The sequence below is a fragment of the Bacillus cereus group sp. MYBK245-2 genome, assembly GCF_051916145.1.
GTDB lineage: Bacteria > Bacillota > Bacilli > Bacillales > Bacillaceae_G > Bacillus_A > Bacillus_A pacificus.
The window spans coordinates 57,672-288,357 of sequence record NZ_JBQAGB010000004.1 but is presented as its reverse complement, the minus strand read 5'-3'; the positions used below and the strand labels follow the sequence as shown (position 1 = coordinate 288,357).

Genomic DNA, 230,686 nt, shown 5'->3' with positions numbered 1-230,686 from the left:
GCAGCACCGATTACAACCCCGACAGCTAAATCAACGACATTCCCTTTGAAAGCGAACTTTTTAAACTCGTTCCACATGTGTTAATCCCATCCTTTCCACGATTCATTATGAAATTTATAATTCCTATCAACATATTCTATAGAAATTTGCGTGAGAAATAAAGAGGGAATGGGAATGAAATTAAATTCTGAAAAATGTATCCGTTTTAATTTTTGTTTACATCATTCAGAAGAGATTGCAACATTTGCTGCGTTTTTAATCCTTCTAATCCATCTACAATAGGCTTTGTATCTCCTTGCACACATTCAATGAAATGATGAACAGCATCTTCAAAACCACGTTGTTTTAACGTCGTATCCCATGATGGGGAACCAATTTGAGAAACTGCATTTTCTTGCTCAACTTCAAATGCGTTCATGTTTTTTACGCGAATGATTTTTCCTGTTGTGACAAGTTCAATTTGTTCTAAATTTGTACCGGCATGGCGATGCATTGCGGTAGAAAGTAACAGTCCACTTGGCGTTGTATATGTATGATGTCCGTAAAGAAGTTCATTCTTTTCATTGATTTGCATCATATTATGAACGACGTTAAGCTCATCGTTAGCTAACCAGCGAGCGGTATCTACAATATGTAAGTAATCATCTAACATCGTAAAGTCGTACGTATATGGTCCGACTTTATTTGTGCGGTGTTTTTCAATTCGAACCCATGAAATATTATGAGCTTGCTCTTTTGCTGCAACATACATAGGAACGAATCGGCGATTAAATCCGACCATTAACTTTCGGTTATACTTTTCGCTCAACTCAACTAGTTTCTCAGCTTGTTCTACTGTAGCAGCTAGCGGCTTATCAACGTAAACATCGATTCCTTTTTTCAGAAGTTCAGAAACGATTTCATAATGCGATGCAGTTGAACTATGAACGAAGATTGCATCGCATTCCGAAGCTAACGTTTCAATAGAATGGAAGTCTTGAATGCGGTATTGCTGGCAAACTTGTTTTCTTTTCTCCGCGTTAGGTGTAAACGCCCCTACAAAATTCCAATCTGTTTCTTTTGTAAGTGTTGGAAGATAAGCTTTTTGTGCAATACTTCCAAGTCCAATCATCCCAATTTTAGGTTTGTTCATATGTAATCCCACCCTATTCATATTGATATAACGGGTTAAATGTAGCATAGGGTGGGGGAGGAAGGCAAAAATTAGCTTTTACTTATGTCCTTCCAGCGAGTCATTCTCTATTTCTTTAAAGTTATGAGCATGTTGCAATGAAGGAAACATTATCATTGCCGTGCATGTCTATAACTGTAAGTAAAAGTATATATAAGGTAATTTATGTTAAAATGTAAAAGGGGATAAAACATCTGTGCCAACACACAAGATAGTTTGAGAGGGCGTGCTACATTTTGGGGGATATATTAAAAGATAATAAATCAAACAAGGCTCTAAAGATTGGAACCAATATCATACTTATCTTATTAATTATCGGTGCAATACAAATGTTTTATGATGAAGATTTTACGAATGATCATTTCGGTGGGTTATTTATGATGGTCTTTTTTGCAATTAAAATAGTTTCTAGTTTTCTAATAAGTTTAAAAGAAGGAGATAAAAAGGCAGTATTTATTGATTTAGGTTTAGTGGTTTTGTGTGTTCTTCTTTTAATTGTTACTAGTTGAAATACTTCTTTTGAAAAAAGCTCATAGTCTTACAGAGACTGTGAGCTTTCCTTAATAATAACGGTACTGATGTAGCTATTTATAAAATGTTCGAGTAGTAGAAGTAAACTGAGCAGCTTCTTCCAAAAAGGGATAATGGTTACTCTCTTCAAATGTCACAAAAATAGAATTACGTATACCCTCATGCATCTCGATAGAATACTGAATTGGGCACTGCACATCGTGTCTTCCGCATATAATAAGTGTCTTTGTTTTCATAGAAGGTAAATGTTCTCGTAAATTAAATGCTGGATATTCGTGAGAAAAAGCATTCATTCGGCTAGCAGACATTATTTTTTTGATCGGTTTATCAAAATAAGAGTTGTAGTTTTCTGGTTTATACAATGATAATTTTGTTCTCTTAGTAGCTAGTTCTTTTCGTTCTTCATTTGTAAGGTGAGGGCTTTTTAAGTTTTCGATGAGTTGTTGCATATAATGAAACTGCGGATGTTCTGGATGATAAATACAAAATGGTGTTTCCGTGTAGTTACTTGCTGCGGCTCCGACCACGACTAATGATTGTAAGGAATGTGGATAGGTAATCGCGTATAAAAGTCCGAGCATACCACCTGTTGAATGGCCGGCGAAATGCCATATTGGAAGTTGTAAAGATTCTCGTATCGCTTCTAAATCGTGAATGGTTTCAGTCATACTTAATTCTTTTTCTGAATTGGCTTTTACAGAGTTACCAGCGTCTCGTAAATTAATGAGGAATACACGATGCGTAGAAGTGAAAACATCCGCAAAGTAATCACCCGTTTCATTAAATTGTGAATAGTGATGTGTAATGCAAAGTGGTTCGCCATTTCCCTTTGTAAAAAGTTCAAATGTGCCACGTTTCGTGTGGATCATTTGTTGTGTCCACATAATATCACGACCTTTCCTTATAAAGTCCGTTAGTACATAAAAATATATCAGCGATTATTAGAATATATAGGCGCAACTTGAAATATATCAGCGATTATCAAAATATATCGGCGCAACTTGAAATATATCAGCGATTATTAAAATATATCGACTTACCGACAAAAAACGACAATAATAGCAACCTATAAATAAAAGGAGGCTATTCAAAAACGAGCCTCCTTTTCGTTTAGTACAAAGATTTTGTCATATTATTCCGAATAATTTCAAGGGATTTCGCTACAGTTAATGCGTTCTTTTCTTCAATTTCTGGTTTGCGGGGGATAGGTTTATACATGTTGTCTGGATCTTCCCATGTGAGGGGAAGTTCTGTTTCTGCTTGTCCTTTCCAAGCTTCAATCCATTCTGGAGGGAGATAACCTGAGATGTTTTGGATGTTGTTCATTTCGAGCCAAATGAGTGCCCAAGCTCTTGGGACGACGCGCCAGTGGTCATAGCCACCGCCGCCGACAGCAATCCAACGACCTTCGCAATATTCGTTAGCGATTTCGCGAGCGAGCTTCGGTATTTCACGGTAAATATTCATCGTTGCGCAAAGGTGTGTAAGTGGATCGTAGTAATGTGCGTCAGCGCCATTTTGCGTTAAAATAATATCCGGTTTAAAGTATGCGGCCACTTCTTTTACGACAGTTCGATAGGAATCTAAGAAAGATTCGTCTTCTGTAAAAGCATCGAGTGGAACGTTAAAAGAATAACTATAACCATTACCTTGTCCACGTTCATTTACAGCTCCAGTTCCAGGGAATAAATATCGACCGGTTTCATGTAGTGAAATGGTGCATACGTTAGGATCGTCATAAAAAGACCACTGTACACCATCACCGTGATGAGCATCTGTATCAATATATAAAACGCGTAAACCGTATTTCTTTTGAATATATTTCATTGCGATAGAGCTATCGTTATAAATGCAAAAGCCAGATGCTTTGCCGCGGAAGCCATGATGTAAGCCGCCTCCTAAGTTAAGCGCGTGTTTTACTTTCCCGGAAAGAACAGCATCGACAGCTGTTAACGTACCACCAACGAGTAATGCGCTTGCTTCGTGCATATTTGGAAACATCGGTGTATCTTCTGTTCCGAGTCCATATGTCATCGCAATTGATTTTTCTAACTTACCTTCTCCAGCACGTTTTACCGCATTTATGTACTCCTCTGTATGAATGTAGGCAATTTCTTCATCTGTAGCCATCCTTGGTGAAATGATTTGGGAAGGAGAGATGAAACCACCCTTTTGTAATAAATCATACGTAAGTGTGACGCGCAGTTGGTTAAAAGGATGATCAGGGCTAAATGAATAGCCCCGAAAGTCATCCGAATAAATAAACGCGCTACTCATGCTTGCATCCCCATAATGTTCGGCCATAATACGCGGTAGCCCTCTGCTTCAAGTGCATCAATCACTTTTAGCGGATTCATCGTTTGAATGCGGAAAACGAGTACTTTATCATTCTCATCTTTTGCTGGGTAGACGAGAACGCTCACGATATTGATTTGTAAATCGCTAAAAATAGCAACGACTTTTCCAAGAATACCAGGTTCATTTTTTACTTGAATTTCAATTTGTGAACTCGGTTGATGTGCCCCTGTTAATTTCACTAACGTATGCAGTACAGTCGATTCAGAAATGATTCCGACTAACTTTCCAGCCTTTGTAACAGGAAGACAGCCAATTTTATTTTCAAAAAATAAAGTAGCAATTTCCTCAACGAAATCGAGAGGATGGCAAGTCATAACAGGATGTTTCATGATCAGTTCAAGCGGTTGCTTCAGCATATCGAGTGAAACTTGTTCATCTAAAATAGACGGACTTGCATCTCTTACATCCCGATCAGAAATAATGCCTACGACATGATTATTTTGATCGACAATTGGAATGTGCCGAATGCCTTTCGTACGTATCGTTCGGATTGCTGTTTCGATTGTATCGTTTGGATGTAATGTCACTACATCTTGATTCATAATTTCTTCTACAATCATTCCAGTTGCCCCCTTTATTAGTACATAAAACGATTGTGAAAACGTAGACGATCAAATGCTTGAATAGAATCCGTATCAACGCGTTTACCGATGCGGACCATTAAACAGTTAGCAGGATGTGAACAAATTTCAGGATCATCTGTAGCCATCCATTGTAACCCGCCAGCATTCATCATCTTTTCCATTACTTTTCGGTACTCCCAAACATTTAAGCCTGTTTGTTTTAAATCCCAGTGCCAATAATATTCAGTCGTCAATATAATGTAATCTTCCATATAATCGTCCATCATGGAAACTTCTAATAAGTTTTTTCCGACAGCGCAACCACGGAAGGCTGGGACAACTTCAATTGCCCCGAGTTCAATTAAGTTTTCCATTTTTCCTTCTGACCATCGTTCAAGTGGATCAGGATACAAGTATGTAACATATCCAACAATCGTTTGGTCATGTCTAGCAATAATGAGACGAGCTTCTGGCAATTTAGAAATTTCGACAATTGCTTTATATTGCTGCTCGGCAGGACGAAACGCAATTAAGTCTGGATGAAACTCATACATTTCTAAGTTATGTGTAGAGACAGGCCCTTCAATAATTAAAGTGCCTTTCGCTGTTTTTAAGTTTCTAGCATTATATATTTTTTTATGAATCAATGTATTGCTCACCACCTTGAGGGTTTGTGAATCTATTCATATCGTACTTTATAATATATGCGATGTGAATCGAAATTTGTCATTAAAAATTTGTCTAAAAATCAACAAATATACTGAAAATTTTAAATAATGTTATTATAATAGATAATAGAATACATAGGAGGGGGATGTAAAGTATGAAAGTAGAAACGCTTCCTGTCATTAAAGGAGAAAATAATTTGCCGAATTATGATGAGGCATACGCAAATTTTAACTGGGAAGAGGTTAATAAAAACTTTACTTGGAATGAAACAGGCCGAGTAAATATGGCGTATGAGGCAATTGATAAGCATGCGAAATCCGATCGAAAGAATAAAGTAGCCCTTTATTATCAAGATGGATCGCGAAAAGAGAAGTATACATTTAAGGAAATGAAGGATTTTTCTAATAAAGCAGGAAACGTCCTAAAAAATTATGGTGATGTAGAAAAAGGCGATCGCGTTTTTATTTTTATGCCGCGTTCCCCAGAGTTATATTTCGCACTTCTTGGTGCAGTGAAATTAGGGGCAATTGTTGGTCCGTTATTTGAAGCATTTATGGAAGGCGCAGTTCGCGATCGTTTAGAAGATAGCGAAGCAAAAGTGTTAATTACAACACCTGAATTGTTAGAGCGTGTACCATTAAATGATTTACCAGCTTTAAAAACAGTTTTCCTTGTTGGGGATCATGTAGAAGAAGGCGGTAAGACAGTAGCGTTCAATCCTTTATTCGAACAAGCTTCAAAAGAATTACATATCGAATGGTTAGGCCGTGAAGACGGTTTGATTCTACATTACACGTCTGGTTCTACTGGTAAGCCAAAAGGTGTGCTTCATGCGCAAAACGCAATGGTTCAGCACTATCAAACGGCGAAATGGGTATTAGATTTAAAAGAAGACGATGTATATTGGTGTACAGCTGACCCAGGCTGGGTAACTGGTACAGCTTACGGTATTTTCGCACCGTGGTTAGTCGGAGCATCAAATGTTATTTTAGGCGGACGTTTTAGTCCAGAAGCTTGGTATGAAGCGCTGCAAGATTACGGCGTAACAGTTTGGTATAGCGCACCAACAGCGTTCCGTATGTTAATGGGTGCTGGACAAGATGCAATTAAAAAATATGATTTATCACAAGTGCGCCACGTATTAAGCGTTGGTGAACCGTTAAATCCAGAAGTAATTCGATGGGGTATGAACGCATTTGGACTTCGTATTCATGATACGTGGTGGATGACAGAGACAGGTGGACAAGTTATTTGTAACTACCCTTGTATGGAAATCCGTCCAGGTTCAATGGGTAAACCAATTCCAGGTGTAAAAGCAGCGATTGTTGATAATGAAGGAAATGAAGTGCCTCCATACACAATGGGTAACTTAGCAATTGGTAAAGGTTGGCCAGCGATGATGCGTGGAATTTGGAATAACAAACAAAAGTATGAGTCTTACTTCATGCCAGGCGATTGGTACGTATCAGGTGACTCTGCATACATGGATGAAGATGGATACTTCTGGTTCCAAGGGCGTATTGACGATGTAATTATGACGTCAGGTGAGCGCGTTGGACCATTTGAAGTAGAAAGCAAATTAATCGAGCATGCTGCCGTTGCAGAAGCTGGTGTAATCGGTATTCCTGATCCGGTGCGCGGCGAAATTATTAAAGCATTTATCGCGCTTCGTGCAGGTTACGAACCATCTGAAGAATTAAAAGAAGAAATTCGTCAATTTGTAAAGAAAGGTCTAGCAGCTCATGCAGCGCCAAGACAAATTGAATTTAGAGATAAATTACCGAAAACGAGAAGCGGTAAAATTATGCGCCGCGTATTAAAAGCGTGGGAGTTAAACTTACCAACAGGTGACTTATCAACGATGGAAGATTAAGAGAGAAAGGTCTGAACGAAATAATGTTCAGACCTTTCTTTTTGTAAATAGTAAAGGAGTTAACGTAGATGAAGATACCAAATTTAGAAGGAGACATAGTGTGCTTACGTTCTATAGAACCGGAAAAGGATTACAAACAGTGGTATGAGGTAATGAAAGATCCTGATATGCATCGTTGGACAGCGAATACGATCCCGAAAGATAGTAATGAAATGAAAGAGCTGTTACACACTTATAAAAATTTGGAAGAGATTATAGCTTGGTCAATTATAATGAAACAATCAAAGGAAATGATAGGGACATATTGGATTTCTGTGCCAACGGTGAATGAAAATAAAAAGTTAATTGTGAGTGCAGAGGCTCAGCGGATTGCACGTAAGTTTTGGCGTACAGGTGTCAATCGAGAAGCAAGGAATTTAATATATAATTACTTATTTTCAACTTTAGATGTGGATGAGATCCGTGCACAGGCATGGGATAAAAATATCAATTCATGCAGATCTATGGAGCAAATAGGATTTAAATTAGAGAATCAAGTGAAACGCTTATTCCCTAAATACAATGAGCTATTTTTGGAAAACCATTATGTACTATTTAAAGAGGACTGGTTTGGATAAAAGATTATGGCTGAAAAAATAAAATAATATTTGAACGAAGTGCCTTCCTCGTCTGTATACATTTATGAAAGAATAGATGAGGGAGGCTTTTTTTATGTCTAATAAATTACTTCTTACTTTTGCTTTAATTGGAATTATAGCTGTATTTTCTTGTGGTTTACTATTACCGATGCCAATCGGATTTAAAGTGTCGATGATCACAGCTGGAGTTATGATGATTGTTATGTTTTCCATCATTATTCCGTTTGATAGAAAGCATATAGTACGGAAAAAAGGATATAAAATTGATTTTACAAAAACAAAAGTATATTTTCGCTGGAATGTATTTGATACGATTTCGGCTTGCCTGGCAGTGTATGCATGCATATGTGTGCAAGCGTTAAATATTTTAGTTTCAACCGGCCAGACAATTCAAAATCCGTACGTTCAATTTTTTACGAATCAATCACAAGTATGGATTATTGTCGCAAGTTGCTATTTAATTTCCCGCATTTCGTTAACGTTAAAAGGTATCAAGGAGATCAAAAATCATGGCGCAGATTGGGATTGAGGAGGAGCTCATGCTTGCGTATCAAAGTGGAGATAAGCAGGCTGGGGAAAAACTATATATTTTAATCAAACCAGCGCTATACACATTTTTATATCGATTTAACCGAGATGAACAATTGAGTATCGACCTTGTCCAAGATACGTTTTTGACGCTAGAGCGTAAGAAACATATGTATGAACCTGAAAAGGGAAAAATAAAAACGTATTTATTTCAAATTGGTTATCGTCTTATGATTAATAAATTAAATAGGAGAAAAAAGTGGCGTACACTTTTGCCGTTTTTAGTGCCGATTCAGGAAAAAGAATTTTCTCACGAAGATCGGCTCACAGTAAGGGAAGCAATTTTGAAAGTTCCGGAAGACCAGCGAGCTGTCCTTATTCTCTCTTATTATCATGATATGCAGCAAAAAGAAATTGCAGAGATATTAAACATTCCGATTGGAACAGTGAAATCGAGACTCCATAACGGGATAAAGAAATTGAAACAATTGCTGGAGGTGGATGAAATTGAGCGAAAATCCCTTTAAGAGTGAATATAAATTAAAACAGCATTTAGATAGTGACCATGTAGAAGTACCGGACTTTCCAAAAACGGTAAGTCGATTCGATCGATTAATCGGGTTTCTTGGTTCCCCGGCGAAAGATCCTGTGGAAGCGACAATTGGGAATGATTTATCAGTTGTGTTTCATGTATCGTTATTAGTTGGGGTTCCAATTCTTTCTCTTATTACGATACTCTTTATGGCGTTGTAAAGGGTCGGTAAGAAGAGAAATCCGACCCTTATTTGACACGCCTATATAAATGATGGTATAAAGAAAAGTATATGAATAATTGAGCGTGGAAAGGGAGAAGTAGTGATCATTTCCCTGTTTTAGAGAGCTGATGGCCGGTGAAAATCAGCACATAGATGATCGCGAATTACGCCCCTAGAGCATCTTTTTTCGATTGAATTGTATTCAAAAGGGAAGAGACGGTGCTAAGCCGTTATGTAAATAAGGTGGTAGGCTTTTTTTGGTCTGCAACTAGGGTGGTAACGCGATAATCAAAATCGTCCCTTATTTGAAGGGGCGATTTTTTTATGTTTTTAACCTTCACGCCAGTAATGAACTTAAAGGAGAGTATGTAGGATATGGGTATTTTACAAGATCTTGAATTTCGCGGTCTAATTAATCAGCAAACAGACGCTGAGGGCCTTGAGCAATTATTAGAAAAAGAAAGCGTTAAATTATACTGTGGTTTCGACCCGACAGCGGATAGCTTACACATCGGTCATATGTTACCAGTATTAATGTTACGTCGTTTCCAATTAGCTGGTCACCAACCAATCGCACTTGTTGGCGGTGGTACTGGTATGATCGGTGACCCAAGTGGTAAAAAAGCAGAGCGTACATTAAATACGAAAGATACAGTTGCTTACTACACAGAAAGCATTAAAAACCAACTTTCAAACTTCTTAGAGTTCGAAAACGTGGACAACCCAGCAACAATGGCTAACAACTATGATTGGCTTGGTAACTTAGATGTTATTTCATTCTTACGCGATATCGGTAAAAACTTCGGTTTAAACTATATGTTAGCAAAAGATACAGTAGCATCTCGTTTAGAGACTGGTATTTCATTTACTGAGTTTAGTTACATGATTTTACAATCATACGACTTCTTAAACTTATACCAACACCATAATTGCCGCCTACAAATCGGTGGTAGTGACCAATGGGGTAACATTACAGCTGGTCTTGAATTAATCCGTAAATCAGAAGAAGATGCGAAAGCATTCGGTTTAACAATTCCACTTGTTACTAAGTCTGATGGTACGAAGTTTGGTAAAACAGAAGGCGGTGCAATTTGGTTAGACCCAGAGAAAACAACTCCTTACGAGTTCTACCAATTCTGGATTAACACAGATGACCGAGACGTTGTTAAATACTTAAAATACTTTACATTCTTATCTCATGAAGAAATTCTTGAGCTTGAAAAGCAAGTAGCCGAAGCACCAGAAAAACGTGCAGCACAAAAAGCATTAGGTGCAGAAATGACAAAACTTGTTCACGGCGAAGAAGCATTAGAGCAAGCGATTAAAATTTCAGCTGCATTATTCAGCGGTTCTGTAGCAGAACTAACTGCAAGCGAAATCGAGCAAGGATTCAAAGACGTACCATCTGTAGAACGTACTGCAGAAGATACAGTATTAATCGACTTACTTGTAGAAAGCAAAATCTCTCCATCAAAACGTCAAGCACGTGAAGATGTAACGAACGGTGCAATCTACGTAAACGGTGAGCGTACACAAGCATTAGACTACGTTGTAACAGAAAAAGACCGCATCGAAGGTAAATTCACAATCATTCGCCGCGGTAAAAAGAAATATTTCTTAATTCGTTACTAATCAGAAACGAATATAAACAAATAGTACCCCGAATTATAGGCTGAAAAGTTTATGATTCGGGGTTTTTATGTATGAATTTAGATTGCCTTATGAGTTCTTGTAAATAGAATATGAAGAATTAATACGAGCATATAAAGTAAGCTAATGAGCATAACAATAAATGCTGTTGGATAAAATTTTGCTGCGTATATAAAGAAATCGATTTGATAAATATCTTCGTAATTAGAAACGGTGCCTTTGAAGTAATTCGTAAACTTAGCGCTATATTTCCATTCATCAGGATCATCTATTAAATTACTTCCTTGATACCAATTAATAAGCGCGGAAGTAATAAACAACATACATGCACTGCCTAACTGAACCATTTGGTTTATCGTCACAATGAATCAACCTCCTATTTTATGGTTATTATAGCGTGCATTCATATACTTGTAACCATTTTGTTGTAATCTCCTTTTCGAGTTCATACGGAAATCACATGTAAGCGGTATGATAAATGTATAACAACTAGAAAGGAGTGGTAAAACGAAATGTCACTAGAAGCGCTCATTATTTTTTCTTTGCTAAATGCGGGTCAGCTTGCAGAGAATTCGAAGGTGGATGTACATAAAGAGCAGAAAGATGCTTATGTATATGTTCAGAAAGAGGAAAATAAATAATTTTATTTTATATATAAACGAAAAAAGCCAATCCACAGGATTGGCTTTTTGTCATTAACGAGAGTAGAACTCTACGATTAATGCTTCGTTGATTTCAGCTGGTAACTCAGCACGCTCAGCGTGACGAGTGTAAGTAGCTTCTAATTTGTCAGCATCGAAAGTTAAGTATTCTGGTACGAAGTTGTTAACTTCGATCGCTTCTTTAACAACAACAAGGTTGTTAGATTTTTCGCGAACGCTGATAGTTTGACCAGGTTTTACACGGTAAGATGGGATATCTACGCGAGCGCCATCAACCATGATGTGACCGTGGTTTACTAATTGGCGAGCTGCACGACGAGTGCGAGCTAAGCCCATACGGTAAACTAAGTTGTCAAGACGAGCTTCAAGAAGGATCATGAAGTTTTCGCCGTGCTTACCAGGCATTTTACCTGCTTGGTCAAATGTGCGACGGAATTGACGCTCAGTCATGCCGTACATGTGACGAAGTTTTTGTTTCTCTTGTAATTGTAAACCGTATTCTGAAAGTTTCTTACGTTGGTTAGGACCGTGAGGACCTGGTGCGTAAGGGCGTTTTTCTAATTCTTTTCCTGTGCCGCTTAGAGAGATTCCAAGACGACGAGACAGTTTCCAAGCTGGACCTGTATAACGAGCCATAGTTGACTCCTCCTTTAAAATGTTTTTATTTACGTAAAATAAAAACAGACGTAATCGATATTTACGGGCATTTTGTTTTCATGTACCTTCGCTCCAGCAGCAGGGAGTTACGAGATACACCTCCGCAGAGGAACAAAATACAAACGATAAACTCACATTACAAGGCTGCCTTTTTATTTTACACAAACGCTATTATATCTTTTACCCAGAGTTTCGTCAAGCGAGTACGTTTTTGTTTTATGCATATAAATTTTGGAAATGAACAAGAAGGAATTTAAAACGATATAAAAGAAGAGATAGAAACACAAATAAAACGCTTACATAAAATGTGGTAAAAACGTTCATCAAATTTTTGTTGGTGAATATGCGGCAATAAAAACATAAAAGGGGATGTTTTTATGAAAAAGAAGCATATGGAGACAGCGTTAATTCATCACGGTTATACATCAGAGGAACATAAAGGAAGTTTGACACCGCCTTTATTTCAAACGTCTACATTTACATTTGAGACTGCGCAGCAAGGAGAGGCGAGTTTTGCGGGAGTGGATCCATCTTATATTTACTCAAGACTTGGAAATCCAACTGTGAAATTATTTGAAGAACGTATGGCGGTGTTAGAAGGAGGAGAAGAAGCGCTTGCTTTCGGATCCGGTATGGCAGCTATTTCCGCAACTTTAATTGGTTTTCTAAAAGCTGGAGATCATATTATTTGTTCAAATGGATTATACGGATGCACGTACGGCTTTTTGGAAGTGTTGGAAGAAAAATTTATGATTACGCATTCGTTTTGTGATATGGAGACAGAGGCTGAGATTGAAAATAAAATTCGCCCAAATACAAAGCTTATTTTCGTTGAAACACCGATTAATCCGACAATGAAATTAATTGATTTAAAACAAGTGATTCAGGTTGCGAAGAGAAATGGTTTACTTGTCATTGTTGACAATACGTTTTGTTCACCTTATTTACAAAGACCGCTTGAACTTGGCTGTGACGCCGTTGTTCATAGTGCGACAAAATATATTGGGGGTCACGGTGACGTTGTAGCGGGTGTAACAATTTGTAAAACGAAAGCGTTAGCTGAAAAGATTCGCCCGATGCGAAAAGATATCGGCGGTATTATGGCGCCGTTTGATGCGTGGTTATTGTTACGCGGATTAAAGACACTAGCGGTAAGAATGGACCGCCATTGTGATAATGCGGAAAAAATTGTATCGTTCCTAAAAAATCATGATGCGGTAGAAGGTGTTTGGTATCCAGAAGGGGAGTTAGCATCTCGCCAAATGAAACGTGGGGGCGGCGTTATATCTTTTTCAATTAAAGGCGGGAAAGAAGAGACGCAGGCGTTTATTAATGAGCTTCACTTTATTACAATTGCGGTAAGTTTAGGAGATACAGAAACGTTAATTCAGCATCCGGCAACGATGACGCACGCTGCGATTCCAGCTGAGTTAAGACAAGAAATGGGCATTTATGATAATTTAATACGTTTATCTGTCGGTTTAGAATCGTGGGAGGATATCGCTTCTGATTTAGAGCAAGCGTTAAAGAAAATATCTACTGTTAGTAATCAATAAAAAAAGAGCTAGCTATCGGTTTTGTACGTCATGTACTTAATCGATAACTAGCTCTTTTTTGTTACATATGTTTTAGGAGTGTTTCCACAAACTTTTCTAAATAGCGCTGATCTATTTCGTCGAAACGATTTTTTTCAGGACTATCAATATCAAGTACACCAATGACATTCCCATCCTTAATAATCGGTACGACAATTTCTGAATTTGAAGCACTGTCGCAAGCGATATGCCCTGGGAATTGGTGGACGTCTGCTACAAGCTGCGTTGTTTTTGTTTCAGCTGCAACGCCGCAAACGCCTCGTCCAAATGGAATGCGCACGCAAGCAGGCATTCCTTGGAATGGTCCAAGAACAAGCTGATTTCCTTCTGTTACGTAAAAGCCAACCCAATTAACGCGATCTAAAAATTGGTTTAATAATGCGGACGCATTTGATAAGTTTGCGACTACGTTTGATTCGCCAGTTAATAATGCATCCAGTTGTTTTATTACTGTCTCATATTGCTGCACGCGAGATCCTGCATAACTTTCTTTAGTAAACATGGAAACAGCTCCTTTTTTATCGAGATGTGTAAAATATTAGCAAAATACGATGTATTTCACATGACTTTGTCGATAGAAAATTAAAGGAATTTGTCTTAAAAGTCAAGAAATTTACACTATAGCTGTTCAGTGAGAGGAAGTGAGCGCATGAAACAGACGAAACAAAAAGTAATCGATGCGGCAATATCGTTGTTTAACACGAAAGGGTATGATGGAACGTCGGTGCGAGACATTGCAAAGCGAGCGGATGTGAATGTAGCGAATATTTCATATTATTTTGCTGGAAAGCAGGGCCTATTAGAGCAGCTTATTACTAATTTTTTAGAAGGGTATATTCATGTGATTGAAACATCCTTTGAACAGAGGGAGTATTTGTCGGCTAAAGATGTAATGGTGCAAATGGTGCGCGGGATTTTACGATATCAATTTGATAATAGGGAGCTGACACGTTTCTTTTACCGAGAGCTGTCGCTTGATACGACATTAATTCGCGAAGTGATGACCGTTTATTTTTCTAAAGAAAGATATTATATAGAGCAAGTAATTAGACAAGGACAAATGAAACAAGAGTTTAAGAAGGTATCTTTTACAATGTTTATGACGCAATTAAAAGGCATGATGAATATGCCGTTTTTATATCCGCAATATATATCAGAAGTGCTGCATTCTTTTCCATCTGAGACCTTTTTCTTAGAAATGTACACGAAAGAAATTGAACAATGGATGGAACAAACATTATGTATAACGAATATGTATCAGGAATGGCCAAGAGCTGTTCATATGTGAGAAATCCCCACCTAACGAACGGAGGTGGGGATTTCTGTGCTTTCTTTTCTTTGCCATAAATTGTTGCATAATAGCGCGATAATTGTTAATGAAGCTCCGGCAATTTCAATTTTTTCGACTGTATAACCTTGAAAGATGGAACCGATAAGTGCAAGCACAGGAACTAAATTCATAAATAATATGCCGTTAATAGATGAAATATAGCGATTTCCTGCGTTCCAGCAAAATACTGCGATAACGCCTGCAATAATAGACATATATAAGAGTTCAAAACGAACGTTCATAATTGTCGATAGTGAAGGTACAGTAACGACGTTTGTATAAGTTAAAAAAGTGACGATAGTGATGAGTGAAATTGAGCCAAATAAACAAGTTAACGTCGTATACCTAAGTGGCGACCAAGATTGAAAACTAGCACCACCGTTTGTATAAATGACCCAGCAAGTAACGCCGCACAGCATAAGTATATTTGTTGAGAGGTGACTGGCAGCTCCAAATAATAAGTGAATATTTCCTTTTGAAATGACAAGCATAACACCGATAAGTGCAACGAATATACAAAGGAAAGTGTAGTTTTGTGGGCGCTTGTTTTTAGTTATCCACTGCAATAATAAAGCGATGAGTGGCATAAGAGACTGAATCATCGCGGCATGGATGGCTCCAGACGGTCCGGCAAGTTGTTGTCCGTAGAAAACGAGAAAACCATATCCTGCGAAACCGACTGTTCCGTAAAAAAGTAACGAAAGTGTTTTCTTTTCTAAGCGGAGTGACTTTGTCCCTTCGGTAAGTAATAACAGAATAAGAAAAATAATAGCTGCTGATCCATAGCGAATCGTTGTGAAGAAGAACGGATCGATAAACTGTAAGGCGTTTGCCATGACAGGAAACATAAATCCCCAAGCCGTTACGGCAAGTAAGCATAGGAGGGATCCGAGTAGCATTTGTTTTTTGTTCAAGAGTATCTTTCCCCTTTACATTTCGTTATAGTAAGTTGATGAAATAAGTATAAAGAGTAATTGTTTATAGAAGGAAATATCGATTTTTTATGACAGTTATAACTTTTTGTTAGAGGTGTGTACGATGGATTTAGAGGCAGTACGATCGTTTATTGAAGTGAAAAATACGCGAAGTTTATCAAAGGCGAGTAAAATTTTACATATTTCTCAGCCGGCGCTTAGTAAACAAATTCAAAGGTTAGAGGCCGATTTAGAAGTTACTTTACTGAAGCGTTCCGCGCAAGGAGTGGAGTTAACGGAGGCTGGAGAGTTATTTATAAAAAGAATGTTACCGATTTTGGGACACATACATGAAGTGAAAGCCGAAATGAAGAAGTTTCAAGAGAAGAGGAACATTTCTATAGGGATATTACCAAGTTTAGCAGCACATTACATAGCAAAATGTAAAGATATATTAGGTGACGGGTTCGAAATAGAATGGAAAATTGAGCATACGAAAGTACTGATAGGACTTTTTAAAGAACGGAAGATTGAAGCGATGTTCATCGATTCAGTAGTAGAAGGTGCTACGTGTATAAAAGAAATACGAGAAGAAAAAATTGTGTGTGTCGTTTCAAGTGATCATCTTTATAAAGAGAAAACAGTAATTCGAATGGAAGATTTGCAAAATGAAAAGTTAATCGTATACCCAGAAATCTGTGATGTTAGAAAAATGATTACGAATCTGTTTCAAGGGATAGGTGCGAAACCGATTATTGCATTTGAAACTTCTTATGCAGAACCGATGCTTGCGATGGTCAGTGCTGGACTTGGTATTACGTTACTTCCAGAAATATTAGTAGAGCAAGCGGTAAGACAAGGAAATGTGCATGCGATTTCTATTGAACCGCCACTTGTACGTAAAATATATTTCGCATCTCATATGGAAGAAGGGTATTTAGTTCATTCATTTGATGATGAGAGGTAATCCAAACAGAATATTGAGAAAGATTACAATTGCATTGAAAGAAACATGAAATTTTAAAAAAAACTAGGTCAAAAACAAACCATTACATGGTATGATTAGTACATTGTTAGTTGTTAAATATAGGGGAATTCCCTTTTTATACATAATGCCTTCCATTTCATAAACGGAACGGACAAAAAAAGAGATATAACTAGGAGGCTTTTTTGCATGGATTCTATCCTGACGATCGTTATCATTGTAGTAAGCTCTATTCTAGTGCTGCTCATGATAGAGCTTGTGATAAGAAATCGTTCATATAAAGATATTGAAGCACTTGAGCAGTGGAAACAAGAGATAAAAGATAAACCTGTGGCAGATGAACTAAAACGGGTGAAAGATTTAAATATGACGGGTCAAACAGAAGAACTGTTTGGTAAATGGCGTGAAGAATGGGATGAAATTGTATCAACAACCATTCCAAAAGCTGAAAAAGATTTAGCGCAAGCGCGAAAATTCGCCTCGCAATTCTCCTTCCGAAAAGCAAAGCATGCGATGAATGAATCCATAAGTGGTTTAGATGACGCTGATAATCGTATTACAGACATTTTAAATGAATTACAGCAATTGTTAGAAAGCCATGAAAAAAATAGCTCGGAAATCGAAGGGTTACGTGATACATATCGTAGTATGAAGAAGAGTGTTCTTGCTCATAGACATATGTATGGAGCAGCAGAGCAGAAAATTGAAGAGATGCTAGACGCTGAATCTGAGAAATTTAAAACCTTTGAAGAAGCAACAAATAATGGTGACTATTTAAAAGCGAGAGAAATTGTTATTAGTTTGGAAGAAGGTTTAGCAGATTTAGAAATCATTATTCACCAAATTCCAGATTTATTGGTAGAGTGTCAAGCGACGTTACCAGTTCAGCTGGAAGATTTATTACACGGACATAATGACATGGTAAGACAAGGTTATGTATTAGAGTATTTGGAAATCCCTAAAGAAGTTCGCGATATGAAGAAACAACTACAAATATGTTTAATGGATATACAGGAGCTTCACATAACGGAAGCGGCTGAAAAAGTAGAAAACTTAAAAACGAGTTTAGATAGCTTCTATGATCAACTAGAACAAGAAGTACATGCGAGACATTATGTGGAGCAAAAAACACTTTCTGTTTATGAAGACTTAGAAGAAATTCGCACTGAAACGATTGAAACAAAAGCAGAAACACAGCTTGTGAAACAAAGCTATCAGTTGCAAGATAAGGACATTGAGTCTCAAAAAGTAATTGAAAAGCAAATGCACATTTTAATGAAACGTTTTGAAATGCTGCAATTACGCGTTGCGGAACAAGATATTGCCTTCTCTATTATTCGTGAGGAACTAGAAGAGATTTATGAGCAATGTGAAACATTAAAAGTACTTCATGCAGAATATAAAGAAATGCTGCAAACGATGCGCAAAGAAGAATTTGAAGCACGTGAGAAGTTACAAGAAATGCGAAATACTATTTTCGAAACGAAACGCTTTATGCAAAAGTCGAATTTGCCAGGTCTTCCAGAGAGCATTATGGAAGATTTAAAAAGAGGACAAATGGCAATGCAAGCTGTATATGAGCAATTAGAAGTGAAGCCGTTAAATATGAATGCTGTAAATAGCAGTTTAGAAGAAGCTTACACAACTGTTAATGGTGTTGCTGAAATGACAGAAGAGTTAATTGGACAAGCGTATTTAGTTGAAAAATTAATTCAATACGGTAATCGTTACCGCAGTCATGATGAAAACCTTGCAGAGAGCTTAAATTATGCGGAGAAATTATTCCGTGAATATCAATACGATGCAGCTTTAGAACAAGCGGCTTCTGTACTAGAGCAACTTGAGCCTGGCGTTGTTCAAAAAATAGCTGAATATGTAGACAATGAACAAACCCTTTCATAAGGGTTTGTTTTTTTGTGTAATTTTGCAGGCGATGTTGCTATAATGAAGAGCGGAATACAGTAAGGTTATTCGTTTTAAAATATAACGGAACCTTTGAGTAGTCTTAGCGTAATGACACGTATTTGTGATATGATTATATGATGTGACAGCGCTGAAAGGGGAAGAACGATGATCTATTTTGATAATAGTGCGACGACAAAGCCATATCCAGAAGCTCTTCAATCGTACGTAACGGTTGCGGGGAAATATTTTGGGAATCCTTCTTCTATTCATTCGCTTGGAGGAGAGGCAGAGCGTCTATTAACACAATCAAGAACAATTGCAGCGCAGCTTCTTCACGTTAAACCTTCTGAAATTATTTTCACATCAGGTGGAACGGAAGGAAATAACCTTGCGATTAAAGGAATAGCGATGAGGAATCGTTCGCGCGGTAAACATATCATTACAACAAATATTGAACACGCGTCTGTGTTTGAAGCATATAAACAATTAGAAGATCTCGGTTTTGATGTAACATATTTACCGGTTAATGAGCATGGTGTTGTATCGGTAGAGGATGTAAAACGAGCGCTTCGTGAAGATACGATTCTTGTGTCAATTATTCACGTGAACAACGAGACTGGAGCAATTCAGCCCGTTGCTGAAATTGGAACTTTATTATCGAATTATCCGAAAATAAGATTCCATGTGGACCATGTACAAGGGATAGGAAAAGTACCGCTTAATTTATACGCTTCTCATATTGATCTTTGCTCAATATCTGGACATAAATTCCACAGTGTAAAAGGAACGGGTCTTCTTTATGTACGTGATGGCGTAAGGTTAGATCCAATTTTATCAGGTGGTCAACAAGAGCTGAAGTATCGCTCTGGTACAGAAAATTTACCTGGCATTGTAGCGATGGTGAAAGCACTTCGCATGACAATGGAACAAGTGAAAGAAAAGGTAGCTCATTTGCAAAGTTTACAAGCAGAGCTTGTTCGTTTCTTTAAAGAAATGGAAGATGTAACGATTAATACGTCGCTTGCATATGCAGCACCGCACATTTTAAATGTATCATTTGTAGGTTTAAAACCAGAAGTGGTCGTTCATGCTTTAGAAGAGCACGGTGTATATGTATCAACGAAATCTGCTTGTTCTTCAAAAGCAAATGAAGTGAGCAGAGTGTTAGTGTCAATGGGAGTACCGCATGCCGCTGCTGCAAGTGCTATTCGCATTAGTTTGGCGCCAGAAAACACGATGGAAGAAGTAAAGCAATTTGAAGGTATTGTGAAAGAGACGATGCCAAAATTATATGAAGTGATGAGGTAAAGGAATATGATGACATATGAATATATTTTAGTTCGTTATGGAGAGATGACGACTAAAGGTAAGAACCGTTCTAAATTTGTAAGCACATTAAAAGATAACGTGAAGTTTAAACTGAAAAAATTCCCAAATATTAAAATCGATGCAACACATGACCGTATGTATATCCAATTAAATGGCGAAGATCATGAAGCGGTATCTGAAAGATTAAAAGATGTATTTGGTATTCATAAGTTTAACTTAGCGATGAAAGTACCATCAGAATTAGAAGATATTAAAAAAGGTGCATTAGCAGCTTTCTTACAAGTAAAAGGCGATGTGAAAACATTTAAAATTACTGTACACCGTTCTTATAAGCATTTCCCAATGAGAACAATGGAATTATTACCTGAGATTGGTGGACACATTCTAGAAAATACAGAAGATATTACTGTAGATGTTCATAATCCAGATGTAAATGTACGTGTAGAAATTCGCAGTGGTTATAGCTATATTATGTGCGATGAGCGTATGGGAGCTGGCGGTTTACCAGTTGGCGTTGGCGGAAAAGTAATGGTACTTCTTTCTGGTGGTATCGATAGCCCAGTAGCAGCGTACTTAACGATGAAACGCGGCGTATCTGTGGAAGCAGTTCACTTCCATAGCCCACCTTTCACAAGTGAGCGCGCGAAACAAAAAGTAATCGATTTAGCACAAGAGTTAACGAAATACTGTAAACGTGTAACACTTCACCTTGTTCCATTTACAGAAGTGCAAAAAACAATTAATAAAGAAATCCCATCTAGCTATTCAATGACAGTTATGCGCCGTATGATGATGCGTATTACAGAGCGTATCGCAGAGGAGCGTAACGCGCTAGCAATCACGACTGGTGAAAGTCTTGGACAAGTAGCAAGTCAAACATTAGATAGTATGCATACGATTAACGAAGTAACGAACTATCCAGTTATTCGTCCGCTTATTACGATGGACAAATTAGAAATTATTAAAATCGCTGAAGAAATCGGCACATATGATATTTCGATTCGTCCGTACGAAGATTGCTGTACAGTATTTACACCAGCAAGCCCAGCGACGAAGCCGAAGCGTGAAAAAGCGAATCGTTTTGAAGCGAAATACGATTTCACACCATTAATCGATGAAGCTGTAGCAAACAAAGAAACAGTGGTATTGCAAACGGTAGAAGTAGTGGCGGAAGAAGAAAAATTCGAAGAACTTTTCTAAAACCATAAATTACCATATATAAACCGTGTATGAAGTCATGTTATTTATCACACTCTATACTCACAAGGAGGTGATATAACATGTCACGTAGCACAAATAAATTAGCGGTTCCTGGTGCTGAATCAGCATTAGACCAAATGAAATACGAAATCGCTCAAGAGTTTGGTGTTCAACTTGGAGCTGATGCAACAGCTCGCGCTAACGGTTCTGTTGGTGGTGAAATCACTAAACGTCTAGTTTCACTAGCTGAGCAACAATTAGGCGGTTTCCAAAAATAATCTCATATAAGATGGCTTAGAAAGAGCGGGTTCTCCCGCTCTTTCTTTTTTATGTTGTGTCGCCATTTGTCGGTAAGTCGATGTATTTGAAAAACTCTCGATATAATTTCATTTACCAATTCGACAGAACTGAAAAATTTGTCAAAAGAAGAGGGTTCAAAATTTACAGAAAATTCTTTATTATATAAGGGAGGCATAAAGAAAAAGGAGGATGTTTATGAAGAGAGAAGAATTGTTGGCACCGCCGTCTTATAATTTAGTTTCTGAAATAGAGAAATATACAGGTGATAAAGAGAAGCTTGCTTTAATTTGGCAAGATGATAAAGGGAATCGACGAGAAGTTACATACGCTGAGTTAATGAAAGGTGCAAATAAAATTGGAAACGCTTTTATAAAGAGTGGTCTGCAAAAAGGGGACAAGCTCCTCATTATGATGCCTCGTTTAATTGAAGCATACATGACGTATATCGCTGCGATTAAAGCAGGATTTGTCGTAATTCCGAGTTCAGAAATGTTACGTAAAAAGGATATCGAATACCGTATTGGACACGGGGAAGTAAAAGCAATCGTAAGTTATGAGCCGTACATTGGACAGTTTGATGATATAGAAGCGATGGACTCTCTTCAAAAATTCGTTCTGAGCGAGCAGTCAGTAGATGGATGGATTAATTTAAAAACAGCGTTAGAAAAAGAGAGTGATATGTTAGAAATGGCGAAGACAGATAAAGAAGATATGGTCTTTTTATCTTACACGTCAGGAACGACAGGAAATCCAAAAGGTGTTGTTCATACGCATGCGTGGGCATACGCTCATTTACGTACGAGCGCTCCAAATTGGCTCGGAATTGAAGAGAATGATGTTGTGTGGGCGACGGCTAGTCCAGGCTGGCAAAAGTGGATTTGGAGCCCGTTTTTAGCAACTCTAGGATCAGGGGCAACAGGATTTGTATACCACGGTAAGTTTGAACCGAAAACGTATTTAAATTTATTAGACGATAATAAGGTGAATGTGCTTTGTTGTACGCCGACTGAGTATAGATTAATGGCAAAGGTAGAAAATTTAAGCCAGTACAATTTAGGGGCGTTACATAGCGCTGTATCCGCAGGTGAGCCGTTAAATAGAGAAGTCATTGAAACGTTCCGAAAGCACTTTCATATTACAGTGAGAGATGGCTATGGGCAAACGGAAAATACATTGCTTGTTGGTGTAATGAAAGGGATGGATATTAGACCAGGATCAATGGGAAAACCAACGCCAGGCAACCACGTTGATATCGTAAATGAGGAAGGTGTTCCGGTTAAAGTAGGCGAAGTTGGTGATATTGCAGTTCACATTGAAACGCCAGCCCTCTTTAAACAATATTACAAAGACGATGAGCGTACAGCGATGCAATTCCGCGGTGATTATTATATTACTGGTGATAAAGCGAAGAAAGATGAAGAAGGCTATTTCTGGTTTGAAGGGCGCGGTGATGATATTATTATTAGCTCTGGTTATACAATCGGGCCGTTTGAAGTAGAAGATGCGCTCGTAAAGCATCCTTACGTAAGAGAATGTGCAGTTGTCGCAAGTCCTGATGAAATTCGCGGAAGTGTCGTGAAGGCATTTATCGTATTAAGAGAGAATATAGAAAAGAACGAAGAAACATTAATTCCAATACTCCAACAACACGTCAAAGAACTTACTGCACCATATAAATACCCTCGTAAAATTGAATTTGTAGATGAACTACCAAAAACGATTTCTGGAAAAATCCGCCGTATTGAGCTTAGAAAACAAGAGATGGAGATTCCGTCAAAATAATGTTGAAAATAGTGAAATAAATAGTTGAATGAAGTATTAAGCATATGATATTATAAAAACGAACGTAAGTTCGATTTTATAAATTAAAAAATGAGGTGTCCGTATGATTTTAGGTATTAATCCGTACTTAGTTTTAGATGGTAGTGGGCAAGAAGCTGTACAGTTTTATAAAGAGGCGTTAGATGCAAAAGTAGAAGTCATGCAAACGTTTGGTGATATGCCTGAAAATCCAGAATACCCGGTTCCAGCTGAAGCAAAAGAGCGCGTTTTACACGCTACTTTAAAAGTTGGTAATACGGACCTTATGATTTCTGATACATTCCCAGGTAAAGGGCATGCAATTGGATCTCAAGTAACAATTGCAATTCAAATTAGTAACGCGGAAAAAGCGAAAGAAGTATTCAATAAGTTACAAGAGGGTGGCGAAGTTATTATGCCACTTCAAGAAACGTTCTGGAGCCCAGCATACGGACAAGTAAAAGATAAATTTAATATTGAATGGCAAATTACAACGTCTACTACTGAACAAAAGTAATGTTTAGAAAAGCACCATGTTTTGAAATGGTGCTTTTTTTATACAATAAAAAATAAAGGAGATGAAATATATGGGGGAAATTTGGTATGGTGGCACCATTTACACAATGAGAGAAGAAAATGAAAAAGTGGACGCTATTTACGTTGAAAACGGTATGATCGTTGATGTTGGAAGTAAAGAAGAGTTAGAAAACCGATATGTTGCGGTTACATTGTACGATTTAGAAGACAAAACGATGATTCCAGGCCTCGTTGATAGCCATATGCATCTTATTGGTCACGGGGAGAGATTACTTCGTCTAGATTTATCAAATTGTACATCGTATAGCGAAGTGCTGACTCTCGTTCGGAAGCGCGTAGAAGAAGCACCAAAAGGTTCTTGGATTATTGGAGAAGGTTGGAATGAGAATAACTTTACAGATACGAAAGATGTTCACGCGCGTGATTTAGATGAAATTTCGAAAGAACATCCCATTTTATTAAAGAGAGTTTGCCGTCACGTTACATGGGTGAATTCATACATACTGCAAGAAGCAAATATAACAGAAAAGGCAGAAGATCCAAAAGGCGGGAAAATTGGCCGTGATTCATCAAATATGTTAACAGGGCTTTTATATGAACAAGGACAAGAGTTAATTAAACATGTGCAGCCTGAAATTGATGAAGCTTATTTACAAAGCGCTTTGCAAACAGCGATTAAAGATTGCTGGCAATATGGTCTCGTTGGTGGGCATACGGAAGATTTGAATTATTACGGTGGTTTTAGAAAAACGCACAATGCGTTTTCTCATGTCATAAAGGAAATGCCATTTAAAGCACATTTACTCGTTCACCATGAAGTAGCACAGGAACGAAAGGAATATGAAAATGAGCATTATATTGAATTTGGGGCAATGAAAATTTTTTCTGACGGTTCTTTTGGCGGAAGAACAGCATTATTAAGTGAACCGTATGAAGATGCGAAGGAAACGAATGGGGTTGCGATTTTCTCACGTGAAGAACTTGCGGAATTAGTGAAGAAAGCACGAGATTTACATATGCCAGTTGCGATTCATACTATCGGTGACTTATCGCTTGAATATGTCATTGATGCGCTTGAATTGTATCCGCCAGCAGAAGGATTACGTGACCGCATTATTCATTGTCAGCTAGCTCGTGAAGAGTTGATTGAAAGAATGAAAAACTTACAAGCCATTATTGATATACAACCAGTCTTTGTTTCATCGGATTTTCCATCAGTCATTGAAAAACTAGGCGAGCATCGTCTTCGTTATGCGTACGCTTGGAAGACGTTACTGGAAGCGGGATTACACTGTAACGGGGGCTCGGATGCTCCAATTGAGCAAGTGAATCCGTTTCTAGGCATATATAGCGCTGTTACACGCAGAAGTTTTATTGACGGTGTGTGCTATATGCCAGAGGAAAGGTTAACGGCATATGAGGCTGTCTCTTTATTTACAACAGGAAGTGCCTATGCAATTGGAAAAGAAGAGAAGCGAGGGCAAATTACAAAAGGATATGAAGCGGACTTTACGATATTAGACCGCAATATTTTTGAAATAGAGGCAGAAGAAATAAAAGAAGTACAAGCAGAGATGACCGTAATAGATGGCAAAGTCGTCTATAGAAAAGATGCGTAAAAATATATGAGCGATTATCGGAATATATCGACGGTAACTCGAAATATATCGACTTACCGACAAAAACTGACAAGAATAACGGCCGGATAGCGAGAGGTTGTTGTTCGCGCCAATCGAGGTAAATAAATAACCGTAGAATTATGGGTCACCATAATTCTACGGTTATTTTAATACTATAAAAATGTTCTCTGTACTTTTTCCCAGAAAGAGTTGTTTTTTAATTTAACTGTTTTAATTTGTTTATCGCTTAAGCGTACAACAGCTTTTTCCACTTGTTTAATGCTAAGCGCTTCATTATCCATACCGATAACAGGATAATCGTTACCGTCTGGTCTTAGTTTTAAAGTTAATGTACGTTCGTGATTTAAAATGAACGGTGAACCGAGCGTGCGGTATGTGTTGTTATTTAAAGATGCTAATTCACTTACTTGGAAGCAAGGGATAAGCGGATCAACAACTGCACCACGTAACGATTTATTATAAGCTGTACTTCCTGTTGGGGTAGAAACAACTAAACCGTCACCTCTAAATGTTTCGAAATATAAATTATCAACGTGAACGTCTACAACGAACGTTTTAATAATGCTAGAACGTAATGAGAACTCATTTAAACAATGGAAGGATGTGCTGCCATCCACATCTACCTCAATTGTTGGATATTTTCGCACTTCAATTTCATTTTTTGTAATTTCTTGAAGGGCTATATCAACGTGATCAATATGGAAATCGCAGTAGAATGAAATTTCATCTTTCGTAGAAATCCCTGCGTATAAACAATCTTCCCTAAAACCAGTTTTACGAACGGCTTGTAAGAAAGTTGCATCATCTCCAACACTGACGATAGCGTTTGCATTTTTTGGATGATCTAATATGGTAAATCCATTCTCTTCTAAAATACGATAGATTGGTTTCATTTTTTCAACGAGCTTTGCTTTGTCATCACCATAAAAGAAAAATAAATTGCGACGATCTGCCATTATGTATCCCTCCACTGCAGTTAAATTTTCTATGCTTCGTGCTACATATCATTAGAGTCCGTTCCCTGATGATATGTTCAAATAATATATTTCGATATAAATTGTCAAAATACCTTTTTATTTTTAGAAAAATTTTTATATTCAATCTTATGAAACTCTGTTTAATGATGAATAAAGTTGTCGATAATGGGTACGGAGTGAAAGGATGATACGTATGAAGTGGTTCGTAATTGGAATAATAATTCTTCTCCTTTTTATTTTGCTTATACTATTGTCGAAAATAAAGCTTAAAGTGACATTTTTATATTCAGAAATGGAAAAGCAATGTTTGTTTCAAGTGAAAATATGGATGATTCGCTATACATTTGATGTGTTGGAAAGAATTGAGAAGCAACAGAAGAAAACAGGGCAAAAAATCGAAAAAGCTGAAGAGGATGGCGGGCTCGATAATAAAATTATGGCACAACTTGATAGCATCGGGGAACTGATAAAAAAGCTTCAAGAAGTTCATACTATCGTTAAAGATTTTCTCAAACGAGTGAAAATCAATGGTTGGAGATGGCACACGCAAATTGGTGCAGGTGATGCAGCTAGTACTGGAATTGTTACCGGATATGCATGGGGGACAAAAGGAATGGCTGCTGGAGTTGTAGGACAATATATGCATATTGTCGACGTACCAGAATTTGAAATTACTCCTGTTTTTCAAGGGAAAGGGTTTGCGTCAAGATGTGAATTAACAGCATCCTTTCGTATATTCCGTGCTATAAAAACAGGTATTAAATTAATCGCGTTTATGAGAAAACAAAGATCTGGTACGACTGAAAACTCTGTTCAAGCATAAGGGGGGATATAGAATGGACCATCCAATTCAAGGTTTAATGACAACTGCAATGCAGCATTTAAAACAAATGACTGATGTAAATACAATTGTAGGCGATCCAATTAAAGCGGCAGATGGAAGTGTAATTCTTACCGTTTCAAAAGTTAGCTTCGGATTTGCTGCAGGTGGAAGTGAATTTGGTAAAATAGAACATTCAGGCCGTCATCCATTTGGCGGGGGAAGTGGTGGAGGAGTTTCTATTAATCCTGTTGCTTTTCTCGTTATAAATGGAGAAGGCGTAAAAGTGTTACATTTAGATAAGCAAACACACGTCATCGATAAAATAATTGAATTAGCGCCACAAGCTGTTGATAAAGTGAAAGAAATGATGGATAAACGAAAAGAAGACGATCCGGAATTTCAAATTTAACGAATAAAGAAGCTAATCAATGGATTAGCTTCTTTAATTTTTTTGTAAATAAAGCGATTTTATTTGCATTATCGATAGGGACAAACTATCATTTACATTGTACATATTTTGTTTAAATAAGGGAGGATTTTCAAGTGGCAAACGTAACTTTTAAAGGTAACCCAATGACTTTAGTTGGAACAGAAGTTAAAGTTGGCGATCAAGCGCCAAACTTCCAAGTGCTAGCAAATGACTTATCTCCAGTAAGTTTAGAAACATACAAAGGTGAAGTGAAATTAATTAGTGTTGTACCTTCAATCGACACAGGTGTGTGTGATGCACAAACACGTCGTTTTAACCAAGATGCAGCAGGTATTGAAAACGCGAAAGTATTAACAATTAGCGTTGACTTACCATTTGCTCAAAAACGCTGGTGTGCAGCAAACGGTTTAGAAAATGTTGTTACACTTTCTGACCACCGCGACCTTTCATTCGGTGAAGCTTACGGCTTAGTAATGAAAGAGCTTCGTTTACTTGCTCGTGCGGTATTCGTAGTAGATAGCAACGACAAAGTAGTTTACGTAGAATACGTAAGCGAAGGTACAAGCCATCCAAACTATGAAGCAGCATTAGAAGCAGCAAAAGCTGCAAAATAATGTGAAGGAAGATGACCTCTTTGAAAGAGGTCGTCTTCTCTCATATATTGCTATATGGAATCGATATACGAGAGAAGACGTTACATCATACATCACTAAAAAGGGAGCTCTAAAAAAGAGGTCGCTTTTTCTTTTGGGAAAAAATCAGATTATGGTATGATATAAGTTATGTGTAAAAGAGAGAAGGAGGAATGTACGTGAGTCAGACAGTAGAAACTTTATTTTCTATTTTTGATTCTTCTGCGGTAGTTTTACGTAAAGAATTAGATGTAACATATTTAGAGGCGCTTGTAGAAACAGGGGATAACTTGTTTGAAGGAGCGATTTTACAAGAGGAATTATCAGAATCAGCAATTGAAAGGCTGAATCGTGAATATAGTACGTTTAATGAAGAAACATATAAAGGTGAAGAAATTCGTAAAGCATTTCAGTTAGCCATCTTAAAAGGAATGAAAGAAGGCGTACAAGCGAATCACGAAATGACGCCTGATGCAGTTGGTATGTTCATGAGCTACTTATTCCATAAATTTATGAAGGGTCAAAATGAAATTACTGTGTTAGACCCTGCAATTGGAACGGGTAACTTGATGACGACAGTTTTCAATAGTGCTCAAGAAAACATTACGATGAGTGGATTTGGTGTAGAAGTGGACGAAGTGCTAATTAAACTTGCTTTAGTAAATGCGAATTTACAAAAGCATGCAATCGAATTCTTCCATCAAGATGGACTAGCACCGCTTTATATCGATCCAGTTGATGCAGTCGTTTCAGACTTACCGGTTGGTTACTATCCAAATGAAATCGGTGCAAGTGAATATAAGTTAAAAGCAGATGAAGGAATGTCATATGCCCACCACCTATTTATTGAACAAAGCGTGAAGCATACGAAAGAAGGCGGATACTTATTCTTCCTAGTACCGAACTTCATTTTTGAAAGTAATCAAGCACCGAAATTGCATGCATTTATTAAAGAAACATGCTTTATTCAGGGGTTATTACAGCTACCTGTTTCCATGTTTAAAAACGAGAAAAATGCAAAAAGTATATTTGTTCTCCAAAAGAAAGGCCCTAGTGTAACGATGCCAAAACAGGCGTTATTAGTGGAGTTACCTAAATTCTCCAACATGAAGGCGATGGAGGACATTATGGACCAATTAAATACTTGGTTTGCAACGCATAAATAAGGCCAGGTATATGTAACAGGGTTAGTAATTCATGTAGTACAGTTTTATATGATATGTCATATTTTTAAATATATACAAGATTTAACTGAATTTTTTTGAAATCTGTAATATATTTTTTTTCTTGGTGTTACAATTTTTTCACTTGAAATATATGTCGTACGATGTTTAAATTAAAATCGTGAGTATAAAATTTGCTAATGATGAAACGTTTTCATATTTAGTAAATTTGATCAGATAAAATCGAGCGGTTTGTGGAAACATCCACACAACTACCAAGAGAAAAAGGGGCGAAAGACTAGATGTCAAAAATCATCGCGATTAACGCAGGAAGCTCTTCCTTAAAATTCCAATTATTTGAAATGCCAAGTGAAACAGTATTAACAAAAGGTTTAGTAGAACGTATCGGTTTAGAAGATAGTATCTTCACTATTACTGTAGATGGCGAAAAACAAAAAGAAATTACAAACATTCCAGATCACGCAGTAGCAGTTAATATGCTTCTTAAAAAATTAACTGAAAACGGAATCGTTAAATCTCTAGACGAGATTGGCGGTATCGGTCACCGTGTTGTTCACGGCGGCGAAAAATTTGCTGACTCTGTTCTAATTACTGATGAAGTATTAGCTGATATCGAAGAATTAAGCGATTTAGCACCACTTCACAACCCAGCAAACGTTGTTGGTATTAAAGCATTCCAAGAAGTATTACCAAACGTACCAGCAGTAGCAGTATTCGATACAGCGTTCCACCAAACAATGCCGGAATCTGCATTCCTATACAGCTTACCATATGAGTACTATGAAAAATTCGGTATCCGTAAATACGGTTTCCACGGAACTTCTCATAAATATGTAACTGAGCGTGCAGCTGAGCTATTAGGTCGTCCACTTGAAAGCTTAAGCTTACTTTCTTGTCACTTAGGTAACGGTGCAAGTATCGCAGCAGTAGAAGGCGGTAAATCTATCGATACTTCTATGGGCTTCACTCCACTTGCTGGTGTAACAATGGGTACACGTTCTGGTAACATTGACCCTGCGTTAATTCCATACATCATGGAAAAAACAGGCCAAACAGTAGAAGAAGTAGTTAACGTATTGAACAAGAAGAGTGGTATGTTAGGTCTTACTGGTTACTCTAGTGACCTACGTGACATCATTGCAAAAGAAGAAGAAGGCGATCACCGCGCGAAAGTAGCACTTGATGTATTCGTAAGCCGTATCCACAAATACATCGGTTCTTACACTGCTCGTATGAAAGGTGTAGACGCAATCATCTTCACAGCTGGTGTAGGTGAAAACAGTGCGATTATTCGTGAACGCGTATTAGAAGGCCTTGAATACATGGGCGTATACTTCGATGCAAAACGCAATAACGTATTCGGTGAGGAAGCATTCATCAACTTCCCACATTCTCCAGTAAAAATTATTGTAATTCCAACTGACGAAGAAGTTATGATCGCTCGTGACGTACTACGTCTTGGAAACATCGGTTAATATATGAAAAGAAAAAAGACGAGATCCTATAGGATTTCGTCTTTTTTCTTTTGAATATAGTTTAAAATTCCATCTGGATATAGTGCTTTTTTCTCCTGAATGAATGCTGTAATGGGAATCCATTTCGCATACGATATTGTTTGCTCATCTTGTATCTTCACTTTTTCCATTCCATATAGTGATGTGTCTAATAAGCGTAAAGAATATAGTTGAATGATTTCATGAGCAATTTCTCCATCAAGATGAAAGATATTTTCTAAGCAACCTAAATAATCGGTGATTTCCACTTCTGTATGAAGCTCTTCTTGAAATTCACGAATAACGGTATGTGCTGATTTTTCACCAAGTTCAATTGAACCGCCAAGAGGCCGGTAATATGTTTCATCGCCTGTATGATATTCTTGTACAAGAAGGCGACTGTCATGTATAGCAAGACCGAAAGCTTTTGCACGTGGATACATATACAATCACTCCTTATTTATCCCGCTTTAACGGGCAGTAAGACCCCCACCTCAAAATTCAGCGGAAGCAAAGAAGTTAGGTGGGGGATCAACTGTCCATAAAAGTCCGATTGGTGAGGGCTGATAATCAGTGGGGGATGAACAAAACCCCCACTGATTAAAGTTTCACTTTATTTTGTATAAGGATGATTATAATGTATTGCGTAATAAAAGTGTCGTGTATTTAAGGATGTGGTCGAATTACGATGCCATTAAATAAGTCATTCCAAAATGCTTCATTGTACTGAAATACATCCATAATAGGACATTTTATAACGCAAATATTTTGCAATCCCCAATCTTCTTCCGTAACAGTTGGTACATCTTCAGGAATGAGTAATAGGACAGAGAATGTATGTGTAACGATTTGAGATAAAATCTGTTCTAAGGAACGTGCTTCTTCGTATGTTCCTCCAGTTCGAATAAACAATATGGATTGTGCCGTTTCAATTGTATTTAGAAAACGAGTAATACGATGCTCATAATTTAGTTTGATTTCTGTATAAGAAGGCCAAGAAGTTGGTGTGTTTACATCTGTTTTAAAGTCGTGGCAGGAGTCGATTTCATATAGATTGTCCCGGAGTCTTAATTTCGCACCATCATCCCAAAATGAGATGAAGGATAAGTTTTCTAACTGTAAAAAACGGTCAAATCGATTTTGTAATAATATATTCACTTTTTCTAATGATGGGCTTAGCATAAAATCAATAACGCCAAAAAATGGCGATAATTTGAATTGATATAATGCCCAAGCAGGCCAGCAGTTTTGTCCTAAACTGAATACTGCATGATATTCTTTTTTTATATCGGATAGATTCATGTGATTTATCTCATCCTTTTTGTTAATATTTTATGCTACTCAAAAATGGTATGTGAATAAAGATAGACAAGCATATTTGCAAAGAATAAGCAGAAATATGTTACAATAGAAAAAAATCGAACGAGGTGGTTGTTACGATGCGATCGAAGCGAGAACAAGCCATTTTAGACAATATAAAAGAATGGGAATCGCAATTAGTTGAGCAAGAAGCGACTGATTTTCAAAAACTGTTTGATAAATGGGTACATACTACAATTGCGAAACTACCTGAGAAAAAACGAAAAGATTTCTTTACGAAAGCAGATGGATGGCTCTTTCATTTGCATGCATTGATTCAAAGTTCACAATCACAGTTAGATGCGCGTAATCGTATTTTAGGAACATCGAGATTATTTGATGAATCGATTGAGCAACTAGAGGATTTAAAAGCATTATCTATTGACCAATTAACATACATAGCAGAGCAGCAAACAGCACGCCATCGCCTATATTCATTCGTACAAGGCGGAGCAACGGGTGCTGGAGGTTTATTATTATTAACAGCTGATTTTCCGGTTATGATTGCGTTAAATGTGAAGGCTGTCCAACTTATTGCAACGTCATTTGGGCATGATGTGAATAAGCCGTATGAAATGATGCTTGCGTTAAAAGTATTTCATGCGTCATTACTACCAGGAAGGCTTCAGCAATACGCATGGTACAATTTACTGCAAGAGTTAGAACAAGAAGATTCCTTCTTCTACGAAGGAGACGAAGCGGTGTTACAACCAGCTTCGACTGAAATTATTTTAAAACAAATTTTGAAAACATTTTCGATTTATGCTCTTCGTCGTAAATTATTCCAAGGTATTCCGGTAATTGGAATGGCAATCGGGTCTACAGTGAATTATCGTTTAACAAGAAACGTTACTGAATTTGCAAATAGATTTTATCAAGTGCGCCACATAGTCGAGAAGGAAAAAAGAGCATAAAAAAAGCGAGAGGCCGAAGCCTTTCGCTTTTTTAATTTGTTGCATGCTTTTTGGACATTGGAATAGATACTGGCTGCTTTTCTTCTGCTTTTTCTGTTTTTGGATAATAAATTAAATCCAATGTTTTTGCCTGTACGGCAATCGAAAGAATAGTAAAAGCAATTTCTGTCCAATTTAAATAATATAATGAAAGCGCAAGAACAATCGCGTCAAAGACGAAGAAAATTTGCCCAATTGTAAAACGTGTTTTTTTACTTAATACAATTGTTAAAATATCGTCTCCACCGGTTGCACCGCCAAATCGCAATATAAAACCGAGTCCAATACCAGCTAACGCACCGCCAACTACTGCAGCTATAAATAAATTGTTTGATAAATCGACCGTAAATGGAGAATAATTTTCCATAAGAGAATAAAATACTCCGAATGAAATTGAACCTAAGAATGAATAGCCAACCATTTTTCTACCTAACAATGACGCGCATAGTAGAATAATTGGGATATCCATCATTACAGTTGAAATAGATGGTGAAATATCATAAAAATTTTGGATGAATAGTGCGATACCTACAAAACCACCTTCTGTTAAGTGGTTTTGGAAGTGAATGTGATATAGCGCTGCTGCTAAAATAAATGAACCGATTAAAACCATAAAAACTTCTTTAATAATTTGTCGACTTTGGATGTTCCTCATCGTTATTCCTTCTTTCCGTAGTTAGTAGTCCTTTTTTGTGTTGTAAACTAACTACGAGCTCACATGTAGCTTCAGTTAGTTTACGAAAAAACTAACTACGCTATATGTCGCTGAAGAAATAACGAATAATCCTCTCGTCCATCAATTCTCCCTACTTTCGTTTTAGTTTAAGTCTTAAAACGACTAAACAAAACGTGGAGTAGGATTCTTCATTTAGCAATCCTGCTCTTCTTTGTTTTGTTTAGCTAGTAACAATTAAGCCCTAAACAAAACGCTATGTGTAAGAAGAGTCTTTTTTTTGCCAAATTATCCTTCGGGCAATCATAATTTCCCCACTCTCGTATTTTTTTCGCTAGACTAAAGTATCTGAGCTGGAAAATACGCTACGTGTATGATTCATCAATACGATGCCACATGCTCCTTCGAGCGATCATGATATCAAAATCCCTTCCTTCAAGATTTATATTATTATATCATACTTTCAAAAAATGTATGCGGATGGAAACCGACAATAAACGGAGGAAATCTACAAAAATTGTTATGTTTAAATATTTTTGTAGAAAAGCCTAAGTTATTTTGGAGAATTGGACAGTTTTTTTAGTTTGTCCAATAAGTAAGAAAAGAAGAGTTTCTATTCAGTTGTATTTTTATCATCATTTTTATCTTTAAAAAACGCATCCCAGCTAATCACACTTAAAAAAGTTAAAGCGATAATAACGAAAGCGCGCATAAGTGTAAGGCCTCCTTTTGTACATAGTATATGAATCATTTACTTTATAATGTGTCATATTTTTACAAATTTTAACTATTATGAGAGTATATTAATATAGATAGATAAAGAGGAGAGTGAGAATATGCTAAAAGACATGTTTAAAAGAAAAGAGTTAACATGTGTTTCATGTCAGAAAAAGATTCAATATGAAGAAGAGCTTGTTGCTTTTGTAAAGTTGCCGAAAGAAAGAAGTATATTAGTTGGTCCATTTGATGCGTGTTTGGCAAAAACAGCACAAGAAATATATTGTAAATCGTGTTACGACAAAAAAGCATGACCCAAAGTAATTGAGGGGTATGCTTTTTTTATTGGTGTGCTTTCCCCTCAGATACATTTTGAGTGAGTCGATACCAAAGCCAAAGGTCATTAATGATGGAAGCGAGATCGGCAATTTCTGAATTCAGTTTGCAAGAAATTTCGAAGTCTTCTTCGTTATTTAAATGATGCTGTTTTGCATTAATATAATGTTCGAGTTCTTTTATACGATCAGGAATCTTTCCGCGAACTTGTTCCCATTTTAATAAAATCGCATGTTGCATTTTTTCGGGGATATCTTCCCAGTCTTCTTGTAAATGCGGAACTTCAATTCCGAGATGTTCATCGTATAAGAAATACTTTTCCATAAGTTCACCCCCGTTTTCCTGCTTATATTGTACAAAAAAACAGAAAGAAGTTCGACGAAATTGTTTGAAAAAATTTGAAAATGACTCTTGATACATTTTGTAAAAGGTGTTAAAGTGTGAATTATTATAAAAGAAAATGAATATTTATTCTTTAGGGGGATGCAAAATGGAGAAGAAAAAAGTTGTATTAGCATATTCTGGAGGTCTTGATACTTCCGTTGCAATTAAATGGTTACAAGAGAAGAATTATGATGTTATCGCGCTTTGTTTAGACTTAGGGGAAGGTAAAGACTTAGCATTTGTGAAAGAAAAGGCACTTTCAGTAGGTGCAATTAAATCATATATGATTGATGTTCAAGAAGAATTTGCAAACGAATATGCATTGATGGCGATGCAAGCGCACACGTTATACGAAGGGAAATATCCTCTCGTTTCGGCGCTATCACGCCCACTTATCGCGAAGAAATTAGTGGAAATTGCAGAACAAGAAGGTGCGACTGCAGTGGCACACGGATGTACAGGGAAAGGGAATGATCAAGTTCGTTTTGAAGTTTCTATTCAAGCGTTAAATCCTTACTTAGAAGTGATTGCGCCTGTACGTGAATGGAAATGGTCACGTGAAGAAGAAATTGCCTATGCAAAAGAAAACGATGTACCAATTCCGATTAATTTAGACAGCCCTTTTTCAATCGATCAAAATTTATGGGGACGCAGTAATGAATGTGGCATTTTAGAAGATCCATGGGCAGCGCCGCCAGAAGATGCATATGAGATGACATTAGCATTAGAAGATACACCGAATAAACCAGAGTTTGTAGAAATCGGTTTTGAAGCAGGCGTACCGACAACTTTAAATGGTACTGCATACCCACTTTCAGAACTCATTAAAACGTTAAATGCACTTGCTGGAAAACATGGCGTTGGACGTATCGATCACGTAGAAAATCGCCTTGTTGGTATTAAATCGCGTGAAGTATACGAATGCCCAGCAGCGATGACATTAATTACGGCGCACAAGGAACTGGAAGATTTAACACTCGTAAAAGAAGTAGCGCATTTTAAACCGATGATTGAGCAGAAAATAACAGAACTTATTTATAACGGTTTATGGTTCTCGCCTTTAAAACAAGCGCTGAATGCTTTCTTACAAGAAACGCAAAAGAATGTAACAGGCATAGTGCGTGTGAAATTATTTAAAGGCCATGCGATTGTAGAAGGACGTAAATCTGAGTACTCTTTATACGATGAAAAATTAGCAACGTATACTGCTCAGGATGAATTTAATCATGATGCAGCAGTTGGATTCATTTCATTATTCGGTTTACCGACGAAAGTATACAGCCAAGTGAATCAAAAGAAGGTGGAAGCGTGAGCAAACTTTGGGGCGGACGTTTTACAGAAGAAGCGGAAGCATGGGTTGAAGAGTTCGGAGCATCCATCTCCTTCGATCAACAATTAGTAAATCAAGATATAAACGGAAGTATTGCACACGTAACGATGCTAGCAAAGCAAGGCATCGTTACGAAAGAAGAAGCAGAGAAAATAAAGATAGGTCTTCAATATTTATTAGAAGAAGCGAAACAAAATAAATTGCATTTTTCCGTTGAAGCGGAAGACATTCATTTAAATATCGAAAAGATGTTAATTGAAAAAATCGGTGAAGTAGGCGGGAAACTTCATACTGGCCGAAGTCGTAACGATCAAGTAGCGACAGATATGCATTTATATTTAAAAGAAAAAGTAGAACATATTATAAAAGCTACAAAACAATTGCAAACTGTTCTTGTTCATCAAGCAGAAAATAATATTGAAACAATTATGCCTGGTTATACGCACTTGCAGCGTGCCCAGCCAATTTCATTTGCGCATCATATTCTCGCTTATTTTTGGATGTTAGAGCGTGATGTGAATCGTTATGAAGATTCATTAAAGCGTATTAACATTTCCCCATTAGGAGCAGGAGCGTTAGCAGGAACGACATTCCCAATTGACCGAGAATATAGTGCGGAGCTTCTTGGATTTAATGGAATGTATGAAAATAGTTTAGATGCAGTAAGCGATCGTGATTTCATACTGGAGTTCCTAAGTAACTCCTCTATGCTTATGATGCACTTATCACGCTTTTGCGAAGAACTTATTTTATGGAGTAGCCAAGAGTTTCAATTTATTGAAATGAGCGATCAATACGCAACGGGAAGCAGCATTATGCCGCAAAAGAAAAATCCAGATATGGCGGAACTAATCCGTGGTAAAACAGGCAGAGTATACGGTAATTTATTTAGTTTACTTACAGTAATGAAAGGATTACCGCTCGCTTACAATAAAGACTTGCAAGAAGATAAAGAAGGAATGTTTGATACAGTAAAAACAGTAGAAGGATGCCTTCATATTATGGCAGGCATGTTAGAGACGATGACTGTAAACAAAGAAAAAATGGGGCAAGCTGTAACGCAAGATTTCTCTAACGCAACAGAAATTGCCGACTACTTAGCAAACAAAGGACTACCGTTCCGTCAAGCTCATGAAATTGTTGGAAAGCTAGTGCTGCACTGCACACAAAAAGGAATTTATTTAGTAGATGTACCACTTGCAACATATAAAGAAATGAGCTCGTTATTTGAAGAAGATTTGTATGAAGTGCTGTCACCATATGCGGCTGTAAAGCGTCGTAATAGTGCTGGCGGGACTGGATTTGAGCAAATTGAAAAAGCTTTGGAGAAGGCGAAAGGATTAGTTGGAGAGTTTGTGGGAATTAAATGATGTATGAGATAGAAGGTAAGGTGCTTTTTATAGAAAGCACCTTACCTTTTTGTATTTAGATTTTTATAGGAGTATTTATCATTTCATACTCATAAAATGATGTTTCTCATGTATCGCTAATAGTTGAATAGATTGAATCAAATTAGGATAGTGAGCAATTGGATCTAAAAATACGATATGCCCTGCAATATTTTCTTCTATATTTTGAACGAGTTTTTTTATTTCATTTGTTTCACGTGTAAGTAATTCTTCTAATTGAGTTACATTCATAGATTGATAGACTTTTTTTGAAGGGATTAAAATCCAAGGTGCTTTCATTCCTTTGCCATGCTTTTCTTTATATTCGGCATAAATGTCATGTATTTCAGTGGCAAATGGGGCGTTTTTTCTTAGCTTTGCATAAGGGATAAGGGTGAAAGAGAATTTAATTGCTACTTTAAGCATCTTTGCAATTAAATATAAGTGATAAAAGTGTTCACCAATAGACCATTTTTTGTCCTCTTTCCTATACCATAGTTGTTCTTTTGATAGTGAATGGAGATGAGGAAGGAATTCGTTCCTTTGTACATGTAATGTATGAAAATGTTTTGAGATATTTTCAGATTTCATATTTTGACAGCCTCCACATTTTTCCTAATTATAGCATTTTTCGTGTGGATGTAAGTAAGCCTAGAGCAATTTGCTCTAGGCTTACAATGTATCGATTAATCATACTTATGTCGATCTTCCGTAATTCGGATATACTCAATATCCATCAAATCTCTAAGCAGTGCACCGTTACTTAGTTCAACTCCATGTTTCTCTTTAAAATGTGCGCGAATTGTATCTAACATTTCGATTTCTTTCCCATTCACATCTAAAATAATACGTTCAGAATCATCCATGTAGCATCCTCCTTTTTTAAACATATATATTTTGTCCGTCTATTTCTAAAAAATGTATGTTAACGTAATGTTAGGAAATAAGAAAGGGATGGAAAATGAGACGTATTTATTTTATAGGGTTAATTTTGTACACATTAATTGTATTACATGTTGCATTCCCAAATGTTTTTTCATTTGAGGATGTAGAAACAGTACATATCGGGATATTTATCTTTATTCTATTTGTAGTAGACTGCTGTATTTCAATATGGCTTTCGAAAAGAAAACATGTACATGATAAAAAAGAGATAGAACGAAAAAAGAGAAAACGTTCATTTTGGATGATGACGTACTGTTTATCCTTAGCGCTTACTGCTGTCTTTTTTAGTGAGCATGTTCCATTAGAAAGATTAAATATTGGCTTTGGAGCGTTCGTATTTGCATACTATTTTTTCATGCACTTTCTTCCTTATATGAAAGAAAAGCGAGGAGAAGAGGAAGATCCGCTTGTAGAAGAAGCCAGAGAACAAGAGCATAAGAGAATAGAAGAAGATATAAAGAAACTAGGGGAACAAAAATGGTATTTGAAATCTAAAATCATATATGTTCTTTGCTTTATTACGCCGCCAATTGGCTATTTGTATGTATTCTGCCTTCGTAAAAAAATGACAGAAGATGCAAGGCAATCTTATTTAACAGTAGCTACGATTATGATGGCATTGTGGTCTTTGAAGTTTCTTCCGCCTTATGTGTTGGCAGTAGCTATTATTGTGCTAGTTTGTCTTGTATTTATAGTGAAGTATGTGAAATAAGTTGTAGTTATATAGACTACAGCTATATAATTATAATTGTAATAATATTATATAATGATTTATTTGAAAAAGGGGATGCGGTATGGGTTTAATAAAATCAGTAACTGGAGCAGTGTCTAAAGCTGCAGCTGAAGTAGTGGGCGGTGCGATAGAAGTAGTAGGCGAAGTTACGAACAGTAATTTCATAAAGGATGTTGGAAAAGGGGTTAATAAAGCTACGGTTAAAACTGGAGAAATCGTTGGGAATCTTGCTGATGGGACGTATGATGCTATAGGCGGTCTCATTACAGATGATAAACAGCAAGCGAAGCGAGGATACAAAGAAATACTGGGAACGGTTCAAGATACAGCAACGACAATTGGGAAAGGTATTGTACATGTTTCAGAAAAGGGAGTTGAAACGGTGCAAGCGATACGGGAGGGAGATACTGATAAAGCGATAGAAGCAGGAAAAGAATTAGCGAAGGTTGCAGCTGTAGGCGTCTTCTCAGTTGGAGTTATTGATATAATTGATGGTGTGGATGGAATCGCCGACGGAGTAGAAGGCGATAGTGTAGCACAAGCATCAGCTCCAGAAGCAATGGATGTAGAATATGCAGCGGAGGAAAACCCGAATACTCATCATGTAACACCCCATGAAAGAGTTTTACCTGATGGAAGAACAATATGGGTAGATGGTGATGGGGATACGAGTGTAAATACACAAGGTGGCTGGGAGCAACATAATCCAGATTACAGAATTCCTAAAGTATAAATGAAAATAGGGTAGATAAGAGAAAGTCTCTTATCTACCCTATTCATTTTTATAAATTAAAGCTCACCTTGCTCCTCATCACCACGAACAACAAGGACATCGCATTTCGCATAGCGAATAATATGTTCAGAGACGCTACCAATTAGGAAACGCTCAACAGCATTTAAACCAGTTGCACCACACATAATTAAATCTACTTTATGATTTGGAGCAATTTCTTTTGAAATTTTTGATTTAGGATTACCAAATTCTAATACAGTTTCAATTTTTTCAAGGCCAGCTTCAAGCGCAGTTTTTTTGTAGTCTTCTAATAAGTCTTCTGCAAATAGATTTGCACGTTCAGCAATTGCACGGCTATAAGCTTCTACTGCTGAGTATGCTTTTACATCAACGATATGAGCAATAGTTAATGTTGCATTGTTGCGTTTTGCGACTTGAATTGCTTTTTTAAAGGCTTTTTCTGCTTCTTTAGAACCATCCACCGCGATTAAAATATTTGTATATGTATTATTCATAGTAAATTCCTCCCAATCATTTTTATTACCGTTTACAACTTTATTATAAAACAAATTTTGGTAAGGTGCTTGTCGGAAACGTTACAGAATTTCGAAAACTCTGTTTTGATTCATTTTAGTTGTAATTGGTGCGAGAACTTGTTACATATGAACTATAGCAATTTAAAAGGGGGCCGTTTTGTGAGACACGCGCTCATTACAGCCGGTACGAAAGGTTTAGGAAAGCAAGTAACAGAAAAATTATTGGCTAAAGGCTATTCAGTAACAGTAACATATCATAGCGATATCACGGCTATGGAAAAGATGAAAGAAACATATAAAAATATGGAAGAGCGTCTACAATTCGTGCAAGCGGATGTCACGAAAAAGGAAGATTTACATAAAATAGTAGAAGAAGCGATAAGCCGTTTTGGCAAAATTGATTTCTTAATTAATAATGCTGGTCCATATGTATTTGAACGAAAAAAGTTAGTCGATTATGAAGAAGATGAATGGAATGAAATGATTCAGGGTAATTTAACAGCGGTATTTCATTTGTTGAAACTTGTCGTTCCAGTTATGAGAAAACAGAACTTTGGCCGTATTATTAATTACGGATTCCAAGGGGCAGATAGCGCACCGGGATGGATTTATCGTTCAGCTTTTGCCGCAGCGAAAGTAGGACTTGTTTCATTAACGAAAACAGTTGCTTACGAAGAAGCAGAATATGGAATTACTGCAAATATGGTATGTCCTGGTGATATTATTGGTGATATGAAAGAAGCGACAATTCAAGAAGCACGTCAGTTGAAAGAACGTAACACACCAATTGGTAGATCTGGAACAGGCGAAGATATCGCAAGAACGATTTCGTTTTTATGTGAGGAAGATTCCGATATGATTACCGGTACAATTATTGAAGTAACGGGTGCAGTAGATGTTATTCATAGACATCGATAGAGAAAAATAAAGTGAAGTTTCGAATGATTGGACAGTTTATCCTGTATGCAAAGAGGTGCGGATAATACTGTCCTTTAATATAAAATTAAATCTATCGGAAAACTTGTATTATTTTTTGTCAAATATTGAGATATTATGTTAAAATATAAGAGCGTAGAAAGCGCTTTAAAAAATGATTCAGGGGTCATTTCATAACTCAAGGGGGAACTAATAATGCGTATCGGTATTCCAACAGAAATTAAAAACAATGAAAACCGCGTGGCAATGACGCCAGCGGGAGCAGTACATTTAGTACAAAATGGTCATGAAGTTTTTGTTCAAAAAGGAGCAGGTTTAGGATCTGGCTTTACGGATGAAGAATACGTACAAGCTGGTGCGAAACTTGTAGAAACTGCTGAAGAAGCATGGAATCAAGATATGGTTATGAAGGTAAAAGAGCCAGTAGCAAGTGAATACGGCTATTTCCGTGAAGGTTTAATTTTATTCACATACTTACACTTAGCTCCAGAACCAGAATTAACGAAAGCATTAATTGATAACAAAGTTGTATCAATTGCATACGAAACAGTACAATTAGACAATCGTTCATTACCATTACTTGCACCTATGAGTGAAGTAGCAGGTCGTATGTCTGCACAAATCGGTGCACAATTCCTTGAGAAAAACAAAGGCGGTAAAGGTATTTTACTTGCAGGCGTTCCAGGGGTAAAACGCGGCAAAGTAACAATTATCGGCGGTGGTCAAGCTGGTACAAACGCAGCGAAGATTGCAGTAGGTTTAGGTGCAGATGTAACAATCATCGACTTAAGTGCAGAACGTCTTCGTCAATTAGATGACATTTTCGGTAACCAAGTAAAAACGTTAATGTCTAATCCATACAACATCGCAGAAGCTGTAAAAGAATCTGACCTTGTTATTGGTGCAGTATTAATCCCAGGTGCAAAAGCGCCAAAACTTGTAACAGAAGAAATGATTCAATCAATGGAGCCAGGTTCTGTCGTTGTAGATATCGCGATTGACCAAGGTGGTATTTTTGAAACAACTGACCGTATTACAACTCATGACAACCCGACTTACGAAAAACATGGCGTTGTTCATTATGCAGTTGCTAATATGCCAGGTGCGGTTCCACGTACATCAACTCTTGCATTAACAAACGTAACAGTACCATATGCAGTACAAATTGCGAACAAAGGCTATAAAGATGCTTGCTTAGGCAACACTGCATTATTAAAAGGTATTAACACATTAGATGGATATGTAACATTCGAGGCAGTTGCAGAAGCTCACGGCTTACAATACGCTGATGCAAAAGAGCTACTTGAAAAAGCTCCTGCTTTATCATAATAGAAATACATGTAAGCCCCTCCTTTCGTAAGGAGGGGCTTTTTATTGAGGCTAATTGTCTAGTTTCTTTACAATTTTCAATCCGAACATCATTGTAAAGAAAAGAATGCCGAACAAGTAATATAAGGCATACTCAACTCGTATCATCGAGTTTTTGTCAGTGATATATAAAATAAATAGTATCGCAGATCCGACTAAATGAGAGAGACCGAAAATTTGTGCCATAAGTTTTAAACTCATCTTTTCGATTCTTTCATCCATCTCAGGTAATGGATATTTCTCTGCATCGGTCTTTTTTGTCTTAAAGAATATTCGTTTCACTACGAATAGTATCAAAGAGAAGAGTATGTATACGCCAGCGAATAAAAGGACAGAACTAATCTTTTCTTCGTCATTACTATTGAAATAAAGAAGAGCTGAACCTAACAGCAAAATGGTAAGATGCGAAATGAACTTTTGATTAAAAGTATTTTTCATTCTTTTTCCTCCCCAGTTTTATCTAATTGAAATAAATCTTCTACTTTACAGTTGAAAAACTCACATAATTTCAATGCTAATTCTAAACTTGGGTTGTATTTGTTTTTTTCGATAGCGATGAGGGATTGTCTAGTGATTTGAACAGAGGAAGCTAATTGTTCTTGGGTGATGTCTCTAACGACGCGGAATTGTTTTACCTTATTTTTAATCAAATATACAAAGTCTCCTTTTTGTAAATTTGTTACATTTATTATATCCATTTTTAGGTAATAAGTAAATGAAACTTTACAAAAAGTAAATAAAACTTTACGTGAAATATAGCTTGTTATAATGTTATTTTTTGTGATAATTTGGAATTAAATGAAAAATGAAAGTCAAAAGAGGGGATTGGGTGGGAAGCAAAAAGAGGAGGAAAAAGCAAGCAAAGAGACAAAAGTATATAAAGAAAAAACAGGAACAGAACATACCTCTTTCTAAAAAAATAGTCATTATGATAGAGAAAACATTTCGGTATATTTGTATGTTCTTGTACGTAATTTTTTGTGTGTTTTTATGCGGAATGGTTAAAAGTTTGGGGATCACCCCTAATTTTATTGAAGGTATTTTTGGCGTTACACTTGTTATGGTAGAAGGAATCTTATTCTTTATATTATTTAATAAAGTATGGCCTAGTCATGAAAGTAAGAAAGATAAGCAAAGAAAAATGAGCAAAAAATCTTCATACGCCTCAAGTTCATCAAGTGGATTCGGTGACTACAGTAGCAGTGATTGTAGTAGCTCAAGTGATGGCGGAGGAGATTGCGGAGGCGGTGGAGATTAAATTAGTTTTTTCAGAAGAACGATTAATGAAAGGGTGGGACGAAATATGGAGACTGTGAATTTATTAGAATTAACAAAAGACATTCAAGATCAACATAAAAACTTCGTTGTTTCAAATGTGAATAGTCATTGCTTACGAATCGCTGTATTTACTGGTGAATATGATTGGCACTATCATTCGAATTCGGATGAATTATTTATTGTGTTAGAGGGAGAATTACTTATTGATTTTGAAGATGGAGAAACAGCGGTATTAAAGCCGAATGATTCTATTTTAATTCCGGCATGTACGATTCATAGAACGAGAGCATTAAAGAGAACGGTAAATCTTTGTTTTGAAAATATAGAGGCGGATACGATTAAAGTGGAGCAATTATGAAAAAATTATCTGTAGCCGAGTATAGAAAAATCCTTCCGATTTTAGAAAGTCATACAAAAACGACGACGTTTGCTTATGCGGTATGTGATCAAATGATAGATGGTGAGGTTTTTGTAAACGAGAAGTTAACAGCAGGACTAATTCGTACAGCGAATGGCATTTATTATGTATTTGGTCATACGGATGATCAAAATTATAACGAAGATTTATTTTCGTATATAAAAACGTCTATTGAAAAAACAGAGAAGAGATTTACATTGTTTACTTCGAGTGACGAGTGGGAAATGATGATAGAAGAGCGTTTTAGTCATGTACTTCGAAACATTCCGCGAATGAAATTTCAAAGTGTAACCTTTGAAGGGAGAAAACGAGATTGTAACAAAAATACATATGAAGTGAAGCGTATTGATAGAAGAGATATAGAACGAAGCAGTGAATTTACAGAGGAGTATTACAAAGAATATTGGGGATCAAAAGAAACATTTTTAAACGGTGGTTTTGGATTTTGTATAGAACAAGAGGGAATGATTGTAGCGGAATGTGTTTCAATATTTAGTGGGAATGGATTCGCTGAAATTGATATTGTGACGCATAAAGCATATCAAGGGAAAGGATTAGCCCAAGCTGTTGCAACACGGTTCATTGAACATTGCATGCAAAATGATATTACACCGTGCTGGGATTGTTATGTAGACAATATTTCTTCGCGAAAATTAGCTAACAAATTAAGTTTTCATAATCCAATAGAATATAGATTATTTGTACGGAAGAAAACGGGGGAATAAAAATGAATGTGGAATTAACGAGATTTAAAGTAAAGCCTGGTAAAAGTCATCGTGTAGATGAATGGATGCAGCTTCTTAATGACAATATGAAAGAAGTACTTTTGACATTAAACGACGAAAAGATGTACGTTGAGACAATTTTCCGGGAAATAAGAGATGGAGAAGAGTACTTATATTGGTATTCTGTGCAAGGAGAAGGCGGGGCTCTTGTCGAAAATTCTCATCATGAAATTGATAAAAAGCATTTGGAATTTTGGTATGAATGTATTGATGAAGAAGCATCCGCTGTTGATATGAAAACAGAAGTCGTTATGATTCAAGAAGTTGTGAAGGATGCGATGAAATAATAGATTGGTATTTTGTAACCGTAACATGGTCATCTTTTTGGTTGGAATATATATTATTGGAGATGCTGTAGGATGACAATTAATAATAAATATATCACTCTCGATGAAATAGAAATAGTAAGAGAACCTTTAAATAAATTGCATGAATATCATAACAATAAATCAAAATATTTTTCTGGTGATTATCCAAGAATGACATTTGAGGAACGTATTGAAAATTATAAACAAAATTCAAAGTACGGAGAATATAGAATTGAATTATTAGTTGAGTCGGAAACAGATGATATATTAGGATTTTGTATAGCGTATAGTAAAAGAGCAAGTGGGAAGATTGAAGTTTTATTCGTTGATGAAAAATACCGAAGAAACGGATTTGGTTTGAAATTAATGAATAGTGCAGTGGAATGGTTTAAAGCGAAGAAGATAGATGAAATTGAATTAACAGTAGTGTACGGAAATGAAGCTGTATCGTTTTATGAAAAGCTGGGGTTTTATCCTCGTTCAATTATTATGGCGACTAAGTCATAACTATAGTGTGAGGAGAGATGAGTGGGAGTTTTTGTTTCAAAAAATGATTCATATGTTACTAAAGTATATGCGTAGAGCACATCAAAATAGATGTGCTTTTTATTATAATAAACATTTAGAAAGCTGTATTTAGATATCTTTAAGTGAAAATAAAAGGGGATATCACGAATCTTTTAGGACAAACTATAAAGAAATAAAAAACACCAAACCAAAAGACCTACCAATATACGGTGTAGTCGTAACAGGTAAAACAGAGGATTTACAAAGTTTACAAGGAGCGCCATATATTAAAGCGGCTGTTAGAGGTGTAACGGTTGAGAAATATTAATTACAGTCTATTAATGTGAATAATCAGAAAATTTATGTTATACTATGTGAAAAGGAGGTTTATATGAGGCAAATACATGGAGCAATTTATATTTACATAACAATGTTTTTCGTGGCGATATCTTATGGATTAGGGCACGTGTATTCGCATCCTATACTAACTTTTTTAAGCGGAGCATGTATGGCGTTTGCGCTTCTTGTCCACCTTTTCTCAGTTTGGATCGTGAAATTTCAATTAAATATTAGTGAAATAGAAGAAGGCACTTTTTAAGTGGCCTTCTTTTTCATTAGTATTTTCTTTTTAGGGAGTTGTTCGATTTGGTATGTTACTTTTTCAAGCGAGAGCAAAAGTTGGACGGGGCAATATAAAGGATATATTAAGGATGACAGTGAAGATGGAATGTTTACGTTTCAGTATAAGGGCGGGGATGGGAATACAGAATTCAAAAATTTGGAGATTTCTATTAGTGAAACGTTTCGTACAATGACACAAACGTCAGAAGTTCATAAAGGAGCAAGGATTGAAATGAAGTCTTCTTGTGTAAGTTGCGCGCCTCTATCTAAAGATGAACCGATAGAGATTGTGATTAAATGGGATGATAAGTATGAGGAGAAGATGGTTTTAAAGCGGAAATAGAAAAAGGCAGCACTCAAGCTGCCTTTTTGTTATTTTACAAATTGTAATTCTTTCGGGAATTTCGTTAAAATTTCTGATCCGTCTTTTGTGATGTAAATATCATCTTCAATACGAACGCCACCTACGTTTGGTACGTAAATACCTGGCTCGATTGTGAAGACCATACCTTCTTTTAATGGAGATTCGTTACCAGCTTTTACATCTGGGTATTCGTGCACGCTAATTCCAAGTCCGTGACCAAGGCGGTGCGGGAAGAAGTCGCCGTAACCTGCATCTGCGATAACAGAACGAGCAGCGTTGTCGATTGCGCCAAGTGTAACACCTGGTTTACATGCTTCAACTGCTTGTAGTTGTCCAGCAAGTACAGTGTTATAAATGCGAGTTTGTTCTTCAGAAATGTCACCGAATGCTACTGTACGTGTAATGTCAGAGCAATAACCATCAATGATTACGCCTAAATCAAATAGTACGAAATCGCCGCGTTTCATTTTGTTTGCACCTGGAATACCGTGTGGAAGGGCAGAGTTTGCACCTGCTAATACCATCGTATCAAATGACATTTTATGTATGCCTTCTGTTTTTAATTCGTGTTCAATAATTGCTAATACTTCTAGTTCGCTACGATCTTCTTTAATTGCATTTACACCAACTTCAACAGCATAGTCTGCCATTTTAGCTGCTTCGCGTAAAATAGAAAGTTCTTTTTCGTCTTTAATTAAACGAAGTTCACGAACTTTTTCCTCAGCTGACGTGAAAGCTGCATTTGGGAATAGTTTTGTTAATTCTTCGTAGCGCTCTACGTTTAAATGTTCTTTTTCAATTGCAACTGCATTTGCATTGATACCGCGGTCTTTAATTGCTTTTGCAATCATATCCCATGGTCTGTCAGTATCAGTAAAACCGATAATTTCATGTGCCCAGCCAGCGTTACGTGCTTGGCCTTCTTCCATTTTAGGGCAAATTAAAATAGGTTCTTTCTCTTGGAATACAAACATACCAAGAAGTCTTTCGTGTGGTTCACAGTGGAAGTTTGTCATGTAGAAGACGTTCGGTGTAGAAGTTAAGAACGCAGCTTCAACGTTTTTTTCTTTTAGCCATTGCATTAAATTTTCTAATCTAGCATTCATCGATTGGCACCCCCGAGATATTTAATTACAAATATAACTTTAACTCGGAAGAAAGCGTTATGACAAGTAAATCGATGTTAGAAAAGACAGGGAATTGAAAAATCATGTAGAATAAAAAGTGAGAATGTAATAAGGGGAGGAATGTAATAATGAAAGTATCTTATCATGGGCATTCAGTTGTAAAGATTGAAACGAATGGAAAAGTAATTTTAATTGATCCGTTTTTAACAGGAAATCCGAAAACAGATTTAAAGGCTGAAGATGTAAAAGTAGATGCGATTCTTTTATCGCATGGACATGGTGATCATGTTGGAGATACAGTAGAGCTTGCGAAGAAAAATAATGCAGTTGTAGTGGCACCATTTGAACTAGCGACATTTTTAAGTTGGCAAGGTGTAAAAACACATCCGATGCATATTGGTGGTTCACATGAATTTGACTTCGGAAAAGTGAAGTTTACACAAGCATTCCACGGCTCTAGTTATATTGATGAAGAAAATAAGACGATTACATATACAGGTATGCCAGCGGGTATTTTATTTACAGCAGAAGAGAAGACTTTGTACCATGCAGGGGATACTGCCCTATTCTCTGATATGAAATTAATAGGGGAATTAAATAACATTGATGTAGCATTTTTACCAATTGGTGATAATTTCACAATGGGACCAGAAGATGCTGTTTTAGCAGCAAAATGGGTTCAGGCGAAAACTGTTGTACCGATGCATTACAATACGTTCCCGGTTATTGAACAAGATCCATATCAATTTGTAGAAAAGCTACAAAATTGTACAGGGAAAGTATTAGAAGCTGGAGAAAGTATTACACTATAGAAAAGAAACCCTTCATTTGAAAAGACAAGTGAAGGGTTTTTTACGTGTGTAGAACAGCTTGTAAAGGTTGTACTTGTTTTGATGATTCTTTTCTTTTTGGAAGTGGCTGTTCAGGTGTTTCATTCAATTCCATTGCAACTTTTTTCCCGTCTACGAAAGCTAAAAATACAGCACTTACAACTTCTAATAATTTTTTCATCATGTATCCGCTCCTTTGTTTTATTTCTTGTCTTCATTGTATATGGAAGCGGCTGGACAAACTATCGAACGAGATGACAATACCATTACATTGTTGTAATGGAAGCGGTGGTGTAATGTAAGGCGTATTTTGTTATAAAAAAAATAGTACAGATATATAAAGAGAGAGTGTAACAGTTTTGAAAATATAGTATACTGAAAATACAACACATGAAGAATTTAGGGAAAAGAAAGTATGGTGAAACCATTTGGCTACCAAGCATAACCAAATTTTAGAACATATTAATAGCCTGCCAGTAGGGCATAAAATTTCTGTAAGGCAAATTGCAAAAGATTTGAGTGTAAGTGAAGGTACAGCTTATCGTGCAATTAAAGATGCAGAAAATAAAGGGTATGTTAGTACGATTGAACGTGTCGGAACAATTCGAATTGAACAAAAGAAGAAAGAAAATATTGAAAAGCTGACATATGCAGAAGTCGTTAACATTGTCGATGGTCAAGTACTTGGAGGCAGAGAAGGACTACATAAAACGTTAAATAAATTCGTAATCGGAGCAATGAAATTAGAAGCGATGATGCGCTATACAGAAGCTGGAAACTTACTTATTGTCGGTAATCGTACGAACGCACATCAATTAGCGTTAGAAACTGGAGCTGCGGTGTTAATTACGGGCGGATTTGATACGGAAGATCATGTGAAGAAATTAGCAGATGAATTAAAACTGCCGATTATTTCAAGTAGTTACGATACATTTACAGTTGCAACGTTAATTAATCGTGCGATTTATGATCAGCTTATTAAGAAAGAAATTGTACTCGTTGAAGATATTTTAACGCCAATTGAAGAAACGTTATATTTAAAGCCAGATGATACAGTGCAGCAATGGCATGCGTATAACGAAGAGACGATGCATGGAAGATATCCAATTGTTGATGAAAATAAAAAGGTATTAGGTATTGTAACTTCTAAGGATATGATTGGTGTTGCAAAAGAAACACCAATTGATAAAGTAATGACAAAGCATCCAATTACGGTAAATGGAAAAATGTCTGTCGCAGCTGCGGCACGTATGATGGTATGGGAAGGTATTGAGTTACTTCCTGTTGTTGATGAAGGAAATAAGTTGCAAGGAATTATTAGCCGTCAAGATGTACTTCAGGCGTTGCAAATGATTCAGCGTCAACCGCAAGTCGGCGAAACAATCGATGATATTGTAACGAATCAATTTATGACGCCGAAAGAAGCGAAAAATGAAAACTTATACCAATTTTCAGTGACACCGCAAATGACGAATTCAATCGGAACGCTATCTTACGGTGTATTCGCAACGATTGTGACGGAAGCAACGAATCGCGTTATTCGTGCGCAAAAGAAGAGTGATTTAATTGTTGAGAACTTAACAATTTATTTCGTAAAACCAGTTCAAATTGACAATGTTGTATCCGTTCATCCGAAAGTATTAGAAATTGGACGTAAATTTGGTAAGGTTGATGTAGAAGTACATCATGAAGGTAATGTTGTTGGAAAAGCGTTACTTATGGTGCAGTTAATTGATAAATAAAAAGATGGAGCAAGCCGCTTTGGTTTGTTCCATTTTTTTTAGAACGCTACAATAGGGAGTTTGTAAATTTAGTTTGCAATCGAATCTATCGCGTTCTGTTTCATATTCATAAGTATGGGCACGCAATCGTTTGAAGATGCTTGAACAATAATTGTGGAGGTGTCGAATGGGAGCAATAATTCTCTTTTTAGGGGTAGTATTTGCAATAACTTTTCATGTGTTAACACATAGAAGAATGGATATAAAGAAAAAGAAATTGTATGTAGTAAGTTTGATTTTCGCTATTGTTTGTTCCTTTATCTCTACAGCTGGAGAAAATAAGGGCGATTTTCTATACTTTGGTGTACCAGCTGAAACATTTGTTTATTATGGCGGATGGGAAATTTCGTTTCATCCATTAGGCTTTTTCTTTAACTTTATTTTGTTTTATTTTGTTTTGAATTTATTATTTAAGCTACGTAAGGGCTCGGGTAGAGAAGTAAAAAAGTAGCAGGATATGTATCGGTGCGGATAGAAAATTGGTGATTACTCGATAAGAAAGTTTAAGCTATTAATTATTACTATGCTTCACTATACGAACTAGGGGGATAGGAATGGATTTTCACACTAAAAAATGGTTATGTAAGCAATATAATTTAAATAGTTTTACGAAAGTTTCATTATTGCATGGGGGAGAAAATCAAACATATATATTTGAATCGGACAAAAATAAATTTGTAGTGAGGCAGTATAGAGAAAGTCGTTATACAGCCGAGCAAATAGAAGCTGAAATACATTGGTTAATAGCGATACAAAAACCAATGTTAGTACCAGAAGTAGTTGTAAATAAAGATGGTGATTGGATCACATTTGTTATGAAAGATGAGAGAAGTATTCAGTATTTTGTTGTCTTTAGGTTTATAAACGGAAGTGAAATTATAGAACCAAAGGATAAAGATTATGAAAAGCTTGGATCATTCATGCGAATGTTTCATGAAAAAACAAATGGAGTGCTTAAAATTGTGCCGCAAACTTGGAGAGGTTATGAAAGACCTATATATAGCGAAAAAAAGATGATTCATGAGCCTTTACAATGTTTATTAAATACTTCTTTTTTATCTTATGAGGATAAAAATAAATGCTTGAGAATTGCAGAAAGAATACAAGAACTCACAAACTCAATTCAATTGAGAGAAAAACAATTTGTTCACGGAGATATGCATTTTGGAAATATTCTTGTAGACAAAGAGGATTGGTATTTACTCGATTTTGATGAATGTGGATTTGGGTATAAAGAGTTTGATATTGGTGTTCCGAGATTGCATTTAATTGCTTCGGGACAGTTAGAAGATGCATGGGTGAATTTTATGATGGGATATGGGGAACATATTTCAGAACTAGCCATTCGACTTGGAACTGCTTCAAGAATCTTTTATATGGCTGGAAAAATACCATTAAGGCTTGATATTGAACCTATTAGAAAAGATCCTGGCGCTTTTATTCGGCGATATGTTCAGTATGCTGAAAAAGAGTTATGTGGAGAAACAGTTATATAAAGAAAAGACAGAATAGTAATTCATTTAGGTTGTATATTATGTTATGATTATATTGTAAGAAAATGGATTTTAGGAAGGTGGTATGCATTATGTCATCAACAGTACTCTTTTTTGGTAGTATCGCACTATTTTACTTTCTTATAATGATACCGATTCAATATTTATACTTACAAGGTTTACATGAAAAAAAGAAAAAAACAGGATTATCTCAGCGAGAGCTATATGAAAAAATGTCTTTTGGGGAAGAACAATTACACCTTCATGTGCAAGGCAACCCATTTAATATCCCTTCTGCGTTTGTCGCATATATGATTTTAAAAGTTAGAGGACGTAAAAAAGCATCACAATGTTGATGCTTTTTTACGTTGTTTCATAGACTTCGGCTTCTTCAACTGCTAATGGTAAGAAATGTTTATATTGGCGAAATCCATTAAATACACTTGCACTACCAAATAGAACAAATAAAACACCAACGATAATACGAGCGGTTGAAAGTTCTAAAAAGAATTGGTTTATCCCGAAGAATAAGACGAATGAACCGAGTGCCATTGCGGATTTTCCTGAGAGCCAACCTTTCTCCATTGGGCGGTTTGTACGAAAGTATTTTGTTTTGTAGAAGAGATACAACATAAATGAGACGATAATACAGAAGACTAATACTGGCATCATGCACACTCCCATCGTTTTATGAAAAATAATAGTGGAGAAAAAATATCTAAACTTTCTAACTTTTATTATAAAGCAATTGTTCGCATGTATGAAATACTTTCCGTTATAATGGAGGATAAAGTGAGACTTTCATTAGTGTGGGGATGTTTCCGCGCTAATGATTAGCCTACATTCATTGTTTTTTTACTGCACGTTGAAGTGAAGAAGTTGAATAAAAAGGAGATTATACATATGCATGAGCAAATTTTAGGAGCAATGAAAGAGTTTGATACAATTATTATTCATCGCCATGTGCGTCCGGATCCAGATGCGTTAGGTTCACAAGGCGGCCTTAGTACAATTCTACAAGAATCGTTTCCAGAGAAAAATATTTATACAGTTGGGTACAATGAACCGTCATTAGCATATTTACGAGTAATGGATGATATTGAAGATAGTGTATACGAAAATGCGCTTGTTATCGTTTGTGATACAGCAAATCAAGAACGTGTTGACGATCAACGCTATACAAAAGGGAAGATGTTAATCAAAATTGATCATCATCCAAATGAAGATCCATACGGAGACATTACGTGGGTAGATACGACAGCAAGTTCTACAAGCGAAATGATTTATGAGTTTTATAATTATGGAAAAGATAAAGGATTACAAATAACAAAAGAAGCAGCTCGTCTTATTTTAGCAGGTATTGTTGGGGATACAGGTCGTTTCTTATTCCCGAATACAACAGCGAAAACACTTCGTTACGTAAGTGAGCTTGTTGATATGGATGTGAAATTCACAGATTTATACAATGAAATGTATAAAACAAAAGAAAAAATCGCTCGTTTAAACGGTTATATTTTACAAAACTTTACGATGGTAGAAGAAGGAGCAGCTTACATTAAATTAACGAAAGAAGTATTAGAAAAGTTTGATGTACTTCCTTCTGAGGCATCTGGCGTTGTTGGAGCACTTGGTAATATTGATGGATTAAAGGCATGGGTTCTATTTTTAGAGGAAGACGATGTGATTCGTGTTCGCCTTCGTTCAAAAGGACCAGTTATAAATAAATTAGCAATGCAATATAACGGTGGAGGACATCCGATGGCTTCTGGTGCAAAAGCATCTTCTTGGGAAGAAGCGGATCGTCTATTTGCTGATTTACGTGAGATTTGTAAATAAGAAATTATATGTTAGAACGAAAAGAAGGAGTGGCGCTAAAGCCCTCCTTCTTTATTTTTCTTTCTCTATCGTAATGCTAATTTCAAGCACGGTATCAAAAGATATTGTATCGACTTTAAAACGGTATAGCCGATCGTAATGTTTGTACGTCTTGTTTTCGATTACTTTTTTGAGTAGGTCTTTATTTTTTGCGATACTTTGTATGTTTTTCGTTAAAAGATGCTGGAGGTCATTATGGATAGATGTAGTCATATTTTCGAGTGTAAGATTGTCTAAATCGTATTTTTCTCGATTTATAAGTTTTATTTTAATCTCTTGAATGGTTAAGAGCCGTTTATTTTCAGTATTCAATTTTTCTTGATCTTCGAGAAGGACGTGGAGCTTTGCTTCTTGTTTTTCTATAATTTCTCTTTGTTCTGCTATTTTACTAGCTTGTTCTTCTTGAAAAACACCGTATATGTACAAAAAAATAAACCAGCTCAACACACCTCCAACAGCAGCGCCAGCTAAAACTAAGTACCATCTTTTCGCTGTATTGGCACTTGGTACTCTCATACATGCTCCTGCGTTAGCCATTTAATAATAATAAGACCAGTTTGCATACCACCTGTTGCGAAAAAAATAAGGAGAATTTGTTTTACGATATCTTTCATATCCCCGCCAAAGAAACTTCTTTCAAAACTATAAAACGTATCAAATGTTCCGCCAATCGCTGCAACGAGTGCCCAAATTCTTAAATTTTGGGCGAATTGATTAATGTAAGTGAGAGTTGGTTTTCCGATAAGAAATGCACCAAATCCACCAATTAATGAACCACCAAGTATAACCCCAAAGGCAATAAAATAACTAATAATAAGCAGAGAGAAAAAAGTGTGTTCTCTTACATCCATCGTCATTCCCCTTTCTTCTTCATATATATGGACAAAGTATAAGAAGTATGTTTTGATTTCCTCTTTCCTCTTCACCTATAATAAAAGTAGTCAAATAGGTAAAGAGAGGGTACAACAGTGAAGTTTGTGCATTTACAATGTCAAACCGTTTTTAGTTTATTAAAAAGTGCTTGTAAAATTGATGAACTTGTAGTTAGGGCGAAAGAGCTCGGTTATTCATCACTTGCTATTACGGATGAAAATGTTATGTATGGCGTTATTCCGTTTTATAAAGCATGTAAGAAACATGGTATACATCCTATTATCGGCTTAACAGCTTCTATTTTTAGTGAAGAAGAAGAAAAGTCTTATCCGCTTGTCTTACTTGCTGAAAATGAAATAGGTTATCAAAATTTATTAAAGATCTCTAGTAGCATTATGACGAAGTCAAAAGAAGGTATTCCTAAGAAATGGCTTGCACATTATGCGAAAGGATTAATTGCTATTTCACCAGGTAAAGATGGGGAAATCGAACAATTATTATTAGAAGACAAAGAGAGTCAAGCCGAAGAAGTAGCTCGTATGTATCAAAATATGTTCGGCAATTTTTATATGAGTTTACAGCATCATGCGATTCAAGATGAACTGCTTCTGCAAGAGAAATTACCTGTATTTATAAGTAGGATAAATATTCCAGTCGTCGCAACAAACGATGTACGCTACATCAATCAAAGTGACGCACTTGTTCATGAATGCTTATTATCTGTTGAAAGTGGAACGAAAATGACGGATCCAGATAGGCCGAGGCTGAAAACAGATCAATATTATTTAAAATCATCAGATGAAATGGAAGCACTATTTTCTCACGTAGAAGAAGCGATTTATAACACAGTAGAAATTGCAGAACGTTGCAGAGTAGAAATACCGTTTCATGTAAATCAATTACCGAAATTTCCTGTTCCATCTAACGAAACGAATGATATGTATTTACGCCGCGTTTGTGAAGAAGGATTGCAGAAACGTTATGGTACGCCGAAAGAAGTACATATAAAGCGTTTGAATCATGAATTAAACGTGATTTCTAGCATGGGGTTCAGTGATTATTTCCTCATTGTCTGGGATTTTATGAAGTACGCGCATGAAAATCATATTTTAACAGGACCAGGTCGTGGATCAGCGGCTGGCTCACTCGTTTCTTACGTATTAGAAATTACAGATATTGATCCAATTGAATACGATCTATTATTTGAAAGGTTTTTAAACCCCGAACGTGTGACACTTCCAGATATTGATATTGATTTTCCGGATATAAGACGTGATGAGATGATTCGATATGTGAAGGATAAATATGGTCAGCTTCGTGTTGCTCAAATTGTAACGTTCGGGACGCTGGCAGCGAAAGCGGCAATTAGAGATATTGCGCGTGTAATGGGGCTTCCGCCACGAGATATCGACATATTTTCAAAACTTATCCCATCAAAGCTTGGCATAACGTTAAAAGATGCATATGAGGAATCGCAATCACTCCGGGAGTTTATACAAGGAAACCTTTTGCATGAGCGTGTGTTTGAAATTGCAAAACGTGTAGAAGGCTTACCACGTCATACGTCTATTCATGCAGCTGGCGTTATTATGAGCCAAGAGCCATTAACCGGAAGTGTTGCAATTCAAGAAGGGCATAACGATGTATATGTTACGCAATACCCCGCTGATGCATTAGAAGAACTTGGGTTGCTCAAGATGGACTTTTTAGGATTACGGAATTTAACGTTACTTGAAAATATTATAAAGTTTATCGTGCAAAAAACAGGAAAAGAAATCGATATAAGAAATTTACCACTTCAAGATGAAAAGACATTCCAATTGTTAGGTAGAGGGGATACAACAGGTGTATTCCAGCTTGAATCAGGTGGTATGCGAAATGTACTTCGCGGGTTAAAGCCGAATGAATTTGAAGATATTGTTGCTGTTAACTCGTTATATAGACCAGGACCGATGGAGCAAATTCCAACCTTTATTGAATCAAAGCACGGAAAAAGAAAAATTGAATATTTACATCCGGACTTAAAACCGATTTTAGAAAGAACATACGGTGTAATTGTATATCAAGAACAAATTATGCAAATTGCGTCGAAGTTGGCGGGCTTCTCGCTCGGAGAAGCAGATTTATTACGTCGTGCAGTGAGTAAAAAAAATCGTGATATTTTAGATCAGGAACGTAAGCATTTTGTGCAAGGTTGTTTACAAAATGGTTATGACGAGACATCGGCAGAGAAAATTTATGATTTAATTGTAAGATTTGCAAATTACGGTTTTAACCGAAGTCACGCTGTAGCCTACAGTATGATTGGATATCAACTTGCCTACTTAAAAGCGAATTATACGCTGGAATTTATGACGGCACTATTATCGAGTGCAATTGGAAATGAAGATAAGATTGTGCAGTATATACGCGAAACGAAGCGAAAAGGTTTTCATGTTTTGCCGCCGTCTCTTCAGAGAAGTGGTTACAATTTCCAAATAGAAGGAAATGCGATACGTTACAGCTTACTTTCCATTCGAAACATCGGAATGGCTACAGTGACAGCATTAATCGAAGAACGAGAGAAAAAAATGTTTGAAGATTTATTTGAATTTTGTCTGCGCATGCCATCAAAGTTTGTAACGGAGCGAAATTTAGAGGCGTTCGTCTGGTCTGGATGTTTTGATGATTTTGGTGTTTCGAGAACGAATTTATGGAAAAGTCTTAAAGGAGCGTTAGAGTATGCCAATCTTGCACGTGATTTAGGAGATGCTGTTCCGAAATCAAAATACGTACAAGGAGAAGAGCTCTCTTTTATTGAACAGTTAAATAAAGAGAAGGAAGTACTAGGTTTTTATTTATCAAGCTATCCGACAGCGCAGTATGTGAAGTTAGCGAAAGAATTAGAAATTCCAACTCTCGCTCAGGCGATGCGACATAAGAAAAAAGTACAAAGAGCTATCGTGTACATAACAAGCGTGAGAGTGATTCGTACGAAAAAGTTGCAAAAGATGGCATTTATTACATTTTGTGATCAAAATGATGAAATGGAAGCAGTTCTTTTCCCCGAGACGTATATACATTTCTCAGATAAGTTACAAGAAGGAGCAATTGTTTTAGTTGACGGCATGATTGAGCTTAGAAATCATAAGCTGCAATGGATTGTAAATGGACTATATCCGTTAGAAGAAATGGATGTGTATGAAGAAAAGAAAGATGCGTCTGTTTACGTGAAATTGCCGTCTCGATATGAGAAAAAGCTTTTAAATCAGGTTACTAAAATATTGTTTGACTATTCGGGTTTTGCGAAAGTACTAATTTATTATGAAAAGGAACATAAAATGGTACAATTATCACGAAGTTTATCGATTCATCCAAGTGAAGAATGTTTAGGAGCACTTCGTGAAATTGTCGGGGAAGAAAATGTGGTTGTGAAAATATAATGGACAATTTCCCTACACTTCGATTATTATAGTAGTAGTGTTCGTGGTCAGACCACTTGGAGAAATTGATATCAGCAAGAATAATTTGAGGAGAGTGGATAGTTTGTCAACACTTCGTGAAGAAGCACTTCACATGCATAAAGTGCATCAAGGAAAATTAGAAACTGTATCAAAAGTAAAAGTAGAAAATGCAAAAGATTTAAGTCTTGCATATTCTCCAGGGGTTGCAGAACCTTGTAAAGAAATTTATGACGATAAAAGTAAGGTATATGAATATACGATGAAGGGAAATATGGTAGCAGTTGTGACTGATGGAACGGCTGTACTTGGTCTTGGTAACATCGGACCTGAAGCATCTCTTCCAGTAATGGAAGGTAAAGCTGTATTATTCAAGAGCTTTGCTGGTGTAGATGCATTCCCAATTGCCTTAAATACAAACGATGTAGATAAAATTGTTGAAACTGTAAAATTAATGGAGCCAACTTTTGGCGGCGTTAACTTAGAGGATATCGCAGCACCAAACTGCTTCATTATTGAAGAACGTTTGAAAAAAGAAACAAATATTCCTATCTTCCATGATGATCAACACGGAACAGCTATCGTAACAGTAGCAGGTCTTGTGAACGCGCTAAAATTAGTTGGAAAGAAAATGTCTGACATTAAAGTTGTCGCAAATGGCGCAGGTGCAGCAGGTATTGCAATTATTAAACTTTTATATCGCTATGGCGTACGCGACATTATTATGTGTGACCGTAAAGGCGCGATCTATGAAGGTCGTCCTACAGGTATGAATCCGGTGAAGGATGAAGTGGCAAAATATACAAATAAGAATCGTATCGAAGGTTCTTTAGCTGATGTTGTACAAGGTGCGGACGTATTCATTGGTGTATCTGCAGAAGGTGCATTAACAGAAGAGATGGTTCGTACAATGAATGACGATGCAATTATTTTTGCAATGGCGAATCCAGTTCCAGAAATTATGCCAGAATTGGCAAAAGCAGCGGGCGCAGCTGTTGTTGGAACAGGTCGTTCTGACTTCGCAAACCAAGTAAATAATGTACTAGCGTTCCCTGGTATTTTCCGCGGTGCACTTGACGTACATGCGACACAAATTAACGAAGAAATGAAGATGGCAGCTGTACAAGCTATTGCTGAGCTTGTAGCAGAAGATGAGTTAAATGCAGACTATATCATTCCAGCACCGTTTGACGCGCGTGTAGCGCCTCAAGTAGCAGCTTACGTTGCGAAAGCTGCAATGGAGACAGGAGTAGCTCGCCGTCAAGTAGATCCAAATGAAGTTGCTGAGAAAACAAAACAATTAGCGCTGATTGGTAAAGAATAAGCGAGGAATTTCCATTGACATCATCAAATACAAAAGTATATCTCGAAATTGTAAAAAAAATCCGTTCCATTATGGAAGAGGATGGATTGATAGCAGGGGATCGTTTGCCGTCTGAGCGTGAGTTAAGTTCACGTTTAAACGTAGGACGTTCCTCTGTAAGAGAAGCGTTGCGTGCTTTAGAACTTGTAGGATTAATTGAAACGAGACGTGGTGAAGGGACGTTTATTCGAAACTTTTACGATAACGGTCTTGTACAATTGATTGCTCCGTTCTTGCTGCAAGATGAGAAAACAATTCGTGATTTATTACAAACAAAACGATTGCTTGAGAAAGATATGATTCGAATTGTATGTAATTTACCGAAAGAAACGTTTTCTAAAGTGCTAAGTAAATTACATCAAGTGCTTGAAGGAAATGAAAACTCAGTTCCAATGCTTCACCAAACGTTCTTTAAAACACTTATTGAACAAGTCGATAATTATTTACTATATCGCATTTGGATGATCGTAAATGATTACGTATCAACTCTTTCTTGTAAAGTTTCAGGAGATTCTATCGATATGTATAGAAAGCTTTACGCTATTTTGGAAGAAAAACAAGAAAATGATGCACTAAAAATTTACGATGAATTAGTAGAGAATATACAGTTTCACTCGTAATGTATAAAATTTGTCGAAATGACCATGACACGTTATGACAAACATTCTATCGCGTAGCGGTTAAAGTTAAACGTAAAGAGTGAGGTTATTAGACAGATTGAGAAGATAAGGCTAACATCAAACTTTGGTGTTAGCCCAATTTTCTTCTTACGCTAACCTTAGCTCTCAACGAAGGGGGTCAAATTGTGCTAAGAGATTTATTCGTGAAAAAGAAAAAGTACGCTGCAATACCTTCAGAACAAGTACGAAAAGATGTACCAGACGGCGTTATGACAAAATGTCCGAAATGTAAAAAAATCATGTATACGAAAGAGCTTCTAAAAAATTTAAAAGTATGTGTGAATTGTGGATATCATCATCCTATGAATGCATGGGAACGTCTTGATAGTATATTGGACGAAGGGTCATTCCGTGAGTATGACAAAGAAATGGTTTCATTAAATCCACTCGAGTTTCCAGGATATGAAGAGAAACTAGAGAGCGATCGTAAAAAGACTGAATTGAACGAAGCGGTTGTAACTGGTGAAGGAACAATTGATGACATGCTTGTTGTTGTTGCAGTAATGGATTCTCGTTTTCGAATGGGGAGCATGGGCTCTGTTGTAGGAGAAAAAATTGCCCGTGCGGTTGAAAAGGCGTACGACTTACAAGTTCCATTTATTATCTTTACTGCTTCGGGTGGTGCCCGTATGCAAGAAGGGATATTAAGTTTAATGCAAATGGCAAAAACAAGCGTAGCTTTGAAAAAGCATAGTAATGCAGGAGGATTATTTATTTCTGTTATGACTCACCCAACGACGGGCGGGGTTTCAGCGAGTTTCGCTTCACTTGGTGATTATAATCTTGCAGAACCAGGGGCGCTGATCGGATTTGCTGGTAGACGTGTAATTGAACAAACGGTGCGTGAGAAACTACCGGAAGATTTCCAAACGGCAGAATTCTTACTAGAACATGGTCAATTAGATGCGGTGGTACATCGTGATGATATGAGAGAATCGCTTCGTAAGATTTTAGAAGTTCATCAAGGAGGGGAAATGGCTGTATGGCAGAGCTAGAATTTGAGAAACCAGTTGTTGAGCTAAGAAATAAGATTCGTGAACTGAAAGACTATACGAAAAACAGCCAGATGGACTTCAGTGAGGAGATTCGTATTTTGGAAGACAAGCTAGAAAATTTAGAGGAAGATATATACGGCAATATGAAAGTGTGGGACCGTGTTCAAATTGCTCGTCATGCAGAACGACCGACAACGCTCGATTATATTGAGCACTTATTTACTGATTTTTTTGAATGTCATGGAGATCGTCTATTTGGCGATGATGCAGCGATTGTCGGCGGCATTGCGAAGTATAAAGGGATGCCTGTAACTGTAATCGGGCATCAACGCGGAAAAGATACGAAAGAAAATATTCGCCGTAATTTTGGGATGCCTCACCCAGAAGGATATCGAAAAGCATTGCGTTTAATGAAGCAGGCGGAAAAGTTCAACCGTCCAATTATTTGTTTTATTGATACAAAAGGAGCTTATCCTGGTAAAGCTGCTGAAGAACGTGGTCAAAGTGAAGCTATCGCCCGCAATTTATTCGAAATGGCAGGCTTAACGGTGCCTGTTATTTGTATCGTTATCGGCGAAGGTGGTAGTGGTGGTGCACTAGGTCTTGGAGTAGGAGATTACATTCATATGCTAGAAAATTCCACTTATTCTGTTATTACGCCAGAGGGTGCAGCGGCAATTCTTTGGAAAGATGCAGGAAAAGCAAAGGAAGCTGCAGAGGCGATGAGAATTACAGCAGCGGATTTGAAAGAATTAGGTGTAATTGACGAAATTATTCCAGAGACAAAGGGTGGAGCACACCGTAATATTTTGAAACAGTCAGAAAATATAGATTTAATGCTAGGGAAAACTTTTGAACAATTAAACGGAATTTCGAAAGATGAATTAATCGAAAAACGTTATGAAAAATATATGAAAATTGGGCAAGTTTCGTTTTCAAACGCTTCCATTTGGATAAAATAAGAAAAGCGTGCGTTCCACTTCGCGAATGCACGTTTTTATTATGAAAAGACACATCTTCTCCATTGTATTTTTATATTTTTTCGTGTTATTTTATTATAAGGCAAATAATCTTTATGAGGTGAGTACAAATGAAACGTATTGGTGTATTAACAAGTGGTGGAGATTCACCTGGTATGAATGCTGCCATTCGTGCAGTTGTTCGTAAAGCGATTTTCCATGATATTGAAGTATATGGTATTTACCATGGATACGCTGGATTAATTTCTGGTCACATTGAAAAATTAGAACTAGGTTCTGTTGGCGATATTATCCACCGCGGTGGTACGAAATTATATACAGCAAGATGTCCTGAGTTTAAAGACCCAGAAGTACGACTAAAAGGTATCGAGCAATTAAAGAAACACGGTATCGAAGGACTTGTTGTTATTGGTGGAGATGGTTCTTACCAAGGCGCTAAAAAATTAACTGAACAAGGATTCCCATGTGTTGGTGTACCAGGTACAATTGACAATGATATCCCTGGAACAGACTTCACAATTGGTTTCGATACAGCTTTAAACACTGTTATTGATGCAATTGATAAAATTCGTGACACAGCTACATCTCATGAACGTACATATGTTATCGAAGTAATGGGACGTCACGCTGGTGATATCGCATTATGGGCTGGTTTAGCTGATGGTGCGGAAACAATCTTAATTCCAGAAGAAGAGTATGACATGGAAGATGTTATCGCTCGTCTGAAGCGCGGTAGTGAACGTGGTAAAAAACACAGTATTATCGTTGTAGCTGAAGGTGTTGGAAGTGCAATTGACATCGGTAAGCACATTGAAGAAGCAACAAACTTTGATACTCGCGTAACTGTATTAGGTCACGTACAACGTGGTGGATCACCAAGTGCACAAGACCGTGTATTAGCAAGCCGTCTTGGTGCAAGAGCAGTTGAATTATTAATTGCTGGTAAAGGTGGACGTTGTGTAGGTATTCAAGATAACAAACTTGTTGATCATGATATTATCGAAGCGTTAGCTCAAAAGCATACAATCGATAAAGATATGTATCAATTATCTAAAGAATTATCCATCTAATCGGCGTAATGTCGGATATTTGGGAACGGTTTCATAATTTTCGGAGGTGCAATATGCGTAAAACTAAAATTGTATGTACTATAGGTCCTGCTAGTGAAAGTATTGAAAAATTAGAGCAATTAATCGAAGCAGGTATGAACGTTGCTCGTTTAAACTTCTCTCATGGTAGCCATGAAGAACACGGCGCTCGTATTAAAAACATTCGTGAAGCTTCAAAGAAAACTGGTAAAACAGTTGGTATCTTACTTGATACAAAAGGTCCAGAAATCCGTACTCACGACTTCGTAGACGGACAAGCTGAGCTTGTAACAGGTGCAGAAGTTGTTATTTCTACTGAGCAAGTATTAGGTACTGCAGAGAAGTTCTCTGTATCTTATGCTGGTCTTTATGACGATGTAAACCCAGGTTCTCGCATTCTAATCGATGATGGTCTTATCGAGCTAGAAGTAATCGAAAAAGCTGACGGAAACATCCGTACAAAAGTTCTTAACAGCGGAACTGTAAAAAATAAAAAAGGTGTTAACGTACCAAACGTAAGCATTAAGCTTCCTGGTATCACTGAAAAAGACGTAAAAGATATCATCTTCGGTATCGAGCAAAAAGTTGATTTCATCGCAGCTTCATTCGTACGTAAAGCAGCTGACGTATTAGAAATCCGTGAATTACTAGAAGAGCATAACGCTCAATACATCCAAATCGTACCAAAAATCGAAAACCAAGAGGGTATCGACAATATCGATTCAATCTTAGAAGTTTCTGACGGTTTAATGGTAGCTCGTGGTGACATGGGTGTAGAAATTCCACCAGAAGAAGTACCATTAGTACAAAAACGTCTAATCAAAAAATGTAACGTGTTAGGTAAACCAGTTATTACTGCAACACAAATGTTAGATTCTATGCAACGTAACCCACGTCCAACTCGTGCGGAAGCAAGTGACGTAGCTAACGCAATCTTCGATGGTACAGACGCAATCATGCTTTCAGGTGAAACAGCTGCTGGACAATACCCAGTAGAAGCAGTAACAATGATGGCTAACATTGCAGTACGTGTTGAAAAATCATTACAATATGAAGATATGTTCAAAAAACGTATTAAAGAGTTCACTCCAACAATTACAGATGCAATTAGCCAATCTGTTGCGCATACAGCACTTGCTCTTGATGTAGCTGCAATCGTAGCTCCAACAGAAAGTGGATATACTGCGAAAATGATCTCTAAATACCGTCCAAAATCTCCAATCGTAGCTGTAACATCTGACGAGCAAGTAGGACGTCGTCTTGCGCTTGTTTGGGGGGTACAAGCATTTATGGCTGAGAAGCGCGCAGCTTCTACTGACGAAATGTTAGATACAGCGATTCAAACAGGTATGGATGCAGGTCTAATCGGACTTGGAGACACTGTAGTAATCACTGCTGGTGTTCCAGTTGCTGAAACTGGTACAACAAACTTAATGAAAATCCACGTTGTTGGTGAAGAAGTTGCTAAAGGACAAGGAATCGGTCGTAAAGCTGCAAAAGGTAAAGTAGTTGTAGCGAAAACAGCTGCTGAAGCTGTAGCGAACGTAAACGAAGGTGATATCCTTGTTACAACAAGCACTGATAAAGATATGATCCCTGCAATCGAAAAAGCTGCTGCTCTAGTTGTAGAAGAAGGCGGTCTAACAAGCCATGCGGCTGTTGTAGGTGTATCAATCGGTATTCCTGTTATCGTTGGTGTAAACGGCGTAACAGCAACTTTAAAAAATGGCCAAGAAGTAACAGTTGATGCAGCACGCGGAATTGTTTATAATGGACATGCGGAAGTGCTATAAGTAATACGGAGAGAAGGATCGGAGTCCTTCTCTTTTTTTTACACAAAAATGAGGTGAAATTAGCTTAAAACGTCTGAAATTGCTTTTAAAAGCTATTTATTATGAAGTTTGATGGGAAAGTGCGTTTGGCTTTTATATGGTGTATATGGACGTTGTGAGGGTGTTTAAAGTGATGGGATATGAAAGGAGTGTAGAACTATGAAGTGGTTACTATTCTTGTTTATTTTAATACCGGCTATTGAGATTACGGTCTTAATTGGGTCGAGTCATGTAATAGGTTTGTGGTCTACGTTCGCTATGATCGTATTTACAGGCGTTGTAGGTGTATATTTGGCGAAAAGACAAGGGTTTAAAGTGCTTGGAGAGATTCAATCTAAGTTGAATAGAGGAGAAATGCCAGGAGCAGCGGTCTTAGATGGTATTTTTATCTTTATAGGAGGTATTCTTTTAGTACTTCCTGGATATGTAACGGATATAATAGGTTTCATCTTTGTTGTCCCTGTGACGAGGGCTGTATTGAAGCCGTTTGTTATGAAGTGGATGGAATGGAAGTTTAGAAAAAACTCAACTATTATTGTGCAGAAATAGTGCTTAGATTATAGCGATCTAAGCACTATTTTTTTGTCTGTAAAAGGATGAGAGGGTGGTTAAAGTTTAGTTAATGAAAGATGTGTTTTAACATGCGGCGAATGTGACGGTTAATAATCGATGGGGATAGGATCCTTGTAGATTAAAGTTTTACTTTGTTGTATTTGTTGTGTATTTTTTCGATTGGATATGTGATTTGGGGAGTTGTTAACTCTGAATTAGTGTGTTTAAAGTGGGAATCTGAACTTAAGATTGTTTTTGTATGTAAAAAAGAATGAATTGGAATGAAAAAAGTTAAATAAGAATAGGCAAACGGTCAGTTTAAGTCTCATTTTATGCCATTTTGTATATTTATTCATTTACATAAAAAGTAATAAATGTAAGTAATAATTATAATAATAACAGAATAAATATGTAAAAACACCACGAAATATGCGTTTTTTATGCAAAAAAACAAGAGAATTATCTTTTTTGAGTGCAATTCTCTTGTTTTATGTAATGAGTATGAAAAATAAGTACAAGGAATAATCAGTGGGAATTTCCCACTGATTACATGTAAGTTTTTTGTTGTGTATGAATTAGAAACTATTATTTTGAAGGTGAGCCTTTAATATATTTCCACAAATCATGGAATACACGAGCTTTGTGTAATGTATTAAGTAGTACTAAGGTGACTGGACCGATAATTAATCCTAAGAAGCCAAAGAGCTTAAAGCCGACAAATAGAGCAATCAGTGTTGCTAATGGATCAAGGCCGATATTAGATGAAAGTACCTTTGGCTCCATAATTTGTCTTTGGACAATCACGACGATGTATAAAATGAGAAGACCGATGGCGAAAGCAGTGTCGCCAGTGAAAAATACGTATATAACCCAAGGAACGAAGACAGCTCCTGTTCCTAAATACGGGAGTAAATCTACAACCCCTGTAATAATCGCGATAGTAATGGCGTATGGTACGCGTAATATTAAAAGTCCGATTAATACAATAACAGTTGTCATAGATACGAGTGTAAGTTGTGCTTTAACAAAACCGAATAAAGCTTTTCTTAAATCCACAAAAATAGTTTTTCCATAGCCATGAACACGGTTGGGCAAAAACTTTCTTACCTTCTGAGCAAGACGATGCCAATCGTAACTAATGAAGAAAGTGGCTAATAAAACGAAAACAAGTACAGTTAAAGTAGTTGGTAGTGCACTAATAAAATTTGTTAACCCGCTTATAATAGCGGTTAAAAGTTCTTTCATTTGCGTCGTTGCTTCAGTTCCTAAGTTTTGAATGTTTTGTGTAATCGTATAGCGCTGTGGTTCCCCAAGATGATTAAATTTAGAAATTAAATCATCATAGAGAGGCATAATATGATTAAGTGCAAACTGCTGAGCGAATGCAACGATATCCGGAAATTTTACTGTAACAAGTTGTAGTAAGTATGTTGTAGCAGATATTGCTTCTGTTACAAGGTATGTAACGAGTCCGACGATAGCTCCAAATACGAGAATTAAGCTAACGAGTACTGCGAGTGCGCGAGGAAATTGTAGTTTTTGATTAAGGAAATTGACGACAGGATTAATCAAATAAGCAAATGCGAAAGCGATAATAAAAGGATAGATAAGTCCTGACATATATAGTAATGCATAGAACCCGGCTACCGTAGCTACAATGACAAATATGAGTCGCAATATCATATATAGTAAGTTTCGATTCAAAGATGTATACCTCCCATTCCAATTTGGATTATCCTAATTCGTTCAACTTATAACGAGTGTGCCCCACTGATTAAAGTTTCACTTTATGTTATAGTGGAATGATGGATTTTTCCTGCTTTTTCAGTACGTGAGTGACTGTGAAAGCTTGGTGTTGATGCTTCTACTATATGGTAAAAACTTCATTTTCTCTTCTTTTTATTTTACCTGTTTCTAATTAGAAAAGAAAGGAGAGACGCCCGTTTTTTAAAATGTATACATGCTTACATTTGTATGGTGAAAGTCTCAGTTTTTCATTTTAAAATGCATAAAAAATGAAGTGATTCATGTTGGATAGGCATCGATATAGCATGTATAACGATAGGTTTAAAGGTATTTTTGTTTGGAAATGAGTTCATTATTTTCAGAAAGGAAGTGCAAACATGATTAGTCAGTCAACGTTATTTTTATTCATACTACTTATTATAGGACTTATTGCAAAAAACCAATCGCTTACTGTAGCTATTGGTGTGTTATTTCTATTGAAATTTACGTTTCTAGGAGATAAAGTCTTCCCTTATCTACAAACGAAAGGGATTAACCTCGGTGTTACGGTTATTACAATAGCAGTACTCGTACCGATTGCAACGGGGGAAATAGGTTTTAAACAACTTGGGGAAGCAGCGAAATCGTATTATGCATGGATTGCTTTAGCTTCAGGGGTAGCAGTTGCTCTGTTAGCGAAAGGTGGCGTACAATTATTAACGACAGATCCTCATATTACAACTGCACTCGTTTTCGGGACAATTATAGCAGTTGCTTTATTTAATGGGGTCGCTGTAGGTCCGTTAATTGGGGCTGGAATTGCCTATGCAGTTATGAGTATTATACAGATGTTTAAATAAAGAATTTTATAGTAATATAAAATTTTTGAATTCTTTCTGTTCACAAAAGTCAGATAATTGTTTATAATAGGATTAGAAACTTTGAAAAGTTACATAACAGCAGAGACTTTACACCAGATAAAATAAAAACAACATAAAACAATTTTATAATGATATTGCTTTATGTTGTTTTTATCATAAAACTCTTCGGAATTCATTTTCCTCACTAACTTGTTGTTTTGAGCGTGAGGATTCGGGGAGACATTCACGCTCATGCTTTCCATGTAAACAATGGACAATAAGAGGGGAACATCGCAACAAATTTGCATGATCGTGCATTTTGCTTGCCTAAAGAGTGAACGGGCGTTCATAATTCAAAAGGGGAGCAAATAGATATAAGGAGCAAGGTTGGGAGAATTTTCAGGAAAAGGAGAGAATGTCATGACTGTTATTCGAGGTTTAGAAGGGGTAGTAGCAACAACATCATCTGTGAGCTCTATTATTGATGATACATTAACTTATGTTGGGTATAATATTGATGATTTAGCTGAGAATGCTACATTTGAAGAAGTAGTGTACTTATTATGGCATCGCAAGCTTCCTAACGAGCAAGAACTAGCGGAATTTAAGGAGATTGTATCGGAATACTATAAAGTTCCAGGTGAGATTTTAGCATATTTGAAACAAGTAGATTTAAAAATCGCACATCCGATGTCTGTTTTACGAACTGCAATTTCCATGCTATCATTATACGATGAGAGCGCTGAAATTATGGATGAAAAGTCCAATTATTTGAAAGCGGTTAAATTACAGGCTCAAGTAGGAACTTTAGTTGCTGCTTACGCAAGAATCCGTAAAGGCTTAGATGTTGTTGAGCCTAGAAATGATTTATCATTAGCTGCAAACTTCTTGTACATGTTAAATGATCGCGAGCCAAACGAAGTTGAAATTGAAGCTTTTGATAAGGCGCTTGTACTTCACGCAGATCATGAGTTAAACGCTTCTACATTTACTGCACGCGTTTGTGTAGCTACACTTTCAGATGTATATTCTGGTATTACAGCAGCAATCGGTGCGTTAAAAGGTCCTCTTCACGGCGGGGCAAATGAAAATGTAATGAAGATGTTAACTGAAATTGGCGAAGAAGAAAATGTAGAATCATATATTCATAATGCTCTTCAAAATAAAGTGAAAATTATGGGCTTTGGCCACCGTGTATATGAGCATGGTGATCCACGTGCAAAACATTTACGCGAAATGTCTAAGAGATTATGCGTGCTTTTAGGAGAAGAGAAATGGTATAATATGTCTATCAAAATTGAAGACATTGTAACAAAAGAAAAAGGTCTTCCACCAAATGTTGATTTCTATTCAGCTTCTGTATACCATTGTTTAGGAATTGACCATGACTTATTTACACCTATTTTTGCAATTAGCCGTATGTCAGGCTGGTTAGCTCATATTCTAGAACAATATGAAAATAACCGTTTAATCCGTCCGCGTGCTGATTATAATGGACCAACACATCAAGTTTATGTTCCGATTGCACAACGATAAGCGAATAACACTATTTTGATAGTGAAAATACGCTTTCAAAAGTCTGATTTTTTCGGAAAGATGTAATGATTAGAATATTTTAATTTGACTAACGGTTTGAACTGAGGGGTTATTCCCTCAGTTTCATACATATGAAATTTCAAACATGGGGGTTATCACATTGACGACAGGTGAAAAAATTACTGTAACTAATGGTGTTATGAATGTACCAAACAATCCGATTATTCCATTTATTGAAGGAGATGGAATTGGTCCTGATATTTGGGCAGCTGCATCTCGTGTACTAGAAGCAGCAGTTGAAAAAGCTTATGATGGTGAGAAGAAAATCGTTTGGAAAGAAGTGCTTGCAGGGGAAAAAGCATTCAACCAAACAGGCGAGTGGTTACCAGAAGAAACTTTAAATTTAATTCGTGAATATTTAATCGCAATTAAAGGTCCACTTACAACTCCAGTTGGCGGTGGTATTCGTTCTCTAAACGTAGCACTTCGTCAAGAATTAGATTTATATGTATGTCTACGTCCAGTTCGTTATTTTGAAGGTGTTCCTTCACCTGTAAAACGTCCGGAAGATACTGATATGGTTATTTTCCGTGAAAATACAGAAGACATTTATGCTGGAATTGAATATGCGCAAGGATCTCCAGAAGCAGAAAAAGTTCTTACTTTCTTAAAAGAAGTAATGGGTGTGAATAAAATTCGCTTCCCAGAAACATCTGGTATTGGTATTAAGCCAATCTCAGAAGAAGGGACAAAACGTCTTGTTCGTGCTGCAATTCAATATGCAATTAACGAAAAACGCTCTTCTGTTACATTAGTTCATAAAGGAAACATTATGAAATTTACAGAAGGTGCTTTCAAAAACTGGGGTTACGAAGTAGCGGAACAAGAATTCGGCGACAAAGTATTTACTTGGGCTGAATATGATCGTATCGTTGAGAAAGATGGAAAAGATGCAGCGAATAAAGCGATGGCAGACGCTGAAGTGGCTGGAAAAATCATCGTAAAAGATTCTATTGCAGACATCTTCTTACAACAAATTTTAACTCGTCCACGTGAGTTCGATGTTGTTGCAACAATGAATTTAAACGGAGACTACATCTCTGATGCACTTGCTGCACAAGTAGGTGGAATTGGTATTGCACCTGGTGCAAACATTAACTATGTGACTGGACATGCTATCTTTGAAGCTACGCACGGTACAGCTCCAAAATATGCAGGTTTAGATAAAGTAAACCCATCTTCAGTTCTTCTTTCTGGTGTATTATTATTAGAGCACTTAGGGTGGAACGAAGCTGCGAAATTAGTAACTGCTTCAGTTGAGAAAACAATTGCTTCAAAAGTAGTGACTTATGATTTCGCACGCTTAATGGAAGGTGCAACAGAAGTGAAATGTTCTGAGTTCGCTAATGAACTTATTAAAAACATGGATGTAGCGATAATCAAAAACGCATAATTAAAGCGGGGGGTAAATTATGACAATCAAACGCAAGAAAGTTTCAGTCATCGGTGCAGGATTTACAGGAGCAACAACAGCATTCTTATTAGCACAAAAAGAACTTGCAGATGTTGTATTAGTGGACATTCCACAACTGGAAAATCCAACAAAAGGGAAAGCGTTAGATATGTTAGAAGCGAGCCCAGTACAAGGTTTTGATGCTAACATTATTGGAACATCTGATTACGCAGATACTGCTGATTCTGACGTTGTTGTGATTACAGCAGGTATTGCGCGTAAGCCTGGTATGAGCCGTGATGACTTAGTAGCAACAAACTCTAAAATTATGAAAAGTATTACGCGCGACATTGCAAAACATTCACCAAATGCAATTATTGTTGTATTAACAAATCCAGTTGATGCAATGACATATTCTGTATTTAAAGAAGCGGGATTCCCGAAAGAGCGTGTTATCGGTCAATCGGGCGTATTAGATACAGCTCGTTTCCGTACATTCATCGCTCAAGAATTAAATCTTTCTGTGAAAGACATTACAGGATTTGTTCTTGGTGGACACGGTGACGATATGGTACCTCTTGTACGTTATTCTTATGCAGGTGGCATTCCGTTAGAAACGTTAATTCCGAAAGAGCGTTTAGAAGCAATCGTAGAACGTACCCGTAAAGGTGGCGGTGAGATTGTAGGCTTATTAGGAAACGGTAGTGCATATTACGCACCAGCTGCTTCTTTAGTTGAAATGACAGAAGCAATCTTAAAAGATCAACGCCGTGTATTACCGGCTATTGCGTACCTTGAAGGTGAATATGGTTATAGCGATCTTTACTTAGGGGTACCAGTAATTCTTGGTGGTAACGGAATTGAAAAAATTATTGAATTAGAACTTCTTGCAGATGAAAAAGAGGCGTTAGATCGCTCTGTAGAATCTGTACGTAACGTTATGAAAGTTCTTGTTTAATAATGAAATAGAAGTAGAAAAAGATTCGGGGCCCCGAATCTTTTTCTACTATTTATACAAATGTTTTTTTGAAATAACATGAAAACGCTATCATTTGTAATATCCTATAATGAAACTGTAGATTTATACTATACATTGCCCTCATCATAGTAAATGTCGGATCAAGTACCGCTTTTCGTAGGATAATAAGGTGAAAAAATCGGAGGGGGTTGTAACATGTTAAAGAAAAAAGTTCAAATTGGTCGTAAAATGGATGAAATTACAGTAGGAGAGAAATTATCTATCACTGAAAAAATTGAGGATAAAGATTTGTTATTGTACTTAGGGTTAACGAATGATGCCAATCCATTATATATTCAGCATGATTACGCATCCCAAACTCCGTATGAAAAGCCGATTGTACCAAGCATTATGCTAACTGGAATAATTACAACGGCAGTTACGAAATATTTACCAGGTCCAGGTAGTCATATTACGAGAAAGGACCTTACGTTCGTGAAGCATGTTCACCATTATGAAACGTTACAAATCCACTTTGAAGTTGTGGCTGTTTCTGAGGAGGAACATACAATTGATATGCTTGTATCTGCTCATGATGAAAAAGGGGATACTGTTGTGAAAGGCTCATTAACAGTAACGCCACCTTACAAATCAGTCTCTATTATGGAAAAAGCATTAGATAATTTTTAAAACATGAAAATATGAATAGCGCTAGCATACCTTTAATAAGGGGTGCTAGCGCTATTTTTAGTTAAAGAATCCTTGTGCGAACCCTTCAGCAAAATCTGAACACCCTATTTTAATCGTATCCCAGCTTGGGGCGTTGAAAGTAAGGATGCATGTTACTAGTAAAGATAGGATAGGTAGAACTAGTCGCATAATAGACCTCCATACTGTTTATATCTATATATTTAAATTTATAATATACAGATTGTTAATGTAAGTCAATGAAAGGAGTGATTTTTAAGGTGAGATGGAAAAGAGAAGACGTTATCTTTGAAACGATAAGAGAAGCTGAAGTGTGGGCGGACGGGGTTGCGAATGAAATGCATGGAAGAGTATTTGATGGGTATGAAACGCTAGATTATAAAATAGCGTATGCTCTTTCTTTTTTCTTAGCGCAAAGTCGAGAATATCATATTCATACGAGTATTGAATTTAATAAAGATATAGAAGTGTATAAAGTATGGATCACTACAAGTTAATTGCGCAATCCGAATCCATGAATAGACAATTATATTGAGAGGGACCTTGTTTTCTAGTATGATGAGAATAACGGGGAAAATACTAGGATGAAGAAGGTTTCAAGTCTATAACTTGGAGGAAAAGAATGAACAATCGTATTTTAGTAGTTGATGATGAGGAGTTTATCTTAACTTTAATCGAATTTAATTTACAACAAGCTGGTTTTGAAGTGATAACAGCGATGGATGGAGAAATGGCGCTTCAAAAAGCGACAACAGAACGTCCAGATTTAATTATATTAGATTTAATGCTTCCAAAAATGGATGGTATGGAAGTATGTAAAGAATTACGATTGCAGCGCGTTATGACGCCGATTTTAATGTTAACAGCAAAAGATGATGAATTTGATAAGGTGCTAGGTCTTGAACTTGGGGCTGATGATTATATGACGAAGCCATTTAGTCCAAGGGAAGTTGTCGCGCGTGTGAAGGCAATTTTACGCCGTACGAAATTACAACAAGAAGAGCAAGTTACAGAATCATCAGATGAAGAGAGCATTACAATTGCTGAACTTAAAATTTTACCAGAGTTTTATGAGGCTTATTTCCAAGGAAGAAAGCTTGAATTAACACCAAAAGAATTTGAACTACTTGTTTATCTTGCGAAAAATAAAAGTCGCGTATTAACGCGTGATCAATTATTAAGTGCTGTATGGAATTATGATTTCGCTGGTGATACACGAATTGTTGACGTTCATATTAGCCATTTGCGCGATAAAATTGAACAAAATACGAAAAAACCGACGTACATTAAAACGATACGTGGTTTAGGATATAAATTAGAGGAGCCAAAAGGGGATGAATAAATTTCGTTCCAGGCTTCTTTTTACATTTGTTTCTCTTATTGTTTTTATTTTAGTCGGACTCGGTTTATTGCTGGAAACCGTGTTTGAAAACTATTATATAGATCATGCGAAAGAGAGAATGGTAAAAGAGACAGAGTATGTTGCGGTATTAGCAGAAGAACAAGGTTTTGATGATGTTTTAAAAAATCCATATATATTTAAAAAGCTAGAAGAAAAAATTCAGGCTTCTATTGCCTTTGTAGATGAAAAAAAGAAAGTTCAATATAGCGGGGGAGAACCGTCTGCTTTTAGCCAAGGGATAATAAAAGAACTTTCCTCTGAAACAACGAAACAAAGAAATAAAGTCATTACGAAAGAAACAGATCAAAATAATGAATTTTACCATGCGGTGTTCGTGCAAGATGTAGCAGGGAAACAAGGATACATTTTGGTAAAGAGCACAATTGAGCCTTTGAAAGACGTTCATCAAAAAACGTGGGGATTATTAATTATCGGATTTGTTATTGCGTGTCTTGTAGTCGTATTTTTAGGTATGAAAATTACAGGGCAATATATTAGGCCGATTGAATCCGTTACGAAAGTTGCCATCGAATTAGCGAAGGGGAATTATAAAGCACGCGCTTATGAAAGTCATTCGGATGAAACGGGAATGTTAAGTAAAGCGATTAATATTTTAGCTCGTAATTTACAAGAGATGACACTTGAGCAAGAAATGCAACAAGATCGTCTGCATACGTTAATTGAAAATATGGGAAGTGGAATGATTTTAATTGATAGCCGCGGTTATATCAACCTTGTAAACCGTTCGTATAAGGAAACTTTTCACGTCACAGATGAAGAATATTTAGATCGTTTATATTATGAGTCGTTTCATCATCCGGAAATTATAGAGCTTGTGGAAGAAATCTTTATGACAGAAGTGAAAGTGCGCAAACAAATGTTATTGCCACTTGGCATTGAGCGAAAGCATTTCGAGGTATATGGAGCACCGATTATCGGGACGAATCATGAATGGAAAGGGATTGTCCTTGTATTCCATGACATTACTGAGCTGAAAAAGTTAGAACAAATGAGAAAAGACTTTTTAGCGAATGTTTCCCATGAACTAAAAACGCCGATTACTTCTATTAAAGGTTTTTCAGAAACACTTTTAGACGGTGCTATGGATAATAAAAAATTCTGCGAGCATTTCTTGCATATTATTTTAAAAGAAAGTGAACGTATGCAAGGATTAATTGAAGATTTATTAGATTTATCAAAGATTGAGCAACAAGGATTTAAATTGAGTATGGGGACCGTTGATATGAAGGGGCTTCTTGAAGACATTCATATGGTGCTTGATAATAAAGCGGGAGAAAAAGAAATCTCTTTACAAGTAAATACACTAAAACGTGTCTCTGTCATTGGAGATCCAAGTCGTTTGCAGCAGATCTTTATTAATTTAATGAATAACGCAATCGTATATACACCGGCTGGAGGCGTTGTTTCTGTAGAATTAGCAGAAGATAAATATAATGCTTATATAAAAGTATCAGATACTGGAATTGGTATTAGTAAAGATGAAATTCCACGTATTTTTGAACGCTTTTACCGAGTGGATAAAGCGAGAAGTAGAAACACTGGTGGTACAGGCCTTGGGTTATCGATTGTAAAGCATTTAGTTGAGGCGCATCACGGTACGATTACAGTGGATAGTGAAGTTGGGGAAGGGACAACATTTACAGTTGTTTTACCAAAATCAGCAACTGAAAAATAGGATGAAGGATGTTTACAATATATTAACAATGGCTTAATTAAATATTAATAAAGCTCTGTTAATATAATACATGAAAACCCCTTCATCCAAGGAGTAATTTTGGACGAGAATAGTTAAGCTGTTCTCGTCACTTCCCTTTATGCCAATATAAGTCTGTTTTATATATGAAAGAAAATAACCGTTATTTTTCTTCTCTCTATTAGTCATGTTAATATAGAGAGAGGAAAGAAACGGTTTTTTTCTGTGAAAAAAATCATTTCAAATTTGTATGGGGAGGTTTCTGATTTGGAAAAAAAGGTCGTATTAGTAGATGGTAATAATATCGCGTATCGTGCTTTCTTTGCACTACCGCTTTTAAATAACGACAAGGGTATACATACGAACGCAATTTACGGTTTTACAATGATGTTAATGAGAATATTAGAGGAAGAAAAACCGACGCACATGTTAGTAGCATTTGATGCGGGTAAAACGACATTCCGTCATAAAACATATAGTGAGTATAAAGGAGGACGTCAAAAGACTCCACCTGAGTTATCAGAGCAATTCCCGTTTATTCGTGAGATGCTCGATGCATTCAACGTACCGCGTTATGAATTAGAAAATTATGAAGCGGATGACATTATGGGAACGCTAGCGAAAGAAGCGAGTGAACAAGGAGCTAGTGTAAAAGTTATTTCAGGAGATAAAGATTTACTTCAACTTGTTTCTGATAACACGCTTGTATGCATTCCTAGAAAAGGGATTACGGAAGTAGATGAATATACGAAAGAAGCTTTATTTGAGAAATACAGCTTATCACCAAAGCAAATTATCGATATGAAAGGCTTAATGGGAGACCAATCAGATAATATTCCAGGTGTACCAGGAGTTGGTGAAAAAACGGCGATTAAATTGTTAACACAGTTTGGAACAGTTGAAGAAGTGTATGAAAATATAGATCAAGTAAGCGGGAAGAAATTAAAAGAAAAGCTGGAAGCAAATAAAGAGCAAGCTCTTATGAGTAAAGATCTTGCAACGATTATTACAGATGCGCCGATTACTGTGCATGTGGATGATATGGAGTATAAAGGGTATGAAGCAAGTGATGTCATTCCAATGTTCGAGAATTTAGGATTCACATCTCTTTTAAATAAATTAGGTGTTACGCCAGAAGAAACGGCTCCAGCTGAATTAGATGATATTACATTTGATATTGTGGAAGAAGTTACAGAAGAAATGCTTCAACAAGATAGTGCGCTTATCGTTGAAGTACAAGAAGATAATTATCATAAAGCAGATATTCAAGGTTTCGGTATTCAAAATGAAAATGGATGTTACTTTATTCAGACAGACATTGCTCTTAAGTCAGATGCTTTTAAAGAGTGGCTTGCGGATGGAGAAATGAGAAAGTATACATTTGATGCGAAGCGTGCGATTGTTGCACTGAAATGGAACGGTATAGATGTGCAAGGGATTGACTTTGATCTATTAATTGCTGCTTATTTACTTGATCCGGCTGATACAGATAAAGATTTCCGCACTGTAGCGAAAATGAAAGAAACGCATGCTGTGAAATCCGATGAAGAAGTTTACGGAAAAGGTGCGAAGCGTGCTGTTCCAGAGCTAGAGATAGTAGCGGAGCATGTAGCTCGTAAAGTGCATGTATTATATGATGTGAAGCAAACGTTCGTTGAAGAGTTAGAAAAGAATGAGCAATATGAACTGTTTACAGAGTTAGAATTACCACTTGCACGTGTATTAGCTGATATGGAAGTAAAAGGTGTAAAAGTTGATACAGAACGTCTTCGTAATATGGGAGAAGAACTTGCCGGTAGATTAAAGGAGATGGAACAGGAAATTTATAAGCTGGCGGGAACAGAATTTAATATTAATTCACCGAAGCAGCTTGGTGTTATTCTGTTTGAGAATTTAAACTTACCGGTTATTAAGAAGACGAAAACAGGTTATTCTACGTCAGCTGATGTACTAGACAAGCTGATGGATCACCATGAAATTATTCCAAACATTTTACATTACCGTCAATTAGGGAAACTAAATTCAACTTATATTGAAGGGTTATTAAAAGTTGTACATGAAGATTCATCTAAAATCCATACTCGTTTCAATCAAGTATTAACGCAAACGGGCCGATTAAGTTCAACGGATCCAAACTTACAAAATATCCCGATTCGACTAGAAGAAGGAAGAAAGATTCGTCAGGCATTCGTTCCATCAGAAGAAGGATGGATTATGTACGCGGCAGATTATTCGCAAATTGAACTTCGTGTATTAGCTCATATTGCAAATGATAAAGGGCTAGTTGAAGCGTTCCAACATGACATGGATATTCATACGAAAACAGCTATGGATGTATTTGGCGTTGAAAAAGATGAAGTAACTTCAAATATGAGACGACAAGCGAAAGCTGTTAACTTCGGAATTGTGTATGGTATTAGTGATTATGGTCTTTCACAAAACTTAGGAATTACAAGAAAAGCAGCAGCGGAATTTATTGAAAAGTATTTAGAAAGTTTCCCTGGTGTACAAGAATACATGGATGACATCGTAAAAGATGCGAAACAAAAAGGATATGTGGCTACATTATTAAATCGCCGCCGTTACATTCCGGAAATTACGAGTCGTAATTTCAACTTGCGTAGCTTTGCTGAGCGTACAGCTATGAATACACCAATTCAAGGTACTGCAGCAGATATTATTAAAAAAGCGATGATTATTATGGCAGATCGTTTAGAAGAAGAAGGATTACAAGCACGTCTTCTATTGCAAGTACACGATGAATTAATATTTGAAGCACCAAAAGAAGAAATTGAAAAATTAGAGAAGCTTGTACCAGAAGTAATGGAGCATGCAATTGAACTCGCAGTTCCGCTGAAAGTTGATTATTCTTACGGTCCAACTTGGTACGATGCAAAATAAGGAAGTGATGAAATGCCTGAATTACCAGAGGTTGAAAACGTCAGACGGACACTTGAAAATCTTGTAACAGGAAAAACAATTGAAGATGTCATTGTTACCTATCCCAAAATAGTAAAACGTCCAGATGATGCAAAAATCTTTAAAGAAATGCTAAAAGGCGAGACGATTGAAAATATAAAGCGAAGAGGAAAATTTTTGCTTTTATATGTAACGAATTATGTCATTGTTTCACATTTGCGTATGGAAGGTAAATTTTTACTGCATCAAGAGGATGAGCCAATTGATAAGCATACGCACGTCCGTTTCTTATTTACAGATGGAACTGAATTACATTATAAAGATGTGAGAAAGTTCGGTACGATGCATCTCTTTAAGAAAGGTGAGGAAATGAATCAAATGCCTCTTGCTGACTTAGGTCCAGAGCCATTTGATGCTGAATTGACACCACAGTATTTACAAGAGAGATTGCAAAAGACAAATCGTAAAATAAAAGTTGTATTATTAGACCAGCGTCTTTTAGTAGGACTTGGAAATATATATGTAGATGAAGTTTTATTCCGTTCTCAAATTCATCCAGAACGAGAAGCGTCGTCTTTAACAGCAGAAGAAATTGAGCGAATTTATGAGGCGACTGTTACAACGTTAGGCGAAGCAGTGAAGCGTGGCGGAAGTACAATTCGAACGTATATCAACTCACAAGGGCAAATTGGCTCATTCCAAGAACTTCTAAATGTATATGGAAAAAAAGGAGAACCGTGTGTGACTTGCGGTACGATATTAGAAAAAACAGTTGTTGGCGGAAGAGGAACGCATTACTGCCCGATTTGTCAGCCAAGAATATAGAAAAGAGATAACATCGGATAGGCATTTGTCATATACATACAGCAGAGCTATGTATAAGGGAGGAGCTTACCGATGTACCTTTATTTATCTCTTATTTTATTAGCTTTTACATTAAGCTTAGATAGCTGTAGTGTAGGGCTAACATATGGTTTAAGAAGCGTAAGAATTCCACTAAGATCAATTGTAATTATCGGAATGTGTTCAGCGGCTGTTATGCTTGTTTCAATGGGAATTGGACATATGATCGCGAAAGTATTTTCACCTGTTATCGCAACGCGTATCGGTGGGCTTGTTCTTATTGGAATAGGAATTTGGGTATTATACCAATTTTTTCGAAGTGAGAAAAAAGAAGAACCGAAGCAAGAGGAGAAGGTCTGGAAGTTAGAGATTGCCTCGCTTGGGTTAGTCATTCAAATTTTACGGAAACCGACTGTAGCAGATTTCGATAAATCAGGCACCATTTCTGCAGGAGAAGCATTACTTCTTGGTATCGCTCTTTCTGTAGATTCATTCGGTGCTGGAATTGGTGCATCTTTATTAGGGTATACACCGGCTATGATGGCGATATTAGTTGCAGTGATGAGTTCTTTGTTTTTATTTATTGGAATGAAACTTGGAACGGTTTTATCAAATATGAAATGGTTGCAAAAATTTACATTCCTGCCTGGAGTATTACTCATTATTATTGGAATTTGGAAAATGTAAGTACGGGCGTGGAACATTAGTTTCGCGCCTTTTATTATGAGGAGGGGTATGATGACAGTAGTAATTGGATTAACGGGAGGTATTGCAAGCGGAAAAAGTACAGTATCTCAAATGTTTCGCGAGCTCAGTATACCAGTTATTGATGCAGATATTATTGCACGAGAAGTTGTAGAACGAGGAAAGCCAGCATATAACAAAATTGTAGAAGTGTTTGGAACGGAAGTATTACAAGAAGATGGGGAACTGGATCGGCCGAAATTAGGAAGTGTCGTTTTTTATAATGAAGAGAAACGATTGCAGTTAAACAAAATTGTTCATCCTGCAGTGCGTGAGGAAATGAATAGGCAAAAGGAAATGTACATAAAAGAAGGTATGCAAGCGGTTGTGTTAGATATTCCTCTCTTATTTGAAAGTAAATTAACAAGTCTCGTTGACCGCGTTTTAGTTGTAGCAGTTAAGCCACGTACGCAATTAGAACGTTTAATGAAGCGAAACGATTTTTCAGAAGAAGAAGCAACAGCTCGTATTCAATCTCAAATGCCGTTAGAAGAAAAAGTGAAACGTGCAGATGAAGTGATAAATAATGATGGCACAATTATGGGAACGAAAACACAATTACAGGTGATTTTAAAGAATTGGAACATTATTGACTAAAAAATTGTGAAATTAATGAAAATGCTTAGTGACATATCCCCTTTTTGTGTTATACTATTATTGGGATTGGAGATAAATAGTATAACGCATTCAAGGGGGATAACATATTATGACTCGTGTGGCAATTAATGGATTTGGACGTATTGGGAGAATGGTATTTCGTCAGGCAATAAAAGAAAGCGCATTCGAAATTGTAGCAATCAATGCAAGCTATCCATCTGAAACGTTAGCACATTTAATTAAATATGATACAGTTCACGGCAAGTTTGACGGAACAGTAGAAGCATTTGAAGATCACTTATTAGTTGATGGGAAAATGATTCGCCTTTTAAACAACCGCGATCCAAAGGAATTGCCTTGGACAGATTTAGGTGTTGAAGTTGTAATTGAAGCAACTGGTAAATTTAATTCAAAAGAAAAAGCAATTCTTCACGTTGAAGCTGGAGCGAAAAAAGTTATTTTAACAGCGCCTGGTAAAAATGAAGATGTAACAATTGTAGTAGGTGTGAACGAAGACCAATTAGATATTACAAAACATACTGTTATTTCAAATGCATCTTGTACAACAAACTGTTTAGCACCTGTTGTGAAGGTGTTAGATGAGCAGTTTGGAATTGAAAACGGTTTAATGACGACAGTTCACGCTTATACAAATGACCAAAAAAATATTGATAACCCACATAAAGATTTAAGAAGAGCACGTGCTTGCGGACAATCAATTATTCCGACAACGACAGGTGCTGCGAAAGCGCTAGCAAAAGTTCTTCCACATTTAAATGGAAAACTTCATGGTATGGCACTTCGTGTACCGACACCAAACGTGTCTCTTGTTGACTTAGTAGTAGATGTAAAACGCGATGTGACAGTAGAAGCTATTAACGATGCATTCAAAACTGTTGCAAACGGTGCGTTAAAAGGCATTGTAGAATTCAGCGAAGAGCCTTTAGTATCTATTGACTTTAATACAAATACACACTCAGCTATTATTGATGGTTTATCTACAATGGTAATGGGTGATCGTAAAGTGAAAGTACTTGCTTGGTATGATAACGAGTGGGGCTACTCTCGTCGTGTTGTAGATCTTGTAACGTTAGTTGTGGATGAATTAGCGAAACAAGAAAATGTGCAACATATTTAATTGAATAAGGGGAGGGCAAGTGAATATTTGCCCTCTTTTTTTTATTTTTTTCTGAAAAGGAAAAAAATTATATAAGTATATTTTTAGAAGTGGACATACCACGAAACGTTGAGGTTACTGTATTCGTGAATCATTTATTTTTTTTAGGGAAAAGTAAAGAGGAAAATATGACAGAAAATCGAAAAAACTGTTGTTGCAAAATGAAAATAAACAAAGTATACTAACACTCGTAAACTTAAGAGCTGAGGTACGTAGTCACTACTTAAAGGGTTAGGACCTCTCTGGACTAACTTTCCCCCGTGGTAGTGGAGCAAGCCAAATTGCAAATTAGTTTTCAATTCGAACAGTTAGAATAAATTTACAAGGGGGAACTGTAGAATGGATACTATGGATACGATGGGTCGTCACGTGATCGCTGAACTTTGGGATTGCGATTTCGACAAGCTTAATGACATGCCGTATATTGAACAATTATTTGTGGATGCAGCACTAAGAGCTGGTGCTGAAGTGCGTGAGGTGGCTTTCCATAAATTTGCACCACAAGGTGTAAGTGGAGTAGTAATTATCTCGGAATCACATTTAACAATTCATAGCTTTCCGGAGCACGGTTACGCGAGTATTGATGTTTATACTTGTGGGGATCGTATTGATCCAAATGTTGCTGCAGAATATATTGCAGAAGGTTTAAACGCGAAAACGCGTGAGAGCATCGAGCTTCCTCGAGGCACTGGTAGCTTCGAAATTAAGCAGAGAGAAACAAAAGCTCTTTAAAAAAGAACATAATTGATTTAAAATGTAAAGAGGTGTATAATGCACCTCTTTTTTAGTTTGAAAAAAAGGAAAAATATGACGTGCTCGTTAGTTGAATGAATTGAGCTCTTGCGAATAAGTTAACGCCCTATTCTAGCATCTTATTTTTGGAACCGAGATGATAACATAATGCGTTTAAACTTAAAGTGGTAAGAGAGTTAGAATGAGTTATATAATACTGTATATATATTGTCAGATGAAGTAAGTAGAGAAAAATAAAGAGTATAGTGTAAAGGAGTGAATATATTGCGTTGTCCATCCTGTTCTCATAATGGTACAAGAGTGTTAGATTCGCGTCCGGTAGACGAGGGGCGCTCTATTCGAAGAAGGAGAGAGTGTGAAAGCTGTTTAAGCCGCTTTACGACATTTGAAAGAGTGGAAGAGTCACCTCTTATCGTTGTAAAAAAAGAAGGAACACGAGAAGAGTTTAATAAAGAAAAGATTTTACGCGGCTTAATTAAAGCGTGCGAAAAAAGACCAGTATCTTTAAGACAATTAGAAGAAGTAACTCAAAGTGTGGAACGTGAACTTCGTAATTTAGGTATATCAGAAGTGAAAAGTGATATGATTGGTGAAATTGTTATGGAAGAACTACGTGATATCGATGATGTTGCTTACGTGCGTTTTGCTTCTGTATATCGCCAATTTAAAGATTTAAATGTATTTATTGAAGAATTAAAAGATATACTGCAAAAAGAAAGAGAGTAGAATCTGTATTGTATTCTCTTTACATACCGTAAATAATGAGATAAGAGAGCTAGAAGCGAAAGCTAATAGCTCTTTTTCGCTAATAAATTATATAGTGAAGATTGGATGAGAGAAAGGAAAAGCAAGAATGGAAAAACAGTCATGGATGGAGCTATTGCCGATTGATCGTTATAAAGTAAGTGCGAAAGGGTTACTGCATAATTACGACCGAAAAGTGTTAACGATGTTATATCAGCCGTTAATAGGTAGTAGAGCTTTTAGCTTGTACATGACGCTATGGGGAGAGTTAGATCAAGATCGTGTGTTTGGAAAAGAGAATACGCACCATTCCCTTATGGTGACCATGCAAATGCAACTTCCCGAAGTGTATGAGGAACGAGTAAAGTTAGAAGCAATTGGGCTTTTAAAAGTATATATTAAGAAAGAAAAAGATATTCGAATGTTTATATATGAGCTGCAACCACCTTTATCCCCGAAGCAGTTTTTTGATGATATTGTTTTAAGTATCTTTTTATACAATCGATTGAGTCGGACAAAATATAATCAAGTAAAACAATATTTCTTAGAAGAAGAATTTGATTTTGTATCGTATGAAAATGTTACGCGTTCTTTTAATGATGTATTTGGTTCGTTTAATCCAGGACAGCTTGAGCATGCGCAAGAAGATCTTCGTATTCCAAAAGCGACAGTTATGCCAAGTAATGAAAAGGGAGATGCTCCAAAAGTTTGGAATGATTTCTTTGATTTCTCCTTATTTGTAGACGGCTTGTCCGCTCTTGTTCCTAAAAAGGCGATTACAGATCAAGTGCGAGAATGTGTCATTACACTTGCTTACGTGTATGATGTAGATGTGTTATCGATGCAAAATATCGTTCTTGGTGCGGTGACAGAGATGCAGACAATTGATATCGAAAGGCTTAGAAAAGGAGCGCGTGATTGGTATCAGTTCGAAAACGGTCAAGCGTTACCTGTATTAAGTGAAAGAGTACAGCCTCACGCTGCACGTATGATGAAAGAAAAAGAGCCTACATCGCAAGAAGAGATGTTAATCAAACAGTTAGAGGAAATCTCACCAAAGCAACTATTGAAAGAAATCTCTGGCGGTGCAGAGGCGACGAAGGCTGACTTGCAAATTGTTGAAGATGTAATGATGAATCAAAAGTTAACACCAGGTGTTGTGAATGTACTTATTTATTACGTTATGCTACGCTCAGATATGAAACTTGCGAAAACGTATGTGGAGAAGATTGCTGGACATTGGGCACGTAAAAAGGTCGGTACAGTTGCTGAAGCAATGGCATTAGCGAAAGAAGAAAATCGTCAATATCAAGAATGGGCTGAGACGAAGAAGAAAGGTCGTACATCCAAGAAAACAGTACGAAAAGAAATGGTACCAGATTGGCTGAAAGAAGAGCCGAAAGAACAAGAGAAAGAAACTGTGAAAAAAGATGTAAGTGCTGAAAAAGGTGCAAGTACGTTAGAGGACGAACGAAAACGATTAGAAGAAGTGTTAAAAAAATATAAGCGTGATTAATAGAAGAGAATGAACGCTCTTTGAGGTGAGAAAATGGAGCATATTCAAAATTCATTTGCAAAGTTAATGGAAAATGAAAATTTTAAAAATAGATATGAAGTATTAAAGGCGGAAGTAATGGCACATCCGCGTGTGAAAGAATTTATAGACGAACATAAAGGGGAAGTAACAACGTCTATGATTGAACGCAGTCTTGTGAAATTATACGAATATATTGGACAAAGTGTAGGTTGCGCGGATTGTCCGGATCTAGGTTCGTGTAAAAACATGCTGCAAGGATATGAGCCAAAGCTCGTTATCCAAGGGAAGATGATTGATATTCAATATGATCGTTGTGTTAGAAAAGTAGCATATGACGAGAGGAAGAAATATGAAAAGCTCGTTCAAAGTGTATATATGCCAACTGATATTTTACAAGCAACGATGGAAAACTTAGACCCTTCAGATTTAGATGCGCGTATTGATGCGATTGGTGCAGCTAATGAGTTTTTAAGTACATATGAACCTGGTAAAAAAGTACAAGGTTTATATTTGTACGGTAAATTTGGTGTAGGGAAAACGTATTTGTTAGGAGCAATTGCGAATGAGCTTGCTCGAAAGAAAATAAGTTCGATGCTCGTATACTTCCCTGAATTTCTACGTGAAATTAAAAGTTCGATTCAAGATAATTCAATTGGGGAAAAGATTGATGCGGTGAAACGCGTACAAGTTTTAATGTTAGATGATATTGGAGCAGAAGCGATGTCAAGCTTTGTGCGTGATGATGTACTCGGTGCAATTTTGCAATTCCGTATGTTAGAAAACTTACCGACGTTCTTTACGTCTAACTTTGATTTTAAACAGCTAGAACATCATTTAACATATACGCAGCGCGGTGAAGCGGAAGAAATGAAAGCAGCTCGTATTATGGAGCGAATTAAATATTTAGCGAAACCAATTCCAATTGGCGGGAAAAACCGTCGTCATAAGTAAAGAGTAAGCTGAGAAGCTTGCTCTTTTTTTCGTAGTTAAACGCTTTTTAAAGTAGTCGAATGATAAAATGAAAAGTTCTTATTGAAAATTCCTAGTAGCTTGTATCATTTTTTTCTCCCTCCCTTAATATATATAAAATTAGCAAGCCATATCGAGTGGATTTTCTAACGATAGGAAATGTAATTCTACTAAGAGTGAACTTTCACGCGGGACGGACTCTTATAGGATTTGTAACGTATAGATACAATCCTTTAGAGCAGGGATAAAAGGGGGGACAAAAGTGATTGAAATTTGCTTCGAAGAAAAAAATGATGCTATGCATGTATATAGACAACTACTGAAAAGAGCGGAACTGTTATATAAGGAAACGAGTGTGTATTTACAGGAACAAAAAGTGGTGATTCACATACCAGTATGTGAATCAAATTATATTGAAAAGATTTTATTGCCGGTAATGGTATATTTCATTGTGAATGTGAAACAAAATGAGTGGATATATACAATCTTAAAAGAGAAGTTTTTTTATGAAGAAGAGGAAGAGTGTCATCAAATATTGCATATGGCACAAGAGATTTTAAAAGGGAGAAGAAAAGGAATTGCTCGTGAATTAACACGTCACACATTTGAATCATATATTAAATCCTCTTTAAATAACTGGCTTTGTGATCCACTTTCATTCTCGTTTTCATCATATGTTCGCTTTCGTCTTCGTACATATAGGGAAATGGTAGCTAAGCTTGCTGAAGTGGCAATTGATGAGTATAAGTTAGAACAAGAATATCAAATGTTTATTGAAACGCTCCGGCAACAAGTTCGTAGCCGGAAATCACGTTTGTCATGTGTGCATCTTATTTTTGATGAAAGTTTTATTTTCTATGATGATAAAGGTAGACGTTTAAAACAAGAGAAATTGGTTCAATATATAGATGAAGACTTATTAAAACAAAAGGATGTATATATTGATACGAAAGTAATTGCACCACTTCTTTCTATTTCGCCGAAAAAAATTTATTTATATACGAAAGAACAAGACCATAATATGATTATTACTTTGCGAAATGTATTTCAAGAACGGGTACAATTACATGGATTACATGAGTTTGAGCGCAATGTGAAAAATTTAAAAAATAAAGGTAACGCCCTTGATTTTCTAAGTTTTTGAGCATATAATTACCTACATAAATGAAATATATTGAAATGTCATGATGAGGACATGAGTAGTTTTCTACGATTTTCAGAGAGGGAAGCCTTAGGGTGTGAGCTTCCTAGTACGGGATTATTACTTACCACCTCTAAACTTTAGCAGTGAACGGTTTTTCTAGTAATTGCTAACGGACAACACCGTTATGTTGAACTTGAGCAATTAACAATTATGTTAATTGGAACAAGGGTGGAACCACGAATTCAACACTCGTCCCTTTTTACGGGATGAGTGTTTTTTATTTTGAGAAAAAGAGGAGTGACCAGTGATGGCAGATGTAGTTAAAATTACTTTCCCTGATGGAGCTGTGAAGGAGTTTCCAAAAGGCGTAACAACTGAAGAAATCGCAGCTTCTATTAGCCCAGGCTTAAAGAAAAAAGCTGTGGCTGGAAAATTAAATGATGAGATGATCGATCTTGTTACACCAATCGAAGAAGATGGTGCAGTTTCTATCATTACATTAGATTCTGAAGATGGCTTATATATTTTACGCCACTCAACAGCTCACCTTTTAGCACAAGCGTTAAAACGTTTATATAAAGATGTTAAGGTTGAGCTTGGCATTGGTCCAGTAATTGAAAATGGCTTCTACTACGATATTGATATGGAAGAAGCAATTACAGTTGAAGACTTCAAGAAAATCGAAAAAGAAATGCAAAAAATTGTGAACGAGAACTTAGAAATCGTTCGTCATGAAGTACCACGTGCAGAAGCAATTCGTCGTTTTGAAGAAATCGGCGATGAGTTAAAATTAGATTTAATTAACGATCTTCCAGAAGATGCAGTTATTTCAATCTATGAGCAAGGCGAATTCTTCGACCTTTGCCGTGGTGTTCACCTTCCATCTACAGGGAAAATTAAAGTATTTAAATTATTAAGCGTTGCAGGTGCTTACTGGCGCGGTGATAGCAATAATAAAATGCTACAACGTATTTACGGTACTGCATTCGTTAAGAAAGCAGAATTAGATGAGCACTTACGTATGCTTGAAGAAGCGAAAGAGCGCGATCACCGTAAATTAGGTAAAGAATTAAAACTATTTACTAATAGCCAAAAAGTAGGACAAGGTTTACCACTTTGGTTACCAAAGGGTGCAACAATCCGCCGCATTATCGAGCGTTACATCGTTGATAAAGAAGCAAGCTTAGGCTATGATCACGTATACACTCCAGTACTAGGAAGCAGAGAGCTTTATGAAACTTCTGGTCACTGGAACCACTACCGTGATGGTATGTTCCCATCAATGGAAATGGATAATGAAGAGTTAGTTCTTCGTCCAATGAACTGTCCTCACCACATGATGGTTTATAAAAACGATATTCACAGCTACCGTGAATTACCAATCCGTATTGCGGAACTTGGAACAATGCACCGCTATGAAATGTCAGGTGCGTTATCTGGATTACAACGTGTACGCGGAATGACTTTAAACGATGCGCACATTTTCGTACGCCCAGATCAAATTAAAGAAGAATTAAAACGTGTTGTAAACTTAACTCTAGAAGTGTACAAAGATTTCGGTTTAGAGAACTACTCATTCCGTCTATCTTATCGCGACCCAGCAGATACTAAAAAGTACTATGCTGATGATGAGATGTGGGAAAAAGCACAAGGTATGTTAAAAGAAGCTATGGATGAAATGGGTCTTGATTACTATGAGGCTGAAGGTGAAGCGGCATTCTACGGTCCAAAACTTGACGTTCAAGTTCGTACTGCTCTTGGAAAAGACGAAACACTTTCAACTGTACAATTAGACTTCTTACTTCCAGAACGCTTTGAACTATCTTACGTTGGTGAAGACGGTAAACAACATCGTCCAGTTGTAATTCACCGTGGTGTTGTATCTACTATGGAACGTTTCGTAGCCTTCTTAATTGAAGAATACAAAGGTGCATTCCCAACTTGGTTAGCTCCAGTTCAAGTACAAGTAATTCCAGTTTCTCCGCAAGTACATTTAGACTATGCGAAGAAAGTACAAGACGAATTACGCCGTGCTGGTATCCGTGTTGAATTAGATACTCGTGAAGAGAAAATTGGTTACAAAATCCGTGAAGCACAAATGCAAAAAATTCCGTACATGCTTGTAGTAGGTGACAATGAAGTAACTGAAAACGGCGTAAACGTACGTAAATACGGTGAACAAAAATCAGAAACAATCGCATTAGATGCTTTTGTTGATATGATTAAAGTAGAAGGAAAACGATAAGAAAAAGCCGCGGTATACCGCGGCTTTTCTATGTAATATGAGTAAGAAAAATTAGAAAAAAAAACCATGTAACACTTATCATAAAAAAGTATTGCAAGTATGTTAGTTGTTTGTTACAATATTTCTTGTTGTTAGTAAAACACATCGCGTCTTCTTGACAGACGTCATGTCCTATGATAAACTCATCAAGGATAATAGAATATTGTTTTGTGGAACAAGTAGAAGCACCCGCTTCTCACCTGATGGACGCATTCGCAGTTTACAGGTAAATGTATTTCTTACTTAAGATTTTACAAGTGTGGGTGTCGTATGCCCGCACTTTTTTTGTCGGGTTCTATGACTACAAACTATGTTCTGAGAAAACCTTGGAGGTGGCTTACTATTAGCAAGGATATGATGATTAACGAGCAAATTCGTGCACGTGAAGTACGTTTAGTTGGCGCAAATGGCGATCAACTTGGAATCAAGTCTCGTAATGACGCTTTAGACTTAGCTGCAAATCTTAATCTTGATTTAGTATTAGTTGCTCCAAATGCGAAACCGCCAGTATGCCGCATTATGGACTACGGTAAATTCCGCTTTGAGCAACAGAAGAAAGAAAAAGAACAGCGCAAAAATCAAAAAGTAATTAGCATGAAAGAAGTTCGTTTAAGTCCAACAATTGATGAACACGACTTTAACACAAAACTTCGTAATGCTATCAAGTTTTTAGAGAAAGGCGACAAGGTTAAAGCGTCAATTCGCTTTAAAGGACGTGCCATTACTCATAAAGAAATCGGTCAACGTGTTTTAGATCGCTTCTCAGAAGCTTGTGCTGAAGTTAGTACAATCGAATCTAAGCCTAAAATGGAAGGACGCAGTATGTTCTTAGTTTTAGCACCGAAAAACGATAAGTAATAGATAGAGGAGGAAATACCTATGCCTAAACAAAAAACTCATCGCGGCGCTGCAAAGCGTTTCAAAAAGACTGGATCAGGTAAACTGAAACGTTCTCACGCTTACACAAGCCATTTATTCGCTAACAAATCTACAAAAGCTAAACGTAAACTACGTAAAGCTGGTGTAGTAAGCGCTGGTGACTTCAAACGCATTCGTCAAATGCTTGACAACTTAAAATAAGTTCGGCTGATATATAGAACAATTAGGAGGTAATATTATGCCAAGAGTAAAAGGTGGTACAGTTACTCGTCAACGTCGTAAAAAAGTAATTAAATTAGCAAAAGGTTACTACGGTTCAAAAAATACATTATTCAAGGTTGCTAACCAACAGGTTATGAAATCTCTAATGTATGCATTCCGTGACCGCCGTCAAAAGAAACGTGACTTCCGTAAATTATGGATTACACGTATCAACGCAGCAGCTCGTATGAATGGTCTTTCTTACAGCCGCTTAATGCACGGTCTTAAAAATGCTGGCATCGAAGTTAACCGCAAGATGCTTGCTGACTTAGCTGTTCATGACGAAAAAGCTTTCGCTGAATTAGCAACAGTTGCAAAAAACAACATTAACTAATTAATTAGTTGAAACCTTAGAAGATTTTTCTTCTAAGGTTTTTTGTTTGTATACAAAGAGAGAGATGTCGTTATTGATATGACAAAACCTATATAAAAGCTATAGCAATATAGAAGAATATACATATGAAGTCAGGAGAATCCTTCTGGCTTTTTTTTATTATGCCCCTTTGGAAAGAAGAGTATCTTTCCTAGGTGAAACGACACTGCTATAATGGAAAGATGATATGGAACTTTCATCAGATAAAATAACATTTTCATTAGTGGACAATACACAAATAATGATTACCTATCACCAATCGGAGTGAACAATCTAATCGTGATGATTGAAACGTATTTGTAAATTAAGGACAAGCTATTTTGTAAAGAGGTAAATGGCTTACTTATTAATAAGAAATGAAAAATAATAATGAACTTTGAAATGAAACAACATTGTTGCGTAACATGCGATGTTGGAGGAGGACAATAGAGTGGACTTACTACAACTATTTAAATTACAAAAAGAATTAGATGACCGTATTGCGAAAGAACATGACTTACAACCGAAAAAATTGTTAAAAGAGAAAATGTTAGCTCTTCTTGTAGAAATTGGAGAACTTGCAAATGAAACACGTTGTTTTAAATATTGGAGCAACAAACCAGCATCAGAACGTGAAGTCATACTAGAAGAATACGTAGATGGTTTACATTTTATTTTATCAATCGGAATTGATTTAGGGATTGATAAAAACTTCCTATTCTATAAGTGTGCACAGACGAATAAAACACAAGTAGAAATTTTCTTAGACACATATGCGAAGGTAATTCGTTTTACAGATCAACCATCTATTACGAACTATATTGAATTATTTACAAGCTACCTTCGACTAGGACAAGCGCTTGAGTTTGAACAAGAAGAGATTGAAAAGGCATATTTAGATAAAAACGAAGTAAATCATCAGCGTCAAACACAAGGATACTAAGTTAATTTTTGAATATTTCAATTTCCTTTTGTATAATGAAGTGACTGAAGAAAAAGGAGGGTGTTGGCAATGACAAAATTAGACGAGACATTGACAATGCTAAAAGAATTAACAGATGCACGTGGTATTGCGGGTAACGAGCGTGAACCACGTGAAGTAATGAAGAAATATATTGAGCCGTTTGCGGATGAACTTTCTACTGATAATTTAGGAAGTTTAGTTGCGAAAAAAGTAGGGGAAGAAAACGGCCCGAAAATTATGGTTGCAGGTCATTTAGATGAAGTTGGCTTTATGATTACGCAAATTGATGACAAAGGTTTCCTTCGTTTCCAAACAGTTGGTGGCTGGTGGTCACAAGTTATGCTTGCACAGCGCGTAACAATTGTAACGCGTAAAGGAGATGTAACAGGTGTTATCGGTTCAAAACCACCTCATATCTTACCTCCAGAAGCGCGTAAAAAGCCAGTTGAAATTAAAGACATGTTCATCGATATTGGTGCTTCTAGCCAAGAAGAAGCAATGGAGTGGGGCGTACGACCAGGAGATCAAGTTGTACCTTACTTTGAATTCCAAGTGATGAAGAATGAAAAAATGTTACTTGCAAAAGCATGGGATAATCGAATTGGTTGTGCAATTGCAATTGATGTATTAAAACAATTAAAAGATGAAAAGCATCCAAACGTTGTATATGGCGTCGGGACTGTACAAGAAGAAGTCGGTCTTCGTGGTGCAAAAACATCTGCAAACTATATTAAACCAGATATCGCGTTCGCAGTAGATGTTGGTATCGCTGGTGACACACCTGGTGTAACATCAAAAGAAGCGCAAAGTAAAATGGGTGATGGACCACAGATTATTTTATATGATGCTTCTGTTATTGGTCATACAGGTTTACGTGACTTTGTAGTTGATGTTGCTGATGAATTACAAATTCCATACCAATATGATTCAGTAGCGGGCGGTGGAACGGATGCAGGTGCCATTCATATTGCTGTAAATGGTATTCCGTCTATGGCCATTACGATTGCAACGCGTTACATTCATTCTCATGCGGCAATGTTACACCGTGATGACTATGAAAATGCAGTGAAGTTAATTGTAGAAGTTATTAAACGTCTTGATAAAGAGGCAGTACATAACATTACATTTAATTAATAGAAAAAGCGAAGGAGCCTCTCCTTCGCTTTTTTATGTTTTAAAAAGGCCGTTCTAATCCAGCTGCAGTATGAGCCCCTAAAATGATTAAACGAGTTAATTGCATGGCCATAAAATGCGGGGTATATATCATTCCTTTTTTTAGCCATGACATAATCATGCCGAGGTGGGCACCAGTAACATAACTAATAAGAATATCACGTGGAACCATTAGTTTTTCATCGTTAGGTTGTGAAATAGAGAGGCTTAATGTTAAATGTGTTTGAATTGCTTTCATCATTTTATACGTATAATTTCCGGCAGCTTTATCACCAAGCATGACGTTATAGAAGTTCGCATTTTCTGCAATATGTTCGAACAAGGCCAAAAAACTTGGATGTGGTGAATCAAATGTAAGTTGAAAATCTTCTTTATTTCTATTTTTTTGTTTAATGACTTTTGTTAACTTCTCTAACATTTCTTCAATGCTTTTGTCTAATAAGTCATATTTATCGTGATAATGGCTATAAAACGTAGCACGATTTACAGGAGCACGTTCTGCAATATGTTGAACAGTTACATTTTCAAACCCTTTTTCGCCTACTAAAGCGACAAAAGCATCCTGTATGAGTTGTCTCGTCCGTTTTACACGTGGATCATTTGTATTTTTAATAGACATTTTTATTTCCCCTTGTTTAATTTTCTTTACTTAAACAACATATCAGCGTTATATTGTTGTTTAAACGACATTTCATACGTAAATTGTCGGTTGTAGATTTAAAATAATTATTTATAATTATAAACGATAGTCCTTCAGAAATCAGCACCGCTCGCAGGTAGATAAATTTCGATTTACACCGCAGATGGTGTGATTTTTTTGTTTAAAAGTTAATATAATTAACAATTAAGCAATCTAAACAATAAGGACATAAATAGTTTAGAAAAAAATTATATGCGATATAAGGAGAGGAATGCAATGAATCAGTTTCGAAGAATGGTAATTATCAACATTATCACATTAATTGTACTAGTTGGCGGCGGTATTGGCGCTTATTACTATTACAACCAAACGGAAAATTACTTAAAAACAGACAATGCAAAGATTGACGGAAAGGTAATTCCGATTGCGTCACCAGTAGCAGGTAAACTAACTGACTGGAAAGCAGAAGTAGGTAAGAACTACAATGAAAACGATAAATTAGGTGCTGTTACTGTAGCAGCAGCAAATGGAGAACAAACAGTAGATGTAACAATTCCGCAAAACGCAACAGTTGTACAATCAAACGCAACAACAAATGCTTTCGTTGGAGCAGGTAGCCCGATTGCTTATGCATTTGATATGAACAATTTATGGGTAACAGCAAATATTGAAGAAACAGTAATTGATGATGTTCAAAAAGGTCAAACAGTAGATGTATATGTAGATGCATACCCAGATACAACGTTAACAGGAAAAGTAGAACAAGTTGGCTTAACAACAGCGAACACATTCTCAATGTTACCATCAAGTAACGCAACAGCGAACTATACGAAAGTAAAGCAAGTTGTACCAGTTAAAATTTCTTTAGATCATAGTAAATCAGTAAATATTGTTCCTGGAATGAATGTGTCAGTTCGTATTCATAAGTAAGGGGGAGATGAGATGTCCTCAATTGCAATTGTAGGATATGCACTATTTTGTATAATCGTCTTCTTCCTTGTAAATCGTCTTTTACGAAAGAAAAAAACGAACGTGGGAGAAGAACAAGTCCCAGCCGTAAGTAAAATAGAAGTAAGTAAGGTAGAAACAGAAGAGAAAGAAAATGAACAAAAGCAAGAAGTAGAAATTTCTAATGTAGTTGAGTTAGAAACAAGCAAGCAAGAAGAAGTAAAACAAGAAAAAGAAATGCCGAAAAAACAAACGTCTATGCCTATAGAGAATGTAAATGTAAAAGCAGTTGTAACAGTATTAATTCTCGGTATGTTCGTTTCTATTTTAAACCAAACAATTATTAACGTTGCATTGCCACCGTTAATGAATGAATTTAACGTATCAACTTCAACAGCACAATGGTTAATTACAGGATTCATGCTTGTAAATGGTATTTTAGTACCGATTAGTGCCTTTTTAGTTTCACGATTTACGTATCGTAAATTATTCGTAGCAGCAATGTTATTCTTTACTGTAGGATCTATCATTTGTGCTACATCAGGAAACTTTACAATGATGATGACAGGTCGTATTATTCAAGCGGTCGGTGCAGGTATTTTAATGCCGGTTGGTATGAATATCTTCATGACATTATTCCCACCTCATAAGCGCGGAGCAGCGATGGGATTACTAGGTGTAGCGATGATTTTAGCTCCAGCTATCGGACCAACTGTAACAGGTTGGGTAATTGAAAACTACAGCTGGAACTTAATGTTCTATGCGATGTTTATTATCGGTTTAATTATTACCTTCCTATCTTTAAAATTCTTTACACTAGCTCAGCCAGTATCTAAAACGAAATTAGATGTATTTGGTGTTATTAGTTCAAGTATTGGACTAGGAAGCTTGTTGTACGGATTTAGTGAAGCTGGAAATAATAGTTGGACTAGTGCCGAAGTTGTTATTTCACTTGTTATCGGTGTAATTGGTTTAGCGTTATTTATTTGGAGAGAGTTGACAACAGACAATAAAATGCTTGATTTACAAGTATTTAAATATCCAGTATTTACTTTCACTTTATTAATTAACGCAATCGTTACGATGGCATTATTCGGAGGTATGTTACTACTTCCAGTATATCTGCAAAACATTCGTGGCTTCACACCAATTGAATCAGGTTTATTATTACTTCCAGGTTCATTAATTATGGGAATCATGGGACCTATTGCAGGTAAACTATTTGATAAATATGGAATTCGTCCGTTAGCGATTGTTGGATTAGCTATTACAACGTTTGCGACATATGAATTTACAAAGTTATCAATGGATACGCCATATAGCGTTATTATGACGGACTATATTATACGTTCAATTGGTATGTCATTCATTATGATGCCAATTATGACAGCTGGTATGAACGCACTGCCGATGAAATTAATTTCTCACGGTACAGCAACGCAAAATACATCAAGGCAGGTAGCTGGTTCAATCGGAACAGCGATTTTAATCACACTTATGACGCAACAAACAACTGCTCACGTAGCAGATTACGGTAACATGTTAACAACGTCAAACCCAATTTTAGTTGATAAAGTACATGGCATGGGGCAAAGCTTAGCGGCCTTAGCTGGATCAGCGCAAGCAGGAGATGCGATGAGCACGCAACTATTATATGGACAAATTTCAAAGCTATCTGCAATTAACGGTATTAACGATGCATTCTTAATTGCAACAATATTAGCAGGTGTTGCATGGGTGTTATCGTTCTTCTTACAATCAGGAAATAAACCAAATAGAAAAGCAGGGAATTAATTTCCCTGCTTTTTTACTTTTAACCATTAAATTTCACACTAATATAGTCCAAACAATACTCTTCTCTAATATCAGTAGAAACTGTACGTATCTTAACAGTGATGCCAAATTTAGATAAATAATCCATCATTTTATTTATCTTTTCTTCATTTACGATAAGTGGTGGTGGGAATAAAAATGTACCTTCATCCTCAAAATTTTCCGCATTTTCATCTGCAACCTTTAGATTAGATATAAAATCATCAAATTTTAATGGGGCACTTGAACCTCTCCGATAAAAAATTTTTTCTCTTTTTTTATGCAAAGAATCAAAATCCAACACAGCAAATTTATTTGCTTCATCATTAAAAAAGGAAAAAATATCTGAATAAGAAGAATCCCATTCTTTATCAACTAATGTTTTATAAATCAAATCCATTGCCTCATGTGTCATATGAGATGTTTGAATATCATTATCTTCTACATTCACTTCTACTTCCTCAAAGAATGGACGCATTTCATCAACTTGACTCTCATTTGTAATAAAAGGAATATAGGAGACTAATGTATGTCCCTTATTTACTTTAGATTTAAACCATTGATAAATAAAAGTATTAAATATATGGAATTTACCATATGAACTTACCCCTTTTATTTTATTTTCCAAGTGTAACTCCTCCCGCAGAAGAACCATTAGGTGAAACACCCATTGATGTTGTAACTTGTACGGCTGTTTTTACAGCTATATATTTCTTTTTACCTGTGTAATGCCATGTCTTACTTGTTGATACACTTTTTTTATTTGGTGTTACTGAATATGCAACTTTCTTTGCGCCATTTGGTGTTATTTGAATATTAGCTTTTAAAATTGGCTTAAGAGATGATGTGATATGCGTAGTGGTAGTTGCTGATGTATTTGTCTTCTTTTTTGTAGCCCCTGTAACTGATTTACGATATTTAATACCAACAATAATTAAAAAGATACTAACGACGAATTCACATATCATCAAAGTAAGAGCTAAAATCATCCAAGTTAATATTCCGAACACTTCTGTATTACCTCCGATTTTTGGTTTTCAAAAAATGTTATATATAGAATGAATCACCTACAGACATGAGCACCCAGAAAATAACCCCTAATATTCCAGCGGTAAAAATAATGAATCCCATATTACGTATACTTTTAATTTTGGCTTGTAATCCACTTATCCCTGCTAATAATCCAGTTAAAGAAAACAGTATCCAATATAAAGTAGTTGAAATAGGGATGATTGTATTGCTCTCCACTCCCATGCCCCAAAAAACAAAAGGTAGTGTGACAAAGGAAAAGCTAAGTAGCCCCATTAAACCGACAAATAATTTACGGTGTTTCACGCTAGTAACAATTAAAAAAATACCACCGAAAAATCCGCATAAAACAAGAAGTGGCATATAAACAATCCAAAGTAAGCTCAACATATATAATCTCCTTCTTTGTAATCAGTTATATTTTACTACATGAGGTTTATTTTGGATATTATTAACAAATATGTATAAATTGATAGAAATGAGTAGTACCGATACGAATTAATAGATGTAGAGCATGAGAGAGGAGGAGACGTATGAAAATTACAGAAGAAAATGTTGTGAATCAGCTAAGGAAAAGGGAGGAAAAAGCATTATATTTTATTATCGAGCAGTACAGCGGACTAATAAAAAGTATTATTCAGAAGTATTTAGCTTCGTTTGAAGATGTGCAAGAGGAATGTATGGATGGATGATGTGTTATTGGCAATTTGGAATCATATTGAAAAGTATGATGAAGAGAAAAATATTCTAAAAAAATTGGATTGTAGCTATTACAAAATATAAATATATCGATTATGCGAGAAAATATACGAAGACAGTAAATGAAAAAGGAATAGATCAAATAGATGAAATAGCGGTACATACCGATACTACTAAAAGAGAAATTAGTAATGATATGGAACATATATTAAATCATTTAAAGAAGAAAGATAAAGAAATCTTTATGAAGCATTATGTGGAAGAAGAGTTTGAAGTTGTGATAAAAGAGTAAGGAGAGGTATTGTGATGATACCTCTCTTTATCCTAAAAAGGCTAACATATTATTCATAATATGAAGTAATATAGCTGGAATAATGGATTTTGTTTTTTTACATAAAATGGCCATAAATAGACCCATGATGAACATACTAAACATCACACCAGTTGAGTATATATGACCTATTCCGAAGAGGAAGCTAGACCCAAGCGCTGCAATCCAAAATGGGAAACGCTGTAGTAGGAAATGAAGAATAATACCGCGGACTATAAGTTCTTCAAAAATAGGTACAAGTATAGCGCCACCTATTAGTAATAATAGTTTGTATTGTTTTAACATTTCTAGGTCTAAAGCGGATGACTGCTCTTTTACCGCATCAGGAAGAATATTATTAATTATAAATATATCATTAACGATATGTAGTCCGTAAAAAAGAATGATATAGATGTATGTGCTTACTTTTTTTAATGCTGTAAAGTTTAGTGTTGGGACAATTAAATTTCTTAATGGCTTATATGCATAAATTAAAATTAATAAAATGCACAATACAAATAAATTCTTCCCAAAAGTAGTAAGTGATTTTGTTAAAGCAATTTGTTTTGGATTGGTTAAACCTTCTGTATAAATAACGGTAGGAAGACCTATAAAGAGGTCGGCTAGAAATCCTGTTCCCCAAATTGCAAAAACGAGTGAAAATAGAAATTGTGAGAGTGACATAGGATGTTTTTGTGGGTAAGTTAGTTGCGTGGCTTGTGTAATAGTGAATCACCTATCCTTTTATACTTTATAATTATATATAAAAATTATAGGATATTTATACAAAAAAGTCATCATTGTAATAAAAATGATATTTTGAGGCTAATATTTACAGACCGTAGTAATTTTACATTGATGTTCTGTGTAAACGGAAGAAGAGTTTGAAGTTATGATAAAAGAGGTATCGCGATGATACCTCTTTTTAACTCAAGAACGCCAACATATTATTCATAATATGAAATAACATAGCTGGAATAATGGATTTTGTTTTTTTACATAAAATAGCCATTAATAATCCCATGAAGAAAGTAATTACCATAACCCCAAGTGAGTATGTATGAGCGATACCGAAGAAGAAACTTGTTACGATGGCTGCGATCCAAAATGGAAAGCGTTCTGAGAAGAAGCGAAGTATAAAACCACGGAAAATAAGTTCTTCAAAAATGGGTGTGAGTATGGCGAAGCTGAGAAGCAATAATATTTGATATTGCTTAAAGACGTCTAAGCTTAGTGCGGAAGATTGCTGCTTCGTTGCATTTTGGAACACATAATTTAACAGTATGTAATTGAGTACGATGTTTATAACGAAGAAAAGAAGTAAATATACGTATGTGCGCCATTCTTTCAGTGCTTTAAAGTTAAAAGATTTTAGTAGTAATTTTTTTGCGGGTTCGAATTTAAAAATGAAGAATAACAGTACGGCTAGTTGTAATACGGTACTTGCGGTATTGGCAATAGATTCGTACAGGGCAATTTGTTTTTTATTTGTGAGACCAGCTGTATAAATTGTTAATGGCATTGCGAGGAACACAGTAATAAGTCCGGTTCCGAAAAAAGCGAATAAAACGGAGCTAATAAATTGTAACCATGACATAGAGTATTTCTGTTCATTAGAAAGTTGTGTAGCGGGTTGCATTTGTAAAATCACCTCTTTATATTTGTATATTTAATTGTAAAGCATATTGTTTTCGGGTGTAACATTTAAATATTACATATAAAGGTGTATTTTCCATAAAATAATAAAAGAGGTATCACCCTATAGTGATGCCTCTTTCTTATTGATAACTATGTTCTGCTTTGTTATTCGATTTTGATTGCTCTATTTGCAATTCACGCTCTACTAAACGGTCTAACTGTTGAATAGCTTTTAATGCTTTTTCATAAGAAATTGTTCGATAATGATGCGCTCCGCCCGGTTCTTCATCTGCTTCGTCTGCCCATTTAATAATGTTTTGAAGAGATGTTCTTTCAATTTCTTGTTCTACTAAGAAAGAATCAGTATGAAGAAGAATGGCGATAGAAATCTCTTTTGCTAGTTTAGGGTGCTCTCCTAATCTAATAAGCAATTTATGAGCTCTTTCTGCTCCTTTAATTGCGTGTATATCATTCTTTTTATATAAATCATAGTCCCATTCGCCGCCTGTGTACCACGTATGATGTCCGATATCATGAAGGAAACCAGCCTTTGTAGCAGCATCGACTGAGGCGTGATGCTTTTTAGCTAAGTGAAACGCATGGTAAGCGACAGCAATCGCGTGGACCATCCCAGAACGATTTACGTATTTTTGTGTAATATGGTGTTTAAAAATTTGTTCAAGCGTAATACGGTGCATAAAACATTCACTCCTTTTATCCCGCTTTAACGGGCAGTAAGATTCCTACTTCAAAATTCAGCGAATACGGGGAAGTTAGGTGAGGAATCAACTGCCCGTAAAAGCCCGATTGGTTCAACTAATAATTAGTGGGGATGAACACCCCTCCCCACTAATTAAAGTTTCACTTTATCTTATGGTGTCTATAAAGAAAATCGGTCGGTTTAAATGTATTTTGAACATTGTACTCCATCATAGTTCGTTAGTAAAGTAGAAATGTTTAGGAGAAGAAAAAATTTTTCCGCAAAAAAAATCACCTTGGCCTATGCAAAGGTGATTTTCAAATTGCTTATTTTTTTAATCCTTGCTCTAGTGTTTCTAACATTTCGTGCTTTTCATTTTCATCGGCGTTTTTCCAAATGACTTCAAATAAAACACCAAGACCTGGTAGCATTTTTTCTTCACCGCTTTGAATTGCATCGACAATTGTTTCTTGTAATTGATCTTGTGTATTACCAGATACATTTGCTAATACAGCACCGCGTAAATTAAAACTCATTGTTTTCACCTCTTCTTCAGAATTGAAACTGACGTTAGTTTTTGTTCTTTTTTATGTAAATATGTATGAAAAATAGGCTATAATGATAAGACAAGAAGAGAGGGAAATACATATTATGAAAAACATTGATTCAGTACAAAATCCGCGTGTGAAGCAGTGGAAAAAGCTGCAAACGAAAAAAGAACGCGATAAAAAAGGTTTATTTTTTGTAGAAGGATTCCACTTAGTGGAGGAAGCTTTAAAAGTAGGAGTTGTAACAGAACTTATCGTTTCAGATCAGACAGACCTTCCGAAAGATTGGACAGTTAATGATGTAGAGATGTATATCGTACCGGAAGCAATCGTAAAAGTACTTCGTGAAACAGAAACGACGCAAGGTGTATTTGCTGTCTGTGAAAAGCATGAGAAAGAAGTAGCTCTTGCTGATGGAAAGTTTCTTTTACTAGATGGCCTGCAAGACCCAGGTAACTTAGGGACGATTATTCGTACAGCTGATGCAGCTGGCATTCATGCCGTTGTGCTTGGAGAAGGTTGTGTTGATGTTTATAATAGTAAAGTACTCCGTTCTACACAAGGCTCTATTTTCCACTTACCAATTGTAAAAGGGAACTTAGAAGAATGGGTAGACAAGTTAAAAGAAAATAACGTTCCTGTATATGGAACAGCTCTTGAAAATGGAGTTCCGTACGGGGAAGTAACACCAGCTGGTAGTTTTGCATTAATTGTAGGAAATGAAGGAAACGGCGTACGTCAAGAAATTCTTGCGAAAACGGATCAAAACTTGTATATTCCGATTTACGGCGGGGCAGAATCATTAAATGTTGCAGTTGCAGCAGGGATTTTAACGTATTATTTGCAAAGCCCGGTTGCGAACAAATAAAAAACTTCTTATAATAAGTTGAAGTACATTATATTAAAAGTTAAATAACGAAAAACGTTGATAGAGAAGAGTAGCTTACAAAATCGCCATATAGGGAGAGAATGCCGTAGACTGAAAGCATTCTTATGGTAGACGGAAGTGAATTCACCTCTGGAGTTGACGCCAGGACCATGTATATGTAAAGGCGTTCCGGTCAGAATTGATCGTTATAACTAATGAGTGGGCAGACATGTTCTGTCAATTTAGGGTGGTACCGCGAATTTACCTCGTCCCTTTTTGGGAGCGAGGTTTTTTTATTTTTAAAATTAGGAGGGTTCCAAATGGAAGCACGTTTAAAAGAGCTAAAGCAAAAAGCGTTAGAGCTTATTGAAGAAGCGAAAGAGCTAAAAGGCTTAAACGATGTACGCGTAGCGTATTTAGGAAAAAAAGGTCCCATTACAGAAGTATTACGCGGCATGGGAAAATTATCAGCAGAAGAGCGTCCACGTATGGGAGCATTAGTAAATGAAGTACGTGAAGCGATTCAAACGCGTCTAGATGACAAAATCAGCAACTTAGAAAAAGCAGTAATTGAAGCGAAATTAGCTACTGAAACAATTGATGTTACCTTACCAGGTCGTCCTGTTGAAACAGGTTGTCACCATCCGTTAACAGCTGTTGTTGAACAAATTGAAGATGTATTCATCGGTATGGGTTATGAAGTAGCGGAAGGAACAGAAGTAGAAAAAGACTACTACAACTTCGAAGCATTAAACTTACCGAAAGATCACCCAGCACGTGATATGCAAGATACATTCTACATTACAGAAGAAACGTTACTACGTACACATACATCTTCTGTGCAAGCACGTACGATGGAAAATAATAAAGAAAAAGGCCCAATTAAAATTATTTGTCCTGGTAAAGTGTATCGCCGCGATGACGATGATGCGACGCATTCACACCAGTTCATGCAAATTGAAGGTCTTGTAATTGATAAAAATATTCGTATGAGTGACTTAAAAGGTACACTGCAAGTATTCGTGAAAAAGATGTTCGGTGAAGATCGTGAAATCCGTCTTCGTCCAAGTTTCTTCCCATTCACAGAGCCATCTGTAGAGATGGATATTTCTTGTATGATGTGTCACGGCAAAGGTTGCGGCACTTGTAAAGGAACTGGTTGGATTGAAATTTTAGGCGCAGGTATGGTTCACCCGAACGTACTTGAAATGGCTGGTTATGATTCAAAAGAATATCAAGGTTTCGCATTCGGTATGGGCGCAGAGCGTATCGCAATGTTGAAATACGGCGTAGATGACATTCGTCATTTCTATACAAATGATGTACGTTTCTTACAACAATTCAAACGAGCGTAAGGGAAGGAGAGGATAAGTATGTTCGTATCATATCGTTGGTTACAAGAGTATGTAGATATTAAAGATGTAACGGCACAAGAACTAGCAGACAAAATCACGAAAAGTGGTATTGAAGTAGAAGGCGTTGAAGTATTAAATAAAGGTGTAAAAGGTGTTGTAGTTGGTCACGTATTAGAATGTGAAAAACACCCAGAAGCTGATAAGTTAAGCAAATGCTTAATCGATATCGGTGAAGAAGAACCAGTTCAAATTATTTGTGGTGCTGCTAACATTGCAAAAGGTTTAAAAGTGCCAGTTGCAAAAGTTGGCGCTGTACTACCTGGTAATTTCAAAATTAAAAAAGCAAAACTACGTGGTGAAGCTTCTCACGGTATGGTTTGTGCTCTTCAAGAGCTTGGCATTGATGGAAAGTTAGTTTCAAAAGAATATGCAGATGGTATCTTCATCTTCCCAAGTGACGCTGAAGTTGGTGCAGATGCACTTGAAATTTTAAACTTACATGATGAAGTACTTGAGCTTGGTTTAACACCAAACCGTGCAGATTGCTTAAACATGTTAGGTGTTGCATATGAAGTAGCTGCTATTTATGGCCGTGAAGTAAAACTTCCAGCTATCGACTTACAAGAAACAGCAGAAAAAACTGCTGATTACATTTCTGTAAGTGTAGAAGCGAAAGAAGAAAACCCATTATACATTGCAAAAATGGTAAAGAACGTAAAAATTGGTCCGTCACCAATGTGGATGCAAACGCGCCTTATGGCAGCTGGCATTCGTCCAATTAGCAACGTAGTTGATATTACAAACTACATTTTAATGGAATACGGTCAACCGTTACATGCATTCGATTACGATAAATTAGGTTCAAAAGAAATCGTTGTTCGTCTTGCAAAAGAAGGTGAAAAAATTGAAACGTTAGATGATCAAGAACGTACATTACAAAGCCACCATCTTGTCATTACAAACGGTACAAAAGCTTTAGCTGTTGCTGGTGTAATGGGTGGAGCGGATTCTGAAGTTACAAATGAGACAGTAAACGTTCTAATTGAGTCTGCATACTTTGCGGGTCAAACAGTGCGCCGTACATCAAAAGACTTAGGTCTTCGCAGTGAGTCAAGTGCGCGTTTCGAAAAAGGAATCGACCCAACACGTACATTTGAAGCAATTCAACACGCAGCTGCTTTAATGGCGAAATACGCTGGCGGTGAGGCGCTTGAAGGTGTAGTAGAAGCTGACAACTTACAAGTACAAGAGCGTACAGTATCTGTTACTGCTGACAAAGTAAACCGTGTATTAGGTACAAATATTTCTGCAAGTGAAATGGGTACAATGTTCACAAACTTAAAGTTCCCATTCACAGAAGTAGAAGGAACATTCCACGTGAATGTACCAGCACGTCGTCCTGACATTACAATTTCAGAAGACTTAGTAGAAGAAGTGGGCCGTCTATACGGTTATGACCACATTCCAGTTACATTACCTTCTGGAACAATGACTCGTGGTAAATTAACATCAGCACAAACGAAACGTCGTAAAGTACGTCGCTTCTTAGAAGGTGCTGGTTTATATGAAGCAATCACGTATTCATTAACAAGCACTGACAAAGCGAAACAATATATGGTTGAGCCAAACGAAAAGGCGCCTGTCGCTCTTGCACTTCCAATGAGTGAAGAACGTAGCCAACTTCGTTTAAGCTTAGTACCACAATTGTTAGAAGCAGTTTCATACAACGTTGCACGTAAAAACGACAGTGTTGCTTTATACGAAGTAGGTTCTATCTTCTTACCGACAGAAGAAGGAGAACTTCCGAAAGAAGAACAACATCTTGCAGGTGTTATGACAGGTCTTGCTCTTCACCATGCATGGCAAGGTGAGAAAAAAGTAGTAGACTTCTTTGTTATGAAAGGTGTACTAGAAGGACTATTCGACGTACTTGGCGTTTCAAACCAAATCACATATGCACCAGCAAAACGTGAAGGTATGCACCCAGGTCGTACAGCTGACATCGTATTAGATGGCGAAGTAATTGGTTTCATCGGTCAATTGCACCCAGAAGCAGAAAAACAATTAGATGTGAAAAATACATTCGTATTTGAACTATCTCTTGTAAAAGTATTCGGTGCAGACGCAGAAGAAACTTACTACTCAGCGATTCCACGTTTCCCATCCATGACACGTGACATGGCTGTTGTCGTAACGAAAGAAACAAAAGCTGGCGAAATGAAGCAAGTTATTGCTGAAGCTGGCGGGGAACTTCTGAAAGACGTAACACTATTTGACTTATACGAAGGTGAAAAAATGGAAGAAGGCAAGAAGTCACTTGCATTCTCTATGAACTACTTCGATCCAGAGCGTACGTTAACAGACGAAGAAGTAACAGAAGCACATAACCGTGTATTAACAGCGGTAGAAGAGAAATTTGGTGCGGAGTTACGTAAGTAATAAGAAATTGCCGGATTTATTCCGGTGATTTTTTTATTGGATTGGTTGTCGGAAAATGTCGATAAGTCGATATATTACAAAAATCGCCGATATATTTTCCGACATCTTGCATCTTTCTCTCGAATGTAGTACATTAATTTTAGTTTAACAAAATGAAAGACGATGATAAGGAAAAGTAGTATATACTATAATCCAAAGCGAGTCAGGGACGGTGAAAGCCTGATGAGGCGGTATATGTGAAGAACACCTTGGAGTTGCTAACCGAAATTGAATCTTGTATTCAAGAGTAGACTTAGACGGGAATCCGGCCTGTTACAAACCGGGAAGTATGTATTACATACGAGTTAAAGTTGGTCTTTATGACAAATTGGGTGGTACCGCGAAGTTTAACCTTTCGTCCCTTTATGGATGAAAGGTTTTTTTGTATTTAAATATATCAGCAAAGGAGAATTTCACTATGGAAAACACATTAGTAAAAAGTCTGTATAGAGATACAGATAAATACGCAGGTCAAACAGTACAAGTATCAGGGTGGATTCGTAACTTACGTGATTCAAAAGCGTTTGGTTTCATCGAATTAAACGACGGTAGCTTTTTCAAAAGCGTTCAAATCGTTTTCGATACAGAATTAGATAACTTCAAAGAAATTGCAAAACTTCCACTTAGCTCTTCAGTTAAAGTAGAAGGTAAAGTAATTGTAACGCCTGGAGCGAAGCAACCATTTGAAATTAAAGCAGAAAAAATTGATATTGAGGGCTTATCAGATTCTGATTACCCACTTCAAAAGAAACGTCATACGTTTGAATACTTACGTACAATCGCTCACTTACGTCCAAGAACAAATGCATTCTCTGCAACGTTCCGCGTACGTTCTATCGCAGCATTTGCGATTCACCAATTCTTCCAAGAGCGTGGATTCGTACATGTTCACACACCTATCATCACTGGTAGTGATACAGAAGGTGCGGGCGAAATGTTCCGCGTAACAACGCAAGATTTAAACAACGTACCAAAAGGCGAAGACGGACAAGTTGATGAATCAAAAGACTTCTTCGGCAAAGAAACAAACTTAACAGTAAGTGGACAGCTGAACGCTGAAGCTTATGCATTAGCATTCCGTGATGTATACACATTCGGACCTACATTCCGTGCAGAAAACTCAAACACAACTCGCCACGCAGCTGAGTTCTGGATGGTTGAGCCTGAGATTGCATTCGCTGAACTAGGTGACGTAATGAACCTTACAGAAGATATGCTGAAATATGCAATGAAATACGTATTAGAGCATGCACCAGAAGAAATGGAATTCTTCAACAGTTTCGTTGATAAAACAGTTCTAGAGCGCATGAACAACGTAATCAACTCTGACTTCGGTCGCATCACTTATACAGAAGCAATTAAAGTACTTCAAGAATCAGGTGCTGACTTCAAATACCCAGTAGAATGGGGTATTGACTTACAAACAGAGCATGAAAGATACTTATCAGAAGAAATCTTCAAACGCCCTGTATTCGTAACGGACTATCCGAAAGACATTAAAGCATTCTACATGCGCTTAAATGACGACGGTAAAACAGTGGCTGCTACTGACCTTCTAGTTCCTGGCATCGGTGAATTAATCGGCGGAAGTCAACGTGAAGAAAGAATGGACGTTTTAGTAGACAGAATTAAAGAATTAGGTATGAACGAAGAGGACTACTGGTGGTACTTAGAACTTAGAAAATACGGCGGTACAAAACACGCTGGATTCGGTCTAGGTTTCGAGCGCTTCCTAATGTACATCACTGGCATGGCTAACATCCGTGACGTAATTCCATTCCCAAGAACTCCAGGTTCTTCTGAATTCTAAAATATGAAAAAAGCGAGAGGATTTCCTCTCGCTTTTTATTTTGTATAGTTTATTCCCTCGTAGCAAAAAGTAACGCGAAGGGGTGAATATAAAATGAGTAAAAAAGTGAAAAAAGATCATTCAAGATCGGGCCTAGGTTCTCCAGAAGTAGAAGGACAAGGAACGACGACACATGAAACAGGTTCTCATAAAGTACCTTCATCTAATAAGAAGCAGAAACGAAGCTAACATAAAAAAGGAGAGTCGCCAAGACTCTCCTTTTTTATGTATTACATCTTTTTATCATGAATCTCTTTTGTAATATTATCTACATCTTTGTCTAATCGATCTAAATAGAAAAACCACAGTAAACTTATGAACACGTAATAGATGGCCATCACGCCGAGATTATCAGATATATTTTCAAATGTAGATTTAGTAGTGAAAAAAGCTCCCCAAATGGTAGAAATAGTGAGGTAAGAAAGAGGACCTACGATGTGTACGAAAGCATACAGTACCTTTTTAACTTTTACAGCGTTCATATGAAAAACCTCTTTTTTCTAATCATACATTCAAGTTCCTCACAAAAGTGTTGCAGTTTTGCTGGATTATGTATTAACGAGCGGGCATCGTGTTTCCCGATAAATCTTCGAATCCGAAAGTTTAATAAGAAAGACCGGCCGTAACGCTCTATTAAATCGTTGAACTCTCGTTGCTCACTGAGTAGCTGAATGTTTTCTCTAATTTCAAACTGTCTTTCGTGTGGATTACCTAGTAAAATATTTAGAATCATTTGTAGAAGTAGCAATGGGAATCTCCTCCTATGTTAGAATAATCTGTATATTGTAATTATAACAAAACTATAAGGACAATAGTAGGGTGAAACAAAAAACAGGAGTTTGTAGGCTCCTGTTTTTGTCGATACTATTTTAATAAGCGAAACGCCTTCTCTGTATTAGCAAAATGCAGTTTCACAAACTCAGGTAATCGCTCTTTACCAAGTTTTTGAATTAATTTAGCAGCGGCGATATCAACTTGTTTACCAGCACCCTTTGGAAGCGGCATACCAGCTTTTTTACTTAGTTCGTCAAACTGTTTTACGAATGAGTAACGAGCTAAAATGGAAGCAGCGGCTACTGCTAAATGGACGCTTTCGCCTTTCGTCGCAAAATAAACATTTTCACGCTGTACCTGTTTTTGTTTTGCTAAATATTTGTAGTATGTATCAGGTTGTGTAAATTGGTCGATTAAGACGCCTTCAGGTTTTGTAGGTGCAATTTTAGCTAATAAGTTTGTAATAGCTTTATTGTGTAGTAAAGCTTTTAACTTACCTTGGTTGTTTCCTTTATCAAATAGCTCGTTATATTTTTCGTTATGAAGGACGAGAGAGCTGTAAGGGACAACGTGAAGAAGTTGTTTCGCAATGGCAGTAATTTGTTCGTCATTTAAGTTTTTAGAGTCTTTTACACCAAGCTCTTTTAGTAGTGGGATTTGCTTCGCATCCACATATACAGCAACTACTGTCATCGGTCCGAAGAAATCACCAGTACCCACTTCATCTGACCCTACGATTGACATTGTACCGATAGAAGCAGGCGGTGCATAACGGTGTGAATCGACAGATTTTTTTACAGCTGTTTTTGGAGTTTGGGAGACAGTTTGCCAACGGGCAGCTTCTGCTTCAGCACGTCCACCTTGGAACATTACTTTTCCGGATTTATACGCTGTAATGGTGCACGATGGCACTTTTGCCATGAAGATTCCGCCTTGCGGAGTTTTCGGGCTAAGCGAATGTTTATATTGTTGTTTCATGTCTTCAATTACTGTAGAACTTGTTTGAATTACGATAGAATTTGACATAATGGTCGCCCCTTTTTTTATATTGTTATTTTTATCATATCGGATTGTTCTTTCTGTTTCCATATTATGAAGGTTCATGGTATGATAAACTTTAGGATTCTGTACGTGATTGGAGGCCGGTGAGTTGTCACAACAAAAGGGAAAGAAAAGTCGAATTAATGTAGAAATCTATGGTCAGCAATATTCAGTTGTTGGCGATGAAAGTACAAGTCATATCCGCATGGTAGCAGCGATTGTGGATGATAAAATGCGCGAACTCAATGCCAAGAATCCTTCGCTTGACACGAGTAGACTAGCGGTATTGACGGCGGTAAACGTCATACACGATTACATAAAATTAAAAGAAGAACATGAGAAATTGAAAGAAAGTATGACAAAAAAAGGAATGGAATAACATGATTGATATTATTATCATTTTACTGCTTGTTATGGGATTTTTCCTCGGCTTACGCAGAGGGTTCATCTTGCAACTTGTAAAGTTAACAAGCTTTATTATCGCATACCTTGTTGCATACTGGTACTGTAAAGATTTAGCGCCAGCACTTGCGAAATTTATTCCGTATCCATTTGATAAAAACGTATCTGTTCCAGAATGGATTGATGCAAATAATATTGAGACAGTATTTTATCAAGCGCTTGCGTTTATCATATTGTTTATTATCACAAAAATTGCACTTTCATTACTTGGTAATTTGTTAAATATGTTTGCAGAAATACCGGTTTTAAAGCAAGTAAATGCGTTTGCGGGGGCAATCCTCGGATTTTTAGAAGTATATATTATTTTGTTTGTCTTAATTATCATTGGGAACATTCTTCCGATTGAACAATTACAAACACCATTACAACAATCATCAATTAGCAAAATAATTGTAGACGATACACCGATTCTCTCTGAAAAGGTGAAGGAACTATGGCAGACAGGTAGCAGAGTATAACTTCTCTTTTTTCGGAAAGAGAAGTTTTTTTCTATGAAAGAAAGGCGGGACAATGATGAAAGTAAATAAAAAACAAGTGATTAAATTATTAGAGACAATCGGGCTTTTTATGGAACTAAAGGGCGCGAATCCATTTAAAATATCGGCGTTTCGTAAAGCGGCAGCAGCATTAGAAAGTGATGATCGTAGTCTTTCTGAGATTGAAGATTTCACGAAGATTCCTGGCATTGGAAAAGGAACAGCAGCAGTTATTCAAGAATATATAGAGTCGGGAACATCTGAAGTATTACAAGAGCTTGAAAAAGAAGTGCCAAGTAGCTTATTACCGTTATTAAAATTACCAGGCCTTGGTGGTAAAAAGGTAGCTAAGTTATATAAAGAACTTGGTGTTGTTGATATGGAATCGCTAAAAGCGGTTTGTGAGGAAAATAAAGTACAAGCTTTAGCTGGTTTCGGTAAGAAGACAGAAGAGAAAATATTAGAAGCAATCGATCAAGTAGGATCTCGTCCAGAGCGTTTACCAATCGCGATGGTATTGCCTATTGCCGGGGAAATAGAGGAGAAATTGTCGAATATTGCTGAGGTAATTCGTTTCTCGCGCGCTGGTAGTTTGCGCCGCGTTCGTGAAACAGTGAAAGATTTAGACTTTATTATTGCAACGACAGAACCAGCTGCAGTACGTGAGCATTTACTACAATTCGATAATATGATTGAAGTAATTGCGAGCGGGGATACGAAAGTTTCTGTTCGTCTTCAATATGAATATGATATTTCGATTGATTTCCGCTTAGTAAAACCAGAAGAGTTTATTACAACTCTTCACCATTTCACAGGATCAAAAGACCATAACGTAAAAATGCGTCAAATCGCAAAAGATAAAGGCGAGAAAATTAGTGAATATGGCGTGGAGAACTTGGAAACAGGTGAAGTGAAAACATTCGAGACGGAAGAAGAATTCTTTGCTCATTTCGGTCTTCCATTTATCCCGCCAGAAGTGCGTGAAGATGGAAAAGAAATTGAATTAATTAAAGAGTATCCAAACTTAATTCAGTTCTCTGACATACAAGGTGATTTACATATGCATACAACATGGAGTGACGGTGCTTTTTCTATTGAAGAGATGGTACAAGCATGCCGTGCTCGTGGATATAAATTTATGGCAATTACGGATCACTCACAATACTTGAAAGTAGCGAACGGTTTAACGAAAGAGCGCCTTCGTGAACAAGCGAAAGAAATTGAACGTATGAACGAAAAGTATCCAGACATTACAATTTTACGCGGAATTGAAATGGACATTTTACCGGATGCTTCGCTTGATTTTGATGATGAAGTATTAGCAGAATTAGATTATGTCATTGGAGCAATTCACTCGAGCTTCTCACAAGACCGTGAAACGATTATGAAACGTCTTCGTGCGGCGCTAGAGAATAAGCATGTCACAATGATTGCTCATCCGACAGGACGTCTTCTTGGACGCCGTGAAGGTTATGATGTAGATACAGACTTATTAATCGAACTCGCAAAAGAAACAAATACAGTTTTAGAATTAAATGCAAATCCAAACCGTCTAGATTTAAGCGCGAAATTATTAAAACAAGCACAAGATGCTGGTGTAAAAGTAGCGATTAATACGGATGCTCATACACTTGAAATGTTAGAAGATATGGAAACAGGTGTAGCGGCAGCGCGTAAAGGTTGGATTCAAAAAGATAACGTGATTAACACGTGGGATATTGAACGTTTATTAGACTATATTAAACGTAATAAGTAACACAAGGGGGACCTGCAACATGTTAGAAAGAACGTTGCGTGTATTAGAATACAATAAAGTAAAAGAACAATTACTTGAACATACAGCATCTTCACTTGGTCGTGACAAAGTGAAGCATTTAGTGCCGAGCACTGATTTTGAAGAAATTGTAGAAATGCAAGATACAACGGATGAAGCAGCGAAAGTCATTCGTTTAAAAGGTAGTGCACCATTAGGTGGTATTACGGATATTCGCTCCAATGTGAAGCGTGCAAAGATTGGAAGTATGTTAAGTCCAAATGAACTACTTGATATTGCGAATACGATGTATGGTAGTCGCAATATGAAACGTTTCATTGAAGATATGGTTGATAATGGTGTCGAGCTTCCCATTTTAGAAACGCATGTTGCTCAAATTGTATCTTTATATGATTTAGAAAAGAAAATTACAAATTGTATCGGTGATGGCGGGGAAGTAGTCGATAGCGCAAGTGATAAACTACGCGGTATTCGTACTCAAATTCGTACTGCGGAAAGCCGTATTCGTGAAAAGTTAGAAAATATGACGCGTTCTTCAAACGCGCAAAAGATGCTGTCTGACTCGATTGTAACGATTCGTAACGAACGTTACGTAATCCCAGTAAAACAAGAATACCGCGGCGTATATGGCGGTATTGTTCACGATCAATCGGCTTCTGGACAAACGTTATTTATTGAACCGCAAGTCATTGTAGAATTAAATAACGCGCTTCAAGAAGCACGTGTGAAAGAAAAACAAGAAATCGAACGCATCTTATTAATGTTAACAGAAGAAGTGGCAGTAGAAGCGGATATCGTTTTATCAAACGTAGAAGTAGTTGCAAATCTTGACTTCATCTTTGCGAAAGCTTTTTATGCGAAGCGTATTAAAGCAACGAAGCCAATCGTAAATAACGAGCGTTATATGGATTTAAGACAGGCACGTCATCCGCTTATTGATCCAGAAGTTATCGTGCCAAATAACATTATGTTAGGGAAAGATTTCACGACAATTGTTATTACGGGACCGAATACAGGTGGTAAAACAGTTACGCTGAAAACAGTTGGTATTTGTGTATTAATGGCGCAATCAGGTCTTCACATTCCAGTAATGGATGAGTCAGAGATTTGTGTATTCAAAAATATCTTTGCTGATATCGGTGATGAGCAATCGATTGAACAAAGTTTAAGTACGTTCTCCTCACATATGGTGAACATTGTTGATATTTTAGAAAAAGCTGATTTTGAAAGCTTAGTTTTATTCGATGAGTTAGGTGCTGGAACAGACCCGCAAGAAGGGGCTGCACTAGCCATTTCCATTTTAGATGAGGTATGTAATCGTGGTGCTCGCGTTGTTGCTACGACGCATTATCCAGAATTAAAAGCATACGGATATAACCGTGAGCAAGTTATTAATGCGAGCGTTGAGTTTGATGTAAACACGTTAAGCCCAACGTATAAATTATTAATCGGTGTACCAGGACGTAGTAATGCCTTTGAAATTTCGAAACGTCTTGGATTATCTGATCGCGTCATTGAACAAGCGCGTAACCACATTAGTACAGATACAAACAAAATTGAAAATATGATTGCGAAGCTAGAAGAAAGTCAAAAGAATGCAGAGCGTGACTGGAACGAAGCAGAAGCGCTTCGCAAGCAATCGGAAAAACTGCATCGCGAATTACAACGTCAAATTATTGAATTTAACGAAGAACGTGATGAACGATTATTAAAAGCGCAAAAAGAAGGGGAAGAAAAAGTCGAAGCTGCAAAGAAAGAAGCAGAAGGCATTATTCAAGAACTTCGTCAATTGCGCAAAGCACAGCTTGCAAACGTGAAAGATCACGAGCTAATTGAAGCGAAGAGCCGTCTAGAAGGCGCAGCGCCAGAGCTTGTAAAGAAACAAAAGGTAAACGTGAAAAACACTGCGCCGAAACAACAGTTGCGCGCAGGTGATGAAGTAAAAGTATTAACGTTCGGTCAAAAAGGTCAATTACTTGAAAAAGTAAGCGATACAGAGTGGAGCGTACAAATCGGTATTCTGAAGATGAAAGTAAAAGAATCCGATATGGAATACATTAACACACCGAAGCAAACAGAGAAAAAAGCAGTTGCAACAGTAAAAGGTAGAGACTATCACGTTTCTTTAGAACTTGACCTTCGTGGAGAACGATTTGAAAATGCAATGGCGCGCGTCGAGAAATATTTAGACGATGCCCAGCTTGCAAGCTATCCTCGCGTATCAATCATTCACGGTAAAGGAACAGGAGCACTTCGCCAAGGTGTACAAGATTACTTGAAGAAGCATCGCGGTGTGAAAACATTCCGTTACGGTGATATGGGCGAGGGAGGCCTAGGCGTAACAGTTGTCGAATTAAAATAGAAAACAACGAAACAAAGGGGAAACCATTATATGTTTATGGACAAACTTGCAAAAGTATTGTTAGCTTGTTGCGGAATATTTTTGGTGATTGGGGTTATTTATTTAGTTGTTTTTGCGAAGTAAACGAGCGTCAATCGTGGCATAATGATATTGCCATAGATTGACGCTTTTAATATATATGAAAAGGAATAAGCTATGAAAATCAACCAATACATAAGCGAAGCAAAATCTTGCTCAAGACGCGAAACAGATTGCCTCATTAAAGCTGGACGCGTGGCGATTAACGGTGAAATATGTACGCACGGTGCACTCGTGGGCGATGGTGATGTTGTAACGATTGATGGGCAGGTTATTGCAAAAGAAGAGAAAGAAAAGGTGTATATCGCATTCCATAAACCAGTTGGCATCACTTGTACAGCAGCTGATCATATTGAGGACAATATTATTGATTATATTAATTACCCTGAGCGTATCTTTCCTGTTGGACGATTAGATAAAGCGTCAGAAGGCCTTATTTTATTAACGAATGACGGTGCGATTGCAAATCAAATTTTACACGGTGATCATGAGCATGAGAAAGAATATGTTGTCACAGTCGATAAACCTTTTACAGATTGGTTTATTGATGAGATGTCCAGCGGTGTAAAGATTAAAGATGGGATGACGAAGCCGTGTAAAGTGACGAGGGTTGATCAGTCTACATTTCGAATCGTTTTAACGCAAGGAATGAACAGACAGATTCGTAGAATGAGTCGAGCTTTCGGGTTTACTGTAACAAAGTTAAAGAGAGAACGCATTATGAATATAGAGCTAGACGATCTTGAAGTAGGAAAATGGCGAAACATTACAGATGGGGAATTAGAAATATTAATAGGGCAGCTATAGGGAGGAAAAATTTTCTCCCTATATTTTTTGTCAGAAAAAATAAAACTATTGATTTTTTAAAAAATAGCCCATATAATAAAAAACAACAAGTTTCGACAAGATATTTTATAAAAGTAATGATGAGGACATGAGTTGTTTTTTACGATTCTCAGAGAGGGAAGCCTTAGGCTGTGAGCTTCCTAATACGAAAAGACAGACTTACCACCTCTAAACTTCAAGAGTGAACTGCATGATGCATTGTAATTCTTGGCGGATAAAACCGTTATCAATTTACACGAGCTATAAAATGAGCTTATTTCGTTATAAATTCATTTTATTAGAATAAGGGTGGAACCACGATTTCAACACTCGTCCCTTTGTTAGGGACGGGTGTTTTTTGCGTTCTTTTACGGGGAAGTATGCTTGAAAGAGGATATGTGACGGATTTTGATTCAGAATATTTTGTTAATTTATAATTATTATGTAGGAGGTTAGTAGAAATGAAATCATCTTTAAAGTTTTCTGAGATGTTTGCAATAAGTTTAATGTTATTTGCACTATTTTTCGGTGCGGGTAATATGATTTTTCCACCAGCATTAGGACAAGGCGCTGGAACAGATGTATGGATCGCACTATTTGGTTTTGTCGTAACAGGCGTTGGATTGCCTTTATTAGGAGTTATCGTTATAGCTTTAAAGGGAGATATTAATGAGCTAGCAGGGCGTGTACACCCTATATTCGCACTAGTTTTTATTACTGCAATTTATTTATGTTTAGGCGTATTCGTAAGTGTGCCGCGTACAGGAACTGTTGCTTATGAAATGAGTGTTGCACCGTTTTTATCAAGTGAAATAGCTGGTCAATCGTATCCACTTGTTATCTTTACATTTATTTTCTTTGCTGTCACTTTCTATTTAGCTTTAAACCCATCAAAATTAGTGGGCCGCATCGGTAAAGTATTAACTCCGATTTTATTAGCTGTTATTGCAATTATTGTAGTGAAAGCACTTATTACACCAATGGGTGAATTTGGTGCACCAACAGAAGCATATAGTGCTCCGCTATTTAAAGGTTTTATTGACGGATATTTAACTTTAGATGGACTTGCAGCACTTGTATTCGGAAATGTTGTAATTCATGCGTTAAAAGAAAAAGGTATTACAAATAAAAATAGCATTGCAAAAGTAACAATTTTTGCAGGATTTATTGCGGCACTTGGTTTACTACTCGTTTACTTGGCGCTTGCTTATCTCGGAGCTTCTAGTGTTTCTCTTGGAATGGGAGCAAACGGAGGGATTATTTTAACAAACGTTGTAAATCATTTATTCGGTAGTTACGGAACTCTATTATTAGGAATCGCAATTACAGCAGCATGTTTAACAACTTCTGTAGGTATTGTTGCAGCTTGCGGAGAATATTTCTCTTCTTTATTACCAAAACTTTCTTATCAAAAGGTTGTTTTCATTTTCTGCGTATTAGCATTTATGGTAGCGAATCTTGGATTAACTCAGTTAAATGCATTAGCATTACCGATTTTAATTGCAATTTACCCAATTGGTATCGTGCTTATTGTATTATCACTTGTTGAAAACTATATTCGTCTTCCTTTAGTCATGTATGTAGGTGGTATTGTAGGAGCATTCATGATTAGTTTCTTTGATGGGTTACACAATGCAAATCTTGAGATTGCAGCATTAACACCAATTTTAAATAAAATTCCATTATATAGTGTAGGGATTGGTTGGTTCGTTCCTGCTCTAGTAGGTATTGTAATTGGATATATTATTTCTTTGTTTCAAAAGCAAGAAGTTGCTGTAGAAAAATAGAGAAAAGAGGCTTTCTATGAAAGAAAGCTTCTTTTTTTGTAGGGAAAGCCATATATAGAGAAATTTAGATATTTAAAATTTTATACGTAATATAGTTGACAAAAAAATTATGAGTAGGCTAAGATTGACTTAGTTGTGGAAATATTGGAAGGAAAGTGAGGAGTGAAAGGTATAAAGTTTTCTATAACAATATTATTTTTGTAGATAGAGGTGATCAAGTAGGAAAATGGATAGTTTTATTTTTTTTGAGATTCATTGAGAATGATAATCAACGAAATAAATAGGGACTTATGTTAAAATAAGAATCGCTCTTTATAAAGAATAGAGAGGGATATTATTTTTAACATGAATTGAGAATGATAATCAATAATATCTGTATTACATAAACAAATTACAATTAAATAAGGATAGAAGATTATTATTTTTTTCTAATATAATGAGAATAATTATCATTTTCAAAAAGTATGGATGAAAGATAAACAAGGAGGAAGTAAGCCAAATGAGAAAGATTTCTGTATTACCCGCTTTTATTATAACGTTCGTATGTATGCTAGCTTTTCTTGTCATGCCATATGGGAAAGTTGCAGCACAACTAGCTGACGGTACTTACGATATTAACTATGTCATTCAAAAAGCGGAAAATGATTCAGCTTCAATGGCAAATGATTATTTTGAAAAACCAGCTAAGCTAGTTGTGAAAAATGGTGAGATGAGAGTGCAAATCCCGATGAATCATAGTGCTTGGATTACAGAATTTAAAGCACCTGAGAACGGGAATTTTGTTGATGCAAAAGTTGTTAGTAAAGATGAATCGGCAGATAAAAGAACAGTAGAGTTTAAAATAGATGATTTATCTAAACCAGCAGCTGCAAAAATTCATGTTGTTGTACCAAACGTAAATTATGACCATAACTACACAATTCGCTTTGCATTTGATGCAAATGTAAAAGCGGTAGGTGGAGAAAACGGCGCGGCTGCTACAACAAAAAACAATGATCAAACGAAAACAGGTACACAAGTCAAAGAAGCGAACAAAGAAACAAATAAAGATACAAAAAATGAAAATGGTAAAGCTGAAAAAACAGATAATCCTAAAACAGGAGATGAAGCACGTATCGGATTATTTGCGGTGTTAATTCTTATTTCAGGTGTTTTCTTAATTCGTAACGTGAAGTTTAGTAAATAAATAAAAAGGAGCGTTATTTCATTGAACAGGTATCTTAAGATCGTTGTTGCTATGTTTTTAATGATATTTACATTCGTATCGACACTACAACCACTTGCAGTTCAAGCAGCTACTCAATTAGCTGACGGTGAATACTCAATCGGTTTTAAAGTTCTTAAAGACGCATCGGATGAAGTATCCATGATGAATGAATACTCTGTAAGTCCAGGAACTTTAAAAGTGAAGGATGGGAAAAAGAAAGTGTCCTTTACATTAAAAAATAGTTCATGGATTACGAAATTTGAAACAGACAAAGCAGGTCAACTTGTTGAGACAAATGTAATTAGTGAAGATAAAGAAAAAGATACAAGAGTAGTAGAATTCGATGTGGAAGATGTAGAGAAGATATTAAAAGCGAAAGTAAAAGTAGATATTGATTTTCTGAACTATCATCATGAATATGATGTTCGTATTGCATTTGATCAAAATAGCATTACACCAATTCATGTAGAAAAACCAGATGAAAAAGAGGACCCAGCTAATAAGCCAGATCCAAAGGAAACTACGGATCCAGGTCAGAAGCCCGACCAAAAGCCTGACCCAGATCAACAACCAAATTCTAACACAATTGCAGATGGAGAGTACAGTATTCCATTTAAAGTGTTAAAAGATAAGACAGATGAAGAATCTAGAATGAATACTTACATGGTAAATCCAGGAGTATTAAAAGTAGAAAACGGTAAGAAAAAAGCATTTGTAACACTAAAAAGTAGCTCATTAATTAAAAATTTCCAAACGGAAAAAAATGGTGCATTTATTGATGCAAAAGTAGTGAGTGAAGTTAAAGAAAAAGATACAAGAGTCGTAGAATTTGAAGTAGACGATGTATCTAAAAAACTAAATGCAAAAGTTTTTATTGAAATGGCATCAAGAAATTATAAACAAACGCATGAGGTACAGCTTTCATTTGATCAAGAAAAACTTGAGCCAATTAAGAACGAAGAAAAGCAACCGGATGAAGATAAAAAGCCAGAAGTAGAAAAACCAGATGGAAACAAGAATCCAGATGCTGACACAATAAAAGATGGTGAATACAGCATCGATTTCAAAGCTTTAAAAGATCAAACAGAAGAAATTTCAATGATGAATACGTATACAAAGAGTCCAGGCGTGTTAAAGGTAAAAAACGGTAAAAAATATGTATCATTCACATTAACGAATAGTGCATGGATTACAAAGTTTGAATTTGAGAAAAATGGTTCGTTTATTGATGCAAGTGTATTAAGTGAAGATAAAAAGGCTGATACACGCGTAGTGGAAGTAGAAGTAAACGATTTATCTAAGAAGTTAAATGCAAAAGTGAAAGTAGATATCGATTCAATGAATTACCATCATTTCTACAATATCCAATTTGCATTTGATAAAGATAGCATTCAGCCAGTAGAAAACCAAGGTGGAAACAATAACCAAGGTGGAAACAACAACGAAGGCGGAAACGAAAACCAAGGTGGAAACAACAACGAAGGTGGAAACGAAAACCAAGGTGGAAACAACAACGAAGGTGGAAACGAAAACCAAGGTGGAAACAACAACGAAGGCGGAAACGAAAACCAAGGTGGAAACAACAACGAAGGCGGAAACAATAACCAAGGTGGGAACAACAACGAAGGCGGAAACGAAAACCAAGGTGGAAACAATAACCAAGGCAATAACACAACCATTGATCCAAAAGCTCTTAAAGATGGTGAATATAGCATTGGTTTTAAAGTTTTAAAAGATCAAACAGAAGAAATTTCAATCATGAACACATATACAAAGAGTCCAGGTGTATTAAAAGTAAAAGATGGTAAGAAGTATGTATCGTTTACATTAACGAATAGTGCGTGGATTACAAAGTTTGAGTATGAAAAAAATGGTTCTTTCGTTGACGCGAAAGCGTTAAGTGAGAACAAAGAAAAAAACACAAAGGTAGTAGAAATAGAAGTAGATGATTTATCAAAAAAATTAAATGCAAAAGTAAAAGTAGATATTGATGCGATGAATTATCACCATTTCTACGATGTTCAATTTGTGTTTGATCAAAATAGTATTAAAGTTTCAGGTAACGAAGATGGAAACAACAACCAAGGTGGAAATGACAACCAGGGCGGAAACGATAGCCAAGGTGGAAATGACAACCAGGGCGGAAACAATAGCCAAGGTGGAAATGAAAACCAAGGTGGAAACAATAACCAAGAAGGAGATAATAAGCCGAAAGTAATCGTTGATCCGAAAAATTTAGTAGATGGTCAATACGATATTCCATTTAAAGTGTTAAAAGACAAAACAAATGAACTTTCAAAGATGCATGACTATACTGTGCATCCAGCAAAATTAATCGTTAAAGATGGTAAAAAGTACATTGAGATGACGCTGAAAAATAGTGCGTGGATTACGAAATTCCAAACAGAAAACAATGGTCTATTTGCTGATGCGAAAATAGTGAGCGAAGATAAAAATGCAAATACGAGAGTAGTGCAATTTGAAGTAAGTGATTTATTTGCAAAATTAAATGCAAAAGTAAAAGTAGATATTAACGAAATGAACTACCATCATTTCTACGATGTACAAATCCAATTTGATACAAATAATATTGGTGCGTTAGGAACGATTAAAGAGGATCCAAAAAAAGATCCGAAGAATGATCCGAAAAATCCAGTAACTACACCGAAAGTAGATAATGTAAAAACAGTAGGAACTCCTGATTTTAACCGAAATGCAGATGGTAAAAAGAAAAGCGAAGCTACAAATAATGATGCGAAAAAAGAGAAAAACTCAAAAACTGCAGATACAGCACAGCTTGGTTTATACATGGTGCTACTGCTTGGGTCACTCGCTTTACTAGTTCGTAAATATAGAGCTGGTAGATTGTAATTTTGGGAGTCTTGATGCGTTTTCGGGCGCATCAAGACTTGTTTCATATTGTTTGGAAAGGAGTGGTGATTAAGAGTGAAGAAAATTGCAAGTGTACTAATGGCTATCATTTTATTAGTGAGTATAGCTGGTTGCTCCCCACAAAAAAAAGAAACAGCGAAGCCGGCAAAGAGTGAAAATAAAGAGAGGGTTGTTGCAACGACCGTCGCTGTTACTGAAATTATGGATGCGTTAGAAGTAGATTTAGTTGGTGTGCCAACGAGTACGAAAGATTTACCAAAAAGATATAAAGGTTTAGCTGAAGTCGGGAATCCGATGAGCCCTGATATGGAAAAAGTAAAGTCGTTAAAGCCGTCAGAAGTATTATCCGTGACAACACTTGAATATGAATTAAAGCCGGTGTTTGACGGTGTAGGTATGAAAGCAAATTTTGTGGACTTAACTAGTTTAAAAAATATGCAAAATTCCATTAGTAATTTAGGTAAGCAATATGGACGCGAAAAGCAGGCTGAAGCAGTTGTAACGAAGTTAGATAAAAAGGTTGCTAGCATTCAAAAAGAAGTAAAAGGAAAGAAAGAACCGACAGTGCTTATTTTATTAGGTGTACCAGGGAGCTATTTAGTAGCAACTGAGCATTCCTATATTGGTGATTTAGTGAAACAATTAGGTGGTAAAAACATTGTACAAGGTGAGAAAGTAGAGTATTTAGCCTCTAATACAGAGTATTTAAAGAAAGCTGATCCAGATATTATTTTACGAGCAGCACATGGTATGCCTGATGAAGTTGTAAAAATGTTTGATAAAGAATTTAAAACAAATGATATTTGGAAACACTTCGCTGCAGTTAAGAATAACCGTGTTTACGATTTAGAAGAGCGTTTATTTGGAACGACGGGAAATTTAGAGGCAATGGAAGCGTTAGATGAATTGAAGAAAATGATGTATCCGTGATGCATTTTCATATAAAGGAAGAGTGGAATGAATAAAAAAACTTGGAGTTTCTTCATTGTTACTGTATTACTTATTGTTATGACATCATTGTCAGCAATGAAAGGGAGTTTAGAAATAGGGATAGTAGACCTTGTACAAGGAATATTTACAGGGGCTAATGAAGATGTGGAAGTGATTAAAGATTTACGTTTCCCGCGTATTATTATTGCGCTGTTCACTGGGGCGGCTCTTGCAGTTTCAGGTGTGCTTTTTCAAGCTGTTATGAAAAATCCACTCGCTGATGCTGGAGTGATCGGTATATCTTCAGGAGCAAGTTTTATGACACTTGTTATTATTACGTTATTCCCGCAATTCTTTTTCTGGACACCAGTATTTGCCTTTTTAGGTGGTGCATTTGCATGTTATCTCGTTTATGCCTTTTCATGGAAGTCAGGGTTAAGTCCACTTCGCATTATTTTAGTTGGTATAGCTATTAATGCGATGTTCACTGGATTAAATGAATCGTTCATTACGATTTGTGGATATTTCATAAAGAGTATTAAGCAAACGACGACTTCTAATATAACGATGAAGACGTGGGGTGATGTAGAAATAATGGTTACGTATGGAACAATTGGTCTTATTCTTGCTCTGTTTGTAGGAGCTTGGTGTAACTTATTATCACTACAAGATAAGACTGCGAAAAACTTAGGCTTGCACGTGACGAGAGTTCGTCTTATTATCTCTGCTATTGCAGTACTTTTAGCGGCAGTATCAACAGCGATTGCAGGTGTTATTGCTTTTGTAGGATTACTTGTTCCGCACATTTCGAGACAACTAGTTGGTTCAGACCATAAAGTGTTGATTCCATTTTCTGCACTTGCAGGAGCGTTATTAATTTTGACGGCGGATACGATTGGAAGGTTAATTGTGCCACCTAACGAAATTCCAGCGGCGACGATTATGGCAGTTATTGGTGGCCCATTCTTAATATTCTTGCTTAGAAAGAGTGATAAAGTTCATGGAAATTAAAAATGTAACCTTTTCATACGATAATGTAACAAATCGTTTAAAGTCTGTTAGTAGTGAAATAGAAATTGGGAAAATTACAACAATCATTGGTCCGAATGGTTGCGGGAAATCAACATTACTTGGTGTTATGTCTAGAAATCATGCTCCTAATAGTGGGGAAGTAATACTTGATGGAAAGGCGATTAGTGAGTATAAACCGAAAGAGTTTGCTAGAAAATTAGCTGTTGTCCATCAACAAAATGAGGCGCCAGCAGATATTACAGTGGAAAAACTAATAAGCTTTGGACGTATGCCATATAAAAATATTTTTTCTTCGCAAACTAATGAAGATAGAGAAGCAATTGAGCGTGCACTAACATGTACGAATTTGCAAAGTAAGCGTGAAAAGCCAATTCATGCTTTATCGGGCGGAGAGAGACAGCGAGTTTGGATTGCGATGACATTAGCTCAAAGTACACCAATGCTTTTCTTAGATGAACCGACAACATATTTAGATATTTATTATCAGCTAGAAATATTAGAGTTAGTGAAAGAATTAAATGAAGTGTATGGATTAACGATTGTGATGGTACTACATGATATTAATCAAGCCATTCGTTATAGTGATCATATTATCGTTATGAAAGATGGGGAAATTGTTACGAAAGGTAATCCTAATGAGGTAATAACAGAAGAAATGGTTAAAGCAATATATGGTGTAGATGTCGTTGTGAAACAAGACGAAGATACAGGGTTATACATGGTACCAATGGGAATTTAAAGGCTGGGCATAATCCGTTTTGAGGTGATAATTTGAATAGTAAGAAAGAACGGAAAAAGAATTCTTTTTTTCAACGAATACTTACAATTGTATTTTTAGGAATCTTTTTCTATTCAATGTATGAATTGGGTGGGATTTTCATGGATTATTATGAAAATCGTAAAGTAATGGCTGAAGCGCAACATATTTATAAGAGAAGTCCAATGGAAGAAAAATCAGAAGATGGGGAAGTACGTAAACAGTTTCAAGCTCTCCAAAAAATTAATCCAGAAATAGTGGGATGGATTACGATGGATGATACACAAATCAATTATCCAATCGTTCAAGCGAAGGATAATGATTACTATTTATTTCGTAATTATAAAGGCGAGGATATGAGAGCGGGAAGTATTTTTATGGATTATCGTAATGATGTGAAATCTCAAAACCGAAATACTATTTTATATGGTCATCGTATGAAGGACGGTTCTATGTTTGGAAGTTTAAAAAAGATGTTGGATGAAGATTTCTTCATGTCCCATCGTAAATTGTATTACGATACATTATTTGAAGGATACGACGTTGAAGTTTTTTCAGTATATACGACAACGACGGACTTTTATTACATTGAAACGGATTTTGAAAGCGATGCAGCGTATACAGCGTTCTTAAAGCAAATTCAAGATAAATCCCTTTACAAAACGGATACGAAATTGACGGCTAATGATGAAATTATAACACTTTCTACATGTGACTATGCACTTGATCCAGAAGCAGGAAGATTAGTCGTACATGCGAAACTAGTAAAAAGACAGTAAATAAAAAAGTATAGAATATGAGAAGTGGTAACGCTTCTCATATTCTATACTTTTAAAAAACAGTTTTTACTGTGCTGCAGCCATTGGCATACGTACAACTTTCACATCATAGTAAGAGATTTTATTATCGAGAATATAATCTGGCATTCCGCCTTGATGTGAGTGAGCTGCTTTAAATGCTGGGCTCTTTGTCCAACCTTGGAAATCTTCTTTTGCATTCCAGCGCGTGCTAATTGTTACCTCGTCATAATCAACTGTATTTTGCGTTAGAAGAACTTCTAATCCTAAAAATCCTGGCATTGTTTCGACTTGACCTACTTTATTAAAACGATCAATTAATTTATGTCCATTTCCCTTTGTGATTTTAGCTGTATTTGTAACAATAATCATGTTTATTCCTCCTATAAGTTGTAGACTTTATTTTCGAGAACTCATATACATTAAATGATAATGAAAATCATTATCATTGTCAATGGTAAATATGAAATATATAAGTATTTTTTCTATTATGTTGGACAGTAAGATTTCCATTTCAAAATGTAGTAAATAGGTGGCGGTTAAGCGAGAGAATGAGTGAGTTGTACTAGCAAAGCAATAATATGGTATAGTGAAACGAGGCTGTTTTTTCAGTCTCGTTTTTCAAATGCTTCCTATAGAGAAAGCATGCAAATGGAAAGGAAGTTTTTATATGCGATCAGAAGTAACTGTAAAAATAAAACCGAAATTTATAAAAGAAATTAAAAGTGGATATCCGCTTATTTTAAAAGATGCGATTCAAAATTTAAATGATGTTCAGGAAGAAGGAACAATCATTAAAGTGGTAGATGAGAAGAACCACTTTGTCGGAAAAGGTTATTATGGAAAACAAAATAAAGGATACGGCTGGATTTTAACGAGAAAAGAGAGTGAACAAATTAATCAATCTTTCTTTGAAAGTAAAATAAAATCTGCCTTACATAAACGAAAGCAATTTTACAAATCAAGTGATACGACAGCATTCCGCGCCCTAAACGGTGAGGGTGATGGGCTTGGAGGCTTAATCATCGATTATTATGACGGCTATTATGTAGTAAGTTGGTATAGCGAAGGGATTTATACTTTCAGAGATGAGATTATAGCAGCTCTTCAAAAAGTAGCAAATTTTAAAGGTATTTATGAGAAGAAGCGCTTTGATACGAAAGGAAAATACATTGAAGGCGATGATTTTGTAGCAGGAGAGCGCGGTGAGTTCCCGCTTATCGTAAAAGAGAATGGTGTGAACTTTGCTGTTTATTTAAATGACGGAGCGATGGTTGGGGTATTTTTAGATCAGCGTAACGTGCGAAAACAAATTCGTGATAAGTATGCGAAGGGAAGAACAGTGTTAAATATGTTCTCTTATACAGGTGCCTTTTCTGTATTTGCAGCGCTTGGTGGAGCGAGCAAAACGACGAGTGTCGACCTTGCAAATCGTAGTTTAAGTAAAACGATTGAGCAGTTCAGTGTAAATGAAGTTGATTATGAAGCGCAAGATATCATTGTAGAAGATGTATTTCTTTACTTCAAATATGCAGCGAAGAAAAAAATGAAATTTGATATGGTCGTACTTGACCCTCCAAGCTTTGCGCGTTCAAAAAAATATACATTTAGTGCAGCGAAAGATTATAAAAACTTATTAAAAGAAACAATTGCCATTACAGAAAATAACGGGATTATCGTTGCTTCAACAAATTGTAGCGCATTCGATATGAAAAAGTTTAAAGGCTTTATCGATACAGCATTTAAAGAAATGAATGGCAAATATAAAATATTAGAAGAACATTCTTTACCAGAAGATTTCCGTACAATCGATCAATTTAAAGAAGGAGACTATTTAAAAGTAGTTTTCATTGAGAAAATTAAAGGGTAATAAAGAAAAAGGAGCTCGAGTTTAGTTGAGCTCCTTTTCTTATTGAACGATATTTTGTACTCTGCCGACTTGCCCGTCCTGCAAGCGCACTTTAATGCCATGCGGATGAGAAGGGGAGTTCGTTAAAATATCTTTTACAATGCCACGTGTTAATTTGCCAGTTCGTTGATTTTGTTTTAATACAATATCAACTTCAAGGCCGGGTACGATATTAGAACGTTTTTGTCCGTTCATTTATACACCTGTACGTCTACGTTGGTTGTTTGTTTTCTTTGTTTGTTGGTTTTGTAGTTTTTTTGTTTCTTGGCTTTGGTTTTTTGTATTTTGACCATTACCGTTACCTTGCTTTTTCTTTGCAAGTTGTTCACGCATTAAATCAGCTAAGCTTACTTTTTTGTTTTCTGACATGATAAGTCTCCTTTATATAAAGTTAATTATGAACTATCGTAGTAAATTTCATCATATCATTGTTATGGAAGGAAGGGAAGTTGGTTTGAAAATTCATATAATTGTTTCCAGTCTGTAGTAGTTACGATACAATTAAAATGTTAATGTTTGTAAAAAAGGGGATAGATATATGTCACATCATATTTTATTAGTGGAAGATGATATTTCAATTCAAGAGATGGTGCAGAAGTATTTAATAAAAGAGGGCTTTCAAGTTACAATCGCGTCTGATGGAGAGGAAGGCGTGAACACATATTTACAAGGTTCATTTGATTTGATTATCCTCGACATTATGATGCCAAAGTTAGATGGCTTAGAGGTTGTACGAATCATTCGAGAAAAAAGTGCAGTACCGATTTTAATGATGTCGGCAAAAGATACAGATGTTGATAAAGCTGTTGGATTAGGACTAGGAGCAGATGATTACATTTGTAAGCCGTTTTCTATGATTGAATTGGCGGCGCGTGTAAAAGCGGGTATTCGGAGGTCTACGAAATATTCAGCTACAGAAACAACAGAAAAGATGATTCAAATTGGCGATTTAACAATCGATCCAATTAATTTTACTGTGGAAAAAAACGGGAAGCCTCTCAAACTTACTTTAAAAGAATTTGAGATTTTAAAACTGTTTGTAAAGAATCAAAATCGTGTATTTACGAAAGCACAAATATATACGCTAATTTGGAACGAAGAGTATTACGGTGACGATAACGTTATTAATGTTCATATGAGAAGATTGCGTGAGAAAATCGAAAGTGATCCATCTAATCCAGAATACATTAAAACGTTATGGGGTATCGGTTACAAGCTGGACGTGATGTAATATGGTCAATTTGTTAATAGGTATTATTTTTATATTGTTATGTGTCATTTATCTACAATATAAAATGAGGAAAAATAATAGCAAAAATTTGCGATACACATATGAAAAATTAGAAAGTATTGTTAATGAAAAAACAGGCGAGAAGTTACTCGTTATGACAGATGATCTAGAATTGCAAAAGTTGTTAGTGGCAATTAATCAATTGTTAGATGCGAAACAGAAAACGAATGCTGATCATGCGAAAGTAGAAATTTCGATGAGAAAAATGCTTTCAAATATTTCACATGACTTGAAAACACCACTAACAGTTATTCTTGGATATACAGAAATGTTAAATAAGGATAAAACGATAAACGAAGAAGAACAACAAATATTACTTGAAAAGGTGCATGTGAAAACATTAGAAGTAATGGAACTGATTCATAAGTTTTTTGATTTAGCAAAACTAGAATCTGGTGACAAGGCAATCGAGATGACAAAAGTAAATATGAATGAAGTTTGCCGTGAGAAAATTTTATCTTTTTATGATTTAGTGACGACGAAAGGTTTTCATGTTCATATTAATATACCAGAAAAAAATATATATGCACTTGGAAATGTAGAAGTATTAGGTAGAGTATTGAATAATTTAATATCAAATGCAATTACATATGGAGATGATGGAAAGACGCTCGGTATGACGTTAAGAGATGATGAAACGAATGTGTATATAGATGTATGGGATACAGGAAAAGGAATTGATGAATCTCATATTGATAAAGTGTTTGAGCGTATGTACACACTTGAAGATTCCAGAAATAGATTGTACCAAGGAAGCGGTCTAGGTTTAACGATTACGAAAAGGCTTGTAGAAGCGATGGACGGAGAAATACATCTTTTTAGTAAGCCGTATGAAAAAACAATTTTTACAATTGTATTAACAAAGATGCAGTTTTAGCTTGTAGAGAAATAGATTCTACAAGCTTTTTTTCAGCGTAAGGAATTTGTAAGGAACGGGTAAGAAAAAAGAGATTTCCGTTGTCTATTATAGAAGTATAAAGTAGTGCGAAAGGAGAAAACGACATGACATATATATTAAAAACGAATCAGTTAACGAAAGTGTTTAAGGGGAAAGAAGTTATTTCTAGCGTTAACATGCATGTGAAAAAAGGAGAGATATACGGTTTCTTAGGACCGAATGGTGCTGGTAAAACAACGATTATGAAAATGATCACAAATTTAATAAAACCGACGAGCGGTGATATTGAAATTTTCGGTGAGAAGTTAACGGATACATCTTATGAAGTATTAAAGCGCATGGGGACAATTATCGAATTTCCAATCTTTTATGATAAATTAACGGCGAAAGAAAACTTAGAATTACATTGTGAATATATGGGCTATTACGATAAAAACGCAATTGACCATGCTTTACATTTAGTAAAATTGCAAGGGATCGATAATAAAAAAGTAAAAAATTTTTCATTAGGGATGAAGCAACGACTTGGTATTGCAAGGGCGATCATGACAAAGCCAGAATTACTCATTTTAGATGAGCCAATTAACGGTTTAGATCCAATTGGTATTAAAGAGTTACGAGACTTATTTAAAATGCTCTGCAAAGAATATGGCATTACGTTATTAGTTTCTAGTCATATTTTAGGTGAGATGGAACTAATGGCGGATACAATTGGTGTAATTCAAAATGGAAAACTAATAAAAGAAGTTTCAATGCAGAGTATTAACGGAAAACAAACAGAGTACATTGAAATTACTGTTCTTGATGTGAAGAGTGCAGCTTATATTTTAGAAGATAAACTCGGTATAAAAAATTACAAAATAATGAGTGGAAATATGATTCGCGTGTATGAATTGAAGGCGACGCAGCAGGCTATTTCAAAAGCACTTATTATGAACGATGTGGAAATAGAAAGTATGAATAAGAAACATAGTTCCTTAGAAGAGTATTTCTTAAATGTAATGGATGGAGAGGGCATTCATGCTTAATGGATTGTTAGTGAATCTAGTGAGTGGATTAATCGTAATGTTTATAAGTGCAATTTTATATTATAGAAAACCTGAGCGGAAATGGTTGTTAATTATAATAGTGATAGGAATGATGAGCGTAGTTACTGCTGGAATTAGAATGTTAGTAGCATAGAGATAGTTATGTCAGTAATGGAGGCTTGGTTTATATGTTTAAATTGATGAAACTTGAATGGAAGAAACATAAATTATCTAGTTATTTTAAAGGGGTAGCAATTTGTATTATAGCAATTTTTGCTGCGGTAAGTCTTATGGGGATGGGAGTGAAAGGTGAAGTAGACGCAGCCCTCACTGATTTCACAAAATATATGACTTTAGCAAACATTTTTATAAGAATGACATTTCTTATTTTTAGTGCAGTCATTTTATCGCGTTTAGTAATTGATGAATATAAGAACAAAACAATGCAACTATTGTTTATGTACCCATTACAAAGGAAATTGCTAATGAGGACGAAATTAACAATTGTTTTTAGTTTTTGTTTTATCAGCATGATTATTGCTACGTTCACTATTAGTTTGCTCATATTTTTTATGAACCCAATGATGGGGTTAATTGAAACACCTATTACGATGGGTGAAATAATAGCTACTGTTCCAGCTACCTTTATAAGTGCATTTATGATATCTGGTATAAGCTTAATTCCTTTATTTTTTGGGATGAGAAAGAAATCTACACCGACAACAATTACTTCTGCAGTAATAATTGGGATGCTAATGAACAGTAACGTAGGTCCTGGAAGCGGTCAAGTAAGTATGTATGATTTTATATTTATCCCAATTGTACTCTGTTTATTAGGAATTTTTATTAGTTATTTATCGTATCGTAAAATCGACAAGATCGATGTAGCATAAAACAATAACGAACTGGGGTATGAATAGTGAAAAAAATAATAGTAATTGCAATATTATTCATTACAATTGCTAGTGCGTTTTTTTGTTTTAAAGTATTTCAGGGGAAAGATTTTAAGAAAGAAAAGTCTTTTGAGATAAATAATATAAAAGAAATAGAAGTGGACAATGAAAACTGGGATATTGAATTTAAAAGTACAGAAGCTAACAAAATAGTCATTTCGGCTCAAGGTAAACGTTTAGATAAAGAGGTAGATCCTGTCGAAATAGAACAGGCAGGGAATAAAGTTATAGTTAAGCAAAAACAAAAGGCGACCAGATTTTTTAATGATTTCACGTTTAGGAAGAAAAATAGTATATGTATAGCTATTCCGAAGAAAGAAATAGATAAAATTGTATTAAATAATAAATCGGGTGATGTGAAAATAAGCGATATAGTAGTAAAAAGTATCGTGACAAAAAGCAAGTCTGGAGATGAAATGGTTGTAGGACTATCAGCTGAGAAAGGTGAATTCATATCGCAAAGTGGAGAGTTAGCTGTAAAAGATAGTTCAGTACAAGAATTAAATATAAAGTCTACGACTGGTGATAACTATATAACAAATGTAAGTAACTCAAATATGAACATCACTTCAACATCGGGAGAAGTATTACTGAAGGATATGAAAGAAGGAAAATCGTTATTTGTAGAAACAAAATCAGGAGATATTGGCGTACGGTATAAAGGTGTTCCGACTTCTTTAAAACTTACGGCTAAAAGTAATTCGTCTGACGTAATGGTGAATGTAAAAGGACTTAAGAAAGATAAAAATACAGAACATGTAAAAGCAGGAACCATTGGTGATGCGAAAAACGAAATGAAGATTTTAAGTAAAACAGGAGCGATTTATATCGATTAAATTTCAAATGAAAGGAGGACTATTATGCTACGTCTTATGAAGCTAGAAATGAAGAAGTTTAAGCTTGGATGGTATGTAAGGGGAGCGATTATTGCAAATATCGCTATACTGACATTACTGATCTTTACGAGCATCGTTTCTCAAATAGAAGGTGATCCAGAAATAAGAGATCCACAGATGGTTTTGTTAATGGCTAGTACATTAGTAAGAGCAACGTTTATTATTTTTGGTAGTGTGTTAATCGCAAGGTTAATAATTGGTGAATATAAAAACAAAACAATACTACTTATGTTTTCTTATCCAATTAACCGAAAGAAAATGATGGTTAGTAAGTTGATTATTACAGCAACATTAACATTTATAACAGTTATTTTATCTAATATTTTAGTAGTAGGAGTTTTCTTTGGGATAGATAGCTATTTTTCAATTCTTCCTCATTCATTCACAGTAGATCAATTGATGCAAGAAGGGATAAACCTTGTTCCTTTAGCCGTTGCAACTGCGGGAATAAGTTTAATCCCACTATATTTCGGAATGCGTAAACGTTCAGTGCCAACTACAATTGTTTCATCAATTATCGTTGTATCAATTGCAATTAATAACACCCCAATGTTTTCAACGGCAACTTTTCTTCCCCTTCAACTAGCATTGGCAGCAATTGGAGTTGCCATTGCATATTACGGAATTAAAAATATAGAGAAGGAAGATATAACTGTATGATAAGAATACGTAAAATAGTTTCACATGAAACAAGTTACAGAAAAATACAAGATGTGTAAACACCTTGTCTTTTTCTGTAGTTACATTTTAGGAGCTTCCATTCCAGCTGTAGCCCATTCTTCTTTTGCAGGACCATATACGCCAGGAACTGTTAAGCCAGCCTGGCGCATTAAAACTGTCATTTGTCCGCGGTGGTGATTTTGATGATTAATGAGTGTCATTAAAAATATAGAATTTGGCATAGGGCGGCCAAAGAAGTCATTAATAGTAGTTAAGTCTTTATCCGTCCATTCGCTTTGAAGTGCTTCAACAAAAGCTGTATTCACTTTACGATATCCACCTGCAATTGTTTTTGCTGAAGTTGGTACGGGATAATCTTTCGTTTCTCCTTCAAACTTTAGCCCTGTGCCAGATAGTATAACAGGAATTGCCGTCACGATATGCCAAGCGACTCTTCCTAACGTCCAGTGCCCAGGTGCGATTTCTTGTGACAAAGATTCATCTGTTAGTACATCGAGCATTTTTTGAGTAGACTCAGTCTCGTATGTCCATGATTGCAAGAAGCCTTCAATTGTTTGGTACATAGTTATCCCTCCTAGTTATGTTCATAGGTTACATTCGTGAAAAAAAGATAGTTTCCTTTTGGCCTATAAGAACAAATAAAAAAGAAGACTCCTAACAAGAAGCCTCTTTTTTATTAACTTTCTTCCCACTCTCCCTCATCAACTATAAGAAATAAGGTGCTCCAAGTACGAGAACATCAAGTGGTTTTATTAAGAAAAAGAATTTCGTTTGAGTAAGAAGGCAAAAGTACAAGCAAAAGGGGTAAAAATCGCATGTAATAATTATTAGAATGTACGGAGTAAAGTTATTCTGGGGTATTTGATAGGTGTTTTTTTATTTGTTGCTTATACTTAAAAGATTGAATTTGAAGGAGGGGATCAACATGTCTTCATGGCGCAATAATATAAATGGGTATTGTGAGTGTAATAATCAAAATGGTGTACATGTTGATTCGTGTTGTTTTAGTTGCGATGGGACAGTGCCTAAGCTAGGTCCAACTGGTCCGACGGGAGCAACGGGTCCAACGGGAGCGACAGGTCCAACGGGAGCAACAGGTCCAACGGGAGCGACAGGTCCAACTGGGGCGACGGGTCCAACGGGAGCAACAGGTCCAACCGGAGTGACAGGAATAACGGGAGCAACAGGTCCAACGGGAGTGACAGGAATAACGGGAGCGACGGGAGTAACCGGAGCAACAGGTTCAACGGGAGCAACAGGTCCGACCGGAGCGACAGGAATAACGGGAGCAACGGGTCCAACTGGGGCGACGGGTCCAACGGGAGCAACAGGTCCAACGGGAGTGACAGGAATAACGGGAGCAACAGGTCCAACCGGAGTGACAGGTCCAACCGGAGTGACAGGTTCAACGGGAGCGACAGGAATAACGGGAGCAACGGGTCCAACGGGAGCAACGGGAGTGACGGGAGTAACGGGAGCAACCGGAGCAACAGGTCCAACCGGAGTGACAGGAATAACGGGAGCAACGGGAGCAACGGGAGCGACAGGAGTAACGGGAGCAACGGGAGCAACAGGTCCGACCGGAGCGACAGGAATAACGGGAGTAACGGGTCCAACGGGAGCGACAGGAATAACGGGAGCAACAGGTCCGACCGGAGCGACGGGAGTAACAGGTACAAGTATCACGGCGACGTATGCATTTGCAAATAATACGTCGGGAACAGCGATATCGGTACTTCTCGGTGGAACGAATGTCCCGCTTCCGAATAATCAAAATATCGGTCCTGGTATTACGGTTTCCGGGGGAAATACAGTATTTACGGTTGCAAATGCTGGGAATTATTATATTTCATATTCGATTAATATAACAGCTTCATTATTGGTCAGTTCACGAATTACAATTAATGGAGCACCCCTTGCTGGGACGATAAATTCTCCTGCTGTAGCAACCACATCATTTAGCGCAACAATTATTACAACTCTCGCAGCAGGAGATGCTATTAGCTTGCAATTATTTGGTTTGTTAGCTGTTGCAACATTATCAACAACTACACCAGGAGCTGTGTTAACGATAATAAGATTAAGCTAAAAAAATAACTCTCTTATTTTTTATAGATTAGGAGAGTTTGTACATATAATAAGAAGTTAATGGAATGAAGCATAGTTATACAAAAGTCAGAATATTATGATTGTAACGTTATGGTGACTATAATATAATGAAAACAACCTCATGAATGAACATTCATTTATTTTTATGTATTTGAAGGGGGAATGAAGGTGGAAAAACCATGGTTGAAAAATTATCCAGAGGAAATTCCAAGTACAATTTCTTATGATATTCAGTCGCTTCATAAATATGTAGAACAGATGGCTTCTCGCTACCCAGAAAAGAAAGCGCTTCACTTTTTAGGGAAGGATATTACATTTTCAGACTTTCATGATAAGGTGAAGAGATTTGCAAATTATCTTCAAAAGCTCGGTGTGGAAAAGGGTGATCGAGTTGCAATTATGTTGCCGAATTGTCCGCAAGCTGTAATTGGTTATTACGGTACATTACTTGCAGGAGGTATCGTAGTACAAACAAATCCACTATATACAGAAAGAGAATTAGAATATCAGCTTCATGATTCGGGAGCAAAAGTCATTCTTTGCCTCGATTTAGTATTTCCAAGAGTAACGAATGTTCAATCTGCTACAAAAGTTGAGCATATTATCGTAACGCGTATTGCGGACTTTTTACCCTTCCCTAAAAATCTATTGTATCCATTTGTGCAGAAAAAACAGTCGAATTTAGTTGTGAAAGTATCAGAGAGTGAAACGATTCACCTTTGGAACTCAGTAGAAAAAGAAGTGAATACAGGTGTTGAGGTGCCTTGTGATCCTGAAAATGATCTAGCTCTTTTACAGTACACAGGAGGAACAACTGGATTTCCGAAAGGCGTTATGTTAACACATAAAAACCTCGTTTCTAACACTTTGATGGGAGTTCAATGGTTATATAATTGCAAAGAAGGAGAAGAAGTCGTTCTTGGGGTTCTTCCGTTTTTCCACGTGTATGGCATGACGGCTGTCATGAATTTAAGTATTATGCAAGGATACAAAATGGTTCTTATTCCAAAATTTGATATGAAAATGGTTTTTGAAGCGATTAAGAAGCATAAAGTGACATTGTTTCCAGGAGCACCAACTATTTATATTGCTCTTTTAAATAGCCCGCTTTTAAAAGAATACGATATTTCGTCTATTCGTGCTTGTATTAGTGGATCAGCACCACTACCAGTAGAAGTACAGGAAAAGTTCGAAACAGTTACAGGGGGTAAATTAGTAGAGGGATATGGCTTAACGGAATCATCTCCAGTTACACATAGTAATTTTTTATGGGAAAAGCGAGTGCCAGGTAGCATTGGAGTTCCGTGGCCAGATACAGAAGCAATGATTATGTCGCTTGAAACTGGTGAGGCATTACCACCGGGAGAAATCGGTGAAATTGTAGTAAAAGGCCCTCAAATTATGAAAGGATATTGGAATAAGCCAGAAGAAACAGCAGCTGTACTGCAAGATGGATGGCTCCATACAGGGGACGTTGGCTACATGGATGAAGATGGCTTTTTCTATGTGAAAGATCGTAAGAAAGATATGATTGTTGCGAGTGGATTTAATGTGTATCCTCGTGAAGTAGAAGAAGTATTATATGAGCATGAAAAAGTGCAAGAAGTAGTGACGATTGGAGTTCCTGATCCGTATAGGGGAGAGACAGTTAAAGCGTTTGTTGTGTTAAAAGAAGGTACGGAGTGTTCTGAGGAAGAATTAAATCAGTTTGCTCGTAAATATTTAGCGGCCTATAAAGTGCCGAAAGTATATGAGTTTAGAGATGAACTGCCGAAAACGACAGTCGGAAAAATTTTACGCCGTGTCCTAATTGAGGAAGAGAAAAGAAAGAATGAGGATGAGCAAACGGGCTAAGGCCCTTTCTTTTTGAAAAAATGGGATTGACACTTTTCTAAATAGTCAGTATTATAAGAATATGAATGACTATTCATTCAGTCATCTTCTTGAAGGGGACAGTAAAGTGAAGAAAAATAGACCGAAATACAATCAAATTATTGATGCGGCAGTCATTGTGATTGCGGAGAATGGGTACCATCAAGCGCAAGTTTCTAAAATAGCAAAGCAAGCTGGGGTAGCTGATGGTACGATTTATTTATATTTTAAAAATAAAGAAGATATATTAATATCCTTATTCCAAGAGAAGATGGGAGAATTTGTCGAAACAATTCGTCAAAAAACAGCAGGAATTGAAAGCGCTGTATCGAAGTTATTCATGTTGGTAGAAACGCACTTCTTGCTGTTGTCGCAAAATGATCCTCTTGCTATCGTTACGCAATTAGAGCTAAGACAGTCCAATCAAGACTTACGCCTAAAAATAAATGAAGTATTAAAAGGCTACTTACAAGTTATTGATGAGATTTTAGAGACAGGTATAAAGCAAGGTGAATTCCAAGCGGATTTAAATGTTCGCGTGGCAAGACAAATGATCTTTGGAACAGTAGATGAAGTTGTGACCAATTGGGTAATGAGCGATCATAAGTATGATCTGGTCGCACTTTCAAAAACGGTACATGGGCTACTTATTGCAGCTTGTGGTTATCGTCAATAATGGGAGGGATCATGTTGAAATTCCTATCTGTAAGAGTTGAAGATCATATCGCGGTGGCTACGTTAAATCATGCGCCAGCTAACGCGATGTCTTCACAAGTTATGCATGACGTTACTGAATTAATTGATCAAGTGGAGAAGGATGATAACATTCGTGTTGTTGTTATTCACGGTGAAGGGCGTTTCTTCTCGGCGGGAGCAGATATTAAAGAATTTACATCTGTTACTGAAGCGAAGCAAGCGACTGAATTAGCGCAGCTTGGACAAGTTACGTTTGAGCGCGTTGAAAAATGTTCAAAACCAGTTATCGCGGCAATTCATGGAGCGGCACTTGGCGGCGGCCTTGAGTTTGCTATGTCTTGCCACATGCGCTTTGCAACTGAAAGTGCAAAACTTGGTTTACCTGAATTAACACTTGGATTAATTCCTGGATTTGCAGGTACACAGCGATTACCACGTTATGTTGGGAAAGCGAAAGCTTGTGAAATGATGTTAACAAGTACACCGATTACTGGTGCAGAAGCATTAAAATGGGGACTAGTTAACGGAGTTTTTGCTGAAGAAACATTTTTAGATGATACGCTTAAAGTTGCAAAACAGATTGCTGGAAAAAGCCCAGCGACGACTCGTGCTGTACTAGAGTTATTGCAAACAACGAAATCGTCTCATTATTATGAAGGTGTACAACGCGAAGCTCAAATCTTTGGTGAAGTATTTACGAGTGAAGATGGAAGAGAAGGTGTAGCAGCGTTTTTAGAAAAACGTAAGCCTTCATTTAGCGGCAGGTAGTTTAATTATTTTTTTAATATAAATTAACAGAAAATTAGAATTGATAGAATCTTTCTGAAAAACAAGGGGGTAAATGGAATGAACATCTACGTACTCATGAAACGAACATTTGATACAGAAGAAAAAATCGTAATTAAAAACGGTGCAATTTACGATGGCGAAGCGGAATTCATCATCAACCCTTACGATGAATATGCAATTGAAGAAGCAATTCAAGTAAGAGACGCACAAGGTGGAGAAGTTACTGTCGTAACAGTTGGTGGCGAAGATAGCGAGAAAGAACTTCGTACGGCGTTAGCGATGGGCTGCGATAAAGCGGTATTAATTAATATTGAAGATGATGTAGAAAATGGTGACCAGTTCACGACTGCAAAAGTGCTTGCTGAATATTTAAAAGATAAAGATGCAGATTTAATTTTAGGCGGAAACGTTGCAATTGATGGTGCATCTGGACAAGTTGGCCCGCGTGTAGCTGAAGCGTTAAATATTCCGTATGTAACGACAATTACAAAACTTGCAATTGACGGTAAAAACGTGAAGATTGAGCGTGATGTTGAAGGCGATACAGAAGTGATTGAAACTTCATTGCCAGTTTTAGTAACAGCACAACAAGGTTTAAATGAACCACGTTATCCATCGCTTCCAGGTATTATGAAAGCGAAGAAAAAGCCACTAGAAGAATTAGAATTAGATGATTTAGATTTAGAAGAAGATGATGTGGAAGCAAAGACAAAAACAATTGAAATCTATTTGCCTCCTAAGAAAGATGCAGGAAAAGTGTTACAAGGCGAGCTGCAAGATCAAGTAAAAGAACTTGTATCGTTGCTCCATACAGAAGCGAAAGTAATCTAATAAAATACGAAATTATATATGCAGGAGGGAAAATCTATGGCTCGTAAAGTATTAGTAATGGGTGAAGTTCGTGATGGATCGCTACGTAACGTTTCATTTGAAGCGGTAGCAGCAGCAAAAACAATTGCAGAAGGCGGTGAAGTAGTAGGTCTTCTAGTTGGAGACAGCGTTGCCTCTTTTGCAAATGAGTTGATTCATTACGGTGCAGATCGCGTTGTGACAGTTGAAAATGATAAATTAAAATCATATACATCTGATGGGTATGCACAAGCATTTTTAGCTGTATATGCTGAAGAAAATCCAGAAGGTATTGTATTTGGACATACAGCACTTGGTAAAGATTTATCACCAAAATTAGCAGCGAAGCTTGAAGCTGGTCTAGTTTCTGACGTAACTGCTTTAGAAGTTGAAGGTGGAAATGTTATCTTTACTCGTCCAATTTACTCTGGTAAAGCGTTTGAGAAGAAGATTGTAACAGACGGCATCTTATTTGCGACAGTGCGTCCAAATAACATCGCAACGCTTGAAAAAGATGAGTCTCGCAGTGGTGACGTGTCTTCTATTACAGTAGATGTGAAAGACTTACGTACAATCATTCAAGATGTCGTCCGTAAGACGGCAGAGGGCGTTGATCTTTCTGAAGCAAAAGTTATTATCGCTGGCGGACGCGGTGTGAAGAGTGAAGAAGGATTCAAGCCATTAAAAGAGTTAGCTGACGTATTAGGCGGCGCTGTTGGAGCATCTCGTGGTGCTTGTGACGCTGAGTATTGCGATTACTCATTACAAATTGGTCAAACTGGTAAAGTTGTTACACCAGACCTGTACATTGCATGTGGTATTTCTGGTGCGATTCAGCATTTAGCTGGTATGTCTAACTCAAAAATAATCGTTGCGATCAATAAAGATCCAGAAGCAAGTATTTTCAAAGTAGCTGACTACGGTATTGTTGGCGATCTATTTGAAGTTGTACCTCTTTTAACAGAAGAGTTTAAAAAGTTAAAAGTACATTCATGATTTGAGTACCCTTGAGTTCCAAGTGAAGTACCCCTATATATAGAAAAAGGTGAGAGATCCCCTGTCTCTCATCTTTTTAGTATGTAATCCGTATTTTTATATAGTATAAAGGAACACTTTTTTGTTACAATACATAACGATACATATTATTCGCCACGTATATAAGTTAATGATATACTCTTGGTAGAATATACTTGAAGGAGGAAATAAAATGGCAATTGTAAACGCAAATGACCAAAGCTTCGCAGCTGAAACTAGCGAAGGTGTTGTATTATTAGATTTCTGGGCACCTTGGTGTGGACCTTGTAAAATGATCGCTCCTGTATTAGAGGAATTTGATGCAGAACTAGGCGAAAAAGTAAAAGTAGTAAAAGTAGACGTGGATGAAAATCAAGAAACTGCTCGTCAATTCGAAGTAATGAGCATTCCAGCTCTTTTCGTATTAAAAGACGGTAAAGTAGTTGATCAAGCGTTAGGTTACAAACCGAAAGAAGCGTTAGTGGAATTAGTTTCTAAACACTTCTAAAATAAAAGGGCTACCATTTGGTAGCTTTTTTTATTTTCCTTTTTTACACCTTTCCGTTACAATAAAAGAACGTATGTTGGGTGTTTTGGCATAGTATGTTTTCATGTGAAAATAAAAATGCTAAGCATGTAGAAATGGAGGGTAACGAGTGCACGAACATTTAAAAGAGAAATTGGCTATTTTACCAGATCAACCTGGTTGTTATTTAATGAAAGATAAGCAAGGAACGGTTATATATGTCGGAAAGGCAAAAGTGCTTAAAAATCGTGTGCGCTCGTACTTTACTGGTTCGCATGACGGGAAAACACTTCGGCTAGTAGGAGAAATTGTAGATTTTGAATATATTGTAACCTCCTCAAATCTAGAGGCTCTCATTTTAGAGTTGAACTTAATAAAAAAGCATGATCCAAAATATAACATTCAATTAAAAGATGATAAAACATATCCTTTTATTAAAATTACAGCTGAGAAACAACCACGATTACTTATTACGAGAAATGTAAAAAAGGATAAGGGAAAGTATTTTGGCCCTTATCCGAATGCACAATCAGCTCATGAAACGAAAAAACTGCTAGATCGTATGTATCCGCTTCGTAAGTGCTCAAATATGCCCGATAAAGTTTGTTTATATTATCATATGGGTCAATGTTTAGCGCCTTGTGTGAAAGAAGTGACGGAAGAACAAAACAAAGAAATTGTAGATGAAATTATTAAGTTTTTAAATGGTGGGCATAAAGAAGTTCGTTCAGAATTAGAAACAAAAATGTATGAAGCTTCAGAGAAACTAGAGTTTGAACGTGCAAAAGAGTTACGTGATCAAATCGCTCATATCGATGCGATTATGGAAAAACAAAAGATGATTATGAGTGATTTAGTGGATCGTGATGTGTTTGGGTATGCAGTTGATAAAGGGTGGATGTGTGTTCAAGTTTTCTTCGTTCGAAAAGGAAAGCTAATCGAACGTGATGTTTCTATGTTTCCAATCTACGACGAACCAGAAGAGGGATTCTTAACGTTTATCGGTCAATTTTATGAAAACAGCAGTCATTTTAAGCCGAAGGAAATCGTCGTTCCAGGAAGTATCGATTCAGAATTAGTAGAACGCTTTTTAGAAGTGGAAGCGACACAGCCGAAACGCGGTAAGAAAAAAGATCTTGTAGAACTGGCAAATAAAAATGCGAAGATTGCTCTTGAAGAGAAATTCTATTTAATTGAGCGCGATGAAGAGCGAACGATTAAAGCTGTAGAGAATTTAGGGAAGCAGCTCGGAATTGAAACGCCTCATCGTATTGAAGCGTTTGATAACTCAAATATTCAAGGCACAAATCCTGTTTCTGCAATGATTGCTTTTATTGATGGGAAACCAGCTAAGAAAGAATACAGGAAATATAAAATTAAAACAGTTCAAGGACCAGATGATTATGAGTCTATGAGAGAAGTTGTGAGACGCCGTTATACAAGGGCATTGAAAGAGAACTTACCTTTACCAGATTTAATCATTATTGATGGCGGAAAAGGCCATCTGGCGGCTGCAAGTGATGTTTTAGAAAATGAGCTCGGTTTATATATTCCGATGGCAGGTCTTGTAAAAGATGACAAACATAAAACATCTCATTTAATTATTGGAGATCCACCTGAACCTGTGATGCTTGAGAGAAATAGCCAAGAATTTTATTTATTGCAGCGTGTTCAAGATGAAGTGCATCGATTTGCGATTACATTTCATCGTCAATTACACGGGAAATCTGTCATTCAATCAGCACTGGATGATATCCCCGGAATCGGTGATAAACGGAAAAAGGTATTGTTAAAACATTTTGGTTCATTAAAGAAGATGAAAGAAGCTTCTATAGAGGAATTTGTCGAAGCAGGTATGCCGAAAAATGTCGCAGAGACGATTTATAGTTATTTAGCGGATAAGAAGACGTTGTAGTTTACAACGTCTTCTATTTTTTGGTATAATTTCTGAAGATTTAAAATAAATTCAAATGAATGAAAATGCAAAAAGTCAACTAAACTGATATGTCTAGTTGACTGTGGGTAATGCTACACTTCAATGAGATCTTTTATATCCCATTTTACAAGAAATGTAATAGAGTCTGAACGTTTTTTCTTTTCTTCGTAGGACTCTGCAACGACGTTTCGTTGCTTTTGAATTTGTTCAGCGATGAACCCAGCTTCTAATTGATAAGAAGAATGTCTTTTTTGTTTTTGACGTTCAGCGATGAGTGTGCCTTTAAGTTGGAACTGCATTTCACGACGCTTATGTTCAATAATGCTTAAAGTGCCCCAGCCAGCTTTTTCAAAGAACTGAATGACTTCTTCAATTGTGTCTAGTGGATATTTTCTTGCAAGGTTTCTACCGGACCAGTATAAAATACCATCTAGATCGTTACCGATTAAATCAGGTAGTAATTCTTCACGTAGCAATTCGTAAGCGAAGGCGTTCAATGAAACATCTTCTAAAGATGTTGTATCGATTGTATTTTTACTCACAATATTCCCCTCTTTCTATAGGGATTATTATATAACATTTCTCATTTATAAAAACAGATTTTTCTTTAGGAAAATCTGAATATATAAGAAGAAAAAAAGAATTGGCAAATTATATGCAAATTATGTATACGTTTTCTTGACGCTTCGACAAAAATAGGAGTAAAATGAACTTGGTATCAAATTATGCTGAAATATTTCGAATAATTTTTTCAGTTTTTCTTATGCCAATAGTGAAAAAACATTATTGCCATAAACTAATCTGAAAACAGCAGTCAATCATTCAAGGGGGGTAATGGGGACATGAAAGGCCGCGAGTATACGTTTCGTAAGTGGCACTCATTAATGGGGGTCATCCCGGTTGGTGTCTTTTTGACGCAACATTTAATTGTAAACAACTTTGCAACACGAGGAGCAGAGGCTTTTAACAAAGCTGCAGGCTTTATGGAGCTCCTTCCATTCCGGTATGCGCTAGAAATTTTCATTATCTTTTTACCAATACTGTACCATGCTATATATGGCTTATATATTGCATTTACAGCTAAGAACAATGCGGTTTCTTACGGTTATTTCCGTAACTGGATGTTCGTCTTCCAAAGAATTTCAGGTATCGTTACACTGATTTTCATTTCTTGGCACGTCTGGGAAACTCGTATTCAAGCAGCGTTAGGTAAAGAGGTAAACTATGACATGATGGCAGATATTTTAAACAATCCAGCTATGTTTGCATTCTACTTAGTTGGTGTTGTTTCAACAATTTTCCACTTTGCAAATGGACTATGGACATTCTGCATCAGCTGGGGAATTACAGTATCTCCACGTTCACAAAGAATCTCTACTTATGTAACATTAGCTATTTTCTTAGGTCTATCTTATGTAGGTGTGAGTGCATTATTAGCGTTCATCGATCCACAGCTAGCAAACCAGTAAGGAGTGGGAGAGCATGAAAGGGAAACTTATAGTAGTCGGCGGTGGCTTGGCTGGCTTAATGGCAACGATTAAAGCGGCGGAAGCAGGAGTAAATGTTGAACTGTTCTCTTTAGTACCAGTAAAACGTTCGCATTCTGTATGTGCCCAAGGTGGAATTAACGGTGCCGTAAATACGAAAGGTGAAGGGGATTCTCCATGGATCCACTTTGACGATACAATTTATGGTGGGGACTTCTTAGCGAACCAACCACCAGTTAAAGCAATGTGTGAAGCAGCACCTGGTATCATTCATTTAATGGACCGTATGGGTGTTATGTTCAACCGTACGGAAGAAGGACTTCTTGATTTCCGTCGTTTTGGTGGAACGCAACATCACCGTACAGCATTTGCTGGTGCAACAACTGGACAGCAATTACTATACGCATTAGATGAGCAAGTACGTCGTCACGAAGTAGCAGGACTTGTAACGAAATATGAAGGTTGGGATTTCTTACGAGCTGTTATTGATGATGAAGGTGTGTGCCGAGGAATCGTTGCACAAGACTTACAAACTATGGAGATTAGAAGTTTCCGAGCTGATGCCGTGATTATGGCAACAGGGGGCCCTGGTATCATTTTCGGAAAATCAACTAACTCTATTATTAATACAGGTACAGCAGCTTCTGCTGTATATCAACAAGGCGCATATTATGCAAACGGTGAGTTCATTCAAATTCACCCAACGGCAATTCCTGGAGACGATAAATTACGTCTGATGAGTGAATCTGCACGTGGTGAAGGTGGACGTGTTTGGACATATAAAGATGGTAAACCATGGTACTTCTTAGAAGAAAAATATCCGGCTTACGGAAACCTTGTACCTCGTGATATCGCAACGCGTGAAATCTTTGATGTTTGCGTAGAGCAAAAACTAGGTATTAACGGTGAAAACATGGTGTACTTAGATCTTTCTCATAAAGATCCGAAAGAACTAGATATTAAACTTGGTGGAATTATTGAAATCTATGAGAAATTTACAGGTGACGATCCTCGTAAACTACCAATGAAAATCTTCCCAGCTGTTCACTACTCAATGGGCGGGCTATGGGTTGATTATAAGCAGATGACAAGCATTCCAGGTTTATTTGCAGCAGGTGAGTGTGATTATTCTATGCACGGTGGTAACCGTCTTGGCGCGAACTCACTATTATCAGCAATTTACGGTGGTATGGTAGCAGGACCAAATGCAATTGAATATATGAAAGGTCTTTCTAAATCATCAGATGCTGTTTCATCTACTGTGTATGAACAAAATGAATTAATCGAAACAGAGAAATTTAACAATATTTTAACACTCGATGGTAACGAAAATGCGTATGTTCTTCATAAAGAGCTTGGAGAATGGATGACAGATAACGTTACAGTAGTTCGTGAAAATAAAAAATTATTAGAAACAGATGCAAAAATTGAAGAGTTAATGGCTCGCTACAAACGTATTAACATTAACGATACAGCGAGATGGAGCAACCAAGGTGCTTCATTTACACGCCAACTTGCAAATATGTTTGAATTAGCACGTGTTATTACAATTGGCGCATATAACCGTAATGAGAGTCGTGGGGCGCATTACAAACCTGAATTCCCAAATCGTGATGATGCAAACTTCTTAAAAACTACGATGGCGAAATTTGAAGGAGAAGGAAATGCACCGGCATTCCATTACGAAGACGTGGATATTTCATTAATTAAACCACGTAAACGTGATTATTCTTCAAAACACGATGTAGCTGCTAAGAGTGAAGAGAAGGGGGATAAACAACATGTCTGAGAAAACAATCCGCCTCATCATTACGAGACAAGATGGACCAGATGCGCAAGCGTTTGACCAAGAGTTTGAAATTCCGTATCGTCCGAATATGAATATTATTTCGGCGCTTATGGAAATTCGTCGTAATCCTGTCGATGCAAAAGGAAACAAAACAACTCCGATTGCATGGGATATGAACTGTTTAGAGGAAGTATGTGGTGCATGTTCGATGGTGATTAACGGAAAACCACGTCAATCATGTACAGCGCTTATCGATCAATTAGAACAACCAATTCGCTTAAAACCGATGAAGACATTCCCGGTTGTTCGTGACTTACAAGTTGACCGTAGTCGCATGTTTAATGCTCTAAAACGTGTTAAAGCTTGGATTCCAATTGATGGTACGTATGACTTAGGACCAGGACCAAGAATGCCAGAGAAGAAACGTCAATGGGCTTATGAGCTTTCAAAATGTATGACATGTGGTGTTTGCTTAGAATCATGTCCAAACGTAAATAGTAAATCGGACTTTATTGGACCAGCACCGTTATCACAAGCTCGTTTATTTAACTCACATCCAACGGGTGAAATGCATAAAGCAGATCGCTTACGTGCAATTATGGGTGATGGAGGACTTGCAAACTGTGGTAACTCTCAAAACTGTGTGCAATCATGTCCAAAGGGTATTCCATTAACAACTTCAATTGCGGCGTTAAACCGTGATACAACAATTCAATCGTTCAAAGATTTCTTTGGTAGCGACAATAACTATTAATAAATATTGCCTCTTCATATCGAAGAGGCAATATTTATAACTATATTTTTCTGTTTATTCTGTTTATTTTAAAGCGAAAAGGAGAGGGAACAATGAAGAGGATTTCTTATATTGAAGACTTTGAGCAATGGGAAAGTGGTTTTTCGTTTTACAATCCTGTAAAGGTTCGTTTTGGTGAAGTAGATATGTTTGGACATGTAAATAATGTCGTTGCCTTCACCTATTTTGAAGAAGCGCGTATCGCATTGTTTAAAGAACTTGGATTTATGCAAGAATGGACGCATGAATCTTCAGAAACGATGATTGTTGTTGCGGATTTACAATGTAATTTTATTAAACAAATATATTTTGATGAACAGTTGAAGGTGTATGTAAAAGCGGGATCAGTTGGAAATTCTTCATTAGATTTGCATTATATGGTGAAGAATGCAGAAGGAGAGGTTTGTTTAGTTGGTCGTGGAATGATGGTCCAAGCATCGAAAAAAACGGGAAGAGGCGAACCGTGGCCTGAAGAGTGGAAGAAAAAATTAATACAATGATAGAGTGAAAGAAAAATAAGAGAGCAAATTGCTCTCTTATTTTTTGTCTTCCAGCGCCTCTTCTAATGTTAAATGATGTTTATATATGTATGTAGCGTATGGATTTCCAACGTAGCGCAAATGCCACGGTTCATATGAGTATTCTGTTGTTTCTGTTTTATCTTCTAAATAACGAATGACAAAGCCAAATTCATGAGCATGTTTTGCAACCCATTTACCTTCGTTTGTCTCTCCAAAAATAGGCTCTAATTGGAATTTAGCAGATTTTGAACTAATGTCCATTGCTAAACCAGTTTGATGTTCACTCGTACCGGGAATGGCACTTACTGAATCCGCCTCAGCTTTACCTTGACGTCTAACGTATGTATCATGTAATGATTTTTGGCGTTTGTATGAACGATAACCAGATACAGCTGTAAGTTCTAGTCCTTCTTTCTTTGCCGCTTCAAACATACTTTCAAGTGCATCTGCAGCATCTTTGCGCAGCAATGTTTTTTCTTTATCTTTTGGACTAGTAAATGGTACGTTTGGTCTCGTTAAGTCTTCAGGTGTGTATCCGTCTGGTAGTTTTCGATGTTTATTAACTAATACAAGATTAGACTCTGGATTTGTTACAACGGAAAAATCATTGTCTAGCTTCTTTGCATTATGATCAGCTTTTGGAAAAGCAGGAATCTCTTCTTTTTGGTGGTTACTATGCTGTTGACTTTCGACAGCTTTCGCATTATTTTGTAGTGGTGATTTAGAACTAAAGTAAGCGAAAGAAGTGATACCGATTACAATAGTAGTGGCAGAAATAATAATTATCTTTTTCATGATGCCTTGTAATCACAGTCCTTTCTTAATAAAATGTGTATCGTTTCTTATTATAAGTCTAGTTTAATGAAAAAGAAATATAAGAGTCGTAACGTAATAGAAATGCAAAGAAAATGTCAGAAAATGTGTGAAATTGTAGTATTTTTTTATATAATTCATTTCTTGTCTTTCATGAAATTCATTTTTTATGTAATATATACACATAAGAAGATGTAGCGATTATCGAGAATAAAAAACTTCTTGTATAGACTAGGAGTGAATGGGAATGGATTTTGCAACACTTATTGGAATTATTTTGGGAGTAGTGGCGGTAGTAGTAGGAATGGTCGTCAAGGGCGCTGACGTAATGGCCTTAGTTAATCCTGCCGCAGCATTAATTATTTTCGTTGGTACATTTGCTGCAGTATGTATAGCATTTCCAATGAATCAATTGAAAAAGATTCCAAAATTATTTAAAGTTCTTTTTGGTTCTAATAAAAAAGATTTAAGTTATGAACAGTTGCTAGAATTGTTTGTTCATTGGACATCTGAAAGTAGAAAATACGGTATTTTGTCTTTAGAGCAGCAATTAGACAAAATTCAAGATGAATTTCTTTTGCGTGGTATGAAATTTGTGATTGATGGCGTATCTGCAGAAGATTTAGAACAAATTTTAGAAGCTGAATTAGAAGCAATTGAAGAAAGGCATGCAAAGGGAGCAGCAATTTTTTCTCAAGCTGGTACATATGCACCAACATTAGGGGTTTTAGGTGCTGTTATTGGTCTTGTAGCTGCACTTGGTAATTTAACTGATATTGAAAAGTTAGGTCACGCTATTTCGGGTGCATTTATTGCAACGATTTTTGGTATTTTCTCAGGTTATATACTATGGCATCCATTTGCAAATAAATTAAAGCAAAAATCTGCAGCTGAATTAGAGAAAAAACGTTTAATTATTGATTGTCTATTAATGTTACAAGAAGGTACATATCCGTTTATTATGAAGAACCGCATTTTAGGTGCACTTTCTGCAACTGAGCGCAAAAAGCTTGAAAAAGGGGCAGAAAAAAATGCGGAGTAAAAAAAATAGAAGAAGTAAAAAGAAAAAACACGAAGAACATATCGATGAAACTTGGCTAATCCCTTATTCTGATATGTTAACGTTGTTGTTTGCATTGTTCATCGTTTTATTCGCAATGAGCAGTATAGATGCTGCTAAGTTTAAACAGATGGCTGTTGCTTTTCGAAGTGAATTAGCTGGTGGAACAGGTAACAAAGAATTTTTAAGTGATCAGAAGCCAAATGATGAAAAGGAATTATCAGCAAGTAGTTTAGAGTCTGAGAAGATTAAAAAGAATGCTGAAGCTGAAGTAAAGCAACAAGAAATGAACGAATTAAAAGCGGTACAAAAAGGTATTGATAAGTATATTGAGGAAAATCGATTATCTTCTTCTTTTAAAACTGATTTAACAGAAAAGGGATTGAAGGTAACGATATTAGAAAATGTACTATTTGATTCTGGGAAAGCGGACGTAAAATTAGAATCGTTAAGTATTGCGAAAGAAATGTCTAATTTACTTGTTTCAGCATCACCTCGTGAAATCACAGTATCTGGACATACAGATAATGTTCCTATTGCAAATGCGCAATTTGCATCGAACTGGGAATTAAGTACGCAGCGGGCAGTTAATTTTATGCAAGTATTACTGCAAAATAAAGAATTACAACCAGGAAAATTTAGTGCAGTTGGTTACGGAGAATACCGGTCAATTGCTCCAAATGATACGCAAGAAGGAAAAGCGAAAAATAGACGTGTAGAAGTGTTTATTTTACCTTTAACGAGAAATTTGCAATAAAAGAGGATGGCACATGCCATCCTCTTTTATTTTGCATCAAATGATTTTAAGTTGTCATGGCGGATTTTATCTTTTTCTGCATCTGATTTTTTGAAATCATAATCATATAAAGCGCCTTCCCAATCGCCATACATTGGATTTGGGAAAATAATAAATTTCTCCCCAAATTGTGCTTTTGAATCTGAGACTGCTTGGTTTCGGTCCTTTACAGACTTTCCATCAAAACCAGTGAAGTCAGATAAGTTATCACCGAAGAATAAAACGATATCATGTGTTTGAGAAACGAGTTCACGGCGTTTTTCTTTTCCTTTTTCTTTCGGGTCTTGTAGTAATATATGTTCTTTCGTTGCTTGAGGAGCGCCTACACGCTCAAGGTTTTTAATTGTTGCATCTAGTTGGTTTGTTTTACGATTTGAGATGTAGTAAATATCTACACCTTTAGACTCTGTATATTGTAAGAAATCAATTGCACCTGGAAGGGCCTCAGCTTCAGCCTTATTAATCCAATCATCCCATTTATACGGATAGCCTTTTCCTGTTTTTACGCTCATTGCTTGATGAGGACTGTTATCTAAAACAGTTTCATCTAAATCAAGTACGATAGCGGGTTTTTTCTCGGTTCCTTTTGCAAGAGCTGCATCAAGCTTCAATTGACCGATATTGTATCCTTGGTAGTACAATGCTTTCGTTTCACCGGCTGTTTGATACCATAAATCAGCCATTAATTGCTGGTCTGTTAATTTTACTTTCTCTTCTTTCGCCACTGTTTTCTCTTGTGTTCCTGAACATGCTACAAGCGATGTAGATAGAACCGCTACAGATAATAAAGTGGTAATGCCCCTCTTCATCTTCATATGTATCCTCCTTGATGTTAAAAAATCATCTTATATTATATATTAAAATATAAATTTTTTTTATGAACATTTGCATATTGTCTTTTGTATATGTAGTAGTATGTCCTATATTAGAAAGATGAGAAAAAATGATGGGAATTATTTTGACAAGTTTAATTGTCGAAATGACAATAATAATTGACAAATCATACGATAATATTTACAATTTTAACTAAATAGAACAAATGATGGATTAAGGCGGTGTTACATATTAAGAGGATAAAGTGTAGTGCTATATTTTATCTTGTATAAACATAGTCTTTGAAAGAGAGTATGAATGATAGTAAAGGGGAGGCTTTATACTTTGAGTTTACAAATTCAAAACTTAACGAAACAATTTGGGGAATCAAAAGCAGTTAACGGCTTGCAAATTTCATTACCAAAAGGTGAAGTGTTAGGATTGCTTGGACGAAACGGTGCAGGAAAAACAACGACAATCAAAATGCTTCTCGGATTATTAACGCCTAATGAAGGGTCTATTACATGGGATGGAAAATCATTTGGGACTAGTGGAGTAACGATAGGGTACTTACCAGAAGAAAGAGGCTTATATACAAAAAGTAGAGTAGTAGACCAGTTGCGATATTTTGGCAGATTAGAAGGCATGACGAAAAAAGAAGTAGATCTTGCTATTGATCACTGGTTAGATCGATTAGCAATACCGGAATATAAATTTAAAACGGCAGGAGAGCTTTCAAAAGGGAACCAGCAAAAAATCCAATTAATTGCTGCTCTTCTTCATAACCCTGAACTTCTCATTTTAGATGAGCCATTTAGCGGACTGGATCCAGTGAATGCGGGGATGTTAGCTAGCATTATTGAAGAACAAGTACAGAACGGAAAGACAATTATTTTATCTAGTCATCGTATGGAACAAGTAGAGGCTTTTTGCCAACATGTATGTATTTTGAAAAAAGGTGAAGCAGTCGTAAAAGGTCAATTAAGTGATATTAAAAAAGAATATGGTTTCCGTAATTTAACGATTGAAGATACAGAAGAGAATGAGAAGGGATTAAAAGCTATTCATGTATCGTATGAAAAACAACAAGGCCTTCTTTATGTGCGAGTACAAGACGATGCAGAAGCTCTAAACATTTTACAACAATTACAAGAACAAGGTATTACCTTACGACAATTTAAAATGTTAGAGCCGACGTTAAACGAAATCTTTGTAGAGAGGGCGAAATAACGATGCGTAAATTTTCTCACGTATTTTCATTTTATTTTAGGGAAGCATTTTTATCTAAAAAATCATTAATTACGAGTGCGATTTTGTTTTTAGTTGTGTTTGGGCTTTTCGCATTTAATCATTTCACAGCTGATAACGATAAAGGAAAAGATAAATTTGCTGTAGTAACAGAAAGCGATACGTATAAAGTGCAAGAAAGTGATATAACGAAGTTACTTCCGTCTGCTAAAGTAACGGTAGAAAATAAGGGTAAGTTTAATAAACTACGTAAGCAAGTAGAAGATGGGGATTTAGACGGTTTATTCCGTATTACAGAAAAGAATGGTATCCCAGAAGTGACGTATATGTATAGTGGTTTTCCGAGTCAATCAACGGCTACACTTATGGCAAGTTATTTGAAGGAACAGTATACAGCGGTAATGATTGAAAAAAATAACGTATCTGCCGAAGTAGCAAAACAGTTACAGATGGAAATTCCGTTAAAGCAAGAGGCGGTAAAAGATCATGCATCTTCCTTTGGAATTGGCTATGTTTTCTCGTTTGCTTTATATATGTTTATTATTGTGTTTGGAACTGCAATTGGGACGACGATAGCATCCGAAAAATCATCCCGTGTTATGGAGTTAATGCTTCCGAAAGTAAAACCATTAACAATGCTACATGCTAAAATTTTAGCAATTGTTTCTAGTGCTTTACTATTACTTATTACTGCTTCTCTCGGTTTTCTTGTACCGTATTTATTAGGTTGGGTAGACCTAGAAAATGCATCTTTAGTAGGACTTGCACTAGACTTTTCCAAGTTGGATGCTGTAGTAATTAGTATGTTCGTTGTATATTTTGTTACAGGCTACTTACTATATGCAATGTTATATGCAGCGGTTGGTGCTGTTGTATCAAAAATTGAGGATGTGCAATCTCTTTCGTTCCCAATTACAATGTTAGGTATAGCAGCATTTTTCATTAGTATTAAATCACTATTTGATCCTAATAGTACATTAGCTGTAGTTAGTTCGTATATTCCATTCTTTACACCTATGGTTACATTTTCAAGGCTTGTAGCGGGTGAAGCAGGAACTGTAGAGATTATTGTGACTTTAGTCATTTTATTGGTGACTATTGCTATCGTCAATATGCTTGCAAGTCGCATTTACGTAAATGGTGTAATGAATTACTCAGACAAAGTAAAATTTAAAGATTTAGCGAAATTTATAAAGCGTCAATAATGAGAGAAAAGCATGATTTCCTGTTGAAATCGTGCTTTTTCTTTATGTATAAATTAAAAATAGTATATAATAATAAGAGTCGTCTTTTAATAGAATGAATAAAAAGGAGGGTGTGCAGATGGGAATTAGTAGTCGTTTTACAGTAGGTGTTCATATGTTGACATTACTTGCGATAGATCGAAACTCTCGCTGTACCTCTGAATGGATTGCCGGTAGTGTGAATACAAATCCAGTTGTGATTCGTCGCATTACAGGAATGTTGAAGAGAGCAGGACTTGTTGATGTACAAGCTGGTAAAGGTGGTACGACACTTGCTCGTGATTTAGAAGAAATTACATTACTTGATGTATATAAAGCAGTGGAAGTTGTAGAAGAAGGACAGCTATTTTCCTTCCATGAAAATCCCAACATTGAATGTCCAGTAGGAGCTAATATTCAATCAGTATTAGAAATTATTTTAATGCAAGCGCAAGAAGCGATGGAAAATGTACTTGCAAATGTAACAGTAGATCAATTAGTTACAAATTTAAAGTCTAAAATGAAAGAGTAAAAAAGCGAGCATCCTCATAATGAGGGCTCGCCTTTTTTTATTTAGAAATATTGAAAATTTTATTTTTCAGTATTTAAAATGAATTTACCTACGATAGCTGCTACGATACCACCAACAATTGGTGCGATGATGAATACCCATAGTTGAGAAAGTGCTTCTCCGCCAGCGAATAAAGCTGGTGCGATACTACGAGCTGGGTTAACAGAAGTTCCAGTTAACGGAATACCTAATAAGTGAACTAAAACTAATGTGAAACCAATTACTAATCCTGCTAGAGAAGAACTTCCTTTTTTACCTGTTACAGCAACGATTACTAAAATGAATACGAAAGTTAAAATAAATTCAACTAGAAATGCTCCAGATAAACCAAGAGTTCCAAAACCGTTTTGACCTAAATTATCTAAAGGTGTTTTAGCAGATTTTAAAATTGTTACTAACGTTGCAGTTCCTAATAAACCACCTAAAATTTGAGCTAATACATAATAACAAAGTTCCATAGCGTTCATTCTTTTATTGATGAACATAGCTACTGATACTGCTGGGTTAATGTGACATCCAGAAATTGTTCCGATGCTATATGCCATAGCCACAATAGATAGACCGAAAGCCATAGCGATTCCTAATGTTCCAATTCCTTCAATTCCGCCGCCAATGACAGCTACTCCAGTTCCGAATAATACTAGTACAAATGTACCAATAAATTCAGCGATTGCTTTTTTTAACATAATTTACCTCCTATTGTTGCGCATGAACCGTATTATAACATAGGTTTTAGTATAAACCGTTAATGAAATACTATTCTGATAAGACGCAATAGGGGGACAATAAAAAGAGAGTATGGTTCTTTGTCACAGAACCATACTCTTTTTTTATGCTGTTTTTTTCTGTTTAACGACTGGAACAGAACGGTTTAAAATGCTATTTGCAACCATTCCTAACATAATAATAATCATTCCAAGTAGGGAAAGCCCGCCAGGAAATGAACCATTTAAGAAAACAATTTCGCCAAGCACGGTAAAGACCATCGTTCCAGCTTGCGTTGCTTCAACAGCTCCAAGTAGAGCGAGATTATCTTTGGCTAAGTCAGTAGCAAAGAAAAATGTCATTGTCGCTATAACGCCAGAACATAATGCTAACAAAAATCCTTGCAGCATTTGGCTTGATGTTGGAATACCCGTAGTAGAAAATCCGTATATACCAAGTAAAATTGTTATAGGAAGACTGCCTATTGCCATTCCTAATACACGTTGGAATGTATCAAGACGCCCGCCAACAAGTTCCATCATTTTTCGGTTACCGAATGGATATAAGAAAGCAGCTAACACGACAGGTAAAAATCCTGAAATGAACTGAGTCATTGTAATGTGACCTGCTGCAGTTGCTTGCATACAAATTACACCAAGTAAAATAAATAATGCGACATATAAACTACGAAGTGGAATTTTTCCGCGTACAAGTTTCGTACCTGATTTTGTTTCTATTTTAACGAAAAATAATGGCGAGAGTAGTAAACCTGCTAATATAGTAACTTGCCAAGTTCCAGCAACGAGCCAAGCGGGAGAAAAGACAGCTGCAAAACTTAATAAAGAATAGAAACCAATACCAGCAACAGACCCCCACCCGATCCAAGCCAATGGATGTTTCTTTAATTCTTCCCATAACCCCCTTAAGTTTTTGCGAAATAAAACGATAAGGAATAAAATAGGGAGAGCAAATAAAAAACGGAAGGAAGCTGTCCAAGCCCAGCTCGTTCCAGATACATTCATCGCTCGATTAATAATAAAGGTTGCGGAAAAAAAGGCTGATGATAAAAGACCTAATAAAATTGCGCGCATGAAGTATAGCACTCCTTTCGAAATTCAAAGAATATGTATAGTATAATATACTTTATTTGTATAAAAGTAAACTATTTTATATTTTAAGGTGGTTTTATAGATGAAAGAACATGAAGATATGCAAACGAAAGAAGTCATTCAGCAAGTAGGTCAGTTATTAAGACAAATTCGAAATGAGCAAAAATTAAGTTTAGAAGAATTAGCTCAAAAAACAGGAGTTAGTAAATTAACGTTAGGAAAGATTGAAAGAGGCGAAACGAATCCGACGTTAGCCGTCATTTGGAAAATAACGAAAGGATTATCAATTCCTTTATCGAGATTGATGGTTGTTGGAGAACCTGTAGCTGTTGCGCGCTGCGGAGAAGGATTTGCAGTAGATGTAGGACAAGCATGGCATTTAGAAACAATGTTCCGTTATACGAAAGAAACGGGGATGGAAATGCACCGTGCTTGTTTACGATCGAATAGTATATATGAACCAGAAGCGCATCATGAAGGTGCTATTGAGCTTGTAACGGTAATGAAAGGGAAAGTATTGATTCAAGTAGAAAGCGATGTATACGAATTAAATGAGTTCGACTCGATTCAATTTGAAGCGAATAAGAAACATAGTTATAAGAATGAAGAAGATGAAGTGGCGGTATTACATTTAACGATGAAATATTCTTCATGAAAAAATCCCCTATAGAAAAATCTATAGGGGATTTTGTATACACTATGCTTAAATATACGAAAGAATGTTATTAGTAAGAGCGTGGCATAAGTAATAAACAAATAAAATAAACTAAAAACCCCGTCCCAAAACATAAAACTGCAATGACCCAAAGTATGCGAATGAGAGTAGAGCTAATATCAAAATATTCTCCTAAACCACCGCATATACCAAATAGCATTTTATCAGTTTCGGATTTACATAACCTTTTTGACATCTTCCAATCCACTCCTTTTTATGACAAGCTATATACTTCTATTCTATATGGAAATTTATGAGAAGACTATGAGGTTGTATTACATTTTTTTTAGGAAACAGTCGTATTAATTGTCTTAATTTTCAGTTGATATTAAAATTATATCATGAGGTGAGTTTCAATAAAGGGTGGGAGGGATAGAGATGACAGTATATTGGCTGACTAATGTAATGCTTGAATCAGGGTATACATATGAAGAGGGTAGAATTTCTCAAACAGAAACAGAGTTATGTAGTTTACTCATTGAAGATGGAAGAATTAAAAAAATGATAACAGGGGCTATTCAAGAGGAAGGGGTATCAATTTTTGATGCCAATCGTTTATTAATTTTGCCTGCTTTCGAAGAGATGCATATTCATATTGATAAAACATATTATAGTGGTCCTTGGAAAGCTTGTATGCCAGCAGAAAGTATTTTTACACGTTTTCATGAAGAAGAGGAAATTTTACCGAAGCAATTAGCAACTGCTCAAGATAGGGCGGAAAATATGCTAGCGTTATTGCTTCAAAATGGTGCAACGAATATAAGAACGCATTGTAATGTTGATCCGATTATTGGACTTGGTAATTTGGAGGCGACGTTAGCGGCGTTGGAAACATATAAAAAACAGGTTTTTGGTAGAATTGTTGCTTTTCCGCAACATGGATTATTGCGCAGTAATTCTGTGCAACTTGTGAAAGATGCTATGCGTATGGGTGCGCATCTAGTCGGTGGAGTGGATCCGGCTACAGTGGATAATGATATTGAAAAATCATTACATACCATTATGGATATCGCAGTAGAATTTAATGCGAACGTTGATATTCATCTGCATGATGCGAATAATCTTGGGACGTTTACGATGAAGAGATTGGCAAGTTTAACAGAAGAAGCGGGATGGCAAGGTCGCGTAACGATTAGTCATGCGCTTGGACTTGGTGGTGTTACAGATAAAGAAGCTGAAGAAGTGGCGGAAAGACTAGCAGCTTTACACATTGATATTACTTCAACAGTACCAATTGGGAAACAAGTAATCCCAATTCCATTATTAGATAAAAAAGGTGTGAAAGTTTCATTAGGAAATGATAGTATTACAGATCATTGGTCACCGTTTGGAACAGGTGATATGTTGCAAAAGGCAAATCGATTAGCGGAACGTTTTGGATGGAGTGATGAAAGATCGTTAGGAAAAGCACTTCGCTTTATTACGGGAGGAAAAGAAACGTTAAACAGTGAAGGGAAGCGAGCTTGGCCGAATGTAGGAGATGAAGCGAGTTTTGTTTTGACGAATGCAACATGCGTCGCTGAAGCAGTAGCGCGTCAAACAGAGAAGCATTTAGTCGTGCATAAAGGAAATATTGTTGTTGGAAGTTTAAGTGAGGTTAAATTTAATAATCTTGTGTAAAAGAATCGTTTAAATGTTTTGAGGAGGGTTCTAATTGTGAGTATAGAACTCTTCTTTTTTATGTTTGAAATATATTTCTTATAGGTTACTAGGAAGGATGAAAAATTTGGACAATCAACATAATCAAAATCATATTATGGGAACTTTGCAATGGTTTATATTTTTATTAGCGAATTCAATCGCATTACCAATTGTCGTTGGCGGATTATTTCATCTTACGACGGAAGACATATTTTATTTAATGCAGCGTACATTTTTTGTAGTTGGTATATCATCTTTTTTACAAGGGTGGATTGGGCATAGGCTGCCAATTGCGGATGGGCCAGCTGGATCTTGGGTTGGAGTATTTACCGTACTTGCTTACGCAACGGCCGGACAAGATCAATTACATAGTACATTGCAAATTTTAGAATTAGGAATGATAATTTCCGGTGTTATTTTAATAGGGTTAGGGGTAACTGGTTTTATAGGACGTATTTTATTTTTGTTTACGCCGCTTGTGACAGGGACGTTTTTACTTTTATTATGCTTACAATTAAGCGGTGTATTTTTAAAAGGAATGCTAGGAATTACTGCTACTGTTTCTCAAATCGATGGATTTACAGCAATGATCGCTTTTAGTATATTTCTGTTCGTTATTATACTATCTAATTTTGGAAAAGGTTTTGTCAAAAGTTATGCAGTTTTAATAGGATTAATTAGTGGATGGATTCTTTTTCTCATTGCAGGAAAAGTGACGATTCCAGCTCAAGTAACTCATTTTGTGCAACTTCCGCAAATATTTGCTTGGGGACTTCCAAAATGGAATACAGGTATGGCTGTATCGAGTTTCGTTATGGTATGTATTTTAGTTTCAAATACAGTGGCAGCTATTATAGCGATTAATCAAGCAACTATTCATAAAGCGACTATTGAACAAAAACAGTTGAAAGATGGAACATGGGTTGGAGGGATTTCACATATCATCTCTTCCGTATTTTCAACTGTAGGTGTCGTGCCGTTACCAGCAACGGCAGGATTTATACGTTTAACAAAACAAAAATATATACGATCGTTCTTACTAGCATGTATGTTACTAGTCGTAATGTCGATGTTCCCAAGTATTATTCGTTATTTAGCATCTTTACCATCGGCCGTCGCATCTGCGGTTTTAATGGCTTCATTCGTACAGCTAATTGGAATTGGATTCAATAATATAAAACAAGTGGAGCTTAATGAAAGGAATGTAACAATTTTAGGCGTTGCAGTATTATTTGGCAGCGGCGTTATGTTTCTACCGTCTGGAGCGCTCCAGTCCTTACCGTCTGTTATACAATATATATTTGGAAATGGTTTGTTCGTAGGTACCGTTGTTAGCATTTTACTAGAACAAATATGGCGTACTGAAAAGTGAGTGGATGCAAGGAGTGTCTGCACTGTATAAAAGTCTAAAATAACATGTGAAATAAAGCCCATTTTCATTCACCACCCGCACATTTCGTTCATACAATATCTTGACTAAATAAACACCCAACTTACACATACACAGCTCTGGCTTAAGCAAGGAGGGTTATACCAGTTGAAGGAAAAAGCGTATCAATCTAAACCTTTACTCACAAAGAGAGAGAGAGAAGTATTTGAATTACTGGTTCAAGATAAAACAACGAAGGAAATTGCAGGTGAACTTTTTATCAGTGAAAAGACAGTTCGTAACCACATCTCAAACGTGATGTGTAGTGATTGCAAATAGATGAAATCTATTTTATAAAACAGAAGATGGAATTATTACTTAAGCAATCAGAGAAGCTTTTTTTTACAAGAAAAACTCCTTTTTTTAATGGTGTAAGTATTTTTATAATTGTTATTTTTATGTGGTATGATTATGGTAATACTAGAAATCATTTCAGGGGGAAGGTAGTTTGGTAAGCAAGCAAAAAAAGTATATTTTATTTATTGATGAAACGGGAATTGCTCAAAGTAGCACTCAGCCATTTACTTTAACAGGTGTGATTTTTGAAAACAAGTATGCTGTTGATCAAAATGGTAGAACAAGTGAATTACGTAATCGGCTTAATCGAGTAAAAATGCAATGTTTTGGAACACAAGATGTAATGTTACATTTAGATGAAATTTCTAGGGGGCGAGGTGATTTTGCGAAGTTTAAAAAAGAACAGCGTGCGGATTTTTATAACAATATGCCTAATTTCTTAGGTAACCTAGATTTTAAAATCATATCGGTAACAATTGATAAAGTGAAACTAAAACAATATTTTCTAGCACACAAGGATCCATACGTTGTTGCATTTATACATATCCTTGAAACGTTTTATTCATTTTTGAGTCAAACAGATGTAGAAAATGCACGGATTGTATTAGAATCTAGAGATGATTATGAGAATCTTTTGATTCAAAAAGCTTTCTTTGAAGTATTCAACAATGGAACAATGCATTTAGATTTTCAGAAGTATAGAGAAAAAATAAAAGGGTTTATACTTGCAAAAAAAGGCGATCCTTTATACCAATCAGGTTTAGAAATTGCTGATCTGGTTTGTAATCCAATCGGTCGGGTTCGAAAAGGAATTGTAGAAGCAAAGCCTAAATGTATAAAAAATTATGGAACAGAAAATAAAATTTTTAAAGCGATAAAGACAAAAATTTATAGCCCAAGCCCGGATCAAGATTTTAGAAACTGGGGATTTAAGAAGATTCCAATTACTAAAAAGAAAAGGGATTGGATTGATGATCCAAGACAGGATGATGAAGCAACAGGGGCTTGATGGACTTTTTAAAAGAAGGAATATTTTACATAAGTAAGTATATACTAGATATACAGGTCCTGTAAAAGGAGTAGGGGGATCGGAAAACTGATCGCCCGATGATCTCCTGTTAATTTTTTCTTGACTTGAAATAAAAAAGATGGTAAATTCTACTTAGCCAAAAAAAACAGGGAGTCGGTTGATCTGACTGCTTGGAACTTACATATCAATTTGGGGGTCGGTTGATCTGACCGCCATAAAAAAGCCTTCGTGTCTACGAAGGTTTTTTGCGTTTATTGACTTTTTTATTTTATAATTTCTCTAGTAACTCAATATTTTCATATGAATTCCCAACAACAAAGCAAGTATTAACCAGCTCTTTTATATTTCGATGGAGTTCTCCTTTTCGGATTAAAGAAAATTGTGCATTACCCGTATCCCACTTCACTCCATAGATCTTATTATTGATTTCAACGATATCTGATTCATAAATTTCTCTTTCTTTTTGATCAAAAAGTCCTGTAGATTGCATTATGGTGGATGGATGGTCATCAAAAGAAAAATATTTTTTATCTAAGGGATTGTCACTATAAACCATAAGATAGTTTTCTTGAGAGTTATTATGCCAAGAAATATATTTTCTGAATTTAAAAATCATATTTATCACCCTCTCGCTATTCTTTTGTAATTTACATCTTTGATTTGTCAATCCTCTAAAAAAATAGACCATACAAATGACGGTCTATTTTCGTAAATATCCATATTCGGTTCAAGAGCGATTTTTTATAAGGATCTTACTTATATAATCATCGGAACAAATTATTCTTCTTTAAGGATTAACTTATTTTTAACTTGTTCTTCTGTTAAATAGAACTCGGATATAACCTCGTCTGGAGCCATACCATTTTTATTCTTGATGTGTTCATTTAATCTTTGTATTGCTAACCATAGTGGCATTTTTACAAATTCATAGGTGAATCCTCCGAATCTTTCGGTAATGGGTTTTTGGGTGATAGGATGTATCGTATCTGTTTCAAATCCGTATACAAATCGATCTGCAATTTTATTATTTAGGGTGTTTCTAACAAATACGATTTCATCGGCTGGTAAGTAGCCTATATTTCGCTTGTTTTCGATTCTAAAAGATAAGTTACCCCCAGTGTCTAATTGAGATTCATCAAATTTATCAAGGAAACAAAAACAACCGACTATTTTATTATTTTTATTGTATTTTGCTTGTTCAGAAGAGATTGTAATACTTTGATTTAAATCAGTTATTGTCACGTTTAAAAAGTCCAAAGTTGTATTTTGGTGATAGGGTTTAATATCAAATCCATGGTTAGACATGCGAATAACTTTAATTTTTTTCTCTGTAGACAAAAGGTTCACCTGTTTCTTTTTGATAGTTTACGTGGGATAAAAAACAACTTCAATTGATGAAATTAGATTTGAACAAGACATTCATATAAAGGAACAATTGTGTATGAAGATCTCCTTTATTATTTACACAGGTATTGAATTTGTTTCGAAGAACATTTTTTTTACGCCTCTTGTAATAAAGGTTCTGTCAAATAGATGATTTACTTCTCGTATCATATCAGCAATATCTTCTTTTTTTGTAGAATCTAATGGAATCGGTCGAGTGAGAACAGGATTTAAACGGATTAAGTTTTCACCAATGAGGTATTTTGCCGTATGTTCAGCCCCTTTTGATTGTGCTTGAAACGTGAGCTCAACCAAATTTTTCTTCCATGACAATAGCCCACCAGCTTCCGCGATTTTATTTGGAGCATTATATAAACAATCGCCTGTTCCTAAAGATAATACTTTGATTTGATCTAACGAATATCCTAATTTCTTAGCTTCAGCAATACCGACTAATACGGGATTATTAGCCCAGAGTCCCCCATCTATTTTACATTCGCCTTCTCCAATATTGGCAGCAGGGAAATAGGATGGAGCAGCAGAAGTTGCTAGTCCAACCTCCCACATATAACGTTCGCCATCTCTGATATAATCTGAGTGGTGAGGAGTTTTAAATACTTTTGGTTCTGCTTTGTGATGTTCAATTGATGGGATGCAGAGCATTGTATTAGCATCTAAAATCTTCTTATCAGCAAACTTTTCTATTAATAGTTTTTTTAATGGGTGGTTTGAATATGAAGCATTTATCAAATATCCCTTTGCTTTTTTTGTACCGAAAATTTGATTTCCTTCCTGGATATAAAGATTTGCAATTTGTTCAGCGCTCATTCCAGATGCTAAACCGAGACAAATGATACCTCCAGTCGAAGTACCTGTTAATAAATCGAAGTGTTGATGAATAGGCTCTCCTATTATATGTTCAATTTTTTTGAGGTATTGAGAAGGAATAACGCCTTTCATTCCACCGCCATCAATTGATAAAATTTTAAAAGTATTCGGCTCTTTGGTTTGCCAAGAACCTTTTTTGTAATGATCCCAATTTAACATGTATTACGTCCTTTCTTAACAGGGGATGGGGCTATGAGGGGCTTCTTTTCCCCACCAAATACCCTCTTCTAACCAAATATTATAGAAAAAAAGCCACTCACAGGTCCAAGGGATAAGAGTATCTGCAATTAATAAATTAGGACGATAACTCTTATCGTTTGGGTGATATAGGCATAAAGATTGATCCGAATAACGATGAGGAGCACTTTTTAAGATTTGTGGCTCCATAATGAAAACTTTTGGTTTATACGGAGTATAGCTAATTTTAACCGTATATTTTACTGCGTGGGGAGATGATTCTAATTCTCCTAACCAAAAAATATCTTGATGGTTTTTTTTATAAAGTTTAAGTGAAGGGAACTTTTTTTGAATCGCTAAATTTTGTAATCCAAGATTGATTGTTTTTATACGCTTCATTTATTCACCATAAAAACGATGTTCACGAATTTTTGTACCTTGTTCTTGATTTAATAAACCAGTAGGTGCTACTTTTATTAAACCATTATTAATTCTATTTGCCATATCTTTTGCTTCCCCTAATTCAGAAGGGAAATAGGATTTTCCAAAAATGTCTTGCCACTTTTCTATACTGTCTTCTTTATTCTTTTCATCCATAGCGTCTTGACAGTTTTCTTTAAGCTTTTGCACTTTTTTCAAGAAACGCTCTGCTTTTGTTTGATCCCAATTTCTAGCCAAATTCTCATCTTCGAGAGAAGGATTTTTAACAAATACGTCACCATCATCTTCTTCTATAAGTTCGTTCAAATCATCGATTAAAACGTCTAGTGTTTCTACTAGAGTTTCAGCAATAGAATTTTTTTTCACAAAGGCGTTACCGATTAAAGTTGTCATTAAAATGGATTTAGGTGCTGTATCTTTTCCGACGTTATCATCGCGCCAATGTTTCATGATTTTTACTACTTTTTCAAAATAGCTATCGGTTTTGCTATTAATAGCATTGCACCAATTAGTAAATCCTTTAGGGTTTGTTTTGCACCATTCGTTTTCTTTTTTAGAAGGAATTTTTATGACGCCTTCACATGGCAATGCAGGAACGATATCTACATGGAAGTCTCCAGCATAATCAATTCGTACACATCGGTCTTTTGTTTTAACACTTTTTTCAAATTCTTTATGGCTTTTAATTCGTGAGGCAATCCATTTAAGGATATCTTGAGGTTCATTTTCTTCATCCAGTTCAAGGAGTAATATAGCATCAACGTCGAATTCATCATCGTTTTTTGGCTTAATCCCAGTATTTGTACTATAGGATCCTTGTGAATAAAAATCGAGAAATAGATCTTCTATCTCTTCGTCTTCTTTGAAGTTTTTTCCCCAATGAGATAAAGCACTTTCTACGCGATTAATACGGGTGGGATTTAAGGAAATGTTTGCAACAAATTTTTTAAAATAATCGTTTAACTTCATAAAATTCCTCCAAATAATAGTATGTAATAGAAATAGCAGAGTGACAGTGACAGTAGTATATTTATGTAAAAAATAAAGAAATTTTTGGTAGAATTGCTAACGGAGTTATTATACTATAAATTTAATATAAATATCAATACTTAGTACGAATATTTGTTCTTCGATACGATATGTGGTGTTTTCCGGGAGGTTTAACTATATGTTGTAGTATGTAAAGAGACCTGGTGAACCATTACCATATTAATCTCTAAAATAAATGGAATAGTCCGTCCAGAGTCAATCCTTACATATAGTGGTGATAGGGTGTTGCTTTATAAAAATAAAAACATCCTCACTTAAACTAGGCAATGAAATGTCCTTTACGTTGAAAATTGAAAAAGCGTTTTTAAATAAAAGGGGATCAGAAAGATTAACGTATGAAAAGTTAGAGAAAATAAAATGGTTGTTAAACTCCACTAGATTTGATGAGCTTTACGATATAGAGCTACAGTGGGAGCATATGCTGGAAATGATGAACTATAAGAAGGTGTTAATGAATCAGTTTCAGTCGAAAATTGAAATGCAATTATCCCAGTGGGGAAGTATACCACAGATGATGATTTTCCAAGGCTACAAAATTAGATAAACAGTGTATTTTCAAAGGGAGCGGAATCTTCTCCTTTTGAATTGTTATATTTTGTAGAATGATTCAATTGTAAAAATTGAATTTTATTTTCCTTTATGGTAATAATAGGTAAAAAGGAGCGTTAAGTAAGTGTTTTTGCAGGATTGTTTATTCTTCAAGTAACAAGGTTAACAATTAATAACATAGGTGAATTTTTTGGAGTACATATATCGAAGGATAAATTAAATAGGGAGGTAATGTTATGGGTTTTTTTAAAGATAAAGAAGAGATGTTTAATCATCGGGCTGATCGTTTTAGTCGAGAAGCTGATCAATACGTACGAGAAGGAAAAACAGAAAAAGCAGAATGGGCTAAAGAACAAGAATTTGAAAATCGTGAAAAAGCTGATAAATATAAGGGGCAAGATGGTTGGTAAGTGGAATGCTTATTTAATAAAAAACGAGAAACATGTATGTTACAATAAGTTATTTAACTAAAAAAAAGAAAATGAAACTCAGGGTTAATTCCTAGTTTCATTTTCTTTTTTTCTTCTTTTTCCAAATTCAAGAGCATCTTTATATAGTTTGGATGCACGTGAAAAACGATTGGGGTCATTTAATTCTTTTATAAGTTCTTTCGTTGTTTCACCATTCGCTTTCAAGCGTCTGCGTACCACTATCATCCCTCCAATTATCTAACGATTGTTAAATATATGAGTATGTCTGATAGTATTAGAACTTTTAAAAGATTCCTTTTTCAACCGTAAGTTTATTAGGGAACGGAAGTCTCATATGTGTTAGTCCATCATAGGTTTCTAAATTTGTTTTTACAAACCCTTGTTTTTCATACCAAGAAATTGCTTTTGGCTTTGATTTGACAAGAAGGTGACTGAACCTAAGCTAAACGCTTTTAGTAGTTTAGGAGTAAGATGGATGAGCTATATGCAACGTAAAAACTAACATTTGATATAATATAAAATGTAGTCAGGGTGAATTAACTACGTATTTAAATCGTTTATTAAAATATCGATAACATAATTGTCTAGGGGGAATTACAATGCAAGAAGATACTAAAAGTGTTTTTATTAGTTATAGCTGGGATAGTCCAGAGCATCAACAGTGGGTTATGGATTTAGTTGGTTTATTAAGAGACAACGGGGTAGATGCGAGTTTTGATATGTTAGAAACTCAATCTCAAACAGTAAATTTAAATGCAATGATGGTTTCAAATGTACGTGATAATGACTATACGGTCATTGTGTTAACTGAAAACTATAAAAAGAAAGCGGAAGCATTACAAGGTGGAGTTGGGTTTGAAACGCTATTAACAATGCCATTATTGATGAAAAATCCGAATAAATTAATATTAATTGTAAGACATGCTGGCAATTTTGAATCAGTGGTTCCATTCCATTTGGATGGATGGTATGCCATTAACTTTTCGGATGATGCTAATTTTGAGAGGGCATTTAAAGAATTACATTATCGTATCGAGGGAGTACCGTTATATGAGAAAAAACCTTTGGGGAAAAAACCAAAATTAACCCCTCTTAAGGGTATAGTTGAAAAGCCAAGCATTGATTTTTCAGATTTTGATATACCGAGTCTAAAACGCATTACTGATTTAGAAAAGGAAAAATTTATTAATGAAAGTTTTCAAGAAATGAATACGATCTTTAAAGAGCTGTTTTCACAAATGAAACAAAGTAACTTAAATTTTGATTTTACCGTGGAAAATGGAGAAGCGAAGTGTATTTATAAATTGTATGTAGATGGAAATGTGAAGAGTGGATTAAAGATTTGGTTATCAAATGATTTTGCTACTACAAGCATAAAAATGGCTTATGGACGTCTGTCTGTGTCTCCTTTGGATAACAGCTATAATGAAAGCATTGTATGCGAAGTAAATGAAAAGAATGAATTAGCTTTAAAAATGCAAATGAATATGTTTGGGGGAAAAGATACAAATGAACCACTAAGTATTGTAAAAACAGTTTGGAAAAACCATATAACTCCTTATATTAGTTAACGTAATAGTAATTTACAAGTTACATGGTGTAAATATTAAACTTTTAATTTATACAATTTCTTATTTTCATATAAAATTTTCAGAAAGGAATGTAGAAAATAGGGTAGTCCGTAAAATATTATCGCATATAGTGGTGATGAGGTGATGCTCCATGACAACAAAACCATCTCCACTTAAACTAGGCAATGAAATGTACGGTACGTTGAAAATTGAAAAAGCGTTTCTTGAAGCATTAGAAATGTATTTTATAAAACAGCAAGACCAAAAAAACTCCTAGTTAATTAGGAGTTTTTTATTTCGTTGAAAAAGATAAAGTAGTAGATATGATCATTCAGTTTTATAAATCCATACGTAATTTTCACCTATATAAGTATCCCAGTATTTCCATTGCCAAGGTGGAGGGGGTGTATCTTGATAATATAATTGATAAAAGACATTTAACCATTTTAGAGAATAATGATTAATTTTTAGCGAGTGATACAAAGCGCTTGGAATAGGAAAAGCCAATTGATATCCACCGCTACCTTTTCTTGAATAATGGTATATATGGAAAGGTTCATTCAAGGGTAAGCTTTTTAAATCAGCTGTGTAAAAAAGAATGCCGTAGTTTTTAGCCCCTTCAAAAAATTTAAGAAGGGATTCAACATCTGAATATTGTGTGTTTCGTATGCCGGTGTTTAATGTGAGAAGTTTCATTAAAGAGCCTCCTAAAGTAATAAGGATTTTTCCTATCTATCATACTTTCCAGATTTAATAAAAATATTCATTTATATAAAAAAATTTTATTAAAATGAATTTTTTGTTTGTGTTATACAGACATGAGACAAAATTATCTCTTCATACATTAAAGAAATAACTTACATAGAAAGAAGGAAGAGAGCATGAGAGGGAGGTTACAACAGCTTCAAAAAATATATTATTTTTTAATAAAAATATATAAAAACTAGTAATGTACAGATTAGTTGCATATCCTAATAACATTTGGCATAATATAGAAAAAAGGGTGTACGGTTAGGAAAGGAGGAAAACAAGATGAAAACGACGATTCCTGCTTGTTTGGTTGATTTATCAGCACAAGATCAATTCATTATTGATACAGAAAGTTATAAATATTCATTTATGATTCGTTATGCATATAAAAGATTACAAGAAGGAATGGCAGTCGGTTCTCTTGAAAAAATTCTTTCTGCAAAAACAAATACTAATATTCGTGTAGCAAAAGATGCCGTAGCGGAAGCCGTTCAATTAATCAAATCTAGAAAAGCATTAATGATAGAGTATTTCGAATTATGGAAATCCCGTTTTGAGAAAACAAGCACAAAACTAGAAAAACTACTTTGTATTCCAGATATAAATCCAAATTCAAAACGGATATTAGGATTACAAAACAAATTAGAAAAACAAATTTTGAAAATGGATCATTATGAACAACATGTGAAACATGATACGTATGATGAAGTCATATTTGGCGGGCGTGAAAACTTTGAAAAACGTACTAAAGGTTTAATTACAAAAGAACAATGGCAAGAGTTACGAAATGGACGTTTTTCTTCACGTGGTGATAAAAGCAAAAAAGGGAATCCTAATCTTCGTGTCATCGAAGAGAATGGTTCTTTTTTCTTAGAGATGACAACAAGTAATCCATTCCAAAAAGGAAAGAAAACGTTATATCAAAAAGTACGCTTTTCTTTATATATTGCATCAAAAAAATCGAAAAAAACAGGTCAATATAACGGACGAAATTACCCTGCATTGATGCGTCAAGCGTTAGCTTCTGGTGATGCATATGCGGTTGAAATTTTAAAGCGAAACGGAAAATATCGGGTTCATATTTCGATTACAGAACAACCTGCGCCACTTGTTACTTTTCCTGTGAATGGATATCGTGGTTTAGATACAAATCCAGACGGGTTGGCTATTTGTCATGTTAAGAAGGACGGAAATCCCAAATCATTTGAATGGTTAGGAGAAGGTGGATTACAAGACTATCCATCTGACAAACGAGAAAATTTAATTTATGAACTTTGCCATAAGTTAGTGAGAAAATGTGTGGAAGACGGTACAGGTCTTATTGTCGAAGATTTGAAATTCATTCAAGATAAAAGTATTAGTGCGAAGTTTAGACGTATGAGTCATTCTTTCTGTTATCGAAAAATCTTATCTACGTTAGAACGTTTGTGTGAACGATACGGTGTGGAGTTTATCAAAGTAAAACCTGCGTTCACATCGATTTCCGGAAGACTAAAATATCAACAAAAATATCGAATATCTGTTCATGAATCAGCAGCACTTACCATTGGTCGTCGTGGCATGGGAATGAAAGAAAGAATTCCAAAAAAATTACAAGATATATTAACGAAACAGCAAACAAAATCATGGAAAAAACAAAACGAATGGGCACGTTGGAGTACAGTTCGAAAACGGATTACAAATATACTCAAAAAACGAAAAGCGAAATTCCATCAATGGTTTCATCATAAACAACACGTGTATCAAACGATAAAAAAATAAAAAACCTCTTGTGCTGGAACGTAGTGAAGAAGGTGCAAGATATCTTTTACAGGGTCGGGTAACACCCGAGGTCGAGGAATCCTTCTTAGTAAGTAGAAGAAGCAACATCCCTTGTCGGTGGAGCGAGAGCTGTCCCCTAGTGCGGAATCCTGTGAGCGCACGTCGTGAAAACGATGAAAACTTCTAACTAAACTATTTTAATAGTTTTTATTAGATTTTTTTAACCAGGCTTATGACTGTTCGACTAAAACAAATTGTACCGATATACACAGAAAGTATTTCTGAAACGGTTAAGAAAAGGATGGTACGTTGCATATGGAATGGTGAAAATCTGTCAAAATACCTAGTTTTGGAGAAAGATCCAAATCATAAAAGATATTATTTACTATCAGGATATGTAGCCTACGAGGCGTATAAAGAAGCAGGAATAAGTGTTGTCGATTGTATCGTCAAGCCTTTTTCGAATAGAACAGAACAGATGGTGCAGCTGTTACAAAATATGTTTCATAATTCTAGAAGTGATTGGATGGGGAAATCGGCTTTAATTTCTACATTGTTAGATCAAGGAACAAGCATAAAGGAAATTGCAAAAAGAGTAGGCGTAAAAAATCAAGATTTGGAACGGTATTTACTTCATCCGGAAATTCCATTGGAAATAGCGAATAAGGCTTATGAATTAAAGTGTGTACCCTTAGTTGATAAAGTAAGACGGTTAGGTATTTCAGATATATTAAAATATCGTTTATATGAGAGAGCGGTATTAAACAAGAGCAATCCTGCTCGCTTAAAGCATGATCAGTTACATAAGGTGAAGTGGTTGTTGGATTTAACGATATTTTATGAATTGTATGACATTGAATCGCAGTGGCAATATATATTGAAAATGATGGATTATAAAACGGTTTTAATAAGTATGTTGCAGTCCGAAATTGAAAAAGAGCTGTCTCATTGGGGGAGAGGTCCAGATGACGATGATTTTCCAAGCTTAACAAATTAAAAAAGAGAAACTCTATAGGAAGAGATTCTCCTTTTTTCTTTGTTCTACGGTAATTGGTAAATACTACCAAATTGGAGTCGAGGTGCTCTCCAGTAGGTGTCGTTTTTTAGTTAATTGGAATTTCTAATTCATGATATTTTCCGTTTTTTCCTTTAGAAAAGTAAATAAATGATACCTTGCTGTAATTAATTGTGAACGATTTGTATGCTCTATTAGGATCATCTCCTAAGAAATATTTGGTTCCTATATAACCACGAACTGTTTTCCCAGGGGGGATTACAGAATCGAATTTGTATTTATCGGGAAGTTCCATGGAGTATGGGATTAAATTATAGAAGTCACCTAATTTTGCGTAAAATAGGGTGTTTTCTATAGCACTGTTGCTTAATATATCAATTGTTTGGTCTGTTGTATTCGTAATGTCTAAAGGTAAAATAAGAGTAACAGTCTCTCTACCATTATAAGGATCAAAATATTTGATTGGCTTCAATGGCTGAAGTACATGATATTTAATTCCTTGCAAATCTTGAAAAGTACGATTGGATGGAAAATTATCTTTTTGGATTGTATACATGTTATTATTTGCGTTTACAGTCCTGTATTGCAGTATACTAAAAACAAGGAATAGTAGTGTGAAGGTTATTCCTAAAATAAAGTATATTTTTTTCATTCTTCATCAACCAACCTTCCTTCGCTAACACAAATAATACGATCGATGATAGGATTACTTAATATTGTTTCATCGTGACTAGCTAAAATAATGGTTGTTCCTTTTTCTTTTTCATTTTTCAAGAGTTCTAAAACAAGTTGTATTCCTTTACTGTCTAGGGCGTTAGTAGGTTCATCTAATAATAGTAATTTGGGTTTTTCCATTAAGGCTTGTGCAATTCCCAAACGTTGTTTCATGCCTAACGAGTATCTTTTATATTTCCTCTTATCTAATTTGTTTAGACCTACTGTATCAATTGTGCTTAAAATTGCTTCATCTGTGACCTTTTTATTAATAGATGCTAGAAATTTTAAATTTTGAAATCCAGAGTACCCGGGGATAAAACTTGGATATTCAATCAATATTCCCATATCCTCTGGGAATTGAATATCTTTACCAATTTTTTTGTTATCTACGTAAACTTCACCTGAATTTAAATGAAGTAATCCAGCTATTGCCCGTAAAATCATCGTTTTTCCTGATCCGTTATGTCCTTTTAAAACTAACACTTCGCCTTTTTTTACTGAAAAGCTTATATTATTTAAAACAAAATTGCCTTTTAATTTCTTCACCATATTTTCGCATCGGATAAATTCTGGCATATTTTAATCTCCTATCACATCTAATTTTTTAAAACTCAAAAAGCTTACTATTAGTATCAAAATAAATGTAATGAATGAAACTAAGAAAAACTCATTATATTGAATGGAGTGAGAATGACTGGCTGTTAGTTGGATTGGACTATGATCCACAAAATACCAACGTCCTGGCATTACAAAAGATCCTAACAGATAATGGCTATGAATAAATACAGAGCCTACTAAGTAGGTTACTAAGCAGCTCAAAGCAATAATACTAGGCATATAGAGTGTAAACAGTTCATAAATTAAACATAGTATATAGCTAATAATTATTTGAATTGCCATGGTGTACAATATATTACTAAGAAATAGATTATTTGACATAGAGGAGGAACCTAATACATTTATAAGTGAAAAATACAATGTGAACCAAATAACATACATAACAATCCAAAGTACGAACGTATAAACGAATAATGAGATCATTTTACTTGACCATAACAAAGATTTTTTTCTAACACGAGGAAGCAAATATACACCGTTTTTTTGTATATCTGAATGAGTAAAATGTCCTAGTGCCAATAAAGGAATCAACTGAAAGAAGAGCCAGTAAAAAGGGAATGTTAGACGACCTTCTTTATAAAAGTGAGCTAGATTAATAAAATCTACACCTGAAAATATTTTATAAAAATTAATACTTAGAGAAACATGTCGCTCATTCATGGCGGTAAGTTGATTCCATGTACAATAAAAAACAATAGCAGTGTATAAAAGGATTAGAAAAGTAGACATTTTCATGGTATCTCTAAAGCGTAAATACAAGTCTCTTTTTAATAAATAGTATAATATCATTTATTAATGCACCTCTTTCTCTTCTTCCGAAGAGATATAATTCTTTTTCTCAATAATGAATATGCTAAGGGCATATATGAAAAAGAATATACCTACACGTAAGGCTATTATGCCTATGCCGTTGGCTGGATTTTGGAAAAAGGTATGTATAAATAAGTAGCCGTTTAATAGTAACGCATCTACTGTTATTGTACATATTAAAATAATTATTACCAGAATGTTTGGTAATAGAAGTTGTAAAAAAGCAGCCACTACCCCTATGAAAATAATAGAAAACATCTGAAATGGTACAAACCTAAAAAAGTTAATTTTTTCTGTACCTGAGGAAATTACATAGGCAGTTAAACTACTCTGAAAAATAATAACCCCGCCAATTATCATTGTAAATATGATTACTTTTAGATAATATATGCTTACCAGTTTTAACGTATTATTCATTCGGTGGATAACGTAAATATTAAAAAATCCCGACATGGTATATACAGCAAAAATAATTATTAATGGAATGAAAATCATTGATAAATGATGAACAGATAGTAATTTGAAAAGTACCTCTAGACTGCTCATTTGATTGTGTACAGTATCTTTTGTTAAGAGGTATATTGTAAGTATACTCAATGCCAAAATAACTAATAATGATTTGTATTTTGTTTGTATAGTTTCTTTTATCGAATTATAAAAGAACATGCTTTTTACTCCCCCAAACATAAACACATAAGGATAAAATCCAAATAATAATTAAGACAATTAAGAAGTTTTGAAGTTCAAAAAAGCCAAGATCTTTAATTAAGTATTCTTTTGGATTAATAAATGATTGTCCAATTGTTAACCAAAAGATATGTAAAATAAAAGGAACTACATAAACAAAATATACTCTTTTGATGAAAAAGGAGACAGCTAGTGCTAAACTTGAACAAATTGCGCCATACATCCCGTTTAAAAATACATACATAAGAAAATATATGTTGGGGTGCCCATAATAAACGGTATGAAATTGAGCGGTTGGAGAGATAGTAGCCGACGTATAATTTATTATTGGATTTGGAGCAACCGCTGGGTATGTCATTAAATATAAATAAAAATTAAAGAGCAGTGGAATAGCTATAATTAAAAACGAAATAATAAAATTAATTGAATACAATGATAAAAAGTAACGTTGAGTTCCCATCTTGATTAAAACTGAATATAAAAAACCATTATTTCGATCCATTCGGTACATTCCTGAAAAAGTAACTGCAGCTGCTATAGGTAATACAATGAGATACAGTTCACTGTAAAATGGAAATCTATTAAAATATAGAATATTAGACAAATATGGGGATATAACTATTGAGTGCGTACTATTAAATCCCTTAGTTGTTATAAAGGTAAATATATATTGTATAAAACTAATAATTAACATCATGAATAATGTGATCCATAATATTTTACCTTTGAAAAGTCGTGTTAAAAAATAACTCATTGTTGGACATCCTCCAAAATATTACCAGATTTAATTTTTTGTAATGTGAATAATTGATCTGCCACACCATAACATTTGTTATTTGTATTTAGCCATATATAGCGAAAAGAAATATAGGCTTGTTTGCCCTCAAATTTAGGCATTTGAATTTCATACTGATAAACATCTTTAGTGCCATTTTTTTTCATATACTTAATTTCTTGTTTCCATTGTATAACTTTCCCATCTTCCTGTTCGATTCGTCCTAATAAATAATTGGGCTTGTTTTTATTACTAAAACCTGATAAAAAAATATAATTTTGTTCTGGTAATACACCCGGTTGAATTTTTTTATTTGATATGTTTTGTTTTATACGAATGTCGTTTACATCTATTTGCTTATCGTAAAATGTTTTTCCATCTTTACTTTCAAAAAATACCTGATTGAAAATGGCATTGTTATTTTTATTTTTTAATTCAATTCTCCTTAAATTTTCTTTTTGACTCGTTGCATCATCAATAATGATAATGGGTTCTTTAATTTCTTTTTGACAGGCAGTTAACAAGAATAAGGTTGTTGCGGAAATACATAATAAAATTAAATATCTTACTAATTTGATTTTGATTACCTCCAATCAATTTTATGGATAAAATAACCTAGTGATATTACACAAGAAAACGTGTCATTCTTTTTGGAAAGGGAAAAGAAGTCCATCTTTTATTATAATAGTTTTTTATATCCGATTTCCCTTAAATTTTTATGGTATTAATAATTGTAATAATTTTTTCAACTGTTTTCTGATAAAGGATTACACTGGTGAAAGTTGTTTTATAGTGAAATAATTAATTAATCCTTTTGTCAGTAATAGTTATTTTAGTCTATCAATTTACAATGTTTATCGTAATCCTCTGACAAAAAAAGTTGTATGATTCTTATTAAGAATCATACAACTTTTACATGTAGCAAAAAAATTTTAAAGAGCGCGGTATTATTTGAAAATATTACTATGATTTAATTTTTACTTAATATTCAGTATAAGATCCTTTTGGTCTAACGCTATCAGGGCTCCAATCAACATTATATGAGTTATTCTCTCTTGAATACCCACCAAAACGGACAGGAACTTGTTTACCATAAGTCTCAACTGCATTATTTATGAAGAGATATGTACGCCCTGGTTGTACAGCACCTTCATGTTTACCATCCCCAGAAGCGTTTTTCCAATCTCTTCCCCCACTCCACACATTGGCATCTGCTTCCGCCCAAACATTGAAAGAACCTGCGGAATTGCTAGAATTCACACGCATATACATTGAGGAAGTATTATCTTTTCTACGAGCGTTTGTATAATCCCAAGCACTATTCCATTGGAAAGTAAAATTGACAGTTTCATCACTTGTATCAGCTAGCGAAAATTTACTTACTCCAAAAATACTGAAAAATGTACCTAAAGCTAATATTAATATAAGAGCGAAACGACTATTTTTTCTAATTATCATTTAACATTCTCCTCTTTTATTATTAGAATATTTTAAATAATTCCGCCTCTAAATATTAACATCTTCTTCCTATAAATGTTAATATGTGAAATTCAAATAAAATATTTCTCAATAAAAATCAGAAAAATCAATTTTTAATTCGCTTATTTTATACTTTCATAATTTGAAAACAATATTTGAAGGATGGATGTTTTAATTAGGATGGTTGAATTGTATACGAAATGGAGGAAGTGGTAACTTATCCTCTAAGTTTAGAACAAAAATTAGGTAAAAAGATATCAGCATACTGGATGTATAAAAAAGAAGGAAGCGCTATATTGATTGTATTGTAAGTCAATTTTTTTTAGAAAGAAGCAACCAGTTTTATTATTGAAAAGTATCTTTCAAATGGTTGGAGTGAATTGGTGGATAAATCTATTGTGATTTTTAAACGTTAGACAAGGAAGGGAAATTTAATCATCGGGCAAGGTTGTTTCAAGTGAGAAGCTGATCAATATTTACAAGAAGGAAAAAATAGATAAATACAAAGAAGAAGATGGTTGGTGATCAGCTAGAGGATATCAGTTGGTAAGTAGAATTATTATTTAATAAAAAAACGAGAAACATGTATGTCACAGGGTTTCTCGTTTTTTATGTTTGGTTTGAAAATCTTTTACTTATGAAGGGGCTGATGCCCTTTTAGTGGTGAGCGATTTAATTTTTGATGTAGTTTCTTCTGTATTACTTTGTAAATCATTAAATCGTATGAAGGTGTATCAAATACAATAGGTAATATTTCTTCAGGACGAATACGATTTGTGTGATCTGGATTGTTGTATAGAAATTTGCATGTGAAGGTAAGATCTGCTTCCGGTTGTGGATTTTGTTGTATCTGAATAGCACTCCAAAGATTTTTATTTTCTTGATAATAAAGAAAACAAAAATCTTGCTCAATATGTGTTTTCCATTGTTTTTCTATCTCGACTCCACGTTTAATCTTTTTGAAATTATTTAATGCAGAAGCATGTTTTTTTTCTAAGGCTGTTATAGAAGAGCTTATACTAGATATAGTATCTTCTAAGTTCGTAATATTAGCTTCGATATTTTGTTTTTGTTTGGTAAAGGAATCTAGTTGTATTGTTAAGTTGTTTTGTTTAGATTTTAATTCTTGTATTTCTTTTGATTCAGATCCAGCATAAATAAATCGAGTCCATTTACGGAATTTATTGCTGAATTGTTTTTCTGTTTCTTTGATTTTGGATTTTGTAATGCGAAGTTGCTTTTTTATATTTGCTGTGTCAATTAATAATGTGTTATGAAGGACGGACATACTGTTTTTCTCTTGGGTTTTCATTTCTTTTTCCTGAAAAAGCAGTTGTTGTTTTTGTTGGGTTTCTTGAACTGTTTGTTTTATTTTCTTGAAATCCGATTGAGCTTGTCTGTGAAAAGTAAACATTCCAGGGTGATATGAATGAAGTTTACTATGATGAAATTCCATTGTACGTGTAAGTAGTTTCTGAATTCGATCAATATTAATACTGGGTGTTCTAAAAGGACAAGGTTCACTTTTTTGTAAATCTAAAAATACAATTTGATGATGTAAAGAAAATAACTCTATTTGTGAAAAGCCCTGATTATGTTTTAAACGCCCGTAACATCCGATTTTTCTATTTTCTAGGCATTGTAAATCTGTTTCATTATAAATATGATAAGGTGATACTGACAAGCGAAATGGACGATCGGATTTATTTGAGCCTTGTTTAAATACAATGTTGATATAACCACCGTTATTACGAGCCTCAACTCTTTGTATTGTTCCATATACAATTGCGATTTTGTTTGGGTATTGTTTAGATGAGTCAATTGCTTCATCGGGAGATAGCAATAAATTTTCGATTTTTTTAGTTTCATTATCTTCGGTTATAACAGGTAATTCTCTCCAACTTTCCCCGTAGCGATTGTAAATGTCTTGCAGAGCACCGAATGTTTGTAGGTGTGAAGCTTTAGGTTTAATTGTTTTTCCTAAACCTTTTGTGGAAGATCTAATTTCAGTTTTTAATATTTGATTCATCCGATTTAATATGATGAGGCGGGCAGTTTGTTTTTCAGCAATTTCGATATGGTCGAAAGAATCAGATAGTTCTTTGTAATAATCTGATGGATCATTAAAATAGCAGCCTTTGAGATGATCATGATTTTTCTCTTGTGATTTGCGACGGAGTTTGAAGTGGGTTTTATTTCCGTTTTCATATATATAATGTGTTAATTTAGGTAGGGCATAATCAAAGGGTTCAGTATGATTTTCTTTTATCCATTTTTTATAGCAACCATAGCAATAAAAGCTATCTTTAATTAATTCATAATAAGGATGAGTGTCTCCATGTTTTAATCTTAATTTTTTAATATCTTCAGCGGTATCTTTTATCCAGTTAGAATCATTTTTTCGTACTGCATAGGGCATAGAACTTATAGAAGTCATATTTCAACATCCTTTTTAATAAATTTTCTTTTTTATTAACATAAGTTTTTTAATTTAGAAGAGTTAGTACATATTTTGTTTTGATTTGTAAAATTCTAATTTTTCTTTCGTTAAATTTATTATACTAGAATTATTGTGTTTCAGAAAAGAGAAATATTCACATGTATCTGCTGTTGTAGCAAAATTAGGGTTGAAAAATTGAAACGGCAAATAGGTATTGTATAGATGAATTCATTAATATTTAGTAATTAATAGATTGAATTAAAACGCTAAATTATTATAAAATGATAATATATTTCATGAGAGGAAGATAATTTGTGGACATTATTGACATTGACATATTAAAACCTATCTTTGATCAACTAGCTATGCGAGTAGCGATGATTTTATTCATTCCGCTACTGATTACATTATTAGGTGTTGCGATTTTAAATAGATGTAATGCACCTAAGGTTGTTATTTTATATGGTATGGTATCTGTATTTTTGTTTTCTGTGTATAAAATGTTTGGATTATTCTATATGTAAGTAGAGGACAATTTGTCTATGGAGTAAAATATAGGTATAAACTGTTTCCAGCTTTTAATGATAATTATGAATTTCAAATTTGCTGTCTTTTGATGAAAATAGTTAAGAGATTTAAGAAGTTGTACAACAATTAGTTTAAACTGGTCGATTTGTAACAACATTCCAATATCGTTTAGATCCGTTATTTACAGTACGTTATGTTCATACGACGCCGGTGTTAAATAACTTAATTAATCAGTAAATAAAAAGAAGATGGCTGTTAACAGCCATCCTTTTTTATTTTAAAGCAATAATTCGAAAAAAGTACATTGAAAGAACATAGCATATATTTAATGTTTATTCTTTGTGTTTGGGATTTTTGATTATTAACTGATTATAAAGGGTTACATATCGACCGTTTTCAATAACAGTATGTTCCGGGGCACCATAAAAAATATTATTAACGCCATATTTATCTTGGAGTTTTGAAATAATACTTTTAATGGTTTGTGTCATATCGTTTTGGGTATATAAAATCCCTTCTTCTAGTAACATATCTTCTATTGTGTCAATGTAATCATCCCCGATAAAGTTAACATCACTTTCAAGTTGAACATGTACCCATTCGAGGTAGTCATTAGCTACTTTTAGTAATTCTTCTTTCATATTGATTCATCTCCTTAATTAGAAAAAAGAGAACCTCTTTTTATAAAGGTTCTCCTATTTTCGAGAATTTATTCATATTTATAAAAATAATTCATAATAATGAATAATAGGTAGACAAGTTGTTCATAATGAGAGTAGGGTGTTTATTTGGGTTGATAAAGTTCCAAACCTTTTTCAACATGAGCAATAAAGTAATCCGCTAACTCTGGATTTTCATCATGAGTTTTTTGTAATACTTGGCATAATCGTTGTAAACGAAAATCAAGTTCATGGTTTGGAGAATCTGTTTCCTGGGTGAGAGCAGGGAACAGGTTCAGTTCTTCTTGTATTTGTTCTAGAAATGTAAGTGAAACAGTATCGGTTTTCATTGTTTCTAAATTACTGAGGTAGCCTGGTGAAACATGTAATGTTGCTGCAAGGTCATTTAGTGTAATCCCTTTGTGTTTTCGTAATGTTCGGATGGTTTGCCCGAGATGTTGTAACAAGTAAATACCTCCCTTAATTAGTTCTTAAACAAATATTTTATCTTTAAAAATATATGCAGTTGGGGAAGAAAACAGACTTTTTATAAATGACTTTTATGAAAATGAAATAGTGGAAGGAGTGGAGTTTTTGAAAGATACAGAAGCAATCGGGTACATTGTAATGGGAGTAAGTAGGATGGGATATGGATTAGATGTTATATTTCAGGCAATGGATGTAGCTCAATTGGTGTTAAATCAAACATTAAAAGAAGAATTGTGGAATGAGGATGTCTTAGAGGTAGTTGGAAATTTAGTACATGAAATAGAAATAAATGAAGACGAGTTAAAATCTGAAATGTACTGGAGTTTTGATATTCACACAGAAAACGAAGCGGGTATCATTTATAAAAAAATTATGGATTTAAGAAAGAACGAATCAAAATTAACGAGATAACAATAGTGTGATTATGTAAATAGGATTTAGCTTGAGGGAGAGCTAAATCCTATTTTTTTATTTTTAATATTACTTTTGTGTAGTTATATCTGTTATATGACATTCATAAAATTATTAGAGATATGAGGTGAGGTGGAATATGACAAGGTGGATTAATGTTCAAGAAGCGATGAAGATTTTAGAAGAAAACTATATAAAGGTAAGTTATAAAACATTTACGGATTGGCTTCGGAAGTTAGAAATTGCAGCAGTTCCATCAGAGAATCGGAAGGAGGGATGGAGTATTCGCGAGGAAGATTTATTTGAGTTTATCGATAAGAAACGTCCAGGGTTACGTCAAATTTTGCAGGAATATCAGCATCTTATTCAAGATATAAATGATGTAAAACAACAAGTACAAGTTTTATTTCATAAAAAAAATGAAGGAGAAGTTGAGTATTTGGAAGGAAGGGCGAGTATAACGAATGGGGACATTCATTTTTTATATGATGTGGTAAATATTATGTGTGAAGAGATATCAGCATTGCAAAAGCAGAATCAATGGATGAAAGATGTGTATGAACAAGTGGTAGAAGAATATGATTTATTGCAACAAAAAGTGAGTACGTTGGACGCAGTGATTGAAAACAGACAACCACTGAGCAACATAGATGAAAATAGGATTCAGGGTTTGGATGAAAAAGCATTTCAAGGGCTATTAAGAGCTCAATTTAAAAGACTCTTTCCTGATCGTACATATTCATTAAAAGGAGAGAAGGGATTGCAAATATATCAAGATTTTTGCAATCTTGTATTTCCAAAAGAAGATAAACATCTGGGGATAATAAAGAAAGGAGACGAGTATATTTATCAACGAACAGATGAAAAATCTACACAGGTAAATCGTCTTTATAATAAAGTAATAAAAGAGTTATTAGAAGATATGGAAAAAAGAGCCGTTTTGGGAAAATAGGCTCTCTTTTTCAGGGTACTTTATTCATTTTTGTAAATTAATTTTATAAAAATGAATAACTAGTTCTTAATTGGTAATAATAACCACTAAGCAACTATTCCTTTTGGTATAATATCAATCCTTGTTCAATATGAGAAATAAAATAATTTGCTAACTCGGGATTGGTATCATGTAGCGTTTTCAGTAGTTCGCATACCCGATCTAGTCGGAAATGTAATTCATGATGAGGAGAAGTTGTGTGATTCAGGGAAGGAAATAAATCAAATTCCTCATTCAATTTTGCGAGTAACGTTAAAGAAATGGTATCTGTTTTTTGTGTTTCAAGGTTACTTAAATATCCCGGAGAGACTTCAATTTGCTCAGCGAAATTTTGAAGAGAAATTCCCTTTTGCTTTCTTAAATTACGAATGGTTTGTCCTAATTGCGTAATCAATTGTAATTCCTCCTATGCAATTTGTTTTGAAAGGTGATGATTTTAATGGCTGTACAAAAGAAGCTTCAACTCAGATCGATTTCGTATATTCATGATCCTGAAGCTGCACAAAAATGGTTTCAACTATATGTGGAACTTTTAGTAGAAGTAATGAAACAAAATGATTCTATGGACAAGGATGACGTGCATACATTGTAAGCACAACATGATGGAAGGGCTGGTTGTATTGAAGAAAACAGTCGCATATTACCGTAGTTCATCTAAAAAACAAGAACACTCCGTTCGAATGCAGAAATATTATGCAAAGGCGTATTGCAGAGATCATTATATGAAGCTGGACTATGAATATGAAGATCCATATGTATCGGCTAGAATTATACATATGAATCAGCGACCGGGTTTACGAAAGTTGTTGGAAGCAATTCGAAATGATGAAATTGAACATTTAATTTTGTATAAGAGAGACCGGTTAGCAAGAAATGTAATCGAGTATATGGAAATTTATGAACTTCTTCAGGAGAAACAGATAAAAGTTCATTTTACGACTGTTGGAGAACCGGTAATGGAATACACGCCGATGAATCGCTATCTAGAAGTGATTATGGCTGGCTTCGCACAACATGAAGGTGAACAAATTAATAAACGGTTTGATGCTATGCGTCAGAGTAAATTTGATGCAGGAAAAGCAGTGAGTCGGCTGCCATATGGTTTCCAAAATAATAAAAAGAAAAAAGAAATTGAAATCGTAAAAGATGAAATGGATATAGTTATGTTTATTTTTAATGAATTTTTGAACGATACATGCACATCTTTGCAACAAATAAAAGATCGTTTAGATGGAAAAGGTTTTAAGAAACGAAAAGGACTTCCTTGGGAACTACAAGATATTAGACGTACATTAGAAAATTCCTTTTATATGGGTGTATATAGTATTCGATTGAAGGGAGTTCAACAAGAACATCAGCTAGAAGGCACAATGCCGATTGAACCGCACCAATGGGAAGCTGCGCAAGAAAAACTAAATCAAATAGTAAATAAGCGTGGTTCTACGAAAATGAAAAAGGAAATTGCTAAAGAAGATATTCTGTATCGTATAGAAGGACTCCTGCAATGTTCTTATTGTAAAAAACAATTAGAGGGAGTGGTTAAACGGAGAGGAAATACATTTTTAATAGGATATCGATGCAAAGAACATCGTTTGTATATTGATAAGGAATATATCGAACAAAAAACATTTGAAAAAATGAAATGTTTTTTTCTTAATTTACGAGAGAAAGAATTTGATGGCTTGTTTCAGCGTTACTATAGACAAAATGTAAAAGAAATAGAACGAATGATACAAGGGCATAGTCAGCGTTTAGATCAAAAGAAAAAGACAGTGCACACAAAAGTACAAAGATGGTTAACGGAAAAGAAAAATGAAAAGTTACACAAAGAATTACTTGGTTCTTATCAACATTTTCAGGAACACAAACAAATAAAAGAAGAATTGGAATTAAAACTAAATGTATTAAAAAAGGTGCCTGGTGTAGTAAAGGATTTGGAGTCTAATGTCCATAAACAACTGATGTTAGATTCCTTACCAGATTATAAGGTTATGGAGTTATTTCAAGATTTGATTTTTACTGTAATTGTAGATAGACACGGTTATGAAATTATTTTTAAACATCCATTTTTACATTATCAAGAGGTGCATACATGTGAAGACAATTCGTGATGTTTTAGAAAAAGGAAAAAAAGGAGCTTTTTATGCGAGGGTTTCATCTGATCGTCAAACAATCGATGCACAAAGACATCATGTATATGAATTTATAAAAAACTATGATTGTGAAATTGTGAAAGAATATGTAGACCCTGGAGAATCGGCATTTAAAAAGAAGTTAATCAAGCGTCCCCAAATCATGGCGTTATTACGAGACGTAGAACAGGGGAAATATGATTTTGTGATTACGTATGCAGATGACCGCCTTGCGCGATCAGAGATTGAACATGTACAAATACGAGTAATAATGAAAGAAGCGAAAACAGATGTCATATTGACGAGTACGGGAGAATTGTATACAGAGCGTGATATTATTACACAATTAATTCGAGAGGGTGGAACTCGTTATGAAGTAGAGCGAATCAGTGCACGTACGAAAGATGCGTATGGACAAAGAACAGACTATGGTCAATGGATGGGAGGACCTGTACCATTTGGATATGTACAGGATGAAAATACCAAGAATTTCTTTATTCTAGAAGATGAAAAAGAAATTGTGTTAAAGATATATCAGTTATATCAAAATGGCGAAGGGTTTGCGGATATCGCCAAAATATTAAATGAGCAAAAGGCGAAAACAAATACAATCCATTGGAAAAAGGAACGAGTAAAGCACATTTTGACCAATCCAATTTATGCAGGGTATGTTACATTCGGAAGACTAAAACCTGGATCTGGGAATAGTATTGAAGACTTATCCAAATGGAAAATGGCAAAATGTGAAGAGATTCCACCTATTATGACCAAGGAAGAATGGTTAGCTACTTTTCAAATGTTTGAGAAAAAAAGAAACAAGGAATTACCTCCCAAACAATTAAAAACAGAGTATGTTCTACGGGACTTAATTTATTGTAAAAGTTGTGATGCTCCCTTGCTTCCAAAGAATCAAGAAACTAGAGGGAAAAATGGCAAGAAGTATGGAATCAAGAAATATATGTGTTCGAATAAATTATGTAAAGTTTGGTTCTCAACAGATGAGCTACATGCACTGGTTTTTGATAGTGTTATAAAAGAGGTTACGGATAAAGTCATTTCTAAATCTCAAACAGAACTGATGTATGAAATGGAACAAATTTTAGAAAAAGACATAAAACAAATAAAAAAAGAAATCCAGCGTTTGAAAAAACAGGTGGATAATTGTCTAGTTTGGATTAAGGATGCGGAACGTGAAATAGACGAATTATATAATCAAAAGAAGAAATTGGTGGAAGTTGATCCGAAAATAGATCCTTTGTTGGATGTAATGTTGGATTATCGTTTGCATTTGTTGCACGAAATCAGGGGGACAGAGGAGTTAATCGCAAAAAAAGAAGCAGAAATGAAGCATATTGAAGACGTCGATTCTAACCAAGGTATGTTACAAAAAAATGTGTTACAAGCATTTCGAATAGAATTTACAAATTTACAAAAAGATATGAAACGAGTTCGTCAACTTTTGGTGTATTTAATTGATAAAATTATAATAGATCAAAATGGGAAAACAGAATATATTTTAAAAATAAATTTAGAGCAATAAAAAGTAACTCGGAAATTTGAGTTTCTTTTTATTGCTTTTTAATATCACAAATATGGACGTGCTATATGTTGTCATTTAGAAATATGCTAGTTTCAAAGAAAATATTTTTCTCGGCAAAAAGGTGAAGGAGTTATGCCAAGAAAAACGTTTACTCGGTATTAAGTTAGTAATGGTATACCATTACTAACTTAATACCGAGTAGTTTTTTGAAAAAGTGGGACGAGACCTTATGAGATGTAAGGTTTGTCTTTTTGGTTTTAAATAAAGAAGATTCTGATTTTTGATTCTCGGTAGAAAGATGAATTATATTTTTGGGTTACGGTTTTGGGGTGAATTAATCCGGTGTATATTTGAGGTTTAGTAGTGACTCTTGAAATAAGTAAGAAGAATATGTTATGTAACATTTATAATAAGAGCTTATTTTTTTCAAAACACTATTATGATATAGATTATATTAACATGTTAATAATACCTTCCTTATATAAGGAAGGTGTTATTATTAATGAACTTTTACTTGTGAAAATATTTTGGCTTGCGTTTGATGATGTGTAATCCATTCTTTGTATGTCATTCCTACTTCTTTAGCAAAGTTTTTTGCGTATTTTAGTGGGGTTTGAGGATACTCTTTAAATCCATGATATGTAAATGTTTCTTCCTTGTATCCTTGCTCTCCTAAAACAAAAGGAGGCTTAAGGGAGAAATCTAAATATTTCTCCAGTTGTATAGTAGAGGTATCGATGACAGAATTTTGATATAAAACAAATGCATGTAATGTGTGCATCAAGTCTGAACCTTCGCCTGTTGAAGGTAACTTATAATTTTTAGAAGGTTTAGTCCGTGCAAAACCTTGTACGTACTTTAAATGTTTATTATCAAGTGCGAATTCTTCACGTAAGAGACAGTATAATAATGCACTTGCATAAATACATAACCCTAATTTACGGTTATAATGATTTAGTTGTTCTAAAATCAAGTTATCTACTACATCGAATGGCACTTTTTTATTTTCTGGAGTCATTTGAAAAACAGATGCGAGTACAGCGTGATGAACATATCTAATATTTTTAAGTAATGCAGCTTGTTGCATTGAACTTAAATTTATAAATGGCTTCGGAGGAAAAAATTCGATTGTTGATGCATCATATTTAAAACCAGTTAACCACCTTTTTTGCCATTGGGATACTAAAACGTTGGTACTTTGTTTTACGCTGTTAAAAGAATGATATCTTTCTGCGTCGGTCATCATTAGTAACACTCCTTACTGTAAATTCGATTTACCATTTAATAATCTATATATTAGTTATAATAAATGTAACGGCAAGAAAAATAAACAGCTATCTCCTACGATAGCTGTTTATTTTTAGTTTGGTTACTTTTCTTTTCTAACACCTTTGAAAGGTGTTGTACTACTTGTTTTTTGGTCAAGGAATCGTCCGGTTGCGCTGTCACGCTTAATCCAATTTCCGTTTGGACCTTGTAATTGGCTACGCCCTTTTACTGCGCCAATACGTCCTTTTCCAGGTTCTCCATTTTTCGCCATGAAAATTCTCCTTTCTTCTGTGCTTCATGATGTATATCTTGTTGTATGATTATTATTTTATATGAAAGTATTAGATTTTTATATCATTTTTAGTGTCAACTTATTCAACTACAACATTCTCATAAATTCTTCTTCGCTAATAATTTCAAGCTCCTTCCCCTGTGCAATCAATTTTTCTGCTTTCTCTAATTTAGAAGATTTATTTCCTTTTATCATCACGTTGTCGAAATCTCCGATGATAATATAGTTAGTGTTTTTGTTAATACCGTTTTGTGGAATGCCACCTTTATTAGCAATTAACTGTGCGGCTTCTATACGAGTATACGCATTTAATTTGCCTGTAAATACGATATGTTTTTGATAAAAAGGATGATCTTCAGATACTTCTGTTGCTACGTTAATATCTTTTAAATTTAAAGAGGAGTAGGATTGAGATTGAACTAATGAAGATCTATAGGTGTTACCAGAGATTTCGCCAGTTCTAATGTGTGTTTTGGAATAAATTTCTTCTATATTTGGTAGATCATATTTATGAGATAGTTGTAACATGAGTTGAGCACAAGCCCTTGCATCTTCCAAAGCATTATGATGGTTATTTAATTCAATGCTAAAATGTTTGCAAAGGTATTTTAAGGTATAGCTCTTTTCTCCGGTTATTAATTTTTTTGATAGTTGGTATGTACAAAGTAAGTTGTTATAAACAGATGGAAGTTCATACCGTCTTAAACTATCCCGGAGTGCGTATCCATCAAAAGGAAGATAATGAGCGACTAATAATTTGTTTTCAAATCTTTTTTTATACGCTTCATAAAATTCTGGAAATGTGAGGGCGTCTTTTACATCACTTGGTGTAATTCCGTGAATAGCGATATTATAATAGTCAAAATCTTCTTCTGGATTAATTAATTCATAGAGGGTATCAATGATTTCTCCATTTTCGACAAAGACCATACCAACAGCACAAATGCTATGACGATGATGGTTAGCAGTCTCAAAATCAAAAGCTACGAAATTATGCATTTTGCACCGCCTTCTCGATAATAACGCGTGTAATAAGGGTATATGTTGTAACCGCGTTCTTCGGGATCTGCCACATGTTTATGAATCTCGTCTAATATCTTTTGAGTCAGTTCTTCACGAGTGGGCGCAAAACAACTACGTCCATGCCCGACGAATCGCCATATATAAGATTTTCGTTTGTTTGTATTTCCTTCCGAATCTATATAGGATTCAAATCCGAAGAGTACATAGCCTATTCTATTTTCTAAATGCCATAATTCGTAAATAGGAATGTTTTTTAAGTTTTTATATGCAGAGATTTCTTTTGTGAAAGATTGATAAGAACGTACTCCGTGGTCAGATAAAAACAGTAATGCATCATTTTTATGTACAAAAGATTCTTTGATACCTGTATCAGTCTCCGCAACATATCGTTCATCAATAGGCAGATCGGGATGCGGATTGGTGAAATAAAATAGTTTGCCGTGTTTCAATGCAAACACTCCCTTTCTAATTGAATATTTTTAATTTTATATTATTAGTATATAACATATATGGAAAGAGGAGTTAATTGAATAGTCATTTTTATACATAATTTCTATGTGAAGACAATTTGATCAGCGTATAAATTAATTCTTTTGTAGGTTACTACATCTTTTTATTTTTGAGTGTTATGGTCTTAACTTTGTATAAGAAACTCTATTATTATAAAATATGAAATATAAAATAAAGAAACAAATAATAAGAACGAATCATGTCAAAAAGGAAAAGGTGTACAAGGATGAAGAAATTCGACTTAAACATTGAAAAAGTTTTGGAACATTGGACTGTAGCACATGCATTAAGGGAAATCATCGCGAATGCATTGGATGAATCGAATTTAAGTGAAACAAAAGAACCTATTATATGGAAAGATGATGATGGAAAATGGCATATTAAAGATTATGGAAGAGGGCTAAAACATAATCATTTAACACAAAACGAAAATAAAGAAAAAATGAGCCGTGTTGAAAAAGTAATTGGAAAATTTGGAGTCGGATTGAAAGACGCTTTGGCAACCTTTGATAGAAGAAACATACATGTATTGATAAAATCTAAGTATAATGACATTACAATTAAAAAGTTATCAAAAGAAGGATTTGCGGATATTACGACATTGCATGCAATCGTTCAAGAACCTTCGAATTGCAATATGGTTGGGACCGAATTTATTTTAGGAGGGCTGCAAGATTCAGATATTGAAAAAGCGAAAGATTTTTTCTTGTTATATTCAGGAGAACAAGTGATTGAAGAAACAAAATATGGCGCTTTACTCGAAAAAGTGGATAATAAGGAATCTCGCATTTATGTGAATGGACTCTGCGTAGCTGAGGAAGAAAATTTGCTGTTTTCCTACAATATTACTTCACCAACTAAAAAACTTTTAAAATCGTTAAACAGAGAAAGAACAAATGTAGGAAGAAGTGCGTATTCGGATCGAATGAAATCCATCTTACTGGCATGTACTGGATCTGTATTTGCGGAAAAATTGGTAAGCGATCTTGAAAAAATTCAAAAAGGTAACTCTCATGATGAGCTGCAATGGATAGATGTGCAACTGCACGCATGTAAGATTTTAAACTCGAAAGAAAAAATATTGTTTTTAACCTCGGATGACTTAATCGGGGGCAGTAAATATATCAATTATGCGAAAGATGAAGGGCATAGAATTGTTACCATACCAGAAACGCTTGCACTCAAATTATCCAAAGCAAAAGATATTTCTGGAAATGAAATCGTGAATTTGGATTACTATTCAGTGCATTGGAATGATAGTTTTGAATTTAAATTTGTAGATGAAAAAGACTTAAGTAAAAAAGAAAAGGAAATTTATGAGTTAAAACATGTGATTCAAGGATGGTTTCCGAAAAATATAAAACCTGTAAAGGAAATCAAGATTTCTGAAACCATGAGACCTGATAGCTTTACTGGATCAGATGCGTTAGGATTATGGGATAAATCGGACCGTACCATTATCATAAAAAGAAGCCAATTGAAAAGTGTTGAAGCATATACTGGAACGTTAATTCATGAATTTGTTCATGCTTATACAGATACAGATGATGAAACGATAGAATTTGAAAGCGGATTAACAGATATGTTAGGTAAAATAGCGACAATGGTCATAACGAGTAAAGAAAAAGATATATGGTTCAAACGAGTGTTCAAGTTTTAGTAAGTAGGTCCCTTGCTACTTTCTAACGTTGAAGTGGTGAGCTTCTCGCGATAATGATAAAAAGAGGTTGTCCCAAAAGGTCGTTAAAAATGAACTTTTGGAGACAATTCCTTATGTTATACCTTTATATGGATAAAACCCCAATCATAAGTAGAAAACCAATAGGTTTTCTACTTATGATTGGGGTTTTTTGCTTTTGATTGAGCTCGGTAAAAAATGTTCTTTACTGTTTTTTGAACCGATTTATTTTTCCGAAAGAGTTTTGATTTTCTTTTTGTTCCCCAAAAATTTATCGAATAATTCCATAGGTGATATATTTTTGTTTTTCTTAATATTAAAATATATAATTTGACGCTATCCCGTCTTTTGTTCTCAATTCCTAAACGCGTGATTTAAGGTTCTTCTATGTAGTAAATAAGGGCACTTGTGGTACAAAAAAAATCTCGCAATGTTTTTTTATTTTTTATAAATTCATTTCCGTGAAATGTTTTTACTGAAATGAATTTTATACCTTGTTAAAGACATACTAATATTAAAACAAGCTGTTTTAATATTAGTAATGAAAAAACAGCAGAATGTCATATCTTTTATAAAAGGATAAAAATTTTTCATATGAAATTCGGTAGTCTAGTGGTTCGGAGATGGGAAGGTGAAAGCAGTGGAGTCTTACGCAGTATATGTTCGTGTGTCAACTGACCGAGATGAACAAGTTTCATCTGTCGAAAACCAAATAGATATCTGCCGGAACTGGTTAGAACGAAATGGATTCAATTGGGATGAGAAACGTGTTTTTAAAGATGAAGGGGTAAGTGGAACTTTATTTGTAGACAGACCATCTATTCAATTACTGTTAAAAAAGGCAAAAGCAAAAGAAATTAATATGGTTGTTTTTAAATCTATTTCCCGTTTAGCGAGGGATTTGAAGGATTCGTTAGAAATTCGCGAAGTATTTTTAGCTCATCATGTTCGAATTATTTCTGTTGAAGAAGGCTACGATTCTATAAAGGCTGGCAAAAACGATATGGCATTTGAACTTTGGTCTTTGTTTTCGGCTCAATACAGTAGAACGCTTTCTTCTAGTATTACGGCAGCATTGGCGGTAAAAGTTCGTCGCGGGGAGCATATCGGGAAAATTCCATATGGGTATAATCGTGAAGAGCAAAAATTGGTGATTAATGAGGAGGAAGCGCAAGTTGTCAAAATGATGTATAAATGGTATTGCGAAGGTTTGGGATATAAAAAGATAACAAATGAATTAAATCGATTGGGTATAAAGTCGAAAACTAAAAAGAACTGGCAAATGACATCGGTTCAAAGAATCCTTCAAAGTGCAATTTATAAAGGAACTTTTATTTTAAACCAATATACTTCAGTAAAAGTTGGCGGTAAGAAAAAACAAATCCGGAACCCAAAAGAAAAATGGTTTGTTTTTCCTAACCATCACCCGAAGATTGTGGAAGAAGAGATATGGAATCAAGCGAATCGAAAAAAAAATAAAACAAATAAAACGAAAATCACAGCTTGGAATGAATTTCGCAATCTAGCAAAATGCGCGGTTTGTGGTTCTAATATGGTAATTGTACAGTCTCATTTGAAAAAGAAAAGTGGGGAGCGAACAGAATGGAAATATTTAAAGTGTTCTCAATATCGTCGGGCAGGAAAACATGGTTGTGTAAATCATGTGCCAATTCAATATGGGCATTTTCGTCAGTTCATTATAAATTTATTAGTGGGAAAAGGAGAGTCTGTTTCTTTAAGACTTCAAAGTAATGTTGAAAAGGGGCAAGAGAAAAATATAAAGAAGTTGCAACAGCTTGTGAGTACAAATCAGCAAAAGAAAAAAGCACTGCTAGATTTGTACTTAGAAGAACTTATTAATAAAGGAGAGTTTGAACAAAAACGGAACGATCTTGAAGCGGAAATAACCAAAGCGAATCATGAGTTACTGGTAATACAAAATGGTAATCATGTTCAAATTGATATTCAAACGATAAAACAAGCTTTTGAGCAGTTACAAAAGCAAGAGCAAGATTTGATTCATGTATTTCAAGCGTTAATTCAAAAAATAAGTATTCATCAAGATGGAGCGATAGATATTACATACACTTTTGAAAGTCCATTATAAGAAGGGATATTATACATATTCCTTCTTAATTTTTGTATTAGAAAATAATACTGTACAAGTAGTTATATATTCATTTTCCTTGCATATTTTTTAATGATATGGAATAAAGGGGGATATGAAAAATGTATATTTTGAATGATATAAATCTTGAAGAAGATACACTTTTAGAATCTTATCCAGTTTGTATGAAGGATAAATATAATGGAGAGATTTCTTGTATGGGTATATTAGTGAAAAGGGAAATAGAAAATCATCAATCAAAATTGGAAGGTACACACTATTATCAATTTGTCTATTTTTATGGAAAAAGTCCTATTAATTTTTCTAAATCAGACTATAAGGAATTGCAAGAAAGGGTCCGCTTTGATATGGATCTCGAAATGGTTGCGGATTTTCGATATTCTTTTAGTGAATATAGTTCATCTCCAGGATTGAGTTCATCAATTAAAAATAAGAACTCTTTAACGGACATATTTGGGGATGATATTATGCAGGTTAGCTATGAATATCGCATTTAGGAGATGTTCCTCTTAGTATCTGTAAAAACTAAACAGCTCAAATATTAGGATTAGAAGGCGCTTATAAGCAGTAGTTGAGTTTGTTCATATGGGAGGGATGAACTATAAGAAAGCAGCCGACTTTTACATAAAAGTCGGCAATTTTTCTTTCTATTTAATCTTTAAAAGATATGTATTCTTTAACGGTATAGGTGATTCATATCAAAAGTACCCTGGAAATTAGGGTGCTTTAGTTATATATATTTATGTTAGTATCTAATTAGAGAAATGTATTTGTTAAGAGAGATACTTTGAGAAAATAAATTAATTCTATTCAGAGAGGGATAATTATGGGGATATTCAATACAATCAAGAAGTTATTTTCTAATCCGGCTGTTAAGGAGTCTAATAATGGTCCAATGATGAATTCAGAGCGTCATTTAGGTAATGTTAAACAAAATAAATATTACGATTTTATTGATAAGGATACAATTCGACCAATATCAACGATTCTATTACAAACGGATAGCAAGCAAACATGGGATTCGTTCTTTTCTGTAGCCAAGAAAAATCCTAAATTAATAAATTTTGAAATCAGGTCTCGTAGGAAATTTCGTCATCTTTATCATAATCAAGATTTACTTGTTGTCGAAGCGGCAGGAACTATTGAAATGATTACTAAAGAGCAAGTACAACAAATCAATTTAAAAGAAACGCCATTAGAAAAAATGCATCCTGTTGCTGTAAATCATATGGGTGTTCTACTTCACGATAAAGAAAAGGTTGCTTTTGTACATTATAAGAATCAACGAGCTATTGTATATGAATTTCAATGGCAGCCTTTTAGATTTGCCATAGGTAACGATTTTTGGTTAGTGGGAACACGGGAAACATATGACGGTCCAGGTAAACTCTATTGTTTTGACTTTAATGGAGATTTAAAATGGGGCATTGCTTTTAAAGAAGTATTCTCTACGATGTTTGGTGAGCTTAGTTTTATGCCTTATTTACTTGAGGTGTCAGCAGATTCAACGGATATTTTTGTCTCGAGTATGGATAGATTGTATCGATTGGACAATAATGGTAATTTGAAAGCGAGAATTGCTATTTCTGAACTGAAAGAAAAAGAATTACAACAGAAACAAGAAGAGCTTCAACATGAATTATCTGCACCGCCAAAAAGTGAAGAAGAAGCAATAAGTATGTCCGCTAAACAATTAGCAGCTCAATTTACTATGGGATTTGAGAGAATGAGTTTTAATTCGCCATTCGCTGGTTTTGCGCATGATTACAAAACTGACATGGTGTTCATTTTAGAAGAGAAGGGGCGAGTTTCTGCCTGGGATAGTAGTGGGAGGCTCAAATGGATTAATGCATTTAAAAATGAAGGTAGGTATATCTGTTGGATAGAGAATAAATTGGTTGTCTCTTTTAAATCTGGAGAAACCTTCTGGTTAAACAGGGATGGGAAATTTATTTATGGAGCACAGTTACCAAAACAAGCTTCCACTATTCAATTGATTCCTAATCAAGAAAAATATTTAGTTGTATGTGAAGATAATAGATTGTATGAACTATACAAAGATACCGGTAACCTCATAACAGGTTCAGAAGGGCATCCTGGAATGGAACTATTCATTTTATTTGGTCGAAATGTATTTTTTGATGGAGGGGTTCATAATCAAGGGTATTTTTGGCTAGCTCCTGAAAATCACCAATGGCAACATTTTGAGGCTAAAACCTTTAAGGATGTAGACAAGGTTGTTGTTCAAAGTGAGGTGGCACCTGAGATTGCTGCGACTAAGCAGTTTACGGGGGGATGGGAGATAAAGAATAAAAAAGAGTGGTTTGGTAATCGGGTTATTGACATGAAAAACCAAAGGGTCTATGTGGTTGAGGAAGGACCGCGGAAGTCAATCAATGAATTGGTAAATTTATCTGATAAACAAAGAGAAAAAGACCGTTTGAGTCATAAATTAGTGTGCTATGACCTTGGTGGAAATATTATTTGGGAAAACCATATATATTCATCTATGTGGTCGCTATTTTTATCTTTAGATGGAGAGGTTTTGTTCACAAGTATACCTTCAGAAGCGGAAATCACTTATCTTCCTGGGCATATTGTTACCTATTCAAAAGATGGTCAGCAACTTGATAAATTCAAAGTAGATGCTCATGGATTTAATCTAGATTTTATTTCCGAGGACAGGGCTATTGTTCATTTTGCTTCTGATAGAGGGGAGAAGTCTGTTTCTGGTATGTTCGAGATCAACGGCAAAGGAAAGTGGAGACTAAAGATATCTGAATCTGATGTCGAAAGTGAAAAACGGAATGTGTTCGGCGCAGGATTAAACGATGTAAGTCTACCTAACTTCAGATTAAAAAGAACATACAAGAAAAAATATGAATTGGAAAATCGAAATAGTAAAATAGAATTAAAGTTTTCGGCGGCTATTTATGAAGCTTATGAAACACCGGAACATAATTTGGTATTGCGAATAGGAACAAGATTGGTATCGTTCTATAACATGAATTTAGAGAAAACCCTTGAAGTTAAAGAACAAGAAAGTATTCAATCTATGACATTGGGATCGAGTAGCTTAGTGGTTGTCACAAAAACAGAAGTAAAAAGTTACAATTATCAAGGTGAAGTCTTGTGGAGGTATAGCCCTCTTCCAAAAGCGTTTGAATCGAGGGTAATATGGATTCCGAATAAGAACATTTACCTATGGGTAGTATCAAATAATTTGGAAACGATAGTCGCGGCTATACATGAGAATGGGAACGTGCTAAAAAGTCATTCTTTTAACAAGAATAGCTATCATCATTCTATCTTGGTCTATCCTGAAGAGTGTTGTTTTGTAGCTCAAACAAATGAAGTTATTAAAGGATACAGTATTTAATAATTAATATGGATACATCACTTGTTTAATTTTTTGGTTCTGTTATTGTTGGATATTGATTTATTGAGGTAACAGGCAGGGTAATTAAGAAAAGTCAATTTACCATAATTTACATTTGAGTTAAAATAAGAATTGTTGAAACAAGGGCACTACTTATATTTAGAACTAGAATTTTAAAATTAGGAAAATGGAGGGCTGGTTATGCAAATTAATGAAGAAGGTAAATTAGCGGATTGGAACTTAATCGTCCAGGGTAATATAAGTTTATTATGGATACAAGAATGTTTGAAACCAGAAAATCAGAATAAGAAAGTGAATGAATTACTTAGAGAATTTCTAAAAAAAAATGAGAATATTAATTTACTTAACCCTAGTGTTTTACTCATGGCATCTTATTTATTATTTGTATACACAAAAGAAAAAGATTTTAATGATGGGGATTATTCGTTTGTTGATATATCAAAGTTCAATGTAATTGCTAGCAGAAAAAGAAGACCTGACGGCAATTATATTTGTAGAAGGGTAAGAAATGCTTTAGCACATTCGAGAGTTCATATTGATGAAAGTCTGCAAATCACTTTTGAAGACAGCAAACCTGATGGAACGGATTACTTCAAGTGCGTAATTTCATGTGTCGATTTTGGGAATTTTATTAATAACTTTATGTTTACCCTTAAAGATAGTTATTTCAGCAATAGGGTTTAATGCAAAAGAAAAGTTATTTAGATAACGGGACTCGATAGTTCAATAAAATAAAAAAATCACAATTTGTTATGTGGGTTTTTTGGTGAGAAGAGTAGGAAGAAATGTGATTTCTGTTTGCAATCACTACACATCTCAAACGCAATGCAAAAGCTAGGGGTTAAAGGACGTTCACAAGCAGTTGTTGAGCTTCTTCGCATGGGAGAGCTCGAGTTATAAAAAGAAAGCCGACTTATATAAAGAGTCGGCTATTTTTTTGCGTATATTTTGAATTTAAAAAGGTATCTCAGACTTGGAGAGGGAAGATATGTTTCAGGAAGAAATGTTAAAATAACTGTTTTAGAACATGATGAGGTATGCAGGATAGGTATTTTTGTCATTTATAAATAAGAAGGTGCACATATGAAGTTGTATTTTAAGGGTATGGAGATAGGTGAAATTAAAGATGTTTTTGGAGACATGCCATGGATGTATGGAACAATTCGTTTATTCGAGAATAGTAAACCTTTCCAAAAATATTTTCGTGAGATGGTAGACGAAGATAGTATATTTGATTTTGAAAGCATAGACCCTGAATTTTTATATGAAGAAAATTGGGCTATTTTTGAGGAGGATGCTCAGCGGTATTTAGGGATTGATATACCTGCTATTCATATGGAGTATAACATGATTGCGTGGCGCTGGAGATAAAGTTATCAGGTTGTGAACATCTTTGTATGAAAGAATTCAAACGAGAACAATAAGCCGACTTTTATAAAAAAGGTCAGCTAGTTGTTCTCGTTTTTTCGCTTGCTATATGAATGATAAGAACACTCCATACATAAATAGGTAGTAAGGAGGGGATATGTTGAAAAGGGTATTGTTAGTTTCAACAAGCGCTCATGATATGAATGGACACCCGACTGGTTTGTGGCTGGAAGAGCTCGCAGCTCCTTATAATTTGTTTAAAAAAGCTAAGTTCGATGTTGATATTGTGTCGATACAGGGCGGTAGAGTGCCGATTGATAGAGTTTCTATTCCGAACGGGATACCTCGTGAATTTAAGCATGTCGCTTCTTTATTGCAAAATACGAAGTCGATCTCAACGGTTCATTTTTCGGATTATGATGCAGTTTTATTTGGTGGTGGACACGGGGCGATTGTAGATTTTCCAGGTAATCCATATGTTGCAAATTTAATTGTGAATATGTACAACAACAACCGAATTGTAGCGGCTGTGTGTCACGGAGTAAGTTCTTTAGTCGGTGTGAAAAATAAGGACGGCTCGTTTTTTAGTGCGGGTAAGCATATAACAGGTTATACAAATGATGAGGAAAAAGCTGTACATTTAGAAAAGCGAGTGCCGTTTTTGTTAGAAAGTAAATTGAAAGAAGAAGGGGCTTTGTTTTATGTTGCTCCAAATTTTACGCCGCACGTCGTAGTAGATGGGCGTTTAATTACAGGGCAAAATCCGCAGTCTAGTATGGAAATAGGGAAAGCTATAAGAAGAGTTATAAATAAAGTATAGAAAAAGTGCTCGTTACTCATAAAGGTAGCGGGCATTTTTTCTATAGCATAAATGACTCTTTAAACTAAAAAGATGTATTGAGTATAGTGACTTCATTTATAATTAATCGTGAATTTGCTATACTATTTTGTATGGACAAAAGGGGAGGCTCTTTTAATGAGAAAAGTTGCGTGTGCAAATACTTATATTAATAAAATAAAGCCCGTTATTAGAAAAACGAGTTTTAGTCAATTGAAAATAGATGAAATTGCGAAGTATATGGATATTAGTAAAGCTACTTTATATAAACGTTTTTCTTCAAAAGATGAGATTATTGAAGCTGTGGTAGAAGATTTTATGAACTACCTTCTTGAAGGGGATGCGGATAATCAAGATGAAAGTATGTCTTTTGCAGAACGTTTCCAAAAGACGTTTATTCACTCTTTAAAATGTGTGACGTATATTTCAGATGTCTTTTTACAAGATTTGAAAGAGGCATATCCGCACTTATCTGATCAGTTAGTCGCTGCACAACAAAATCGTAATCATAATTTGCAAATGTTTTTTGAAGCGGGTATGGAACAAGGCTACTTTAATAAGATGAACGCACAATTATTTATGGTGCAAGATGATGTGATGTTAAGACGTATTATAGATCATTCTTTTTGTATTCAGTACGATATTACGTTAAAGAAAGCGATACTTGATTTTTATCAACTAAAGAAGTATCAACTGTTTAAACCGGAGTATATAGAAGCGATTGATGATTCTGAAATTGAAAAAGAAGTTATGGCTATTTTGCAAATGATTTCGTAAAAAAGCAGATTTTCCTATATGAATGGAAAATCTGCTTTTTTTATTACATGTTCTTTTTTAAGTGTTGTAATACTAATTCAGCTACTGGACCACCTGAAGCTGGGTTTTGACCAGTGATAACACGGTTATCTTCTACGGCGAAAGCTTCCCAAGGCTGTGTAGCTTTTTCGTAAAGTCCTCCATTTTTAATAAGTTCATCTTCTGTTAAAAATGGAACGAATTGATCTAATTCAGCTAGTTTTTCCTCTTCATTTGAGAATCCTGTTACTTTTTTACCGCTAATTAAACGTTCCCTATTACTTAATGTAATATGAAATAAACCAGCAGCTCCATGACAAACAGAGGAAACAATTCCGCCATTTTCATAAATGCTACGGCTAATCATTTGGAGTTCTTTATTTTCAGGGAAGTCCCAAATCACACCGTGACCACCTGCGTAATAAATAACAGCATAGTCTTCCGGATTCACCTCACTCGGTTTCAGTGTAGAACCGAGGCGATTCATAAATTCTTTCTTTTGATACCATTCCCAATCGATGCTCTCCGCCATTGCTAAACTATGCGGATCAATCGGTGTATAACCACCTTGTGGGCTAACATAATCTACTTCGTAACCAGCTTCTTCAACTTTTTTAACGAAATGAACAGCCTCACCAAGCCAAAGGCCAGTAGCTCGATTTAAATTTGGATATTTTTCAACGCTCGTTAATACAACTAACATTTTTTTCTTCATCATAATCCTCCTATAATGTTTCTTCTATATATAAGTTCATTATTTTATTAAGTTAAAAATTGCAAATCTGAATAACCATGTCAGTCCTCCTTATATCGGATTCGAAATTAGTGTATAACAATTTTTGAACAAAGTAAACTAAAAACACTAAATTAGTTTACTTTGTATATTTTTCGTTGACAAACTGTAATGCTGAAACTATGATAGTTCCATGAATATCGAACAACGTACATGTTTCGTTTCGAATTCAATTTGTCGCGCGATAAATGTATACATTTGATGAAGTTGTCTAGTGATAATAGAAGAGCTAAACAACTTCATTTTTCGTTTTCAATTACTACAATCAGGAGAGGTGTTACACATGGGGGAAGATATAAGTAATCATTCAAAATGGTTTGTTTTCACATTATGTTTTATCGTTTTATTAGGACCGATGAATGCGGTTTTATTTAATGTTGCGTTAGAGGATATTGCTCATGATTTATCTATTAGTCAATCGAAAGTAAGTTGGGTTGTAGTAGGTTATTCTTTAGTTGTCGGTATTGGTTCAATGATATATGGGAAGCTTGCTGATCGTTACAGTGTAAAAAAACTATTAATTATTTCGATTATCATATTTGTAGTGGGTTCTATTATTGGATTTATGAATCAATCTTATGTGATTACCATTCTTGCAAGATTAGTGCAAGCGAGCGGGGGTGCAGCGTTTATTGCGCTTAGTATGATTGCAGTGGCGAAATTAGTTGTTCCTCATAAGAAGCCTGGTGCGTTAGCGATGATTAGTTCTTCTATTGCATTAGCAGTAGGTATTGGCCCTTTAGTTGGCGGGGCTATTACAAATACACTAGGGTGGCCATATTTATTTTTATTTATGGTTATTTCAGTAGTGGGGATTTTCTTGCTTATAAAATTTATGCCAGAAGAAGCACGGCACACGGATGAAGCGTTTCATTTTGATTACATTGGAGCGGCGTTACTATTTGCATTCATTACGACTGTTTTATTAGGTGTCAATACGAATCGTTGGCTATTTGTGTTATCGATAATTTCTTTATTTTTATTCACGGTTCGTATGAAGAAAGCGGAGCATCCATTTATCGATATTGAGTTGTTTTCGAACAAAGCATTTCTTCGTTTAATAACAGTCGGATTTATAATTAATGTGGCGTTATGTGCTAATTTATTATTGTTGCCATTACTGTTAGGAAGAGAGCACGGATTGTCTCCGTTTGTTATCGGAATTGTATTATTTGTTGCATCACTCTTTGGTATTGTGTCTAGTTTTATTACTGGAAAGATTGTCCCTTCGTTTGGAAATGTGAATATGATTTATGTAGCGTCTGTCATTATGATTGTTGGCTTTTTAATTTTAGGGTTTATTCCGAATGGAAGTATAGTCGTTATTGTATTGGCGATTATTTTGACATTTATGAGTTATTCTGCCATTCAAGTATCATTGAACACATTTATACCGAAAACATTACATGCAGCTAAAGTTGGAGTCGGTCTTGGCTTATATAATTTAATTAACTTTTTCGGTATGGCATTTGGACCAGCTGTTGCGAGCAAAATTATGGAATCTACAAATAGTTATCGTTTCAATTTTATTTTAATCGTCATGTTAATTTCTGCCCATTTCTTCTTATTAATAGGAATGTCTTCTTTCCAAAAAAAGATGGAGCATTAAAGATGTACTTTATTATAGAAGAAACCGACTTTCATATAGAAGGTCGGTTATTTTTCTGTCTTGCAAATTATGAAAAAAAGGAGCAAAATAAAAAAGGTCCTAGTCTATACAGGTACAAATGAAAATTTTCATATAGAAGCAGTTTAAGTGAGCGAACTTAAAGTGTGAAAAATATAATGATAAAATAAGATGATGAATGAGAAAACGGGTGATGAAGTTGAATAGAGCAATCGGTGTTATCGATTCAGGAGTTGGCGGTTTAACAGTGGCGAAGGAATTAATTCGTCAGTTGCCGAAAGAGCGCATTATATATTTAGGGGATACAGCACGTTGCCCTTATGGTCCACGTTCTCGAGAAGAAGTGCGTCAATTTACGTGGGAAATGACGGAGCATTTACTAGATTTAAATATCAAAATGTTAGTTATTGCATGTAATACAGCAACTGCAGTTGTATTAGAAGAGATGCAGAAACAATTACCAATTCCAGTGGTAGGAGTTATTCACCCAGGATCACGTACAGCTTTAAAAATGACAAACACGTATCATGTTGGGATTATTGGAACGATTGGAACGGTGAAAAGTGGTGCATACGAGGAAGCGTTAAAGTCTATTAATAATCGTGTTATGGTAGAAAGTTTAGCGTGTCCACCTTTTGTTGAGCTTGTAGAGAGCGGTAATTTCGAAAGTGAAATGGCGTATGAAGTTGTAAGAGAAACGTTGCAACCGCTGAAAAACACTGATATTGATACGCTTATTTTAGGTTGTACACATTATCCAATTTTAGGTCCTGTTATTAAACAAGTAATGGGAGATAAAGTGCAACTCATTAGTTCTGGTGATGAAACGGCGCGTGAAGTAAGTACCATTTTATACCATAGTAAAATGTTGAATGAGGGAGAGGAACAAAGTGATCATCTCTTCTTAACAACAGGGAAAATAGGTCTATTTAAAGAAATTGCATCAAAATGGTTCGGTCAACCGATTGAAAATGTGAAACATATTTATTTAGAAAAAGAATAATAATAGAATTCATATAAGTGAACTCCTGAGAAATCAGGAGTTTTTTTGTTTATAGGGAGCACAGCTTGTTCTAAAACATGAAACAGCTCGTATACATAATAGTACAAACTTAGATTTTAGGGGGGAATGGCATGCCTAAATCCACTTTTAAATGGGTTGTTGGTGCTACTGTGAGCGCTGTTTTACTAACAGGGTGTGGCTTTATAAATCAAGAGAAAGCAACGGAGCAAATTGATCCGCCAAAACAAGTTACGTATACAGAGGGTGGAAAGAAAGAAGTATCTAAGAAAGATAAGCAAGGACAAACGGTGAATAGAGAACTATACCTTGTTGATAAAAATGGCTATGTTGTACCGCAAACGTTAGCTATACCTACTCCGAAAGCAAATGAGGTTATTCAGCAAACGTTAGAGTACCTTGTGAAAGATGGACCGGTAACGAATTTGTTACCGAATGGGTTTCGTGCAGTCATTCCGGCGAATACATCGATGACCCTAAACTTGAAAAAAGATGGGACGGCAGTCATTGATTTTTCTAAAGAAATGAAAAACTATGCAAAAGAGGAAGAACGTCAAATCGTTGAATCTATTGCATGGACGTTGACGCAATTTAAAGAAATAAAACAAGTGCAGTTCCAAATAAATGGTGAAAAATTAGCGAAGATGCCTGTTGGTGGTACACCGCTTGGTGAAGGGGTGAGCCGTGCGAACGGTATTAACTTCGATGATGAGCAAGTAGCGGATGTAACAAATACAAAACCAGTAACACTTTATTTTATGGCACAAAATAATAATAAACAGCAATACTACGTACCAGTAACACGCCGCGTTGTAGAAGGAAAAGAAAATGATTATGCAGCAATTGTAGATGAACTTGTAAAAGGACCGATTCATCAATCTCTTCTGAACGATTTCAATCCAGGAGTTAAGCTCATTACGAATCCGAAATTACAAGATGGAAATCTTACATTAAACTTTAATGAAAATATATTTATAAACCCAGATAAAAATATGATTTCAAATTACGTATTGAAGTCATTAGTTTTATCTTTAACAGAAAAGAAAGGCGTGAAAAGCGTTTCTATTGAAGTAAATGGTAAAGCGAATCTTATAGATGAAAAGGGCGGAAAGTTAATAAAACCTGTAGATCGTCCAGAAAACGTGAATACAGGTAGTTTTTAATCGCCAATAATTTGATATACTTAAGTAAGAAAGGGGAATTGCTTTTTGGGTTCCCCTTCTTTTATTGTATACATATCATACATTTAAATTTGGCTATACTAACAAGTAGTTATGAGGAGGTTATTGTTATGCGAGTAGATGGTAGAGAGAAAACAGAATTACGCCATATACATATTCATACGAATTACTTAAAACATCCAGAAGGATCAGTATTAATTGAGGTTGGGGATACTAAGGTAATTTGCTCAGCGACAATTGAAGAGCGTGTCCCGCCTTTTATGCGTGGAGAAGGAAAGGGCTGGGTAACAGCTGAATACGCGATGATTCCACGTGCGACAGAACAACGTACAATTAGGGAGTCAAGTAAAGGGAAAGTAACAGGACGTACAATGGAAATCCAGCGCTTAATTGGACGAGCATTACGTGCGGTAGTTGACTTAGAAGCGCTTGGTGAGAGAACGGTTTGGATTGATTGTGATGTTATTCAAGCGGATGGTGGAACGAGAACAGCTTCTATTACAGGTGCATATGTAGCAATGGTATTAGCGTTTGAGAAATTACTACAAGCAGAAAAAGTATCTAAAATTCCAGTAAAAGATTATTTAGCAGCAACTTCAGTAGGAATTGTTGAAGAACAAGGTGTTGTTTTAGATTTAAACTATGCAGAAGATTCTAAAGCAGACGTTGATATGAACGTAATTATGACTGGAAAAGGTCAGTTCGTTGAAGTGCAAGGAACTGGAGAAGAAGCGACGTTTAGTAGAGCGCAGTTAAATGAATTACTTGATGCTGCAGAACAAGGCATTTTCCAACTGATTGACATGCAAAAAGAAGCGTTAGGTGACATCGTATCTCATATAGAGTAGAGGTGGAAAGTATGAAACAAGTTGTTGTAGCGACAAAAAATATGGGGAAAGTACGTGAATTTGCTGAGTTATTTGAGCGATTTGATTTAGAAGTGAAATCATTACACGATTTTCCTCATATTGAAGAAGTCGAAGAAACTGGTGAAACATTTGAAGAAAATGCAATCTTAAAAGCGGACAGTTTGAGTAGACAATTGAATGCAATTGTAATTGCGGATGATTCAGGTCTTATTGTAGATGCTTTAAACGGGAAACCAGGTGTGTATTCAGCACGTTTTGCTGGAGAGTCGAAAGATGATCAAGCAAATATTGATAAAGTTTTACAAGAATTAAATGACGTAGCGTTTGAAAAGCGTAAAGCTCGTTTCTACTGTGCATTAGCAGTGGCTTTCCCTGAAGGGGATAAAAAGCCTGTCATTGTAAATGGGACGTGCGAAGGGTTTATTTTAGAACAACGCCGCGGGGAAAACGGCTTCGGATATGATCCGATTTTTTATGTGGAAGAATATAAAAAAGCGATGGCCGAACTAAGTTCAGATGAGAAAAATGCTATTAGTCACCGCGGACGTGCTCTACGTAAGCTAGAAGAAAAAATCCCTGAATGGTTTTTAGGAGAATAAGGGAGAGATATTGATGAAAGCTTTAATCGTAAGCGATAGTCATAGCTCTGTGAAGGAATTACAGCAGTTAAAAGAGAAGTATGAAGGGAAAGTAGATATCATGATTCATTGCGGTGATTCAGAGCTAACGCCTGCTCATGAAGAGTTGCAAGGTTTCCATGTTGTAAAAGGGAATTGTGATTATGCTAACTTTCAAGACGAAATTGTAACTGATGTAGATGGTGTTCGTTTCATAGTTGTGCACGGACATCGTCATAACGTGAAAATGACGGTACAAACATTAGCGTACCGTGCTGAAGAGGTAGGGGCGCAAGTTGCATGCTTCGGACACTCTCACGTATTAGGTGCGGAATTAATCGACGGCGTTTTATTTATTAATCCAGGCAGTATTTTATTACCGCGTCAGCGTGTAGAAAAAACATTTGCTTTATTAGAAATGGATGAAAATCAAATGGAAGTTCGTTTTGAAACACTAGACGGACAGCTAGTTGAACAAGCAGTTTTTAAAAGAGGATAAGAAAAATTATCCTCTTTTAAAAAAGGTGTTGACTTTATGTATGGTTATACATATAATAAATATTGTCGATAGGGCAACAGCGCTAACGATTGAAAATAAAATAACATATGCGGGTGTAGTTTAGTGGTAAAACAAGAGCCTTCCAAGCTCTGGTCGAGAGTTCGATTCTCTTCACCCGCTCCATGTCCCAGTAGCTCAGCAGGATAGAGCAACGGCCTTCTAAGCCGTCGGTCGGGAGTTCGAATCTCTCCTGGGACGCTAAAAAAACCTTTTGCGGTGACGTCAAAATCCGCAATATATAAGCCTTCTAATTCGTAAGTTGAATCGTACAATGTGCGGTCGCTAACGAGTTAGGGGGCTTATTTTTTTATGTCAAAAAGACGTGATTCTTTAACGATTAGCGAAGATTTAACGAATGTTTTTAGCGATAGATTAAAAAGTGATCCGCGGAAGAAAGAGATTGCAGAAAATCGTTATATGTTCAATCTAACAATCGACAAAGTGCTCGAGATAATTGTGCGTTATTACACTACTTATGATTTGAAGGGAAACTAAAACCTTAAGAATAATATTAAACTTCTTGTTTTTATGCAGAGAAAACAAAAACAGAAAATATAGTACAACTAATAGAATAACACTAATAATTAAAGTTCCTCCGATGTACCAAACTTTTTCGCTGTTACTCCAAGTTTTATTAAGGTTATCATATACTCCAAAGTAAAAAACACAGTAGCAAATAGATATAAAATAGCACCTAACAGTGTAGATAAAATTATATTTCAAAAGTTTAATTTTACTTGTGTGACTTTATTTAAATACAATTTGTCAATTTCCTTAGTTGTTGCCGCTATTACAAGTTGATTAACACTATATAATACAGCTGGTATAAGTAAGGTGCTATAATTGTAGTGAAAGCAGGTGGAAGTTTGCTTATTGTCTCTAACGATAATCCATTAAACATTTTTGTAGTTCAACCCTTTCGTTAAAGTTAGATAAAAAAGAACGCCACCATAAGAGTAGGTAAGCGTCCTGCGTCTTTAATAAATCAACCTGTATCACCATCAGCTAAACCTTGTATAATATTAATAGCTGTTTGAGTGTTAACTGAAGTATGCGTGCCTATCGTTACAAGTGTAATCAATAGCATTCCTAATAATACTTTTTTCACTTTAACGCCTCCTTATTAAAAATTTCTTTCTTAGCTTCATAACTTAAGTAGAAATATTTACTTCCTTGTTCAAAGTTTCCTTCGCTATGAAATTGGACCGCTAGTGCTTCCGTGTATTCTTGAACATATTCCCATAATCTTTCGTTTCTAAAGTAGTCCATTCCTGCCAGTACTGCTTTTTCTAATTTGTCAGCAGCAGCTTTTTTATTTAGTTCTCTCAGAATTGCAAAACGGTATTGATATTCTTGATTCCCTAATTCATTGCAGATAGTTAAACCTTTTTCAATGAGTTGACATGCAATTTCTTTTTCACCTAGCTTAACATGTTCCTTTGCCTTAACAAAAATAGCTTTATAATGATGAGGTTTCTTTTCAACTACTTCTGAAAGGTATCGAATTGCCGAACTAGAAAGATTTTGACTCGCATACATTAAGCCTAAATTATGACGAACTAGTAAGATTGCTTTCTCATTTTTTTGCTTTTGGAATGTGTTCATTGCAGTAACAAAGTATTCTTCAGCTAGTTCAAATTCTTTTAAATGCGTACAAGCTAATCCTAATAAATTATCACAATAAGCTGTTTTTAATTCATAGCTTTCATGTTTAGAAAATATGTCCCTAGCTTTTGTACCATGCTTAATGGCTAAAAGTGCTTGATAAATATGATAATGATATGTTGCTAAGTTGTAATGAAATTCCGCTTTTTCAAGTTCATCAGGAATGTGTTTAAGTAAAAGTTCTGCTTTATCATACTGTTCTTTAGCAAGGTTATAATTACCGACTGCGTTAGAATGAATAGCCTTATAAAAATGGTAGTAGTAAGATAAAAAGTTATCTGTGGGAATATCAAAGGATTCAATTTTATCAAAGCTATTTTTTGAAATACTTAAATTATCCACTAAATATTTATAGCCGAAATCTAACAGGTGATAGTAGAGTAACAAGTTTGAGTCTGCTTCGTTATTGTGAATAATAGAATTAATTTCTTCTTTTAAACAATGGGCATTATCTATATTACGTGAACGTATTTCTTTGTACCATTCGTTAAGTAGTTTTGAAATTTGTGTATTCCCCTTTATTAGAACGTCCATAAAATCCCCTCCCTTTTTGAATATTCTTATAAATAATGATAGCAAGAATAGAATTTGATGGAAATTGAATTTCAATATTTCTCAACATTTGTGTAACGATTTTATTTTCAATTATGTAACTAATTGCATTCATTCTCCCTGTTAGTAATTTCAAATGGTGGTTTGTTCCTACTTTTAACTATTGCACCTGATTCTGCAATTTCAGGGAAGGCTTTTTTCTGATTTTTAGTAAGAGGTGCAGTAGGTGAAGATTTTAACTCTACTAAGTCAATCTTACCATTTGCGTCCTTGCCTCCTATATCTATACGAGTGCGTACGCCCGATTTTGTTTGTACGGTTATTTGTTCATTCAATTCAGATTTAGGTTTTTGTTGTTTTATAACCTCGAACATTTTTATTTCGTATTCTTTACCTGCTAAGCTATTAGCTTTTAAAGTTTTCCGTTGTTTTTCTAGTGTGGCTGCTGCACCTATTGCATTGGAAACTTTTTTTGCACCTTTGACTACTTTTATTCCCTTACCAACAGGCGTAAGTCCCGCAAAAACCATGAAATCAGCACCAGTGCGTTCCCACCATGAAAGTTTTTCGCCAGTATCGGGATCAATACCTTCTATAACACGTCGTACATCGTATTGTCCTAATTTTCACTTAGAATGTTATAACTTTTTACCATTCTAGTACGATTGAGCAACCGTTATCGAAACTTATCCCCGTTAGTGTGTTACAATGAATAGAAGCGGAAAACGAGAATCTCCAATTGACTAGACCTGTGATTGGTTAGACAGTTTAAGAAGGTTGTATAAAAAAGGGAGATGGCGCAAAGATGGCGAGATCAAATGAGAACGATTTAACGGAGAAATTGGCAGAAGGTCACCGAAAATATGGTGATGGCAACTTTACAGTACAGAACATCGGTGATGAAACCAACCCGGATTGGACTATCGTAAAAAATGTGAGGAAAGGATCGGCAGGTATTCGAGAAGAGGAAGATATATTAAGACTGCGATCAAAATATATAAAATAGTACGGAAATGGGCGGAGTGGGAGCTCGAAATTCTCCTGGGACGCTGAAAAAACCTTGTTATCTTTTGATAACAAGGTTTTCTGTTTAGTTATTAATAAACTTCTCAAATACAAAACCATAATCTTTCACATTATATTGTTTCTTCGTATCAACGAGCCAGTTAAAGGCGATTTCGTTCATTTCTTTAAATTGCTCTGCTAAATTTACTTGTGCATTTGAAATCTTACAATTCTGTAAGGTAACTGTAAGGTAGTTCGATGGTAACAAATTGCTAATCCTCTATAATGAAGATAACAACGATAAAACGAGGAGGAAGAAATAATGAAGGGATTAATCGTAACGGGTTTAACAGTTGCTTTTGGATTTGTAGCGTATGAGAAATTAACGTATGTAGTTGATGTTGTAAAACATTTAATCGCGTAGAGGAAACTACCATGAGAGGGAAAGGGAATGAGTGAATGAATGGAATGGTTATTTGGAATTATAGGTACTTGTAGTGTTGTGTTATTGTTCTTTGTCCCAAGTGGTATACTTAGTTCGATAACGAGTTTGTTCTTCTTAAGTTTGTTTGCTTGTACGATGCTCATCATTATGTTTTTAATGAAGCGAAGTAAACCAATCTTCTACTTTAGCATGATTGTTACGGCAATTATTGTTCTCCAAATTATTACCCTTGTTATATACCCCACTATTATAAAAGCTTTCCATTAATGATGAATCCTCTGCTTGAATTGCTGAGGGTTTTTATTTGCATATTTTTAATTTTGAGTAGGAATTCACTTGTATTGAAATGTAAAAATTAAATATTTCTATATTTCAAACAAAGGGTTTCGGGATGTTGTGTTCTCATTACTCATTTGATATATTTACTTTAAAGATAATTAAAATCTAGAAAAAGAGGCGGACGTATGGATAAAAAAGAAAATACGGTCGTATTGTTTCCGCAACTATCAGAGCGCTATATTGATGAAGGTTTTTTAGCGCTGAAAGAGCGGAAATTCGAAGATGCATTGCGCTGCTTTGAAATATTACGTCAGTATAATGCAGAAACGGAACAAACGGAACTAGCTTCGGTTATTTGTTTGTTAGAATTAAAACATATGGAAGAAGCGAAAGAGAAATGTGAACAGTTACTGGAAACAGGAGCGGTCTTATTTGGTGATATTCTTGAAACGTATGTGACAATTTTAGTTCAAACAAATGATTATGAAGGTGTTATTGAAACTGTTGAAAAAGTTTTGCAAACGAAAGATGTAATGCCTGAGCAAAAGGAAAAATTAGCGCAGCTCGCTTTATTTGCAGAAGGTATGTTAAATGAAGTAGATACATCACGAGTTGATTCGAATTTTGAGTTAGATGAATTTACTAATGAAATATTTGGAGAAAGCTTTGGGCAAAAGCTAAGAGCGATTCAGCAACTTTCGTTAAAAGATTTGGATCTTGCATTACCTATTTTAAAGAAATTTTTAATAGACGAAAAACAGCACCCTTATTTGAAAACTTCTATTTTATATAAAATGATAGAAAATCAAATAGAAGAAGAGATAGAGGTAGAAAAGTTTGGGAATACGATCAAGGTAATTCCAGCATTTACAGGTCATAATGAGGAGCAATCCGATAACATTATACATAGATTATCAAGTCGATTAGAGCAAAATTATCCTGATATATTTGATGCGATGGTTACATATTGGAAAGAATTGCAAATTAGCGTTTTCCCATTCGCTCTATTAATGGATAAAGTGGAGATTTGGGCTGCTGTTTTAGAGAGAATTGGTAGAAAGCGTTTCGGGTTGACTATTGATGAAGAAGAGCTTATGACAGCGTATAATATTGAATTAGAAGAGTTTCATATTGCCTATCAATGGTTATTACGTGTTGAAAGAGAAGGATATTTGCCCGTATAATTATGAAAAAGAATCGTTCGGTTCTTGAAACGAGCATATTCTATGTTATAATGTAAGGGTTGCAAAAGGCAGAAATCTGCCTGTTTGTAAGAGAAGAGAAGTGCAATTCTCTTACTTAATATGTTTCATATTATTCTCGAACAAAATATACCGTAGTTGTCTTTTAGGCAATTAGTAGATTGGAACATTATATCTGAAAGCTTTTGCTAGAGGATTATTTGTACTTTTGTTATTTCAAAAAAGAGATAATGAAGATCTTAATCTATAGAGGTATGTGCATACATTATTATAGTTGGAGGGAAAGAATAAATGGCTGCAAAATGGGAAAAATTAGAAGGTAACGTAGGCGTTTTAACAATCGAAGTTGATGCTAAAGAAGTAAACAACTCTATCGACGCTGCGTTCAAAAAAGTAGTAAAAACAATCAACGTACCAGGTTTCCGTAAAGGAAAAATGCCTCGTCCGTTATTCGAACAACGCTTTGGTGTTGAATCTTTATACCAAGATGCTTTAGATATCATCTTACCAAAAGCATACGGTGAAGCAATCGATGAAGCTGGTATCTTCCCAGTTGCTCATCCTGAAATCGACATCGAGAAGTTCGAAAAAAATGCTAACCTTATCTTCACTGCAAAAGTTACAGTGAAACCTGAAGTTAAATTAGGTGAGTACAAAGGTTTAGCAGTAGAAAAAGTTGAAACAACTGTAACTGACGAAGATGTAGAGAACGAATTAAAATCTTTACAAGAGCGTCAAGCTGAGCTAGTTGTTAAAGAAGAAGGAACTGTTGAAAACGGTGATACAGCTGTAATCGACTTCGAAGGTTTCGTTGATGGCGAAGCATTTGAAGGCGGAAAAGGCGAAAACTACTCTCTAGCAATCGGTTCTGGTACATTCATCCCAGGTTTCGAAGAGCAATTAATTGGTCTTCAATCTGGTGAGTCTAAAGACGTTGAAGTATCATTCCCAGAAGAGTACCATGCTGCTGAATTAGCTGGCAAACCAGCAACATTCAAAGTAACAGTTCACGAAATCAAAACAAAAGAACTTCCTGAGTTAAATGACGAGTTCGCTAAAGAAGCTGACGAAGCGGTTGCAACTCTTGATGAATTAAAAGCAAAACTTCGCACAAACTTAGAAGAAGGCAAAAAGCACGAAGCTGAGCACAAAGTACGTGACGAAGTAGTAGAATTAGCTGCTGCTAACGCTGAAATCGACATTCCAGAAGCTATGATCGACACTGAGTTAGATCGTATGGTTCGTGAATTCGAGCAACGTTTAAGCCAACAAGGTATGAACCTTGAGCTTTACTACCAATTCACAGGTACTGATGCTGACAAGTTAAAAGAGCAAATGAAAGAAGACGCTCAAAAACGCGTAAGAATCAACCTTGTTCTTGAAGCTATCATTGAAGCTGAAAACATCGAAGTTACTGAAGAAGAAGTAACTGCAGAAGTTGAAAAAATGGCTGAAATGTACGGTATGCCAGTAGACGCTATCAAGCAAGCTCTTGGAAGCGTAGAAGCTTTAGCTGAAGATCTTAAAGTTCGTAAAGCTGTAGACTTCTTAGTAGAAAACGCTGCATAATAAAATAACAAGGCGCGATTTTAATCGTGCCTTGTTTTATAAATATAGAAATATATTTATAAAACTTTTCGATGAAGAAGGAAAACTTCCTTAATGAGTCGAATATACATATTTCAAAAGTTTTAAAAATTTTTTATTTGTACATAACTAGTCATATTATTTGTATTTCTCGCCACGTAGTGACATAATATGTATTTACATACGATACATTTATCGTGTACATACGAAGGCAAGAGGTTAGCACTTTGTAAGGGGTGTGAAAATATGTTTAAATTTAATGATGAAAAAGGGCAATTAAAATGTTCTTTCTGTGGTAAAACACAAACGCAAGTTCGAAAGTTAGTTGCAGGTCCAGGTGTTTACATTTGTGACGAGTGTATCGAACTTTGTACTGAAATTGTACAAGAGGAGCTTGCGAAAGACGAAGAAGTAGAATTCAAAGATGTACCGAAACCGGTAGAAATTCGTGAAATCTTAGATGAGTATGTCATCGGACAAGATAACGCGAAAAAAGCACTAGCGGTAGCGGTATATAACCATTACAAACGCATTAATTCTAACAGCAAAATTGATGATGTAGAATTAGCGAAGAGTAATATCGCACTTATCGGGCCAACAGGTAGTGGTAAAACATTACTGGCACAAACGTTAGCGCGTATTTTAAATGTTCCATTTGCAATCGCGGACGCAACATCTTTAACGGAAGCTGGGTACGTTGGGGAAGATGTAGAAAACATCTTACTTAAATTAATCCAAGCAGCTGATTATGATGTAGAGAAAGCGGAAAAAGGAATCATTTATATTGATGAGATTGATAAAGTGGCACGTAAGTCCGAAAATCCATCAATTACACGTGATGTATCTGGTGAAGGTGTGCAGCAGGCACTTCTGAAAATTTTAGAAGGTACTGTAGCAAGCGTTCCACCTCAAGGTGGCCGTAAGCATCCGCATCAAGAGTTTATTCAAATTGATACAACGAATATCTTATTCATCTGTGGTGGAGCGTTTGATGGCATCGAGCCAATTATTAAACGTCGTCTTGGTGAAAAAGTAATTGGATTTGGTTCTGAGAAGAAAAATGCTGATGTAAATGAGAAGCATGTTTTATCTCACGTATTACCAGAGGACCTTTTAAGATTTGGTTTAATTCCAGAGTTTATCGGTCGTCTTCCAGTTATTGCGAACCTAGAGCCGCTTGATGAAGATGCTCTTGTTGATATTTTAACGAAACCGAAAAATGCACTTGTTAAGCAATTCCAAAAACTATTGGAGCTTGACGATGTTGAGTTAGAGTTTGAAGAAGGTGCACTAATTGAGATTGCGAAAAAAGCAATTGAACGTAAAACAGGTGCTCGTGGACTTCGTTCTATTATTGAAGGCTTAATGCTTGAGGTAATGTTCGAGCTACCATCTCGCAAAGATATCGAGAAGTGTATTCTTACAAAAGAAACAGTAGCTGATAATGCAGCGCCAAAATTGGTGTTACAAGACGGTACTGTACTTGATACAAAAACATCTGCATAATGCGAAGGGGAAACAGCAATTTTTATAATTGCTGTTTTTCTTTATGTTTAGCTATGTTCCTCCGCGGAAATACTAAGAGATAAAACATTGCGGGAGGAAATAAATGATGAGCTGGACAAATATATTTTTACTTGTTCAACTTGTTTTTGGTGTAATTGTCGGATTGTATTTTTGGCATTTACTTCGAAATCAGCGAACACAAAAAGTTTCAATTGATCGAGAATCAAAAAAAGAATTAGAACAGCTTCGTAAAATGCGTGAGATTTCTTTAACAGAGCCGCTTGCGGAAAAGGTGCGTCCTACATCCTTTTTAGATATTGTGGGGCAAGAGGACGGGATTAAGTCGTTAAAAGCGGCTCTTTGTGGTCCAAACCCGCAACATGTGATTATATATGGTCCACCAGGTGTAGGAAAGACAGCGGCAGCACGTCTTGTATTAGAAGAAGCAAAACGAAATCCAAAATCTCCATTTCGCACAAATGCAACATTTATTGAACTGGATGCGACGACAGCTCGGTTTGATGAACGTGGTATTGCAGACCCTTTAATCGGTTCGGTGCATGATCCAATTTATCAAGGTGCTGGTGCGATGGGGCAAGCAGGTATTCCGCAACCGAAAAAAGGTGCGGTAACAGATGCTCACGGTGGTATTTTGTTTATTGATGAGATAGGTGAACTACATCCGATTCAAATGAACAAAATGTTAAAGGTGCTAGAAGATCGAAAAGTGTTTTTGGAAAGTGCATACTATAGTGAAGAAAATACGATGATTCCAACGTATATACATGATATTTTTCAAAAAGGTTTACCAGCCGATTTTCGCTTAGTTGGGGCGACGACACGTTCGCCAGATGAGATACCTCCTGCTATTCGGTCGCGCTGTTTAGAAGTGTTCTTCCGTGAGTTAGATACAGAAGAAATTCAAAAAGTAGCGAAGAATGCGGCTGACAAAGTGGAAATGCAAATCGGTGAAAATGGTATTGAAATGATTGGGATGTATGCGAGAAATGGGCGAGAAGCGATTAATCTTGTACAAATTTCTGCTGGAATGGCAATAAATGAAGAACGTCCTTTCATTAAAGATGAAGATATAGAGTGGGTTGTTCACTCTAGTCAGCTCACACCGAAGTATGAAAAACGCATTTACCCTATTCCGAGAATCGGTCTTGTAAATGGACTTGCTGTATACGGACCAAATACAGGCGCGTTATTAGAAATTGAAGTAACAGCAATCAAGGCGAAAGATAAAGGATCGGTAAATGTTACCGGAATTGTTGAAGAGGAAAGTATTGGTAGTCAAACGAAATCCATTCGTCGTAAAAGTATGGCGAAAGGTTCTGTAGATAATGTATTAACAGTACTTCGATCTCTAGATGTGTTGCCAGAAGGGTACGATATACATATTAATTTTCCAGGTGGTATCCCGATTGATGGGCCTTCGGCGGGAATTGCTATGGCAACAGGCGTGTATTCAGCAGTGCATCATACGTATGTGAATAATGAGGTAGCGATGACTGGTGAGATAAGTATACACGGGGAAGTGAAACCTATCGGTGGTGTGTACGCAAAAATAAAAGCTGCGAAAAAGGCAGGAGCTAAGAAAGTTATCATTCCTGCTGAAAACATGCAACCATTTTTGTATACAATAAAAGGAATTGAAATTATTCCTGTTCGGAAGCTGAAGGAAGTATTTGAGCTAACGTTTATACAGGAAAATATACATCGAGAGCTTGATGTACATACTACGATAGACGAAACAGATGCACAATCAATGTGAGAATGAACGATAATAGTATTTGCCAGACTTCGTTTAAGTTTGTATGCTTAAGCGGAGTCTTTTTTCTTTTATAAGGGAGAAAAAACGAGGGATTTACAGTTGCGGAGAATCTCTGCAATTGCATCTAGATGTATTGTAATATAAAATAGTTGAACAGGAGTTTAATTTATTATGGAGGTGCTATGTCTAGTATGAATACGAATGAAAGAATCGTGCCCCTCCTACCATTAAGAGGCGTTCTCGTATATCCAACGATGGTTCTGCATCTTGATGTAGGACGTGATAAATCGATACAAGCACTAGAGCAGGCGGCAATGGATGAAAATATCATCTTTTTAGCAATGCAAAAAGAAATGAATATCGATGATCCGAAAGAAGATGACATATATAGTGTAGGTACAGTGGCGAAAGTGAAGCAAATGTTAAAATTGCCTAACGGTACGCTTCGTGTCCTTGTAGAAGGTTTACATAGAGCAGAAGTAGTAGAGTTTATCGAAGAAGAAAATGTAGTGCAAGTTTCTATTAAAACGATAACGGAAGAAGTGGAAGCTGATTTAGAAGAGAAAGCCCTTATGCGTACATTACTGGAGCATTTTGAACAATATATTAAAGTTTCGAAAAAAGTTTCAAATGAAACATTTGCAACGGTAGCTGATGTAGAAGAGCCAGGAAGATTAGCTGATTTAACTGCTTCTCACTTGCCAATTAAAACGAAGCAGAAACAAGAGATTTTAGAGATTATATCTGTGAAAGAACGATTACATACACTTATTTCAATTATTCAAGATGAACAAGAATTACTTAGTTTAGAAAAGAAAATTGGACAAAAAGTGAAACGTTCAATGGAGCGCACGCAAAAAGAATATTTCTTACGTGAGCAAATGAAGGCGATTCAAACTGAACTTGGCGATAAAGAAGGTAAGGGCGGGGAAGTTGAAGAACTTCGTGAGAAAATTGAACAGTCAGGAATGCCTGAAGAAACAATGAAGGCTGCGCTGAAAGAATTAGATCGTTATGAAAAGTTACCAGCCAGTTCTGCGGAGAGCGGTGTAATTCGAAATTATATCGATTGGTTATTAGCGCTTCCGTGGACAGAAGCAACAGAGGATATGATTGATCTTGCTCATTCTGAAGAGATTTTAAACAAAGATCATTACGGTCTTGAGAAAGTGAAAGAGCGCGTACTTGAATATTTAGCGGTACAGAAGTTAACAAATTCATTAAAAGGACCTATCCTTTGTTTAGTAGGACCTCCTGGGGTCGGAAAAACTTCGTTAGCGCGTTCCATTGCAACATCATTAAATCGTAATTTTGTCCGTGTATCCCTTGGTGGTGTACGTGATGAATCTGAAATTCGTGGTCACCGCCGTACGTACGTTGGAGCAATGCCAGGACGCATTATTCAAGGTATGAAAAAGGCGAAATCAGTTAATCCAGTCTTTTTATTAGATGAGATTGATAAAATGTCTAACGATTTCCGTGGAGATCCATCAGCCGCATTACTTGAAGTGTTAGATCCAGAACAAAACCATAACTTCAGTGATCATTACATTGAAGAACCATATGATTTATCCAAGGTTATGTTTGTAGCAACTGCAAATACACTTTCCAGTATTCCAGGCCCATTACTTGATCGTATGGAAATTATTTCGATTGCTGGGTATACAGAACTTGAAAAAGTTCATATTGCTCGTGAACATTTATTGCCGAAACAATTAAAAGAGCATGGCTTACGAAAAGGTAATTTACAAGTACGTGATGAAGCGCTTCTTGAAATGATTCGCTATTATACACGTGAGGCTGGTGTTCGTACACTAGAGCGCCAAATTGCAAAAGTTTGTCGTAAAGCAGCAAAGATTATCGTTACAGCAGAACGCAAGCGTATTGTAGTAACAGAGAAAAATGTTGTTGATTTACTTGGTAAGCACATATTCCGTTATGGGCAAGCTGAAAAAACAGACCAAGTTGGTATGGCGACAGGTTTAGCGTATACAGCAGCAGGTGGCGATACACTGGCGATCGAAGTGTCCGTAGCGCCAGGTAAAGGGAAATTAATTTTAACAGGGAAACTTGGGGATGTTATGAAAGAATCCGCACAAGCAGCGTTTAGCTATATTCGTTCTCGTGCAGAAGAGCTTCAGATTGATCCTGATTTCCATGAGAAAAATGATATTCATATTCATGTTCCAGAAGGAGCAGTTCCAAAAGATGGACCGTCAGCAGGTATTACGATGGCAACAGCACTTATTTCTGCACTAACAGGTATTCCTGTAAGTAAAGAAGTGGGGATGACAGGTGAAATTACACTTCGTGGTCGTGTATTACCGATTGGTGGTTTAAAAGAAAAAACATTAAGTGCTCACCGCGCAGGTTTAACAAAGATTATTTTACCGGCGGAAAATGAGAAAGATTTAGATGATATTCCAGAGAGCGTAAAAGAAAACCTTACGTTTGTGCTTGCATCTCATTTAGATGAAGTATTGGAGCACGCATTAGTAGGAGTGAAACAATGAAAGTAACAAAAGCAGACATTGTAATTAGTGCTGTTAAACCAGAACAATATCCAGACGGTGACTTACCAGAAATCGCATTAGCGGGTCGTTCCAATGTCGGGAAGTCTTCATTTATTAATAAAATTTTAAATCGTAAAAAGTTAGTGCGTATTTCTTCTAAACCAGGGAAAACACAAACATTAAACTTCTTCTTAATTAATGAGATGATGCACTTTGTGGATGTTCCAGGTTACGGATATGCGAAAGTATCTAAAACGGAGCGCGCAGCTTGGGGTAAAATGATTGAGACGTACTTTACAACACGTGAGCAATTAGACGCAGCTGTACTAGTAGTTGATTTACGTCACAAACCAACAAATGATGATGTAATGATGTATGATTTCTTAAAGCATTATGACATCCCAACAATTATTATTGCAACGAAAGCCGATAAAATTCCGAAAGGGAAATGGCAAAAGCATTTAAAAGTTGTTAAAGAAACGCTTGATATTGAAAGTGGCGATGAAGTCGTTCTATTCTCTTCTGAAACAGGACTTGGAAAAGAAGAAGCATGGAAAGCAATTCATAAATTTACAAAAACAAAAAACGCGTGACGAATGTCGCGCGTTTTTTGTTTTACTAATTTTTTTAGCGTACGTTTAATGTAACCTCAATATTTCCTCTTGTTGCTTTAGAGTAAGGGCATACACCGTGAGCGGCTTCTACAAGTTCTTGTGCTTCGCTATGTGAGACGCCGGCAACATGTACATCAAGCACAGCGGATAGGCCGAAACCACCGTCTGTATCTTTTCCGATAGAAACGTGAGCAGTTACTTCTGTGCTTTCTACTTTCACACGTTTTGTACGAATGACAAGTTGTAACGCACTATCAAAACAAGCAGCATAACCAGCAGCAAATAGTTGTTCTGGATTTGTTGCCTCTCCGCCTGCACCACCTAGTGCTTTCGGCATTTTTACATCAAGATTTAATATGCCATCATCTGAAACTACTTTTCCGTTTCTTCCACCTGTAGCAGTTACTGAAGCAGTATATAATTTATCCATGTTTATTCCCCTTTTCTATCATTAATTGTTTTCATTGTTTCAATTAGTTTATTTAATTGAATTAATAAAGAACGATATTCTTGTTCTGTAATTCCTAAATTTGTAGCCATTGTTGTCGGTAATGAACAAGCCTTGTCTTGTAAATCTTTACCTTGTTCTGTTAATTCAATACATACTTTTCGCTCATCTTCTTTGGAACGAACGCGTTTTACAAGGTTTAATGATTCCATTCGTTTTAGCATAGGTGTTAACGTACCTGAATCTAAAAATAGACGTTCTCCAATTTCTTTTACTGTTAGTCCATCTTGCTCCCATAGTACGAGTAAAGTAATATACTGTGGATACGTAATGCCCATTTCTTCTAAATACGGTCGGTAAAAGCGTGTAACCTCTCTAGAACAGGCGTAAATAGAAAAACAAAGTTGGTTATCTAGATGTAAAGAATTATTTACCATACATAACTCCTTTCTTATTAAGTTGTGCACAATTTAATTTTGTAAAACCAATATAACGGAAAAGAAATACAATGTCAAATACATTGTATTGAGAAAGTTTGTGCTACAATTTGGAACAATCATACATATTTTCCTTCATGATGAAAGAAGATAGGAAAGATGATGTTATAATTCATATGGAATAGTTTCCATCACTTGATTATGAGGACTTTTTTTGGTAACGTACAAATAGAGTTATTATTTTATAATCATTATAAAGTAGAAAGTTTTTATTCATTTTACTGAATCTCCTTTCTTACATATGGAGAATAAATAAAAAAATAATCGGTTGTTCACACGATTGTCAGATTCATAAGAGGAAAGTTGTATTATGATAGTAGATAAAGTGATAAAACGGGTGAAGGGGGACATGCTGCGTGCATATTCTTGTTGTTAGTGTAAATTATCGAACAGCCCCTGTAGAATTTCGTGAGAAACTCACATTTCAGGCAACAGAACTAGAGCAAGCAATGACGACATTACAAAAGCAAAAGAGCGTGTTAGAGAATGTCATTGTATCAACTTGTAATCGCACTGAGATTTACGCTGTTGTCGATCAATTACACACGGGACGGTATTATATTAAGAAGTTTTTAGCTGATTGGTTTCAGCTTGAAATAGAAGAAGTCGCACCATATTTAACTATTTTTGAACAAGATGGTGCAATCGATCATTTATTCCGCGTAACGTGCGGTTTAGATTCTATGGTAGTTGGAGAGACGCAAATTTTAGGTCAAATAAAAGATAGCTTTTTAGAAGCGCAGCAAGTAAAAGCAACAGGGACAATTTTTAATGAATTGTTTAAGCAAGTCATTACATTAGCGAAACGTGCTCACTCAGAAACGACAATTGGTGAAAGTGCGATGTCTGTTAGTTATGCTGCTGTTGAGCTTGGGAAAAAAATATTCGGCGAGTTAACAGATTGTCACGTACTTATTCTCGGAGCTGGTAAAATGGGTGAACTTGCACTGCAAAACTTATATGGAAGTGGTGCTCGTAAAGTAACAGTCATGAATAGAACGCTTTCAAAAGCAGAAATAATGGCTGAGAAATATATGGGACACGCAAAACCTTTAAGTGAATTACAATGTGCATTATTAGAAGCTGATATTTTAATTAGTTCAACTGGTGCATCGGATTATGTCATTACGAAAGAGATGATGACAAAGGTAGAGAAAATGCGCTCTGGTCGTCCATTATTTATGGTTGATATTGCAGTGCCGCGTGATATTGATCCAGCAATTGATGAGCTAGAAGGTTCTTTCTTGTATGACATTGATGATTTGCAAGGAGTAGTAGAAGCGAACCGTGCTGAGCGTTTGAAAGAAGCAGAGAAAATTCAATTTATGATTGAAGAGGAAATTGTTTTATTTAAAACGTGGTTAAGTACACTTGGTGTCGTTCCGTTAATATCAGCTCTTCGTGATAAGGCACTTGCTATTCAAAGTGAAACGATGGAAAGTCTGGAACGAAAAATACCAACTCTTAGTGATCGTGAGAGAAAAGTAATTAGTAAGCATACGAAAAGTATTATTAATCAATTATTAAAAGACCCAATTTTAGTAGCGAAAGAAATAGCTGCTGAAGAGGGAGCAGACGAAAAATTAGCGTTATTTGCAAAGATTTTCGATTTAGAAATGGAAGACGTAGAGAGTCGTGCGGAAGAAGTAGAACATAAAAGAGCGTGGACACCATCCGTTCCATCTTTATAATTTGGAAGGATGATCGGATGAGTTTTTTAAATAACAGTATTATTTATCATATTGCAATTATTTTATATGCTTGTAGCATTAGTTTATATTTTATAGATTATTTCCAAAGTAACCGAAAGGCGAACCGATTTGCTTTTTGGTTACTTTCGATTGTATGGGTTCTGCATTCTATTTTTATGTTGCTTAGAGCTACAGATTCAGAAACGAATCCTCTTTTAACCTTATTATCAGGCATTTATTTTTATGTTTGGCTATTGATTACGATGTCGTTAGTCATTAATCGATTTATGAGAATCGATTTTTTAGTCTTTTTTACAAATGTTGTTGCATTTGGCGTAAGCGCTTTTTCTATTTTTACGCCGCTTGGAAAGATGTCGCCGGTACTTGCAGAGCAATTAGTTTCGGAGCTTGTATATGTACATGTCGGTATGGCTATTATTTCTTATGCAACTTTTACTGTATCGTTCATTTTTTCTATTATGTATTTATTGCAATATCGCCTATTAAAAAAGAAAAAATGGAATGCGAGATTAAGAAGGTTAGGGAATTTACCGAAGCTAGAATCGATGTCTTACGGATTAAATTTATTTTCTGTTCCATTTTTCTTACTAGCTATTTTATTAGGATGCATATGGGGATATACAAAATTGGACAATTTCCATTGGTATGATACGAAAGTAATCGGGTCTTTTGTCGTTCTATTTGTATATTGTGCTGGCCTATATTTACGAGCGGCAGATGTGTTGCAAGGGAAGAAAATCGTGCAGTGGAACATCGGAGCATTTCTCGTAATGCTAATTAATATTTTTCTATTAAGCAGTTTATCCAACTTCCACTTTTGGTATTTATAATGAGGAGAGAAAATTATGCGCAAAATTATTGTAGGGTCACGAAAGAGTAAATTAGCATTAACGCAAACAAATTGGTTTATTGATCAGTTAAAAGCGCTAGGTTTACCATATGAATTTGAAGTGAAAGAAATCGTCACAAAAGGCGATGTTATTTTAGATGTTACTCTTTCAAAAGTAGGTGGCAAAGGCTTGTTTGTGAAAGAGATTGAACATGCGCTACTTACGAAAGAAATTGATATGGCTGTACATAGTATGAAAGATATGCCGGCCGTACTTCCAGAGGGATTAATGATTGGTTGTACACCAAAGCGTGTTGACCCTCGTGATGCTTTTATCTCAAAAAACGGAGCGTCGTTTAAAGAGTTAGCAGAAGGCGCTATTTTAGGTACGAGTAGTTTAAGACGTAGTGCACAGCTACTCGCTGCGAGACCAGACTTACAAGTGAAGTGGATTCGCGGAAATATCGATACACGTTTACGCAAATTAAAAGAAGAAGATTACGATGCAATTATTTTAGCGACAGCGGGATTACAAAGAATGGGCTGGGATAATGAAGTTATTACAGAACATTTAGATGAGACGTTATGTGTACCTGCTGTAGGACAAGGTGCATTAGCGATTGAGTGTCGTGAGGATGATAAAGATTTACTGCAGTTGTTAGCTCATATGAATGATGGAGTAACAGAAAAAACAGTGGCAGCAGAACGCGTATTTCTTCATAAACTTGAAGGTGGATGCCAAGTGCCGATCGCAGGATATGCAACTCTTACAGAAAACGATGCAATCGAATTAACAGCTCTTGTCGGGTCTATGGACGGTTCTGTTTTATTGAAAGAGACAGTAGTAGGAACTGATCCAGAGAAAGTAGGATTAGAGGCTGCGGACCGTTTAATAAAACAAGGTGCAAAAGAACTTATTCTTGCTGCAAATAAGGGGCAACAATAAGTATGAATGCTCTCGCTGGCAAAACGGTATTGGTTACGCGTGCCCAGCATCAAGCAAAACAAATGAGTGTAGCGGTGAAAGAAAAGAGCGGAATTCCATTGGAAATTCCGCTTTTGCGTATGGAAGGTATGTCTCATAGGCAAATTCAACATATAGCAGGGCAGTTACATTCGTATGACTGGGTTATTTTTACGAGTAAAAATGGGGTAGCTTTTTTTCTAGATCGTTTGAGACAGAAGCTACCTGTAACGACTAAAATTGCTGCAGTAGGCGTGAAAACAAAGTTAGAGTTAGAAAAGCGAGGCTATGAAGTGGACTTCGTTCCAACTTCATTTGTTGCAGAAGTATTTGCAGAAGAGTTTGTAAAAAGACTAAGTGGAAACGAATGCATTTTATTTCCGAAAGGGAATTTAGCAAGAGACGTAATTCCAGTTGCGCTTCGTGAAATGGGTGTTTCTCTAGATGAGCTTATCGTATATGGTACGAAAGAGAATGTAGAGAAAAAGCAAGAGCTTATAGAAGCGTTAGAAGTAGGGAAAGTAGACATTATTACATTTACGAGCCCTTCCACTGTTACTAGTTTTGTTCGTTTACTTGAGGGTACAAACTGGAGAGAATGGACAAAAAAATGTACAATTGCTTGTATAGGGCCTATTACGGAAAAAGAGGCGAGCCTTTATTTTCCGCATATTATTATGCCGAAAGAGTACACTGTAGAAGCATTAATACAATGTGTTTGTGAATCTATAAAATAAAAGAATGGGGATAGAAATCTATGAACTCTTTACAATTTAATCGTCATCGTCGCTTAAGACAAAGCAGGGGCATGCGTGCGCTTGTGCGTGAAACGTTTTTACATACGGAAGATTTTATTTACCCTATTTTTGTATTAGAAGGAGAAAATGTTCGTAATGAAGTGCCTTCTATGCCAGGCGTATATCAAATATCTTTAGATTTATTGCAAGCTGAAATGCAAGAAGTTGTTGATTTAGGTATTCGTTCTGTTATTGTATTTGGTTTACCTGCTGAAAAAGATGAAGTTGGATCATCAGCATATTGTGATCATGGAATTGTGCAACGTGCGATTCAGCAAATTAAAGGTGAATTCCCTGATCTAGTAGTAGTTGCGGATACATGTTTATGTCAATTCACAAGCCATGGTCATTGCGGTGTAATTGAAGATGGTATTATTTTAAATGACGAGTCTCTTGCAGTTCTTGCAAAAACAGCTGTAAGTCAAGCGAAAGCAGGGGCGGACATTATTGCGCCATCAAACATGATGGACGGATTCGTAACAGCAATTCGCCACGCATTAGATGAAAATGGTTTTGGACATGTACCAGTTATGTCATACGCTGTGAAATATTCATCAGCATTTTACGGACCATTCCGTGATGCTGCGCACGGTGCACCGCAATTTGGTGATCGTAAAACATATCAAATGGACCCAGCGAACCGCATGGAAGCATTCCGTGAAGCAGAATCAGATGTAATGGAAGGGGCAGATTTCTTAATTGTAAAGCCAGCTCTTTCTTACTTAGATATCGTTCGTGATGTGAAAAATAACTTTAACTTGCCAGTCGTTGCTTATAACGTAAGCGGTGAATATTCAATGATTAAAGCGGCAGCGCAAAATGGGTGGATTAATGAAAAAGAAGTTGTACTTGAAAAATTAATTAGTATGAAACGCGCAGGAGCAGATTTAATTATTACGTATCATGCGAAAGATGCAGCAAGATGGTTACAAGAAGGAGGCGCTAAATAATGAAAAAGTTTGATAAGTCGATTGCAGCGTTTGAAGAGGCTCAAGATTTAATGCCTGGTGGCGTAAATAGCCCAGTTCGTGCCTTTAAGTCTGTCGGTATGAATCCGTTGTTTATGGAGCGTGGAAAAGGCTCTAAAGTATATGATATCGATGGAAATGAATACATCGATTACGTATTATCATGGGGTCCATTAATTCATGGTCATGCAAATGATCGTGTTGTTGAGGCTTTAAAAGCTGTTGCTGAAAAAGGTACGAGCTTCGGTGCTCCAACGGAAATTGAAAATAAATTAGCAAAACTTGTTATTGAGCGTGTTCCATCAATTGAGATTGTGCGTATGGTTAACTCTGGAACAGAAGCGACAATGAGTGCGCTACGTTTAGCTCGTGGTTATACAGGCCGTAACAAAATTTTGAAATTTATCGGTTGTTATCACGGTCATGGTGACTCGTTATTAATTAAAGCGGGTTCTGGTGTAGCAACGCTAGGTTTACCAGATAGCCCTGGTGTACCAGAAGGTGTAGCGAAAAATACGATTACAGTAGCGTATAACGATTTAGAAAGTGTGAAATACGCTTTCGAACAATTCGGTGATGATATTGCTTGTGTCATTGTAGAACCAGTAGCAGGGAATATGGGGGTTGTTCCTCCGCAACCAGGATTTTTAGAAGGTCTTCGTGAAGTAACAGAGCAAAATGGTGCATTGCTTATTTTTGATGAAGTAATGACAGGATTCCGTGTTGCTTATAATTGTGGACAAGGTTATTACGGTGTAACACCTGATTTAACTTGTTTAGGTAAAGTAATCGGTGGTGGATTACCGGTAGGAGCATACGGTGGTAAAGCAGAAATTATGCGCCAAGTTGCACCGAGCGGACCGATTTATCAAGCAGGTACTTTATCAGGTAACCCACTAGCAATGGCGGCAGGTTATGAAACGTTAGTACAGTTAACGCCAGAATCGTATGTAGAATTTGAGCGTAAAGCTGAAATGCTAGAATCTGGCTTACGTAAAGCGGCTGAAAAACATGGCATTCCGCATCATATCAATCGTGCGGGTTCTATGATTGGTATCTTCTTTACAGATGAACCAGTTATTAATTACGACGCAGCAAAATCTTCAAACTTAGAGTTCTTTGCGGCTTACTATCGTGAAATGGTAGAACAAGGTGTATTTTTACCGCCATCCCAATTTGAAGGTTTATTCTTATCGACAGCACATAGTGATGCAGATATTGAGGCGACAATTGCAGCGGCTGAAATTGCAATGTCAAAATTAAAAGCTTAATTGAATAAAGAAAATCGCTCTCCGTAAGGGGGGCGATTTTTTTTATTCATAAAGTCAGCTTTCCGTACATAAATCTGTAATGACATATAGTTTGGGAGGGGGAAAAGAAGTGGCAACAGATCATTCATTACGTTTTTCATTAAAAGAATCTGTTTGGTTCCAAAAAGGACAGGAAGTCGAAGAACTTTTGTCAATTTCGTTAGATCCAGACGTTGAGATAGAAGAGCTTGATCATGAGGTAATTGTGAGAGGGCAATTAGATTTAACGGGAGAGTATGTTGCACGAAAAGATGATTCAGCTTATTCATTAAGAGATCTATCGCCAGCGAAGTCCATTGATTATGTAGAAACAAGAGAAGATGGGGTTAATGAACTTGTTCATTCCTTCCCGCTTGAAATATCAATCCCAAGAAACCGTGTGAAAGTAATTGAAGAATTATATGTATCTATCGAGGAATTTGATTATGAACTAAAGGAAAATGGTTGCTTACAATTATTAGCGGATATATCTATTACAGGTTTATGTGATGAAGAAAGAATTGAGGATGAAGAGGAAGAAACGGCGTATGCTGAGTTAGAGGATGATTCTGCGCAAGAGCATGAAACTAGACCAACGCCACAAGTCGAAGAGCCAGCCTATAAGGAATCAGATGAGTGGGAAGATTACGCATTTGAACCGTTCCAACTAGAAGAAAGAAAAGAGCAGGAAGTAGAAGAAGAGGAAATAGAAGAACATGAATTTGTAGAGCGTGAAGAGGAGAAAGAAACAACGCCGCAATTTGAATTGTTCGGAAGAAAAGATTTTAAGAAAGAACAAGCGAAAAAACAAGAAGTACAAGAAGAGGAAACGTATTCACAGCGGGATGAAAATGCGCTTTATTTAACAAAATTATTTACGAAAGAACCGGAAGAAGAATTTACAAAGTTACGAATGTATTTTGTGCAAGAAGGAGATACGATCGAATCTGTTGCAGAACGTTATGAAACATCTGTACAAAACTTATACCGTGTCAATCAAACAGAAGATATATATTTAACTACAGGACAAATTATTTATATTCCTGTTTCAAGAGCAAAAGCGAAATAAGTGAGTGTTTTCACTCACTTATTTTTCTAAAGGCTATGTTTTGAATAGAAAGGGTTATTCGTATGGATATGGAATTACGAAATCGTTATGAACCCATTGTAAGGCAATATAGATTGAATACGCAGCATATGGAAGAGCACGGAAGTGTGACGAAAATTTATACGAATCAAGGTCCATATGCGCTCAAGAAAATAGAAGGCAGGAAGTTAGAGCGGAATAATTTTTTGCATCATATTCAATATTTGAAGGAGAAAGGTTTTTCAAATTATGTACCTATATACCATGCGACGGACGGAAATTATATTTTAAGTGATGGTACGTATAATTATTATTTAATGCCTTGGTTAGAGCGTGCGGAAGGGAACGGCGAGGATAATGATCAATACCATAAAATGTTTCAGACTCTCGGAACGTTGCACCAAAAAACGGTAAAAGAAGAAACGTATACAGAAGAGGATTTAGAAAAACATTATACAAATATATCCAATCGCTGGGAAAATGATGGAGAGATGTTAGAAGAGTTTCTTGTAGAATCGGAAGCGAAGTGGTATATGTCTCCGTTTGAATTGCAGTATTGTACGTACTATCATCATGTAATGAGAGCGCGTGAGTTTGCAACGAAGCAATTAAATGAGTGGAACGATGCGATGAAAGAAAAAGAAACAACGCGCATTACTTTTGTACATGGTAACGTATCGCTTAATCATTTTTTATTTGATTATGAACGGAATGGCTATTTTATTAGTTTAGAAAAATCGAAGTTTGCAACACCTGTGCAAGATATTGTAGGGTTTTATTCTCGGTCGTTAAACACATATCCAATTGCGCGAAGTGATCGGTTTGAATGGTATCAAATGTATCAAAAAAACTTCCCTTTTACGAAAGAAGAACAACTACTCATGTTTGCGTATATGACGTATCCATCGCAATTTATTCGGCAAATCCAGTCTTATAAGAAAAGAAGAGAGCGGCGTAATGAGGAAAATGAACTTCTCGGAGTAAAGAGTTTGCAACAAGCGCATTGGCTCGTTAGTAATATAGAATATTTTCTTTCGCAATTACAAGCTGCCCAGCAAGGGAACGGATAAAGAAGATAAGTAGGGGATGCTACTTATCTTCTTTTTTTACTCAAAAAGCTGTAGTCTTAAATTTATCTTGACGAATAAGGTTTCGTTTTTTACACTATTGTATATAATAATTAACAATCATATAAATGCCTTGAAGGGGAAGAGTATAACAAGAAACGTCTTCAGAGAGGAGAATCATTAGCTGGGAGATTCTCTAGATAGTTATGTTAGAAGGTAGCCCTGGAGCATCTTTTCTGAACGGAGTAGTTCTCATTAGGAAAAGACGGATTTGTCCGTTATCAAATTAAGAGTATAAGCAAATTCCTGAATTTGTTTGTAAATAAAGGTGGTACCGCGATGTCCCTCGTCCTTTTTTTGGATGAGGGGCATTTTTTATTTTAAGGAGGGAAAATAATGTCAAACACGGAAAAGAATTTACCAACTAAATATGATCATATGTCCGTTGAAGAAGGCCTTTATCAGTGGTGGCTAGAAGGCAAATATTTTGAAGCAACAGGAGACGAGAAGAAACAACCGTATACAATTGTAATTCCACCTCCGAACGTAACTGGTAAGTTACACTTAGGTCATGCTTGGGATACAACTCTTCAAGATATTTTAACTCGTACGAAGCGTATGCAAGGTTACGATGTATTGTGGCTTCCAGGAATGGATCATGCGGGTATCGCAACACAAGCGAAAGTAGAAGGGAAACTTCGTGAAGAAGGTATTTCACGTTACGATCTTGGCCGTGAGAAATTCCTTGAAAAGGCTTGGGAATGGAAAGAAGAATACGCTTCTCACATTCGTCAACAATGGGGGAAAGTTGGTTTAGGACTAGACTATTCTCGCGAACGTTTCACATTAGACGAAGGTTTATCTGATGCGGTTAATAAAGTATTCGTTCAATTATACGAAAAAGGCTTAATTTACCGCGGTGAATATATTATCAACTGGGACCCGGCAACACGCACAGCTCTTTCTGATATCGAAGTAATTCATAAAGAAGTTCAAGGTGCATTCTACCATATGAACTATCCGTTAACAGATGGATCTGGTCACATTCGTCTTGCAACAACTCGTCCAGAAACGATGCTTGGTGATACAGCGGTAGCGGTTCATCCAGAAGATGATCGTTACAAGCATTTAATCGGAAAAACAGTTACACTTCCAATCGTAGGCCGTGAGATTCCGATTATTGCTGATGAGTACGTAGAAAAAGATTTCGGAACAGGTGTTGTAAAAATTACGCCAGCTCATGACCCGAATGACTTTGAAGTAGGTAACCGTCATGACTTACCACGTATCTTAGTAATGAACGAAGATGGAACGATGAACGAAAAAGCTGGTAAGTATAACGGCATGGATCGTTTCGAGTGTCGTAAAGCGTTAGTGAAAGATTTACAAGAAGCGGGCGTATTAGTAGAAATCGAGCCTCATATGCATTCAGTAGGTCATAGTGAGCGTAGTGGTGCAGTTGTTGAGCCTTACTTATCAACACAATGGTTCGTAAAAATGGCTCCGCTTGCTGAGAAGGCAGTAGCGCTTCAGCAAAAAGAAGAAGAGAAAGTAACGTTCGTACCAGATCGTTTCGAAAACACATATTTACGTTGGATGGAAAACATTCACGACTGGTGTATTTCTCGTCAATTATGGTGGGGACACCGCATTCCAGCTTGG

244 protein-coding genes, 2 tRNA genes, 5 pseudogenes and 7 other annotated features (2 of these 258 only partly in view) are annotated in these 230,686 nt (G+C 35.8%); of the genes and pseudogenes, 174 read left to right on the top strand and 77 right to left on the bottom strand.

What is annotated here, in order from left to right:
* Both mscL and ACTFRN_RS10365 read right to left on the bottom strand, forming a co-directional pair.
* Window positions 1-77: the 5' portion of a large-conductance mechanosensitive channel protein MscL gene (gene mscL / locus ACTFRN_RS10370; protein WP_000267018.1), read on the bottom strand. Its footprint begins 322 nt before the window's first position; only the first 77 of its 399 coding nucleotides appear in the window; it begins with the start codon at window positions 75-77; its stop codon lies off the left edge, out of view.
* Window positions 78-205: 128 nt separating this feature from the next.
* Entirely contained in the window at window positions 206-1,132 is a 927-nt protein-coding gene (locus ACTFRN_RS10365) for a Gfo/Idh/MocA family protein (RefSeq protein WP_049111874.1), read from the bottom strand.
* 275 nt (window positions 1,133-1,407) lie between these two features.
* Between ACTFRN_RS10365 and ACTFRN_RS10360 the strand changes: the two genes are divergently transcribed.
* Window positions 1,408-1,680 carry a hypothetical protein gene (locus ACTFRN_RS10360; protein WP_000502321.1) on the top strand — a complete coding sequence of 91 codons (273 nt, stop codon included), beginning with the start codon at window positions 1,408-1,410 and terminating at the stop codon, window positions 1,678-1,680.
* 75 nt (window positions 1,681-1,755) lie between these two features.
* Here ACTFRN_RS10360 and ACTFRN_RS10355 read toward each other — a convergent pair whose 3' ends face one another.
* The 4 genes from ACTFRN_RS10355 to acuA form a co-directional block, all read right to left on the bottom strand.
* A complete protein-coding gene (locus ACTFRN_RS10355; protein ID WP_176359597.1) occupies window positions 1,756-2,607 on the bottom strand; it encodes an alpha/beta fold hydrolase in 852 nt (283 codons plus the stop codon).
* Between the two features lie 205 nt (window positions 2,608-2,812).
* Window positions 2,813-3,979: an acetoin utilization protein AcuC gene (gene acuC, locus ACTFRN_RS10350; protein WP_000092800.1), complete on the bottom strand. Its 1,167-nt coding sequence runs from the start codon at window positions 3,977-3,979 to the stop codon at window positions 2,813-2,815.
* On the bottom strand, window positions 3,976-4,620 hold the full coding sequence (locus ACTFRN_RS10345) for an acetoin utilization AcuB family protein (RefSeq protein WP_000634566.1): 645 nt from the start codon (window positions 4,618-4,620) through the stop codon (window positions 3,976-3,978). Before ACTFRN_RS10345 ends, acuC begins: the two co-directional genes overlap by 4 nt.
* A 17-nt stretch (window positions 4,621-4,637) precedes the next feature.
* Window positions 4,638-5,270, bottom strand: coding sequence for an acetoin utilization protein acetyltransferase AcuA (gene acuA / locus ACTFRN_RS10340; protein WP_000581384.1), 633 nt, complete (start codon window positions 5,268-5,270; stop codon window positions 4,638-4,640).
* Window positions 5,271-5,446: 176 nt separating this feature from the next.
* Between acuA and acsA the strand changes: the two genes are divergently transcribed.
* From acsA to tyrS, 6 genes are all read left to right on the top strand, one after another.
* Window positions 5,447-7,165, top strand: coding sequence for an acetate--CoA ligase (gene acsA, locus ACTFRN_RS10335; protein ID WP_000862042.1), 1,719 nt, complete (start codon window positions 5,447-5,449; stop codon window positions 7,163-7,165).
* 68 nt (window positions 7,166-7,233) lie between these two features.
* A complete protein-coding gene (locus tag ACTFRN_RS10330) occupies window positions 7,234-7,782 on the top strand; it encodes a GNAT family N-acetyltransferase (RefSeq protein WP_000701302.1) in 549 nt (182 codons plus the stop codon).
* A 94-nt stretch (window positions 7,783-7,876) separates the two neighbouring features.
* Window positions 7,877-8,332: a lipoprotein gene (locus ACTFRN_RS10325; protein WP_000066437.1), complete on the top strand. Its 456-nt coding sequence runs from the start codon at window positions 7,877-7,879 to the stop codon at window positions 8,330-8,332.
* Window positions 8,313-8,858, top strand: coding sequence for an RNA polymerase sigma factor (locus ACTFRN_RS10320; RefSeq protein WP_000057179.1), 546 nt, complete (start codon window positions 8,313-8,315; stop codon window positions 8,856-8,858). The genes ACTFRN_RS10325 and ACTFRN_RS10320 overlap by 20 nt, the downstream gene beginning before the upstream one ends.
* A complete protein-coding gene (locus ACTFRN_RS10315; RefSeq protein ID WP_001293795.1) occupies window positions 8,839-9,084 on the top strand; it encodes a hypothetical protein in 246 nt (81 codons plus the stop codon). Before ACTFRN_RS10320 ends, ACTFRN_RS10315 begins: the two co-directional genes overlap by 20 nt.
* Window positions 9,085-9,161: 77 nt before the next feature.
* Window positions 9,162-9,391 (top strand) — a binding site (T-box leader).
* 70 nt (window positions 9,392-9,461) lie between these two features.
* Complete coding sequence (gene tyrS, locus ACTFRN_RS10310; RefSeq protein WP_000512078.1) at window positions 9,462-10,718, top strand: tyrosine--tRNA ligase; 1,257 nt, start codon at window positions 9,462-9,464, stop codon at window positions 10,716-10,718.
* Window positions 10,719-10,795: 77 nt separating this feature from the next.
* Here the strand turns inward: tyrS and ACTFRN_RS10305 are convergent, their stop codons facing one another.
* Complete coding sequence (locus tag ACTFRN_RS10305; protein WP_049113491.1) at window positions 10,796-11,098, bottom strand: YjdJ family protein; 303 nt, start codon at window positions 11,096-11,098, stop codon at window positions 10,796-10,798.
* A gap of 150 nt (window positions 11,099-11,248) precedes the next feature.
* On the opposite strand from ACTFRN_RS10305, the gene ACTFRN_RS10300 reads away from it, so the two are divergent.
* Window positions 11,249-11,377 (top strand): hypothetical protein, encoded by a 129-nt coding sequence (locus ACTFRN_RS10300; protein ID WP_000050944.1) that lies wholly within the window; start codon window positions 11,249-11,251, stop codon window positions 11,375-11,377.
* Window positions 11,378-11,431: 54 nt separating this feature from the next.
* Here ACTFRN_RS10300 and rpsD read toward each other — a convergent pair whose 3' ends face one another.
* Window positions 11,432-12,034 (bottom strand): 30S ribosomal protein S4, encoded by a 603-nt coding sequence (rpsD, locus tag ACTFRN_RS10295; protein WP_000135311.1) that lies wholly within the window; start codon window positions 12,032-12,034, stop codon window positions 11,432-11,434.
* 398 nt (window positions 12,035-12,432) lie between these two features.
* Between rpsD and megL the strand changes: the two genes are divergently transcribed.
* On the top strand, window positions 12,433-13,611 hold the full coding sequence (megL, locus tag ACTFRN_RS10290) for a methionine gamma-lyase (protein ID WP_000726591.1): 1,179 nt from the start codon (window positions 12,433-12,435) through the stop codon (window positions 13,609-13,611).
* A 61-nt stretch (window positions 13,612-13,672) separates the two neighbouring features.
* On the opposite strand, the gene ACTFRN_RS10285 is transcribed toward megL, so the two are convergent.
* The gene (locus ACTFRN_RS10285) at window positions 13,673-14,152 is read right to left on the bottom strand and encodes a GAF domain-containing protein (RefSeq protein ID WP_014893476.1); all 480 of its coding nucleotides are present in this window, start codon (window positions 14,150-14,152) and stop codon (window positions 13,673-13,675) included.
* A 147-nt stretch (window positions 14,153-14,299) separates the two neighbouring features.
* Here ACTFRN_RS10285 and refZ point away from each other — a divergent pair, with 147 nt between their 5' ends.
* Window positions 14,300-14,938, top strand: coding sequence for a forespore capture DNA-binding protein RefZ (gene refZ / locus ACTFRN_RS10280; protein WP_000814933.1), 639 nt, complete (start codon window positions 14,300-14,302; stop codon window positions 14,936-14,938).
* Window positions 14,939-14,949: 11 nt separating this feature from the next.
* Here refZ and ACTFRN_RS10275 read toward each other — a convergent pair whose 3' ends face one another.
* Window positions 14,950-15,894 carry a DMT family transporter gene (locus ACTFRN_RS10275; RefSeq protein ID WP_088106380.1) on the bottom strand — a complete coding sequence of 315 codons (945 nt, stop codon included), beginning with the start codon at window positions 15,892-15,894 and terminating at the stop codon, window positions 14,950-14,952.
* A 124-nt stretch (window positions 15,895-16,018) separates the two neighbouring features.
* On the opposite strand from ACTFRN_RS10275, the gene ACTFRN_RS10270 reads away from it, so the two are divergent.
* The 8 genes from ACTFRN_RS10270 to ACTFRN_RS10235 all read left to right on the top strand — a co-directional run bounded on the left by ACTFRN_RS10270 (window position 16,019) and on the right by ACTFRN_RS10235 (window position 25,569).
* A complete protein-coding gene (locus tag ACTFRN_RS10270; RefSeq protein ID WP_000362546.1) occupies window positions 16,019-16,861 on the top strand; it encodes a LysR family transcriptional regulator in 843 nt (280 codons plus the stop codon).
* 207 nt (window positions 16,862-17,068) lie between these two features.
* Window positions 17,069-18,781: a septation ring formation regulator EzrA gene (ezrA, locus tag ACTFRN_RS10265; RefSeq protein WP_000377298.1), complete on the top strand. Its 1,713-nt coding sequence runs from the start codon at window positions 17,069-17,071 to the stop codon at window positions 18,779-18,781.
* A 168-nt stretch (window positions 18,782-18,949) separates the two neighbouring features.
* Window positions 18,950-20,092 carry a cysteine desulfurase family protein gene (locus ACTFRN_RS10260; protein ID WP_000638965.1) on the top strand — a complete coding sequence of 381 codons (1,143 nt, stop codon included), beginning with the start codon at window positions 18,950-18,952 and terminating at the stop codon, window positions 20,090-20,092.
* A 6-nt stretch (window positions 20,093-20,098) separates the two neighbouring features.
* Complete coding sequence (thiI, locus tag ACTFRN_RS10255; protein ID WP_000989284.1) at window positions 20,099-21,313, top strand: tRNA uracil 4-sulfurtransferase ThiI; 1,215 nt, start codon at window positions 20,099-20,101, stop codon at window positions 21,311-21,313.
* Window positions 21,314-21,393: 80 nt separating this feature from the next.
* Window positions 21,394-21,591 (top strand): alpha/beta-type small acid-soluble spore protein, encoded by a 198-nt coding sequence (locus ACTFRN_RS10250; RefSeq protein WP_000091639.1) that lies wholly within the window; start codon window positions 21,394-21,396, stop codon window positions 21,589-21,591.
* Between the two features lie 217 nt (window positions 21,592-21,808).
* Window positions 21,809-23,395 (top strand): acyl-CoA synthetase MbcS, encoded by a 1,587-nt coding sequence (gene mbcS / locus ACTFRN_RS10245; RefSeq protein ID WP_049113454.1) that lies wholly within the window; start codon window positions 21,809-21,811, stop codon window positions 23,393-23,395.
* Window positions 23,396-23,498: 103 nt separating this feature from the next.
* Window positions 23,499-23,930: a VOC family protein gene (locus ACTFRN_RS10240; protein WP_000600360.1), complete on the top strand. Its 432-nt coding sequence runs from the start codon at window positions 23,499-23,501 to the stop codon at window positions 23,928-23,930.
* Between the two features lie 70 nt (window positions 23,931-24,000).
* Window positions 24,001-25,569, top strand: coding sequence for an amidohydrolase (locus ACTFRN_RS10235; protein WP_049113448.1), 1,569 nt, complete (start codon window positions 24,001-24,003; stop codon window positions 25,567-25,569).
* A 173-nt stretch (window positions 25,570-25,742) separates the two neighbouring features.
* On the opposite strand, the gene ACTFRN_RS10230 is transcribed toward ACTFRN_RS10235, so the two are convergent.
* Window positions 25,743-26,546 (bottom strand): NAD kinase, encoded by an 804-nt coding sequence (locus ACTFRN_RS10230; protein ID WP_000785165.1) that lies wholly within the window; start codon window positions 26,544-26,546, stop codon window positions 25,743-25,745.
* A 205-nt stretch (window positions 26,547-26,751) separates the two neighbouring features.
* Between ACTFRN_RS10230 and ACTFRN_RS10225 the strand changes: the two genes are divergently transcribed.
* The 5 genes from ACTFRN_RS10225 to ackA all read left to right on the top strand — a co-directional run bounded on the left by ACTFRN_RS10225 (window position 26,752) and on the right by ackA (window position 31,111).
* The gene (locus ACTFRN_RS10225) at window positions 26,752-27,390 is read left to right on the top strand and encodes a DUF2953 domain-containing protein (protein ID WP_014893477.1); all 639 of its coding nucleotides are present in this window, start codon (window positions 26,752-26,754) and stop codon (window positions 27,388-27,390) included.
* 13 nt (window positions 27,391-27,403) lie between these two features.
* Window positions 27,404-27,799, top strand: a complete 396-nt coding sequence (gene ytfJ, locus ACTFRN_RS10220; RefSeq protein WP_000350002.1) for a GerW family sporulation protein — start codon at window positions 27,404-27,406, stop codon at window positions 27,797-27,799.
* Between the two features lie 134 nt (window positions 27,800-27,933).
* Entirely contained in the window at window positions 27,934-28,434 is a 501-nt protein-coding gene (gene tpx / locus ACTFRN_RS10215; RefSeq protein WP_000024530.1) for a thiol peroxidase, read from the top strand.
* 197 nt (window positions 28,435-28,631) lie between these two features.
* Window positions 28,632-29,618, top strand: a complete 987-nt coding sequence (locus tag ACTFRN_RS10210; RefSeq protein WP_140383336.1) for a class I SAM-dependent methyltransferase — start codon at window positions 28,632-28,634, stop codon at window positions 29,616-29,618.
* A 299-nt stretch (window positions 29,619-29,917) separates the two neighbouring features.
* Window positions 29,918-31,111 carry an acetate kinase gene (ackA, locus tag ACTFRN_RS10205; protein ID WP_000034576.1) on the top strand — a complete coding sequence of 398 codons (1,194 nt, stop codon included), beginning with the start codon at window positions 29,918-29,920 and terminating at the stop codon, window positions 31,109-31,111.
* A gap of 26 nt (window positions 31,112-31,137) precedes the next feature.
* Here the strand turns inward: ackA and ACTFRN_RS10200 are convergent, their stop codons facing one another.
* Together ACTFRN_RS10200 and ACTFRN_RS10195 are read right to left on the bottom strand one after the other, a co-directional pair.
* A complete protein-coding gene (locus ACTFRN_RS10200; protein WP_074615298.1) occupies window positions 31,138-31,572 on the bottom strand; it encodes an NUDIX hydrolase in 435 nt (144 codons plus the stop codon).
* 223 nt (window positions 31,573-31,795) lie between these two features.
* A complete protein-coding gene (locus ACTFRN_RS10195) occupies window positions 31,796-32,431 on the bottom strand; it encodes a DUF1796 family putative cysteine peptidase (RefSeq protein WP_074615299.1) in 636 nt (211 codons plus the stop codon).
* Between the two features lie 137 nt (window positions 32,432-32,568).
* On the opposite strand from ACTFRN_RS10195, the gene ACTFRN_RS10190 reads away from it, so the two are divergent.
* Window positions 32,569-33,402 (top strand): EcsC family protein, encoded by an 834-nt coding sequence (locus ACTFRN_RS10190; RefSeq protein ID WP_001256870.1) that lies wholly within the window; start codon window positions 32,569-32,571, stop codon window positions 33,400-33,402.
* A 31-nt stretch (window positions 33,403-33,433) separates the two neighbouring features.
* Here ACTFRN_RS10190 and ACTFRN_RS10185 read toward each other — a convergent pair whose 3' ends face one another.
* Entirely contained in the window at window positions 33,434-34,096 is a 663-nt protein-coding gene (locus ACTFRN_RS10185) for a YitT family protein (RefSeq protein ID WP_001244531.1), read from the bottom strand.
* A gap of 854 nt (window positions 34,097-34,950) precedes the next feature.
* Between ACTFRN_RS10185 and ACTFRN_RS10180 the strand changes: the two genes are divergently transcribed.
* Window positions 34,951-35,145, top strand: a complete 195-nt coding sequence (locus tag ACTFRN_RS10180; RefSeq protein ID WP_000910290.1) for a hypothetical protein — start codon at window positions 34,951-34,953, stop codon at window positions 35,143-35,145.
* 28 nt (window positions 35,146-35,173) lie between these two features.
* Here ACTFRN_RS10180 and ACTFRN_RS10175 read toward each other — a convergent pair whose 3' ends face one another.
* Entirely contained in the window at window positions 35,174-35,491 is a 318-nt protein-coding gene (locus ACTFRN_RS10175; RefSeq protein WP_014893478.1) for a hypothetical protein, read from the bottom strand.
* Between the two features lie 166 nt (window positions 35,492-35,657).
* On the opposite strand from ACTFRN_RS10175, the gene ACTFRN_RS10170 reads away from it, so the two are divergent.
* Both ACTFRN_RS10170 and argH read left to right on the top strand, forming a co-directional pair.
* Complete coding sequence (locus ACTFRN_RS10170) at window positions 35,658-36,863, top strand: argininosuccinate synthase (protein WP_088106382.1); 1,206 nt, start codon at window positions 35,658-35,660, stop codon at window positions 36,861-36,863.
* Window positions 36,860-38,251, top strand: coding sequence for an argininosuccinate lyase (gene argH / locus ACTFRN_RS10165; RefSeq protein ID WP_000041260.1), 1,392 nt, complete (start codon window positions 36,860-36,862; stop codon window positions 38,249-38,251). The genes ACTFRN_RS10170 and argH overlap by 4 nt, the downstream gene beginning before the upstream one ends.
* Window positions 38,252-38,329: 78 nt before the next feature.
* On the opposite strand, the gene ACTFRN_RS10160 is transcribed toward argH, so the two are convergent.
* Window positions 38,330-38,860: a DinB family protein gene (locus ACTFRN_RS10160; RefSeq protein ID WP_014893479.1), complete on the bottom strand. Its 531-nt coding sequence runs from the start codon at window positions 38,858-38,860 to the stop codon at window positions 38,330-38,332.
* A 95-nt stretch (window positions 38,861-38,955) separates the two neighbouring features.
* Window positions 38,956-39,135 carry a hypothetical protein gene (locus ACTFRN_RS10155; RefSeq protein ID WP_014893480.1) on the bottom strand — a complete coding sequence of 60 codons (180 nt, stop codon included), beginning with the start codon at window positions 39,133-39,135 and terminating at the stop codon, window positions 38,956-38,958.
* A gap of 95 nt (window positions 39,136-39,230) precedes the next feature.
* Here ACTFRN_RS10155 and ACTFRN_RS10150 point away from each other — a divergent pair, with 95 nt between their 5' ends.
* Window positions 39,231-39,926 carry a hypothetical protein gene (locus tag ACTFRN_RS10150; RefSeq protein ID WP_074567716.1) on the top strand — a complete coding sequence of 232 codons (696 nt, stop codon included), beginning with the start codon at window positions 39,231-39,233 and terminating at the stop codon, window positions 39,924-39,926.
* A gap of 82 nt (window positions 39,927-40,008) precedes the next feature.
* Window positions 40,009-40,680, top strand: coding sequence for a hypothetical protein (locus tag ACTFRN_RS10145; RefSeq protein WP_049112489.1), 672 nt, complete (start codon window positions 40,009-40,011; stop codon window positions 40,678-40,680).
* A gap of 56 nt (window positions 40,681-40,736) precedes the next feature.
* Here ACTFRN_RS10145 and ACTFRN_RS10140 read toward each other — a convergent pair whose 3' ends face one another.
* The gene (locus tag ACTFRN_RS10140) at window positions 40,737-41,195 is read right to left on the bottom strand and encodes a universal stress protein (RefSeq protein WP_001066673.1); all 459 of its coding nucleotides are present in this window, start codon (window positions 41,193-41,195) and stop codon (window positions 40,737-40,739) included.
* Between the two features lie 147 nt (window positions 41,196-41,342).
* Between ACTFRN_RS10140 and ACTFRN_RS10135 the strand changes: the two genes are divergently transcribed.
* Complete coding sequence (locus ACTFRN_RS10135; RefSeq protein ID WP_074567728.1) at window positions 41,343-42,134, top strand: SDR family oxidoreductase; 792 nt, start codon at window positions 41,343-41,345, stop codon at window positions 42,132-42,134.
* Between the two features lie 213 nt (window positions 42,135-42,347).
* A complete protein-coding gene (gene ald / locus ACTFRN_RS10130) occupies window positions 42,348-43,481 on the top strand; it encodes an alanine dehydrogenase (RefSeq protein ID WP_001219405.1) in 1,134 nt (377 codons plus the stop codon).
* A gap of 51 nt (window positions 43,482-43,532) precedes the next feature.
* On the opposite strand, the gene ACTFRN_RS10125 is transcribed toward ald, so the two are convergent.
* Both ACTFRN_RS10125 and ACTFRN_RS10120 read right to left on the bottom strand, forming a co-directional pair.
* Window positions 43,533-43,958 (bottom strand): hypothetical protein, encoded by a 426-nt coding sequence (locus tag ACTFRN_RS10125; RefSeq protein WP_074567714.1) that lies wholly within the window; start codon window positions 43,956-43,958, stop codon window positions 43,533-43,535.
* Window positions 43,955-44,218: a helix-turn-helix transcriptional regulator gene (locus ACTFRN_RS10120; RefSeq protein ID WP_002003636.1), complete on the bottom strand. Its 264-nt coding sequence runs from the start codon at window positions 44,216-44,218 to the stop codon at window positions 43,955-43,957. Before ACTFRN_RS10120 ends, ACTFRN_RS10125 begins: the two co-directional genes overlap by 4 nt.
* A 131-nt stretch (window positions 44,219-44,349) precedes the next feature.
* Between ACTFRN_RS10120 and ACTFRN_RS10115 the strand changes: the two genes are divergently transcribed.
* The 8 genes and pseudogenes from ACTFRN_RS10115 (at window position 44,350) to ACTFRN_RS10080 (ending at window position 47,780) form a co-directional block, all read left to right on the top strand.
* Window positions 44,350-44,778, top strand: coding sequence for a hypothetical protein (locus ACTFRN_RS10115; RefSeq protein WP_073529839.1), 429 nt, complete (start codon window positions 44,350-44,352; stop codon window positions 44,776-44,778).
* A gap of 45 nt (window positions 44,779-44,823) precedes the next feature.
* Window positions 44,824-45,156 carry a cupin domain-containing protein gene (locus tag ACTFRN_RS10110; protein WP_000450952.1) on the top strand — a complete coding sequence of 111 codons (333 nt, stop codon included), beginning with the start codon at window positions 44,824-44,826 and terminating at the stop codon, window positions 45,154-45,156.
* Window positions 45,153-45,941, top strand: coding sequence for a GNAT family N-acetyltransferase (locus tag ACTFRN_RS10105; RefSeq protein ID WP_000736736.1), 789 nt, complete (start codon window positions 45,153-45,155; stop codon window positions 45,939-45,941). Before ACTFRN_RS10110 ends, ACTFRN_RS10105 begins: the two co-directional genes overlap by 4 nt.
* Window positions 45,942-45,943: 2 nt before the next feature.
* The gene (locus tag ACTFRN_RS10100; protein ID WP_088106383.1) at window positions 45,944-46,288 is read left to right on the top strand and encodes a DUF6176 family protein; all 345 of its coding nucleotides are present in this window, start codon (window positions 45,944-45,946) and stop codon (window positions 46,286-46,288) included.
* 72 nt (window positions 46,289-46,360) lie between these two features.
* The gene (locus ACTFRN_RS10095; RefSeq protein ID WP_049111433.1) at window positions 46,361-46,816 is read left to right on the top strand and encodes a GNAT family N-acetyltransferase; all 456 of its coding nucleotides are present in this window, start codon (window positions 46,361-46,363) and stop codon (window positions 46,814-46,816) included.
* Between the two features lie 136 nt (window positions 46,817-46,952).
* Window positions 46,953-47,144: pseudogene (locus ACTFRN_RS10090) on the top strand (anti sigma factor C-terminal domain-containing protein); the annotation flags it as partial.
* Window positions 47,145-47,207: 63 nt separating this feature from the next.
* Entirely contained in the window at window positions 47,208-47,414 is a 207-nt protein-coding gene (locus ACTFRN_RS10085) for a hypothetical protein (RefSeq protein ID WP_001248905.1), read from the top strand.
* Window positions 47,415-47,780, top strand: coding sequence for a hypothetical protein (locus ACTFRN_RS10080; protein ID WP_000863718.1), 366 nt, complete (start codon window positions 47,415-47,417; stop codon window positions 47,778-47,780).
* Between the two features lie 29 nt (window positions 47,781-47,809).
* Here the strand turns inward: ACTFRN_RS10080 and pepQ are convergent, their stop codons facing one another.
* Complete coding sequence (gene pepQ / locus ACTFRN_RS10075) at window positions 47,810-48,907, bottom strand: Xaa-Pro dipeptidase (protein ID WP_000994041.1); 1,098 nt, start codon at window positions 48,905-48,907, stop codon at window positions 47,810-47,812.
* A 149-nt stretch (window positions 48,908-49,056) separates the two neighbouring features.
* Between pepQ and ACTFRN_RS10070 the strand changes: the two genes are divergently transcribed.
* Complete coding sequence (locus tag ACTFRN_RS10070; protein ID WP_000868938.1) at window positions 49,057-49,740, top strand: metal-dependent hydrolase; 684 nt, start codon at window positions 49,057-49,059, stop codon at window positions 49,738-49,740.
* Between the two features lie 40 nt (window positions 49,741-49,780).
* On the opposite strand, the gene ACTFRN_RS10065 is transcribed toward ACTFRN_RS10070, so the two are convergent.
* A complete protein-coding gene (locus ACTFRN_RS10065) occupies window positions 49,781-49,942 on the bottom strand; it encodes a hypothetical protein (protein ID WP_041184491.1) in 162 nt (53 codons plus the stop codon).
* A gap of 244 nt (window positions 49,943-50,186) precedes the next feature.
* Here ACTFRN_RS10065 and ACTFRN_RS10060 point away from each other — a divergent pair, with 244 nt between their 5' ends.
* From ACTFRN_RS10060 to ACTFRN_RS10045, 4 genes are all read left to right on the top strand, one after another.
* Window positions 50,187-51,500 (top strand): CBS domain-containing protein, encoded by a 1,314-nt coding sequence (locus tag ACTFRN_RS10060; RefSeq protein ID WP_000201584.1) that lies wholly within the window; start codon window positions 50,187-50,189, stop codon window positions 51,498-51,500.
* 166 nt (window positions 51,501-51,666) lie between these two features.
* Window positions 51,667-51,990 carry a hypothetical protein gene (locus ACTFRN_RS10055; protein ID WP_049111432.1) on the top strand — a complete coding sequence of 108 codons (324 nt, stop codon included), beginning with the start codon at window positions 51,667-51,669 and terminating at the stop codon, window positions 51,988-51,990.
* Between the two features lie 103 nt (window positions 51,991-52,093).
* Window positions 52,094-53,035: a phosphotransferase enzyme family protein gene (locus ACTFRN_RS10050; protein WP_088106384.1), complete on the top strand. Its 942-nt coding sequence runs from the start codon at window positions 52,094-52,096 to the stop codon at window positions 53,033-53,035.
* An 89-nt stretch (window positions 53,036-53,124) separates the two neighbouring features.
* Window positions 53,125-53,388, top strand: a complete 264-nt coding sequence (locus ACTFRN_RS10045; protein ID WP_049111430.1) for a DUF3949 domain-containing protein — start codon at window positions 53,125-53,127, stop codon at window positions 53,386-53,388.
* Window positions 53,389-53,395: 7 nt separating this feature from the next.
* Here ACTFRN_RS10045 and ACTFRN_RS10040 read toward each other — a convergent pair whose 3' ends face one another.
* Window positions 53,396-53,701, bottom strand: a complete 306-nt coding sequence (locus tag ACTFRN_RS10040; RefSeq protein ID WP_001144773.1) for a YtpI family protein — start codon at window positions 53,699-53,701, stop codon at window positions 53,396-53,398.
* Window positions 53,702-53,935: 234 nt separating this feature from the next.
* Here ACTFRN_RS10040 and ACTFRN_RS10035 point away from each other — a divergent pair, with 234 nt between their 5' ends.
* Window positions 53,936-54,868, top strand: coding sequence for a DHH family phosphoesterase (locus ACTFRN_RS10035; RefSeq protein ID WP_000545154.1), 933 nt, complete (start codon window positions 53,936-53,938; stop codon window positions 54,866-54,868).
* Window positions 54,869-54,919: 51 nt separating this feature from the next.
* On the opposite strand, the gene ytrI is transcribed toward ACTFRN_RS10035, so the two are convergent.
* Window positions 54,920-55,423: a sporulation membrane protein YtrI gene (gene ytrI / locus ACTFRN_RS10030; RefSeq protein ID WP_001265736.1), complete on the bottom strand. Its 504-nt coding sequence runs from the start codon at window positions 55,421-55,423 to the stop codon at window positions 54,920-54,922.
* Complete coding sequence (locus ACTFRN_RS10025; RefSeq protein WP_001998397.1) at window positions 55,420-55,833, bottom strand: YtrH family sporulation protein; 414 nt, start codon at window positions 55,831-55,833, stop codon at window positions 55,420-55,422. Before ACTFRN_RS10025 ends, ytrI begins: the two co-directional genes overlap by 4 nt.
* 42 nt (window positions 55,834-55,875) lie before the next feature.
* Here ACTFRN_RS10025 and dnaE point away from each other — a divergent pair, with 42 nt between their 5' ends.
* The 8 genes from dnaE (at window position 55,876) to ACTFRN_RS09985 (ending at window position 66,707) form a co-directional block, all read left to right on the top strand.
* Entirely contained in the window at window positions 55,876-59,202 is a 3,327-nt protein-coding gene (dnaE, locus tag ACTFRN_RS10020; RefSeq protein WP_000673749.1) for a DNA polymerase III subunit alpha, read from the top strand.
* Window positions 59,203-59,335: 133 nt separating this feature from the next.
* Complete coding sequence (locus ACTFRN_RS10015; RefSeq protein WP_011199012.1) at window positions 59,336-60,544, top strand: NAD(P)-dependent malic enzyme; 1,209 nt, start codon at window positions 59,336-59,338, stop codon at window positions 60,542-60,544.
* Window positions 60,545-60,558: 14 nt separating this feature from the next.
* Window positions 60,559-61,203: a FadR/GntR family transcriptional regulator gene (locus tag ACTFRN_RS10010; RefSeq protein WP_049112441.1), complete on the top strand. Its 645-nt coding sequence runs from the start codon at window positions 60,559-60,561 to the stop codon at window positions 61,201-61,203.
* Window positions 61,204-61,388: 185 nt separating this feature from the next.
* Window positions 61,389-62,258, top strand: a complete 870-nt coding sequence (gene accD, locus ACTFRN_RS10005) for an acetyl-CoA carboxylase, carboxyltransferase subunit beta (RefSeq protein WP_000942865.1) — start codon at window positions 61,389-61,391, stop codon at window positions 62,256-62,258.
* On the top strand, window positions 62,246-63,220 hold the full coding sequence (gene accA / locus ACTFRN_RS10000) for an acetyl-CoA carboxylase carboxyl transferase subunit alpha (protein WP_000818797.1): 975 nt from the start codon (window positions 62,246-62,248) through the stop codon (window positions 63,218-63,220). The genes accD and accA overlap by 13 nt, the downstream gene beginning before the upstream one ends.
* Before the next feature lie 128 nt (window positions 63,221-63,348).
* A complete protein-coding gene (gene pfkA / locus ACTFRN_RS09995) occupies window positions 63,349-64,308 on the top strand; it encodes a 6-phosphofructokinase (RefSeq protein WP_000821163.1) in 960 nt (319 codons plus the stop codon).
* A gap of 53 nt (window positions 64,309-64,361) precedes the next feature.
* Complete coding sequence (gene pyk, locus ACTFRN_RS09990; RefSeq protein WP_001232661.1) at window positions 64,362-66,119, top strand: pyruvate kinase; 1,758 nt, start codon at window positions 64,362-64,364, stop codon at window positions 66,117-66,119.
* A gap of 198 nt (window positions 66,120-66,317) precedes the next feature.
* The gene (locus tag ACTFRN_RS09985) at window positions 66,318-66,707 is read left to right on the top strand and encodes an FxsA family protein (protein ID WP_000871623.1); all 390 of its coding nucleotides are present in this window, start codon (window positions 66,318-66,320) and stop codon (window positions 66,705-66,707) included.
* 588 nt (window positions 66,708-67,295) lie between these two features.
* Here ACTFRN_RS09985 and ytvI read toward each other — a convergent pair.
* Entirely contained in the window at window positions 67,296-68,414 is a 1,119-nt protein-coding gene (gene ytvI / locus ACTFRN_RS09980; protein WP_001081377.1) for a sporulation integral membrane protein YtvI, read from the bottom strand.
* A gap of 419 nt (window positions 68,415-68,833) precedes the next feature.
* On the opposite strand from ytvI, the gene ACTFRN_RS09975 reads away from it, so the two are divergent.
* The 5 genes from ACTFRN_RS09975 to ACTFRN_RS09955 all read left to right on the top strand — a co-directional run bounded on the left by ACTFRN_RS09975 (window position 68,834) and on the right by ACTFRN_RS09955 (window position 73,932).
* Entirely contained in the window at window positions 68,834-69,295 is a 462-nt protein-coding gene (locus tag ACTFRN_RS09975; protein WP_000625507.1) for a DUF441 domain-containing protein, read from the top strand.
* A 387-nt stretch (window positions 69,296-69,682) separates the two neighbouring features.
* Entirely contained in the window at window positions 69,683-70,831 is a 1,149-nt protein-coding gene (gene citZ / locus ACTFRN_RS09970; protein ID WP_000503657.1) for a citrate synthase, read from the top strand.
* 160 nt (window positions 70,832-70,991) lie between these two features.
* Window positions 70,992-72,284 carry an NADP-dependent isocitrate dehydrogenase gene (gene icd / locus ACTFRN_RS09965; RefSeq protein WP_000206904.1) on the top strand — a complete coding sequence of 431 codons (1,293 nt, stop codon included), beginning with the start codon at window positions 70,992-70,994 and terminating at the stop codon, window positions 72,282-72,284.
* Between the two features lie 19 nt (window positions 72,285-72,303).
* Window positions 72,304-73,242 (top strand): malate dehydrogenase, encoded by a 939-nt coding sequence (mdh, locus tag ACTFRN_RS09960; protein WP_000153232.1) that lies wholly within the window; start codon window positions 72,304-72,306, stop codon window positions 73,240-73,242.
* 216 nt (window positions 73,243-73,458) lie between these two features.
* A complete protein-coding gene (locus ACTFRN_RS09955; protein ID WP_000914173.1) occupies window positions 73,459-73,932 on the top strand; it encodes a MaoC family dehydratase in 474 nt (157 codons plus the stop codon).
* 57 nt (window positions 73,933-73,989) lie between these two features.
* Here the strand turns inward: ACTFRN_RS09955 and ACTFRN_RS09950 are convergent, their stop codons facing one another.
* The gene (locus tag ACTFRN_RS09950) at window positions 73,990-74,121 is read right to left on the bottom strand and encodes a hypothetical protein (protein WP_074567708.1); all 132 of its coding nucleotides are present in this window, start codon (window positions 74,119-74,121) and stop codon (window positions 73,990-73,992) included.
* Between the two features lie 89 nt (window positions 74,122-74,210).
* Between ACTFRN_RS09950 and ACTFRN_RS09945 the strand changes: the two genes are divergently transcribed.
* The 19 genes from ACTFRN_RS09945 (at window position 74,211) to ACTFRN_RS09855 (ending at window position 94,367) form a co-directional block, all read left to right on the top strand.
* A complete protein-coding gene (locus ACTFRN_RS09945; protein WP_001267377.1) occupies window positions 74,211-74,447 on the top strand; it encodes a hypothetical protein in 237 nt (78 codons plus the stop codon).
* Between the two features lie 125 nt (window positions 74,448-74,572).
* Entirely contained in the window at window positions 74,573-75,292 is a 720-nt protein-coding gene (gene phoP, locus ACTFRN_RS09940; protein WP_001065225.1) for a two-component system response regulator PhoP, read from the top strand.
* On the top strand, window positions 75,285-77,048 hold the full coding sequence (phoR, locus tag ACTFRN_RS09935) for a sensory box histidine kinase PhoR (protein ID WP_001032116.1): 1,764 nt from the start codon (window positions 75,285-75,287) through the stop codon (window positions 77,046-77,048). Before phoP ends, phoR begins: the two co-directional genes overlap by 8 nt.
* A gap of 285 nt (window positions 77,049-77,333) precedes the next feature.
* Window positions 77,334-79,967 (top strand): DNA polymerase I, encoded by a 2,634-nt coding sequence (gene polA, locus ACTFRN_RS09930; RefSeq protein ID WP_062821911.1) that lies wholly within the window; start codon window positions 77,334-77,336, stop codon window positions 79,965-79,967.
* Between the two features lie 12 nt (window positions 79,968-79,979).
* The gene (mutM, locus tag ACTFRN_RS09925; protein ID WP_001114498.1) at window positions 79,980-80,810 is read left to right on the top strand and encodes a DNA-formamidopyrimidine glycosylase; all 831 of its coding nucleotides are present in this window, start codon (window positions 79,980-79,982) and stop codon (window positions 80,808-80,810) included.
* Between the two features lie 72 nt (window positions 80,811-80,882).
* Window positions 80,883-81,515, top strand: a complete 633-nt coding sequence (gene ytaF / locus ACTFRN_RS09920; RefSeq protein ID WP_000281752.1) for a sporulation membrane protein YtaF — start codon at window positions 80,883-80,885, stop codon at window positions 81,513-81,515.
* 51 nt (window positions 81,516-81,566) lie between these two features.
* On the top strand, window positions 81,567-82,169 hold the full coding sequence (gene coaE / locus ACTFRN_RS09915) for a dephospho-CoA kinase (RefSeq protein ID WP_000219318.1): 603 nt from the start codon (window positions 81,567-81,569) through the stop codon (window positions 82,167-82,169).
* A gap of 109 nt (window positions 82,170-82,278) precedes the next feature.
* Window positions 82,279-83,307, top strand: a complete 1,029-nt coding sequence (locus ACTFRN_RS09910) for a glyceraldehyde-3-phosphate dehydrogenase (RefSeq protein ID WP_000198972.1) — start codon at window positions 82,279-82,281, stop codon at window positions 83,305-83,307.
* Window positions 83,308-83,694: 387 nt separating this feature from the next.
* Window positions 83,695-84,078 (top strand): adenosylmethionine decarboxylase, encoded by a 384-nt coding sequence (speD, locus tag ACTFRN_RS09905; RefSeq protein WP_002003660.1) that lies wholly within the window; start codon window positions 83,695-83,697, stop codon window positions 84,076-84,078.
* Window positions 84,079-84,363: 285 nt separating this feature from the next.
* The gene (gene nrdR / locus ACTFRN_RS09900; protein WP_001203687.1) at window positions 84,364-84,825 is read left to right on the top strand and encodes a transcriptional regulator NrdR; all 462 of its coding nucleotides are present in this window, start codon (window positions 84,364-84,366) and stop codon (window positions 84,823-84,825) included.
* Window positions 84,826-84,952: 127 nt separating this feature from the next.
* Window positions 84,953-86,359, top strand: coding sequence for a replication initiation and membrane attachment family protein (locus tag ACTFRN_RS09895; protein WP_000415018.1), 1,407 nt, complete (start codon window positions 84,953-84,955; stop codon window positions 86,357-86,359).
* A 33-nt stretch (window positions 86,360-86,392) separates the two neighbouring features.
* Entirely contained in the window at window positions 86,393-87,331 is a 939-nt protein-coding gene (gene dnaI, locus ACTFRN_RS09890) for a primosomal protein DnaI (protein WP_000400101.1), read from the top strand.
* A gap of 280 nt (window positions 87,332-87,611) precedes the next feature.
* Window positions 87,612-88,493 (top strand): putative sporulation protein YtxC, encoded by an 882-nt coding sequence (ytxC, locus tag ACTFRN_RS09885; RefSeq protein WP_000569618.1) that lies wholly within the window; start codon window positions 87,612-87,614, stop codon window positions 88,491-88,493.
* Window positions 88,494-88,524: 31 nt separating this feature from the next.
* Window positions 88,525-88,753: a binding site (T-box leader), on the top strand.
* 47 nt (window positions 88,754-88,800) lie between these two features.
* Window positions 88,801-90,738 (top strand): threonine--tRNA ligase, encoded by a 1,938-nt coding sequence (thrS, locus tag ACTFRN_RS09880; RefSeq protein ID WP_000786083.1) that lies wholly within the window; start codon window positions 88,801-88,803, stop codon window positions 90,736-90,738.
* 210 nt (window positions 90,739-90,948) lie between these two features.
* Window positions 90,949-91,069 (top strand) — a sequence feature (ribosomal protein L20 leader region).
* A gap of 62 nt (window positions 91,070-91,131) precedes the next feature.
* Window positions 91,132-91,635, top strand: a complete 504-nt coding sequence (gene infC, locus ACTFRN_RS09875) for a translation initiation factor IF-3 (RefSeq protein ID WP_000973214.1) — start codon at window positions 91,132-91,134, stop codon at window positions 91,633-91,635.
* A 21-nt stretch (window positions 91,636-91,656) separates the two neighbouring features.
* On the top strand, window positions 91,657-91,857 hold the full coding sequence (rpmI, locus tag ACTFRN_RS09870) for a 50S ribosomal protein L35 (protein ID WP_001125945.1): 201 nt from the start codon (window positions 91,657-91,659) through the stop codon (window positions 91,855-91,857).
* A 37-nt stretch (window positions 91,858-91,894) separates the two neighbouring features.
* The gene (rplT, locus tag ACTFRN_RS09865; protein ID WP_001138362.1) at window positions 91,895-92,251 is read left to right on the top strand and encodes a 50S ribosomal protein L20; all 357 of its coding nucleotides are present in this window, start codon (window positions 91,895-91,897) and stop codon (window positions 92,249-92,251) included.
* A gap of 469 nt (window positions 92,252-92,720) precedes the next feature.
* Entirely contained in the window at window positions 92,721-93,212 is a 492-nt protein-coding gene (locus tag ACTFRN_RS09860) for a dUTP diphosphatase (RefSeq protein ID WP_000365050.1), read from the top strand.
* Window positions 93,213-93,281: 69 nt separating this feature from the next.
* Complete coding sequence (locus ACTFRN_RS09855; protein WP_000163568.1) at window positions 93,282-94,367, top strand: M42 family metallopeptidase; 1,086 nt, start codon at window positions 93,282-93,284, stop codon at window positions 94,365-94,367.
* A 40-nt stretch (window positions 94,368-94,407) separates the two neighbouring features.
* Here ACTFRN_RS09855 and ACTFRN_RS09850 read toward each other — a convergent pair whose 3' ends face one another.
* A complete protein-coding gene (locus ACTFRN_RS09850) occupies window positions 94,408-95,025 on the bottom strand; it encodes a TetR/AcrR family transcriptional regulator (RefSeq protein ID WP_000023673.1) in 618 nt (205 codons plus the stop codon).
* A gap of 297 nt (window positions 95,026-95,322) precedes the next feature.
* On the opposite strand from ACTFRN_RS09850, the gene ACTFRN_RS09845 reads away from it, so the two are divergent.
* A complete protein-coding gene (locus ACTFRN_RS09845) occupies window positions 95,323-95,976 on the top strand; it encodes an HlyD family secretion protein (RefSeq protein WP_001071400.1) in 654 nt (217 codons plus the stop codon).
* 12 nt (window positions 95,977-95,988) lie between these two features.
* Entirely contained in the window at window positions 95,989-97,788 is a 1,800-nt protein-coding gene (locus ACTFRN_RS09840; protein ID WP_000094780.1) for a DHA2 family efflux MFS transporter permease subunit, read from the top strand.
* 19 nt (window positions 97,789-97,807) lie between these two features.
* On the opposite strand, the gene ACTFRN_RS09835 is transcribed toward ACTFRN_RS09840, so the two are convergent.
* From ACTFRN_RS09835 to ACTFRN_RS09825, 3 genes are read right to left on the bottom strand one after another with little or no spacing between them, the layout of a single operon-like run.
* Entirely contained in the window at window positions 97,808-98,434 is a 627-nt protein-coding gene (locus ACTFRN_RS09835) for a hypothetical protein (RefSeq protein ID WP_014893485.1), read from the bottom strand.
* A complete protein-coding gene (locus ACTFRN_RS09830; RefSeq protein WP_014893486.1) occupies window positions 98,424-98,816 on the bottom strand; it encodes a hypothetical protein in 393 nt (130 codons plus the stop codon). The genes ACTFRN_RS09835 and ACTFRN_RS09830 overlap by 11 nt, the downstream gene beginning before the upstream one ends.
* A 37-nt stretch (window positions 98,817-98,853) precedes the next feature.
* Window positions 98,854-99,225 carry a hypothetical protein gene (locus tag ACTFRN_RS09825; protein WP_000950042.1) on the bottom strand — a complete coding sequence of 124 codons (372 nt, stop codon included), beginning with the start codon at window positions 99,223-99,225 and terminating at the stop codon, window positions 98,854-98,856.
* A gap of 143 nt (window positions 99,226-99,368) precedes the next feature.
* Here ACTFRN_RS09825 and ACTFRN_RS09820 point away from each other — a divergent pair.
* A pseudogene (locus ACTFRN_RS09820) lies at window positions 99,369-99,802 on the top strand (sigma-70 family RNA polymerase sigma factor); the annotation flags it as partial.
* A 51-nt stretch (window positions 99,803-99,853) separates the two neighbouring features.
* Here the strand turns inward: ACTFRN_RS09820 and ACTFRN_RS09815 are convergent.
* From ACTFRN_RS09815 to sspI, 4 genes are all read right to left on the bottom strand, one after another.
* Window positions 99,854-100,528: a CPBP family intramembrane glutamic endopeptidase gene (locus tag ACTFRN_RS09815; protein ID WP_049111603.1), complete on the bottom strand. Its 675-nt coding sequence runs from the start codon at window positions 100,526-100,528 to the stop codon at window positions 99,854-99,856.
* 241 nt (window positions 100,529-100,769) lie between these two features.
* Window positions 100,770-101,483, bottom strand: coding sequence for a CPBP family intramembrane glutamic endopeptidase (locus tag ACTFRN_RS09810; protein ID WP_001182127.1), 714 nt, complete (start codon window positions 101,481-101,483; stop codon window positions 100,770-100,772).
* Window positions 101,484-101,622: 139 nt separating this feature from the next.
* The gene (locus tag ACTFRN_RS09805) at window positions 101,623-102,180 is read right to left on the bottom strand and encodes an HD domain-containing protein (RefSeq protein ID WP_000554788.1); all 558 of its coding nucleotides are present in this window, start codon (window positions 102,178-102,180) and stop codon (window positions 101,623-101,625) included.
* A gap of 328 nt (window positions 102,181-102,508) precedes the next feature.
* On the bottom strand, window positions 102,509-102,718 hold the full coding sequence (gene sspI, locus ACTFRN_RS09800; RefSeq protein WP_000009513.1) for a small acid-soluble spore protein SspI: 210 nt from the start codon (window positions 102,716-102,718) through the stop codon (window positions 102,509-102,511).
* Between the two features lie 82 nt (window positions 102,719-102,800).
* Here sspI and ACTFRN_RS09795 point away from each other — a divergent pair, with 82 nt between their 5' ends.
* The 5 genes from ACTFRN_RS09795 to ACTFRN_RS09775 all read left to right on the top strand — a co-directional run bounded on the left by ACTFRN_RS09795 (window position 102,801) and on the right by ACTFRN_RS09775 (window position 109,469).
* A complete protein-coding gene (locus ACTFRN_RS09795) occupies window positions 102,801-103,598 on the top strand; it encodes a TrmH family RNA methyltransferase (protein WP_016718637.1) in 798 nt (265 codons plus the stop codon).
* 48 nt (window positions 103,599-103,646) lie between these two features.
* Window positions 103,647-103,875 (top strand) — a binding site (T-box leader).
* A 43-nt stretch (window positions 103,876-103,918) separates the two neighbouring features.
* The gene (gene pheS / locus ACTFRN_RS09790; protein WP_000388219.1) at window positions 103,919-104,953 is read left to right on the top strand and encodes a phenylalanine--tRNA ligase subunit alpha; all 1,035 of its coding nucleotides are present in this window, start codon (window positions 103,919-103,921) and stop codon (window positions 104,951-104,953) included.
* 18 nt (window positions 104,954-104,971) lie between these two features.
* Window positions 104,972-107,392 carry a phenylalanine--tRNA ligase subunit beta gene (gene pheT / locus ACTFRN_RS09785; RefSeq protein WP_000498165.1) on the top strand — a complete coding sequence of 807 codons (2,421 nt, stop codon included), beginning with the start codon at window positions 104,972-104,974 and terminating at the stop codon, window positions 107,390-107,392.
* 153 nt (window positions 107,393-107,545) lie between these two features.
* Window positions 107,546-107,797 (top strand) — a binding site (T-box leader).
* A 52-nt stretch (window positions 107,798-107,849) separates the two neighbouring features.
* The gene (asnS, locus tag ACTFRN_RS09780) at window positions 107,850-109,241 is read left to right on the top strand and encodes an asparagine--tRNA ligase (RefSeq protein WP_000432167.1); all 1,392 of its coding nucleotides are present in this window, start codon (window positions 107,850-107,852) and stop codon (window positions 109,239-109,241) included.
* Window positions 109,242-109,334: 93 nt separating this feature from the next.
* The gene (locus tag ACTFRN_RS09775) at window positions 109,335-109,469 is read left to right on the top strand and encodes a YuzL family protein (RefSeq protein WP_000039588.1); all 135 of its coding nucleotides are present in this window, start codon (window positions 109,335-109,337) and stop codon (window positions 109,467-109,469) included.
* Window positions 109,470-109,510: 41 nt separating this feature from the next.
* On the opposite strand, the gene ACTFRN_RS09770 is transcribed toward ACTFRN_RS09775, so the two are convergent.
* The 3 genes from ACTFRN_RS09770 to rnhC form a co-directional block, all read right to left on the bottom strand.
* Window positions 109,511-109,762 (bottom strand): hypothetical protein, encoded by a 252-nt coding sequence (locus tag ACTFRN_RS09770; RefSeq protein WP_000994755.1) that lies wholly within the window; start codon window positions 109,760-109,762, stop codon window positions 109,511-109,513.
* Window positions 109,759-110,028 carry a hypothetical protein gene (locus tag ACTFRN_RS09765; RefSeq protein ID WP_014893491.1) on the bottom strand — a complete coding sequence of 90 codons (270 nt, stop codon included), beginning with the start codon at window positions 110,026-110,028 and terminating at the stop codon, window positions 109,759-109,761. Before ACTFRN_RS09765 ends, ACTFRN_RS09770 begins: the two co-directional genes overlap by 4 nt.
* Window positions 110,029-110,144: 116 nt before the next feature.
* Entirely contained in the window at window positions 110,145-111,080 is a 936-nt protein-coding gene (rnhC, locus tag ACTFRN_RS09760) for a ribonuclease HIII (RefSeq protein ID WP_000071611.1), read from the bottom strand.
* 124 nt (window positions 111,081-111,204) lie between these two features.
* Here rnhC and zapA point away from each other — a divergent pair, with 124 nt between their 5' ends.
* The 12 genes from zapA (at window position 111,205) to srtB (ending at window position 126,456) form a co-directional block, all read left to right on the top strand.
* On the top strand, window positions 111,205-111,474 hold the full coding sequence (zapA, locus tag ACTFRN_RS09755; RefSeq protein WP_000082701.1) for a cell division protein ZapA: 270 nt from the start codon (window positions 111,205-111,207) through the stop codon (window positions 111,472-111,474).
* A 1-nt stretch (window position 111,475) separates the two neighbouring features.
* Window positions 111,476-112,015, top strand: a complete 540-nt coding sequence (locus tag ACTFRN_RS09750; protein WP_000565408.1) for a CvpA family protein — start codon at window positions 111,476-111,478, stop codon at window positions 112,013-112,015.
* A 55-nt stretch (window positions 112,016-112,070) separates the two neighbouring features.
* Complete coding sequence (gene polX, locus ACTFRN_RS09745; protein WP_000867537.1) at window positions 112,071-113,789, top strand: DNA polymerase/3'-5' exonuclease PolX; 1,719 nt, start codon at window positions 112,071-112,073, stop codon at window positions 113,787-113,789.
* A 19-nt stretch (window positions 113,790-113,808) separates the two neighbouring features.
* Window positions 113,809-116,169, top strand: a complete 2,361-nt coding sequence (locus ACTFRN_RS09740) for an endonuclease MutS2 (protein WP_000893733.1) — start codon at window positions 113,809-113,811, stop codon at window positions 116,167-116,169.
* Between the two features lie 195 nt (window positions 116,170-116,364).
* Window positions 116,365-117,054, top strand: a complete 690-nt coding sequence (locus ACTFRN_RS09735) for a 23S rRNA pseudouridine(2604) synthase RluF (protein WP_000700717.1) — start codon at window positions 116,365-116,367, stop codon at window positions 117,052-117,054.
* Between the two features lie 107 nt (window positions 117,055-117,161).
* Window positions 117,162-117,413 (top strand) — a binding site (T-box leader).
* Between the two features lie 120 nt (window positions 117,414-117,533).
* Window positions 117,534-118,859 (top strand): branched-chain amino acid transport system II carrier protein BrnQ6, encoded by a 1,326-nt coding sequence (brnQ6, locus tag ACTFRN_RS09730; protein WP_000842668.1) that lies wholly within the window; start codon window positions 117,534-117,536, stop codon window positions 118,857-118,859.
* Between the two features lie 499 nt (window positions 118,860-119,358).
* Entirely contained in the window at window positions 119,359-120,045 is a 687-nt protein-coding gene (gene isdC / locus ACTFRN_RS09725) for a heme uptake protein IsdC (protein ID WP_001226897.1), read from the top strand.
* A 21-nt stretch (window positions 120,046-120,066) separates the two neighbouring features.
* The gene (locus tag ACTFRN_RS09720; RefSeq protein ID WP_100632356.1) at window positions 120,067-122,937 is read left to right on the top strand and encodes an NEAT domain-containing protein; all 2,871 of its coding nucleotides are present in this window, start codon (window positions 120,067-120,069) and stop codon (window positions 122,935-122,937) included.
* A 75-nt stretch (window positions 122,938-123,012) separates the two neighbouring features.
* Window positions 123,013-123,888, top strand: a complete 876-nt coding sequence (isdE, locus tag ACTFRN_RS09715; protein ID WP_074568225.1) for a heme ABC transporter substrate-binding protein IsdE — start codon at window positions 123,013-123,015, stop codon at window positions 123,886-123,888.
* A gap of 27 nt (window positions 123,889-123,915) precedes the next feature.
* Window positions 123,916-124,899, top strand: a complete 984-nt coding sequence (locus tag ACTFRN_RS09710; protein ID WP_001036817.1) for a FecCD family ABC transporter permease — start codon at window positions 123,916-123,918, stop codon at window positions 124,897-124,899.
* Window positions 124,889-125,659 carry an ABC transporter ATP-binding protein gene (locus ACTFRN_RS09705; RefSeq protein WP_000403751.1) on the top strand — a complete coding sequence of 257 codons (771 nt, stop codon included), beginning with the start codon at window positions 124,889-124,891 and terminating at the stop codon, window positions 125,657-125,659. Before ACTFRN_RS09710 ends, ACTFRN_RS09705 begins: the two co-directional genes overlap by 11 nt.
* Before the next feature lie 32 nt (window positions 125,660-125,691).
* Window positions 125,692-126,456 carry a class B sortase gene (srtB, locus tag ACTFRN_RS09700; RefSeq protein WP_001086113.1) on the top strand — a complete coding sequence of 255 codons (765 nt, stop codon included), beginning with the start codon at window positions 125,692-125,694 and terminating at the stop codon, window positions 126,454-126,456.
* Between the two features lie 66 nt (window positions 126,457-126,522).
* On the opposite strand, the gene isdG is transcribed toward srtB, so the two are convergent.
* Window positions 126,523-126,846 carry a heme oxygenase gene (isdG, locus tag ACTFRN_RS09695; RefSeq protein WP_000587815.1) on the bottom strand — a complete coding sequence of 108 codons (324 nt, stop codon included), beginning with the start codon at window positions 126,844-126,846 and terminating at the stop codon, window positions 126,523-126,525.
* Window positions 126,847-127,144: 298 nt separating this feature from the next.
* On the opposite strand from isdG, the gene ACTFRN_RS09690 reads away from it, so the two are divergent.
* Window positions 127,145-128,344, top strand: coding sequence for a class I SAM-dependent rRNA methyltransferase (locus tag ACTFRN_RS09690; protein ID WP_001255958.1), 1,200 nt, complete (start codon window positions 127,145-127,147; stop codon window positions 128,342-128,344).
* A 39-nt stretch (window positions 128,345-128,383) separates the two neighbouring features.
* Here the strand turns inward: ACTFRN_RS09690 and ACTFRN_RS09685 are convergent, their stop codons facing one another.
* Together ACTFRN_RS09685 and ACTFRN_RS09680 are read right to left on the bottom strand one after the other, a co-directional pair.
* Window positions 128,384-128,578 carry a YwbE family protein gene (locus ACTFRN_RS09685; RefSeq protein WP_001014318.1) on the bottom strand — a complete coding sequence of 65 codons (195 nt, stop codon included), beginning with the start codon at window positions 128,576-128,578 and terminating at the stop codon, window positions 128,384-128,386.
* Entirely contained in the window at window positions 128,579-128,752 is a 174-nt protein-coding gene (locus ACTFRN_RS09680; RefSeq protein ID WP_001293581.1) for a hypothetical protein, read from the bottom strand. It abuts the gene before it with no gap.
* Between the two features lie 169 nt (window positions 128,753-128,921).
* Between ACTFRN_RS09680 and ACTFRN_RS09675 the strand changes: the two genes are divergently transcribed.
* The 7 genes from ACTFRN_RS09675 (at window position 128,922) to ACTFRN_RS09645 (ending at window position 134,109) form a co-directional block, all read left to right on the top strand.
* Window positions 128,922-129,614 carry a response regulator transcription factor gene (locus ACTFRN_RS09675; RefSeq protein WP_000018053.1) on the top strand — a complete coding sequence of 231 codons (693 nt, stop codon included), beginning with the start codon at window positions 128,922-128,924 and terminating at the stop codon, window positions 129,612-129,614.
* A 1-nt stretch (window position 129,615) separates the two neighbouring features.
* Entirely contained in the window at window positions 129,616-130,551 is a 936-nt protein-coding gene (locus ACTFRN_RS09670) for a HAMP domain-containing histidine kinase (RefSeq protein ID WP_014893492.1), read from the top strand.
* A gap of 125 nt (window positions 130,552-130,676) precedes the next feature.
* Window positions 130,677-131,600, top strand: coding sequence for an ABC transporter ATP-binding protein (locus ACTFRN_RS09665; protein WP_440038093.1), 924 nt, complete (start codon window positions 130,677-130,679; stop codon window positions 131,598-131,600).
* Entirely contained in the window at window positions 131,593-131,754 is a 162-nt protein-coding gene (locus ACTFRN_RS09660) for a hypothetical protein (RefSeq protein WP_000931764.1), read from the top strand. The genes ACTFRN_RS09665 and ACTFRN_RS09660 overlap by 8 nt, the downstream gene beginning before the upstream one ends.
* A gap of 34 nt (window positions 131,755-131,788) precedes the next feature.
* Entirely contained in the window at window positions 131,789-132,493 is a 705-nt protein-coding gene (locus tag ACTFRN_RS09655) for an ABC transporter permease (RefSeq protein ID WP_000475538.1), read from the top strand.
* Window positions 132,494-132,519: 26 nt separating this feature from the next.
* A complete protein-coding gene (locus tag ACTFRN_RS09650; RefSeq protein WP_088106388.1) occupies window positions 132,520-133,389 on the top strand; it encodes a DUF4097 family beta strand repeat-containing protein in 870 nt (289 codons plus the stop codon).
* Window positions 133,390-133,413: 24 nt separating this feature from the next.
* Window positions 133,414-134,109, top strand: coding sequence for an ABC transporter permease (locus ACTFRN_RS09645; RefSeq protein ID WP_000945204.1), 696 nt, complete (start codon window positions 133,414-133,416; stop codon window positions 134,107-134,109).
* Between the two features lie 80 nt (window positions 134,110-134,189).
* Here the strand turns inward: ACTFRN_RS09645 and ACTFRN_RS09640 are convergent, their stop codons facing one another.
* The gene (locus ACTFRN_RS09640; protein WP_014893493.1) at window positions 134,190-134,693 is read right to left on the bottom strand and encodes a DinB family protein; all 504 of its coding nucleotides are present in this window, start codon (window positions 134,691-134,693) and stop codon (window positions 134,190-134,192) included.
* Window positions 134,694-135,055: 362 nt separating this feature from the next.
* On the opposite strand from ACTFRN_RS09640, the gene ACTFRN_RS09635 reads away from it, so the two are divergent.
* The 8 genes from ACTFRN_RS09635 (at window position 135,056) to uvrC (ending at window position 143,900) form a co-directional block, all read left to right on the top strand.
* Window positions 135,056-136,219, top strand: coding sequence for a BclA C-terminal domain-containing protein (locus ACTFRN_RS09635; protein ID WP_088106389.1), 1,164 nt, complete (start codon window positions 135,056-135,058; stop codon window positions 136,217-136,219).
* A gap of 188 nt (window positions 136,220-136,407) precedes the next feature.
* Window positions 136,408-138,093 (top strand): long-chain-fatty-acid--CoA ligase, encoded by a 1,686-nt coding sequence (locus ACTFRN_RS09630; RefSeq protein WP_124878177.1) that lies wholly within the window; start codon window positions 136,408-136,410, stop codon window positions 138,091-138,093.
* Between the two features lie 106 nt (window positions 138,094-138,199).
* On the top strand, window positions 138,200-138,787 hold the full coding sequence (locus ACTFRN_RS09625) for a TetR/AcrR family transcriptional regulator (RefSeq protein WP_000742222.1): 588 nt from the start codon (window positions 138,200-138,202) through the stop codon (window positions 138,785-138,787).
* 11 nt (window positions 138,788-138,798) lie between these two features.
* Window positions 138,799-139,575 (top strand): enoyl-CoA hydratase, encoded by a 777-nt coding sequence (locus ACTFRN_RS09620; protein ID WP_000911295.1) that lies wholly within the window; start codon window positions 138,799-138,801, stop codon window positions 139,573-139,575.
* 78 nt (window positions 139,576-139,653) lie between these two features.
* The gene (gene etfB, locus ACTFRN_RS09615) at window positions 139,654-140,427 is read left to right on the top strand and encodes an electron transfer flavoprotein subunit beta (RefSeq protein WP_001029026.1); all 774 of its coding nucleotides are present in this window, start codon (window positions 139,654-139,656) and stop codon (window positions 140,425-140,427) included.
* Between the two features lie 36 nt (window positions 140,428-140,463).
* Complete coding sequence (gene etfA / locus ACTFRN_RS09610; protein ID WP_000101965.1) at window positions 140,464-141,441, top strand: electron transfer flavoprotein subunit alpha; 978 nt, start codon at window positions 140,464-140,466, stop codon at window positions 141,439-141,441.
* Between the two features lie 211 nt (window positions 141,442-141,652).
* A complete protein-coding gene (trxA, locus tag ACTFRN_RS09605; RefSeq protein WP_088106390.1) occupies window positions 141,653-141,967 on the top strand; it encodes a thioredoxin in 315 nt (104 codons plus the stop codon).
* Between the two features lie 148 nt (window positions 141,968-142,115).
* Window positions 142,116-143,900, top strand: coding sequence for an excinuclease ABC subunit C (gene uvrC / locus ACTFRN_RS09600; protein ID WP_088106391.1), 1,785 nt, complete (start codon window positions 142,116-142,118; stop codon window positions 143,898-143,900).
* 113 nt (window positions 143,901-144,013) lie between these two features.
* Here the strand turns inward: uvrC and ACTFRN_RS09595 are convergent, their stop codons facing one another.
* Window positions 144,014-144,463 (bottom strand): YslB family protein, encoded by a 450-nt coding sequence (locus tag ACTFRN_RS09595; RefSeq protein WP_000042220.1) that lies wholly within the window; start codon window positions 144,461-144,463, stop codon window positions 144,014-144,016.
* A 300-nt stretch (window positions 144,464-144,763) separates the two neighbouring features.
* On the opposite strand from ACTFRN_RS09595, the gene sdhC reads away from it, so the two are divergent.
* The 4 genes from sdhC to ACTFRN_RS09575 all read left to right on the top strand — a co-directional run bounded on the left by sdhC (window position 144,764) and on the right by ACTFRN_RS09575 (window position 148,490).
* Window positions 144,764-145,390, top strand: a complete 627-nt coding sequence (sdhC, locus tag ACTFRN_RS09590; protein WP_000678352.1) for a succinate dehydrogenase cytochrome B558 — start codon at window positions 144,764-144,766, stop codon at window positions 145,388-145,390.
* A 13-nt stretch (window positions 145,391-145,403) separates the two neighbouring features.
* Window positions 145,404-147,197, top strand: a complete 1,794-nt coding sequence (gene sdhA, locus ACTFRN_RS09585; RefSeq protein WP_000676735.1) for a succinate dehydrogenase flavoprotein subunit — start codon at window positions 145,404-145,406, stop codon at window positions 147,195-147,197.
* Window positions 147,190-147,951 (top strand): succinate dehydrogenase iron-sulfur subunit, encoded by a 762-nt coding sequence (gene sdhB / locus ACTFRN_RS09580; protein ID WP_001291825.1) that lies wholly within the window; start codon window positions 147,190-147,192, stop codon window positions 147,949-147,951. Before sdhA ends, sdhB begins: the two co-directional genes overlap by 8 nt.
* A 92-nt stretch (window positions 147,952-148,043) precedes the next feature.
* Complete coding sequence (locus tag ACTFRN_RS09575) at window positions 148,044-148,490, top strand: acyl-CoA thioesterase (protein ID WP_000822739.1); 447 nt, start codon at window positions 148,044-148,046, stop codon at window positions 148,488-148,490.
* Between the two features lie 36 nt (window positions 148,491-148,526).
* Here ACTFRN_RS09575 and ACTFRN_RS09570 read toward each other — a convergent pair whose 3' ends face one another.
* Window positions 148,527-149,306, bottom strand: coding sequence for a M15 family metallopeptidase (locus tag ACTFRN_RS09570; protein WP_000720208.1), 780 nt, complete (start codon window positions 149,304-149,306; stop codon window positions 148,527-148,529).
* Window positions 149,307-149,571: 265 nt separating this feature from the next.
* Between ACTFRN_RS09570 and motA the strand changes: the two genes are divergently transcribed.
* On the top strand, window positions 149,572-150,366 hold the full coding sequence (motA, locus tag ACTFRN_RS09565; protein ID WP_000344868.1) for a flagellar motor stator protein MotA: 795 nt from the start codon (window positions 149,572-149,574) through the stop codon (window positions 150,364-150,366).
* Window positions 150,356-151,141, top strand: a complete 786-nt coding sequence (motB, locus tag ACTFRN_RS09560; protein WP_001256752.1) for a flagellar motor protein MotB — start codon at window positions 150,356-150,358, stop codon at window positions 151,139-151,141. The genes motA and motB overlap by 11 nt, the downstream gene beginning before the upstream one ends.
* A gap of 26 nt (window positions 151,142-151,167) precedes the next feature.
* Here motB and ACTFRN_RS09555 read toward each other — a convergent pair whose 3' ends face one another.
* Entirely contained in the window at window positions 151,168-151,995 is an 828-nt protein-coding gene (locus ACTFRN_RS09555; protein WP_000782778.1) for a 5'-nucleotidase, lipoprotein e(P4) family, read from the bottom strand.
* Between the two features lie 343 nt (window positions 151,996-152,338).
* On the opposite strand from ACTFRN_RS09555, the gene ACTFRN_RS09550 reads away from it, so the two are divergent.
* The 3 genes from ACTFRN_RS09550 to ACTFRN_RS09540 all read left to right on the top strand — a co-directional run bounded on the left by ACTFRN_RS09550 (window position 152,339) and on the right by ACTFRN_RS09540 (window position 154,996).
* On the top strand, window positions 152,339-153,223 hold the full coding sequence (locus ACTFRN_RS09550; protein WP_000058128.1) for an ABC transporter ATP-binding protein: 885 nt from the start codon (window positions 152,339-152,341) through the stop codon (window positions 153,221-153,223).
* A 2-nt stretch (window positions 153,224-153,225) separates the two neighbouring features.
* Window positions 153,226-154,446: an ABC transporter permease gene (locus tag ACTFRN_RS09545; protein WP_001224999.1), complete on the top strand. Its 1,221-nt coding sequence runs from the start codon at window positions 153,226-153,228 to the stop codon at window positions 154,444-154,446.
* 118 nt (window positions 154,447-154,564) lie between these two features.
* Window positions 154,565-154,996, top strand: coding sequence for an Rrf2 family transcriptional regulator (locus ACTFRN_RS09540; RefSeq protein WP_000512998.1), 432 nt, complete (start codon window positions 154,565-154,567; stop codon window positions 154,994-154,996).
* Window positions 154,997-155,055: 59 nt separating this feature from the next.
* On the opposite strand, the gene ACTFRN_RS09535 is transcribed toward ACTFRN_RS09540, so the two are convergent.
* Complete coding sequence (locus tag ACTFRN_RS09535) at window positions 155,056-155,721, bottom strand: MIP/aquaporin family protein (protein ID WP_000913199.1); 666 nt, start codon at window positions 155,719-155,721, stop codon at window positions 155,056-155,058.
* Between the two features lie 144 nt (window positions 155,722-155,865).
* A complete protein-coding gene (locus tag ACTFRN_RS09530) occupies window positions 155,866-156,831 on the bottom strand; it encodes a DMT family transporter (RefSeq protein ID WP_014893494.1) in 966 nt (321 codons plus the stop codon).
* Between the two features lie 100 nt (window positions 156,832-156,931).
* Here ACTFRN_RS09530 and ACTFRN_RS09525 point away from each other — a divergent pair, with 100 nt between their 5' ends.
* Entirely contained in the window at window positions 156,932-157,504 is a 573-nt protein-coding gene (locus ACTFRN_RS09525) for a helix-turn-helix domain-containing protein (RefSeq protein WP_000658050.1), read from the top strand.
* A gap of 70 nt (window positions 157,505-157,574) precedes the next feature.
* On the opposite strand, the gene ACTFRN_RS09520 is transcribed toward ACTFRN_RS09525, so the two are convergent.
* Window positions 157,575-157,760 (bottom strand): PspC domain-containing protein, encoded by a 186-nt coding sequence (locus tag ACTFRN_RS09520; RefSeq protein WP_000044337.1) that lies wholly within the window; start codon window positions 157,758-157,760, stop codon window positions 157,575-157,577.
* 182 nt (window positions 157,761-157,942) lie between these two features.
* Here ACTFRN_RS09520 and ACTFRN_RS09515 point away from each other — a divergent pair, with 182 nt between their 5' ends.
* The 4 genes from ACTFRN_RS09515 to ACTFRN_RS09500 all read left to right on the top strand — a co-directional run bounded on the left by ACTFRN_RS09515 (window position 157,943) and on the right by ACTFRN_RS09500 (window position 161,940).
* Window positions 157,943-159,184, top strand: a complete 1,242-nt coding sequence (locus ACTFRN_RS09515) for an amidohydrolase family protein (RefSeq protein ID WP_000219572.1) — start codon at window positions 157,943-157,945, stop codon at window positions 159,182-159,184.
* 97 nt (window positions 159,185-159,281) lie between these two features.
* Entirely contained in the window at window positions 159,282-160,577 is a 1,296-nt protein-coding gene (locus ACTFRN_RS09510) for a purine/pyrimidine permease (protein WP_014893495.1), read from the top strand.
* 165 nt (window positions 160,578-160,742) lie between these two features.
* On the top strand, window positions 160,743-160,913 hold the full coding sequence (locus tag ACTFRN_RS09505) for a helix-turn-helix domain-containing protein (RefSeq protein ID WP_000659490.1): 171 nt from the start codon (window positions 160,743-160,745) through the stop codon (window positions 160,911-160,913).
* A 169-nt stretch (window positions 160,914-161,082) separates the two neighbouring features.
* Window positions 161,083-161,940 carry a DUF3800 domain-containing protein gene (locus ACTFRN_RS09500; protein WP_088106392.1) on the top strand — a complete coding sequence of 286 codons (858 nt, stop codon included), beginning with the start codon at window positions 161,083-161,085 and terminating at the stop codon, window positions 161,938-161,940.
* 289 nt (window positions 161,941-162,229) lie between these two features.
* On the opposite strand, the gene ACTFRN_RS09495 is transcribed toward ACTFRN_RS09500, so the two are convergent.
* The 5 genes from ACTFRN_RS09495 to ACTFRN_RS09475 form a co-directional block, all read right to left on the bottom strand.
* Window positions 162,230-162,577, bottom strand: coding sequence for a YopX family protein (locus ACTFRN_RS09495; protein ID WP_000576359.1), 348 nt, complete (start codon window positions 162,575-162,577; stop codon window positions 162,230-162,232).
* A 161-nt stretch (window positions 162,578-162,738) separates the two neighbouring features.
* Complete coding sequence (locus ACTFRN_RS09490; protein WP_076868878.1) at window positions 162,739-163,299, bottom strand: hypothetical protein; 561 nt, start codon at window positions 163,297-163,299, stop codon at window positions 162,739-162,741.
* Window positions 163,300-163,422: 123 nt separating this feature from the next.
* Window positions 163,423-164,391 (bottom strand): CBASS cGAMP-activated phospholipase, encoded by a 969-nt coding sequence (locus ACTFRN_RS09485; RefSeq protein ID WP_088106393.1) that lies wholly within the window; start codon window positions 164,389-164,391, stop codon window positions 163,423-163,425.
* Between the two features lie 15 nt (window positions 164,392-164,406).
* The gene (locus tag ACTFRN_RS09480; RefSeq protein ID WP_088106394.1) at window positions 164,407-164,808 is read right to left on the bottom strand and encodes a hypothetical protein; all 402 of its coding nucleotides are present in this window, start codon (window positions 164,806-164,808) and stop codon (window positions 164,407-164,409) included.
* On the bottom strand, window positions 164,809-165,819 hold the full coding sequence (locus ACTFRN_RS09475) for an SMODS domain-containing nucleotidyltransferase (protein WP_176359595.1): 1,011 nt from the start codon (window positions 165,817-165,819) through the stop codon (window positions 164,809-164,811).
* 352 nt (window positions 165,820-166,171) lie between these two features.
* On the opposite strand from ACTFRN_RS09475, the gene ACTFRN_RS09470 reads away from it, so the two are divergent.
* Window positions 166,172-166,444, top strand: a complete 273-nt coding sequence (locus ACTFRN_RS09470) for a hypothetical protein (protein ID WP_076868875.1) — start codon at window positions 166,172-166,174, stop codon at window positions 166,442-166,444.
* 241 nt (window positions 166,445-166,685) lie between these two features.
* Window positions 166,686-166,859: a hypothetical protein gene (locus ACTFRN_RS09465; RefSeq protein ID WP_154644223.1), complete on the top strand. Its 174-nt coding sequence runs from the start codon at window positions 166,686-166,688 to the stop codon at window positions 166,857-166,859.
* An 84-nt stretch (window positions 166,860-166,943) separates the two neighbouring features.
* Here ACTFRN_RS09465 and ACTFRN_RS09460 read toward each other — a convergent pair whose 3' ends face one another.
* A complete protein-coding gene (locus tag ACTFRN_RS09460; protein WP_175879550.1) occupies window positions 166,944-167,099 on the bottom strand; it encodes a hypothetical protein in 156 nt (51 codons plus the stop codon).
* 380 nt (window positions 167,100-167,479) lie between these two features.
* Between ACTFRN_RS09460 and ACTFRN_RS09455 the strand changes: the two genes are divergently transcribed.
* Window positions 167,480-168,451: a toll/interleukin-1 receptor domain-containing protein gene (locus tag ACTFRN_RS09455; RefSeq protein WP_076868874.1), complete on the top strand. Its 972-nt coding sequence runs from the start codon at window positions 167,480-167,482 to the stop codon at window positions 168,449-168,451.
* 151 nt (window positions 168,452-168,602) lie between these two features.
* The gene (locus tag ACTFRN_RS09450; protein WP_258959470.1) at window positions 168,603-168,728 is read left to right on the top strand and encodes a hypothetical protein; all 126 of its coding nucleotides are present in this window, start codon (window positions 168,603-168,605) and stop codon (window positions 168,726-168,728) included.
* 50 nt (window positions 168,729-168,778) lie between these two features.
* Here ACTFRN_RS09450 and ACTFRN_RS09445 read toward each other — a convergent pair whose 3' ends face one another.
* Window positions 168,779-169,147 carry a hypothetical protein gene (locus tag ACTFRN_RS09445; RefSeq protein WP_076868873.1) on the bottom strand — a complete coding sequence of 123 codons (369 nt, stop codon included), beginning with the start codon at window positions 169,145-169,147 and terminating at the stop codon, window positions 168,779-168,781.
* 336 nt (window positions 169,148-169,483) lie between these two features.
* Here ACTFRN_RS09445 and ACTFRN_RS09440 point away from each other — a divergent pair, with 336 nt between their 5' ends.
* Both ACTFRN_RS09440 and ACTFRN_RS09435 read left to right on the top strand, forming a co-directional pair.
* Window positions 169,484-170,962 carry an IS200/IS605 family accessory protein TnpB-related protein gene (locus ACTFRN_RS09440; RefSeq protein WP_076868872.1) on the top strand — a complete coding sequence of 493 codons (1,479 nt, stop codon included), beginning with the start codon at window positions 169,484-169,486 and terminating at the stop codon, window positions 170,960-170,962.
* A gap of 301 nt (window positions 170,963-171,263) precedes the next feature.
* Window positions 171,264-171,959 carry a helix-turn-helix domain-containing protein gene (locus ACTFRN_RS09435; RefSeq protein ID WP_258959471.1) on the top strand — a complete coding sequence of 232 codons (696 nt, stop codon included), beginning with the start codon at window positions 171,264-171,266 and terminating at the stop codon, window positions 171,957-171,959.
* A gap of 106 nt (window positions 171,960-172,065) precedes the next feature.
* Here the strand turns inward: ACTFRN_RS09435 and ACTFRN_RS09430 are convergent, their stop codons facing one another.
* The 8 genes from ACTFRN_RS09430 to ACTFRN_RS09395 all read right to left on the bottom strand — a co-directional run bounded on the left by ACTFRN_RS09430 (window position 172,066) and on the right by ACTFRN_RS09395 (window position 179,500).
* Window positions 172,066-172,629 carry a hypothetical protein gene (locus tag ACTFRN_RS09430; RefSeq protein ID WP_076868870.1) on the bottom strand — a complete coding sequence of 188 codons (564 nt, stop codon included), beginning with the start codon at window positions 172,627-172,629 and terminating at the stop codon, window positions 172,066-172,068.
* Window positions 172,626-173,270 (bottom strand): ABC transporter ATP-binding protein, encoded by a 645-nt coding sequence (locus ACTFRN_RS09425; RefSeq protein ID WP_076868869.1) that lies wholly within the window; start codon window positions 173,268-173,270, stop codon window positions 172,626-172,628. The genes ACTFRN_RS09430 and ACTFRN_RS09425 overlap by 4 nt, the downstream gene beginning before the upstream one ends.
* A gap of 3 nt (window positions 173,271-173,273) precedes the next feature.
* Window positions 173,274-174,101 (bottom strand): hypothetical protein, encoded by an 828-nt coding sequence (locus tag ACTFRN_RS09420; protein WP_076868868.1) that lies wholly within the window; start codon window positions 174,099-174,101, stop codon window positions 173,274-173,276.
* Window positions 174,102-174,104: 3 nt separating this feature from the next.
* The gene (locus ACTFRN_RS09415; protein WP_076868867.1) at window positions 174,105-174,788 is read right to left on the bottom strand and encodes a hypothetical protein; all 684 of its coding nucleotides are present in this window, start codon (window positions 174,786-174,788) and stop codon (window positions 174,105-174,107) included.
* On the bottom strand, window positions 174,775-175,563 hold the full coding sequence (locus tag ACTFRN_RS09410; RefSeq protein WP_076868866.1) for a hypothetical protein: 789 nt from the start codon (window positions 175,561-175,563) through the stop codon (window positions 174,775-174,777). Before ACTFRN_RS09410 ends, ACTFRN_RS09415 begins: the two co-directional genes overlap by 14 nt.
* Window positions 175,560-176,162: a hypothetical protein gene (locus ACTFRN_RS09405; protein ID WP_076868880.1), complete on the bottom strand. Its 603-nt coding sequence runs from the start codon at window positions 176,160-176,162 to the stop codon at window positions 175,560-175,562. The genes ACTFRN_RS09410 and ACTFRN_RS09405 overlap by 4 nt, the downstream gene beginning before the upstream one ends.
* A 403-nt stretch (window positions 176,163-176,565) precedes the next feature.
* Complete coding sequence (locus ACTFRN_RS09400; RefSeq protein WP_076868781.1) at window positions 176,566-177,042, bottom strand: hypothetical protein; 477 nt, start codon at window positions 177,040-177,042, stop codon at window positions 176,566-176,568.
* Window positions 177,043-177,694: 652 nt separating this feature from the next.
* Entirely contained in the window at window positions 177,695-179,500 is a 1,806-nt protein-coding gene (locus tag ACTFRN_RS09395) for a hypothetical protein (RefSeq protein WP_076868780.1), read from the bottom strand.
* A gap of 317 nt (window positions 179,501-179,817) precedes the next feature.
* Here ACTFRN_RS09395 and ACTFRN_RS09390 point away from each other — a divergent pair, with 317 nt between their 5' ends.
* The gene (locus tag ACTFRN_RS09390; RefSeq protein WP_000351252.1) at window positions 179,818-180,027 is read left to right on the top strand and encodes a hypothetical protein; all 210 of its coding nucleotides are present in this window, start codon (window positions 179,818-179,820) and stop codon (window positions 180,025-180,027) included.
* A 336-nt stretch (window positions 180,028-180,363) separates the two neighbouring features.
* Here ACTFRN_RS09390 and ACTFRN_RS09385 read toward each other — a convergent pair whose 3' ends face one another.
* Together ACTFRN_RS09385 and ACTFRN_RS09380 are read right to left on the bottom strand one after the other, a co-directional pair.
* Window positions 180,364-180,672 carry a hypothetical protein gene (locus ACTFRN_RS09385; protein ID WP_076868779.1) on the bottom strand — a complete coding sequence of 103 codons (309 nt, stop codon included), beginning with the start codon at window positions 180,670-180,672 and terminating at the stop codon, window positions 180,364-180,366.
* Window positions 180,673-180,815: 143 nt separating this feature from the next.
* Window positions 180,816-181,157, bottom strand: a complete 342-nt coding sequence (locus ACTFRN_RS09380; RefSeq protein WP_076868778.1) for a helix-turn-helix domain-containing protein — start codon at window positions 181,155-181,157, stop codon at window positions 180,816-180,818.
* Between the two features lie 118 nt (window positions 181,158-181,275).
* On the opposite strand from ACTFRN_RS09380, the gene ACTFRN_RS09375 reads away from it, so the two are divergent.
* Together ACTFRN_RS09375 and ACTFRN_RS09370 are read left to right on the top strand one after the other, a co-directional pair.
* Window positions 181,276-181,590, top strand: coding sequence for a hypothetical protein (locus ACTFRN_RS09375; RefSeq protein WP_254848097.1), 315 nt, complete (start codon window positions 181,276-181,278; stop codon window positions 181,588-181,590).
* Window positions 181,591-181,729: 139 nt separating this feature from the next.
* Window positions 181,730-182,542 carry a DNA-binding protein gene (locus tag ACTFRN_RS09370; protein ID WP_076868776.1) on the top strand — a complete coding sequence of 271 codons (813 nt, stop codon included), beginning with the start codon at window positions 181,730-181,732 and terminating at the stop codon, window positions 182,540-182,542.
* A 94-nt stretch (window positions 182,543-182,636) separates the two neighbouring features.
* Here ACTFRN_RS09370 and ACTFRN_RS09365 read toward each other — a convergent pair whose 3' ends face one another.
* Entirely contained in the window at window positions 182,637-182,975 is a 339-nt protein-coding gene (locus ACTFRN_RS09365) for a helix-turn-helix domain-containing protein (protein ID WP_000632660.1), read from the bottom strand.
* A 45-nt stretch (window positions 182,976-183,020) separates the two neighbouring features.
* On the opposite strand from ACTFRN_RS09365, the gene ACTFRN_RS09360 reads away from it, so the two are divergent.
* From ACTFRN_RS09360 to ACTFRN_RS09350, 3 genes are read left to right on the top strand one after another with little or no spacing between them, the layout of a single operon-like run.
* A complete protein-coding gene (locus tag ACTFRN_RS09360) occupies window positions 183,021-183,173 on the top strand; it encodes a hypothetical protein (protein ID WP_175879545.1) in 153 nt (50 codons plus the stop codon).
* Window positions 183,174-183,201: 28 nt separating this feature from the next.
* Complete coding sequence (locus tag ACTFRN_RS09355) at window positions 183,202-184,692, top strand: recombinase family protein (RefSeq protein ID WP_258959472.1); 1,491 nt, start codon at window positions 183,202-183,204, stop codon at window positions 184,690-184,692.
* Window positions 184,676-186,253 (top strand): recombinase family protein, encoded by a 1,578-nt coding sequence (locus tag ACTFRN_RS09350; RefSeq protein WP_072770216.1) that lies wholly within the window; start codon window positions 184,676-184,678, stop codon window positions 186,251-186,253. Before ACTFRN_RS09355 ends, ACTFRN_RS09350 begins: the two co-directional genes overlap by 17 nt.
* 499 nt (window positions 186,254-186,752) lie before the next feature.
* Here ACTFRN_RS09350 and ACTFRN_RS09345 read toward each other — a convergent pair whose 3' ends face one another.
* The 4 genes from ACTFRN_RS09345 to ACTFRN_RS09330 form a co-directional block, all read right to left on the bottom strand.
* On the bottom strand, window positions 186,753-187,499 hold the full coding sequence (locus tag ACTFRN_RS09345) for a hypothetical protein (protein ID WP_000988042.1): 747 nt from the start codon (window positions 187,497-187,499) through the stop codon (window positions 186,753-186,755).
* 123 nt (window positions 187,500-187,622) lie between these two features.
* Window positions 187,623-187,793 carry a hypothetical protein gene (locus tag ACTFRN_RS09340; protein ID WP_001097071.1) on the bottom strand — a complete coding sequence of 57 codons (171 nt, stop codon included), beginning with the start codon at window positions 187,791-187,793 and terminating at the stop codon, window positions 187,623-187,625.
* 108 nt (window positions 187,794-187,901) lie between these two features.
* Window positions 187,902-188,813: an exonuclease domain-containing protein gene (locus ACTFRN_RS09335; protein ID WP_000551413.1), complete on the bottom strand. Its 912-nt coding sequence runs from the start codon at window positions 188,811-188,813 to the stop codon at window positions 187,902-187,904.
* Window positions 188,798-189,295: a hypothetical protein gene (locus tag ACTFRN_RS09330; RefSeq protein WP_002008620.1), complete on the bottom strand. Its 498-nt coding sequence runs from the start codon at window positions 189,293-189,295 to the stop codon at window positions 188,798-188,800. The genes ACTFRN_RS09335 and ACTFRN_RS09330 overlap by 16 nt, the downstream gene beginning before the upstream one ends.
* A gap of 278 nt (window positions 189,296-189,573) precedes the next feature.
* Between ACTFRN_RS09330 and ACTFRN_RS09325 the strand changes: the two genes are divergently transcribed.
* The 9 genes and pseudogenes from ACTFRN_RS09325 to ACTFRN_RS09285 all read left to right on the top strand — a co-directional run bounded on the left by ACTFRN_RS09325 (window position 189,574) and on the right by ACTFRN_RS09285 (window position 199,536).
* The gene (locus tag ACTFRN_RS09325; protein WP_000712960.1) at window positions 189,574-191,007 is read left to right on the top strand and encodes an ATP-binding protein; all 1,434 of its coding nucleotides are present in this window, start codon (window positions 189,574-189,576) and stop codon (window positions 191,005-191,007) included.
* A 649-nt stretch (window positions 191,008-191,656) separates the two neighbouring features.
* Window positions 191,657-193,132 carry a recombinase family protein gene (locus tag ACTFRN_RS09320; protein WP_000648666.1) on the top strand — a complete coding sequence of 492 codons (1,476 nt, stop codon included), beginning with the start codon at window positions 191,657-191,659 and terminating at the stop codon, window positions 193,130-193,132.
* A gap of 122 nt (window positions 193,133-193,254) precedes the next feature.
* The gene (locus ACTFRN_RS09315) at window positions 193,255-193,650 is read left to right on the top strand and encodes a hypothetical protein (RefSeq protein ID WP_000275658.1); all 396 of its coding nucleotides are present in this window, start codon (window positions 193,255-193,257) and stop codon (window positions 193,648-193,650) included.
* 329 nt (window positions 193,651-193,979) lie between these two features.
* Complete coding sequence (locus ACTFRN_RS09310; RefSeq protein ID WP_000510864.1) at window positions 193,980-196,532, top strand: hypothetical protein; 2,553 nt, start codon at window positions 193,980-193,982, stop codon at window positions 196,530-196,532.
* Between the two features lie 201 nt (window positions 196,533-196,733).
* Window positions 196,734-197,237: a hypothetical protein gene (locus ACTFRN_RS09305; RefSeq protein ID WP_088106402.1), complete on the top strand. Its 504-nt coding sequence runs from the start codon at window positions 196,734-196,736 to the stop codon at window positions 197,235-197,237.
* A 126-nt stretch (window positions 197,238-197,363) separates the two neighbouring features.
* Window positions 197,364-197,453 (top strand): annotated as a pseudogene (gene gerE, locus ACTFRN_RS09300) (spore germination transcription factor GerE); the annotation flags it as partial.
* 183 nt (window positions 197,454-197,636) lie between these two features.
* On the top strand, window positions 197,637-197,924 hold the full coding sequence (locus ACTFRN_RS09295; protein ID WP_000780770.1) for a hypothetical protein: 288 nt from the start codon (window positions 197,637-197,639) through the stop codon (window positions 197,922-197,924).
* 154 nt (window positions 197,925-198,078) lie between these two features.
* Window positions 198,079-198,741 (top strand): type 1 glutamine amidotransferase domain-containing protein, encoded by a 663-nt coding sequence (locus ACTFRN_RS09290; protein WP_074567452.1) that lies wholly within the window; start codon window positions 198,079-198,081, stop codon window positions 198,739-198,741.
* Window positions 198,742-198,897: 156 nt separating this feature from the next.
* Window positions 198,898-199,536 (top strand): TetR/AcrR family transcriptional regulator, encoded by a 639-nt coding sequence (locus tag ACTFRN_RS09285; protein ID WP_001233021.1) that lies wholly within the window; start codon window positions 198,898-198,900, stop codon window positions 199,534-199,536.
* 43 nt (window positions 199,537-199,579) lie between these two features.
* On the opposite strand, the gene ACTFRN_RS09280 is transcribed toward ACTFRN_RS09285, so the two are convergent.
* Window positions 199,580-200,269, bottom strand: coding sequence for a type 1 glutamine amidotransferase domain-containing protein (locus tag ACTFRN_RS09280; RefSeq protein ID WP_049111200.1), 690 nt, complete (start codon window positions 200,267-200,269; stop codon window positions 199,580-199,582).
* A 361-nt stretch (window positions 200,270-200,630) separates the two neighbouring features.
* Here ACTFRN_RS09280 and ACTFRN_RS09275 point away from each other — a divergent pair, with 361 nt between their 5' ends.
* The 9 genes from ACTFRN_RS09275 (at window position 200,631) to ACTFRN_RS09235 (ending at window position 206,716) form a co-directional block, all read left to right on the top strand.
* Window positions 200,631-201,956: an MFS transporter gene (locus ACTFRN_RS09275; RefSeq protein WP_000503388.1), complete on the top strand. Its 1,326-nt coding sequence runs from the start codon at window positions 200,631-200,633 to the stop codon at window positions 201,954-201,956.
* Between the two features lie 211 nt (window positions 201,957-202,167).
* Entirely contained in the window at window positions 202,168-202,977 is an 810-nt protein-coding gene (gene racE / locus ACTFRN_RS09270) for a glutamate racemase (protein ID WP_000773996.1), read from the top strand.
* A gap of 131 nt (window positions 202,978-203,108) precedes the next feature.
* Window positions 203,109-204,158, top strand: coding sequence for a spore germination protein GerM (gene gerM / locus ACTFRN_RS09265; protein WP_001126762.1), 1,050 nt, complete (start codon window positions 203,109-203,111; stop codon window positions 204,156-204,158).
* Window positions 204,159-204,286: 128 nt separating this feature from the next.
* A complete protein-coding gene (gene rph / locus ACTFRN_RS09260; protein ID WP_001261765.1) occupies window positions 204,287-205,024 on the top strand; it encodes a ribonuclease PH in 738 nt (245 codons plus the stop codon).
* An 11-nt stretch (window positions 205,025-205,035) separates the two neighbouring features.
* Window positions 205,036-205,644 carry an XTP/dITP diphosphatase gene (locus tag ACTFRN_RS09255; protein WP_061401606.1) on the top strand — a complete coding sequence of 203 codons (609 nt, stop codon included), beginning with the start codon at window positions 205,036-205,038 and terminating at the stop codon, window positions 205,642-205,644.
* A gap of 13 nt (window positions 205,645-205,657) precedes the next feature.
* A complete protein-coding gene (locus ACTFRN_RS09250; protein WP_000645500.1) occupies window positions 205,658-206,161 on the top strand; it encodes a metallophosphoesterase in 504 nt (167 codons plus the stop codon).
* Window positions 206,162-206,270: 109 nt separating this feature from the next.
* A tRNA-Gly gene (locus ACTFRN_RS09245) sits at window positions 206,271-206,344 on the top strand.
* Between the two features lies 1 nt (window position 206,345).
* Window positions 206,346-206,419 (top strand) — tRNA-Arg (locus tag ACTFRN_RS09240).
* A 111-nt stretch (window positions 206,420-206,530) separates the two neighbouring features.
* A complete protein-coding gene (locus ACTFRN_RS09235; RefSeq protein ID WP_000044632.1) occupies window positions 206,531-206,716 on the top strand; it encodes a hypothetical protein in 186 nt (61 codons plus the stop codon).
* A 490-nt stretch (window positions 206,717-207,206) separates the two neighbouring features.
* Here the strand turns inward: ACTFRN_RS09235 and ACTFRN_RS09230 are convergent, their stop codons facing one another.
* The 3 genes and pseudogenes from ACTFRN_RS09230 to ACTFRN_RS09220 all read right to left on the bottom strand — a co-directional run.
* The gene (locus ACTFRN_RS09230; RefSeq protein ID WP_000756802.1) at window positions 207,207-207,329 is read right to left on the bottom strand and encodes a hypothetical protein; all 123 of its coding nucleotides are present in this window, start codon (window positions 207,327-207,329) and stop codon (window positions 207,207-207,209) included.
* Window positions 207,326-208,420 carry a tetratricopeptide repeat protein gene (locus tag ACTFRN_RS09225; protein WP_049113916.1) on the bottom strand — a complete coding sequence of 365 codons (1,095 nt, stop codon included), beginning with the start codon at window positions 208,418-208,420 and terminating at the stop codon, window positions 207,326-207,328. Before ACTFRN_RS09225 ends, ACTFRN_RS09230 begins: the two co-directional genes overlap by 4 nt.
* Window positions 208,421-208,539: 119 nt before the next feature.
* Window positions 208,540-209,058: pseudogene (locus ACTFRN_RS09220) on the bottom strand (pre-toxin TG domain-containing protein); the annotation flags it as partial.
* A gap of 185 nt (window positions 209,059-209,243) precedes the next feature.
* Between ACTFRN_RS09220 and ACTFRN_RS09215 the strand changes: the two are divergent.
* Window positions 209,244-209,444 (top strand): hypothetical protein, encoded by a 201-nt coding sequence (locus ACTFRN_RS09215; protein ID WP_000124456.1) that lies wholly within the window; start codon window positions 209,244-209,246, stop codon window positions 209,442-209,444.
* 84 nt (window positions 209,445-209,528) lie between these two features.
* Here the strand turns inward: ACTFRN_RS09215 and ACTFRN_RS09210 are convergent.
* Window positions 209,529-209,669 (bottom strand): annotated as a pseudogene (locus tag ACTFRN_RS09210) (YvbH-like oligomerization domain-containing protein); the annotation flags it as partial.
* 237 nt (window positions 209,670-209,906) lie between these two features.
* Between ACTFRN_RS09210 and ACTFRN_RS09205 the strand changes: the two are divergent.
* The 7 genes from ACTFRN_RS09205 to ysxC all read left to right on the top strand — a co-directional run bounded on the left by ACTFRN_RS09205 (window position 209,907) and on the right by ysxC (window position 219,345).
* Window positions 209,907-210,155 carry a hypothetical protein gene (locus ACTFRN_RS09205; protein ID WP_049113914.1) on the top strand — a complete coding sequence of 83 codons (249 nt, stop codon included), beginning with the start codon at window positions 209,907-209,909 and terminating at the stop codon, window positions 210,153-210,155.
* Between the two features lie 197 nt (window positions 210,156-210,352).
* On the top strand, window positions 210,353-211,351 hold the full coding sequence (locus ACTFRN_RS09200; protein WP_000358270.1) for a hypothetical protein: 999 nt from the start codon (window positions 210,353-210,355) through the stop codon (window positions 211,349-211,351).
* Between the two features lie 309 nt (window positions 211,352-211,660).
* Window positions 211,661-212,938, top strand: coding sequence for a trigger factor (tig, locus tag ACTFRN_RS09195; protein WP_049113911.1), 1,278 nt, complete (start codon window positions 211,661-211,663; stop codon window positions 212,936-212,938).
* Window positions 212,939-213,202: 264 nt separating this feature from the next.
* Window positions 213,203-214,462 carry an ATP-dependent protease ATP-binding subunit ClpX gene (gene clpX / locus ACTFRN_RS09190; RefSeq protein ID WP_000472282.1) on the top strand — a complete coding sequence of 420 codons (1,260 nt, stop codon included), beginning with the start codon at window positions 213,203-213,205 and terminating at the stop codon, window positions 214,460-214,462.
* Between the two features lie 106 nt (window positions 214,463-214,568).
* On the top strand, window positions 214,569-216,239 hold the full coding sequence (gene lonB, locus ACTFRN_RS09185) for an ATP-dependent protease LonB (protein WP_029141203.1): 1,671 nt from the start codon (window positions 214,569-214,571) through the stop codon (window positions 216,237-216,239).
* A 182-nt stretch (window positions 216,240-216,421) separates the two neighbouring features.
* Window positions 216,422-218,752, top strand: coding sequence for an endopeptidase La (gene lon, locus ACTFRN_RS09180; RefSeq protein WP_000097298.1), 2,331 nt, complete (start codon window positions 216,422-216,424; stop codon window positions 218,750-218,752).
* A complete protein-coding gene (gene ysxC, locus ACTFRN_RS09175; protein ID WP_000869113.1) occupies window positions 218,749-219,345 on the top strand; it encodes a ribosome biogenesis GTP-binding protein YsxC in 597 nt (198 codons plus the stop codon). The genes lon and ysxC overlap by 4 nt, the downstream gene beginning before the upstream one ends.
* A 34-nt stretch (window positions 219,346-219,379) precedes the next feature.
* Here ysxC and ACTFRN_RS09170 read toward each other — a convergent pair whose 3' ends face one another.
* Both ACTFRN_RS09170 and ACTFRN_RS09165 read right to left on the bottom strand, forming a co-directional pair.
* Window positions 219,380-219,796 (bottom strand): organic hydroperoxide resistance protein, encoded by a 417-nt coding sequence (locus tag ACTFRN_RS09170; protein ID WP_000359781.1) that lies wholly within the window; start codon window positions 219,794-219,796, stop codon window positions 219,380-219,382.
* A 2-nt stretch (window positions 219,797-219,798) separates the two neighbouring features.
* On the bottom strand, window positions 219,799-220,251 hold the full coding sequence (locus ACTFRN_RS09165) for a MarR family winged helix-turn-helix transcriptional regulator (RefSeq protein ID WP_000247913.1): 453 nt from the start codon (window positions 220,249-220,251) through the stop codon (window positions 219,799-219,801).
* 416 nt (window positions 220,252-220,667) lie between these two features.
* Between ACTFRN_RS09165 and hemA the strand changes: the two genes are divergently transcribed.
* The 9 genes from hemA to ACTFRN_RS09120 all read left to right on the top strand — a co-directional run.
* A complete protein-coding gene (gene hemA, locus ACTFRN_RS09160; protein ID WP_000547872.1) occupies window positions 220,668-222,002 on the top strand; it encodes a glutamyl-tRNA reductase in 1,335 nt (444 codons plus the stop codon).
* Window positions 222,003-222,019: 17 nt separating this feature from the next.
* Window positions 222,020-222,853 (top strand): cytochrome C assembly family protein, encoded by an 834-nt coding sequence (locus tag ACTFRN_RS09155; RefSeq protein WP_000008996.1) that lies wholly within the window; start codon window positions 222,020-222,022, stop codon window positions 222,851-222,853.
* A gap of 15 nt (window positions 222,854-222,868) precedes the next feature.
* Window positions 222,869-223,798 carry a hydroxymethylbilane synthase gene (hemC, locus tag ACTFRN_RS09150; protein WP_001226411.1) on the top strand — a complete coding sequence of 310 codons (930 nt, stop codon included), beginning with the start codon at window positions 222,869-222,871 and terminating at the stop codon, window positions 223,796-223,798.
* Between the two features lie 2 nt (window positions 223,799-223,800).
* On the top strand, window positions 223,801-224,553 hold the full coding sequence (hemD, locus tag ACTFRN_RS09145; protein WP_000992368.1) for a uroporphyrinogen-III synthase: 753 nt from the start codon (window positions 223,801-223,803) through the stop codon (window positions 224,551-224,553).
* A gap of 20 nt (window positions 224,554-224,573) precedes the next feature.
* Window positions 224,574-225,563: a porphobilinogen synthase gene (hemB, locus tag ACTFRN_RS09140; RefSeq protein WP_049113907.1), complete on the top strand. Its 990-nt coding sequence runs from the start codon at window positions 224,574-224,576 to the stop codon at window positions 225,561-225,563.
* Entirely contained in the window at window positions 225,563-226,852 is a 1,290-nt protein-coding gene (hemL, locus tag ACTFRN_RS09135; RefSeq protein WP_000712927.1) for a glutamate-1-semialdehyde 2,1-aminomutase, read from the top strand. The genes hemB and hemL overlap by 1 nt, the downstream gene beginning before the upstream one ends.
* Window positions 226,853-226,961: 109 nt before the next feature.
* On the top strand, window positions 226,962-227,939 hold the full coding sequence (spoVID, locus tag ACTFRN_RS09130; RefSeq protein WP_000179722.1) for a stage VI sporulation protein D: 978 nt from the start codon (window positions 226,962-226,964) through the stop codon (window positions 227,937-227,939).
* Between the two features lie 62 nt (window positions 227,940-228,001).
* Complete coding sequence (gene ysxE / locus ACTFRN_RS09125; protein ID WP_000367003.1) at window positions 228,002-229,027, top strand: spore coat protein YsxE; 1,026 nt, start codon at window positions 228,002-228,004, stop codon at window positions 229,025-229,027.
* Window positions 229,028-229,148: 121 nt separating this feature from the next.
* Window positions 229,149-229,381 (top strand) — a binding site (T-box leader).
* A 39-nt stretch (window positions 229,382-229,420) separates the two neighbouring features.
* Window positions 229,421-230,686, top strand: the 5' portion of a protein-coding gene (locus ACTFRN_RS09120; protein ID WP_000072228.1) for a valine--tRNA ligase. Its footprint extends 1,380 nt past the window's final position; only the first 1,266 of its 2,646 coding nucleotides appear in the window; the start codon lies at window positions 229,421-229,423; the stop codon falls past the right edge of the window.

Excerpts from the sequence above, each read along its gene's own strand:
- ACTFRN_RS10365 (WP_049111874.1), bottom strand. The coding sequence starts at position 1,132 with ATGAACAAACCTAAAATTGGGATGATTGGACTTGGAAGTATTGCACAA.
- acuC (WP_000092800.1), bottom strand. The coding sequence starts at position 3,979 with ATGAGTAGCGCGTTTATTTATTCGGATGACTTTCGGGGCTATTCATTT.
- ACTFRN_RS10345 (WP_000634566.1), bottom strand. The coding sequence starts at position 4,620 with ATGATTGTAGAAGAAATTATGAATCAAGATGTAGTGACATTACATCCA.
- acsA (WP_000862042.1), top strand. The coding sequence starts at position 5,447 with ATGAAAGTAGAAACGCTTCCTGTCATTAAAGGAGAAAATAATTTGCCG.
- ACTFRN_RS10330 (WP_000701302.1), top strand. The coding sequence starts at position 7,234 with ATGAAGATACCAAATTTAGAAGGAGACATAGTGTGCTTACGTTCTATA.
- ACTFRN_RS10325 (WP_000066437.1), top strand. The coding sequence starts at position 7,877 with ATGTCTAATAAATTACTTCTTACTTTTGCTTTAATTGGAATTATAGCT.
- ACTFRN_RS10320 (WP_000057179.1), top strand. The coding sequence starts at position 8,313 with ATGGCGCAGATTGGGATTGAGGAGGAGCTCATGCTTGCGTATCAAAGT.
- tyrS (WP_000512078.1), top strand. The coding sequence starts at position 9,462 with ATGGGTATTTTACAAGATCTTGAATTTCGCGGTCTAATTAATCAGCAA.
- ACTFRN_RS10300 (WP_000050944.1), top strand. The coding sequence starts at position 11,249 with ATGTCACTAGAAGCGCTCATTATTTTTTCTTTGCTAAATGCGGGTCAG.
- rpsD (WP_000135311.1), bottom strand. The coding sequence starts at position 12,034 with ATGGCTCGTTATACAGGTCCAGCTTGGAAACTGTCTCGTCGTCTTGGA.
- megL (WP_000726591.1), top strand. The coding sequence starts at position 12,433 with ATGAAAAAGAAGCATATGGAGACAGCGTTAATTCATCACGGTTATACA.
- ACTFRN_RS10285 (WP_014893476.1), bottom strand. The coding sequence starts at position 14,152 with ATGTTTACTAAAGAAAGTTATGCAGGATCTCGCGTGCAGCAATATGAG.
- refZ (WP_000814933.1), top strand. The coding sequence starts at position 14,300 with ATGAAACAGACGAAACAAAAAGTAATCGATGCGGCAATATCGTTGTTT.
- ACTFRN_RS10270 (WP_000362546.1), top strand. The coding sequence starts at position 16,019 with ATGGATTTAGAGGCAGTACGATCGTTTATTGAAGTGAAAAATACGCGA.
- ezrA (WP_000377298.1), top strand. The coding sequence starts at position 17,069 with ATGGATTCTATCCTGACGATCGTTATCATTGTAGTAAGCTCTATTCTA.
- ACTFRN_RS10260 (WP_000638965.1), top strand. The coding sequence starts at position 18,950 with ATGATCTATTTTGATAATAGTGCGACGACAAAGCCATATCCAGAAGCT.
- thiI (WP_000989284.1), top strand. The coding sequence starts at position 20,099 with ATGATGACATATGAATATATTTTAGTTCGTTATGGAGAGATGACGACT.
- ACTFRN_RS10250 (WP_000091639.1), top strand. The coding sequence starts at position 21,394 with ATGTCACGTAGCACAAATAAATTAGCGGTTCCTGGTGCTGAATCAGCA.
- mbcS (WP_049113454.1), top strand. The coding sequence starts at position 21,809 with ATGAAGAGAGAAGAATTGTTGGCACCGCCGTCTTATAATTTAGTTTCT.
- ACTFRN_RS10240 (WP_000600360.1), top strand. The coding sequence starts at position 23,499 with ATGATTTTAGGTATTAATCCGTACTTAGTTTTAGATGGTAGTGGGCAA.
- ACTFRN_RS10235 (WP_049113448.1), top strand. The coding sequence starts at position 24,001 with ATGGGGGAAATTTGGTATGGTGGCACCATTTACACAATGAGAGAAGAA.
- ACTFRN_RS10230 (WP_000785165.1), bottom strand. The coding sequence starts at position 26,546 with ATGGCAGATCGTCGCAATTTATTTTTCTTTTATGGTGATGACAAAGCA.
- ACTFRN_RS10225 (WP_014893477.1), top strand. The coding sequence starts at position 26,752 with ATGATACGTATGAAGTGGTTCGTAATTGGAATAATAATTCTTCTCCTT.
- ytfJ (WP_000350002.1), top strand. The coding sequence starts at position 27,404 with ATGGACCATCCAATTCAAGGTTTAATGACAACTGCAATGCAGCATTTA.
- ackA (WP_000034576.1), top strand. The coding sequence starts at position 29,918 with ATGTCAAAAATCATCGCGATTAACGCAGGAAGCTCTTCCTTAAAATTC.
- ACTFRN_RS10200 (WP_074615298.1), bottom strand. The coding sequence starts at position 31,572 with ATGTATCCACGTGCAAAAGCTTTCGGTCTTGCTATACATGACAGTCGC.
- ACTFRN_RS10195 (WP_074615299.1), bottom strand. The coding sequence starts at position 32,431 with ATGAATCTATCCGATATAAAAAAAGAATATCATGCAGTATTCAGTTTA.
- ACTFRN_RS10190 (WP_001256870.1), top strand. The coding sequence starts at position 32,569 with ATGCGATCGAAGCGAGAACAAGCCATTTTAGACAATATAAAAGAATGG.
- ACTFRN_RS10185 (WP_001244531.1), bottom strand. The coding sequence starts at position 34,096 with ATGAGGAACATCCAAAGTCGACAAATTATTAAAGAAGTTTTTATGGTT.
- ACTFRN_RS10180 (WP_000910290.1), top strand. The coding sequence starts at position 34,951 with ATGCTAAAAGACATGTTTAAAAGAAAAGAGTTAACATGTGTTTCATGT.
- ACTFRN_RS10175 (WP_014893478.1), bottom strand. The coding sequence starts at position 35,491 with ATGGAAAAGTATTTCTTATACGATGAACATCTCGGAATTGAAGTTCCG.
- ACTFRN_RS10170 (WP_088106382.1), top strand. The coding sequence starts at position 35,658 with ATGGAGAAGAAAAAAGTTGTATTAGCATATTCTGGAGGTCTTGATACT.
- ACTFRN_RS10160 (WP_014893479.1), bottom strand. The coding sequence starts at position 38,860 with ATGAAATCTGAAAATATCTCAAAACATTTTCATACATTACATGTACAA.
- ACTFRN_RS10155 (WP_014893480.1), bottom strand. The coding sequence starts at position 39,135 with ATGGATGATTCTGAACGTATTATTTTAGATGTGAATGGGAAAGAAATC.
- ACTFRN_RS10150 (WP_074567716.1), top strand. The coding sequence starts at position 39,231 with ATGAGACGTATTTATTTTATAGGGTTAATTTTGTACACATTAATTGTA.
- ACTFRN_RS10145 (WP_049112489.1), top strand. The coding sequence starts at position 40,009 with ATGGGTTTAATAAAATCAGTAACTGGAGCAGTGTCTAAAGCTGCAGCT.
- ACTFRN_RS10140 (WP_001066673.1), bottom strand. The coding sequence starts at position 41,195 with ATGAATAATACATATACAAATATTTTAATCGCGGTGGATGGTTCTAAA.
- ACTFRN_RS10135 (WP_074567728.1), top strand. The coding sequence starts at position 41,343 with ATGAACTATAGCAATTTAAAAGGGGGCCGTTTTGTGAGACACGCGCTC.
- ald (WP_001219405.1), top strand. The coding sequence starts at position 42,348 with ATGCGTATCGGTATTCCAACAGAAATTAAAAACAATGAAAACCGCGTG.
- ACTFRN_RS10125 (WP_074567714.1), bottom strand. The coding sequence starts at position 43,958 with ATGAAAAATACTTTTAATCAAAAGTTCATTTCGCATCTTACCATTTTG.
- ACTFRN_RS10120 (WP_002003636.1), bottom strand. The coding sequence starts at position 44,218 with ATGGATATAATAAATGTAACAAATTTACAAAAAGGAGACTTTGTATAT.
- ACTFRN_RS10110 (WP_000450952.1), top strand. The coding sequence starts at position 44,824 with ATGGAGACTGTGAATTTATTAGAATTAACAAAAGACATTCAAGATCAA.
- ACTFRN_RS10105 (WP_000736736.1), top strand. The coding sequence starts at position 45,153 with ATGAAAAAATTATCTGTAGCCGAGTATAGAAAAATCCTTCCGATTTTA.
- ACTFRN_RS10100 (WP_088106383.1), top strand. The coding sequence starts at position 45,944 with ATGAATGTGGAATTAACGAGATTTAAAGTAAAGCCTGGTAAAAGTCAT.
- ACTFRN_RS10095 (WP_049111433.1), top strand. The coding sequence starts at position 46,361 with ATGACAATTAATAATAAATATATCACTCTCGATGAAATAGAAATAGTA.
- ACTFRN_RS10085 (WP_001248905.1), top strand. The coding sequence starts at position 47,208 with ATGAGGCAAATACATGGAGCAATTTATATTTACATAACAATGTTTTTC.
- pepQ (WP_000994041.1), bottom strand. The coding sequence starts at position 48,907 with ATGAATGCTAGATTAGAAAATTTAATGCAATGGCTAAAAGAAAAAAAC.
- ACTFRN_RS10070 (WP_000868938.1), top strand. The coding sequence starts at position 49,057 with ATGAAAGTATCTTATCATGGGCATTCAGTTGTAAAGATTGAAACGAAT.
- ACTFRN_RS10065 (WP_041184491.1), bottom strand. The coding sequence starts at position 49,942 with ATGATGAAAAAATTATTAGAAGTTGTAAGTGCTGTATTTTTAGCTTTC.
- ACTFRN_RS10055 (WP_049111432.1), top strand. The coding sequence starts at position 51,667 with ATGGGAGCAATAATTCTCTTTTTAGGGGTAGTATTTGCAATAACTTTT.
- ACTFRN_RS10050 (WP_088106384.1), top strand. The coding sequence starts at position 52,094 with ATGGATTTTCACACTAAAAAATGGTTATGTAAGCAATATAATTTAAAT.
- ACTFRN_RS10045 (WP_049111430.1), top strand. The coding sequence starts at position 53,125 with ATGTCATCAACAGTACTCTTTTTTGGTAGTATCGCACTATTTTACTTT.
- ACTFRN_RS10040 (WP_001144773.1), bottom strand. The coding sequence starts at position 53,701 with ATGCCAGTATTAGTCTTCTGTATTATCGTCTCATTTATGTTGTATCTC.
- ACTFRN_RS10035 (WP_000545154.1), top strand. The coding sequence starts at position 53,936 with ATGCATGAGCAAATTTTAGGAGCAATGAAAGAGTTTGATACAATTATT.
- ytrI (WP_001265736.1), bottom strand. The coding sequence starts at position 55,423 with ATGAGAGTACCAAGTGCCAATACAGCGAAAAGATGGTACTTAGTTTTA.
- ACTFRN_RS10015 (WP_011199012.1), top strand. The coding sequence starts at position 59,336 with ATGCATAAAGTGCATCAAGGAAAATTAGAAACTGTATCAAAAGTAAAA.
- accA (WP_000818797.1), top strand. The coding sequence starts at position 62,246 with ATGGCAGAGCTAGAATTTGAGAAACCAGTTGTTGAGCTAAGAAATAAG.
- pfkA (WP_000821163.1), top strand. The coding sequence starts at position 63,349 with ATGAAACGTATTGGTGTATTAACAAGTGGTGGAGATTCACCTGGTATG.
- pyk (WP_001232661.1), top strand. The coding sequence starts at position 64,362 with ATGCGTAAAACTAAAATTGTATGTACTATAGGTCCTGCTAGTGAAAGT.
- ACTFRN_RS09985 (WP_000871623.1), top strand. The coding sequence starts at position 66,318 with ATGAAGTGGTTACTATTCTTGTTTATTTTAATACCGGCTATTGAGATT.
- ACTFRN_RS09975 (WP_000625507.1), top strand. The coding sequence starts at position 68,834 with ATGATTAGTCAGTCAACGTTATTTTTATTCATACTACTTATTATAGGA.
- mdh (WP_000153232.1), top strand. The coding sequence starts at position 72,304 with ATGACAATCAAACGCAAGAAAGTTTCAGTCATCGGTGCAGGATTTACA.
- ACTFRN_RS09955 (WP_000914173.1), top strand. The coding sequence starts at position 73,459 with ATGTTAAAGAAAAAAGTTCAAATTGGTCGTAAAATGGATGAAATTACA.
- ACTFRN_RS09950 (WP_074567708.1), bottom strand. The coding sequence starts at position 74,121 with ATGCGACTAGTTCTACCTATCCTATCTTTACTAGTAACATGCATCCTT.
- phoP (WP_001065225.1), top strand. The coding sequence starts at position 74,573 with ATGAACAATCGTATTTTAGTAGTTGATGATGAGGAGTTTATCTTAACT.
- phoR (WP_001032116.1), top strand. The coding sequence starts at position 75,285 with ATGAATAAATTTCGTTCCAGGCTTCTTTTTACATTTGTTTCTCTTATT.
- mutM (WP_001114498.1), top strand. The coding sequence starts at position 79,980 with ATGCCTGAATTACCAGAGGTTGAAAACGTCAGACGGACACTTGAAAAT.
- ytaF (WP_000281752.1), top strand. The coding sequence starts at position 80,883 with ATGTACCTTTATTTATCTCTTATTTTATTAGCTTTTACATTAAGCTTA.
- coaE (WP_000219318.1), top strand. The coding sequence starts at position 81,567 with ATGACAGTAGTAATTGGATTAACGGGAGGTATTGCAAGCGGAAAAAGT.
- ACTFRN_RS09910 (WP_000198972.1), top strand. The coding sequence starts at position 82,279 with ATGACTCGTGTGGCAATTAATGGATTTGGACGTATTGGGAGAATGGTA.
- speD (WP_002003660.1), top strand. The coding sequence starts at position 83,695 with ATGGATACGATGGGTCGTCACGTGATCGCTGAACTTTGGGATTGCGAT.
- ACTFRN_RS09895 (WP_000415018.1), top strand. The coding sequence starts at position 84,953 with ATGGAAAAACAGTCATGGATGGAGCTATTGCCGATTGATCGTTATAAA.
- dnaI (WP_000400101.1), top strand. The coding sequence starts at position 86,393 with ATGGAGCATATTCAAAATTCATTTGCAAAGTTAATGGAAAATGAAAAT.
- thrS (WP_000786083.1), top strand. The coding sequence starts at position 88,801 with ATGGCAGATGTAGTTAAAATTACTTTCCCTGATGGAGCTGTGAAGGAG.
- infC (WP_000973214.1), top strand. The coding sequence starts at position 91,132 with ATGATGATTAACGAGCAAATTCGTGCACGTGAAGTACGTTTAGTTGGC.
- rpmI (WP_001125945.1), top strand. The coding sequence starts at position 91,657 with ATGCCTAAACAAAAAACTCATCGCGGCGCTGCAAAGCGTTTCAAAAAG.
- rplT (WP_001138362.1), top strand. The coding sequence starts at position 91,895 with ATGCCAAGAGTAAAAGGTGGTACAGTTACTCGTCAACGTCGTAAAAAA.
- ACTFRN_RS09855 (WP_000163568.1), top strand. The coding sequence starts at position 93,282 with ATGACAAAATTAGACGAGACATTGACAATGCTAAAAGAATTAACAGAT.
- ACTFRN_RS09850 (WP_000023673.1), bottom strand. The coding sequence starts at position 95,025 with ATGTCTATTAAAAATACAAATGATCCACGTGTAAAACGGACGAGACAA.
- ACTFRN_RS09845 (WP_001071400.1), top strand. The coding sequence starts at position 95,323 with ATGAATCAGTTTCGAAGAATGGTAATTATCAACATTATCACATTAATT.
- ACTFRN_RS09840 (WP_000094780.1), top strand. The coding sequence starts at position 95,989 with ATGTCCTCAATTGCAATTGTAGGATATGCACTATTTTGTATAATCGTC.
- ACTFRN_RS09825 (WP_000950042.1), bottom strand. The coding sequence starts at position 99,225 with ATGTTGAGCTTACTTTGGATTGTTTATATGCCACTTCTTGTTTTATGC.
- ACTFRN_RS09815 (WP_049111603.1), bottom strand. The coding sequence starts at position 100,528 with ATGTCACTCTCACAATTTCTATTTTCACTCGTTTTTGCAATTTGGGGA.
- ACTFRN_RS09810 (WP_001182127.1), bottom strand. The coding sequence starts at position 101,483 with ATGCAACCCGCTACACAACTTTCTAATGAACAGAAATACTCTATGTCA.
- ACTFRN_RS09805 (WP_000554788.1), bottom strand. The coding sequence starts at position 102,180 with ATGCACCGTATTACGCTTGAACAAATTTTTAAACACCATATTACACAA.
- sspI (WP_000009513.1), bottom strand. The coding sequence starts at position 102,718 with ATGAGTTTTAATTTACGCGGTGCTGTATTAGCAAATGTATCTGGTAAT.
- ACTFRN_RS09795 (WP_016718637.1), top strand. The coding sequence starts at position 102,801 with ATGATAAGACAAGAAGAGAGGGAAATACATATTATGAAAAACATTGAT.
- pheS (WP_000388219.1), top strand. The coding sequence starts at position 103,919 with ATGGAAGCACGTTTAAAAGAGCTAAAGCAAAAAGCGTTAGAGCTTATT.
- pheT (WP_000498165.1), top strand. The coding sequence starts at position 104,972 with ATGTTCGTATCATATCGTTGGTTACAAGAGTATGTAGATATTAAAGAT.
- asnS (WP_000432167.1), top strand. The coding sequence starts at position 107,850 with ATGGAAAACACATTAGTAAAAAGTCTGTATAGAGATACAGATAAATAC.
- ACTFRN_RS09775 (WP_000039588.1), top strand. The coding sequence starts at position 109,335 with ATGAGTAAAAAAGTGAAAAAAGATCATTCAAGATCGGGCCTAGGTTCT.
- ACTFRN_RS09770 (WP_000994755.1), bottom strand. The coding sequence starts at position 109,762 with ATGAACGCTGTAAAAGTTAAAAAGGTACTGTATGCTTTCGTACACATC.
- rnhC (WP_000071611.1), bottom strand. The coding sequence starts at position 111,080 with ATGTCAAATTCTATCGTAATTCAAACAAGTTCTACAGTAATTGAAGAC.
- ACTFRN_RS09750 (WP_000565408.1), top strand. The coding sequence starts at position 111,476 with ATGATTGATATTATTATCATTTTACTGCTTGTTATGGGATTTTTCCTC.
- polX (WP_000867537.1), top strand. The coding sequence starts at position 112,071 with ATGAAAGTAAATAAAAAACAAGTGATTAAATTATTAGAGACAATCGGG.
- ACTFRN_RS09740 (WP_000893733.1), top strand. The coding sequence starts at position 113,809 with ATGTTAGAAAGAACGTTGCGTGTATTAGAATACAATAAAGTAAAAGAA.
- ACTFRN_RS09735 (WP_000700717.1), top strand. The coding sequence starts at position 116,365 with ATGAAAATCAACCAATACATAAGCGAAGCAAAATCTTGCTCAAGACGC.
- brnQ6 (WP_000842668.1), top strand. The coding sequence starts at position 117,534 with ATGAAATCATCTTTAAAGTTTTCTGAGATGTTTGCAATAAGTTTAATG.
- isdC (WP_001226897.1), top strand. The coding sequence starts at position 119,359 with ATGAGAAAGATTTCTGTATTACCCGCTTTTATTATAACGTTCGTATGT.
- ACTFRN_RS09710 (WP_001036817.1), top strand. The coding sequence starts at position 123,916 with ATGAATAAAAAAACTTGGAGTTTCTTCATTGTTACTGTATTACTTATT.
- ACTFRN_RS09705 (WP_000403751.1), top strand. The coding sequence starts at position 124,889 with ATGGAAATTAAAAATGTAACCTTTTCATACGATAATGTAACAAATCGT.
- isdG (WP_000587815.1), bottom strand. The coding sequence starts at position 126,846 with ATGATTATTGTTACAAATACAGCTAAAATCACAAAGGGAAATGGACAT.
- ACTFRN_RS09690 (WP_001255958.1), top strand. The coding sequence starts at position 127,145 with ATGCGATCAGAAGTAACTGTAAAAATAAAACCGAAATTTATAAAAGAA.
- ACTFRN_RS09685 (WP_001014318.1), bottom strand. The coding sequence starts at position 128,578 with ATGAACGGACAAAAACGTTCTAATATCGTACCCGGCCTTGAAGTTGAT.
- ACTFRN_RS09680 (WP_001293581.1), bottom strand. The coding sequence starts at position 128,752 with ATGTCAGAAAACAAAAAAGTAAGCTTAGCTGATTTAATGCGTGAACAA.
- ACTFRN_RS09675 (WP_000018053.1), top strand. The coding sequence starts at position 128,922 with ATGTCACATCATATTTTATTAGTGGAAGATGATATTTCAATTCAAGAG.
- ACTFRN_RS09670 (WP_014893492.1), top strand. The coding sequence starts at position 129,616 with ATGGTCAATTTGTTAATAGGTATTATTTTTATATTGTTATGTGTCATT.
- ACTFRN_RS09665 (WP_440038093.1), top strand. The coding sequence starts at position 130,677 with ATGACATATATATTAAAAACGAATCAGTTAACGAAAGTGTTTAAGGGG.
- ACTFRN_RS09660 (WP_000931764.1), top strand. The coding sequence starts at position 131,593 with ATGCTTAATGGATTGTTAGTGAATCTAGTGAGTGGATTAATCGTAATG.
- ACTFRN_RS09655 (WP_000475538.1), top strand. The coding sequence starts at position 131,789 with ATGTTTAAATTGATGAAACTTGAATGGAAGAAACATAAATTATCTAGT.
- ACTFRN_RS09645 (WP_000945204.1), top strand. The coding sequence starts at position 133,414 with ATGCTACGTCTTATGAAGCTAGAAATGAAGAAGTTTAAGCTTGGATGG.
- ACTFRN_RS09640 (WP_014893493.1), bottom strand. The coding sequence starts at position 134,693 with ATGTACCAAACAATTGAAGGCTTCTTGCAATCATGGACATACGAGACT.
- ACTFRN_RS09635 (WP_088106389.1), top strand. The coding sequence starts at position 135,056 with ATGTCTTCATGGCGCAATAATATAAATGGGTATTGTGAGTGTAATAAT.
- ACTFRN_RS09620 (WP_000911295.1), top strand. The coding sequence starts at position 138,799 with ATGTTGAAATTCCTATCTGTAAGAGTTGAAGATCATATCGCGGTGGCT.
- etfB (WP_001029026.1), top strand. The coding sequence starts at position 139,654 with ATGAACATCTACGTACTCATGAAACGAACATTTGATACAGAAGAAAAA.
- etfA (WP_000101965.1), top strand. The coding sequence starts at position 140,464 with ATGGCTCGTAAAGTATTAGTAATGGGTGAAGTTCGTGATGGATCGCTA.
- trxA (WP_088106390.1), top strand. The coding sequence starts at position 141,653 with ATGGCAATTGTAAACGCAAATGACCAAAGCTTCGCAGCTGAAACTAGC.
- sdhC (WP_000678352.1), top strand. The coding sequence starts at position 144,764 with ATGAAAGGCCGCGAGTATACGTTTCGTAAGTGGCACTCATTAATGGGG.
- sdhA (WP_000676735.1), top strand. The coding sequence starts at position 145,404 with ATGAAAGGGAAACTTATAGTAGTCGGCGGTGGCTTGGCTGGCTTAATG.
- sdhB (WP_001291825.1), top strand. The coding sequence starts at position 147,190 with ATGTCTGAGAAAACAATCCGCCTCATCATTACGAGACAAGATGGACCA.
- ACTFRN_RS09575 (WP_000822739.1), top strand. The coding sequence starts at position 148,044 with ATGAAGAGGATTTCTTATATTGAAGACTTTGAGCAATGGGAAAGTGGT.
- ACTFRN_RS09570 (WP_000720208.1), bottom strand. The coding sequence starts at position 149,306 with ATGAAAAAGATAATTATTATTTCTGCCACTACTATTGTAATCGGTATC.
- motA (WP_000344868.1), top strand. The coding sequence starts at position 149,572 with ATGGATTTTGCAACACTTATTGGAATTATTTTGGGAGTAGTGGCGGTA.
- motB (WP_001256752.1), top strand. The coding sequence starts at position 150,356 with ATGCGGAGTAAAAAAAATAGAAGAAGTAAAAAGAAAAAACACGAAGAA.
- ACTFRN_RS09555 (WP_000782778.1), bottom strand. The coding sequence starts at position 151,995 with ATGAAGATGAAGAGGGGCATTACCACTTTATTATCTGTAGCGGTTCTA.
- ACTFRN_RS09545 (WP_001224999.1), top strand. The coding sequence starts at position 153,226 with ATGCGTAAATTTTCTCACGTATTTTCATTTTATTTTAGGGAAGCATTT.
- ACTFRN_RS09540 (WP_000512998.1), top strand. The coding sequence starts at position 154,565 with ATGGGAATTAGTAGTCGTTTTACAGTAGGTGTTCATATGTTGACATTA.
- ACTFRN_RS09535 (WP_000913199.1), bottom strand. The coding sequence starts at position 155,721 with ATGTTAAAAAAAGCAATCGCTGAATTTATTGGTACATTTGTACTAGTA.
- ACTFRN_RS09530 (WP_014893494.1), bottom strand. The coding sequence starts at position 156,831 with ATGCGCGCAATTTTATTAGGTCTTTTATCATCAGCCTTTTTTTCCGCA.
- ACTFRN_RS09525 (WP_000658050.1), top strand. The coding sequence starts at position 156,932 with ATGAAAGAACATGAAGATATGCAAACGAAAGAAGTCATTCAGCAAGTA.
- ACTFRN_RS09520 (WP_000044337.1), bottom strand. The coding sequence starts at position 157,760 with ATGTCAAAAAGGTTATGTAAATCCGAAACTGATAAAATGCTATTTGGT.
- ACTFRN_RS09515 (WP_000219572.1), top strand. The coding sequence starts at position 157,943 with ATGACAGTATATTGGCTGACTAATGTAATGCTTGAATCAGGGTATACA.
- ACTFRN_RS09510 (WP_014893495.1), top strand. The coding sequence starts at position 159,282 with ATGAAAAATTTGGACAATCAACATAATCAAAATCATATTATGGGAACT.
- ACTFRN_RS09495 (WP_000576359.1), bottom strand. The coding sequence starts at position 162,577 with ATGATTTTTAAATTCAGAAAATATATTTCTTGGCATAATAACTCTCAA.
- ACTFRN_RS09485 (WP_088106393.1), bottom strand. The coding sequence starts at position 164,391 with ATGTTAAATTGGGATCATTACAAAAAAGGTTCTTGGCAAACCAAAGAG.
- ACTFRN_RS09480 (WP_088106394.1), bottom strand. The coding sequence starts at position 164,808 with ATGAAGCGTATAAAAACAATCAATCTTGGATTACAAAATTTAGCGATT.
- ACTFRN_RS09475 (WP_176359595.1), bottom strand. The coding sequence starts at position 165,819 with ATGAAGTTAAACGATTATTTTAAAAAATTTGTTGCAAACATTTCCTTA.
- ACTFRN_RS09470 (WP_076868875.1), top strand. The coding sequence starts at position 166,172 with ATGTCCTTTACGTTGAAAATTGAAAAAGCGTTTTTAAATAAAAGGGGA.
- ACTFRN_RS09465 (WP_154644223.1), top strand. The coding sequence starts at position 166,686 with ATGGGTTTTTTTAAAGATAAAGAAGAGATGTTTAATCATCGGGCTGAT.
- ACTFRN_RS09455 (WP_076868874.1), top strand. The coding sequence starts at position 167,480 with ATGCAAGAAGATACTAAAAGTGTTTTTATTAGTTATAGCTGGGATAGT.
- ACTFRN_RS09450 (WP_258959470.1), top strand. The coding sequence starts at position 168,603 with ATGACAACAAAACCATCTCCACTTAAACTAGGCAATGAAATGTACGGT.
- ACTFRN_RS09445 (WP_076868873.1), bottom strand. The coding sequence starts at position 169,147 with ATGAAACTTCTCACATTAAACACCGGCATACGAAACACACAATATTCA.
- ACTFRN_RS09440 (WP_076868872.1), top strand. The coding sequence starts at position 169,484 with ATGAAAACGACGATTCCTGCTTGTTTGGTTGATTTATCAGCACAAGAT.
- ACTFRN_RS09435 (WP_258959471.1), top strand. The coding sequence starts at position 171,264 with ATGGTACGTTGCATATGGAATGGTGAAAATCTGTCAAAATACCTAGTT.
- ACTFRN_RS09430 (WP_076868870.1), bottom strand. The coding sequence starts at position 172,629 with ATGAAAAAAATATACTTTATTTTAGGAATAACCTTCACACTACTATTC.
- ACTFRN_RS09425 (WP_076868869.1), bottom strand. The coding sequence starts at position 173,270 with ATGCCAGAATTTATCCGATGCGAAAATATGGTGAAGAAATTAAAAGGC.
- ACTFRN_RS09420 (WP_076868868.1), bottom strand. The coding sequence starts at position 174,101 with ATGATATTATACTATTTATTAAAAAGAGACTTGTATTTACGCTTTAGA.
- ACTFRN_RS09415 (WP_076868867.1), bottom strand. The coding sequence starts at position 174,788 with ATGTTCTTTTATAATTCGATAAAAGAAACTATACAAACAAAATACAAA.
- ACTFRN_RS09410 (WP_076868866.1), bottom strand. The coding sequence starts at position 175,563 with ATGAGTTATTTTTTAACACGACTTTTCAAAGGTAAAATATTATGGATC.
- ACTFRN_RS09400 (WP_076868781.1), bottom strand. The coding sequence starts at position 177,042 with ATGATAATTAGAAAAAATAGTCGTTTCGCTCTTATATTAATATTAGCT.
- ACTFRN_RS09395 (WP_076868780.1), bottom strand. The coding sequence starts at position 179,500 with ATGACTTCTATAAGTTCTATGCCCTATGCAGTACGAAAAAATGATTCT.
- ACTFRN_RS09385 (WP_076868779.1), bottom strand. The coding sequence starts at position 180,672 with ATGAAAGAAGAATTACTAAAAGTAGCTAATGACTACCTCGAATGGGTA.
- ACTFRN_RS09370 (WP_076868776.1), top strand. The coding sequence starts at position 181,730 with ATGACAAGGTGGATTAATGTTCAAGAAGCGATGAAGATTTTAGAAGAA.
- ACTFRN_RS09360 (WP_175879545.1), top strand. The coding sequence starts at position 183,021 with ATGGCTGTACAAAAGAAGCTTCAACTCAGATCGATTTCGTATATTCAT.
- ACTFRN_RS09345 (WP_000988042.1), bottom strand. The coding sequence starts at position 187,499 with ATGATGACCGACGCAGAAAGATATCATTCTTTTAACAGCGTAAAACAA.
- ACTFRN_RS09340 (WP_001097071.1), bottom strand. The coding sequence starts at position 187,793 with ATGGCGAAAAATGGAGAACCTGGAAAAGGACGTATTGGCGCAGTAAAA.
- ACTFRN_RS09335 (WP_000551413.1), bottom strand. The coding sequence starts at position 188,813 with ATGCATAATTTCGTAGCTTTTGATTTTGAGACTGCTAACCATCATCGT.
- ACTFRN_RS09325 (WP_000712960.1), top strand. The coding sequence starts at position 189,574 with ATGAAGAAATTCGACTTAAACATTGAAAAAGTTTTGGAACATTGGACT.
- ACTFRN_RS09315 (WP_000275658.1), top strand. The coding sequence starts at position 193,255 with ATGTATATTTTGAATGATATAAATCTTGAAGAAGATACACTTTTAGAA.
- ACTFRN_RS09310 (WP_000510864.1), top strand. The coding sequence starts at position 193,980 with ATGGGGATATTCAATACAATCAAGAAGTTATTTTCTAATCCGGCTGTT.
- ACTFRN_RS09305 (WP_088106402.1), top strand. The coding sequence starts at position 196,734 with ATGCAAATTAATGAAGAAGGTAAATTAGCGGATTGGAACTTAATCGTC.
- ACTFRN_RS09295 (WP_000780770.1), top strand. The coding sequence starts at position 197,637 with ATGAAGTTGTATTTTAAGGGTATGGAGATAGGTGAAATTAAAGATGTT.
- ACTFRN_RS09290 (WP_074567452.1), top strand. The coding sequence starts at position 198,079 with ATGTTGAAAAGGGTATTGTTAGTTTCAACAAGCGCTCATGATATGAAT.
- ACTFRN_RS09285 (WP_001233021.1), top strand. The coding sequence starts at position 198,898 with ATGAGAAAAGTTGCGTGTGCAAATACTTATATTAATAAAATAAAGCCC.
- ACTFRN_RS09280 (WP_049111200.1), bottom strand. The coding sequence starts at position 200,269 with ATGAAGAAAAAAATGTTAGTTGTATTAACGAGCGTTGAAAAATATCCA.
- ACTFRN_RS09275 (WP_000503388.1), top strand. The coding sequence starts at position 200,631 with ATGGGGGAAGATATAAGTAATCATTCAAAATGGTTTGTTTTCACATTA.
- racE (WP_000773996.1), top strand. The coding sequence starts at position 202,168 with ATGAAGTTGAATAGAGCAATCGGTGTTATCGATTCAGGAGTTGGCGGT.
- gerM (WP_001126762.1), top strand. The coding sequence starts at position 203,109 with ATGCCTAAATCCACTTTTAAATGGGTTGTTGGTGCTACTGTGAGCGCT.
- rph (WP_001261765.1), top strand. The coding sequence starts at position 204,287 with ATGCGAGTAGATGGTAGAGAGAAAACAGAATTACGCCATATACATATT.
- ACTFRN_RS09255 (WP_061401606.1), top strand. The coding sequence starts at position 205,036 with ATGAAACAAGTTGTTGTAGCGACAAAAAATATGGGGAAAGTACGTGAA.
- ACTFRN_RS09250 (WP_000645500.1), top strand. The coding sequence starts at position 205,658 with ATGAAAGCTTTAATCGTAAGCGATAGTCATAGCTCTGTGAAGGAATTA.
- ACTFRN_RS09235 (WP_000044632.1), top strand. The coding sequence starts at position 206,531 with ATGTCAAAAAGACGTGATTCTTTAACGATTAGCGAAGATTTAACGAAT.
- ACTFRN_RS09225 (WP_049113916.1), bottom strand. The coding sequence starts at position 208,420 with ATGGACGTTCTAATAAAGGGGAATACACAAATTTCAAAACTACTTAAC.
- ACTFRN_RS09215 (WP_000124456.1), top strand. The coding sequence starts at position 209,244 with ATGGCGAGATCAAATGAGAACGATTTAACGGAGAAATTGGCAGAAGGT.
- ACTFRN_RS09205 (WP_049113914.1), top strand. The coding sequence starts at position 209,907 with ATGGAATGGTTATTTGGAATTATAGGTACTTGTAGTGTTGTGTTATTG.
- ACTFRN_RS09200 (WP_000358270.1), top strand. The coding sequence starts at position 210,353 with ATGGATAAAAAAGAAAATACGGTCGTATTGTTTCCGCAACTATCAGAG.
- tig (WP_049113911.1), top strand. The coding sequence starts at position 211,661 with ATGGCTGCAAAATGGGAAAAATTAGAAGGTAACGTAGGCGTTTTAACA.
- clpX (WP_000472282.1), top strand. The coding sequence starts at position 213,203 with ATGTTTAAATTTAATGATGAAAAAGGGCAATTAAAATGTTCTTTCTGT.
- lonB (WP_029141203.1), top strand. The coding sequence starts at position 214,569 with ATGAGCTGGACAAATATATTTTTACTTGTTCAACTTGTTTTTGGTGTA.
- lon (WP_000097298.1), top strand. The coding sequence starts at position 216,422 with ATGTCTAGTATGAATACGAATGAAAGAATCGTGCCCCTCCTACCATTA.
- ysxC (WP_000869113.1), top strand. The coding sequence starts at position 218,749 with ATGAAAGTAACAAAAGCAGACATTGTAATTAGTGCTGTTAAACCAGAA.
- ACTFRN_RS09170 (WP_000359781.1), bottom strand. The coding sequence starts at position 219,796 with ATGGATAAATTATATACTGCTTCAGTAACTGCTACAGGTGGAAGAAAC.
- ACTFRN_RS09165 (WP_000247913.1), bottom strand. The coding sequence starts at position 220,251 with ATGGTAAATAATTCTTTACATCTAGATAACCAACTTTGTTTTTCTATT.
- ACTFRN_RS09155 (WP_000008996.1), top strand. The coding sequence starts at position 222,020 with ATGAGTTTTTTAAATAACAGTATTATTTATCATATTGCAATTATTTTA.
- hemC (WP_001226411.1), top strand. The coding sequence starts at position 222,869 with ATGCGCAAAATTATTGTAGGGTCACGAAAGAGTAAATTAGCATTAACG.
- hemD (WP_000992368.1), top strand. The coding sequence starts at position 223,801 with ATGAATGCTCTCGCTGGCAAAACGGTATTGGTTACGCGTGCCCAGCAT.
- hemB (WP_049113907.1), top strand. The coding sequence starts at position 224,574 with ATGAACTCTTTACAATTTAATCGTCATCGTCGCTTAAGACAAAGCAGG.
- hemL (WP_000712927.1), top strand. The coding sequence starts at position 225,563 with ATGAAAAAGTTTGATAAGTCGATTGCAGCGTTTGAAGAGGCTCAAGAT.
- ysxE (WP_000367003.1), top strand. The coding sequence starts at position 228,002 with ATGGATATGGAATTACGAAATCGTTATGAACCCATTGTAAGGCAATAT.